202 protein-coding genes and 1 pseudogene (1 of these 203 cut by a window edge) are annotated in these 230686 nt (G+C 37.8%); 100 read left to right on the forward strand and 103 right to left on the reverse strand.

What is annotated here, in order from left to right; all coding sequences use genetic code 11:
* Nucleotides 1–575 precede the first annotated feature (575 nt).
* The 9 genes from LEP1GSC202_RS02485 to LEP1GSC202_RS02520 form a co-directional block, all read right to left on the reverse strand.
* The gene (locus tag LEP1GSC202_RS02485; protein ID WP_015676286.1) at nt 576–1043 is read right to left on the reverse strand and encodes a GNAT family N-acetyltransferase; all 468 of its coding nucleotides are present in this window, start codon (nt 1041–1043) and stop codon (nt 576–578) included.
* 100 nt (nt 1044–1143) lie between these two features.
* Complete coding sequence (locus LEP1GSC202_RS02490) at nt 1144–2787, reverse strand: PEGA domain-containing protein (RefSeq protein WP_015676168.1); 1644 nt, start codon at nt 2785–2787, stop codon at nt 1144–1146.
* Nucleotides 2777–3547: an ABC transporter permease subunit gene (locus LEP1GSC202_RS02495; protein ID WP_039927992.1), complete on the reverse strand. Its 771-nt coding sequence runs from the start codon at nt 3545–3547 to the stop codon at nt 2777–2779. Before LEP1GSC202_RS02495 ends, LEP1GSC202_RS02490 begins: the two co-directional genes overlap by 11 nt.
* Entirely contained in the window at nt 3537–4427 is an 891-nt protein-coding gene (locus tag LEP1GSC202_RS02500) for an ABC transporter permease subunit (RefSeq protein WP_015676125.1), read from the reverse strand. The genes LEP1GSC202_RS02495 and LEP1GSC202_RS02500 overlap by 11 nt, the downstream gene beginning before the upstream one ends.
* Nucleotides 4428–4431: 4 nt before the next feature.
* Entirely contained in the window at nt 4432–4893 is a 462-nt protein-coding gene (locus LEP1GSC202_RS02505; RefSeq protein WP_015676122.1) for a PTS sugar transporter subunit IIA, read from the reverse strand.
* A 35-nt stretch (nt 4894–4928) separates the two neighbouring features.
* The gene (locus LEP1GSC202_RS02510; RefSeq protein WP_015676278.1) at nt 4929–5819 is read right to left on the reverse strand and encodes a hypothetical protein; all 891 of its coding nucleotides are present in this window, start codon (nt 5817–5819) and stop codon (nt 4929–4931) included.
* Nucleotides 5820–5825: 6 nt separating this feature from the next.
* Complete coding sequence (locus tag LEP1GSC202_RS02515; RefSeq protein ID WP_015676268.1) at nt 5826–6827, reverse strand: ATP-binding protein; 1002 nt, start codon at nt 6825–6827, stop codon at nt 5826–5828.
* 168 nt (nt 6828–6995) lie between these two features.
* On the reverse strand, nt 6996–7274 hold the full coding sequence (locus tag LEP1GSC202_RS19580; RefSeq protein ID WP_002973362.1) for a hypothetical protein: 279 nt from the start codon (nt 7272–7274) through the stop codon (nt 6996–6998).
* A 78-nt stretch (nt 7275–7352) separates the two neighbouring features.
* Nucleotides 7353–8894: a cellulose synthase family protein gene (locus LEP1GSC202_RS02520; RefSeq protein ID WP_039927995.1), complete on the reverse strand. Its 1542-nt coding sequence runs from the start codon at nt 8892–8894 to the stop codon at nt 7353–7355.
* A gap of 120 nt (nt 8895–9014) precedes the next feature.
* Between LEP1GSC202_RS02520 and LEP1GSC202_RS02525 the strand changes: the two genes are divergently transcribed.
* Nucleotides 9015–11198 (forward strand): tetratricopeptide repeat protein, encoded by a 2184-nt coding sequence (locus LEP1GSC202_RS02525; RefSeq protein WP_015676293.1) that lies wholly within the window; start codon nt 9015–9017, stop codon nt 11196–11198.
* Complete coding sequence (locus LEP1GSC202_RS02530) at nt 11195–11935, forward strand: motility protein A (RefSeq protein ID WP_015676233.1); 741 nt, start codon at nt 11195–11197, stop codon at nt 11933–11935. The genes LEP1GSC202_RS02525 and LEP1GSC202_RS02530 overlap by 4 nt, the downstream gene beginning before the upstream one ends.
* 8 nt (nt 11936–11943) lie before the next feature.
* On the opposite strand, the gene LEP1GSC202_RS02535 is transcribed toward LEP1GSC202_RS02530, so the two are convergent.
* Together LEP1GSC202_RS02535 and LEP1GSC202_RS02540 are read right to left on the reverse strand one after the other, a co-directional pair.
* A complete protein-coding gene (locus LEP1GSC202_RS02535) occupies nt 11944–12432 on the reverse strand; it encodes a hypothetical protein (RefSeq protein WP_039928063.1) in 489 nt (162 codons plus the stop codon).
* A 33-nt stretch (nt 12433–12465) separates the two neighbouring features.
* A complete protein-coding gene (locus LEP1GSC202_RS02540; RefSeq protein ID WP_015676242.1) occupies nt 12466–13461 on the reverse strand; it encodes a class I SAM-dependent methyltransferase in 996 nt (331 codons plus the stop codon).
* A 204-nt stretch (nt 13462–13665) separates the two neighbouring features.
* Here LEP1GSC202_RS02540 and LEP1GSC202_RS02545 point away from each other — a divergent pair, with 204 nt between their 5' ends.
* The 6 genes from LEP1GSC202_RS02545 to LEP1GSC202_RS02570 all read left to right on the forward strand — a co-directional run bounded on the left by LEP1GSC202_RS02545 (nt 13666) and on the right by LEP1GSC202_RS02570 (nt 18219).
* On the forward strand, nt 13666–14079 hold the full coding sequence (locus LEP1GSC202_RS02545; RefSeq protein ID WP_015676147.1) for a ribonuclease HI family protein: 414 nt from the start codon (nt 13666–13668) through the stop codon (nt 14077–14079).
* The gene (locus LEP1GSC202_RS02550; RefSeq protein WP_039928000.1) at nt 14076–14441 is read left to right on the forward strand and encodes a hypothetical protein; all 366 of its coding nucleotides are present in this window, start codon (nt 14076–14078) and stop codon (nt 14439–14441) included. Before LEP1GSC202_RS02545 ends, LEP1GSC202_RS02550 begins: the two co-directional genes overlap by 4 nt.
* Nucleotides 14442–14474: 33 nt before the next feature.
* Entirely contained in the window at nt 14475–14897 is a 423-nt protein-coding gene (locus tag LEP1GSC202_RS02555) for a Fur family transcriptional regulator (protein ID WP_015676248.1), read from the forward strand.
* A complete protein-coding gene (locus tag LEP1GSC202_RS02560) occupies nt 14888–16174 on the forward strand; it encodes a CCA tRNA nucleotidyltransferase (RefSeq protein WP_015676169.1) in 1287 nt (428 codons plus the stop codon). Before LEP1GSC202_RS02555 ends, LEP1GSC202_RS02560 begins: the two co-directional genes overlap by 10 nt.
* 179 nt (nt 16175–16353) lie before the next feature.
* A complete protein-coding gene (locus LEP1GSC202_RS02565) occupies nt 16354–17736 on the forward strand; it encodes an outer membrane beta-barrel protein (RefSeq protein ID WP_015676115.1) in 1383 nt (460 codons plus the stop codon).
* 21 nt (nt 17737–17757) lie between these two features.
* Complete coding sequence (locus LEP1GSC202_RS02570) at nt 17758–18219, forward strand: hypothetical protein (protein WP_015676270.1); 462 nt, start codon at nt 17758–17760, stop codon at nt 18217–18219.
* Between the two features lie 57 nt (nt 18220–18276).
* Here LEP1GSC202_RS02570 and LEP1GSC202_RS02575 read toward each other — a convergent pair whose 3' ends face one another.
* Complete coding sequence (locus LEP1GSC202_RS02575; RefSeq protein WP_015676181.1) at nt 18277–18831, reverse strand: hypothetical protein; 555 nt, start codon at nt 18829–18831, stop codon at nt 18277–18279.
* A 237-nt stretch (nt 18832–19068) separates the two neighbouring features.
* Here LEP1GSC202_RS02575 and LEP1GSC202_RS02580 point away from each other — a divergent pair, with 237 nt between their 5' ends.
* From LEP1GSC202_RS02580 to LEP1GSC202_RS02595, 4 genes are all read left to right on the forward strand, one after another.
* The gene (locus LEP1GSC202_RS02580; RefSeq protein WP_015676222.1) at nt 19069–21111 is read left to right on the forward strand and encodes a methyl-accepting chemotaxis protein; all 2043 of its coding nucleotides are present in this window, start codon (nt 19069–19071) and stop codon (nt 21109–21111) included.
* A gap of 265 nt (nt 21112–21376) precedes the next feature.
* Complete coding sequence (locus LEP1GSC202_RS02585) at nt 21377–22291, forward strand: cytochrome-c peroxidase (RefSeq protein ID WP_244147617.1); 915 nt, start codon at nt 21377–21379, stop codon at nt 22289–22291.
* 352 nt (nt 22292–22643) lie between these two features.
* Nucleotides 22644–23225, forward strand: coding sequence for a hypothetical protein (locus LEP1GSC202_RS02590; RefSeq protein WP_015676151.1), 582 nt, complete (start codon nt 22644–22646; stop codon nt 23223–23225).
* A 52-nt stretch (nt 23226–23277) separates the two neighbouring features.
* Nucleotides 23278–24135 carry an LIC_13355 family lipoprotein gene (locus LEP1GSC202_RS02595; protein WP_015676312.1) on the forward strand — a complete coding sequence of 286 codons (858 nt, stop codon included), beginning with the start codon at nt 23278–23280 and terminating at the stop codon, nt 24133–24135.
* A gap of 198 nt (nt 24136–24333) precedes the next feature.
* On the opposite strand, the gene secA is transcribed toward LEP1GSC202_RS02595, so the two are convergent.
* From secA to LEP1GSC202_RS02610, 3 genes are read right to left on the reverse strand one after another with little or no spacing between them, the layout of a single operon-like run.
* On the reverse strand, nt 24334–27090 hold the full coding sequence (gene secA / locus LEP1GSC202_RS02600) for a preprotein translocase subunit SecA (protein ID WP_015676112.1): 2757 nt from the start codon (nt 27088–27090) through the stop codon (nt 24334–24336).
* Between the two features lie 10 nt (nt 27091–27100).
* Nucleotides 27101–27790, reverse strand: coding sequence for a type 1 glutamine amidotransferase (locus LEP1GSC202_RS02605; RefSeq protein WP_015676300.1), 690 nt, complete (start codon nt 27788–27790; stop codon nt 27101–27103).
* Entirely contained in the window at nt 27787–28284 is a 498-nt protein-coding gene (locus LEP1GSC202_RS02610; RefSeq protein WP_015676283.1) for a hypothetical protein, read from the reverse strand. Before LEP1GSC202_RS02610 ends, LEP1GSC202_RS02605 begins: the two co-directional genes overlap by 4 nt.
* Before the next feature lie 230 nt (nt 28285–28514).
* Between LEP1GSC202_RS02610 and LEP1GSC202_RS02615 the strand changes: the two genes are divergently transcribed.
* Nucleotides 28515–28985: a hypothetical protein gene (locus LEP1GSC202_RS02615; RefSeq protein WP_015676257.1), complete on the forward strand. Its 471-nt coding sequence runs from the start codon at nt 28515–28517 to the stop codon at nt 28983–28985.
* Between the two features lie 170 nt (nt 28986–29155).
* A complete protein-coding gene (locus LEP1GSC202_RS02620; protein WP_015676153.1) occupies nt 29156–30415 on the forward strand; it encodes a 6-hydroxymethylpterin diphosphokinase MptE-like protein in 1260 nt (419 codons plus the stop codon).
* Here LEP1GSC202_RS02620 and LEP1GSC202_RS02625 read toward each other — a convergent pair.
* Nucleotides 30412–30591, reverse strand: coding sequence for a hypothetical protein (locus LEP1GSC202_RS02625; protein WP_244147618.1), 180 nt, complete (start codon nt 30589–30591; stop codon nt 30412–30414). The genes LEP1GSC202_RS02620 and LEP1GSC202_RS02625 overlap by 4 nt on opposite strands.
* Before the next feature lie 133 nt (nt 30592–30724).
* Between LEP1GSC202_RS02625 and LEP1GSC202_RS02630 the strand changes: the two genes are divergently transcribed.
* A complete protein-coding gene (locus LEP1GSC202_RS02630; RefSeq protein ID WP_015676195.1) occupies nt 30725–32197 on the forward strand; it encodes an HDOD domain-containing protein in 1473 nt (490 codons plus the stop codon).
* Complete coding sequence (locus LEP1GSC202_RS02635) at nt 32190–32972, forward strand: ABC transporter ATP-binding protein (RefSeq protein ID WP_015676302.1); 783 nt, start codon at nt 32190–32192, stop codon at nt 32970–32972. Before LEP1GSC202_RS02630 ends, LEP1GSC202_RS02635 begins: the two co-directional genes overlap by 8 nt.
* A 70-nt stretch (nt 32973–33042) precedes the next feature.
* Here the strand turns inward: LEP1GSC202_RS02635 and LEP1GSC202_RS02640 are convergent, their stop codons facing one another.
* Nucleotides 33043–36771 carry a hypothetical protein gene (locus tag LEP1GSC202_RS02640; protein ID WP_015676183.1) on the reverse strand — a complete coding sequence of 1243 codons (3729 nt, stop codon included), beginning with the start codon at nt 36769–36771 and terminating at the stop codon, nt 33043–33045.
* A 285-nt stretch (nt 36772–37056) separates the two neighbouring features.
* Between LEP1GSC202_RS02640 and LEP1GSC202_RS02645 the strand changes: the two genes are divergently transcribed.
* From LEP1GSC202_RS02645 to arsB, 7 genes are all read left to right on the forward strand, one after another.
* Nucleotides 37057–38235 carry a DUF445 domain-containing protein gene (locus LEP1GSC202_RS02645; protein ID WP_015676311.1) on the forward strand — a complete coding sequence of 393 codons (1179 nt, stop codon included), beginning with the start codon at nt 37057–37059 and terminating at the stop codon, nt 38233–38235.
* Nucleotides 38232–39194, forward strand: a complete 963-nt coding sequence (locus LEP1GSC202_RS02650; RefSeq protein ID WP_015676120.1) for an NAD-dependent epimerase/dehydratase family protein — start codon at nt 38232–38234, stop codon at nt 39192–39194. Before LEP1GSC202_RS02645 ends, LEP1GSC202_RS02650 begins: the two co-directional genes overlap by 4 nt.
* Nucleotides 39195–39223: 29 nt before the next feature.
* Complete coding sequence (locus tag LEP1GSC202_RS02655) at nt 39224–40030, forward strand: hypothetical protein (RefSeq protein WP_015676186.1); 807 nt, start codon at nt 39224–39226, stop codon at nt 40028–40030.
* Nucleotides 40031–40248: 218 nt separating this feature from the next.
* A complete protein-coding gene (locus LEP1GSC202_RS02660; RefSeq protein ID WP_015676188.1) occupies nt 40249–40590 on the forward strand; it encodes an ArsR/SmtB family transcription factor in 342 nt (113 codons plus the stop codon).
* Between the two features lies 1 nt (nt 40591).
* Complete coding sequence (locus LEP1GSC202_RS02665; RefSeq protein WP_039928066.1) at nt 40592–41011, forward strand: arsenate reductase ArsC; 420 nt, start codon at nt 40592–40594, stop codon at nt 41009–41011.
* Nucleotide 41012: 1 nt separating this feature from the next.
* Nucleotides 41013–41576, forward strand: a complete 564-nt coding sequence (locus LEP1GSC202_RS02670) for a DUF6428 family protein (protein ID WP_015676170.1) — start codon at nt 41013–41015, stop codon at nt 41574–41576.
* Nucleotides 41577–42617 (forward strand): ACR3 family arsenite efflux transporter, encoded by a 1041-nt coding sequence (gene arsB / locus LEP1GSC202_RS02675; RefSeq protein WP_015676271.1) that lies wholly within the window; start codon nt 41577–41579, stop codon nt 42615–42617.
* Between the two features lie 37 nt (nt 42618–42654).
* On the opposite strand, the gene LEP1GSC202_RS02680 is transcribed toward arsB, so the two are convergent.
* The 6 genes from LEP1GSC202_RS02680 to LEP1GSC202_RS02705 all read right to left on the reverse strand — a co-directional run bounded on the left by LEP1GSC202_RS02680 (nt 42655) and on the right by LEP1GSC202_RS02705 (nt 49598).
* A complete protein-coding gene (locus LEP1GSC202_RS02680; RefSeq protein WP_039928013.1) occupies nt 42655–43899 on the reverse strand; it encodes an NADH:flavin oxidoreductase/NADH oxidase family protein in 1245 nt (414 codons plus the stop codon).
* A 99-nt stretch (nt 43900–43998) separates the two neighbouring features.
* Nucleotides 43999–45018 carry a sensor domain-containing diguanylate cyclase gene (locus LEP1GSC202_RS02685; RefSeq protein WP_015676212.1) on the reverse strand — a complete coding sequence of 340 codons (1020 nt, stop codon included), beginning with the start codon at nt 45016–45018 and terminating at the stop codon, nt 43999–44001.
* A gap of 40 nt (nt 45019–45058) precedes the next feature.
* Nucleotides 45059–45646: a DUF6962 family protein gene (locus LEP1GSC202_RS02690; protein ID WP_015676292.1), complete on the reverse strand. Its 588-nt coding sequence runs from the start codon at nt 45644–45646 to the stop codon at nt 45059–45061.
* A gap of 47 nt (nt 45647–45693) precedes the next feature.
* Nucleotides 45694–47514, reverse strand: a complete 1821-nt coding sequence (locus LEP1GSC202_RS02695; RefSeq protein ID WP_015676192.1) for a PAS domain S-box protein — start codon at nt 47512–47514, stop codon at nt 45694–45696.
* A gap of 229 nt (nt 47515–47743) precedes the next feature.
* Nucleotides 47744–48217 (reverse strand): GNAT family N-acetyltransferase, encoded by a 474-nt coding sequence (locus LEP1GSC202_RS02700; protein ID WP_015676284.1) that lies wholly within the window; start codon nt 48215–48217, stop codon nt 47744–47746.
* 214 nt (nt 48218–48431) lie between these two features.
* A complete protein-coding gene (locus tag LEP1GSC202_RS02705; protein WP_015676321.1) occupies nt 48432–49598 on the reverse strand; it encodes an acyl-CoA dehydrogenase family protein in 1167 nt (388 codons plus the stop codon).
* 59 nt (nt 49599–49657) lie between these two features.
* On the opposite strand from LEP1GSC202_RS02705, the gene LEP1GSC202_RS02710 reads away from it, so the two are divergent.
* The 3 genes from LEP1GSC202_RS02710 (at nt 49658) to LEP1GSC202_RS02720 (ending at nt 52309) form a co-directional block, all read left to right on the forward strand.
* Entirely contained in the window at nt 49658–50728 is a 1071-nt protein-coding gene (locus tag LEP1GSC202_RS02710) for an alpha/beta hydrolase (protein WP_015676184.1), read from the forward strand.
* A 62-nt stretch (nt 50729–50790) separates the two neighbouring features.
* Entirely contained in the window at nt 50791–51495 is a 705-nt protein-coding gene (locus tag LEP1GSC202_RS02715; protein WP_015676277.1) for an SDR family NAD(P)-dependent oxidoreductase, read from the forward strand.
* 190 nt (nt 51496–51685) lie between these two features.
* Complete coding sequence (locus LEP1GSC202_RS02720) at nt 51686–52309, forward strand: YiiX family permuted papain-like enzyme (protein WP_015676291.1); 624 nt, start codon at nt 51686–51688, stop codon at nt 52307–52309.
* Nucleotides 52310–52404: 95 nt separating this feature from the next.
* On the opposite strand, the gene LEP1GSC202_RS02725 is transcribed toward LEP1GSC202_RS02720, so the two are convergent.
* Nucleotides 52405–52920 (reverse strand): SRPBCC family protein, encoded by a 516-nt coding sequence (locus tag LEP1GSC202_RS02725; RefSeq protein ID WP_015676249.1) that lies wholly within the window; start codon nt 52918–52920, stop codon nt 52405–52407.
* Nucleotides 52917–53261 (reverse strand): ArsR/SmtB family transcription factor, encoded by a 345-nt coding sequence (locus LEP1GSC202_RS02730; RefSeq protein ID WP_015676288.1) that lies wholly within the window; start codon nt 53259–53261, stop codon nt 52917–52919. The genes LEP1GSC202_RS02725 and LEP1GSC202_RS02730 overlap by 4 nt, the downstream gene beginning before the upstream one ends.
* A 213-nt stretch (nt 53262–53474) precedes the next feature.
* Between LEP1GSC202_RS02730 and LEP1GSC202_RS02735 the strand changes: the two genes are divergently transcribed.
* Nucleotides 53475–53798, forward strand: a complete 324-nt coding sequence (locus LEP1GSC202_RS02735; protein ID WP_015676173.1) for a DUF4180 domain-containing protein — start codon at nt 53475–53477, stop codon at nt 53796–53798.
* 108 nt (nt 53799–53906) lie between these two features.
* Here LEP1GSC202_RS02735 and LEP1GSC202_RS02740 read toward each other — a convergent pair whose 3' ends face one another.
* The 3 genes from LEP1GSC202_RS02740 to LEP1GSC202_RS02750 all read right to left on the reverse strand — a co-directional run bounded on the left by LEP1GSC202_RS02740 (nt 53907) and on the right by LEP1GSC202_RS02750 (nt 57198).
* Nucleotides 53907–55001 carry a hypothetical protein gene (locus tag LEP1GSC202_RS02740; RefSeq protein ID WP_015676159.1) on the reverse strand — a complete coding sequence of 365 codons (1095 nt, stop codon included), beginning with the start codon at nt 54999–55001 and terminating at the stop codon, nt 53907–53909.
* Between the two features lie 131 nt (nt 55002–55132).
* Nucleotides 55133–56035: an aldo/keto reductase gene (locus LEP1GSC202_RS02745; protein WP_015676236.1), complete on the reverse strand. Its 903-nt coding sequence runs from the start codon at nt 56033–56035 to the stop codon at nt 55133–55135.
* A complete protein-coding gene (locus LEP1GSC202_RS02750; protein WP_015676114.1) occupies nt 56035–57198 on the reverse strand; it encodes an LLM class flavin-dependent oxidoreductase in 1164 nt (387 codons plus the stop codon). The genes LEP1GSC202_RS02745 and LEP1GSC202_RS02750 overlap by 1 nt, the downstream gene beginning before the upstream one ends.
* A gap of 113 nt (nt 57199–57311) precedes the next feature.
* Between LEP1GSC202_RS02750 and LEP1GSC202_RS02755 the strand changes: the two genes are divergently transcribed.
* From LEP1GSC202_RS02755 to LEP1GSC202_RS02770, 4 genes are all read left to right on the forward strand, one after another.
* The gene (locus LEP1GSC202_RS02755) at nt 57312–59153 is read left to right on the forward strand and encodes an SLC5 family protein (protein WP_015676158.1); all 1842 of its coding nucleotides are present in this window, start codon (nt 57312–57314) and stop codon (nt 59151–59153) included.
* Between the two features lie 169 nt (nt 59154–59322).
* Nucleotides 59323–59847 (forward strand): SRPBCC family protein, encoded by a 525-nt coding sequence (locus tag LEP1GSC202_RS02760; protein WP_015676241.1) that lies wholly within the window; start codon nt 59323–59325, stop codon nt 59845–59847.
* A gap of 384 nt (nt 59848–60231) precedes the next feature.
* Nucleotides 60232–60987 carry a rhomboid family intramembrane serine protease gene (locus tag LEP1GSC202_RS02765; RefSeq protein WP_015676326.1) on the forward strand — a complete coding sequence of 252 codons (756 nt, stop codon included), beginning with the start codon at nt 60232–60234 and terminating at the stop codon, nt 60985–60987.
* Between the two features lie 108 nt (nt 60988–61095).
* Nucleotides 61096–61947: a hypothetical protein gene (locus LEP1GSC202_RS02770; protein ID WP_425256008.1), complete on the forward strand. Its 852-nt coding sequence runs from the start codon at nt 61096–61098 to the stop codon at nt 61945–61947.
* Nucleotides 61948–62083: 136 nt separating this feature from the next.
* Here the strand turns inward: LEP1GSC202_RS02770 and LEP1GSC202_RS02775 are convergent, their stop codons facing one another.
* The 3 genes from LEP1GSC202_RS02775 to LEP1GSC202_RS02785 form a co-directional block, all read right to left on the reverse strand.
* Nucleotides 62084–63343 carry an adenylate/guanylate cyclase domain-containing protein gene (locus LEP1GSC202_RS02775; RefSeq protein WP_039928069.1) on the reverse strand — a complete coding sequence of 420 codons (1260 nt, stop codon included), beginning with the start codon at nt 63341–63343 and terminating at the stop codon, nt 62084–62086.
* A gap of 90 nt (nt 63344–63433) precedes the next feature.
* Nucleotides 63434–64645, reverse strand: coding sequence for an NADP-dependent isocitrate dehydrogenase (locus tag LEP1GSC202_RS02780; RefSeq protein ID WP_015676237.1), 1212 nt, complete (start codon nt 64643–64645; stop codon nt 63434–63436).
* 45 nt (nt 64646–64690) lie between these two features.
* A complete protein-coding gene (locus tag LEP1GSC202_RS02785) occupies nt 64691–65257 on the reverse strand; it encodes a hypothetical protein (RefSeq protein ID WP_051125273.1) in 567 nt (188 codons plus the stop codon).
* Between the two features lie 78 nt (nt 65258–65335).
* On the opposite strand from LEP1GSC202_RS02785, the gene LEP1GSC202_RS02790 reads away from it, so the two are divergent.
* The 3 genes from LEP1GSC202_RS02790 to LEP1GSC202_RS20355 all read left to right on the forward strand — a co-directional run bounded on the left by LEP1GSC202_RS02790 (nt 65336) and on the right by LEP1GSC202_RS20355 (nt 66932).
* Nucleotides 65336–65710 carry an LIC_13246 family protein gene (locus LEP1GSC202_RS02790; protein ID WP_015676263.1) on the forward strand — a complete coding sequence of 125 codons (375 nt, stop codon included), beginning with the start codon at nt 65336–65338 and terminating at the stop codon, nt 65708–65710.
* A 68-nt stretch (nt 65711–65778) separates the two neighbouring features.
* Nucleotides 65779–66804 carry a hypothetical protein gene (locus tag LEP1GSC202_RS02795; protein ID WP_425256009.1) on the forward strand — a complete coding sequence of 342 codons (1026 nt, stop codon included), beginning with the start codon at nt 65779–65781 and terminating at the stop codon, nt 66802–66804.
* Entirely contained in the window at nt 66801–66932 is a 132-nt protein-coding gene (locus tag LEP1GSC202_RS20355) for a hypothetical protein (RefSeq protein WP_279615295.1), read from the forward strand. Before LEP1GSC202_RS02795 ends, LEP1GSC202_RS20355 begins: the two co-directional genes overlap by 4 nt.
* Here the strand turns inward: LEP1GSC202_RS20355 and LEP1GSC202_RS02800 are convergent.
* Entirely contained in the window at nt 66927–67874 is a 948-nt protein-coding gene (locus LEP1GSC202_RS02800; RefSeq protein WP_015676227.1) for an MBL fold metallo-hydrolase, read from the reverse strand. The genes LEP1GSC202_RS20355 and LEP1GSC202_RS02800 overlap by 6 nt on opposite strands.
* 48 nt (nt 67875–67922) lie before the next feature.
* Between LEP1GSC202_RS02800 and trmB the strand changes: the two genes are divergently transcribed.
* Nucleotides 67923–68582, forward strand: a complete 660-nt coding sequence (gene trmB, locus LEP1GSC202_RS02805) for a tRNA (guanine(46)-N(7))-methyltransferase TrmB (RefSeq protein WP_015676245.1) — start codon at nt 67923–67925, stop codon at nt 68580–68582.
* 79 nt (nt 68583–68661) lie between these two features.
* On the opposite strand, the gene LEP1GSC202_RS02810 is transcribed toward trmB, so the two are convergent.
* From LEP1GSC202_RS02810 to rsgA, 4 genes are all read right to left on the reverse strand, one after another.
* On the reverse strand, nt 68662–72255 hold the full coding sequence (locus tag LEP1GSC202_RS02810; RefSeq protein ID WP_015676145.1) for a tetratricopeptide repeat protein: 3594 nt from the start codon (nt 72253–72255) through the stop codon (nt 68662–68664).
* Entirely contained in the window at nt 72252–73865 is a 1614-nt protein-coding gene (locus LEP1GSC202_RS02815; protein WP_015676252.1) for an LIC10124 family lipoprotein, read from the reverse strand. Before LEP1GSC202_RS02815 ends, LEP1GSC202_RS02810 begins: the two co-directional genes overlap by 4 nt.
* A complete protein-coding gene (locus tag LEP1GSC202_RS02820; protein ID WP_015676110.1) occupies nt 73862–74833 on the reverse strand; it encodes a FecR family protein in 972 nt (323 codons plus the stop codon). Before LEP1GSC202_RS02820 ends, LEP1GSC202_RS02815 begins: the two co-directional genes overlap by 4 nt.
* A 65-nt stretch (nt 74834–74898) precedes the next feature.
* Entirely contained in the window at nt 74899–75852 is a 954-nt protein-coding gene (gene rsgA / locus LEP1GSC202_RS02825) for a ribosome small subunit-dependent GTPase A (RefSeq protein ID WP_015676104.1), read from the reverse strand.
* A 49-nt stretch (nt 75853–75901) separates the two neighbouring features.
* Here rsgA and LEP1GSC202_RS02830 point away from each other — a divergent pair, with 49 nt between their 5' ends.
* Nucleotides 75902–77728: a sensor histidine kinase gene (locus LEP1GSC202_RS02830; RefSeq protein ID WP_015676176.1), complete on the forward strand. Its 1827-nt coding sequence runs from the start codon at nt 75902–75904 to the stop codon at nt 77726–77728.
* A 2-nt stretch (nt 77729–77730) separates the two neighbouring features.
* Here LEP1GSC202_RS02830 and LEP1GSC202_RS02835 read toward each other — a convergent pair whose 3' ends face one another.
* The gene (locus LEP1GSC202_RS02835; protein ID WP_015676232.1) at nt 77731–78819 is read right to left on the reverse strand and encodes an acyl-CoA desaturase; all 1089 of its coding nucleotides are present in this window, start codon (nt 78817–78819) and stop codon (nt 77731–77733) included.
* A gap of 57 nt (nt 78820–78876) precedes the next feature.
* On the opposite strand from LEP1GSC202_RS02835, the gene LEP1GSC202_RS02840 reads away from it, so the two are divergent.
* Nucleotides 78877–80013: an LBF_2804 family protein gene (locus LEP1GSC202_RS02840; protein ID WP_015676131.1), complete on the forward strand. Its 1137-nt coding sequence runs from the start codon at nt 78877–78879 to the stop codon at nt 80011–80013.
* A 39-nt stretch (nt 80014–80052) separates the two neighbouring features.
* The gene (gene tpx / locus LEP1GSC202_RS02845; protein WP_015676275.1) at nt 80053–80568 is read left to right on the forward strand and encodes a thiol peroxidase; all 516 of its coding nucleotides are present in this window, start codon (nt 80053–80055) and stop codon (nt 80566–80568) included.
* Here tpx and LEP1GSC202_RS02850 read toward each other — a convergent pair.
* From LEP1GSC202_RS02850 to LEP1GSC202_RS02860, 3 genes are all read right to left on the reverse strand, one after another.
* The gene (locus tag LEP1GSC202_RS02850; RefSeq protein WP_015676238.1) at nt 80552–82861 is read right to left on the reverse strand and encodes an ATP-binding protein; all 2310 of its coding nucleotides are present in this window, start codon (nt 82859–82861) and stop codon (nt 80552–80554) included. The genes tpx and LEP1GSC202_RS02850 overlap by 17 nt on opposite strands.
* Nucleotides 82858–83949: a metallophosphoesterase gene (locus tag LEP1GSC202_RS02855; RefSeq protein WP_015676316.1), complete on the reverse strand. Its 1092-nt coding sequence runs from the start codon at nt 83947–83949 to the stop codon at nt 82858–82860. Before LEP1GSC202_RS02855 ends, LEP1GSC202_RS02850 begins: the two co-directional genes overlap by 4 nt.
* 75 nt (nt 83950–84024) lie before the next feature.
* The gene (locus LEP1GSC202_RS02860; RefSeq protein ID WP_015676137.1) at nt 84025–85218 is read right to left on the reverse strand and encodes a CaiB/BaiF CoA transferase family protein; all 1194 of its coding nucleotides are present in this window, start codon (nt 85216–85218) and stop codon (nt 84025–84027) included.
* A gap of 78 nt (nt 85219–85296) precedes the next feature.
* Between LEP1GSC202_RS02860 and LEP1GSC202_RS02865 the strand changes: the two genes are divergently transcribed.
* Entirely contained in the window at nt 85297–89556 is a 4260-nt protein-coding gene (locus LEP1GSC202_RS02865) for a beta strand repeat-containing protein (protein WP_015676259.1), read from the forward strand.
* Nucleotides 89557–89595: 39 nt separating this feature from the next.
* Here LEP1GSC202_RS02865 and LEP1GSC202_RS02870 read toward each other — a convergent pair whose 3' ends face one another.
* On the reverse strand, nt 89596–91458 hold the full coding sequence (locus LEP1GSC202_RS02870) for a sulfatase (RefSeq protein ID WP_015676289.1): 1863 nt from the start codon (nt 91456–91458) through the stop codon (nt 89596–89598).
* Nucleotides 91455–91844, reverse strand: a complete 390-nt coding sequence (locus LEP1GSC202_RS02875; protein WP_015676194.1) for a DMT family transporter — start codon at nt 91842–91844, stop codon at nt 91455–91457. Before LEP1GSC202_RS02875 ends, LEP1GSC202_RS02870 begins: the two co-directional genes overlap by 4 nt.
* Nucleotides 91845–91891: 47 nt before the next feature.
* On the opposite strand from LEP1GSC202_RS02875, the gene LEP1GSC202_RS02880 reads away from it, so the two are divergent.
* A complete protein-coding gene (locus tag LEP1GSC202_RS02880; protein ID WP_015676207.1) occupies nt 91892–92731 on the forward strand; it encodes an alpha/beta hydrolase in 840 nt (279 codons plus the stop codon).
* A 179-nt stretch (nt 92732–92910) separates the two neighbouring features.
* Here LEP1GSC202_RS02880 and LEP1GSC202_RS02885 read toward each other — a convergent pair whose 3' ends face one another.
* On the reverse strand, nt 92911–93327 hold the full coding sequence (locus tag LEP1GSC202_RS02885; protein ID WP_012389839.1) for a type II toxin-antitoxin system VapC family toxin: 417 nt from the start codon (nt 93325–93327) through the stop codon (nt 92911–92913).
* Nucleotides 93305–93565: a ribbon-helix-helix protein, CopG family gene (locus LEP1GSC202_RS02890; RefSeq protein ID WP_015676161.1), complete on the reverse strand. Its 261-nt coding sequence runs from the start codon at nt 93563–93565 to the stop codon at nt 93305–93307. Before LEP1GSC202_RS02890 ends, LEP1GSC202_RS02885 begins: the two co-directional genes overlap by 23 nt.
* Before the next feature lie 341 nt (nt 93566–93906).
* Between LEP1GSC202_RS02890 and len the strand changes: the two genes are divergently transcribed.
* Nucleotides 93907–94578 carry a Len family endostatin-like outer membrane lipoprotein gene (gene len, locus LEP1GSC202_RS02895; RefSeq protein WP_425256010.1) on the forward strand — a complete coding sequence of 224 codons (672 nt, stop codon included), beginning with the start codon at nt 93907–93909 and terminating at the stop codon, nt 94576–94578.
* 148 nt (nt 94579–94726) lie between these two features.
* On the opposite strand, the gene LEP1GSC202_RS02900 is transcribed toward len, so the two are convergent.
* The 8 genes and pseudogenes from LEP1GSC202_RS02900 to LEP1GSC202_RS02930 all read right to left on the reverse strand — a co-directional run bounded on the left by LEP1GSC202_RS02900 (nt 94727) and on the right by LEP1GSC202_RS02930 (nt 101010).
* Nucleotides 94727–95632, reverse strand: coding sequence for an LEPBI_I2678 family protein (locus tag LEP1GSC202_RS02900; protein ID WP_015676134.1), 906 nt, complete (start codon nt 95630–95632; stop codon nt 94727–94729).
* Nucleotides 95633–95922: 290 nt separating this feature from the next.
* Nucleotides 95923–96324, reverse strand: a complete 402-nt coding sequence (locus LEP1GSC202_RS02905) for a hypothetical protein (protein WP_015676105.1) — start codon at nt 96322–96324, stop codon at nt 95923–95925.
* Between the two features lie 279 nt (nt 96325–96603).
* A pseudogene (locus tag LEP1GSC202_RS20150) lies at nt 96604–96794 on the reverse strand (hypothetical protein); the annotation flags it as partial.
* A gap of 314 nt (nt 96795–97108) precedes the next feature.
* Entirely contained in the window at nt 97109–97816 is a 708-nt protein-coding gene (locus LEP1GSC202_RS02910) for a YqjF family protein (RefSeq protein ID WP_015676243.1), read from the reverse strand.
* Nucleotides 97817–98008: 192 nt separating this feature from the next.
* Entirely contained in the window at nt 98009–98350 is a 342-nt protein-coding gene (locus LEP1GSC202_RS02915) for a type II toxin-antitoxin system PemK/MazF family toxin (protein WP_015676103.1), read from the reverse strand.
* Complete coding sequence (locus LEP1GSC202_RS02920; RefSeq protein WP_039928073.1) at nt 98337–98585, reverse strand: hypothetical protein; 249 nt, start codon at nt 98583–98585, stop codon at nt 98337–98339. Before LEP1GSC202_RS02920 ends, LEP1GSC202_RS02915 begins: the two co-directional genes overlap by 14 nt.
* Before the next feature lie 214 nt (nt 98586–98799).
* Nucleotides 98800–100227, reverse strand: coding sequence for a dihydrolipoyl dehydrogenase (gene lpdA, locus LEP1GSC202_RS02925; protein WP_015676221.1), 1428 nt, complete (start codon nt 100225–100227; stop codon nt 98800–98802).
* Nucleotides 100228–100269: 42 nt separating this feature from the next.
* Nucleotides 100270–101010 (reverse strand): class I SAM-dependent DNA methyltransferase, encoded by a 741-nt coding sequence (locus tag LEP1GSC202_RS02930; protein WP_015676307.1) that lies wholly within the window; start codon nt 101008–101010, stop codon nt 100270–100272.
* A gap of 77 nt (nt 101011–101087) precedes the next feature.
* Between LEP1GSC202_RS02930 and LEP1GSC202_RS02935 the strand changes: the two genes are divergently transcribed.
* The 4 genes from LEP1GSC202_RS02935 to LEP1GSC202_RS02950 are packed head-to-tail and all read left to right on the forward strand — an operon-like array spanning nt 101088 to nt 105375.
* Nucleotides 101088–102281 (forward strand): hypothetical protein, encoded by a 1194-nt coding sequence (locus LEP1GSC202_RS02935; protein WP_015676209.1) that lies wholly within the window; start codon nt 101088–101090, stop codon nt 102279–102281.
* Nucleotides 102282–102797 (forward strand): chemotaxis protein CheX, encoded by a 516-nt coding sequence (locus tag LEP1GSC202_RS02940; protein ID WP_015676211.1) that lies wholly within the window; start codon nt 102282–102284, stop codon nt 102795–102797. It abuts the gene before it with no gap.
* Nucleotides 102798–102803: 6 nt separating this feature from the next.
* Entirely contained in the window at nt 102804–103841 is a 1038-nt protein-coding gene (locus tag LEP1GSC202_RS02945; RefSeq protein WP_015676282.1) for an alpha/beta hydrolase family protein, read from the forward strand.
* Nucleotides 103842–103893: 52 nt separating this feature from the next.
* Nucleotides 103894–105375 (forward strand): DUF342 domain-containing protein, encoded by a 1482-nt coding sequence (locus LEP1GSC202_RS02950; protein ID WP_015676266.1) that lies wholly within the window; start codon nt 103894–103896, stop codon nt 105373–105375.
* A 170-nt stretch (nt 105376–105545) separates the two neighbouring features.
* Here LEP1GSC202_RS02950 and msrA read toward each other — a convergent pair whose 3' ends face one another.
* Nucleotides 105546–106058 carry a peptide-methionine (S)-S-oxide reductase MsrA gene (gene msrA / locus LEP1GSC202_RS02955; protein ID WP_015676144.1) on the reverse strand — a complete coding sequence of 171 codons (513 nt, stop codon included), beginning with the start codon at nt 106056–106058 and terminating at the stop codon, nt 105546–105548.
* Nucleotides 106055–107128: an S-methyl-5-thioribose-1-phosphate isomerase gene (gene mtnA, locus LEP1GSC202_RS02960; protein WP_015676162.1), complete on the reverse strand. Its 1074-nt coding sequence runs from the start codon at nt 107126–107128 to the stop codon at nt 106055–106057. Before mtnA ends, msrA begins: the two co-directional genes overlap by 4 nt.
* 123 nt (nt 107129–107251) lie before the next feature.
* On the opposite strand from mtnA, the gene LEP1GSC202_RS02965 reads away from it, so the two are divergent.
* Nucleotides 107252–107518, forward strand: a complete 267-nt coding sequence (locus LEP1GSC202_RS02965; protein ID WP_015676141.1) for a sigma-54 down-regulated protein — start codon at nt 107252–107254, stop codon at nt 107516–107518.
* Between the two features lie 13 nt (nt 107519–107531).
* On the opposite strand, the gene LEP1GSC202_RS02970 is transcribed toward LEP1GSC202_RS02965, so the two are convergent.
* Genes LEP1GSC202_RS02970 through LEP1GSC202_RS02985 form a run of 4 tightly spaced genes read right to left on the reverse strand, consistent with a single transcriptional unit; the run spans nt 107532 to nt 111754 of the window.
* Entirely contained in the window at nt 107532–108263 is a 732-nt protein-coding gene (locus tag LEP1GSC202_RS02970; protein ID WP_015676127.1) for a hypothetical protein, read from the reverse strand.
* The gene (locus tag LEP1GSC202_RS02975) at nt 108260–110077 is read right to left on the reverse strand and encodes a CHAT domain-containing protein (protein WP_015676298.1); all 1818 of its coding nucleotides are present in this window, start codon (nt 110075–110077) and stop codon (nt 108260–108262) included. The genes LEP1GSC202_RS02970 and LEP1GSC202_RS02975 overlap by 4 nt, the downstream gene beginning before the upstream one ends.
* Nucleotides 110078–110089: 12 nt before the next feature.
* A complete protein-coding gene (locus LEP1GSC202_RS02980; RefSeq protein ID WP_015676166.1) occupies nt 110090–110800 on the reverse strand; it encodes a hypothetical protein in 711 nt (236 codons plus the stop codon).
* Between the two features lie 36 nt (nt 110801–110836).
* The gene (locus tag LEP1GSC202_RS02985) at nt 110837–111754 is read right to left on the reverse strand and encodes a sigma-70 family RNA polymerase sigma factor (protein WP_015676299.1); all 918 of its coding nucleotides are present in this window, start codon (nt 111752–111754) and stop codon (nt 110837–110839) included.
* Nucleotides 111755–111799: 45 nt separating this feature from the next.
* On the opposite strand from LEP1GSC202_RS02985, the gene LEP1GSC202_RS02990 reads away from it, so the two are divergent.
* Complete coding sequence (locus tag LEP1GSC202_RS02990; RefSeq protein WP_015676309.1) at nt 111800–112714, forward strand: M23 family metallopeptidase; 915 nt, start codon at nt 111800–111802, stop codon at nt 112712–112714.
* 89 nt (nt 112715–112803) lie between these two features.
* Here the strand turns inward: LEP1GSC202_RS02990 and LEP1GSC202_RS02995 are convergent, their stop codons facing one another.
* The 3 genes from LEP1GSC202_RS02995 to dnaE all read right to left on the reverse strand — a co-directional run bounded on the left by LEP1GSC202_RS02995 (nt 112804) and on the right by dnaE (nt 119388).
* Nucleotides 112804–114699, reverse strand: coding sequence for an AMP-dependent synthetase/ligase (locus LEP1GSC202_RS02995; RefSeq protein ID WP_015676179.1), 1896 nt, complete (start codon nt 114697–114699; stop codon nt 112804–112806).
* Between the two features lie 82 nt (nt 114700–114781).
* Nucleotides 114782–115885, reverse strand: a complete 1104-nt coding sequence (locus LEP1GSC202_RS03000) for an AraC family transcriptional regulator (RefSeq protein WP_039928034.1) — start codon at nt 115883–115885, stop codon at nt 114782–114784.
* 5 nt (nt 115886–115890) lie between these two features.
* Nucleotides 115891–119388 carry a DNA polymerase III subunit alpha gene (gene dnaE / locus LEP1GSC202_RS03005; protein WP_039928074.1) on the reverse strand — a complete coding sequence of 1166 codons (3498 nt, stop codon included), beginning with the start codon at nt 119386–119388 and terminating at the stop codon, nt 115891–115893.
* 163 nt (nt 119389–119551) lie between these two features.
* Here dnaE and cobT point away from each other — a divergent pair, with 163 nt between their 5' ends.
* The 3 genes from cobT to LEP1GSC202_RS03020 are packed head-to-tail and all read left to right on the forward strand — an operon-like array spanning nt 119552 to nt 122022.
* Nucleotides 119552–120610, forward strand: a complete 1059-nt coding sequence (cobT, locus tag LEP1GSC202_RS03010; RefSeq protein ID WP_039928037.1) for a nicotinate-nucleotide--dimethylbenzimidazole phosphoribosyltransferase — start codon at nt 119552–119554, stop codon at nt 120608–120610.
* Between the two features lie 6 nt (nt 120611–120616).
* Nucleotides 120617–121444: an adenosylcobinamide-GDP ribazoletransferase gene (locus tag LEP1GSC202_RS03015; RefSeq protein WP_015676149.1), complete on the forward strand. Its 828-nt coding sequence runs from the start codon at nt 120617–120619 to the stop codon at nt 121442–121444.
* Entirely contained in the window at nt 121429–122022 is a 594-nt protein-coding gene (locus LEP1GSC202_RS03020) for a histidine phosphatase family protein (RefSeq protein WP_015676201.1), read from the forward strand. The genes LEP1GSC202_RS03015 and LEP1GSC202_RS03020 overlap by 16 nt, the downstream gene beginning before the upstream one ends.
* A gap of 7 nt (nt 122023–122029) precedes the next feature.
* Here the strand turns inward: LEP1GSC202_RS03020 and gatB are convergent, their stop codons facing one another.
* The 6 genes from gatB to LEP1GSC202_RS20155 form a co-directional block, all read right to left on the reverse strand.
* On the reverse strand, nt 122030–123493 hold the full coding sequence (gene gatB, locus LEP1GSC202_RS03025; RefSeq protein ID WP_015676260.1) for an Asp-tRNA(Asn)/Glu-tRNA(Gln) amidotransferase subunit GatB: 1464 nt from the start codon (nt 123491–123493) through the stop codon (nt 122030–122032).
* A gap of 58 nt (nt 123494–123551) precedes the next feature.
* Nucleotides 123552–124655, reverse strand: coding sequence for a bacteriohemerythrin (locus LEP1GSC202_RS03030; RefSeq protein WP_015676214.1), 1104 nt, complete (start codon nt 124653–124655; stop codon nt 123552–123554).
* A gap of 194 nt (nt 124656–124849) precedes the next feature.
* Nucleotides 124850–126325, reverse strand: coding sequence for an aldehyde dehydrogenase family protein (locus LEP1GSC202_RS03035; RefSeq protein ID WP_015676317.1), 1476 nt, complete (start codon nt 126323–126325; stop codon nt 124850–124852).
* 85 nt (nt 126326–126410) lie between these two features.
* Complete coding sequence (locus tag LEP1GSC202_RS03040; RefSeq protein ID WP_015676143.1) at nt 126411–128561, reverse strand: adenylate/guanylate cyclase domain-containing protein; 2151 nt, start codon at nt 128559–128561, stop codon at nt 126411–126413.
* Nucleotides 128549–130324 carry an adenylate/guanylate cyclase domain-containing protein gene (locus LEP1GSC202_RS03045; protein WP_244147629.1) on the reverse strand — a complete coding sequence of 592 codons (1776 nt, stop codon included), beginning with the start codon at nt 130322–130324 and terminating at the stop codon, nt 128549–128551. Before LEP1GSC202_RS03045 ends, LEP1GSC202_RS03040 begins: the two co-directional genes overlap by 13 nt.
* 69 nt (nt 130325–130393) lie before the next feature.
* Nucleotides 130394–130663, reverse strand: a complete 270-nt coding sequence (locus LEP1GSC202_RS20155; RefSeq protein WP_015676140.1) for a hypothetical protein — start codon at nt 130661–130663, stop codon at nt 130394–130396.
* Nucleotides 130664–130776: 113 nt separating this feature from the next.
* Between LEP1GSC202_RS20155 and LEP1GSC202_RS03050 the strand changes: the two genes are divergently transcribed.
* From LEP1GSC202_RS03050 to LEP1GSC202_RS03075, 6 genes are read left to right on the forward strand one after another with little or no spacing between them, the layout of a single operon-like run.
* Complete coding sequence (locus LEP1GSC202_RS03050) at nt 130777–131955, forward strand: FliG C-terminal domain-containing protein (RefSeq protein WP_015676247.1); 1179 nt, start codon at nt 130777–130779, stop codon at nt 131953–131955.
* 4 nt (nt 131956–131959) lie between these two features.
* A complete protein-coding gene (gene fliH / locus LEP1GSC202_RS03055; protein WP_015676119.1) occupies nt 131960–132883 on the forward strand; it encodes a flagellar assembly protein FliH in 924 nt (307 codons plus the stop codon).
* Nucleotides 132880–134865: a sensor histidine kinase gene (locus tag LEP1GSC202_RS03060; RefSeq protein ID WP_039928041.1), complete on the forward strand. Its 1986-nt coding sequence runs from the start codon at nt 132880–132882 to the stop codon at nt 134863–134865. The genes fliH and LEP1GSC202_RS03060 overlap by 4 nt, the downstream gene beginning before the upstream one ends.
* Complete coding sequence (locus LEP1GSC202_RS03065; protein ID WP_015676187.1) at nt 134862–136865, forward strand: 7TM diverse intracellular signaling domain-containing protein; 2004 nt, start codon at nt 134862–134864, stop codon at nt 136863–136865. Before LEP1GSC202_RS03060 ends, LEP1GSC202_RS03065 begins: the two co-directional genes overlap by 4 nt.
* A gap of 17 nt (nt 136866–136882) precedes the next feature.
* Complete coding sequence (locus LEP1GSC202_RS03070) at nt 136883–137509, forward strand: Crp/Fnr family transcriptional regulator (RefSeq protein ID WP_015676193.1); 627 nt, start codon at nt 136883–136885, stop codon at nt 137507–137509.
* A gap of 50 nt (nt 137510–137559) precedes the next feature.
* Nucleotides 137560–138786 carry an NnrS family protein gene (locus tag LEP1GSC202_RS03075; RefSeq protein WP_015676273.1) on the forward strand — a complete coding sequence of 409 codons (1227 nt, stop codon included), beginning with the start codon at nt 137560–137562 and terminating at the stop codon, nt 138784–138786.
* A gap of 12 nt (nt 138787–138798) precedes the next feature.
* On the opposite strand, the gene LEP1GSC202_RS03080 is transcribed toward LEP1GSC202_RS03075, so the two are convergent.
* From LEP1GSC202_RS03080 to LEP1GSC202_RS03095, 4 genes are read right to left on the reverse strand one after another with little or no spacing between them, the layout of a single operon-like run.
* Nucleotides 138799–140568, reverse strand: coding sequence for a nitric oxide reductase activation protein NorD (locus LEP1GSC202_RS03080; protein ID WP_015676281.1), 1770 nt, complete (start codon nt 140566–140568; stop codon nt 138799–138801).
* 9 nt (nt 140569–140577) lie between these two features.
* Nucleotides 140578–141360 carry a CbbQ/NirQ/NorQ/GpvN family protein gene (locus LEP1GSC202_RS03085; RefSeq protein ID WP_015676208.1) on the reverse strand — a complete coding sequence of 261 codons (783 nt, stop codon included), beginning with the start codon at nt 141358–141360 and terminating at the stop codon, nt 140578–140580.
* Between the two features lie 3 nt (nt 141361–141363).
* Nucleotides 141364–142713 carry a cbb3-type cytochrome c oxidase subunit I gene (locus LEP1GSC202_RS03090; RefSeq protein WP_015676239.1) on the reverse strand — a complete coding sequence of 450 codons (1350 nt, stop codon included), beginning with the start codon at nt 142711–142713 and terminating at the stop codon, nt 141364–141366.
* A 9-nt stretch (nt 142714–142722) separates the two neighbouring features.
* A complete protein-coding gene (locus LEP1GSC202_RS03095; protein WP_015676301.1) occupies nt 142723–143427 on the reverse strand; it encodes a c-type cytochrome in 705 nt (234 codons plus the stop codon).
* Between the two features lie 339 nt (nt 143428–143766).
* Here LEP1GSC202_RS03095 and LEP1GSC202_RS03105 point away from each other — a divergent pair, with 339 nt between their 5' ends.
* Together LEP1GSC202_RS03105 and LEP1GSC202_RS03110 are read left to right on the forward strand one after the other, a co-directional pair.
* Complete coding sequence (locus LEP1GSC202_RS03105; protein WP_012389884.1) at nt 143767–144339, forward strand: cytochrome c oxidase subunit 3; 573 nt, start codon at nt 143767–143769, stop codon at nt 144337–144339.
* A 9-nt stretch (nt 144340–144348) separates the two neighbouring features.
* Complete coding sequence (locus tag LEP1GSC202_RS03110; RefSeq protein WP_012389885.1) at nt 144349–144579, forward strand: hypothetical protein; 231 nt, start codon at nt 144349–144351, stop codon at nt 144577–144579.
* On the opposite strand, the gene mtnC is transcribed toward LEP1GSC202_RS03110, so the two are convergent.
* From mtnC to LEP1GSC202_RS03125, 3 genes are read right to left on the reverse strand one after another with little or no spacing between them, the layout of a single operon-like run.
* Nucleotides 144576–145319, reverse strand: coding sequence for an acireductone synthase (gene mtnC, locus LEP1GSC202_RS03115; protein ID WP_015676154.1), 744 nt, complete (start codon nt 145317–145319; stop codon nt 144576–144578). The two genes, LEP1GSC202_RS03110 and mtnC, sit on opposite strands and share 4 nt — an antisense overlap.
* 46 nt (nt 145320–145365) lie before the next feature.
* Nucleotides 145366–146724 (reverse strand): MFS transporter, encoded by a 1359-nt coding sequence (locus LEP1GSC202_RS03120; RefSeq protein WP_015676118.1) that lies wholly within the window; start codon nt 146722–146724, stop codon nt 145366–145368.
* Nucleotides 146721–147746, reverse strand: a complete 1026-nt coding sequence (locus LEP1GSC202_RS03125; protein ID WP_015676231.1) for a hypothetical protein — start codon at nt 147744–147746, stop codon at nt 146721–146723. Before LEP1GSC202_RS03125 ends, LEP1GSC202_RS03120 begins: the two co-directional genes overlap by 4 nt.
* A 126-nt stretch (nt 147747–147872) precedes the next feature.
* Between LEP1GSC202_RS03125 and LEP1GSC202_RS03130 the strand changes: the two genes are divergently transcribed.
* Nucleotides 147873–148682 (forward strand): WecB/TagA/CpsF family glycosyltransferase, encoded by an 810-nt coding sequence (locus LEP1GSC202_RS03130; RefSeq protein WP_015676126.1) that lies wholly within the window; start codon nt 147873–147875, stop codon nt 148680–148682.
* Between the two features lie 6 nt (nt 148683–148688).
* On the opposite strand, the gene LEP1GSC202_RS03135 is transcribed toward LEP1GSC202_RS03130, so the two are convergent.
* Nucleotides 148689–152360: a tetratricopeptide repeat protein gene (locus tag LEP1GSC202_RS03135; protein WP_015676303.1), complete on the reverse strand. Its 3672-nt coding sequence runs from the start codon at nt 152358–152360 to the stop codon at nt 148689–148691.
* 155 nt (nt 152361–152515) lie between these two features.
* Here LEP1GSC202_RS03135 and LEP1GSC202_RS03140 point away from each other — a divergent pair, with 155 nt between their 5' ends.
* Nucleotides 152516–153394: an early set domain-containing protein gene (locus tag LEP1GSC202_RS03140; RefSeq protein WP_015676156.1), complete on the forward strand. Its 879-nt coding sequence runs from the start codon at nt 152516–152518 to the stop codon at nt 153392–153394.
* A gap of 81 nt (nt 153395–153475) precedes the next feature.
* On the opposite strand, the gene LEP1GSC202_RS03145 is transcribed toward LEP1GSC202_RS03140, so the two are convergent.
* From LEP1GSC202_RS03145 to LEP1GSC202_RS03180, 8 genes are all read right to left on the reverse strand, one after another.
* Nucleotides 153476–154222, reverse strand: coding sequence for a GNAT family N-acetyltransferase (locus LEP1GSC202_RS03145; RefSeq protein ID WP_015676165.1), 747 nt, complete (start codon nt 154220–154222; stop codon nt 153476–153478).
* 79 nt (nt 154223–154301) lie between these two features.
* Complete coding sequence (locus LEP1GSC202_RS03150) at nt 154302–154628, reverse strand: ATP-dependent Clp protease adaptor ClpS (protein ID WP_015676324.1); 327 nt, start codon at nt 154626–154628, stop codon at nt 154302–154304.
* A gap of 16 nt (nt 154629–154644) precedes the next feature.
* On the reverse strand, nt 154645–155610 hold the full coding sequence (locus LEP1GSC202_RS03155; protein ID WP_015676230.1) for a transketolase family protein: 966 nt from the start codon (nt 155608–155610) through the stop codon (nt 154645–154647).
* A gap of 2 nt (nt 155611–155612) precedes the next feature.
* Nucleotides 155613–156779 carry a methionine adenosyltransferase gene (gene metK, locus LEP1GSC202_RS03160; RefSeq protein WP_015676113.1) on the reverse strand — a complete coding sequence of 389 codons (1167 nt, stop codon included), beginning with the start codon at nt 156777–156779 and terminating at the stop codon, nt 155613–155615.
* A gap of 10 nt (nt 156780–156789) precedes the next feature.
* Nucleotides 156790–157542, reverse strand: coding sequence for a lysophospholipid acyltransferase family protein (locus LEP1GSC202_RS03165; protein WP_015676323.1), 753 nt, complete (start codon nt 157540–157542; stop codon nt 156790–156792).
* The gene (locus LEP1GSC202_RS03170) at nt 157539–158231 is read right to left on the reverse strand and encodes a Rossmann-fold NAD(P)-binding domain-containing protein (protein ID WP_015676244.1); all 693 of its coding nucleotides are present in this window, start codon (nt 158229–158231) and stop codon (nt 157539–157541) included. The genes LEP1GSC202_RS03165 and LEP1GSC202_RS03170 overlap by 4 nt, the downstream gene beginning before the upstream one ends.
* Nucleotides 158228–158512, reverse strand: coding sequence for a PilZ domain-containing protein (locus LEP1GSC202_RS03175; protein WP_015676148.1), 285 nt, complete (start codon nt 158510–158512; stop codon nt 158228–158230). The genes LEP1GSC202_RS03170 and LEP1GSC202_RS03175 overlap by 4 nt, the downstream gene beginning before the upstream one ends.
* Nucleotides 158513–158622: 110 nt before the next feature.
* Entirely contained in the window at nt 158623–160089 is a 1467-nt protein-coding gene (locus tag LEP1GSC202_RS03180; protein ID WP_015676229.1) for an MBOAT family O-acyltransferase, read from the reverse strand.
* 131 nt (nt 160090–160220) lie between these two features.
* Between LEP1GSC202_RS03180 and LEP1GSC202_RS03185 the strand changes: the two genes are divergently transcribed.
* Nucleotides 160221–160727: a DUF3332 family protein gene (locus LEP1GSC202_RS03185; RefSeq protein WP_015676308.1), complete on the forward strand. Its 507-nt coding sequence runs from the start codon at nt 160221–160223 to the stop codon at nt 160725–160727.
* Between the two features lie 51 nt (nt 160728–160778).
* On the forward strand, nt 160779–161843 hold the full coding sequence (locus LEP1GSC202_RS03190; RefSeq protein WP_015676124.1) for a hypothetical protein: 1065 nt from the start codon (nt 160779–160781) through the stop codon (nt 161841–161843).
* Nucleotides 161844–161894: 51 nt separating this feature from the next.
* Here LEP1GSC202_RS03190 and LEP1GSC202_RS03195 read toward each other — a convergent pair whose 3' ends face one another.
* Complete coding sequence (locus LEP1GSC202_RS03195) at nt 161895–162251, reverse strand: single-stranded DNA-binding protein (protein WP_015676325.1); 357 nt, start codon at nt 162249–162251, stop codon at nt 161895–161897.
* A 153-nt stretch (nt 162252–162404) separates the two neighbouring features.
* On the opposite strand from LEP1GSC202_RS03195, the gene LEP1GSC202_RS03200 reads away from it, so the two are divergent.
* The 4 genes from LEP1GSC202_RS03200 to LEP1GSC202_RS03215 are packed head-to-tail and all read left to right on the forward strand — an operon-like array spanning nt 162405 to nt 167967.
* Nucleotides 162405–163904, forward strand: coding sequence for a sensor histidine kinase (locus tag LEP1GSC202_RS03200; RefSeq protein ID WP_156825341.1), 1500 nt, complete (start codon nt 162405–162407; stop codon nt 163902–163904).
* Nucleotides 163901–164299 (forward strand): response regulator, encoded by a 399-nt coding sequence (locus LEP1GSC202_RS03205; protein ID WP_015676256.1) that lies wholly within the window; start codon nt 163901–163903, stop codon nt 164297–164299. Before LEP1GSC202_RS03200 ends, LEP1GSC202_RS03205 begins: the two co-directional genes overlap by 4 nt.
* Before the next feature lie 41 nt (nt 164300–164340).
* Nucleotides 164341–165891, forward strand: a complete 1551-nt coding sequence (locus LEP1GSC202_RS03210) for an FMN-binding glutamate synthase family protein (protein WP_244147630.1) — start codon at nt 164341–164343, stop codon at nt 165889–165891.
* Entirely contained in the window at nt 165892–167967 is a 2076-nt protein-coding gene (locus tag LEP1GSC202_RS03215; protein ID WP_015676310.1) for an adenylate/guanylate cyclase domain-containing protein, read from the forward strand. It abuts the gene before it with no gap.
* Between the two features lie 2 nt (nt 167968–167969).
* Here LEP1GSC202_RS03215 and eat read toward each other — a convergent pair whose 3' ends face one another.
* Nucleotides 167970–169265 (reverse strand): ethanolamine permease, encoded by a 1296-nt coding sequence (gene eat, locus LEP1GSC202_RS03220; protein WP_015676246.1) that lies wholly within the window; start codon nt 169263–169265, stop codon nt 167970–167972.
* 226 nt (nt 169266–169491) lie between these two features.
* On the opposite strand from eat, the gene LEP1GSC202_RS03225 reads away from it, so the two are divergent.
* The 13 genes from LEP1GSC202_RS03225 (at nt 169492) to LEP1GSC202_RS03280 (ending at nt 182990) form a co-directional block, all read left to right on the forward strand.
* Nucleotides 169492–170313: an LA_0442/LA_0875 N-terminal domain-containing protein gene (locus LEP1GSC202_RS03225; RefSeq protein ID WP_015676155.1), complete on the forward strand. Its 822-nt coding sequence runs from the start codon at nt 169492–169494 to the stop codon at nt 170311–170313.
* Between the two features lie 21 nt (nt 170314–170334).
* Nucleotides 170335–171156, forward strand: coding sequence for a Cna protein B-type domain protein (locus LEP1GSC202_RS03230; RefSeq protein WP_015676305.1), 822 nt, complete (start codon nt 170335–170337; stop codon nt 171154–171156).
* Nucleotides 171157–171270: 114 nt separating this feature from the next.
* Complete coding sequence (locus LEP1GSC202_RS03235) at nt 171271–172077, forward strand: carboxypeptidase-like regulatory domain-containing protein (RefSeq protein WP_039928054.1); 807 nt, start codon at nt 171271–171273, stop codon at nt 172075–172077.
* Nucleotides 172078–172222: 145 nt separating this feature from the next.
* Nucleotides 172223–172552, forward strand: a complete 330-nt coding sequence (locus tag LEP1GSC202_RS20160; protein ID WP_015676109.1) for a hypothetical protein — start codon at nt 172223–172225, stop codon at nt 172550–172552.
* A complete protein-coding gene (locus LEP1GSC202_RS03240) occupies nt 172482–173051 on the forward strand; it encodes a hypothetical protein (protein ID WP_244147624.1) in 570 nt (189 codons plus the stop codon). Before LEP1GSC202_RS20160 ends, LEP1GSC202_RS03240 begins: the two co-directional genes overlap by 71 nt.
* 147 nt (nt 173052–173198) lie before the next feature.
* Entirely contained in the window at nt 173199–174008 is an 810-nt protein-coding gene (locus LEP1GSC202_RS03245; protein WP_015676250.1) for a carboxypeptidase-like regulatory domain-containing protein, read from the forward strand.
* A 54-nt stretch (nt 174009–174062) separates the two neighbouring features.
* Nucleotides 174063–175721: a TPM domain-containing protein gene (locus tag LEP1GSC202_RS03250; protein ID WP_015676117.1), complete on the forward strand. Its 1659-nt coding sequence runs from the start codon at nt 174063–174065 to the stop codon at nt 175719–175721.
* A 139-nt stretch (nt 175722–175860) separates the two neighbouring features.
* Complete coding sequence (locus LEP1GSC202_RS03255; protein ID WP_015676123.1) at nt 175861–176076, forward strand: helix-hairpin-helix domain-containing protein; 216 nt, start codon at nt 175861–175863, stop codon at nt 176074–176076.
* A 171-nt stretch (nt 176077–176247) separates the two neighbouring features.
* A complete protein-coding gene (locus LEP1GSC202_RS03260) occupies nt 176248–179637 on the forward strand; it encodes a chitobiase/beta-hexosaminidase C-terminal domain-containing protein (protein WP_039928055.1) in 3390 nt (1129 codons plus the stop codon).
* A 182-nt stretch (nt 179638–179819) separates the two neighbouring features.
* On the forward strand, nt 179820–180746 hold the full coding sequence (locus LEP1GSC202_RS03265) for an outer membrane protein, TIGR04327 family (protein ID WP_015676128.1): 927 nt from the start codon (nt 179820–179822) through the stop codon (nt 180744–180746).
* Between the two features lie 77 nt (nt 180747–180823).
* Nucleotides 180824–181342 (forward strand): DUF1993 domain-containing protein, encoded by a 519-nt coding sequence (locus LEP1GSC202_RS03270; protein WP_015676135.1) that lies wholly within the window; start codon nt 180824–180826, stop codon nt 181340–181342.
* 367 nt (nt 181343–181709) lie between these two features.
* A complete protein-coding gene (locus LEP1GSC202_RS03275; RefSeq protein WP_244147625.1) occupies nt 181710–182486 on the forward strand; it encodes a helix-turn-helix transcriptional regulator in 777 nt (258 codons plus the stop codon).
* 87 nt (nt 182487–182573) lie between these two features.
* Nucleotides 182574–182990 (forward strand): DUF1761 domain-containing protein, encoded by a 417-nt coding sequence (locus LEP1GSC202_RS03280; protein ID WP_015676280.1) that lies wholly within the window; start codon nt 182574–182576, stop codon nt 182988–182990.
* A 133-nt stretch (nt 182991–183123) separates the two neighbouring features.
* Here LEP1GSC202_RS03280 and pckA read toward each other — a convergent pair whose 3' ends face one another.
* The gene (pckA, locus tag LEP1GSC202_RS03285; RefSeq protein WP_015676199.1) at nt 183124–184716 is read right to left on the reverse strand and encodes a phosphoenolpyruvate carboxykinase (ATP); all 1593 of its coding nucleotides are present in this window, start codon (nt 184714–184716) and stop codon (nt 183124–183126) included.
* Between the two features lie 70 nt (nt 184717–184786).
* Between pckA and LEP1GSC202_RS03290 the strand changes: the two genes are divergently transcribed.
* The 5 genes from LEP1GSC202_RS03290 to LEP1GSC202_RS03310 all read left to right on the forward strand — a co-directional run bounded on the left by LEP1GSC202_RS03290 (nt 184787) and on the right by LEP1GSC202_RS03310 (nt 191170).
* A complete protein-coding gene (locus tag LEP1GSC202_RS03290; protein ID WP_039928056.1) occupies nt 184787–186217 on the forward strand; it encodes a glycogen/starch synthase in 1431 nt (476 codons plus the stop codon).
* Nucleotides 186218–186312: 95 nt separating this feature from the next.
* Entirely contained in the window at nt 186313–187836 is a 1524-nt protein-coding gene (locus tag LEP1GSC202_RS03295; RefSeq protein ID WP_015676138.1) for a hypothetical protein, read from the forward strand.
* Between the two features lie 301 nt (nt 187837–188137).
* Nucleotides 188138–189748 carry a hypothetical protein gene (locus LEP1GSC202_RS03300; protein WP_015676269.1) on the forward strand — a complete coding sequence of 537 codons (1611 nt, stop codon included), beginning with the start codon at nt 188138–188140 and terminating at the stop codon, nt 189746–189748.
* Between the two features lie 172 nt (nt 189749–189920).
* Nucleotides 189921–190295, forward strand: coding sequence for a DUF1304 domain-containing protein (locus LEP1GSC202_RS03305; protein WP_015676133.1), 375 nt, complete (start codon nt 189921–189923; stop codon nt 190293–190295).
* The gene (locus LEP1GSC202_RS03310) at nt 190295–191170 is read left to right on the forward strand and encodes an RNA polymerase sigma factor (RefSeq protein WP_015676185.1); all 876 of its coding nucleotides are present in this window, start codon (nt 190295–190297) and stop codon (nt 191168–191170) included. Before LEP1GSC202_RS03305 ends, LEP1GSC202_RS03310 begins: the two co-directional genes overlap by 1 nt.
* Here the strand turns inward: LEP1GSC202_RS03310 and LEP1GSC202_RS03315 are convergent.
* Entirely contained in the window at nt 191138–192034 is an 897-nt protein-coding gene (locus LEP1GSC202_RS03315; protein WP_015676276.1) for an AraC family transcriptional regulator, read from the reverse strand. The genes LEP1GSC202_RS03310 and LEP1GSC202_RS03315 overlap by 33 nt on opposite strands.
* 166 nt (nt 192035–192200) lie before the next feature.
* On the opposite strand from LEP1GSC202_RS03315, the gene LEP1GSC202_RS03320 reads away from it, so the two are divergent.
* Nucleotides 192201–193049: an NAD(P)H-binding protein gene (locus LEP1GSC202_RS03320; RefSeq protein WP_015676189.1), complete on the forward strand. Its 849-nt coding sequence runs from the start codon at nt 192201–192203 to the stop codon at nt 193047–193049.
* A gap of 85 nt (nt 193050–193134) precedes the next feature.
* On the opposite strand, the gene LEP1GSC202_RS03325 is transcribed toward LEP1GSC202_RS03320, so the two are convergent.
* Nucleotides 193135–194310, reverse strand: a complete 1176-nt coding sequence (locus tag LEP1GSC202_RS03325; protein WP_015676265.1) for a YncE family protein — start codon at nt 194308–194310, stop codon at nt 193135–193137.
* A 183-nt stretch (nt 194311–194493) separates the two neighbouring features.
* Between LEP1GSC202_RS03325 and LEP1GSC202_RS03330 the strand changes: the two genes are divergently transcribed.
* On the forward strand, nt 194494–195993 hold the full coding sequence (locus tag LEP1GSC202_RS03330) for a hypothetical protein (RefSeq protein WP_015676116.1): 1500 nt from the start codon (nt 194494–194496) through the stop codon (nt 195991–195993).
* A gap of 20 nt (nt 195994–196013) precedes the next feature.
* Here the strand turns inward: LEP1GSC202_RS03330 and LEP1GSC202_RS03335 are convergent, their stop codons facing one another.
* Both LEP1GSC202_RS03335 and LEP1GSC202_RS03340 read right to left on the reverse strand, forming a co-directional pair.
* Complete coding sequence (locus LEP1GSC202_RS03335; protein WP_015676272.1) at nt 196014–196430, reverse strand: DUF5329 family protein; 417 nt, start codon at nt 196428–196430, stop codon at nt 196014–196016.
* A gap of 37 nt (nt 196431–196467) precedes the next feature.
* Nucleotides 196468–197181, reverse strand: coding sequence for an SOS response-associated peptidase (locus LEP1GSC202_RS03340; protein ID WP_015676314.1), 714 nt, complete (start codon nt 197179–197181; stop codon nt 196468–196470).
* Between the two features lie 120 nt (nt 197182–197301).
* Between LEP1GSC202_RS03340 and LEP1GSC202_RS03345 the strand changes: the two genes are divergently transcribed.
* Nucleotides 197302–197973 carry a TetR/AcrR family transcriptional regulator gene (locus tag LEP1GSC202_RS03345; RefSeq protein ID WP_039928057.1) on the forward strand — a complete coding sequence of 224 codons (672 nt, stop codon included), beginning with the start codon at nt 197302–197304 and terminating at the stop codon, nt 197971–197973.
* A 6-nt stretch (nt 197974–197979) separates the two neighbouring features.
* On the opposite strand, the gene LEP1GSC202_RS03350 is transcribed toward LEP1GSC202_RS03345, so the two are convergent.
* Genes LEP1GSC202_RS03350 through LEP1GSC202_RS03360 form a run of 3 tightly spaced genes read right to left on the reverse strand, consistent with a single transcriptional unit; the run spans nt 197980 to nt 206835 of the window.
* Nucleotides 197980–199617: a sulfatase-like hydrolase/transferase gene (locus LEP1GSC202_RS03350; RefSeq protein ID WP_083929974.1), complete on the reverse strand. Its 1638-nt coding sequence runs from the start codon at nt 199615–199617 to the stop codon at nt 197980–197982.
* Complete coding sequence (locus LEP1GSC202_RS03355; protein WP_039928058.1) at nt 199574–201763, reverse strand: transglycosylase domain-containing protein; 2190 nt, start codon at nt 201761–201763, stop codon at nt 199574–199576. Before LEP1GSC202_RS03355 ends, LEP1GSC202_RS03350 begins: the two co-directional genes overlap by 44 nt.
* Complete coding sequence (locus tag LEP1GSC202_RS03360; protein WP_015676219.1) at nt 201760–206835, reverse strand: alpha-2-macroglobulin family protein; 5076 nt, start codon at nt 206833–206835, stop codon at nt 201760–201762. The genes LEP1GSC202_RS03355 and LEP1GSC202_RS03360 overlap by 4 nt, the downstream gene beginning before the upstream one ends.
* Nucleotides 206836–206987: 152 nt before the next feature.
* On the opposite strand from LEP1GSC202_RS03360, the gene LEP1GSC202_RS03365 reads away from it, so the two are divergent.
* Both LEP1GSC202_RS03365 and LEP1GSC202_RS03370 read left to right on the forward strand, forming a co-directional pair.
* On the forward strand, nt 206988–207425 hold the full coding sequence (locus LEP1GSC202_RS03365; protein WP_015676160.1) for a hypothetical protein: 438 nt from the start codon (nt 206988–206990) through the stop codon (nt 207423–207425).
* 43 nt (nt 207426–207468) lie between these two features.
* Complete coding sequence (locus LEP1GSC202_RS03370) at nt 207469–209844, forward strand: PAS domain-containing hybrid sensor histidine kinase/response regulator (RefSeq protein ID WP_015676163.1); 2376 nt, start codon at nt 207469–207471, stop codon at nt 209842–209844.
* Here LEP1GSC202_RS03370 and ahpF read toward each other — a convergent pair.
* The 3 genes from ahpF to LEP1GSC202_RS03385 form a co-directional block, all read right to left on the reverse strand.
* Nucleotides 209830–211386 (reverse strand): alkyl hydroperoxide reductase subunit F, encoded by a 1557-nt coding sequence (gene ahpF, locus LEP1GSC202_RS03375; protein ID WP_015676235.1) that lies wholly within the window; start codon nt 211384–211386, stop codon nt 209830–209832. The genes LEP1GSC202_RS03370 and ahpF overlap by 15 nt on opposite strands.
* A 44-nt stretch (nt 211387–211430) precedes the next feature.
* Nucleotides 211431–211994 carry an alkyl hydroperoxide reductase subunit C gene (gene ahpC, locus LEP1GSC202_RS03380; RefSeq protein WP_012389934.1) on the reverse strand — a complete coding sequence of 188 codons (564 nt, stop codon included), beginning with the start codon at nt 211992–211994 and terminating at the stop codon, nt 211431–211433.
* A 110-nt stretch (nt 211995–212104) separates the two neighbouring features.
* Nucleotides 212105–213022, reverse strand: coding sequence for a hydrogen peroxide-inducible genes activator (locus tag LEP1GSC202_RS03385; protein WP_039928060.1), 918 nt, complete (start codon nt 213020–213022; stop codon nt 212105–212107).
* Nucleotides 213023–213112: 90 nt separating this feature from the next.
* On the opposite strand from LEP1GSC202_RS03385, the gene LEP1GSC202_RS03390 reads away from it, so the two are divergent.
* From LEP1GSC202_RS03390 to LEP1GSC202_RS03440, 11 genes are all read left to right on the forward strand, one after another.
* Nucleotides 213113–215038, forward strand: coding sequence for a PP2C family protein-serine/threonine phosphatase (locus tag LEP1GSC202_RS03390; RefSeq protein WP_015676297.1), 1926 nt, complete (start codon nt 213113–213115; stop codon nt 215036–215038).
* A gap of 9 nt (nt 215039–215047) precedes the next feature.
* The gene (locus LEP1GSC202_RS03395; protein ID WP_083929975.1) at nt 215048–215785 is read left to right on the forward strand and encodes a LytR/AlgR family response regulator transcription factor; all 738 of its coding nucleotides are present in this window, start codon (nt 215048–215050) and stop codon (nt 215783–215785) included.
* A 123-nt stretch (nt 215786–215908) separates the two neighbouring features.
* Entirely contained in the window at nt 215909–216283 is a 375-nt protein-coding gene (locus tag LEP1GSC202_RS03400) for an LIC20211 family lipoprotein (protein ID WP_015676226.1), read from the forward strand.
* 11 nt (nt 216284–216294) lie between these two features.
* Nucleotides 216295–216693, forward strand: coding sequence for a hypothetical protein (locus LEP1GSC202_RS03405; RefSeq protein ID WP_015676290.1), 399 nt, complete (start codon nt 216295–216297; stop codon nt 216691–216693).
* Nucleotides 216690–217031: a hypothetical protein gene (locus LEP1GSC202_RS03410; protein WP_015676251.1), complete on the forward strand. Its 342-nt coding sequence runs from the start codon at nt 216690–216692 to the stop codon at nt 217029–217031. Before LEP1GSC202_RS03405 ends, LEP1GSC202_RS03410 begins: the two co-directional genes overlap by 4 nt.
* Nucleotides 217003–219519 (forward strand): TonB-dependent receptor plug domain-containing protein, encoded by a 2517-nt coding sequence (locus LEP1GSC202_RS03415; RefSeq protein ID WP_015676202.1) that lies wholly within the window; start codon nt 217003–217005, stop codon nt 219517–219519. The genes LEP1GSC202_RS03410 and LEP1GSC202_RS03415 overlap by 29 nt, the downstream gene beginning before the upstream one ends.
* Nucleotides 219519–220022 (forward strand): hypothetical protein, encoded by a 504-nt coding sequence (locus LEP1GSC202_RS03420; protein WP_015676313.1) that lies wholly within the window; start codon nt 219519–219521, stop codon nt 220020–220022. The genes LEP1GSC202_RS03415 and LEP1GSC202_RS03420 overlap by 1 nt, the downstream gene beginning before the upstream one ends.
* Nucleotide 220023: 1 nt before the next feature.
* Entirely contained in the window at nt 220024–220638 is a 615-nt protein-coding gene (locus tag LEP1GSC202_RS03425) for a MotA/TolQ/ExbB proton channel family protein (RefSeq protein WP_015676295.1), read from the forward strand.
* A gap of 2 nt (nt 220639–220640) precedes the next feature.
* Nucleotides 220641–221042 carry an ExbD/TolR family protein gene (locus tag LEP1GSC202_RS03430; protein ID WP_015676210.1) on the forward strand — a complete coding sequence of 134 codons (402 nt, stop codon included), beginning with the start codon at nt 220641–220643 and terminating at the stop codon, nt 221040–221042.
* A complete protein-coding gene (locus LEP1GSC202_RS03435; RefSeq protein WP_015676254.1) occupies nt 221039–221692 on the forward strand; it encodes an energy transducer TonB in 654 nt (217 codons plus the stop codon). The genes LEP1GSC202_RS03430 and LEP1GSC202_RS03435 overlap by 4 nt, the downstream gene beginning before the upstream one ends.
* Nucleotides 221693–221695: 3 nt before the next feature.
* Entirely contained in the window at nt 221696–223609 is a 1914-nt protein-coding gene (locus tag LEP1GSC202_RS03440) for a sensor histidine kinase (protein WP_015676224.1), read from the forward strand.
* On the opposite strand, the gene LEP1GSC202_RS03445 is transcribed toward LEP1GSC202_RS03440, so the two are convergent.
* From LEP1GSC202_RS03445 to LEP1GSC202_RS03475, 7 genes are all read right to left on the reverse strand, one after another.
* Nucleotides 223587–224141 (reverse strand): SCO family protein, encoded by a 555-nt coding sequence (locus LEP1GSC202_RS03445; protein ID WP_083929976.1) that lies wholly within the window; start codon nt 224139–224141, stop codon nt 223587–223589. The two genes, LEP1GSC202_RS03440 and LEP1GSC202_RS03445, sit on opposite strands and share 23 nt — an antisense overlap.
* Before the next feature lie 2 nt (nt 224142–224143).
* Entirely contained in the window at nt 224144–225208 is a 1065-nt protein-coding gene (locus LEP1GSC202_RS03450) for a multicopper oxidase domain-containing protein (protein ID WP_015676107.1), read from the reverse strand.
* 14 nt (nt 225209–225222) lie between these two features.
* A complete protein-coding gene (locus LEP1GSC202_RS03455; protein WP_015676261.1) occupies nt 225223–225534 on the reverse strand; it encodes a PLDc N-terminal domain-containing protein in 312 nt (103 codons plus the stop codon).
* A gap of 12 nt (nt 225535–225546) precedes the next feature.
* A complete protein-coding gene (locus tag LEP1GSC202_RS03460) occupies nt 225547–227520 on the reverse strand; it encodes a right-handed parallel beta-helix repeat-containing protein (RefSeq protein ID WP_015676129.1) in 1974 nt (657 codons plus the stop codon).
* A gap of 76 nt (nt 227521–227596) precedes the next feature.
* A complete protein-coding gene (locus LEP1GSC202_RS03465; protein WP_015676319.1) occupies nt 227597–228223 on the reverse strand; it encodes a TetR/AcrR family transcriptional regulator in 627 nt (208 codons plus the stop codon).
* On the reverse strand, nt 228220–230166 hold the full coding sequence (locus LEP1GSC202_RS03470) for a MacB family efflux pump subunit (protein ID WP_015676304.1): 1947 nt from the start codon (nt 230164–230166) through the stop codon (nt 228220–228222). The genes LEP1GSC202_RS03465 and LEP1GSC202_RS03470 overlap by 4 nt, the downstream gene beginning before the upstream one ends.
* A gap of 3 nt (nt 230167–230169) precedes the next feature.
* Nucleotides 230170–230686 carry the 3' portion of an efflux RND transporter periplasmic adaptor subunit gene (locus tag LEP1GSC202_RS03475; RefSeq protein WP_015676203.1) on the reverse strand. 431 nt of this gene lie beyond the right edge of the window, so 517 of the gene's 948 nt are visible here — the last part of the coding sequence; its start codon lies beyond the right edge, outside the window — the gene reads right to left on this strand; the stop codon is at nt 230170–230172.

The raw sequence follows: 230686 nt of genomic DNA on the forward strand, positions 1-230686 counted from the left end.
ATTTTTTTTATATGAGTTTGGGTTCATTGGTAGCACTAATGAGACATAATTCAGTCAAGAACGGAAGTGACCAGGGCTCCGCAACCGAAAGTTTGGAACGAACTAAAGTTATGGTTCGGGCGCGAATGCGCACCCAACAAAGAGCCACCTAATTCCCAATAAGCGATTTGGTGCAAAAAAAATTCTATGGTGTGACTTTGCACCTATCGTATATTATACGGCAATTCAAATACAGTTTTTTCCATTCTCTCTGAATCAGTCTATTGGCCAGAGATTGAGAGCACAAACATTGGTTAAGACTGGAAATGATATGAACTGAGAACCAATTCGCATTTCGATCCACCGGTATGACAGTAGCTTCTGTGATCCATCTGCAAATTCTATCATTCATTGTTTGATCGAAGGCCACCTGACGGTGAAAAGGTGAACCTATTTGGATTATTTTTTGTGAGGGTTGGATTGTGTTGGAAAGATTTGGGGTTTTGTGGTAAACGGGACACATTGGGCGGCGGGTGGTTTTCCCCACCCAGTTCCATTAGGGCGGGGATCTATACCTTCGTAGTACTGACAAGGCCCTAAAGATTCTTTTTCATAACCGTTACATTCCGACTTCCGTAGCCAACAACCTCTACTTTAGACCAACCAAGTCGCTCATACAATGAGACAGCTGTATCAGAAAACAAGTGTAGCTCCAAAATTCCGCGTTCCTTAGCCATTTTCTCTAAATAACCACAGAGTTTCGAACCAAAACCGTTCTTACGAATCCGGGGTTTTGTATAAACCAAGGCTAACCAATGTTTGTGGATTTTAAATTTTGGCTGTTGTTCTAATAAACCTACGTGGTGGTAAACACCACCTGTTCCCACAGGAATGGAATTCTCAAATAAAACTAACTGGAATTGCGATGGGTCCGCTGTTACTGCCTTTAACTTTGCGATTGTTTTTTCAAAAGGGATTCTCCATTCTTCCATATACCATTCTGCTACAATTGCCATTAAAGCATCATCATCCGACAATAAAACTTTATACTCAATAGATTCCATGAACCGAAATTAACTCCAAATATTTACATCGCAAGTAAGCATCACATAACCTTACTTATACGAAACATCATTCCAATTCACATATTTAAATCAAAAAAATTCAATATCGAACATTGAATTGCATATAACCATATCCTTCACGCGAGTTTTGTCCATAACTCACGCTGGAAGGATTAACCGGCAAAAATCCTATTTCTAATGTCTCCTGGTCTAACCCTAAAAAATAAAAGGTAGCAGCAGAAACCAACATTAGCCCGATCAAAACAACCATAGGACCAGCAACCAATTGACGATCCTTTCTGTTTTCTATAGGAAGTGTGCCAGCCATTTGTTTTAAGTATTTTGCCTCAGATTCAGCATCTTCGATAATTTTATTTTGTGTGTAATACCAAAAAAGGAACTCGTTTGGGTTATTTTGATAAAAAGATGTTATCGTTACAAAATTAGTTAAATTCACTTGTGACCTAGCACCTGCGTATGTTTGGCGAGATGCATAATTCAAATATGCATAACTTGCATAAAACAATAATGATCCGTAGATTGAATAGGTGGTGAAGTCCTTATAAGTATGATCTAAAAAAACATTTTGTTTATTCTTATAATAAACTTCTGTTTGTCCTTCCCGCATTTGAACAGCAATTGATGTTTCTTCGTCATCTTTCGCATCAATTGCACGAAATGAATCGATGTAACCTTCTTTTGATAATCGCAAACGATTCATACCAGAAGGGATTGGCATTCGATTAATGGGCGTTTTACCTAAATATTGAATACCCAAATACACATCCGATTCAACATCTGAAGTAACAGATAAAAAGGATCGATTCAATTTCAAATTTAACGTCACGTCTAACTGGAATTTTTTTCCTTTTTCCAGAAGGATGTTAGATTTGAAGGGATAAAACCCTTCTTTGAAAATAAAAAGAGATCGATTCCCAATAGGGAATTTCTTTTCGATCAAAGGAGTTTTTCCTAAATAAATCCCATCCAAATAAACAAGGGCACCCTCTTCTCCATTTGCAGTGATTCCAAGGTTTGTAGTTTCCTTCCCTTGCAACTTTTCCTTGATTGATTCACCAAGTGGTGACATCTCTTGGTATGCTCTGATAACTGAGGTTTGGTGCTCAAAAGGTGTCGATTTACCTTCATAATCATCAAATAAAAACACTTTAGTTTTTAATGAATTATCGAATACCTCAAAGGATCCGGACAATACGTAATCGCAATTGAACTTCGTTGCAACGCCAAACGCTTCATCCGGAGACAATGGTTTCTTATCCCACATCTGTTTGATTGTAATTTTTATATAACGAGGATCTTTTTCAGGAGAAACTTGTTTTTTTCCAATCCTTAAATCATCCAAGTCCTTTTCGTCGTTAATTTCTTTCTTCTTTCTTTTAACGTTCGTTTCTTCTGCATCAATTTTCTCCTGTAGCGTTAACTGTGGGTTATCGCCAAAGGAATGGTAAATGATATTCTTTCTAGGATTCTCCACATAAGTATATTCTAAATTACGCAGATCAGACAATAAAACAGAAGGAATCCCCTTCATTAAATATTCTTTCGAATTATCTTCTTTTACGGCTGCAAATGGGAAAATACAAAGAGTTCGACTCGACTCAAAACTAACACTTCCCTTGTATGATTGGTTTGGGAAATTATAATAATCATCGATGGAGAACAAAGGAATCGTATGGCTAAGTAATCCAATGATTAATAAAAATGCTGAGATCTTATGTTTCATGTTTATGATTACGGGACCCCAAGGAATACACCAAGATTAAAATGGCAATAATCGGAAGCAAAACGGAAAAAGGTGATTTGTCAAAATAATCTTTGGAAAATGAAATTTGTTCTCCGAGTCCCGGCCCGGTCTCTCCGAAAGAAGTCTGAATTCCCAAATAAGAAAAAAGTGACATTGTCATCACAACTGTTGGCAATCCTGAAAAAAATAAATAACGAAACATCGATTTTAATGCAGGCACATAATGGATTGCAACTAATTGGATTGGATTGGCACCGAAACAAATGGAAGCTGTTATGTATGGACTTGATTGAATTTCTCTGATTTTTGCTGTTAACGATTCATAGGCAATCGCCCAATCTGAAACGACAATTGCAATTAAAATAGAAATGGGGTTATCAGGCAAAATAGTAATGATAACTAGGGCCGAAAGGAGTGAAGGTAGGGAAAGGAAAACCGAAACAAACCCCGATAAAACAAAGTCTGCTTTGGATTTAAAAAAAAGAGAAATGGAAGAAATTAAAAACGAAAAGAGGATTGTGAATAATCTAGCAGGAATCGCAAGTAAAATTGTAGAGAAAGACCCAAAACAAAATAAAGCCAAATTATCCCTTCCTAATCGATCTGTACCAAAAAAAAAGTCATCAGAGAAAATTGGTAGGTTGTTGTTGGACAAATCTACATATGTCGGTGCCTTTAAAAATAAAACTCCATAGAATATAATACCATAGAAGAAAATACGGATCAAATTAAGGAGCATTTTGATACTCCCCAGAAAAATATTTTTGTAAATAAAATCCTAGACGATTCAAAATATAAAAGAGAATCCCCGAATACATTAATAAGGTTGATAAAAGGTATGTATCCATTGATTTAATCGAATAATATAATGATTTACCAATACCAGGGAAAAAGAATATTTCTTCTACTACCATTGCACCCGAAAGTAAGGAACCAAAATCCAAAACCAAGAGAATTAAAGTTACAGGTAAAACCTTTAAAAATATTTCAATCCTAACTATATGACTCCAAGGATATGATCGGGTTAATAACAGTTGAACATATTTAGAATTTGATTCTCTCTTCACTTCAGGCAATAGATACAAAGCCAATCTTGCAAATATTCTAGAACCCAATGCCACACCTGGTAATACCACATAATACATATTACCTGATTCATACCCGCCAGGAGGAAACCACTCTAACTTATAGAAAAACACAAGAAGGAGAACAATTGCAAAAATAAAAATAGGTGTAGAAAGGATAAAATTTGCTATAAAAAAAACAAATTTGTATAAGGAATCAGACTTTAGATATGCAACTAACAAAGATAAGCTGAAAGCAAAAAAAGCGCCGAATACGATACTAAAGATCGCCAGATGTAAAGTCGCAAAAAATCGACTACCTATATGACTATAAACGAACTCTCCATTTTGAGTGAGTCCACCCGACTCAAACAAAATTCTGATCCAGAATTCTGAATACGATGTAAAAAAACTTTTGTGGGTAGATTGTATATCTGTGATTCCAGAATCAGCAAATAAATATGTTTTATCTTGGGTATGAAATTCCGAAACAAAGGTGCTTACCGCCGAAAGTAAAAGCAAATAATAAAGAAAACGGAAAATTTCCGACTTCACAACGTTAACTTTTAGAGAGGAATGCCTTTTGAATTTCTTCGAAATTTTTGGCTTTAATAAGCTTTTCTCTTTCTTCTGGAATGTTTAGAGTTTTTGCAATCAAAGCCAATGTTTTGATATGATCCTGAAATTTATTTTTAGGAACGATTAACATGATGAAAATTTGAACCAGGCCATGATCTAATGCGTCAAAATCAATTCCATTTGGTGAGATTGCCATTGCATATTTTAATTCGTTAACATAGTGAACGGAACAATGAGGAATTGCAACACCACTGCCAATGCCAGTCGACATCGATTTTTCACGATTCATTAATGAAGAAACAGTTTCTTCTTCATGAACAGCGTCTAATGTTTGTGTGGCGACCATATGAGAAATCATTTTACGAATCGCATCTTCTTTTGTGGATGCTTTAAAATCGAAAATGATATTCTTCGGATCAAGAATCTCCAGAAGTTGATTCATTTGGTATTACTTACTCCCACCTTTCCAAACTCGCCTTATTTTCCAAGAAAAACCCTAACAAAAAGAGCCTCTACCAGAAAAAAAACGATCACTACCCAAATTGCACTTATCCCCATTTTCCCTACAAAGAAAGCAATGGGAAGTAAAATTACAAAACTTAATAATGTCACATAATATGATCCGTAAAAATTTCGACCTGGAGCTAATTGCAAAAAAAACGCCATTGATGCAAACGACAAAAGCCAAAGGGTTCCAGAAATGCCGCTGCCTAAACCCCAAACGAAAAAGAGCAGTGACCATAATAGAAAAAAACTAAGTAATATTGTCCTTCGAAATGAAACCCATGCAACACAAACGAGTACATAAATACCCAAACTTTCCACAATGGAAGTAAACCGTATGATTTGAGACGGATCGTATGCCACCCAAGGAATCGAAATAGGGAATACAGAAGTTTCCAGATTAATCCCAGAAAAAGATTGTAATTCATATGTTTGGCGAAGTTGGTATCCAATCAGTGAAAATGCCGTATCCAATATAAACAGAACTAGGAAAACTAAACTTACGATTTGTGTACGAATTGAATAGTTTTGTATTAAAAAATAATGAAGGGCATAAGATAAAATAAAACTTAAAGTTAATAGTATTGGATCAAACCATGTAGTTGGCAAAATTATGATCACTAATAGTAATTGAGAGATAAGGCCCAACCAATAGGGGGATTGGTTCACTCGAATGCATATACCAAGATACACTAAAGTGATCAGTGACACCAATAAAATAGGAATGATAGGGATGGGTGTAACGAAGGCGAGTGAATAACCCAAAAATCCTATTAATGATATAAAATAGAAAAAATCTGCAAAAATTTCGGAAGATTTAATTCCCCAACTGTTTTCAGAAAGTATGTAAAGGTTTTTTAACATTTTAATTTAAACCAAAACTTCTTCGATACGTTTTCTAATATCGATACCTGCAGGACAGTATACAGAACATATCCCACAACTCACACATTTATCCTTATCGAATTCTTCTTTTTTTCCTTTAATCAATTGAATCGGATTTGCTTGTGTTGGGCAATATTGATTGCATTCCATACAATCGATGCAACTGAATTCTTTACGTGAAATTGGAAGTTTTTCATAAAGAGTAATCGAATAATGATCATAGATATTGAAGTAACCTAAAGATTGCACATCCATTGGTTGGATTGCTTCAAAAACTGTATCAAACGAAGCAATTTTATAACGTTTATCCATATTAGCTGGAATAAACGCCAAAGACTGACCATTTGTCAAAAAATATTGACGAGGTTCTAAATCCATCCTACCTTTTCGATCCACGAGAAACACAGCTAAATGCCGTTTGGTGAAAGGCTCACCAAAGTATAACTTTCTTAAAAGATGGTAGATTGTCTCTGCACCTAAATACAATACTTCATAAGTATTGAGTGCTTTTTTTGACTTTAATACATCCCATTGAAATTGTTTATGCAAAAAATATTCAGGAATCCCATTGGGATGTTCAAATTGTAAATTTTGAATTTCGAAAAAATTTTTTACCTCTGCTTTTGGGAAAACAGTTTTTAGTAGTGCAACAAAACTATGAAAAGCCTCTTTCATTGAGGTTAATGTCATCTCTTCAAAATCAAGATGTTGGTATCTGGAAAATGGGGAAAGGATTAAGGAAAAGGATGAATTGGGATTGAACTTTGTAAAATAATCCTTTAATGGAGTATTCACCAAATCAAGAGAGGCAAGCGCACCATCATCAAACGCCTGTAACATGGACCCAAGATCATATGTCTGGAATTTATACTCCGCACTGGTCGACCAAGAACCATCTTGTTTGATTTGGAAGTATTTTTGGTCAGGAGTTAATGTTGCTACCCCATTGACGGGAGCAAGCACCTTGGTTCCGTTATGTGACAACATAAGCTGGCCATGCGAAACTCTAGTTGGATAAGAATCTGAAAGTACGCTGCCCGAAGGAACGGGGATCAGGAATTGACCCTGGATTGTCCGTTCTCTTTTGTTTTCCGTTTTGTGAAATTTTCGAGCGAAGGCGCGAGGTAACCTGGGAAACAACACGCCAGTTATGATTTAGACGGCTTTCACCATGTAGATTTCGTCTTTGATTGGGAGTTCTTTTTTCAAGTTTTTGATATAAGGTAAAATCTCTCCCATTTCCTCGTAATACTCACAATTGGTTTGCATACGACGAGCGACAGTAAAGTATTTATAAAGTTTTTCTTCACCGGAACGTTTAGACCATTTCTTCTTGTTACATTTTACGCGAAGAATGTATTTATCTTGCTCCGACTCGTATTGGCGAACCACAACACAATGCAAACAGTTCGCGCAGTAGACTTTTTCACTCATGGATGACCCCTGAACCTAGGTTGAATTTACAGCTTTTTGGAAGGAAAGGTTTCGTCAAGTAAGTACCATCGCCTTTCCTTAAGCGACGGCACGTAGTTCCTTTTCTGCCTTGGTCGCTGGTTTGAACTTCCAAAACGATTCCGCAACAGATAGGAAAGAGACATAGAAAAACCCAATGGAATAGAGAACCATGAAACCAATCATATAAGGTTTTCCGACCATAAAGGATAAATAGATGCAAAAGACACAATACGCACCCATAAAAAATTCAAGAAAAGCGCGGTAATCGACAGGGACCACATATTTGATTTTGTCCTGTAAACTATCCCCTTCCTTTTCGATGCGAAGTTTTGGAGTACGTTTGAAACCTGACTGGATGCCAAAAACTGCTTCCATCCAAGCATACGTATTCATCACAGCAATACCGGTTCCAATCATCACAAGAACAGGCAGGTAAATGAGTTTGGACTTCCAGTTTTTATGGATTTCACGTTGGGAATATGCGTAAAAAATAACGGGACCCATCGATCCGATCGAAAGGAATGCTGCCGATCCAAAAAGTATCTCCATTGGAAGGTCTTCCATCTTAAACCCAGCCCAATATTCCATCAGTAAAAGTGGCGCCGTGAGCAAGATGTTGATGATCATTAGGGGATGCACGGAATAATTGATGAGGTGGGTGATTGCCTCTCCCTTAATTTTCCATGATTCATTGGACTTCCAAATCCTAGGGATGAGTTTGACTGCAGTTTGGATGGAACCTTTACACCAACGAAATTGTTGGGCTTTGTATGCATTCATGGTCGCAGGGATTTCCGCCTTGCAAACCACATCTTTGATGTAACGGAACTTCCAACCTTTGAGTTCCGCACGGTAGGATAAGTCGAAATCTTCTGTGAGAGTATCATGTTCCCAACCACCGGCATCTTCGATACAAGAGCGTCTCCAAATCCCAGCAGTTCCATTGAAATTCATCCACAAGTTGGAACCATTACGCGCCACTTGTTCGATCATGAAGTGGCCATCGATTCCAAAACTTTGTGCCTTTGTAAGGATGTTATAAGTTTCGTTGATGTGGCCCCATCTCGTCTGTACCATCCCAATGGATTCGTCATCGAAATAACCCATTGTACGGAGTAAAAAGTCTGGGTCTGGGGTAAAGTCAGCATCGAATATGGCGATATAATCGCCTTTGGCTTTTGCCATTCCTTCGTCCAAAGCACCTGCTTTGTGGCCTTTGCGATTGGTTCTATGGACATGTTCAATCCAGATGCCTTGTTTTTTGTACTGCGAAACGAGTCCCGCCACCTTTTCAATGGTTTCATCAGTGGAATCATCCAAAACTTGGATTTGGAGTTTTTTAGCCGGGTATTGTAAATTGCATGCAGATTCAATCAAACGATCTACAACATAAAATTCGTTAAAAATTGGCAATTGGACAGTGACAACTGGCAGATTTTTGTCTTTGATGGACAGGATCTTTGTATCGTCCTCCGCACAGTTTTCTTTGTTTCGGCTATACAAAAATACCATAAGGTATGTGTGTAAGCCGAAGTAAAACAACATCACAATGTCAAAGCCATAGAGAACCAAAAAAGATATAGATAAGAACGTTAGCATAGTTATAGTCAAAATCGGCACAAGGGCCCTTTTGGTCAAACATTTTGTGCACCGCCAAATAAAATTAGAATTTCTTTCGTTTGCGAAGAAGACCCATATCGCAAGATTGGTAGCAATTCTATGGACTCTCAATGGAAACGATTCTGGGAAACTGGCCTCTTCCCCTCACTTGAATTTAGCCTAAGCCTATCAATTGGATATATTTTGTCTTTGTTCTTTTATGTTGCAGGTTCAGAAATGGCCCTCATTGATAGAACGGACACTGCATATCCCATATTACAAGCGTTAACCGCCCTATCCTTTGCTGCAGGTTTCATTTATCGAAAGTACAAACAAAACTTATCATTCACAATTAGTTTAGGATTATTCATTCTTTCTATTGGGCAAGCCATTTGGTTGTTCTCAGGAAATACTTCCGAGTTTCTAATTGATTATATCTTTTCCTTTGAATTGGTTTTAATGGGAAGTATCTTATCTGCATTTTTAATTGGAATCTACGGAGGTTCTCTTCGCGATTTTCGGTTCCTAAGTTTTACTCTGGGTGTTACTACATTTACTTTTTATTCCTTATTTGAACCTAACCAAAACTATTCGATCAAAGTATTACTTGCATCTCTCTATGTTTTATTATCCTTTTATTTTTTTAGCACGTTGTTCCAACAAACACCTATCTCAAGCAAATTTTACAAGATAAGATCGAAAATTGGGAAACATCCTTTATTTGCGCCATTTTACAGATCTGGTTTATCTTTACTGATCTCATATTGTGTTTTACATCTTTACTTCCAACCAGGACCAAAAATTCCACTCATCTTATCCATCTCCTTCTCGGTTACGATTGGAAGGGTTTTATCTTTACTTAGTGGATTAAAAAAAGAAACGAAAGCAGTTTATTTAATTGGTAGAGTCTCTTTATTATTTGCTTTTTTCTTTTTCATTTACCAAACATATTGGAGTTCATTTTTTATTGCGCTTTGTATCATCACAGGAACAATCGTTGGTTTTTTTAAACCTAACAAAACGCCTTATAAAGAATATTTGATGATTGGAATTGAAACCAGCATTTATCTAGGCATTTCTTTTCTTTTGTATTTTTGGAATTTGCCAATGGGAATTCGTACATTGACTGCAATGTTATTTGTTCCAGTATTGATGTATCCTTACCTTTTACAAAAACACATAATCCGATTGCCAAGAATTGCGATGTTAGTTGTGGCAAGTCTTATAGTAATCCTATTTTTTTCACCTCCTACAATTCGAACAAGTACACCTTTTTCCAAAAAAGAAATATTCGATCCTATTCCATATGCAATTACGAATCTCAATTTCAATGAAGAAGAATATATTTTTTACAAATCTGTTTTGCCATTCCCATCAAATCCTTTTTTACCGAAACGTTCCGAAATTGAAGGCAAAACAGTTGTTTTAGGTTTAAATTCAAATCAATCTCAGATTATTTCTTATATTGAAAGATTGAGTGAAAAAAATCATCCTTTTTTAATCATTACAACCCGTAATAAAACAAATCAATTCCATCACATCAATGCTTTGTCCCTTCTTAGCAGAAAGTCTTTTTGGAATTTTGATATTTATTATCCAAATTACATGGCAAATAAAATCAATTATTCCAGTGCACTTCCCTCAGATTGGAAATTAAAATACTTCGCAGAAAAATTAGACAATTTAACTTTTTTGGAAGCAGTAACCGTGCTTGATTCTGTGTTAAAGTATTCCTCTGGAGATTTAAGAAAAGATGCAAATGATATCAAACACCTCTATTATGAATCTTTTTCTTCCTATGCGAAATTTTACCACAGCATTGGCCAAAACAAATTAAGTTTAGATGCGATAGCATTGGCTAGAAAATTTGAATCACCCAAACCTGACTTATTAAGAATTGCGTTTAATAGTTTAAAATTCACAACACCTGAAGCAGACTACATTCCGATCTTGGAAGATTTAAGTAAAGATTCTGAATTCCAAGAATTTGCATGGAACTCATTAATCCCTATGTTTGAATCTCTTGGAGAGTGGAATCATGCTTTAAACACAATGAGTTTATTAGAAAAATTCTATCGATCCAATAACCAACAAGAACAAGCAAACGAACTAGAATTAGCGAGAGTTAGGCTGTATATCAACCAAGAAAACTGGAAAGAAGTTGAACCTGTCATTTCAACAAGGTTAAGAGAAAATCCAAATTCTGTGATTTGGGAACGTCTCAAAAATGAAGTTATCGAAAAAAAAGATTCACTCAGGCGAATTAGTGTTCGTCCTGATTTAAAAGAGGCAAGAATCCAATGATCCATTCAACACTGTTAGGCATCCTAACATCGATTTTATCCGTTTTTGTTGCGATCTTAATAGAAGGTGCATCATTAAGGTCATTTTTCCATGTACCTGCTATGTTTCTCATTATCGGAGGCACTTTAGGTGCAACCTTTGCCTCATTTTCACTCACTCAAATCTCAAGAGCAGTGCGTGACACACGTTTTGCCTTAAAAAAAAGAAAGGAAACTGATCTGAAATTAGTATTCTTTCGGTTTTGGGAAAAAGCAAGAAAAGACGGTTTACTTTCGTTAGAAGATGAATCTAAAAAATTAGATAATTCTTTTTTGCAAAAGGGAATTCAGTTAATCGTGGATGGATCAGATCCAAGGACGATCGAAGAAATTTTATGGGAAGCGCACGAAGAAAAAGAAAAAGAAGATATGAAGTCGGCAAAAGTATTTGAAACTGCAGCTGGATTTTCTCCCACTATTGGAATCATTGGTACAGTTCTTGGCCTTGTGACTGTACTTGAAAATTTGGATGGTGGAACAAAGGCATTAGGGCAAGGGATTGCAACTGCATTCATCGCTACATTTTATGGTATTTCTTTCGCAAACTTAATTTTATTACCCATTTCAAACCAACTCAAAGTCGTAGCAAAAAGAGAAAGTAATGAACGTCAGGCGATTATGCGAGGAATATTGTCATTACAATCAGGTGAAAACCGAAGGATCCTCGCGGAACGTATTGATCCTTTTATAAATCAGTAATTCAAAAATCAAATTTTATTTTCAAGATTTTTAATGAATTCATTTGATAGGGCTCTATAGTTCTTCAACAATTGGTTCCATGTAAGATCATTGTGAATTTTGTTTTGAATAACCAACTCATTGATTTTTTCCGTGAGCTCACCATCTAAAGAAGCGGATAAAGTATCTGGAATAATTCTTTTTATAGCATACTCCACCGTAACAGATGAATTTTCAAATGAAGATTGGAAGTGTTTTGTAAGATTAGATCTCTCAATCAATTCTTCTTCCGATTCCCAAAAATTTGCTTCCACAATTCCATTGCCAATATTCCAAATTGCATTTCCGAATTGATAAGAAGTAAAAACAATATGGTTCGGTATAAAATTCAAAAATTTAATTTTTACCATTCTTTCTATAAAATTAGTTTTTAAGTAGGAACGTAGATACACGGTTACGGAATCATCTTCCACCACTTCTTCATCTAAAACCATTTTCTTTGTAAAACTTAAATTCATTTCAAATTTTGCTCCGTAATCAATCAATCCTAATCAAATCGTTACGTCATGATTTGGTGTGATACAGAAAAGTTGATGGATCTTATCATCTCGAAAGTCAAGGGGAATTGAATCTTTGGTTTTGTTGGTGCATATGTACCCTCTTTCCTTCCATTCTTCGTCTTCCACTTCCATTTTGAATTTTCTAAAATTTGTAGAAAACCAAATCTCTCCATTTTCATTTAGAAATTTTGATAACAATAATAAAAGTAAGTTTTTATGTTTGGCTTGCACATCCCATTCTTCATACATTTTTTTACTATTGGAGAATGTAGGTGGATCTAAAAAAATCAAATCATATCTCTCTCGATTTGCATTTCTGGTTTCGTCTTCAATCCACTTTAAAATATCAGCATTGATGATCTGGTGATTTTGACCACCAAATCCATTCCGTTCCAAATTTTGTTTTGCCCAATCACAATAGGTTTTAGATAAATCGACACTCTTAGTTTTTTTTGCCCCACCTGATGCCGCGTAAACGGAAAAGGCACCAGTATACGAAAATAAGTTGAGAATAGATTGATTTTTTGATTTCTCTTTGATCCAACCTCGCGTCACACGATGGTCCAAAAACAATCCAGTGTCTAAATAATCAGTTAAATTAATGCGAAATTCTAAATTGGATTCTTTCACCCAGAAAAAATTCCCTTCCAACGCAAATTTTTCATATTGATCTTTGCCTTTTTGTTTTTGCCTTTGTTTGAGAAACAAATCGCTTTCGCTCAACTGAAATACATCTCGAATGATTGCTTGTATTGTTGTTAATCTTTCATGGTGATCACTTTCTGCTTTGAAACGTAGTGAACTTTTATCATATAACACAAAACCATTGGGGTATCGATCTAAAATACAAGCTACCTGAGGAATATCTTCAGAATAAATGCGATAACATTCGATGGAGTTTTTTTTTGCCCATTTTTCGCGTTCTTTTTTTAGTTTGCGAAGGCGATTTTCAAACATAATGAGGGCGCCTAATCCTCGTTCCGTCATTTGGTTTTCCTTTGGGGGGATATTAACGTATACTTCCCCGCCCTAATCGAACTGGGTGGGGAGATCCACCCGCCACCCAATACGCTCCATTTATCATGCCTCCTTGAAAAAGTCCTCCCAATTTCCAAATCACCGACTTTTTTTTCAGATTGGTTCATGTTTTTGATTGGTGAGAGGGATCACGACCAAAAGAATGTCGACTATATGTCCACAAAAGACACAACCTTTATTTATTGCGATGGAAGCTCACGAGGAAATCCAGGACCTGCTGCCATTGGAGTTTCCTTCCAAAACAATGATGGTATCGAATTTTTTTTCGTATCTGAAAAAATCGGGAACGCAACCAATAACATTGCCGAATGGCATGCGTTACTTCGTGGAATGGAAGAAGCAATCAAACAAAATATTAAAAAAACAAAATTCAGGTTAGATTCGGAATTAGTCGTCAAACAGATGAAAGGTGAATACAAAGTCAAAAACAAAGATTTGATGGTATTCAAATCAAAATGTGAAGAACTAAAATCCTCTTTTGAAAATTTTGAAATCCAATACATCCCTCGCGAACAAAATGCACGAGCTGATCAACTTGCCAATTTTGCTCAAGATTCAAAAGTATGAGCCATCAAACATTCTTTCGATTATTTTTAATGATCAATTTTGTTTCCATTGCCTTTGCTTGTAAACCCTCGATCAATAAACAATTGGATCGTCTTTTGGAAGACGGGTCTGTGATACAAACCGCAACTTTTTGTGCAAAACATTCCCACCAACTGCAGGATAGGAAAGAGGATTGTGATCGTGTCACAAAGGATGCAAAATCAGAAATCGATACAATCTTAAACCGAAAGTTGGACTTGGGTATAGCTCCGGTCATTGTCCCAAAATCCCAAGGTCAGGAAATCGAAGAGTTTCTTAAAGTCCATACACAAATGGGGATACGTTATTGGGAAATCTGGAAATCCAATGTGATTTTAGAATAGACAATCTCTCCCATTCTTAGATAACCATTGTATATGGCTGGTGATCCTTCTCAAATTCTCAAAAAAATTGGACTTAAAGTTACAAAAAACAGAGAACAAGTTTTATCTATTTTGCAAGGATCCCCTAGACCACTCAACCACCAAGAAATCATGGAAAAACTTCCCAAAGAAGAATCTTGGGACCGAGTGACCATCTACCGTGCTCTTTCAGACTTGGAAGAAAAAAATCTTCTCAACTCACTTCACTCAACAGACCGGGTGACTTACTTTGAATTAAAGTCTGACGGCAATCATGTAGTCTCGGCCGCTCATGGCCATTTGATCTGCAATGTATGTGGTAAAATAGAATGCATCGATGATCCATGGAATGGAATGCCTTCCTCTAAACAACTCAAAGGTTTTACGACAGAATCAGTAGAAATTGTATTTAGAGGCAAGTGTAGAAATTGCCAATAAACTTCCATTCACTAGTTCCAGATTTTAACAGACACCATTTAGAAACCATTAACTCCACCCTAAAAAAAGCAGGGTATGAATGTTATTTGGTTGGTGGTTCTGTAAGGGACCTTGTGATGAATAAAATTCCAAAAGAATACGACTTCACAACCAATGCAGAACCCAAACAAGTCAAAAAACTTTTCCGAACAGTAATCGACACAGGCATCGACCACGGAACTGTTACCATCGTTTTAGACAGAATCAATTATGAAGTCACTACTTATCGTATTGACAAAGATTATCTGGATGGCAGAAGGCCAGAACACGTCGAGTTTGGTACAACATTACAAGAAGATCTAAAACGACGTGATTTCACAATGAATGCCTTGGCATATGATTTACAAACGGGACAACTTGTAGATGAACACTTTGGTTTAAACGATATTGAAAATAAACTGATTCGAACAATAGGGAATCCAATCAAGCGATTCAGTGAAGATGGTTTAAGACCAATTCGAGCATTACGATTTGCAAGTACTCTCGATTTTACAATTGAGTTCGAAACAAAAAAAGCAATCCAAGAAACAAAATCGATCACTCAAAAGATATCTTTAGAACGATTTCAAGATGAAATCCTAAAATCATTTTTAGGTGACAATCCAGCCAAAATGATCCAACTCTTAGTGGAAGAAAATATTTTTCCTCTATTTGTTCCAAGTCTGACAAATTCAATATCCATTAATCCAAATAAAATCCATTTACTCAATCAAGTCACTAAAGAGATCATTGGATTGCAACTTGCGATTGCGTTTGATTCAATCATTTCTGATTTAACGCTTAAAAACTTAGAATCGATTTTAAGGACATTGAAGTTTTCAGGCCAAAACATAAAAGATTCTTTATTGTTTTTAGAATTAATGAACAAATGGCACTCAATTGAAAATAAAAACAATCTCGCTATCTATCAAATCAAAAAAGAGTTTCTAGCGCCCGTTAAACGGCACTTCCAACAAAGACAAGTAATCGATAAAAACTTTTTGGACAAAATGAATCCTATTTTTGGAATTCATACAGAAACATTTGTTAAACTATGGGAAGAAAAACATCCCCTTCTTCTCTCCGATTTGGCAGTCAATGGAAATGATTTGGCAAAAACCTTCCCACTTTTTCCCAAAACGAATTACGGAGAGCTCTTAGCGTACCTTTTGGACCTAGTTTTGGAATCGCCTAAAGAAAATGAATTTCAAAGATTAATCATCCATTCTGCTGAATTTATAAACAAACTGTCCAAATAAAAAAAATTCAGTAACGATCTAGGTCCTAACTTTGTTCTTTTATTAAACAAATTTCAATATTTTTTCTGAATTTTTACCAACGAATTCCATTTCTTCTCATTTTTCTGCCTTCCCCGAGTAGTTGGCATGCCAACCTGGTACACAACTTGCAAACGATGTTAACATAGGAGAAATGGCAAATGAGAAATAAATATACTCTTCTCGCAACTTCGGTTGCCCTTCTCGTTTCAAGTTCAGTTTTTGCACAAGGCGAAGCAAAAGAAAAATCTTGGTACGATAAGATCAACGTTTCTGGTTACGTAGATGTATTCTACATGTATACAGCAAACAACGTGGAGGGAGCTAAACGTGATTCCTCTGGAACTTTCAACACGCAAAACAAACAATTCGGCGTATCTGCGGCAGTGCTCGATTTGCAAAAGCTTGCGGACAAAGATAGTCCTTGGGGTTTTAGAACTGTTTTCCAAAACGGTCAAAATAACGTTTATCAAGAAGCACCTTATAACCAAACAAACAGTACTGTAAACATGAATATGCTCCAACAAGCATACGTTTCATTTTACTTTCCTGTTTTAAAAGGTTTAACGGTTGATATGGGTAAAATGGCTACTCACATCGGTTACGAAGTATTGGATACGAAAGATAACCCAACCTATACAATTGGATACATCTTCTTTAACACAATCCCGTTCATTAACACAGGTGCAAGAGCAAACTTAGCTGTTTCCGATAAGTTAAACCTTGGTTTCTACTTATATAACAGTGTCGGTGGAACTGGTTCTGATATCTCTGCATATAACAATGCAAACATATCTACTTACCGTGACGGCGTTAACAAAAATAAAGCAGTGGGAACTCAAGTTTCCTATGACATTATTTCTGATAAGTTGAAAGTTGCTTGGAACACTTTATACGGTGTTGATGTTACTTATGCACGACCATCCAATGGCGACTACTGGATGAACGAAGTATACGGAACTCCAATCAATGCACGACGTGCAAGTTACCAAAATGACTACTGGTTAATCAACAACGTAATCTTGAGTTTCACGCCAAACGACAAAACTCTTCTCGTGTTTGATTACACTCAAGGTGATAAAAGTGGAGCAGCTGCGACTCTCAACGATCCAACTACACAAGTTGACGTAGACGGAACAGGAACTACAAAAGTATCGCTCACTCGTGATGATAGCAATGCGAAACGTGTATACAAAACTTACGGACTTTGGGGTCGTTATAAGTTTACTGATAAGTGGGCTCTTGCCGGTCGTTATGAAAGAATTGACGATTCTAGAAACGGTGCACCACTCGGAGTTAGCAATAACGCGGCTGGAAGATATGACCTTCAATACATGAGTGGATTAGGATACAACAGCACTAAATACTACCTAGGAAGTGCTCAAACATTCACAATCACACCTACTTACTACTATGGAGACAACATTATCATTAAGGTTGACTTCAGAAGAGACCAAGCGAAAGGCCAAGTATTCACTGATGAGAAAGGACAACCTCAATCACATCAAAACGGTGTTACTTTAGGTATCGTTGCAACATTCTAAGGAAAAGGAGAAAGAAAAAATATGAAATCCATTAAAGTAAAATCCGGATTCGTCTCCCTGGCAGTGATCGTGGCTTTGTCTACAATGTCATTTGTAAATTGTGCGCAGTCTTCAGGAAAGAAAAATGAAGATACTACACTACTTACCTACCTTGTAGCCAACCCTTTCACACCGCAAGGCGCACAAGCAGATTGTTTGGTATCAGTTGGTTTGATCAATTCATGTATCTCTTCCAAAACGCAAATTGATGCAGGAGTAAATTGTTCTTTGATTACGATTGCTGATAACCAAGCAATTGGAGCAGATTACTCTACGATCAAAACAGCTGTGATCAAAAAATACAATGAGTCAAAATGTAACATTGCAGAAAACAAGTATACAAGTGCTTCTTCCGCAGTGGATGCTTTCAAGGATTCATTGACATTCACTTCAACAAGTGACGCAAGCTCAAAAGTTGTGTTCTCTGCACCGACATATTACTAAGTCGTTCAGATCAAACACCGAAATGAAAATAGAGTGGTATCCCCACTCTATTTTTTTTTATTTTTCCTCTAAAACATCGGATCCTTTTTCGTTTTGGTTCTTTTTGGAACTCTTCAACCAATTACCCCAACTAAAACCTTGTGCACGAACACTCTTTGGCTTAACTACGTTCACGGTACGAACAAAATCACGTTTGAAAAAGATATAAATTTCTTCATCGGGTTCTGATCCAGGCTCATAAATAGAAATTGGCCTTGTATAAACCCAAACATCGCCATCTGCATTCCGAATCATTTGGTCTGGTTCTCCCAAATACCCTCTGACGAAAATTCGAGTTTGTTTGTAAATTTTCTCAAGCATTACCTCCCGAATTTTTAATCCATTATAGCCTTCTTCCGTTAATTCTTCTCTTTGGGCACGGCGTTTCTCTTCTTCTGTCCTCAAATCATTTTCAGATTTTGATAGAAGTTGATTACATTTGGACTCGTCTTGAAAAGTCTCCATACAATTGTCAAACAAGGCTTGTTTGTTTTGGATGATTCGCTCTTCGGAAGATACACAATTGGAAAAAGAGAGAATTAATAGGGAAGATAAAAAGATAGAAAGTTTCATTTTTCAATTTTATACCGAAAGACAAAATCTTCCAAGCAATATGTGGAATCTTTTTTAAAATATCGATTCGTATATTTCCAATACCTAACATAAAATTGATGAAAACTATTGGTAAAATTCCTTTGGTTAATTCAAAAGTTCCATTTGTCCAATTTTTCTAGATTGCGAAAATATTTATTGATCTAAGGATAAAATAAAATAATTTTAAATCGTCTACTCGCTTGGTTCAAACTTGCAATGTCAAATTTACTTTCAAAATTTTCGATTCAACTCAGGCTCATTTTACTTCCCGTACCCATTATTGTTACTTTAATCATCATTTTGCTGATTTTAGTACGTTCCCTGAATGAAACCATTGAATTTTCTGAAAAAGAACAAAAAGGAATACAAACATTAAAACCTATCTACATTACATTCCGGGAAGGTCTAAAACGTCTCAAAATTGGAGAAGAGAAAACGGAAAACTTACTTCCCTTACTGCAAACGGTCAACGATCAGGTCATAAACTCAAAACTTCTAATCAGTGGTGATGTGGAACTTAAAAAATTAGAACCTTATATTAAAATGACGACATTCTCAACTGAAAATTCTATGGAATTTTTATCCGACATACAAACCTTAGCATTGAAGATAGGTGATAATTCAAATTTAATTTTAGATCCTGAAGTCAATTCCTATTATCAAATGGATATTGTTTTATTTAAAGTTCCAGAAATATTCAAAAACATTTCCATTCTCAAAGGAATCATTAGAGAAGAATACAGAGGGGAAAGTGCGAAGAATCAATCATTTACCAATTCTAGTTTTACAAAAGCATTACTTGCTATAAACGTGATCGAATTAAATTGCAATGAAATCCGAAAATCCTATACAAAATCGATTGAAGACCCTTCGCCATATGAATCTGAATTGAAAAAAGCAAAAACAGTAGCAGGAGACTCCTGTACTGATTACATAAACTCACTAAAATCAATATTCATCGATTCAAAAATAAAACCTCCAACTCCTGAAGCTGTTTTTTCCACCATTCACAAAGGAACCTCGATAGCTGGCGTGATCCAAGACCAATCTATTTCCATACTGGAAAATCTTGTCATCGACCGAATCAATTTACTCACACTAAAAAGGAATTTTAATATATCATTAACATTAATCGCAATATTTATATCTACGATCATTACTTTTTTCATTTTCAAAAGTATAAACAATCCACTGACAACTGTATTATCAAAAATAGATGAGCTTTCGAGCGGTGAAGCCGACCTCACTAAAGAACTACCAGATTTCGGAAACAATGAAATCGGAAAAATAACTTTATCTATCAATCATTTTCTAAACAATTTAAACCAAATTATGAATCAATTAAAGGCATCTGTCAGTGAATCAGAAAAGGTTTCGGCCAAATTAAAACAAGATGCGATTTCAGTATCAGATAATGCCACATCACTTGCATCTATTTCAGAAGAATCTGCTGCTTCACTTGAAGAATTAACAACTAGTTTCGAAATTATGTTCGAGTTTATAACCAATGAAACAAAAAACATTGTGACGATCACAGATGAAATGGACACGATCAAAACCTCGATCATCAATATAGAAAAAGCAATTATCGAATTAACCAACCTCTCTGAACAATCTACACAGCTCGCAAACTCCGGTAATGTATCGATCCAAAATACGGATATTACAATGACAGACATTCGCTCTGTAACAAAAGAAATTACAGGAATTGTAGATTTGATTACTGAGATTTCAGAAAGAACCAATTTACTTGCGTTAAATGCAAGTATTGAAGCAGCTCGAGCTGGAGAGGCCGGTATGGGTTTTGCAGTTGTCGCAGAGGAGATTTCAAAACTTGCAGACAAAACCCAATCATCAGTCAAAAGCATTAAAAAGTTAATTGAAAAAAGTCATTTAGTAGTCAATGCCGGATCTAACCACGTCATAGAAGCAGTGACATCATTAAGTGAAATTGTAAAACAATCCATTCGCATGAATGACGCCGTGAATCATTTAAAACAAGAAATGAAAACACAATCCAATAGCTTAATGAAGGTTACAAACGAAATCACTGATTTGGAAGATATGGCAAAAACCATTGAATTCTCGAGCAAAGAACAAAAGAAAGCATCTGAAGATATGGTAAATACAATCAACACCCTATCGGGAAATGCACAAGAATTGGCGAACAACTCTGAAGATTTAAACCAAGTGAGTCAAAAAATAGGCGAAATTGCGACTAACATTGCGATGATAACCAATACATTTCGAACAAATTAATCAAGATAAACTCAATTTCATCGCCTAACACAATTAAAAAATATAAATAATTCAAATAAAACATTTGCCCAAACAGGAATCGTTTCCCTGTTTGGTCGTCATGTGCTTCTCGTCTACAATTATCCCAAAACATTCTATTCATTTTCGTTCCATTATTATTTTCTCATTTATAATTACGACTGTATACAATTGCCAAAATTTCAATTCGGAAGAAACCAATAAAAAGAATTCAGAATTGATACTATCAACTCAAATATTTTTGGATATGTCATATGCACTTTCGACTCAAGAGAAAGCAAAACTACAAATTGGTTTTTTACCAGACCAATCACCTGGGGCCGAAAATGATTCAAAAGAATTAATCCAATTAGGAAATAAAATATTCCGTGATATAAATTTATCAGCAAATCGAATTCAAGCATGTATCACTTGTCATCCGTTAGATGGTAGGTCAGCAGGTATGGACAGGCAAAGTACATCTAGAGGTACATTTGGTCAACTTGGGAAGAGAAACACACCTACAATATTGAATATCGGATTTTCATCTGTACTATTTTGGGACGGAAGAAGAACAACTCTTTACGAACAAGCAATCGATCCTTTTGTGAACCCATTGGAAATGTCACTTCCTTCGGATACTGAATTAATAACTCGAATCCAAAATGACCCTAGTTACCAAAATCATTTTTCAAATACTTTTCCTAATGATCCAACTATTAATTTACATAAAGTACGACTTGCACTATCTGCTTTTCAAAGAAGTTTAGTTTCAAAATCTAAGTTTGACGATTTTGTTAAGGGAGATATTTTATTATTGAACAAGCAAGAATTAGATGGTTTAAATTTATTCCTAGATTTAGGATGTAACAATTGTCATTCGGGATTTTCTTTCGGAGGGAACGGTTTTGCTAAACTTGAAGATGAAACGCTTTATAATCCAAATGATTTTGGTAAATATGAAGTCAGTGGAAACACAAACGACAGATTTGTTTTTAAAGTTCCAAGCCTTCGAAATGTTTTTCTCACTGGCCCATATTTCCATGACGGTAGTGTCTCATCGTTACGAGAAGTCATCATACGAATGAATTCGTACAAAAAGAACCAAACGATGGACAATTCTGAAATAGAAGCCTTAATTGCTTTTCTAAAAACTTTATCCGATCGCACAAAATCCAATTAAAATGATTGACGCTAAAATTTAGTACGACAAATGTGACATTACCTTCAGGGAGGAAACAGGTGAAATTCCTGTGCTGACCCGCAACTGTGATACACCAAATGAATGTTATGTTCATTTGGTGGTAAGCCAGATCTTCCCCGCAATGTTTTCTCGTGGATTGGGAACTTTGCACACTTATATTCTTTTACACAACAAAGAATATAAAGGGGCCCCGAAGGCAAACTCGGGGCACCCGTATGGAAAATATACGAATTCTACCAACATTTTATGCTTACAGAGGCATATGTAATAGAATTCATTCTATCTATTTTCTTTTCGAGTTCCCCTAAATTTAAGATTTAGGAGAATCTAAATGAAAACCAAAATTAAACTAACGATTGTGATGTTATCTGCATTTGTTTTTGTATCATGTGCAGATACTGGAAAAGTAGATAAATCAGTTGCGGATACAAATCTAACATTAGGTTTATTGAAAACTGCCGAAGCATCAGCAAAAGAAGCTGGTCAAATTGAAATCAGAGGAACATTTTTACAAGCAAGTTGCTCGGCCGGAACATGTAATACTCCAGGATCTAATACAGTATCCATTCAATCCAATTTTGGAACGACAACTGGATATCTATATGTTGATTATGTTAACGGAAGTGGAACCTCAACCTACAGAGTCAATGCTGAAATTGTTGAATTTAATAATGCAGATCGAGTGCTTTATTATAAACCAAAAAATAGTGCAAACATTTCAGCATTCATTTGGACGATTACGGCTGAAAATGAAATACTAATTTGCGATGTATTCAACGGCAAACCTACGTTAGCGGAAACAAAAAACGATCTTAATTCAAGAAAAGCCTCTGGCACTGTTTATACAACGAATCCAAAGGCAGCAGGATGTAATGGATCCTTTGCTTTTAATTTCTTAACAAGAACATTTTAATAATCAAAGTTTGCCTTTGTTCAGTTGGATAAAGGCAAACAGGAGAAAATACGTGGAACGTTTCAATCATAAATTTAAAATCTTCATTTTTGTTTTGATATCTTTATTTATTCAATGCGGAGATAAAGAAAACAATAATGACTTAATTCTTACATTACTCGTGATGCCAAAAACTAGCGGATCGAATGTGGGGCCTTGTCCACCAGCGTCACTTCCAACGGAAATTCCTGTTGCTAATACAGTTGTAACTGCAAATTCCACTGTGAATGGATTTAATAATTCCACAAAAGCAATCAATGGCATATGTGGGGGAGGAGAATTTTCTGGATCATTAGATGTTTACGCTTTAAACTTAACGGGAGTTGGAGCGACCCTCGTTCTATCTTGGGCAGGGAAAACAGTAAAGAATGTATCTGGGATTGATTTTATTGTATATGAAAATCCATTTCGAATTTCTGAATCAAGTGATCGATATGCGTTTGATCCCATGGTTGTTCATGTATCATTTAATGGAACAGATTATTGTGGGTTTGATCTGAGTGGATTTAATCCAAGTGTGGTTGACAGTAATAAAATTTCTTCATGGCCAGGATTTGCGGGCCTACGTCCTACCATTTATAATATGGCGACAAAACCATTTACCTTAGATGAATTATTTACAACAGTAAATAACGATTTTTTGTTAGGTGGTGGTGATGGGTTTGATTTAAATGATTTAATTGTAGGTGGACCTGGTGCGAATTGTGATGCAGCAGCCCGAACTTTTATCCAAACAAATGGATTTAAATTCATTCGGCTGGTTTCAGCTTCCGCTGTTAACAATCCAAATACAGGTTCCGGTTATGTTTACCCACACTCTTATGACAATGGACCAGACATTGATGGAGTTGTTGCGAAATCAGTGGAATAAATGCATCAATCAAAATTGATTCCATTCAGACAAATTCAATGATATTACGATAGGATTGTATTTTTACTCAAACGAAGGATAGAGAAGTTGTAGATTTGATTTGATTGGCAACAAATTGTCTTTAATCCCAACTCGATTCTAACGAGTGACTTTCTCTTTGAAGAGTTGGGATTTTTCGAGAATGGTAAGTTGAAAAAATTATTTTTTCCTTCGACTTGACCTTCTTTCAGAACCACCACCAGAACTTGTTGTAGAAGAAACTTGTGGTTTTGTTTTGTTAGTTTTCACTTCATTTCCAAACATGTCCACTTCTGCTCTTTGTTCTTGGCCAATCTTTTTGTATTCTTTGGGAGAAGAATCGTTTTGGTTTTTGTCCGACTCGGTGACTTCAATTTTAAGTAAAAAGGAAACCACCTCGTTTTTCAGATTCTCAACCAACTGATCAAACATTTTAAATCCTTGGAGTTTGTATTCGATTAGTGGATTCTTTTCACCATAACCAACTGTCCAAATTCCTTCCTTAAGGTGGTCCATAGCATAAAGGTGTTCTTTCCATCGATGGTCTAAGATATCTAAAAATACATTTCTTTCAATGGATCTCCAAATATCTTCTCCAATTGATGTAACTTTATAATCATAAAGTTCCTTTACGAGTTTGGACACAACTTCAAACACTTTTAACTGAGGATTAGATTCTTTTTTGAAATCTTTTACTTCAATTGTATGATTGATACCTAAACTTTGTAACCATTCGTTAAGAGAATCTAATTCCCAAGCATCAACATTATTCCCTTCGCAATATAATATAACTTGATTCTCTACAACTTCATCAAAGAAATCAACAATTGTTTTGGACATATTCCCTTTGTCCAAAAGTTCATTTCGGATTCCGTAAATATAAATCCTTTGTCGATTCATGACATCATCATACTCTAACAAATGTTTTCTGATATCAAAGTTATGGCCTTCTACTCTTTTTTGTGCCCTTGCAATAGCGTTTGAAACCATACTATGTTCCAACTCTTGGCCTTCTGGCATTTTTAAAGTGTCCATAATGCGAGCAATTCGATCAGAACCAAATATTCTCATCAAATCATCTTGTAATGACAAATAGAATCTTGAAGACCCAGGATCTCCTTGGCGACCAGACCTTCCTCGTAATTGATTATCAATCCGGCGGGATTCATGTCTTTCAGAACCAATGATGTGTAGCCCACCAGCACCAATGACAAAGTCATGATCTACTTTCCATTTCTTTGCATCGGACAATATTTTGACGCACTCTTTTTTGATTGTGTCATTACGAACGTCTATAATTTTACTTTCTGCTTCATCAAACTTTTGTTTGATCAAACTTTCTCTAAAACTATAAATTACTTCCAATTCTTCTTTGTTTTTGATACCTAATGAATCACATTTATCGTCCAACTTTTCTAAATCTTCCTTGTATTTCGGAGCACCACCAAGGACAATATCCGTTCCCCGTCCCGCCATGTTGGTTGCAATTGTAATCGCACCTGGTTTTCCCGCATTGGCAACGATTTCCGATTCACGTTCATGTTGTTTTGCATTTAATACGTTGTGTTGGATTCCATGTGAAAATAAAAGTTTAGAAAGCACCTCTGACTTCTCAATAGAAATGGTACCAACTAATACCGGTTGTTTGCGAGAAACTTTTTCTTGTATATCTTTGACAACTGCATCAAACTTCTCACGTTCCGTTTTGTAGACTCGGTCTGGCATATCCTGTCTTTGGATTTTTAAGTTGGAAGGAATCACAATTACATCTAAGTTATAGATTTTTTTGAATTCTTCTGCTTCCGTATCCGCAGTTCCCGTCATACCTGCCAATTTTTTATAAATACGGAAATAGTTCTGAAACGTAATGGAGGCTAAAGTTTGAGATTCACGTGCGATGGGAACACCTTCTTTTGCCTCTAAAGCTTGATGAAGACCATCCGAATATCGTCTACCTTTCATTAGGCGACCAGTAAACTCATCTACAATGATGACTTCTCCGTCTTGCACAACATAATCTTTATCTTTATAAAAGATTTTATGTGCTTTTAAGGCCTGTTGTACGTGGTGGACAAGCTCAATGTTCTCAGCATGGTATAAGTTTTCAACTTCCAATAACCTTTCTACATGGTGGACTCCGGCCTCCGATAAAATCACATTTTTTGCTTTTTCATCGATCTCGTAGTCTTCCCCTTCAATTAACTTAGGGATGATTTTGTTTACCTTTAAGTATTTGTCAGTGGACTCTTCGGCAGGTCCTGAAATGATAAGTGGAGTTCTTGCTTCATCAATTAAGATAGAGTCAACTTCATCCACAATCGCAAAGTTATGTTGTCTTTGAACACGGTGTTCTTTATAACTCACCATGTTGTCGCGCAAATAATCAAAACCGAATTCATTATTGGTTCCATAAGTGATATCTGAGTTATAAGCTACTTTACGTTCCTCATGGTCCATATCGTGTTGGATGACTCCAACTGAAACTTTCAAAAACTCAAAAACGGGCCTCATCCAATTCGCATCCCGCTTCGCCAAATAGTCATTAACAGTTACGACATGAACACCTTCTCCTGAAAGGGAATTCAAATAAATTGGAAGGGTTGAAGTTAATGTTTTCCCTTCACCTGTTTTCATCTCAGAAATATTCCCCCAATGTAAAGAAATACCTCCCATCATTTGCACGTCAAAATGACGCATCCCTAATGTGCGATAAGCAACTTCTCTCACAGTGGCAAACGCTTCCGGCAAAATATCATCTAACGTTTCGCCATTTGCCAATCTCTCTTTGAATTTTAGTGTTTGAGAGGAAAGTGTTTCATCGTCCATTGCTTTAATTGAAACTTCAAATGAATTGATTGCTTCGACGATGGGATTAAGTCTTTTTAAGTCTCTTTCGTATTTACTACCGAATAATATGGTTAAGAATTTTTGAAACATGTTTTGTCCGTTATAAATTTATAATATTTCGAAATATGATTTTTGCACTTTCTTCCATTGTTTTCTGTTTGGATTCCAATTCTGAAAAATCGCCGTTTCCTTTTGCGATAAATTCTTTATGTACATTTTGCCAAACATGTAACATACCTAGTGCAGGTTCCAAATGTGTTTGAAATGCAAATATTTTGTTTTTGTAAGAAAACATTTGGTTAGCATAGAAATCACTGGCTAATAAGTGTTCTGCGCCAACTGGAATATCAAAAATATCTTCATGTAAATGGAATGCTAACAAAGATTCTCCATTTAACCCCGAAAAAATGGGGTGTTCAGGTTTTAAAATGTGTAAGTCTGAGAATCCGGTTTCTGGCCCCTTTGTTCCAGGCCTAACATTGGCACCTAATGCTCGTGCAATGATCTGAGAACCCAAACAGACTCCTATCAACTTTCTGTTTGGCATTACTGCTACATTTTCGACTATCTCATAGTATGGCTTGAAAAAATCTTGTTTGTCTGGATCAGCAACAGACTGCGGTCCACCTAACATAACAATCAAATCAAAATTCAAATGGATCTCGGGCATCAAGTGCACACGTGAATCATATGCATTGCGATAACTGATTCGATATCCTTTTTCTCGTAAAATAGGTTCTAAAATCCCTGGACCTTCACAGTCAATGAAACGGATAAACACTGCTCTCATATCGATTCCATACCAAATTGATAACGAAAGAAATTAAATTTAGGATCTTTTTCGATTGTTTCTTTGTTTGTAAGCTCAGAAATCGAACCTAAAAAATTATAATACAAACGGAGTGGTTTTGTCTCAAAAAGCAATGTTTCAGGTGTTCCTGTGACTAAACCACCTTCTTTCACACGGAACGGTTTTTTCATGAACACGATAGGAACTTGTATGTTTCGATTTTTAATCTCTACATTCATTCTTTCCTTTGCCAACTGCAAAACTTGATCAAACGGAAGTTCGTCGGTAACATCAGGAACAATTTGATAGGGGTCCACTACCATAAACAATGCTTTCTCTGGAAACTTGTTTTGGATTTCTACATGGAGTAAGTTCAAAGCTGGAATTTCTTTCCAACAAGGCACACAATCTGGTGAATACACATTTAAGGCAATTTGGTCTTTTTCCAGTTTGGCGAAGGAAATTTCTTCGCCAGATGCCGAAACTCCGATCAAGTTGGCCTCTCCAAAATAAGAGGATTTCGCCGGGGCGCAACTAATGAGACATAAACTAACAAATAGAATGAGGGAGGCTTTCATAAATCCCATAAATTGGACGGTCCATCCCCATGGTTTGGACTAGGAGAACGTCTGTAAAGTCCGTTTTCGAACTTTCCCTTGACATCTGACCCCCGTACCCCAATCTGGTCTAACGTTCCACTCACTTCCCCAGGAATTTATAAAAAATGAGCCAATCACAGAAAGAAGACTTTGATATCGTATCCTTAATAGAACTTTGCCGGGAAAAAAAATACGAAACATGTGTGGCCGGTTTCAGTGCGATCGACAAAATCGAAAAAATCACCCTTCCTAAAAAATTAAAAAACCGTAAACTCACAGTGCAAGCCCTATATGCACTCACAAATGACCTAGTGCAATGGAAATACCTTTCTTCTGAAGAAAAAGCATTACTCCAAGCAGAAAAGGACAAACTTGCTGGTGTCACTTCTACATCTGGAACTTCTTTTGCTCCACACGCCGAAGAAGACATCGAAGAAGATTTCATTCCAGAAGAAGAAGCAAAAAAACCAGAATTTGAAGATGGTTACGAAGATGAGTTCGGTGATGATTCTGATGAGGATGAAGACGAAGAGGATGATGATTTCGACGATGACTCTGACGAAGAAGAAGATTCCGATGAGGACGAAGAGGATTAGAGGTTAGTCCCATTCCTCTACTTCCCCTCTTCCAAAACAACCTTCTCCACAACTTTCAAACTACCGAAACATTTTATCTACACTCAAAAGTCTCCCCTGAAAAGGAGGCTTCACGGTTTTTAAGCCAAATCAAATCCGATACCATTCCACTCATTTTAGGAGTCGGTGCTTTGCACACCGTACGCTCTCTCCTCACAACCAAAGGTTCTCATTCTGTGGTTTTGTTTTGGGAACCCAATCCTGAAATATATGAACTGCCAAGTTTCCAATCGGAAACAAATCATTTGATCCAAAACGCGAAAGAGATTGGACTTACCATTGAGATGATCACGGGACCGAATCCCAATTGGTCTGCAATCAACCATCGTTTGTTTCCAATCGGAGCTCCAAACCAAACCGGTACTGTTAAATGGACTTTATATGAATCACCCAATTACGAACGTTTATTTCCTGATTTAGTAAAAGAATGCCGTAACCAATTTCGTTCTCAGTTCCAAACACAAAGTACAAATGAATCCACCATCAAACACTTTCAAAAAGTTTGGACCCATAATTATTTAAAAAACAAAACGAATCTCGAATCTGAAAACGTTTCGGTCCAATGGTTCCAATCCTTTACCGCACTTGGACCGAATGTCTTATTTTTAGGAGCAAGTCCCAGCTTAGAATCTGATTTAGAAACCATAGGAAGTCTCCGTGAGCAGGTATCCATTTTTGCAAGTGATACGGCACTTGGGTATTTATTACCGAACGGAATTTTTCCAGACTATATCGTTTCCTTTGATTCCGGGAGGGGGACCTTATACCATTTTTTAACAGAATTACCAAAAGAAATCCCCATCATCACTTGGTTAGGTGGAGCATCTTTTTTATTTGAATTACCAAACCCAAAGATCCTAGTCAATACTGGCCATCCCTTGGACCAAATCGTAGGACATATCTTCCAAACAGAAAATCAACAAAATTGGCCAATTTACCTAAATCCAAGTTTGAATCTATTAGGAATGGTTTTGTCCATTACGAAGGGCATCGAAAATCGAAATTTCATCCTCAGTGGGGTAAGTTTTATTTCGGAAATGGGAAAGTCCCATTGTAAAGGCACTGGGTATGAAAGGTATTATCTCCCTCAAATCCGAAGGAAAGAAAGTTTGGAATCACTCACCAAACGGCTGTATTCTGGTATAAGGAAAGGCAAAAATCAAATTGTTTGGGAAGATCTAAATTCTCAAAAAGAAACAAATCCGATTCAATTCCTATCTGAGATAAAACCAATGGATTTAAAGATCCATCCCAATGGAAAACCAGTGCTGCATGCATTTCAGGGATTTCCCCCAAAAGTTACGGATCTGGCAAAGTGGGCCAACCAAGACCAATCCGGTATCATATCTACAAAAACTCTCAACACTTGGTTGCGGTTTTCACCAGGTTAAGCACCGAAGAGAACTGGGATTTCTTGTAAATTCCATTCCGCACGTTCACGGTTTGCAGGTAGTGGGTTTGCCATTTTTATTTTTTTGGTTTTTCCCTTAGGTCGTTTTTCTAAATCCTCTAAAATCCTTTCCAGACGATCTTCCATCAACATATGCAAATTGATTTGGTCTAACATATCCATCGTGTTTCCTCCACTGATACAAACACGATACCATTCTCCATGGACAAAATAGAAAGATGATTGGAAAAAAATATCTATTGCATCCAAAAGAATTTAATTTAAAAGAGTGATACGGGAAAAAGCGTTCGTGAATTTTAAAGATATTATTTCGCAATTAGAAACAGCAAAAGAATCAAGAATTAATTTTTATTTTGTCACAGAAGAACAAAATCAGGAGATATACGCATTACTTGTCCATGTAATGGGGTATATGGACAAATTATATCTAGTAGAAGTCATCTTCACTGTCCTAAAAGAACTCCTCATGAATGCAAACAAAGCCAATGCAAAACGTGACTATTTTAGCCGCGAAAATTTGGACATCCAAAACGAAAAAGATTATGCCAAAGGGATGTCTCGTTTCCAAGAAAATATCATCATGAAGTGGAACGAACAATTAGACCGGTTAGACGGTGGAAATTATTACATCAGTTTGCTTATGAAAGTAGATGGTAAATCCATCCACTTTGCTGTGGAAAACAACGCGCCCATCACCAAAGAAGAATTATCGCGTGTCAATCGTCGCATCGAAGTGGCCAAAAACTACAATGACCTCTCCGATGCATTCACAGATGTTTCGGACAGTACCGAGTCAGCTGGCCTAGGACTTGTACTCATCCAACTCTTATTAAAAAATTCGGGTATTGGTTCTGATAAATTTAAAATTTTTACCAACGACAAAATAACACGTGCTACACTAACAGTTCCTGAAGTCACCACTCCAGTCGAAATCCAAACTGGTTTAAAAACCAAATTACTGAATGAAATTGATGGCCTTCCACCACTTCCACATTCATTAACCAAAATCATCCAACTTTGTAATAACCCTGATTCCGACTTACATATGATTTCTCAGGAAATTGAAAGAAATCCTGCTTTATCGGCCGATTTACTCAAACTTTCCAATTCTGCATTTTTTGCAAACCGTAGCCAAGTCAGTTCCATCCTCCAAGCGGTAAAAGTGGTAGGATTAAAAAATTTACGAAACCTTCTGTATGTTTCGGGAGTTCGTAAAATCATGGACGGCCAATATGGCAAAATGATGGATGTTTGGGAACATTCCAGCCGTTGCAGTTATTACGCTCGTTATTTGGCAACGGAAAACAATCATACCAATAAAATTGCCGACATCATTGCCGTATGTGCCCTATTACACGATATTGGAAAATTTTTATTACTTTCAGTGGACCGTGGTTTTTTCAAAAAAATTGAGACCTACCAAAGGGGTGCGGACTCTGGAAACTCCACCCTCCTCGAAGAAATGGCAATTGGTCTGAGCCATCCACAACTAGGTGCTTTACTTGCTGAAAAATGGGAATTCCCACAAGACCTTCGCGTTGCCATCGAGTACCATCACAAACCATTTTTGGCTCCACCTGAATTAAGAGATTTGGTAGAAGTGATTTATATGGCAAATATGATGGCCGACTACCATGAACAAAAAAAAGGATTTTATGCCATCGACAAAAACCTCTTAGCAAAGTTCAATATGGATAATATTGATGTGTTCTCTGCAGCGGTGAATAAAGTAGAGGTGTTATACAAAAAAACGAATGAGTGAAGTGCTTCGGTTTCATTCTGTTTCCTTTATCAGAAATGATAAAATCATTTTAGACGAAGTCAATTTTTCACTAAAACAAGGCGAATCGTTGGCCATCGTAGGGCGTAACGGTGCCGGAAAAACAACTCTCATCAATTTATTGTTTGGTTACCTCTGGCCTACCACTGGATCCATTTCTGCTTTTGGAGAAACTTTTGGTGAGACACCTATGGCTCCATTACAAAACCAAATGGGAATCGTTCAACCTGGCCACCAAGAAACATTACTCCAAAGGCTCACTTGTTTTGAAATGGTAATCACAGGTGTCATCGGTACACTTGGACTCTACAAAGAACCAACACCGGAACAAACTAAGATCGCTTACGAGTTACTGGCTTCGATTGGTCTATTACACAAATCAGACCAACTTTACCAAACCCTCTCTTCTGGCGAAAAGATGAAGGTTTTGCTATTACGAGCATTTGGCGAAGGGAAACAGATTTTAATTTTGGATGAACCAACGGCGGCACTTGACCTCACCGCAAGAGTTGATTTTGGAAAGTCTATGGATACTCTAAAAAAAAAGAATCCAAACCTCACACGCATCCTCATCACACATCGCATCGAAGAAATTCCAGAAGATTTTGATAAAGTTTTATTGTTAAAAGAGGGAAAGGTATTGGCATTTGGAGAAAAAAGTTCGGTTTTCTCAGATGAAAATCTTTCTAAACTTTATGATCTCAAACTTTCTATGGGCAAAAAAAAAGGACAGTATCATATCACTGTCCTTTCCTAATCTTCTTTTTTAAATCTCCTCTCTCACAATTCCCAAACTCAGAGAATCATGAGAGGATTGGAACAAAGGTTTATCGATACATTGACCTTTCTATAAAGTTGTTTGCATTACAACTTCCTGTGCCCACATCCGTGATGGATTTGTCTTGGGCGATACAGAACAGTTTCCACCAACGATTGGAATGGTTCGGAGCGATGGAATAATTCCTTACCTCTCCTACACTGCCTTTGAATACCCGAACATTGGCTCCAGAAATCCCCATACTTGCTTCACCGGACCAGTTATACACACTGTAATAACGGTTTGGTTGGTTCCAGATGGATCCTTGAACGGTAATGGTTTCTGGTCCATATCCAGTTGTGATGTCATAATCTAAACTTCCATTGCCAGCACCAAGAGGAGTGCGGTTATTCCAAACGATACGATCATTTGCCCCAGTTCCATATTGCATATGAGAGTCTAGGTCACGAGGTTTGGCACCCCATGTCAGAACGACACGCATCTCGTTTTCGCCAAGGATTGGAGTGACCAAGATGTTTTGGTTGGCTGGTGTTTCGGATCCTGCAGAGACAACCGTTCTGTAAGTGGTAGAATAGTTTTCTTGCGCTGATGTACAATTACCTCGTTTCCCAGCACCGGAGACTTCCAAAGTATAGTTTCCTGGTGGAACAGATGGAATCGCATAAGAACCATCAGTCGAGGTTTTGACAGAAGGAATGGTGACTCCATTTCCATCAATCGCGTAAGGACCTGATTTTACATTCACACCAGGTCGGATACGAGCCGTTAGGTTACATACTCCTGTGTTGTATAGGGCAGAGAGTGCTCTACCAGAAATGGTTCCACTTGTTTGGCTACCAGGGACAAAGGTGATGATATCAAAATTGGTAGTGACATCTGCTTGGATGTCCACAATTCCTTCGACAGTTTGGTATCCGGCCGAAACAAACCGAATTTTCCATCGACCTGCATTGATATTGAAAATTGTGTATTGGCTTGCATTAGAAAAAGCTGTCGAACCAGTTGCAATGGATGCCGGCTGGACACCTGTAGTCGGACGAGCTGTTCCACCATTCGGGTCAACAATCTCGAGGGAATAGGTTCCGAGGAATGCAAATCCACCTGGTGTTCTTACCGATCCAGAAAGATGACCACGACCATCATTTGTGATGACAGGGGTGTTCACAACAACGGTTCCTCCACCAGTTCCGACTTCCACAGGGAAGTAAGTCGTGATTCCATTTTTTTCTACGCGGAGGTGGTAAGAACCTGGAGAGAGGAATGGAAAACTATAACTTCCGTTTGCTTGTGAGGAAACAGAACCGACCACTTGGTCACTGCCTGCAGTTCTTGTATTCGGAATAGAACAATTCGGAGCATCAAAACTACCTGAACAGTCACGCCTAACATCGGGTGTAAAGTTTCCACCCACTAACCTACCGAGTGTGATCGTTGCCCCACTCACAACAGAAGTGGAAACAGCATCCGTCACAACCCCTGTTACTGTTGCCCTTGCACTATGTAGGACAAGACCATTTAACTGGAAAACTGCTGGGGCTCCTGCATAAAGGTTTGTTGCAACATTTGATGTGTCAACGCGAAGGCTATTGGTTGAAAGATAACTCGATTGGTAAGAAGGAGCAACGCGGTCCACAACAATGATTTGGTAGGAACTTTGGCGGAAATTATATTCAGATCCGTTAATGATGTCTACCGAAGCTGTATTGTCATTCGCACGTGCTACACTTGGTGAATTGGCAAGTGTCGTAGCAAGACCCGTTCCCAATTGGTAAAGGGCATAGGATACTTTACCTGTGTCATCATTTGTAAATGGAGCTGGTAACACTTGTGGTAAAGTGACGACATAGGAGTTTCCACCAAAACTAAATTGTCCAGAAACAGTTGTTGTGATATGAACAAGAGATGCTCCTGATTCATTTGTATTCCCCAGCATCACAACAAATAGGCCGGTCTGCGCCGCATGGACAGAGTTAGCTGAAGGAGCATTATCACGAACGGAAATGGAACCTGCAATTTGGGATCTTGTGGCAATTGAGGTCATAGAAATGGTTCCGGCATTATAGGTAGCACCATTTAAACTCACTTGCAATGGATTGGAGGAACAAGGAGCCGCATGATTGCCACAATAGTTTTCAAAACCAGGTGCGGAGATATAATAGGCCCAAAGTCCACTCGCTCCGAGAAAGGAAACTTCCTTGGTAGAAGGGTTTACTTCATACAGTTTGTTTGCATACGTTTGGTATGCCCACGGACCAGTCCCTTGGACAGCCGCCAAACATGTTGCTGTTGGGTTCACAGCACAGGAACATACGGTTCCCGTAGGATTTAATGCACAATTGGTTCCAGCAACAGCACTCAATGATTCGAGGATCCAAAGTTTGATGGCATTTCCTAAAATTGGATCATCCTTCAAATAAACAATATTGGAAGGTGCTTGGTTCGCTGAAGGACGAACATTGATTACGGCACCTGCAATGTGTTCATTGTTTGCATCTTTCACATAACCAATGACCATTGAAGGTTTTGCAACGATGAGAATTGGATCCGTAAGAGTGACAGACTTTACACCCCCATTTGGAGCTGCAGTGAATAAAAAGGATTGTGTGACTGTGTAAAAAGAAGGATTGGATACTTCTAGGTAATACACACCATTCGTGAGTTCAAATCCTTCGATGGAAAAGTTACCATTCCCGGTGATTTGAATCGTTTGTAAGATAGCACCTTGTTCATTCTTTAGTTTGATTGTGAAAACAGTGGATGAGTCATTTGCGAGGGCACCATTTCGAATGACACCAGAAAGTAGAAGGTCACTTTCCGTAGCTGCCATCCAAGGGAGAGATGTTTCACCTAAGTTTACTACAGCGACTGTATTTGGGTTTGTGCCAGGAAAGGTAAAATGAATTGATTCTTGGTTTGTCGCAAATGGTTGGCCAGAAACATCAACAGAGTCTCCTACATAAACGACCGTATAATTTCCGTTAGGAAGAGGATTGATAGAGATCTCATATTGACCATTAGAATCCGTTACACCTGTTCCCACTGTGTTCCCACTTGAATCAACAATGTTCACAACAATACCCGCCACTGGGCCTTGCGGAACATTTACTCCATCGCCCACAAAACCTGGGCTTGTGACCACACCTACAAACTGAGCAGGGCCACCTGAATAATACATTCTTTCCGCAAGTAAATTGCCAACGTTAACCAAGGTAAAAGGAGTTTGCGTTGGGTCGTATACATAAGAAAAGTCTTGGTATGTGTAATTCAGACCATAACCTGTGTTAATGAGAACACGGTAGTTGTTATTTGGCAAATCGGATAAATCAAATTGGAAATTTCCATTGGCCTCTGCAAATTTAGAAGCGACGAGGGTACTCACATCACCATTGGCAACTTCGATACGAACTGAAATCAAACTGAGGTCAACACAAGTGGGCGCTGCTGGGGCTCCAGGATTTCCACAAACGATATTTGCTGGAACACCAGAGACAACTGGCACGATGGATCCAATGACACGTGCAGGTCCATGGTTTGGAACTTCTTGTTCGGATTGGTTTCCAGGAATTTCATCGGGATCGGTAACTCCAATGGAGCCACCAGGAGGAGGAAGTGGGACATCGTTGGAATCAGGTGGAGTTGAGTTTTGGTCACGACCGTCAGAAACGGCACCGCCAGTTCCCAATAAAAACCAAAATGGCATGGATTTCTTTTTGCGGGAACAACCCACAAACACCAATGAAATGAGTACGAGAATGGTGAACATCCCTCGAACGCGCATAGACTTACCCTCTAATCAAATTCGCTTTGTGGCTTTTGGCCACTTCCTTTCAAATCACTTCGGGAAATTCCTAAGAACCTTCGAAGTGTACCAGTTGTAGTTTGTTTTCGTACACAATGCAAATCTTTTTTATGGGTATCGGATAAAAATTTCCATTTTTAGACAATTTGTGGGAAAAATAGACGTGAAAATGAATTTGGATTGCCCTATCCCTTCCCACTCAAAGCCTACTCCTAACGAAATATGTGGGATTTTTGGCTTTCGGTTGGCGGGTGGAAATTGCTTATGATCCCCTTTACCTATGGGTTTGTGGGTTGGGTGACCAATTGGTTGGCACTGAAAATGACTTTTTACCCCATCCATTTTGTCGGAATCCCTCCTTACTTCGGTTGGCAAGGCATCATCCCTAGAAAAGCACACAAAATGGCAAGTAAGTCTGTGGATGTGATCACAGAGCGCCTACTCAATATCAAAGAAGTTTTTTTAAAAGTAGATCCCAAAAAAGCGGAAACTGTTTTTTTACCTGCTCTCGACTCTAGCATTCGTTATACGATAAAAGAATTTTCTGATAGTTTAGATCCAAAACTTTGGGAAATCATCCCTGACCTTGTCAAAGAAGAAATTTATCATAAGGTAAAAAGAGAAAGTGGGATCACCATCCGCAAAGTGATTCGAAAACTCCAAGCAGATATCGATTCTTTATTTGATGTAAAGGCCTTGGTCTTAAAAAAATTATCAGGCAGTAACGTAAGTTTGGTGGTGGAGCTATTCCAAGAGGTAGGTGCACCTGAGTTTCGTTTTATCGAAAGGTCTGGTTTCTATTTTGGATTTTTACTTGGTCTTGTCCAAATGGTATTTATGATATTTTTTCCCTTGTCATGGACACTTCCCATCCAAGGGGTCATTGTTGGTTATCTTACGAACTATTTAGCCTTAGAGATGATTTTTCGCCCTCTTCTTCCTAAAAAAGTATTGGGACTGTGGACCTACCAAGGTTTGTTTTTAAAAAGACAAAACGAGGTATCCAGGTTATATGCAAAACTTGTAAGTGAAAAAATCCTCACACCAAAAAACATCCTCTCAGAACTTATCTTTGGAAAAGCATCAAAGGAAATCATTGATATCATCCGTAAAGAAGTGAGTGGCCATGTGGACACTGTGACTTTCCTTGCCAAACCTGCCTTATATGCAACCGGAAAAATCAGCGAATTTGATGCTGCAAAAGAAAGGATTGCAGTTGCGATGGCTGATAATGCAATCGAAAATGCATTTCATTTAGAAGCATATTTAGGAGAATCTTTACAAATTGAGAAAATGATGGGAGACCGCATGTCAGCACTTCCACCAAAAGAATTTGAATCGATTTTACGGTCTGCTTTCCAAGAAGACGAAATGTTACTTATCCTCGTAGGAGCAGCCCTCGGTGCACTCGTTGGTTGGTTTCAAATGGTATTTATTATATGACAAAAACAATTTTCATCACTGGTGGAAGTGGTGTTCTCGGTAAGGCTTTGATTGGAAAACTAATTCCTGATTTTAAAATTATCGCTATAGGAACAAACCATTCCCATTTTCCGGAACACATTCGCCATCATAAACATTTTAAGTTTTATGAAAGAGACTTAGTCAAAATAAAATCACCAAAAGATTTTGCGATTACGGAATCTATTGATTTGGTTCTACACCTAGCCGCCGTTGTATCGGGCGCAAAAGTTGATGAGGAAACTTATTACCAAATCAATGTAAATTCTACGAAACATTTAGTTGGATTTGCGGAAGAAAAAAAAATCCCTTACTTTGGATTTGTGAGTAGTATTTCAGTGTATGGACCAAAGGAAACAAATTTAACTTTGAATAGTGAAAGGTTTGGGAAAACAATTTATGCCAAAACAAAATCCTTGGCAGAAGATTTTGTTTTCCAAGCAAACAAAACTTATTCAGTGATTCGTTTGGCAAGTATCTATGGAAAAGGAACAAAAAGTTTTGTTTCTAAATTAAAATCACTTCTAAACAGAGGTGTGTACCCAAAAATCCCACCCACTCGTAAAAAATCGATTTTACACATCAATGATGCAACAGAAGCTTTGTACCTTTGGACCAAACAATGTTTAGCTGGTAAGAAACCTGAGTCAGTTTATGCATTTTCCCATCCTGAGTCAGTGACAATCCAAGAAGTGATAGATACCTTCCGTAGTTTGGGAATCACCAAAAAGTTCCAAGTTCCCATCCCAGTTTCTGGGATTTGGTCCCAAATTTTAGAAAGGATCTTTCGGATGATCAGTTGGATTCGGAAAAAACCATTCCATGGTTCACCTCTGCAACCTTTACTTGAGTCCGTGGCCATTTATGACCATGGTTCCTGGGAAAAGATCGGTTATTTTCCAAAATCAGATTTACGAAAAGGATTAATGGACTATCAATAATCATAGTACCTATGGCCGATATTTTAAGTATGAAAAAGCGACTTTGCCTCTTAATTTTATTATGTCTTACTGTAACAGGAATCGAAGCTGCTACATGGATTGAAGACTCTTTGGGATTTGCTTTTGAATACCCTAGAGGTTGGGCTAAGTCAGTATTACGCCATGCAGACACAGTACGGATCCAAATTGCAAAAACCAATCGTGAAGCAATTCTCCAAATCGATGTGGCTCGCCGAACAAAAGAATATGATTTGGATCGTTTTATTGAGGAAACCATTGATACTTTTTTAACGAAATACCCTGATTTAAAACTCGTTCGCGAAAAAGTATTAGAAAACGAAATCGCAGGTTTTGACGAATCGGTATTTGTTGTCCTCCATTATACAGAAAACAAACAAACCATTTCCAATCGATTTTTATTCCATAGAAAAGGTGGAATGTATTATGTCATCCAAGCCAAAACCACTCGTGTTTTGTATCCCAAATATGGAAAAGACTTAGATACCGTGATGAAAAGTTTTCGTAGGGAACCACGTACGAAAAACAGATGGCGTAACGATAGTTTGGCGTATTTAGACCCCAAAAAAGACGAGAGACTCATCCAATATGTTTCCATCACCATCCGTCCGATTGACACTTTCCCTCATGAACAAGGTGTTTCTCAAAAACAAGAAGATGGTTGGTTATTCTCAGTTGAAGGCAATCACAAACCGGGAGTTAGTGATTTTGAAACCCGTCCAAAACCAAATGACCATGGTTATACCCCCGCAGATGTGAAACCAGACACCCCTACTTCTGATGAACCTGTTGTGATTCCTGACGGTTCTGGAATCTAATATACACAAGCTCCAAAACGGCCTCCCGACTCCCCGAACCTAAACCAAGTCCAAAGTCCCAACTCGCATCATGAGTTGGGAAACACCGCACCACTCACAAATCCAGGTTCTAAGCTACCGACGAAGAATGGAGAACCCGGACTAAAGTGGATTTCCAAAAGGAAAAAATCCCTTGACGGTGAATGCCCCATCCATTAATCGTATATTTACGATATACTATGGCAATCAATAAAAAAACTGAATTCCAAGATTCCATCCAGAGGTTTGCATCATTTGCCAAACTATTATCACATCCAGCGCGGATTGCAATTTTAGAAGTATTGGCCAGTCGCCAAACTTGCGTTTGTGGTGAGATTGTAGAAGTATTACCTTTGGCCCAATCTACGGTGTCACAACACTTAAAAGAACTAAAAGAAGGTGGGTTAGTGAAAGGAACAGTGGAAGGCACCAGCTCTTGTTACTGTATCAATTGGGAAATTTTTAATCAAATGTCGGAAGAGTTTATCACATGTATCAAATCAATAGGAGAATTCCAAAAGGAAAATGGGAGTTGTTGTTAAAATGAAAAAGAATATTTTAATCCTGTGTACAGGGAATAGCTGTAGAAGTCAAATAGCCGAAGGTTGGATGCGTTTTTATGCCAAAGACAAAGCAAACGTATACAGCGCAGGAATTGAAACACATGGTGTGAACCCTAAGGCAATCGCTACCATGAAAGAAGTGGGGATTGATATATCAAGTCACACTTCCAATCACGTGAATGAATACAAAGATGTTCGTTTTGATTATATCATTACTGTTTGTGATCATGCAAAAGAGAATTGTCCTTACATTCCCAGTGATGCAAAACGTTTCCATCATAACTTCACTGATCCTTCCAAAAAACAAGGAACCGATGAAGAGATCTGGCAAGCCTTTGCAGAAACGAGAGAAGAGATCCGAAATTACTGTGAAAACTTTGTAAAAAAGGAATTAAATTAAAATGGAGAAAAAGATGGAATCACTCACTTGGATTGAATTTAAAAAACATTTGGAATTGTATCCTGAATTACAATTAAAATTTATTTATAACAAAGATCAGACAATTTTTCCGAACTTTCATATTACTGAATTTAAACTAGCAACCATTGAAGCCGTTGATTGTGGTGGGAATTTAGATTCTTGGAAAGAAATCATCCTACAAGTTTTGGAACCGAAAGAGAAAGAAGAAAATGAAAGTTTAAATCTTGGAAAAATTGGCAACATCTACTCGAAAGTTTCAAAAGCGATAACGATCCCAGATGATGCCATTTTACGAATTGAATTTGGAAACCAAACCACTGCTATGAGACAGTTTTTCGTATCTGACGCTCAGATTGATGGCTCTGCATTTGTAATACATTTAAAAGATGGTGCTACTGAATGCAAAGCGAAAACAAGCTGTGGACTTCCGAAAGTGGACGATATGTTGTCATTACAAGTGGCAGGAATTCAAAAAATCGAGTCTACTCCTTCGTCATGTTGCCAACCCCGTAATGCAAAAAAAGAAACGGCAGGTTGTTGTTAAATGAAACGATTGTCATTTTTAGATCGTTATTTGACAGTATGGATCTTTGGAGCCATGGCAATTGGAGTTATCCTAGGAAAATTTCTGCCTTCAACAGTAGAATCGTTTTCAAATTTTAATATTGGAACAACGAATATTCCATTAGCCATTGGACTGATCCTAATGATGGTTCCACCTTTAGCCAAAGTAAAATACAATGAAATGGGTAAAGTGTTTCGTGATGGAAAACTATTAACATTATCTCTGGTGTTAAATTGGATTGTAGGACCAATTCTTATGTTTTTTCTTGCGATTCTTTTTTTACCGAATGAGCCAGAATACAGAACCGGATTAATTCTTATTGGACTTGCTCGTTGCATCGCAATGGTCATTGTTTGGAATGATCTGGCGAATGGAGATAGAGAATATGGTGCCGCTCTTGTTGCACTGAATAGTATCTTTCAAGTATTTTTTTACAGTTTCTATGCCTATCTGTTTATTACGGTTCTTCCACCTTATTTTGGTTTTGCGGCAACAGCAGTACCAATAGAAATATCCGAAATCGCTAAAACTGTTGGAATTTATTTAGGAATTCCTTTTCTTGTAGGATACTTATTACGCTTTGGTTTTGAGAGATTTGGAAAAAAGGAATATTATGAATCCAAATTCCTACCTAAAATTTCGCCCATTACACTTGTTGCCCTTCTCTTCACTATCATTGTGATGTTTAGTCTTAAAGGGGAAATGATTTTTGATCTGACCGATGATGTCGTACGAGTTGCGATTCCTTTACTTTTATACTTCATTACGATGTTTTTTTTAAGTATTGGTTTAGGATACAAACTTGGAGTGGATTATTCCAAAAACGCAGCGGTAAGTTTTACTGCTACTGGCAATAACTTTGAATTAGCGATTGCTGTATCCATTGGCGTATTTGGTATTGGAAGTGGTGCCGCCTTTGTTGGCGTCATCGGTCCGTTAATCGAAGTACCTGCCTTGATCCTTCTTGTCAAAGTTGCCTTGGCATTTCGAGATCGATATTATCAGAAACAAATGAATTAAACTCAATGTAATTTTGTTTTTCCCAATCGAGTGGGAATCAAAATTTAGAATTCTCCATCCACCTTCTGTATCGTTTTGTTAATCGAAACAAACGCAATTGATCTGAAAGCAGACGAAACCAAGGGTAAATTTTTACTTTTGGTGATTTCTTTTTGGCAAGTCGCTGCAATTGGTAACGCACCATAGCCATTGTGGCAAGGCCTGCCAGTGCTTTGGACTTCCAATTCGGAAGTGGTAATTTCACAATTGGATTTCGATCCTCCTTCCAATCATTTGGTAAATTGGGATTCAGTGCAAGGGCCGTTGCCATACCAACGAGAGAAACACCCGATTCCAATACAGTTTCAGCTATTTGTATTCTTGAAATTCCTCCTGTTACCATGATGGGCACAGTCGCAATTTTTGTAATCTGCCGAGCAAAGTCTAAGAAATATGCCTCTCTTGCCAGGGTTGAACCATCACGAGAAACACCTTGCATTGCCGGAGCCTCATAGTTCCCACCCGAGATTTCGATAAAATCAACACCTAACGGTTGTATTTTTTTTATTACTTCGATGGCATCTTCAAAGGGAAAACCACCTTTTTGAAAATCGCTTGAATTCATTTTGACAGAGACAATGAAATTTGGACTGACCGACTTACGAATAGACTGGATCACTTCCAATAAAAACCGGGAACGGTTTTCTAAACTCCCACCCCATTTGTCCGTCCTTTGGTTCACTAACGGAGACAGGAATTGGCTTATCAAATAACCGTGGGCAGCATGGATTTCAACTCCATCAAATCCTGAGTTTTCGGCAAGTTTTGCTGTGGTAACAAACCTTTGTATGGTTTCAAGAATTTCGGATTCGTCCATCGCTTTTGGTTTTCCCAAAAGTTTGGAAAGGTTACCAAGATCAACTGATATAGCTGAAGGAGCCCATACATTACCACCTAACTTCGCTAAGATTTGCCTTCCTGGGTGGTTGATTTGCATGATGATCTTTGCACCATTCGATTTTACGGTTTCGGCCCAAGTCTTAAATCCATCGAGAGAAGTTCCTTCCTCTAAAACCACACCTCCAGGACCTGTCATGGCTCTATGGTCCACCATCACATTTCCAGTGATGAGAGTTCCCACTCCACCCTTCGCCCAAACTTCATATAAATTCCAAAGAGAACGATTTGGTTCTAAATTTTCATTGGAGAGGTTTTCCTCCATGGCGGCTTTTACCAAACGATTGGGAAGAGAGATTCCGTTGGGGAGACGAAGGGGAGAGAATAAGTTTGAGTTAAGATGCATTGGTAATGGTTAGACAAAACCAGTTGGATTGATTGATCGATTGCCTGCGTGAATTTCTTCGATTGGTTCCGAAAAGAAATAGATCAAACAAGTTGAACTCTAATTGGATTGGTTCTTTTTTCGTTCTCGTTTGTTTTCGTACATCCTTTCGTCGGCCTTTGCAAGAAGAGTTTCTAAATCTTTACCATCTTCAGGATAATGAGAAATTCCGTAACTTGTTTTGATGAGTAAAGGTTTAGACTCATAATTAACTTCACCTTCCACAAGTTTTGCGATGCTAGTCAAAAAGGATGTCACAGACTCTTTCGGTTCTGGGTTCATCAAAATCAATCCAAACTCATCACCACCTAGTCTTGCAAATACATCATGATCTTGGATCAAATTAGAAAGTCGTTTTGCAAATTGAGCAATATAAAAATCACCTGCTGCATGGCCATAGGTATCATTCACTTGTTTTAATCCATCTAAGTCAAACATGGCAACTGTGAGAGAAATTGCATTTGATTCTAATTTAGCTATCCCACGTCGCAAATAATCATAAAATGCGGATCGATTGTAAATTCCTGTGAGTGTGTCATGACTTGCAAGGTATGACATCGATTGTAATCGTTTTTCTCTTTCCGCCCATCGGTATGCATTGTGTAAAATGGCTGCCATTGTTCCTGACAACATATTAAGTGCAGAAATATCACTTTCTGTAAAACTAGACGGTTTTACACTGAGAACTTTTAAAACACCTAACACCTCAGAGTCAAAATACAAAGGCACAACGATCATGGATCGTAAACCTACAACCCGACAAGCTTCACGATTGACTCGATTGTCTTCTTCTGAGTCAATGCAGTATAAAATTTCTTTGGATTGTAAACTTAATCCTGAAAAACTTCCATTTACTTTAAGACGTAATCCAATTTGGTTTTCGGCAGTACCACTGGCAGCTCGGTACACCAAATCCTCTCCTTCAACCAACTCAAAAACAGCACCATCACCACCCACAAGTTCTTTTGACCTTGTGGTAATGAGTTGTAATAAAAGGGGAACTTCAGGATTTGCTGATGTTAACTCCGTTTGAACTTTTAAAATTTTTTCTAAAGTTGATTCTGAAGGAGATGTTGCCATATCGTTTCAGAGATAGAATAGCAAAAGCTCATGATTATTTCTAGCTTAATTTCCGAATCCCTTGTCCAAGGCAATAATTTGCAATCGCAAGTAAGACGTGAAAGATATCAACGTTCAGTAATGGACCCCTGGAACCTTTTGTGCCAATGACAAGACCTGCTAGTATAAATAAAACAGCACCAACGATTCCCATGATCGCCGCATTTGCATGTTTTGGAAACCGAATGATGGAACTCACAAGTACAATTGCCATTGCAATGCCACCGACAACAGTCGAATAAATTGGAAGTGGGTACAAATATCCAAATACCAAGTAAAGGGCAAATAAGAGAGCGATCAAAAGGTAAAAGGTTTTCGTGGAAACGGAACGAAAGGTAAAATGGAAAAACGAAACTCCAAGTAAAGGAACACCCAGACATCCGGAAAGTCCCACAAAGAAACGGTAAATGGAATCGAGAGTATTGATTCCTAAAAAGTGAATCGCTCCAAGAGCAGCAGAAATCCCAATGATAGAAAATCCATAAAAAGCGGACCGAGACGGGATCGCAGATTTACCTAAAAACTGATATGCCACAAAGAGTGACACAAGGGAAAGGAATGAGTCGGAAAGGAATGTCGATAGAACCATGGTGAAAGAATTAGAACCAAAACAAAGTTTGTGGCAAGTGAAAATCTTTACGGCTTTACATTAAATTCTGGTGGGATCACTTCTTGGGATTTTCTGACAATATCGCCAATGACATCATCCAACTCATTTGCAGAATCCAATAGATACCCTAAACTTCTTTCTTCTTCTTCTTTTGTCAAACTTCGTGTTCGAATGAGTTCGATGATCCCCATAATCCTTGCCAAAGGGCTTCTCACCACATGAGATTGGGTCCATGCAATGTTTCTTAATTTTTGGTTTTGCACTTGGATGGCTTCCATTTGCGTTTCCCTGTCGGTCACATCATGAAAATTGTCAACGATGCCTCCTATCGTTTCGTCGGACAACATATTGGTGAGAGTAGACTCCACGATCCGCCAAGATCCATCTTTATGTTTTGCACGAAAGGTTTCACTCTGTAACGAAGCACCAAGAGGAAGGGCCAATACCTCAAATAATCTTTTTTTTAACTTAGGAGTATCATCGGGATGGATCACATCAAATAAACTTAGCTGAAGGGCTTCTTCTTCAGTATATCCCATCACTTTTGTAATAGAGGGTGATACATATTTTCCTTGCCCTCTTGGATTTAATATCATGACGACATCGGTTCCATTTTCTACAAGTGCACGAAATCTTTTTTCATTTAATAAAAGTTCCTTACTTTTTTTCATAAGAATGGAAATATCTTTTGAGAAACAAGCGAGGCCCGTTATCTTTTCGTCAACATTGCGAATCGGGTTGAAATAAACTTCCCTATGTTCTTCTTCATTTGTGATGGGACTGATAAAATTTTCATAAGTTGTGAACGATTCACCAGAAAGTCCCCTTTCATAATATTCTTTCCATTTATAGTAAAATTCTTCACCCGCTGTTTTAACTAGGACATTATCTCCTTCTTTAGCGGGAACTTGTTGCAAATAACTCAGAACATCTAAAAAGGATTTGTTTGCTGCCACCAAACAAAAATTAGTATCAATTGACCAAATCAAATCAGAAGTTCCATTGATTAGCGCCTCTTGATTTCGTTTGATGCGAATGAGTTTTTCTTCAATTGTAACTTTTTCGGAGATGTCTCTTGTTAAACTAAGAACAGAAACGATATTTCCTGTTTGGTCTGTTAGTGGGACCGCCGTACTTTCCATCCAACGTTGTGTTCCCTTCATACCAATGATTCGAAATCTAGCACTTGACTTAATTCCTTTGAGGGCATTTTCATGAATGGTTTGGTAAAACTTAAGGTCAGCAGGTTCAATTAAAGATTCTACTTTTTGGCCGATGGCTTCTTCTGAAGAATCTGCTTCGATCATACTAAGCCCTGCGGGGTTCATTTCGATCAGGATTCCATCTGGTGAAACCACTTTCACACATTCAGGCTCAGATTGCAGAATGGAACTCAATCTAATTTCTTGTTGTTTGAGATGAAAAATGGATTCTGTTTTTTCTGTGATGTCTTGGAAAATGCCTGCAATTTGAATGGCAACTCCCTTTTCATCGCGGATCACTTCTGCTTGGCTATGGATGTATTTGATGTTTCCTTTTGCAGTCACTAAACGGCATTCCAAATTATAAGGAATTCCTTTTGTCAAAACATCTTCCAAATGTTGTTTGGCTTTTTCACGGTCATCGGGATGAACAGAATGATAACCTAACTCGAGTGAAACGGGCATATCACTTGGTTCCATTTCAAGGATGGCGAATACCCCGTCTGACCAATGGACACTTGCATTGGTTAAATTGATTTCCCAATGACCAAGTTTCCCCAAAAATTCCATTTCACGAAGGATACGTTGGTAATTTATCTCTTTTCGTGATGCAGAAGAGTTTGGTTTTTGTGAAGGAGGATTCAATGTATATTCCTGGCCAAAACGGGACTTAGAGTCTCTCAGATTGGGATTTGCAAGTCAGCCTTTTTTTTCATCTAGGGAGAGAACGAAGCTAGAATTCGGAAAAAAAATTCATATATGCAAACAACACCTGCCAGGGATCCGTAGGGTTTAGTCCATTGTGAGTGGAAACGAACAAGGGACGGGAGCGGACGCGAACCCCGGAGGAAGCCCGCCCGGGCAGCCAAACTATCTATCTGTGTATGTTTTTCTCAAAACAAACGGCTGTGGGATCGGAAATCCATTTCCCAAATCTTGGAATTTCTTTGAATCCAAAGTTTTTGTAAAGTTGTAATGCTTCTGGTTGTGGGTTTCCTGCACGAAGTTTCATAAATGTAAATCCATCCAAACCAGCTTGTTTTTCAATAGCACCTAACAATGCAGTAGCGATTTTCCTTTTTCGAAACCTTGGGAACACATACACCGCATCTAACTCGCACTGCGATTCATTAAACATTGAATAGGCGGCTGAACCTAAAACATCATTTGTTTTGTGATCGATAGCGATGAAAAACCTACCTTTCGGTGGAATAAAATCAGAGAATGCCATTGGGTTTGGTGCTTGGAATCCATACCGTGTTTGGATCTCATCCCATAGCGAATCAATACATTGTTGGGAGTGTGCATTTGGTTCCGTTACCAATTGGATTGTAAAATTTTGGTCCATCTATGGGAAAATATGAACTTCTCTAAAAATAAATTTGCAAATTCAATTTTTGGATGGAGGGAATTTCTTGGCTGTGGTAGGAGGAAGCCATTGGGTGGCGGGTGGACACACCCCACCCAATCAGGGTGGGGATACCAATATCCAATCTGTACCACCCCAAAAAAAAAGCCCCCATTCCTGGAGGCTTCCTTCCTAAGATTAGAATGAACGAATCTTAGTCTTTTTTCGAAGCTGCTTCTTTGATTACGTAAGCGGCAATTTCGTTCTTTTGGATTTGTGTGGTTCCTTCGAAGATGGTGAGGATTTTGGAATCTCTCATCAATTTCTCAACAGGATACTCTTTTGTGTATCCGTATCCTCCAAAAATTTGAACGGCATCAGTTGCACACTGAACAGCGCATTCAGAAGCGTATGCTTTTGCAATTGCAGAATATTTTGGAAGGTTAGGATCGTTTGCATCAGAAAGTCGAGCTGCTTTGTAAGTGATTTCTCTTGCAGTTTCCACTTTGATGGACATATCAGCTAACATGTGTTGCACTGCTTGGAACGTTCCGATTTTCACACCGAACTGTTCTCTCTCACGAGCGTAACGAGCTGCATGGTCAAGTGCTGCTTGTGCTACACCCACTCCCATTACTGCTACGAATGGACGTGAAGCATTCAAAGTTTGGAGAGCGTAAACGAAACCGAGGTTCTCTTTTCCTACGAGTGCGTCTTCACCCACTTCACAATCTTCAAAAATCACTTGGTGAGTGGAAGACGCTCGGATTCCGAGTTTGTCTTCTTTTTTCCCAACAGTGAGACCTTTTGCGTTCCGTGGAACGTAGAAACAAGAAACTCCACGAGTTCCGCGGTTTTTATCAGTATAAGCAAATACAGTAAAGGCTTGGGCATCAGATGCACCAGTGATCCATTGTTTTGCACCGTTGATGATCCATTTGTCGCCTTTTTTCTCTGCGCGAGTGGTCATACCAGGAACGTCAGAACCAGCACCTGGCTCAGACAAACAGAAAGAAACTCCTAACTTACCGTCCGCAATTTCGGGAAGCCATTTCAATTTTTGTTCGTGAGTGGCACCTTTTAGGATGGGAAGGATTCCAAGACCTGTGTAAGCAAATCCTAACGCGATTCCAAGGCAACCACGAGACAATTCCTCGATGGCTAAACACTGCTCAATCGCACCATGTCCCCATCCACCGTATTCTTCCGGAATCACAAGTCCGTTGATTCCTAGTTCCGAACGCATTTTATTGATGAGTTCTGTTGGGTGTTGGTTTTTCTCATCCCAGTGCAAGGCTACTTCATGTGGGATTTCTTTTTTGACGAAGTTACGAACTAAATCTCTGATTTCAAGTTGTTGCTCTGTGAATTGGCTATACATTCCGGGATGTTCCTTATGAGAATGGGGTATTTACTACCTTTTTTCGTACGACCCTTCCTGTGCCAAGGGTTTTTCTCTCTTTACAAGAAAGCAAATACACTGTAAAATTTTCCATTTGTATGGCTAAATCGTGTTCTTTATTCCACAACCTCCGACAACTGTCTGCTGTTGTCCTCATCACCGTTTCTTTTGTCCTAGTTTCCTGCGCGGGCCGTCCCAATTACGAACCCAAAGCAAACTTGAGTTATGCGAACTTTGATGCCTACTTCCAAGAGAAGTTACAAGAAAGCAAACGCAAAAACCACAGACCTGGAAACGAAGAACGTTATATCAGTTTTGGCAAAAAAACCCCACTCGCATTTTTATACATTCATGGTTTTGGTGCCTCCCGTGCAGAAGGCGAAGAGGTAATGGAAAAATTGGCAAAAAAATTTAAAGCCAATACTTACCTACTACGCCTTCCAGGTCATGGGACAAATAAAGAAGACCAAAGAGATCAAAACTTTAACAACTACTTAGATGCATCTAGAGAAGCTTTGTACATGATGCAATCCCAAGGTGATCGTGTTGTTGTGTTTGGAAGTTCTATGGGAGGACTCCTTGCCACTTGGCTTGCTTCCGAATATCCTGAAGAAGTAGATGGACTTGTTTTAGCGAATCCATTTTATGCACCTGTAGATGGAAGTTTGAATATACTCAACTATCCCGGTGGACTCACATTCATTCATTTACTCAAAGGGAAAGTAAGAGCTTCCGTCCATAACAATCCGAAAGTGTTACCAGAACGAAACAATTATTGGTATCCTGAACAGTACTTTGCGGCTCTTGTTGGTGTGAATGATTTAAAAAACTTCGCTGCAGTTCCCGAAGTATTTCGAAAAGTGACTTCCCCTGCTCTCCTTTTGTATTATTATAAAAATGAAAAGGAACAGGATCCAACAGCCAGTGTTCCCAAAATGTTAGAAGGATATGCAAACTTTGGACTGGAAAAAACCCCAAACCCTCTTAATAAAAAAGTCGCAGTGGAAAATGGAATGCATGTTCTGATGTCTAAATGGGTGATCACGGATAAAGTTTTTATAGAAGCCCAAATTGATACTTGGTTAAAAGAACTTTCAAAAACGAAATAAAATGGAATGAGATCGGTATCAAATGAAACCGATCGTTTCAAAAAAGATAAGAGGAGTTTCCCATGAACCAACCAAAAGAAAAGATAGCACTTGTTACAGGTGCAAACAGAGGGATTGGGAAACAAGTTTCCATTGATCTTGCTAAACAAGGGATTTATGTTTTGGTTGGTTCAAGGAACGAATCGGATGCGGAAGATACTTTAAAAGAAGTCACATCTGTTGGCAAAGGAGAAATAGTTTCAATTGATGTCTCCAAAGAACAAAGTATCAATGAAGTTTTGGATATGATCACGGGCAGTTTCGGTCGTTTGGACATCCTTGTGAATAATGCTGGGATTTTCACAGACCCTGGTTCTTTTTTTGATACCACACCGGAAGACCTACACAGAACTTTACTTGTGAATGTTTTTGGTCCCTTCCGATTGATTCAGGTTTTTTTACCTATGATGGTACAAAACAATTATGGTCGCATTGTCAATGTTAGTTCAGGAATGGGACAACTTTCGGATATGGGGGGTGGGTATCCCGCTTACCGTATCTCCAAAACGGCAATCAATGCACTTACTAATCTTGCAAGCGCTGAAGGGGTCGGAAAAAATATCAAAATCAATTCAGTGTGCCCTGGCTGGGTGAAAACCGATATGGGTGGAGCCAATGCAACAAGGCCTGTTGAAAAAGGTGCCGAGACCATCGTATGGGCTGCTACGTTACCAGAGAACGGGCCAACAGGTAAGTTCTTTCGAGACAAAAAAGAGATTCCTTGGTAGTGGAAGGATGGAAAAGGTATAATTACAAAATCAAACTAATTTTGATTTTGTAACCAACTCTTTAAATTATCATCATTGGTATTTCTTCCCGAGTAGATTTACAAATGGAATTGGAATCATTTCCTATCATATTTTAAAATTGATTCGTAATGATCATTATAAATCATTCATGTTGCAGGACTTCATTTTTATGAAATCAAAATCCTTACTGATTCTACTCTTTTGCATTATTACTCATCCCAATTCAGGAAAGCCAATTGATCGGTCCAAATTACAAGAAGGTGATATCATCTTTCACGAATCAAAATCAGAACAAGCCACTGCGATCAAATTAGCAACCAAGTCCAGATACACCCATGTCGGAATCATTTTCAAATATGGGAATGTTTACAAAGTTTTGGAAGCAATTGAACCAGTCAAAATAACAGATTTAGATTCCTTTATCAAAAGAGGGACTAACCAACATTTTGTGATCAAAATCATCCATCATGCGAATCAAATCCTAAAACCAGAAATCATTTTTCAAATGAAAGAATATGGCAATTCATTAATTGGAAAACACTATGATTTATACTTTGAATGGTCAGAAAATCGAATTTATTGCACAGAACTTGTATGGAAATTATATGAAAAATTCACAGGCTTAAAAATTGGTGATTTAAAAACCTTAAAGGAATTTGATCTCAGTTCAAAACCTGTTCAAAGTTTGATGAAAAAAAGATATGGAAACAAAATCCCATATTCAGAACCAGTGATTTCTCCTGTGGATATGTTCCATTCAAAAGAGTTAATGACAGTTTTTGAAAATGAATGATCAATTTGGATAAAATGGAGTAAAAAAGGAAGAGAAGTGATGATAAAAAGATTCTCCTATGATTTCCTTTTAGCTTCTACTCTCTTGCCCGTTCCCTATCCAATCTTTCCTAATAAATTGTCCAATTCCAAATAACATTCTGCCATTCCATCCGCTGCACCAGTTTCAACCATCATCTGACAAACCTCTGGTGTCGCATAACGGCAAAGATGTGTCATAAGGGTTCGTTTTCCTTCTGAGGTAAATGTACGTGATTCGAAAGTTGCATTAGGATCTTCCGGTGCATCTGGATTAAAAGTTGACATATCCATAATATAATTTTCTGAATTTGCTAACTTCTCAGGTACCACGACCTCACGAAAGGTTCCATACACACCTGATTTGTTTCCATTTTGATCTGCATATAAATATAAATATTTTCCACCCACTCTTAGGTCTTGCTCACAAGTTTCGAGAACCATACCTTCAGGTCCGATGAGCCACAGACGCATTAACTCAGGTTTGGTGTGACAATCAAACACCAATTGTCTTGGTGCATCGAAGTATCGTGTGAACACAACTTCTGTATCCCCTCTTCTCTCCATTTTCACTTCATTTTTGTTAGGTTTCATTTTCCTTTCCCTTTCTTCGTTTGCATTTTTTGTAGTTCAACTAGTAGTCCGTCAAGAGCCTTGTAGCGAGTCTCCCACAGCAGACGGTATTTTTCCATCCAATCCACTGCCTCTTTCAGAGGAGCAGTTTGCAAACGGCGCAGACGCTCCTGAGCTCGTTTTGTCGTTATGATGAGTCCCGCTTCTTCCAAAACTTTTAAGTGTTTTGAAATCGCAGGTTGGCTCATTCGAAATGGTTTGGTTAGCTCCATCACGGTATGATCTTTTTTTGCAAGGGACATTAAAATAGCCCTTCTTGTGGGATCGGCAAGGGCAGAAAAAGTGGCGTCAAGTGTTTGCATAACTAACTGGTTATATAACCTATAGGTTATTTTTTATAAATTGTCAAATTTATTTTTTAGGCGGATAGAAAAGAAATTACTAACAAGGAAAGGTTTTTGGATTTACAATCACGTGGTCAAAAGAAACCTTTTGGAATTGGACCAAATATCCTTACTGACAAAGGATCAAAACTTAATTAAAACCAGACGACTAACTTCAATGGACAATAACCAATGAATGTTCGCAAAATGAACTTAAACAATATTGAAATCGCAGTCGTTGATTCTGAAGAAACTTTAATTACAGATGGATCCTATGCTCTTGACTTATTTGCCACCATTCAATATGAATTTGGTTGTTCTCGTTTTGTCTTGAGACAATCTCATTTTGCGGAAAACTTTTTTGATTTGAAAACAGGAATTGCCGGAAATGTATTACAAAAAATTATCAACTACCAAATGAAACTCGCAATCATAGGTGATTTCACGATTCATTCCAGTAAAAGTCTAAAGGATTTTATTTACGAAATGAATTCAGGTAAAGATGTTTTTTTCTAAGCTCGGAAGAAGAAGCAATTTATAAACTGACAAATGTTTAACGTAAATACTAAATAACCAGCATTCATCTGATTTTCTTAGTGAAAAAAACTGATCCTAAAACAAAATTTAATGAATTGAGTATTCTTTTTCCAAAAAAACTATTTTGGAAAGTAAATCTATGTTATGTTTTTCGATTGTGTTCGCAAGGCCAATCCCCATTAATTCAAATACTCGTTGGAACAATTCGATGGATTCAATTTTTTGATCACGAAAACCATAAAAACCCAAAATACCGATGGTTTGATTATGGATTCTAAGTGGGAATTCCATCAGACAAGAAACATTGCGATTGATTAAATGGTCTCTCACGTTTTGATCGGATATCTCTGATTTCTGATTTAAGATCCTAGCAGAACTAGGCACATTCGGTATCAAAAATTTAGCTTCCTCATTCGAAAATCTTTGTCCTTCAAATATCCCATGGATATTCCCTTCCACGAGACTGTATTCCCAATGTTCGCCTACTTTCGATGCAATTAATCCTAAGGGTAAACCAAAGAGATTCAATCCTGTTTGTAAATAATTTCGGCATACCACCATTAGATCACTGGATTGAGTAGAAAGAAGTCGAAACAGTTCTGCCAAAGAATGTTTTACAAACGAAGCGGTATTTAAGGTTTCAGAAATTAGATTTTCGTTTTTAAAACGAATTAACTCTTGGCTGAGCTGGTCTGCAATGACATCAATCAATTTTAGATTTTTATATTTATGTTTAAACTTATCATCCACAACCATACCAATCACACCGATCACAGTTCCAATATCTGAACGAATCGGATAACCCAAGTACATTGCTCGTGATTCATCCAAAGTAAACCCACCTAATGATTGGAAAAAAGAATTTTGCCCTAACAAATTCATTTCAAAGATCATATTGGAATCAACAACGTGATGGCAAGGTAGAGAGTATTTTGAAATCACTTTTGGAATTTCTATTTCGAATTGGCTATGAATTGCCAACAAACGAAAGTTTTGTGACTCTTGTAGGTATTCCAAGATCCAAGTAGAAATGATCTCAGGAATTCTCGCAATGGTCTCCACAGTTTCTTCCCAAACCTCTGCTGAAGGTTTACGGGAAAAACAGGAATGCAAATCGTCGGCCAAATCCCGAGTGAGCGAATTACCGGAAAAATAATGGTTGGGAGCCAATTCAGAAAGCATAAAAACTACCCCTCCTGTCCATCCCACCAGAATCCGCAGTAGAGGCGAGAACCTATCTCTGTTATACGAGATTTTTATTCAATATAACGACTAGTATCTTTTCCAATTCGTTTAATTGCTTAACGAATTCATTATGCCACTTCTCTTCCCCTTGCAATTTCTAAAATGGAAAACCACTCCACCCTCGTAAGAGGATAGGAAAAAGATTCTGTCGCCGACTGGATTCGTTTCCCATCATTCGTACCGAGTACGGGAATCAATCCAGCAGGATGATTCAAAAACCAAGAGTAAAGGATTTGATCTGCACTACATCCTTTCTCTTTGGCCAGTACCTGTAATTTTTGGAGGGTTATGGTTTCGGTATCAGTTTTTGGTGAAAAGATTTTTCCACCTGCTGTAGGAGACCAAACCATGGGATGAAATCCATATTGAATTGCTTGGTCAAATGTACCATCAAACAGCGGTTCTGTGCGAAATAAACTAAACTCTACTTGGTTTGTAAAAAGTGGCTGTTTGCACAATGATTGGAACATTTGGAATTGAGAAATTGTAAAATTTGAGACACCAAAATGTTTCACTTTTCCTTCTCTGCTTAAAGAATCAAAAACTTCGCTCATCTCATGAGGATCCATCAGTGGATCTGGCCTATGGATGAGCACTACGTCCAAAACATCAACTTTTAGTTTCCGTAAAGATCGTTCCACAGAATACCGAATGTGTTCTTTGGATGTATTGTAATGTTTGGTGGGAAATTTGGAGCCAGGAACTTGGATTCCACATTTTGTGATGATTTTGATTTTTGATTTGAGTGAAGGGTGTTTTTCTAATACTCTTCCAAATCTTTCTTCGTTTTCAAAATCTCCATAGATATCGGCATGATCGAAGGTATCGATTCCAAAGTTTAAACAAGTTTGAATTTTCTCATAAATCCTTTCAACTTTTGCTCCAAGTGGATCTTCATGAAGTCTCCAAATGCCATATACCAACCTTGAAATAGAAAAATTGTGTTTTGGAAATTCAATTTGAGGTACCATTATTTTCTTTCTCCTGTAGTGAGTGGGGTAATGGGAATTCCTTTTGGTTTCCTACCTTGGGCTTCAGCAAAATTCACAGTTTTGATTTGTGGTAAAACTTTCTTAGCAAATAACTTTGATTCTTCGATGAGAGGATAACCAGAGAAGATAAAAGCTCGAATTCCCATTTGAATGTATCTTTGGATTTTTTCATACACTTGTTCTGGTGTACCAACAATGGCAGAACCACATCCTGAACGTGCAAGTCCAATCCCTGACCAAATCATTGGTTCAATAAAAAGATCTGAGTTTGCTTGTTTTCTAAGTTCATCTTGTCGTAATACGCCTGCTGAATTCGAATCAAGTGCCCGGTGTTTGATATCGTTTGCCCTATCCATATCAAGTTTTGATAACAGACGTTTTGCGGCATCTTTTGCTTCGTTTTCGGTATCCCTGACAATCAAATGGATTCTTAATCCAAAATCGATTTTTCTCCCAAATGTAGAGGCGCGTTCACTTAAGTCTTTCATCGTATCTGCTAACCCTTCTTCGGTTTCCGGCCACATAAGGAATACATCACAAAACTCTGCACAAAGAGCTCTTGCATCCGGAGAAATCCCACCAAAGTACAATAATGGACCACCATTCTCTTGATACGACTTTACGGGATCTGAAGTTAAATCAAATTGGTAATGTTTCCCTTGGAACTTGATATGGTCTCTTGTCCAACCTTGTTGTAAGATTTGAATGACTTCTTTTGAAATTTCATATCTTGTTTTGCTATCTTTCACCGTACCAGGCAAATCGGATGATATAATATTGATATTTAATCTTCCCTTTAACATATGATCCAAGGTGGAAAGGGTTCTCGATAACATAGGAGGATGGATTTCTCCACACCGAATCGCTGTTAGGAGAGAGATTTGTTTTGTGAACTGCGAAGCTGCAGCGGCAAAAGTCAAGGTATCTTGTCCCGTTTGGTAAGAGGAAGGTAATAGTATATTTTGATACCCCAATTCATCTGCCGTTCGAATGATATCGGAGCAATGTTCAAAGCTGGAACGCAAATTTCCATCCGGAACACCTAAAAATTCATAATCTCCATTGCAAAGGTCACAAAACCAGGCAACTTCTACAGAGTTGTCTTCGGATCGAATGATGGGTGCTTTTGGGATCGGATTCATTGTTGCCAATGGAACAAAGGATACCGAGTTACGACAAGAGGGATTTCAAAAAATCTAAGACTTGCAATATTTTTAGAAAAAATCTAGTCTGACGTTTCGATTCCTTCCATTCCATGATCACAACGATTGACATCCTATTTTTTGGGTTCACATTCCTTCTCGTATTGGGAATCGGAATGTATGCGGGCCGAAAGGAATCTTCTTCAAAGGATTATTTCCTAGGTGGCCGTAGCCTTCCTTGGTGGGGCATTGCTGGTTCACTTTTTGGAACCAATATTTCTGCTAACCATTTGGTAGGAATGCTCGGCATTGGATTTTCTGTGGGTTTTGCACAAAGCCATTATGAATTTGGATCCATCCCTGCCATCGTTTTATTGGCGTTTGTTTTTTTACCTCTATTCCGTCGTAAAAAGTTTTTTACCCTTTCTCAATTTTTGCAGGAAAAATTTGGAAAACAAACCGGGCGGATATATTCAGCCATCTCACTCATCCTCATCACCATCCAACTGACTGGTGCATTGTACATTGGTGCTCGCAGTTTTTTACCTTTTTTAGAAAATTTAGGACTTACGCTTTCTTACGCTGAACTTGTAATTTGGATTGCATTTACTTCAACCATTTACACTTGGTTTGGTGGACTTAAGTCAGTGGTTTATACCGATGTGATCCAAACATTTTTGATTTTGGCATCGGGACTCGTGCTTGCCTACCTATCTATCTCAAGACCAGAAGTTGGTGGCATCGTTGAACTCTTTGCAAAGGAAGAAAATAGGTTGGATGGACTTAGTAAAATGAATTTATACCTACCTCCAAACCACCCTACCCTTCCATGGACGGGAGCTCTCAGTGGCCTATTTTTGTTACATACATTTTATTGGAACACAAACCAATACGTCGTACAGCGCACATTAGGTGGAAAATCGCTACGTGAGGCTCGTTTTGGAATATTAGTTGGTGGATTACTCAAACTCACAGTACCTTTTTTCTCAATTCTCACGGGAGTTGCTGCCTACCAAATTTGGTCTTCTCTTGGCGAAACGGCAAACATTGCCCCCGACGAAGCCTTTTCCAAGTTAGTGGTCCTTGTTGTTCCCGTAGGTTATGGTTTGATAGGTGTGATCCTAGCTGGTTTACTTGGTGCCATTTTTTCAAGCATAGATTCCATGTTACACTCAGCGGCTACTTTATTCACAATAGATTTTTATAAACCATTCTTTGAAAAAAAAGGAAAACCACTATCCGACGAAGAAGAAATGAAATCGGGAAGAATATTCCTTTTCATATTTTCGGTGATTGTGACTGCCTTTGCCATTTTACTCATTGATCCCAATTCTAAAAAAAACTTCTTTATTGAATTATCAAACCAAAGTTCTCATTTCACTCCTGCCCTTCTCGTTGTGTTTTTGTTAGGGATTTTCAATGTACGAATCCATACACAGGTGATTTGTGGGACTATTTTACTCACTCCCATCGTTTCTCTTTTTTCTCCCTATTTATACTCACTATATTGCCCAAATTTCATGAAACTCACATTTGGTGAAGAATTGAATTTTTTACACAGGGTTTTTTTGATTTTTCATTTTGCACTCTTGGTACTTCTGACCTCTGCTTTTTTGGAACATCGGAAACGGAATGAAGAAAGCGAAACCAATACACAAATACAAAACCAAACCATTTTGTTTGGGGTAATCAAACCTTTCCGTTTACGAAACCTACACTTGGTTTTTATCTTTATCGTTGTTTTTTTGTTTCTAATTTATGTAAGGGTCCAATTTCCATCAAACAAACTCAGTTTTGCTGTAATTGGTTTCCTGTTATTTTTTCTATTTTCTATTTTGTTAACTTACCAAAAAAAATTACCCAACCAAATGGTTCTTACTTTGTTTCGAAAACGAGATGAATGGCTGTATGGAATTTTACTTGGAATTACGTTCTCTTTCTATTTGTATTTCTAAACTAAACTTTGCGAAATCAATATTTCCATAAATTTAAATGACCCAATTCATTGCATACCGACCGAAGGTATGTATGCAATCTCAGAAAATGATTTTGTCAATATATTTCAATTTATGTTTGCACTTCCAATACAATTCAAAGTAATATAACAAAGACAAGAGGTAATGTATGATAAAGAAAATATCATTAGGATTAGTTGGTTTTTTAATTCTTTTGTTAATCGTATCGGCTTTGTTGCCTGCACAGTACCACGTCGAAAGATCCATCACCGTGAATGCAACCCCAAACAAGGTTTATCCCCTTCTCCAAAACTTTGCCGAGTGGGAAAAATGGTCAGTTTGGGCAAGCCTCGATCCAAACCAAAAAGTATCTGTTACAGGTGAACCAGGTAAACCTGGACACAAACAAGAATGGGATGGACCGATCAATGGAAAAGGTTCCATGACAATTGACGCAGCAGAATCCAACGTATTCCTAAAAATGAATCTAGTATTTGAAGAACCACAACCAATGGTTGCAACTTCAAAATTCGAGCTAAAACCAGAAGGAACCAAAACTATCGTTATATGGCATAATGAAGGAGCCCTGGAATATCCGATAGGTAGGTTTTTTGGATTGTTTTTGGATTCTATGTTAGGCAAGGATTTTGAAACAGGTCTTGCAAAATTAAAAGAAGTGGTCGAAAAGCAGTAATGGATCGATTCACTAGAAATGTTACCATTGATTTATACTTTTTAGTGAATTGATATTAAAGGATTGAGTCAAAAACTCAATTCAAGATTTTCTAGAACGAATGGTGAAAGAAAAGTATTTGGAAAATTCACCAAGTTTTTTAGGAGGCTTATATCATGGTAGGAATGATCAATCAGGGTCTTTGGTTACTTTCCTCCGTAGAAAAGAAATATAAAGCCAAAACAAAACAAAATTTGACTAAAATCGTTTTGAACTATCTGCACTTGAGGGAATACAAAAAGTTCAAATAATGAATTCGATTTTCCTAAGTTTCCTATCCCCAAGAAACTTGATTGGCAAATTTGCACCTAACGGATATATTTGGTTTAGAGTCAGCAATATTAGATGTTTGTATTTGAAAAAGCCAATCAGAAATCTCGATTTCCAATCGTTACGATTTGTTTGATTCTACTCACTTTATGTACACTTTCATTTGATTCGATTGGTGACTATGCATTCACTCCTAAAAAAGAATTTGGGCTCAGTTTACTGGCATCATTTTTGTTTAATACTTCTTTTGTTGAGTGGACTACGAATGCAATTTACCTTTATATGTTTGCCGACAATGTAGAAGATGTTGTAGGGCACCTTCATTTTTTCTTTTTGTTTTTCTTTTTTGGAATTCTTGCCAACTTAACCTATTATATCTTTCACATGAATTCCATCACTCCAGTTGTTGGGACGTCCGGAGTTGTATCCGGAATTTTAGGAATGTATTATGTGTTCTTTCCCAATGTGAAAAGTACAATGGTCTTTGAAAAATTAGTAGTCCGTGAAGTCCCTATTTTTATTAGTCTGAGCATTTGGATTTGTGTCCAAACCTACCTCTACCTTGTGGAACTCCATTCGAATGTCAAAACCACTTATGCAGGACAAGTTGTCACCTTCCTCAGTGGCATGGTGATCGCCACTGTTTTGGTCAGACACCAATTTTTGGACAAACTCGAACATAAACTTAGGTTAACTACCTTCCAAAACAAAACCGTACTTTGTCCTTCTTGTAACCATCCGATCCCTGCCAAAAAGTACGGGAGGTTCCACTGCACAGTCTGCCAAACCAATTTTTTCTTTGATCGAAATGGAAAAAAATTTCTTCCTTAAAACGAAAAACTAACTACATTCCTTAATCAGAATTCAATTCAGATCCATTTTTATATCGACAAATCTACGTTTGTAAGATTCAATTCTCCTTTACCGAATCTTGGAGATATACAAATGAAACCGTTTTTAATTTTAATCCTCTTTTCTTTTTTTCTCATACACCCAATTGTTTCTGAAGAAAAACCTGTTCCTCCTGGACCACCTAAGGAAGGTTATTTTATTGTTACCTACAAAAACTACTCTGTAAATTTAGAAATTGATGTGAATGGATATTCGGTTCGCAGTGGCAATTCCAATGAAGACTCTTCTGGCCAAGCTGACGTCAATTACTGGATCATTCCTGGGACAAACAAATTGAATATCCGATTGTCAGAACGCAAAAACAACAAAAAAGACAAAAACAAAACCGATTTCCCAAAAGAAGCTGAAGTAAAATTGATTCTCGGACAAAAAGACCAATTCCCTGATGAAGGAGTTTTACTCCATCACTTCGAATGGAAAGAAGGAAACCAAACCCAGTTAGGAGAATGGAAAGAAATTTCCTTTGAACCTCCCTTTTTGCCACCAAGTGAATTATGGAAACAAGCAGAATCGCTTACCCTTAGCAAAGAACTAGAAACCTCTGCCATTGGCTATTTAAAAGATTTCACAAAAGTACTCAACACAAAAGATAACAAAAAAATTCTTAGTGCTACTGCCTTTCGCGCAAAAGACACGTCCGAAGTGAGATACTACCCGTATAACGAAGTGGATGAGTTGAAATCCATCCAAGGAATGACAAAGGCAATTGGTTCCACATGGAAGCTAAAGCCAAACAATTACAAGTTTAAGTTACTTTGTAACCAACAAATTCTAGAAATCACAGATCAAAAATCAGAACCTGTTATCACTTCCAAAAAAGGAGCCGCCATTCCAATTTATCTAAGTCGAATCGGTGGGAAATGGGTGGTCGTACGATAAAAAAAATCTGAGGCAAACATATCTGATAATCGAGAGACTGAACCACCAAATCAGTACAATACGGGATCCTTGAATGATGGAAGATTCACAGATCCTTACGATTCATCCGTTTGAACACAAATTATGATTATTTGATTTATTTTTTTTCAGAAATGGCAAATATTTTTTTGGGATCACTGATCCCTTTCAGCTTATGTTCTCCCAACTCTTCCCAACGAACAGGAATTTGGTGAGCTAAATTTTCGGATGCAAGGACTGCTTTTCCTAATTCCCCACACATACCGGCAATCCTACTAGTTAAATTCACAGCTTCCCCAATCACTGTAAAGTCCAGTCGATCCAAGGAACCTATATTTCCATATAGTATTTCACCGGAATGCAGTCCAACGCCGTGATGGATCGAAATTTTGCCTTCGGATTCTCTCTTTTGGTTTAATTTATGAAGTTCATTACCTAATTTACGAATTGCAAGTAATACTTTTTTCCCTACCACTCGTTTGTTATTTTCTTGGAATGGAAATACAGCGAGAATTCCATCTCCTAAAAGTTTTAATACTTCTCCGCCATAAGCTTCTATCTGTGGTATGGCAACTCCAAAATAGTCATTTAACAACTGTATGACTTCCGTCGGAGATAGTTTTTCGCTTAAACCTGAATAATTTCGGATATCAGAAAACCAAATCACTGATTGGATATTGTCCAACTCCCCTAAGTAAATTTTACCTGAGTATACTGTGGAACCAGTCCGTTTACCTAAATAAATACTTAACAAAGATTCTGTAAGTTCAGATTGGATGAAGGTCCACCACTTCAGTGCGATTAGGTTTAAAGATTTTGTTAAAAAATCTAATTCTGTTTTATCAAATCCAAAAGGTTTTTTGGTTAATAGACTTAAAAAAGCATAACTGTTTCCTTTTTGGATCACCGGTACCGCAAAATAACCAGTGGCACCAGAGGGAGCGAGTTCTTCCAAAATAGGATAAGGATATGGCCCGGTATAACCCTCTTCAAATTGATAATAGTAAGTTTTTTTCGAAGTTAAAACATATTGAATGGGACTTGCCGTAAATTGAGACGACTGAATCGAACCTAATCGAAATTTGGTGACCCGAACAAATGAGTTTGGAAATTCGTAAAATTTGCTGGAATGAAATAATGTATCAGCTTGAATATCAAACATTTTTTTTTGGTCATTTGGAGCCCAAAGATAAGCAAGAGTTTCCACTTGGGGGTGTAAGGTTCTTGTTCCCATATTTCCTCTAATTATTTCTAATCCGAGAGATCGTAAGTATTGAATATAGGAATGAAATAACAAAGCAGGAGAATCTATTTTTGGCATCTCCACTAAATACCAATCCATAAAGGTATCAAGTAATGATTTGGAAGTATTCATCATGGAATGTTTATTGGATAAGGAAAAAGAAAGAAGGCAAGAAAATAAAGAAAAGAAAATCACCCTGCCAAAAGACAGGGTGAAGTGGACTCATTATTTGAGTTTTGCGTCCAATCGTTTTTGTACAGCTTCCATAAATTGGAACGTATCCAATTCCGTTTTTTTGGCAGCTGTCGAAAGTGAAAGAAGATCTTTTGTCATCTCACCACCTTCAATAGTTTCGATGATCGCTTCTTCTAATTTGTGAGCAAAATTCACTACATCAGGAGTTCCATCAAGTTCACCACGTTTTGCAAGAGCACCGGTCCATGCAAAAATTGATGCTACTGAATTTGTGGAAGTGGTTTCCCCTTTTTGGTACTTGCGGTAGTGACGCGTTACTGTTCCGTGAGCTGCTTCGTATTCGTATTTTCCATCTGGAGAAACAAGAACAGAAGTCATAAGACCAAGGGAACCAAAACCAGAAGCAACCATATCGCTCATTACATCACCATCATAGTTCATAAGAGCCCAAAGTTGACCACCTTCGTTTTTCATAATCTGAGCTACAGCATCATCAATAAGGAAGTAACTGTAAGTAATTCCTGCTACTTTCATAGCGGCTTCTTGTTCTTTTGCCATGGTATCAAAGATATCACGGAAACGAGCATGGTACTTTTTCGAAATCGTATCTTTTGTAGCAAACCAGATGCTGATCTTTTCAGACAACGCATAGTTAAAACAAGCTTTCGCAAATGACTTGATAGATTCATCTAAGTTGTGCATTGCAAGTGCAACACCAGCACCTTTAAATTCATTTACGAGCAGCCTTTGTTTTTCTTTTCCTGATGCATCCGTATAAACGAGTTCAACTTTTCCTGGACCATCCACAAGGATTTCCACATCACGATAAATATCACCATATGCATGACGACCAATCGCAATTGGTTTTTTCCAAGAATTGACTGCTGCAGGAATGTTTTTGATAATGATTGGTTTACGAAATACAGTTCCATCTAAAATCGCACGGATTGTTCCGTTAGGTGATTTCCATTCTTGTTTGAGGTTGTATTCTTTTACACGGTCAGCATTTGGAGTGATAGTGGCACATTTAACACCTACACCGTGTTTTTTGATCGCGTTTGCAGAATCAACAGTCACTTGGTCATCCGTTTTATCACGATATTCAACACCGAGGTCATAATACTCTAATGTAATATCTAAGTAAGGGTGAATGAAACGATCTTTGATTTCTTTCCAAATGATTCTTGTCATTTCATCGCCGTCTAACTCAACTAACGGTGTTTTTACTTTAATTTTTCCCATTGATTTCTCCTAAACTCATTCAATTTTAATTCAAATTTATAAAACTTAATTTGGATTCCCCATATGACGATTCCAAAGGTAATGACAAAACTCTGTCGAATTATTGATCGCTCCTGAAATGGTATGAATTCCAGTGAGCGATGTATATCTTTTTCTATAGGCATCGGATTTCGAAATCAGAGAAAGTTTTGCTTCTAATTGGGTCAAAACTTGTTTCCACGATTCACATTGTCCGGATACCAAAGGATCACTGGCTTTGATGTTTAAATCTTTTGCTTCGGCAATGTGGATTTCCCAAAAATGTGAGGGGAAAGCTGGCGGTGTGTAATGGTCCCGTATGGTCTCTAAATCTTTTTCAATTTCCTGGTCCTTGAAACTGTGAAAAAAGAAAAAACTACTAATTTTCAGTGATATGGGTAGATAAAAACGAAAGGTTTTATCGTAGGAAATCATTTGCCCTAAAACCCATTGGGGTGATTTCCCGGTTTTTCCTTTTTCTAGGAAGGTTTTGGCATCCACATGTGCCAATTCATCAAAACAGTATTGGGCGAAACGAAGTTTCTCTTTCCAAAATATTTCTAAGATCTCCGTGACCATGTCTGTTTCGTTCATCCTGGATAGGGGAAAGTATTTTTCAAGTGCGAATCCGTTTTTAAGAACCAAGTGCCTAAATGGAAAACCTCCCCTAGCATGACTGAGAAAGACCTGGAATGGCGAGAACTAGTGAACAAAAAAGAGGAATTTTTACACATCCTCCGAATCTTGAACCATTATTACGAAATGAGAGGAGAAACCAAATCCAAACAATTTGGTTTCAGACGCCAGTTGGCCGATTCTGATCCCAACAGAGTCCAGATCTTTTTTGCCAAAATTGGTAACTTTGAATACCAAGTGGCCTGCCGCATTCTACCAAACGAAGATACGGAAACCTGGATCCACATTGACGGGATCGCCGAGGAGAGAGAACGGCTCCTTACCATTGGCAATACAGAACACCCTGTGTTTTCCCTTGTTTGTCTTGGTGATTTATTTAAAATCGCAGTTCCAACTCTTTTGTCTATCTAGAGGAAAACCCCAAGAAAAACCTTGCTTCTTTTTTGGGTTCCACTTAGGATTTGTCGGTGCAAAGGCGAATCTATTTTTCCCGATTGGTTTTGTTAGGTTGTATTACTTTTGTACTTTCTTTTGGACTTCATGCCCAAGATTTCAAAACCCAACATTTCCCTGAAGAAGGATATTTGCAGGCATGGAATTTTACCTTCCGTAGCGAAAGGCACAATCTCTATGCTACCTTTCTCGTCAGCAATTTTGGTCCTGGTTCACTTAACAATGGTATCTCATTATTGTTAAAGACAAAAGACCAACCTGTTTTTTATTCCACACGCGAATTTGATTCAGAAGAATATGAATTCAAAAAGGGGCAGTTTTACCAACGGAGTGGAGATAACTGGATGGAATATAAAAACGGTGTTTATTCTTTTTATATGAATTACGGGGAACGAGAAATCAAATTGGACTATAAACCACGCCGAGGCACAGTTCCCATCTCCAATGGAAAATTTCCTTTGGTTGAGAAAGGTAAATTTGTCCAAGCGGATATCCCATTTTCTTATTCTACAGTGACAGGCACCATTCGTTATAAGGATGTTGTCGAAGAAGTAAAAGGTGTAGGTGGTCTGGAACATATATTAACCAACGAAGCTGTATACCAATATTCAAAGAAGTGGGAGATTGTTCGTTCGCAAACCAAAGATGGGTATCGAATTTTCACTGGTGGGTTCATAGGTAATTCCAACTTTCCTGGAGAATTCTTTCGTCGTGTCGCGGTTTTAAATCCTTCTGGTTCGCTAGTTTTAGAAGGGACAGTTGAAAAAGTGGAAGTATTGGAGTGGGAAAAAGAACCTACCTCTGGTTATACGATTCCAAAAACAGAAATATTATCTTTTCAAAATGGAACTTGCCAATTATTGGTAAAACGTGTTCGTCCAATTGCTACGATGAGTGCCTTAGAAAATATTTCTTCTTTTTTACGATTTTTCATCCAATTGTTTTTTGCAAAACCATACCAAATCCATTGGATCGCTGAACTCAAATTAGATTGTCCCGAATATTCTGGAGAAGGCAAAGGATACCACTCGAATTATTTGATCAATGAATGATTGAAGAAAAGTTCCGATCCATTTGTGCAAGAAATGGAATCCATACCGGCACTCACGGAGTGAACCCCAGTCACGATCCAAATCCTAAACAAGATCAAATTGATGGTTGGGATGTGATCAGTCTATAAGATGAATTTTTGACCTTCGTGGGCGATGTGTACATGCATGCCACCTGGTTTTTGTAAGCGAGCTTCATCTAAAATGATCCTTGCCACCTCGTGGTCGGTATGGTCTGGTTCATGGTGGGTCAAAACAACAGAACGAATTTCCATCATTTCTGCAAATTCAACTGCCTTACTGACTGCCGTATGACCCCAACCAATTTTTTTCTCCGCTTCCGAAGTGCTATACTGAGCATCAATGATGATTAGGTCTGCACCTGCAATCTGAGGTTTCATTTTTAAAAGATGTTCCCTATCTTCTTCGCGGTATTCAACATCAGTGCAAAATAAAAAGATTTTATTCCCTTCTCTAATTCTGTAACCAGTACAAGAACCAGGATGGCGAAGTCCAAAGGGAATGATTTTTAGACCACCTAACATATAGGATTCAAATTCTTTCCATAAATGAAAATGTTTTTTAGAAGCCATTTGTTGGAACGTAACGGGAAAGTTTTCTGGGTGTTGTTGCCTTTCCAATCGTTCCTGCAGATTAGGGATACAGGAATAAAAATGAATATTGACCGAAGGTGAATAACCAGGTTTAAAAAATGGCCAACCTTGGATATGATCCCAATGGGTATGGGAAACAAGGATATGGATGTCCATTTCTTTCCCGCTAAATGCTTCCGAAGCGAGTTGGTTTCCAAGCACTCGGATTCCAGTTCCCATATCCAAAATGACTTTTTCGCCCGCCTCTCCTTCTATGAGGACACAAGTGGTGTTCCCACCTAAGTCTTGTGAAAGTGAGATAGGAAGGTGGTTGATAAATTCTTCTTCTGAAAACCCGTTTGGATCCTTTTTCCACTCTTCCTTTGCCAGATGCAGAATTTTTAAAGTTTTTTCTCGTTGTTCCTGTTTTGTTGTCGGTGTGGGAAGGGAACCTCGAACACCAAAAAGAGTTATTTTCATTTAGTTCCTTTTCAAAATCCTGACATTAAATCATCGGAAGAAATTCAATTGTTAGTTAATCCAGAAATCCAAGAAAAACTATGGAAGTTTACGATTAGAACTCCCTATCAGTCTGACTATCTCCTGCAACCTAACGAACGTGGGAAAAAAATCGACCTAAAAAATTCTTTCCCCAGAGCTACAAAACGCTTTGTTTTAGAGTTAGGTTCTGGCTGGGGTGAAGTTGCCATCGAATTGGCAAAAAATGACCACCAAACAGGTTACCTATTAATGGAAAAAAAGGTAAACCGAATCATCCATACTGAGAAACAAAGAAAAACTTTGGGTCTTGAAAATATCCGTTATATGACCGTTAACTTCCAATGGTTTTTTGATGAACTGCTCGAAAAAGAAATTTTTGATACAATCATCATCAACTTTCCTGATCCATGGCCAAAGAAAAAACATTGGAAAAACAGGTTAATGCAACCCTATATGTTACAACAAATATATGACCTTTTAAAACCAGGGGGAGAACTTTTATTTGCAACTGATTATGGTCCATATGCCAGGCGGACAATCTCTCTCTTTCGGAAGTTCCCAAACTTTGTTTGGGAAGGGTCTGAATATGAATTCGAAAGACCAGGATTTCCGATTTCTTTTTTTGAAACGGAAAAACGAAATGAAGGGAAACGAATCTATTACCTCAAACGAACCAAACAAATCTAAATGAATGAAATTTCCAAAAGATTTCTCCCGTGATCTTAAGATTCCGGGAGATCCTTTCTTCGTTGTTTTATGATATCACTTAGTCAACGGTAATGGTACTGATTCGGAGGCCATCACGATCCCCTTTCCAAGGAACCGATGTTTTTTCTTTTCCTTTGATGAGTAATAATTCTTTGGCTCTACCTTCCACTACCAGTCCGTCCAAAGGAAAATAAAAATCTCCTTCCGACTTATAACTATCTTTCCACTTAGATCCACCTTTCCAAAGATAGGTGGTATCTTCCGTATTCACCAAGAGAGAATCAGGGTTTTTTACCACGGAACGGACGGAATCAGTTTTACCCAAAGCATAAAGTTTTGCTTTTTCAGTGCCTTCGTAGATTTGGCCACCAAGGGAGACCAAACAAGACTCATCCAAACATCCGAGGAAATTTGCGGTTTCTTTTGAATCTTTTTTTGGTATTGCTTGGGATAATTTACCTTCTTTTTCAGAAGAATCATTAGGATTTAATACTTGGATTAAAAAATCTTTTTTGGTATCTTTAATCACAAAAAGTTTTCCTTCATTGGAAAGAGAAAATCCAACGTAATCGTTCCCTGCCCATTCATCTTGGATTTCCAAGTTTGGGTTGGTACGAACAATTTTTCTATTATTTGTTTTATCTTTTTCTAAAAGCAAATAAAATCCATTTGCATCAGCAGAACCTTGTTTCACTTTCCAACCAGCTAATACTTGTTTTTTGAACGTCATCTTACCCGATTCAGGATAAATTTTTGTCGCAGTATCATTGGAAATTCCAACAAGTTCTTTTCCTGCTACAAGTAATTGGAATGGAGTGGATGTATACTGTTTCCAAACAAGTTCTTTTGTGAGCCTATCATAGCCAACAAGTGCTGTTCCGTAATTCACAATGATACGATTTGGGTATACAATTGGAGTGGAAACAGGTGTACCAGATAAGTTTAGGTCTGTAACATGAAGTGGTTCGTCATCCAAAGCATCTGAAGGAAGGAGTCTTGCATATTTCGTTTCTCCATATTCCCTTAAGATTTTTTCTTTGACTGCATTTCGTTTTGTTTTGGTTTTTTCAGAAGGAGATTGTTTTTGTTTGGCATCTAAAATTCGAAACTGCGCAAACGAAGCTTCTGCCGACGGTTCTTCTTTTAAAACACGATCAATAGTCTTTTCAGCTTCATCCAATTTGTTTTCTTTAAAATAGATATATGCCAATTGGATTTCACCATCCATAAAATCTGGATCTGATTTACGAATGGACTCAAGAATTGATTTGGCCTCATTTGTAAGGTCCTCATTAAAATAAGCAATTGCCAAGTTATAAGATGAAAGCCCAAATTCTGCATCCTTTGCTCTTGCTTTTTCAAATTCCCGTTTTGCAGCATCCATTTGGTTTAATTTGTAGAATGCTAAACCTTTTGCGACATTACTTGGGGCAAAATTTGGATTCACTAAAATCGATTTATCAAACTCGCCAATCGCAAGGTCATAGGATTTCCGTTTCATGGAAACAAGACCTAACATGTAATAAGCATAGTAGGAGTCGGGTTTTTCTTTTAAAATATCATAAAAACCATCCTCTGCTCGTTTTAACTCACCTTTTTTGTAGTAAAAACTATAAATCCCTTCTTTAAATGAAATCGCATTTTCTTTGTTGGATTTGACTGCGTTTTCTAAAATCGAAAGACCTTTCTCTTCTTCCCCTTTTTCAATATAACATTCTGCTATTTTTACCAGAAGAGATGCTTTTGGAACTTTATCATATGCCTTTTGGTAAGGAGTGACTGCTTCGATGTATTTTTTACGATTAAAAAGAGTATTCCCTTCTTTGACAAGGGGCAAAATTTCCGCAAAACGAGAGTTCTCCGATACGGTTTTCTCTGTTTCAATTACTTCAGGAATGTCTTTCGTAAATTTTTTAGATTTTTGTATGAATTCATTCGCCTTGGTATAATTTTCTTTTGTGTTTTCTTCTACAGCACGTTTGTAGTATAAACTACCCAAACGGTAATCCACTGCTTCATTCCCTGGAAACTTTTTTTTAAGTCCCATGTAAATTGACTCAGCTTCGTCCCACTTACTTGCATCTTCTGCAATTCGTCCGAGAGTGATGGCACTGAATGGATCTGTTGCCGACAAAGTTTCTAACTTTTTGATGTATTCTTTTTCTTTTTTGGATTCTCCCGTTTTTGCATACACACGAGCAAGTCCTTGTAAGGCACCTGGATTCGTATTGTCCATGCGGTAGGCTTCTAAGTAAGAACTTTCCGCCTTTTTATATTCGTTAAATGCAAAATAACCACGACCAAATGCATTTTGTACTGCAGGGTTTTCCGGATTCACACCCATCGCCCTTCCGTAGTCATCAAACGCTTGTTTGCGTTTTCCTTGTCGCAAAAAAACATCACCACTAGCTATGTATTTTTGTGATTCGGCCAAAACTTTTGCTTTTCGGATCTCTTCCTTTTTAGCCTTCGGGTGAGTTTCCGTTTTTTTTAAAACATCTAGTGCTTCATCAAAACGACCTGAATCGATTAAGACATAAGCCAAATTCATCTTTGGTTCTATAAAATTGGGATCCCAGGAAGAAGCATCTTGAAAACTTAGTGTTGCTTTTTTGACTTCACCCCATTTCCATTCGCATATTCCTTGTTTGTTGCGAATCTCTGCATTTTTTGGAATTTTTTGTAACGCTTGTTTCGAAGTTTTTAAACAGTCAGAGTAGTTGTGTGTTTGGATGAGGACATTACAAAGTCCAACGTAGGCATTGGCATTTGTATCTGATAAAGAAATGGATTTTTTGAAACTCTCTTCACTTTCTTTTAATTTTCCATTCAATAATTGAGCATTTCCTAAAAATGACCAAACAGAACCATTTTGTGGTTGGAGATCCGTTGCTTTTTTGAATTCAGCAGTGGCTTCTGGGTAATTTTTTTTGTTTAAAAAGTCATTTCCCCTTTGGATGAGAGAAGCGATTTTTGTGGAGAGTTTGGCATCTTTGGCTGACTTGAGTTCTGGGTTTAATTTTTCTGCCCTAGCAAAATAACTTTCTGCTTCATCATACTTTTTTAATTCCAAACATACATCACCCAATTGGTTTAACAATTCTACCGGGTAAGGAAAGTCTTGTTTTGTTTCCAAAGATTTGAGTGTAACCAAACTTTCCTGGTAACGACCTAAATTTTTTAATAAAAGGCCAGTTTTATACGTATAAATTGATTCTTCAGGTTTTAACTTATTTAACGTTTGATAGGTGGAGAGTGCTTCCTCGTTTTCACCTAGAGTCGATTGAACAGTTCCCAGTCCAATTAGGATTTTTTCACTTTGGGGGTCTAAGTTTTTACCATTTTCATAAGCTTTTTTTGCATTTTCATACTCACCTAATTGGTAATGGGAAGCACCGAGTAACGCATAACCTTCAACAAGTTCAAAACTTTGAATGGATGCTTTTGCTTTTTCCAATGATACATCCATATTTCCCTTTTGGAATTCATTACTTCCATCGGCGATGAGTGCTCGAGCTTCTTCGATTTTTTGACGGTCAGAAACTGCCGATTTTTCTACCACAGTATCCTTCACTGTGACCGCTTGGAAATCTCGAGAACGACAACCGATAAACGTTAGAAGTAAAACAGATACAACAATCAATTGTTTCATTTTTGGAACCTTTGTTCAAACTTAACCATGTCTGGGTATTGGATTTTTAATCCTCTCAGAGGCACTCCCACCAAAGGAGCATTATGCGGAGTGAGAACTCCAATATTCCAAAATGTTTCAAAACTCCATGGAAATTCTTCTACCATTTTGTTGCCTAAATACAAACGAATCATTTTTTTCTCAAGATCTGTTGTGAACTTTACGGATCGACCTTTCAATTCATCTTCTTTGTTCCAACGAAATGAAGAGCGCACCGGAGCTTCAGATTCGCTTCCTGAAAACTTTACAATATGAAAGTCAGTTTGGTCTACATAAACCAAAACTGTATTTTGGTTGTGGTCATGAATGGAAAGACCTAAGGCACCGTTGTATTCTTTTTTTAAATCTAACACAAGTTCGGCTTCTATATAATCAGGAATGAGATCTTCGGAATAAACACCATACCAACCTTTGGGAAGGTCCTTGTTTTTGGCGAAGGTCAATTTACCAGGAAATGTGGCTGAAAAATTAGGGGAAGCGGAAGTGAGGTTCCAAAATTCTTCCGACTCCCAACCTACTCCATCTTCCAAAGATATTGGTAAGGCAATCGAAGTAATTTGTTTTGGTCGAATTTTGATACCAGCTTTGGCATATTCAAAATGGGAGTCTGGTGTAGTGCGGATGAACTGGATCGGATAACTTCCGTAAGGTACTCCTGATTCTGCATATTGTGTTTTACCTTTTTTTTGACCATCGATGACCACATCGAGACCAACGGGAAAACTAGAAACAACAACTGTTCCTTGGGAAATATCATCATTCCATTCTTGGAATACCCTTGTGGTTTTTCCTGCGCGGACTAAGATATTGCGTTTGACTTGGTCTTTTCCTGGCTTTGCAAAAGAGAGTGTGTGTTTGCCATTTTGTAGGGTAAAACCAATGAGTGGTGCTTTTCCAATTTCAACTCCATCTAAATAGATGGTAGTTCCTGGGGATGTGGAAAACACCGAGACCTTACCTTGTAAGGATGAAGTAAATGTATTACGGACTTCGTCGGATGAGGGAGAAGATACTTCTAAATAATAAGACGGAACAAATTCAGTTAAAGGAAGTAAGTGTTTTTTTCCATGGAATACATCAAAGGATTTCGCATTTTTTGTTTTGGGTTCTTTTTCCTCTTGGTAAACAAAGACCGCCTTTCCGAAGTTTTGTGATAGGACCGGGTCTTTGTACAGAACTTCCACAGACAATCTTTCTGCTACTTTTGATAAACTGAGTTCTAAAACTAAATCAATATCGTTTACTTCAAAAAACTTTGGATCTGGTTTCGATGGAGATTTTTGGTAAGAACCTAATTTGGAGTGAGGGAAAAGGATTTTTTCTTCTAGAAGACTTACGTCAGAAGGAGAAAACCCCTCTGGAATTTGTTTCCAGAGGAGAGTGAAACTTGGAGTGGATTTATTTACCAGTCGTTCTCTGTAATCTCTACCCGAAGGAAGGGGTTCAGACTCTCCAATATCTGGAGTGACAAACTTAGGTTTTGTAAAACTTCGATTGAGTGTTTCGATCTTTGTGACCGAAGAACAATAACCGACTAAAAAACAAAGGACCGGTAAATAAACATATCTCATTTCGTCTTATCAAAACTCTCTTTTGGAGCTAATTTTAGTGAATCTTTTTGAACGTCTTTTTTGATGTATTTGGAATCTTCGATCGACTTAGCAGTTGTGATCACTTCATCTGACTTTGATTTGGTGATTTCGCGAGTTCTAGCCGCTTTTTCTAATTCCTCTACAGAAGAACCAATGTTCATTTTTTGAAGTTCTTCGTTATTTGATTTGAGTTCATTTGCTAATGACTCAAATTGTAACATTTTCGTGTTTTCGAACACTAACATTTCTTTCATCTCGCCTAAGGATTGTTTGTCCATTGGCTTAATCATTTTATCAGAAAGTTTTGTGCCTGATGACACTTCAGCTGACTTTTGTTTGTCGACAACGATTTCGTTATCAGAGTTTGATTTACGGATCGCAACAGCTCCATCAAGAACAGTGTATTTCACAACACAGTTAGAGGATCCACATGCTACGTTTCCACCTCTTGCTGAAGGGTTTTCAACATTAGTTAAGAAGATTGTTCCACGAACACCCGCGATGGAAGTTGGAGTCACAACACTGAAGGATTCAGTTTTTCTTTCCTTACGAAGTACTGTCACAAGTTTTCCATATTGCATGTTAACTTCTGTTTCGCGAGTTCCATCGTTTGCAGCAAACGCTTGGCTTACGCTAAGGGAAGTGTTTTTGTTGAGTTTGAGAACACCATCTTCTCCAACAAGAAGTTCAACAGATCCATTTTGGCCAGTAACAATTGTGTCTTCGGATGATAAAGTATCACCTAAACTTGGTTTGATTTGACCACTTTCTCTTAGGATTACAACATCTCCCTTTACAAAGGCGATCACGACATTGCTAGATGGTTGGTTTTTTTCTGTAACAGTCGTTACAGTCTCTTTTGAGTCCTTTTGGCAAGCTGTGGCAAACATGGCAAAAACCGCCACAAATCCCAAAACCGACAATTTTTGTATGATTGTACGTTTCATATTCCTTCCTCCGGAAATAACTTTCTTAAAATAGATAACAACTGAAGCCTTGGCAACTCTTTTCCCTAATATCTTTTTGTGACAGCTTTTGTCCAATGGTCCCTACGAGTCACTCTGTGGGGGTTTTCCAGACTTTCGATCATGGATTCAAGGCTCTTTTTTCGGGTTTCATCCATAGACTCTTCCATGTATTTACGCATTGGACAAGAAGAACCAAGTTCACAGCAATAAATTTCCTGACAACTTTCCTTTACTTTGCGTAATTCGGGAAAACTTTCCCAAAGTTCGGTTGTGGTCAGGTGGAGGATGCCCCATTCTTTGACTCCCGGCGAGTCGATGAGGACGGTATTCCCTTCCAAAAATAAGGCAAAAGAATTAGTCGTTGTGTGTTTTCCTTTTTTTGTGGATCCACTGACCAAATTCGTACGTTGTACGGTTTTTTGGTGGAGGTGGTTCATTAACGTCGATTTCCCGACTCCAGAATTGCCACAGAGGAATGTACGTTTGCCTTTGATTTTTTCCCAGAGAGGTTGGATGGATTCTTCCGAAAGAAGAGAGACACTCATGACCTCATAACCTAACTCTTTATAGTAGGTCTCCCTATCTTCAATTTCTTCTTCTGAAACTAAATCTTTTTTGGTAAAGATGATAAGGGGTGGAATCGCAGTATGGTAAGAGGCGGCAAGGAGTCGGTCAATGAATCCTGGTTTGGTTTCCGGATCCTTACAAGATGCGAGGATGGCGACCTGGTCAAGGTTTGCGCATAACACATGACTATCGCCTTTGTCACTTTTTCTCGTGAGGAAATTTTTACGTTCCATCCTTTCTGAGATGACCCACTCTTCTCCCGAAGATTTTTCTGCAAGTATGATATCGCCCACTACAAATGGATGGCGTTCATTCGAATTTTTTAGCCGTAATTTGCCTTTGAGTACAGCAAGGGCATAGGTAGTGGCTTCTGAATAAATTTCATAATAAGCACCAAAGATACGAGCGATTGTAAATTGTTCTTTACCCAAGTGGATTCAACACCATAATTATCTAGTTCTTACATTGTATACAATCCACATGCAAATACAAGTTTTCTTTCGTTCCAGTATCATTCTTCTTTCATCCTTCGGTTGGTTTGCGATTGCTTATGGACTAAGCATGTTTCAAGTATCCTATCTTTTGACTTTTGCTGTACTGCTCGTAGGGTTTCTCACTTTATCCCTTTTTCTTTTTCACTTGCCCTCAAATGTAACTGTTTTAGAAGAAAAACCGAAAAAACGAGATGAATTGGTGCAAAATCTTTTTGCCCTTGAAAAATTCAAAGAGGAACTCATTTCCTTTAATGACCCTGACCAAATCAGCGAAACCATCAGTCAATTTTTAGCAGCTAAAATTCCTGCTGAATTCGTACAAGTGTATACTTGGGATGAAAAAGAAGGCCAGTTTCGGCCAAGACCATTCCTCCCCTCCAAAACCAACAAAATCTCTGACTTACCTTCCATTCCTGTTTTTAATCCATTTTTGTTATGGTTATCGGAAAGGGAAGGAATTCATATCAAAGAGAATTTTATCCAATATGTTTCCCCGAATCACGAAAAAATCGCAAAAGAAGCGATTCATTTTTTTTCAGACACAAAATCAGAGTTAGTTGCCACACTTTCAATTAAGTCAAGTTTGGTGGGGTTTATATTACTTGGAAAACACAAGGATGGGAAAATTTACGATTTAGAGGAAATCGAAATCATATTAGAGATACTTTCTGTATCTCTCATGTCACTTTCAAATTCAATGATCTACCAACAGCTTTTAAATTTAACAGAAACTTTGGAAGCAAAGGTAAGAGAAAGAACCAAAGAATTAGAAGAAACACAAGCCCACCTGGTCCAATCAGAAAAAATGGCATCTCTTGGGGTGATGGTGGCAGGGATTGCTCACGAAATCAATACTCCTGCAGCTGTGATCAACGGTGCGGCCGATAATTTGGATGCCAATTTGGTTTTCGTATTATCTCACTTAGGTGACATCACCCACCTCATCCAAAATCCTGATTTTCGTTCCCTATATTTAGATATCTTGTTTAGTTTTGTGAAGGAAGATCCTACTACAAAAATTGATCCGAAAGACAAATTTAAATTAAAAAGAGAAACCAAATTCAAATTCATCCAAGACGGCATGCCTGAAAATGATGCCACAGATCTAGCCACATTTCTCATTGACCACCATCTTATGCATATGCAAGAGGAATTATTACGGATATGGAAATCGGGTGGAAAAGAAACCTTTGAGATGTTAAAGAACACATTAAGTTTGCAACGGAATATCAAAAATATTAAGTATGCGATTCGGAATATTGTTCGAATTGTGAAAGCATTAAAGTATTATTCCCATCTTGGCCAAAATTCGTATGAAGTCTCAGACATCCACGAAGGACTTGAGAACACACTTGTTATCATGCAAAACCAAATCAAACATGGTGTAGAAATTGAACGCAATTATGGATCAATTCCTCTTGTTAGGTGCAATTTGGATGAACTGAACCAGGTTTGGACAAATCTCATTACCAATGCGATCCATGCGATGAAAAAAACAGAACACCCAAAACTTATCATTTCTTCTAGAAGGATCGGAGAAGAGTATGTGATGATTAGTTTTGAAGACAATGGATCAGGAATTCCTAATGAAATTAAAGATAAAATTTGGGATCCTTTTTTTACAACAAAAGACCAAGGGGAAGGAACAGGTTTAGGACTTGGGATTGTCAAAGGAATCATCGAAAAACACAAAGGTAGGATTGAGGTGGAATCATCCCCTGGCAGAACATTATTTATGGTCTATTTGCCGTTAGTTGGTCCAGGTGATGTACCAAATCTCCCTAAAGAAATTTTTAGGGAGGTGAGAGGGTAACGTTAGGAGAAAAGTGGACGACTTAACAGTTTTTCCCAATTTTCCTTTGTGGTTTCAAAGTTCTTTTTGGAAACGCCAGCTTCGGTTTCATTTGCAGTTTGTTTTGCTTTCGACCATTTTTGGTATTCTGTGATTGCTGTTTCTCTGAGATGAGCCAATTGTTCTGACCAAGATTTTAGTTTTTCCTCGCCAAGATTTGAATATTGGTGTATGGTTTCCTTCTCTTTGATAAACATCGTTTTTTGTAGAATTTTTTCTTCGGAAACTTTTTTCAAATTATAAGTAAGTCCAAAAAAGGAAAGGAATTTGATCATCCATTTGGATGGATCATAATCATACCAACGAATTCCATTTCGGTAATCCATTTGGAATTCATGGTGGAAGTTGTGGTATCCTTCACCAAACGTAAAAAATGCGATAATCCAATTGTCACGAGCCGTTTGTTCTTTAGAGAAAGTGCGTTCTCCCCAAACATGGCAGGCACTATTGATAAAAAAAGTAAATTGGTGGACCACAAATAATCGTAAAAACCCAGCTACAAAAAATCCTTCTAAGAAGGATCCCCATAACATGGTGATGAGTCCTGGCAGGATGAAACACATAAAGATTGATATGGAATAAAAATGTTTGTGTTGCCATACCACAAGAGGGTCATTCATTAAATCTTGGACACCTTGCCCAACATACTTTCGTTTGCGAAATAACCAACCGATATGAGCATACCAAAATCCTTTTTTGATGGAATAAGGATCTTTGTCTGTATCCACAAATTTGTGATGGATACGGTGGTCTTCACTCCATTCGAGTGCTGTGGATTGGAACGCTGCTGCTCCAAATAATAATAACAAAAGTTTTATGGGAGATTTGGCTTCATACGCTTTGTGAGAAAAAAGTCTGTGGTAACCAACCGTAATTCCCATGCCTGTCGCAAAAAAATAAAACAAAAAAAGTGCCCAAGTTCCGAAATGAATCGATTCATAAAGGGTTACATAAATGGTTCCGAAGATACCAACGAGAGGAGATGTGAGTAAAAAAATTGTCGTCACCCAATCAATTGGGTTTTTGACTTTGATTTCAGCTTGTGTCGTCATAGAAAATTCCTGTTCCATGGAGTGGGAGTCCGAAATCAGATTCCGGTTGCAAAAAAAATGAGTACAGATCGTTACAAACCAGGAATTTTAGAACAATGGGGCCGCAGGGTCCTCATATCGATACGGACATCCACCAAAAAAGAGGAACACAAGACAGAAACGGGTTTTTCTGATTTTTCGAAAAAACTCATTTTTTGGGGGAGTTTTTGGTCGTTTTGGATTGGTTTTTTTCCTTCCGTTCTCTTTGTTTACCTTTCCTATTATTTACCTTCCTTTTCATTTGCCAGCCTTTCCGACATTTCCTACCAAGGAGTGTTTGCTTTCCTTACCTTACTGACCATCATCACTGTCTTCGAATTCTATTTACTCTTTCGGTTGGGGTTTTACCTCTCGTACCAGATGGCAAAAGCTGCCGACGTTGCACTTGCTGACGAACCCGAACTCATCACACCCATCCCAGGGATGATGGCAAGACTCGTTTTGGAAATCCCTGATCCAAGGATTCGCCTGTATGGAATTGATCCATACAAACACTTAGATGAAAGAGCCTTGTTTTTTAGAACCGTGTTGTATAAAAGTAAAGTATTCCTTTCCAATATCTTCGCAAAATTTTTGTTAAAGGTAATTTTGGGTAGGACAAGTTTACGTTTCCTCATTGAATACGTTTCTGGACCCATCACAGGGATATGGGATGCAGTTACGACTTATATCATTCTTTTTGAATTAAGAAAACGAATCATAACAAGGAAATTGGCTGATTCATTACTCATCCAAATCAAATCGAAATCAAAGAATCCAAAACTCATTGAATCGGTGTTACGTTCTGTAGCACTTTCGATTGTGTATACCAAAACATTCCATCCTAATTTTGAATATTTGCTTTTTGGTCTTCTTGGGCTTTTACCAAATAGAGAAACATTACAAAACTTAGATGATTGGGAGGGTTTTGTTTTGTCTCTTGAACCATTAACAGAAAAAGAAAAACAATGGCCAATTTCGATTTTTGCTATCTGTGCTTCCTTTGACGGTAAACTCAATACCGAAGAATTGAACGCATTTTCAGGACTCAGCGAACATTCACCCACTTGGATTTTGGACCGAGTGCGCCATTTGAGTGCCACCATCCAAAAGGGAGAACTTGCAGAATCTTTCCACTGGATGGAAAAAATCCTTCCACAAGAAAGAAACTCTTAAGAGAATGAACCCTAGTCTAAAAGAAACATAGGAGAAAATATGGCACAAGTTACACTCAAAGGAAATCCCGTTCCTCTCGAAGGATCCATCCCAAAACCTGGAGACAAAGCTCCTGATTTTAAAGTCGCCAAACAAGATTTAAGTGATATATCCCTCAAAGATTTAGCAGGTAAGGTAAAAATCCTTGTTGCGGTTCCGAGTCTCGACACACCTGTTTGTGCCATCGAAACAAAAAAATTCAACGAAAAGGTCGCAAAAGAAAATGGGATCACCACACTGATCATTTCTGGTGATTTACCCTTTGCCATGAAACGTTTTTGTTCTACAGAAGGCATTAACTCAGAAAACCTTATCACTGGTTCACAATTTAAAGACTTTTCGTTTTCCAAAAACTATGGCACCCATATCTCTGGTGGACCACTTGCTGGATTATCGGCAAGAGCTGTTTTTGTTGTCGATAAAGACGATGTGGTTCGTTATACCGAACTAGTTCCTGAAATTGGAAGTGAACCTAACTACGATACCGTACTTGCAGAAGCTAAGAAACTTGTTTAGATAATGTATGGATTTGGCAGGGAAGGTTGTACTTCTCTGCCAGTCTTTGAATGTTTGTTACCAAATCCTCATCAAAACTAAAAAACACCAATTTCCAATTTTCATCTGCATTTGCTATGCATTGTAGGGTATATTCCAACGCGGCATTGCGCCGAACATTGTCCATATGACGAAACGGTTCATCTAATAATAAAAAGGGAACATTAAATTGATTTCCGATGCGAAAGGCATATTCCAATCGTAAGACAAAGGATATTTGTTCGCGTGTTCCCGTTGACAATTGGCCAAAAGAAAATTGGCCTAACTTCGGATCTGTTGTGACTTGGATTTCCTCAGAAAACCCATTCCATTGGATTTGTTTGGTTGGTATCGTACCTTTGATGGCATCCATTCTGTTTTGTAAGGAACGCACAAGAGAAGACATTTTATCTGTACTCTCTGCCTGCATTTCAGAAAAAATCCCAACCAGGACTTCAAAGGCTTGGAAATTTTTTTCCAATTCAATTTTCTTTTTTTCTTTGGACTCAAGATTTTTTTTGTTGTATTCCCATTCTTTTTGAGCAGGAACCATTTGTGATTCTAAAATTGCTTTCCCTGTATCCAATTTTTTTTCTAACTCTACTATCTTTACTTCCAAACTTCGAATTAACTCTGTTAATTCTCTGATTCGATTTTCAAGTCGTTGTTTGGTGGTTCGGTCTTCTGGTTGGAATTGTTTGCCAATTCCCAGTTTCTCCCAATCACTCATTTTATCTTTCAGTTTGAGTTTGAGTGATTCAATTCCATCTGTTTCCCATTTTTTGATTTCTATACCGAGTGAGTCTTCGATGGTTTTGATTTTATCAGCTTTTAGGCGTATCTGAACCAAGAATTCACTAAGTTCATGAAGGGAACTCACACCCAATTTTTGAAGGAGGGAGGATCGCTCTTTTTCCTTCTCTTCCAAAATATCTTTTTCCTTTTTCAAATGGTTTTCTTGGATTTGGATTTCTGTCTCGATTTTTGAAATCAAATCGATTACATTTTGTAATTCTAATTTCTGTTTTGTGTAATCCCGTTCGTACCTTTGAAAACTGGTAAACAAAGAATCTAAAAGGAGAGAATCTGGTTTCCATTCCCCTAATGTTTTGATTTCCATTTCACTTGCAATCCGTCGGATCATTTCATTCCATTTGGATTCATCCTTTTCCAGTTTAGTTTCTTTCATCTTCAATCCAAAGAACAAAGATAGACCAAAGAATAATCCTAATAGAATGAATAACCAATTTCCTAAATCAGAAAATAGAATCGAAATCAATGTGACCAAACACAAAAAAATAGAAACAATCGCCAAACTTCTGTATAGTGGATTCCATATTACTTTAGGAACAACAGGAAAATCATCTTGGAATTTGCGAAGGTTTTCTTTCCAAGATTCAAAAAATGGGAAATAGGATTCTAGTTTTTGGAATTTGGTTTCTAAACTGGATCGATTTGATTTGGCAGAAGTTTTTCCAACTTCTAATTCTCCTATCCTTTCTTTGGTAGCTTCTATTTTTTGATTGTTTGCTCGAATGGATTCTTCAAGTAATTTGATTTGTTTTTCAGAATCATTTTGTAAAAATTTTGATTCAGATTTCCTCTCATGAGACAACATTTCCCATTGCAAAATCTGATGATACACTCGATCTGCATCTGCATGGAGTTCTTTTTCTTTTAACTCATCAAATTGTTTTTGGAATACATTTTTTTCAGATAAAAGATTTTGAATTTCTGTTTTTTTGTTTTGTCTTTCCAATTCCAAACTTGGCAATTCCGCAAATTGGTTTGAAATTTGATTTAATTTTCTTTCCGATTCATCAAATTTACGTTTGGCGGCATCTAACTCCGATAATGCTAAATTCCAGTCTTTAACTACTTTCCGATTTCCGGTTTTTGTAACTTGGATCTCTGCCTGTTCTTTTAGGTGACCTGGATTGAATCCACTATCAAAAATGGATTGTTCAATCACTGACGTAAGCTCACTATCAGAACCTACCTCCATATTCCCTTCCCTGATGACAAGTGAGTTTAAAAATAAATTCGGTGTGAGAGTTTGTTTTTCGATTCCTAAATCAGAATTTCGATTTTCTTGGTACCTTTCATTTAATAATTTTCCATATTTTTTCGTGCCGGTAACTTTCACCAGGGCCGAAACAAATGCATCTAAAATTGTAGTTTTTCCAGATTCGTTTGGACCAGTAAAAACAGTGATTTTTTGAATGGGAAATTCTTTGGAAGAAAATATTCCGAAGTTTTCTATTTTCAGTTTCATTTTACTTTTCCCCCATCCAGGATAAACCGAATGCCAGTGACACGTGTATGCCGCCAAAGACTTGGGTCCATTTGGTTTTTTCGTTCTTCCATTTTGTCTAAAAATTGTTTGATGAATTCATTTTCAGAAATATTTTGTAAAACATAAACTTGAGACTCATCTGGATCAAATTCACAAATTCGAAATTTATGTTTCCATTCACGTTCGATAGTTTCTTGGAATTTTTGTTTTCCGTCCATTGAATCCACATACCCAACAAATCGAAAACAAACCCAATCATTGGGTGAAGTATTTACCAAATATTCATTGGCACTAAGTTCTGGATTTCCATCGGTATCTAAGTTAACAATGATTTCTCGGTATTCCCCGGCAGATTTCCATGAAATGAATTCTGTTTGCAATTTCCCATCTTTTATTTCAAGTAATATCCCACCTCTTGGACCAAACTCTCCCTTCCGCCAAACACGTGAAGATCCCGCATAACCAACATTACATTTCCCAACATTGCCAAAACGATGTCTGTGGAGGTGACCAATCGCCAAATAATCTAAGTCTAAAATTTGTAAAAGATTTGGATCCAAATAGGAACCACCTTCTTCTTCCTCTTCTTGTAGTCCCGTAAAACTCATCCCAGAAACCGTTCCATGGGCAAGTCCAATCCTTATTTGTGATTTTTTATGTGGAGGGGGTGATAATAAAATTTCGGAATAATTTTCTTGGTGGGGGATCGCAATAAATTCAATCCCTGCTTCTTCAAAAAAAGAAAATGGAAGTGAGTCAAGCACGATGACTTTCTTCGACCAATCGTACGCTGAATACGTATTTTCATTTCCTTTTTTTTCTAATACTTCGTGATTCCCTGGCAAAAAATACACAAGTCCAGAATAGGACGAAACTACTTTGATAAACTGCGATCGTAAGGTTTCTAAATCGGGAAATCGATTGAAAACATCTCCACAAAAAAGTACTCGTTCACATCCTTTGGATTCTGCAGTTTCAAAAATTTCCTTTAGGACGCTTAAGGAATAGGTCTCTTCGTCTTTTGTAAAGGAGGAAAGGTGGAGGTCTGATACTTGTAAAAACTTCATATGGCTTGGTGTAAGGGAGAGTTTACCTCTCCCCTAGGACAAAGTACAGAAGTTCGATAAAAAAAGCAAGATTCGTTAGATGACTCTGTCTTTTTTGAACCCCGAAATACTCTCTTTGGAAAACCCCAATTGGGTTAAAATTTCCTCCGTATGTTCTCCGTGTTCTGGTGGGTCATTACGGTAAACAAATGGAGTTTCCGAAAAATGAAACGGAGATCCAAATTGTAGGATAGGACCGTATTTTGGATGATTCCTTTCGATTACCATGCCTCTTTCTTTCATATGAGGGTCTTCCGATACTTCTTTCATGTTTAGAATCGGAGACAAACAAGCATCGGTGTTGTCAAAAATAGGTTGTAAGTCGGCAAACGTTTTGGATTTAAAATAATCAGTTAACTTTTGTTTAATGATAGGAAGGTTCTCCTCAACCATTGGAAGTTCCTTTGTTAGATTTTCCATCCCTGCTGCACGTAAAAATGTTTGGAAAAACATATCTTCTAAAGCACCTAGTGCCACATACCGACCTTCTTTGGTTTCATATACATTATAATTTGGTAATTTACCAGAAAGGATATCATTCCCAGCTTCTGGTGAAACACCTGATGCAGATAAAATCCCACCATAGAGAGAGATGAATTGGACAGAAGCATCCGTCATCGAAATGTCGATCTTTTGCCCTTTGCCAGTTTTTTCTCGGTAGTACAAAGCGGCAAGGATGGCAGAAAGAGCCGTAAGAGTTCCTCCACCCACATCAGCCATTTGGAAACCAGCAGGTCTTGGAGGATTTCCCGTTTGATCGAGGACACCAGAGATCGCCAAATAATTCAAATCATGACCAGCAAAGTCTACATACTTTCCACTTGTTCCGTAACCGGAAATACCACAGTAAATCAAACGTGGGAATTTTTCTTTTAAGACATCATACCCAATTCCCATTTTATCCATACCATCAGGGCGAAATCCTTCCAACAGAATATCAGCATCTTCTAATAGTTTGAATAAAATCTCTTTGGCTTGCTCTCGTTTTAAATTGAGAGTGATGGCTTTTTTGTTTCGGTTGAGCATCATAAAGAGAGCAGGGTAACCTGTTTTCCCTTTGAACATAGCCCGAGATCCGTCGTAAGCGCGGGGGTTTTCAATTTTAATGACGTCTGCGCCCATGTCCGCGAGGTGTTGGGAACAAAGTGGCCCAGGGAGGAGTAAGGACAAATCGACGACTTTCACGCCAGAGAGAGGGCCTTTTGCATTGGGGTTTGTGTTTTGGTTCATCTTGTTTTATTGCATTTCCTGGAAATTTTTTTCTGATTTTGGGCTTTTTTCTCGTAGAATAGAGAGGGAGAACCCTAAATGGGATGGATTAGAGGGCAAATCGGATTCGTGTTCAAATCTAAATTCTCCATTGCCCTCATTCTCCTGACCTCTTCCTTATTCTCTTGCCAATCGGTAACTCCTGTTAATCTACAGAGATTGTTCGGCTCATTTTTTGTCCAAGCGGCCGGCCAAGGATCTGTGATTTATGAAGCTCCAAATTTTTTATTCACGAGTGAAAACGGAAGACAAGCAGAATTCATACTTCGTTTGAACATTGAACCAAACAGTTCAGTGAGAATTGGACCAATTACCATCTCCGACCCAACAGAAGGGGTATTATTATCCGATACATTTATCGATTTTACTCCAGAAAATTGGGACGATCCACATACAGTCCGTTTGGCGGGTGTTGATGATCTATTGTCTGATGGGAACCAAACGTTCCGAGTACAATTAGGAAGTATTTTAACATCTGACATTCGATTTTCAACTCAAAGCCTACCAGTTCTACTTGTGGTTAACACTGATAATGAATCTTCTGGTGTGGCTGCAAGTCCAGTATTTGGACTCCTCACATCTGAAACAGGAGAAACAGGCCAAATTTATTATGTATTACAAACAAGACCCATGCAAGATGTTTACATTCGCAATTTTGTATCAAATGATACAACGGAAGCAACTGTTGAATCCGTTGAGCTTGTTTTTACACCTAACAACTGGGATGTGCCTCAAGCAGTCACTGTGACAGGGGTGGATGATTTTAGCGTTGATGATAGCACATTCCAAATCTCTGCCGACCCAACGATTTCCTTTGACCCAGCGTATATGGGTAAGGTTGTACCGATCATCACAGGAACCAATGTAGACAATGACATCGCTGGGTTTACTGTTGTGAACTTATCAGGTTTAACAACAACAGAATCTGGAGGTGCTGTGTCGTTTGGAGTGGTATTAAACACACTTCCTACTGATACCGTCACCATTCCTTCTATTGTGGCTACTCCCAGTTCGGAAGCCGTTGTTAGTCCAAGTTCTCTCAGTTTTGCCCCTGCGGAATGGTTCACTCCGAAAATTGTTACGGTCACAGGAGAGGATGAATTCATTGTAGATGGATCACAAACAGTATCCATAGTTTCCAGTTCTGCCTCATCAACTGACTCAGATTACAATGGTTTGGCGGGGCCGGTGTTTCCCTCCGTTACCAATACTGATAATGACGTCCCTGGTTTTATTCTTACCTCACCTGGAAGTTTGACAATCTCAGAAAATGGTGGTATTCTCAATTTTACAATACGACTTTCTTCGCAACCCCCTCCTGGTTCCACAGTAACCCTAACCGGAATTAACGAAAATAATGCCATTACAAATGTGAATACAACAAGTTTGGTATTTACCAATGCCAATTGGAACATTGATCAATTCATCCAAGTCACAACAAATAATAATTCCATAGACGAAGATACAAGGACTGTGACATTACAGTTTGGCTCTGTGGATACGGGAGGAAGCGCTGATCCTATTTACAATGCAGTCTCACCTCCCACACAAATTAGTTTCTTTGTAACAGATGATGATACGGCAGGGATCACTGTGACACCTGTTGGTGGGCTTGTCGTACATGAGAATGGAACTCCCTTTACAGAAACATTCACAGTAGTTTTAAATTCACAGCCAACACAAACTGTGAACCTACCAACAGTTTCCTCAAGTAATACTTCGGAGATTACCGTATCACCATCATCATTATCATTTACGGCAGCCAACTGGAATACACCCCAAACTGTCACCATTACATCTGTGTTAGATGGTACAGATGACGGTGATCAAAATGTGAATATCAATTTTGCAAATTCAACATCAGTAGATCCAAAATACAATTCCTTATCAATCCCCTCCGTAACTGCAATCAATACGGATAGCAATGAACCCTTGGTGCGAATCCAAAACTTGTCTGCTTCTTCCATTGTGGAAAATGGAACTTCTACCATAACATTCGAAATTCGTTTGTCTTTAAAACCAAATGCAAATGTCGTGATTGGACCCATCATTTCTTCTGATGGTACGGAAGCTGTCTTGCTTAATAGTTCTTCTGGAGTTGCAACTTCTCGCACACTCACTTTTACTCCCACAAACGGTCAAGTGGGAAGTTTTACGGGGAATACGAGTGAAAGTGGATGGGACGTCCCACAAATCATAACAATTCGTTCTGTTACAGATTCCTTTGATGATGGAAATATCCCTGTCACAATTCATATTCCACAAGCGAATGGATCTTATTTTACAGGTTTGTATCCCACAGGAGCAGTTCCGGGTTATACGGATACAAACGGGAATTTGGTGGTCACCATAACTGACAATGATACAAAAGGATTTACTTTTTCCACAACGACTCTAAATCTAACGGAAGGAGATGTGGATGGAACGTTTACCCTTCGATTGAATGCAGCCCCTTGTGACACACCAGGAAACTTGGCATCCTGTGTAAGTGGTTCTGTCACAATCCCGATCACTGCCGAAACATTTTCTTTGCCTGATTCTACACAATACAGTTTTTCCCCAGCCGATCTTACATTCACTCATACAAATTATGGGACAGCTCAAACAGTCACGGTTTCAGTGGTAAATGATTCCATTAATGAATCTAATACTAGGACTCATACACTTACGTTAGGTGCCATTTCTGGCTCAGGAACTGATTACGATGGGTTGAATCCAAGTGATGTTACAATCAACATTACGGACAATGACAACCCATCACCTAAAATTCTTTTCACTTTGGATACTGGACAACCATACTTTACTACAGAGTCTGGATTTTCTACCTTTTACAGTTTACGATTGGGGAGTGAACCCATACCAGGAAATTCTGTAACCGTAACATTAACAACTTCTGACACAACAGAAGGTATGATTAATGACAGCGGAACTCCTGTTAGTTCAAAACAATATGTTTTTGATGAAACGAATTGGAGTACTTCAGTTCCTGTAGAAATCGTGGGGGTGTCAGATATATTGAGCGATGGGAATACCAACTATACCATTACAGTTACAGGTGCCGAAACAGGTTCCTTTCCCACGTGGTATGATAGTTTTGTGGGAAGTAATGGCACGGCAGCTAATCTTGTCAATTTCAGTGTATCAGAAAATCCTGTGACTGTCATCACACCACAATCCATGGTTCGCGCTGAAAATGCTGCAGCGTTTTCAATTTATATTTTACTAAGCCAAGCACCGACTGATGATGTTACGATCCCCATTTCGATCCCTTCTAGTTTTCCTTGTACTTTGTTAACGGGACCAATAGTCACACAGTTCACAATTTCAACAAATAATGTTACCATCACAAATGCTAACTGGAATACAATTGGAGCACACAATACCATCACTGTTACACCATTCAACGATTCGGTAGATGATGGAAATGTAGTTTGCCCGATTGTTGTCGGAGTTCTTTCCTCAACGGATGGATTTTATAATGGTGTAAACCCATACCCTTCGGCAAATTACCCCGAACTCACATTAAATGACAATGATTCCGCAGGCATCACCACATCAGGTTTTGCACCTACCACCGTCATCACTTCTCAATCAGGGGCAAGATCTGAGTTTTACATCCATCTCAATTCACAACCAACAACCGACGTTTCAATCAATTTCACAAGCACACCTGGAGGAATTGTCTCCTTTCCTACAGCTCCATTGACTTTCACTCCAACTAATTTTGCCACAGGACAATTGGTAACGATCATTGGCGAAGACACAACAGATGTGCTGGATGCAAATTATAACATCAACACGCAAATCAATTCAAGCGAAACAGGAACTGGATTTTCACCATCCAATATTTACAGTGCACTCACCCCTAGCTCCATACCTGGTGTCCACATTTACAATCTGTACGATATTATACCGTGTACGGATCCAAATCCTATAGCAGCTTGTGGGACAAGCCCCAATGTTTCAGGAGGTCTAGTCACTTCACCTAACTTAATCACAACGGAATCTGGCGGCCAGTCTCGTTTTCAAATCAGGCTACGTGCACGACCAACCTCAAATGTAAATATTGTTGTATCAAGTTCCAATGTTGCAGAAGGCACCAGTTCACTTTCAAATTTAACGTTTACTTCCGCAGATTGGAATACTTTCCAAAATATTGTGATCACTGGCATCGATGATGGTTTGGTGGATGGGAATGTATTATATTCGATTTTGTTTGGGTCTCTAACAGGTGGTGGGACAGGTTTTAGTGGAGAAACATTACCAAATCTTTCTGTCACAAACCAAGACAATGATTGAATCCAATTCGGAAAACAATCTCTCCACAACAAGGATCAATTATTGCACATAGCCTTGTTTTTTTAAAATGTCCAATGCATCGGTTCCTAACTCTTGTTTGTTTTCGTATGATTTTTTTTGCCCACCTTCCTTCCAAAAATGTACCTTTGTTTCCGGGTGGATGATGGGTCGAAAGGATTGCGATTCGTATAACAGATCACAGTCTTTAGAACAGGCCGATAGATTCACTCCAAAATACCCAATATGGATCTCTGATTTTGCTACTTGTTTTTTTCCCATCCAAATTTTGAATTCAGGAAAGCTCACGTCAGGGTATACCTCAAAACTAATTTGAAAAGGAACCTTTTCTTTTGTTTGGAGTTTTACAGATCTGCCTTTTTCCTCTGCTAACACATTGGAAGGAAGATTTGCCAATCGAATGATACCACTTGGTACTGAGATCTGGATTTCGGTATCTCCTAGATCTGGATTTACCCAAAGGTGATACAATGGAAGTTTTGGTTCCATCGAACGAATTTGTTTCCAAAACCGTTCAATCTTTTTTTCTAATACGGCATTTAACTTTAGTTCACCGATAGAACCCATGTGGTTGATCCGAATGGGACGTTCTTGATTGGGATCGGTAGTTGTATCAAAATATAAATAAAATTCATTCCCAACTGATCCTTGCCAAAACTTTCCCAATTCATGAAACCGGTAAGACCTTTGTAATAAAAACTCTTTTCCTTCTCCATACCCTTGCGTAAATCGAGTTTCACCGTAGTACGTACGTTTGTTGGTTTCTTCTCCGTCGATAATAGGCCGTAAGGACAAACCATGGATCGATTTTGGTATCGGAATGCCGATATAATCAAGAACGGTTGGATATAAATCAATTGAGCGAGTCAGAGACTGAACTGCTTTTTGTAAATTGGATTTTGGTAATTTGATGAGAAGAGGCACATGGATATTTTCTAAAAATAAGTCCTGTCCATGTCCATAATAGGTATTGGTGCCCGTAAAAGGAGAAATGGCATGTGAAGAATGCATCACTTCCCCATGATCGGCTGTAATGAGGATAAGTGAATTCTCCCAAAGTCCTTTTGTTTTTATGGATTCAAATACCTTTCCCAGTTCTTCATCCACAAAAGCCACTTCACCCAAATAGTTTAACTTTCGTTCGTCCAAAATTTCCTTCGTTTGGATTCGATTGGTAAATCCAAGGGGAGGTGTATAAGGTTTGTGAGGGTCATTGTAATTCAAAAACAAAAAGAATGGATTTTCTTTTGAAGAAATTTCTTCCAAAACTTCCAATGTTTTTTTTGTGATTTTTTTGGTATCTTCACTGTAGTTGGAATAATCGTATAACTCATCAAAACCCACATCGACACCGAGTCCGTACTTATCAGTCAAAAATGGATTATTTCCCACCATAACAGTGTTATATTCTAAATCTTTTAATACTTTAGGCAGTGGTTTTTTCTCAGATCGATAAAAGGCTTGCACTTCTGATTTTGTCGTAGGGTAATCCCAAAAATTAACAGGATTGGCAGAAGCATATTTACCGGTAAAAAAAACAAGTGTGGATGGCCTAGTCCAAGCAGCATTCACTAAGTGGTATTGGAACTGGATTCCTTCTTTGGCAAACAATTCCAAGTTTGGTGTTACATTGTAATTTCCAATGATATCTCCACGTAGGCTATCAATTACAATCCAGATCACATTCGGTTTTGATTGAGAGAGATTATTGGTTATAACCGATTTACTTTCTTTATCAGACTTCCCTTGTTCCAAACTTAGGTTCGAAGCAGAATTTTCTTTTTTGCAAAAAGAAATGAGAACAAAGAAAAATAAAATGGAAACAGAAAAAGAAGGAATGCGATTTAAATTTAAGAAGTTTTTAAAAAAGCGATTCGAAATCAAGAGTTAACGTCAAACATCTGCAAGGCGGTAAGCCATACACCTACTAAAATAAATGAAATCCCGAGCCACTGCGTAAAATTCAATCTTTCTTTGAAAAAAATAGAAGAAGCAATCAGAACAATGATAAATCCACTGGAAGTGAACACTGGATATGCAAGTGAAAGTTTTAAGCCTTTACCCAAAACATAACGATAACCAAGAAGAGCCAAACCAAAACTGGCAAGACCTGCGATGAAGTAAGGATTAAATACAGTGAATACAAGTTTCCAAAACCCTTCTCCAGGTAAAACTTGTTTGTCTTGCATAGAAGATGTTTTGATTAAAATATTCGCCAATGCATTGAAGAATACAGCTATACAGAAGAAGAGGATGACTTGGAATTGCATGGGATAGAGACAAAGTCCGATGGAAATCGGGAAGGGTCAAATAGAAAATGAAACCAAAATCCTTTCGCTACAAAAATTGGGAAACTGCTTACTTAGATTCAGAAACACCAGGTCCTACACTCATTTTTTGTCATGCCAACGGTTACAGTGCCGGTTGTTATCAGTTTTATTTTGAACGATTGAAAAAACACTACCGTGTCATAGCACCAGACTTTGTTGGGCATGGACGTTCTGAATTCACATTGCAGTTCAAGAATTGGAATGTATTTCGTGACCAAATCTTAAGCCTACTCGAACACGAACAAATCACAAACACAACCATCATTGGCCATTCTCTTGGAGGTGCCTCATCGCTTCTTGCGGCAAAAAAAGAACCTCAGAGGTTTCAAAAAGTATTGGCAATGGACCCTGTTATCCTTGGTTGGAAACTCATATTACTTTCCAAATTTTTAGAAAATCCCCTCGCCAAAGGTGCCAAAAAAAGAAGGACCCATTTTAAATCCATAGAGCTTGTTAGGCGGTCGTTTCGTAAATTTCCTGCCTTCGCCAATTTTGAACCATCTATTTTCGAAGATTACTTAAACTCTTGTTTCATCCGAACAGGCCAAGACGAAGAAGTAAAACTTCGATGTGACCCTAGAGTCGAAGCAAAAATCTTTGGGCATGCCCACTTCCATGTCTTTAAAAATTTCTACGGAATCAAAACCGAAAACCATATTGCGATCCCAGAAACATTCGAAGTCTGCAGTCCGAAGTATGCGAAGTTACTAACAAATGTACATCCTAAATCAAGTGTGTCCATCTTTCCAGGTTTCACTCATTTTTTCCCCTTCGAACGACCAGAAGAAACATGGAACTGGATGAAACAAAGATTAGAAATCAATTGAAACATTGATTCAAGTTACTCTTTCAAGAAAGAGATAGGGCGCCTCGCACTTGTTTGGTGTCGGTTACTCTCATTCCAAAAGCGACCGCGCTTTCCGCTCCAATCTTTCGCTTTGCGAAAGGATTTCCGCTGCAATCGCTGGCGCAATAGAAAATGGATCTATTTGGCGAACGAAATTTTTTATACATGATACAGATTTCGTAAAAACTTTCCTTTTACAGTTTTGTAAATAGAAAAATCAGAATCTATGCTAATGATATTTTCATATTCAAATTTTTCTGCAATACACATTAAGGATGCATCAGCCAAATCCATTGGTAAGTCAGAATATTTTTTCATCCGACTTTTAATATACTTCAGATCTTCAATACTAAGATTAAAGATTTGGATACCACCTCGTTCAATCCATTCCAAAAAATCAGATTGCGCTTCAACTGAGAAAGAAAGTAGGTATATAACTTCTGTTACCACAGGCCAGGAAGAGATCAATTCTCCCTTAAATGATTTCAAATATTTAAGAATTGATTTGTGAAACTTGTCTTTTTCGTTAAATAAAGCGATGATGGGACCAGAATCAATGAGTGCTACGTTTTTCATTTTTCTTCCGTAGGTTATCTTGCAGGTATTTTTTTCGATTTTTGGCTAAATCAACCTTTCCGGAATTATGTTTTCCAAATAAATCTGAGCCCAATTCAAACGGAGTTTTACGATGCAATCGATTCTGTAAATATTCCAAAATTGATTGTTTTACGATTTCTGTTCGACTTTTCCCTTCCGATTTTGCAAGCGAATCTAATTCTCTTTCCAAATCTGGTGGGAGGCGTAAACTAATCATAATACCAAAATGTACTACATATCTGTCTTACAGTCAAATCGTATTTTACACTTTTCCTGATTTTTTAAATTTTCTTTCTGCTTATGCTTTGTTTCGATTTCATCCAAAACAAAACCCTTCCTCGGACAGGCATTAGGCGAATATCATTCCCACTTGCATCAAAGCTTGCACTGCCTCCTTCCCATCGCCAAATGATCTCTCCAACTAACTAGTTTATCATCATTCCCCCAAGTTTACCTACTCCTCAATTTTTTCCGTTTCCACTAGACTATTACACCAATTCCTTCTTGCCTCCTTGAAACGCTTCTCTCAAATTTGATCCTATGAAACACGGCAAACAAATGAGACCTAACGGTATTTCTTGGTATTTCTTGGTATTTCTTGTTTTTTTTAGTGCTCTCTTAGGCGCTTGCAAAACTTCGAAAGAGAATAACGACGACACCACCATACTCGCCATACTCCTCGCACACTCGGCTTCCGCTCCTTGTTCCACAAGGTGTCATATGTTTTTATCAGCAAATACACCTCGTGGTTTTATTGGTGCAGGTGGAATTGTAGGTGCTGATGCAGTTTGCAATGGTGATTTAAATAAGATCAGTGGCAAAACGTATAAAGCCATGGTATCCGTTCCTGGAGTGAGAGAAGCACTCGGCAATCCGACGGGTACAATGACTTACACCGATTGGGTATTCAAAGCCAATACTTTCTATTCCAATAGCATTGACACGTCCAATACAACGGGTGCAACAACCACTTCCAACCGAATCTTTAGAGATTCCAATACCACCATGCAAATGAATTTTGCCCTTGGAACGAACGGAACTCGGTTCTGGACAGGGATGACGATCACAGGAGGAAACTTAGCCAACGATGTCAATTGTACAAATTGGACTAGTTCCAATGTAGGAGTGAGTGGAGTCACAGGAGTTGTGGGTGCAAGCACAACCACTCTTGTGGAAACGACAACTGACACCTGTAATGTTGCAAAGAAAATTGTTTGTGTAGAGCAGTAGGTTCCCAATTTATAAACAGGAGTCAGGTGGTGGTCACTTGACTCCTGTTAGTTAGTTGCCCTACTTTTGTATGAGTAAAAAAACGTTTCCTCTTTTTTACATTCACATTGAGTTCGAGAAGCAAAGAAGCGGATATTCGGTCAGTCGCCTATGATTGGTTTAAATACTGTTTTAAGTCAAATACTTGTTCACAGTGATGAGCTAGGTAACTTGATTGCAAAAATTTTGATTCCTCCAATTTTTTGGATATGAATTCAGGAAGATGTATCCAATAAAATGTTGTTCGATTTGTTTTTTCATCCATCGTTCCGCAAATGGCTCCCACTCCACCACCAGGAATTGCAAATACCTTCGAACCTGGAAGTTTTGCAACTCTAGTGACTGAAGCTGTACGAGAAGTATTAAAATCTTTACTATAGTAAAAACCAGAAATTTTATAATACCCTTGTGATAAGTTTGCTTCATCTCCATAATCGCCACCTGGCCTTTGTTGTCCTGCAGAAGTATTTTGTATCGGATTCCCATTTGCATCCGTGGCTTCGTAAGTAACATTTGAAACTTTTTCAAATTTTACACTTACAGGTAATCCTCTATCGATATCTCTTTTTTGAACGTAAATACGATTGCTTTCACTGTTGAGATTAACTTTGAAATTCGACTTTTGGTCTAATTCAACCTCAACCCATCGATTATAGTGTAAATAAGAACCAGAAAAGTAATCTACAGCAAACCCAATTGGAGCACCAACAAGGAAAATCAAATTCCATCCAAACAACATATGTATTTCTTTGGTAACTTCAATCTCCTTTGGTTCAAAACCATCCTTCTCTATCCTTAGCTTATATTGTCTGTTTGGACCTTTTTTGGGAGTATCGATTAAACTTGCACCAAACGTTTCCCCAATTTTTTCGCCATCTAAATAAATATGACTATCGGCGGGAGCTTTGACAAAAATTGCCTGCATACCATCATCCCTAGCACTCATCGTAGCACAGTTGTTAATGGAAAAAATGAAAGCAATTAAACTTAAATGAACTGAGATTTTTTCAAACATTTTGGAAGTCCTCTTATCTTCTAAAACTAATGAAAAAACCGTAATTTACAAATAAGTCAAATGTTTTTAAAATCATAGAAAATTCTAGTAATCGAATCAACATTTCTAGCTTTTCTCTATGGAAAATAGTAATTAAAATCAGGTTAACGAAATTAGAAATTTCCAGATTCAAAGAGGTAAATTAACCTGAATTATTAAAAAAAATAAATATATAAATTATGGTCTCTATACTGACTCCCGAAGTAGAACAGTTTGTTCCTGCTTTTCGACATTGATTCCGAATCGTTCATTCATCCTCCATCCCCCCACCTTCTCTCCTCAACTTCAATCAAATCAACACTTCTCGATACCGGCCCACAATACAATAAACTGATTGTAAATAAGATTAGATTCGGTTCCAAAAGATGCCGAAACGATATCGATTTCCCCCTAGTCTCTCCTTCTGACAGTTTGATTTCCTGAATTCCTTTTTTTGTAATCTGAATGGAAGGGCAAACGACTTGGTCTTCGCTTAAAAATTCACATTTGTTTGAACCATAAGGAACAGTCGGATTCTTTGGATCATACGGTTCTCTAAATTGAAAGCCATGATAAATTGTTAGATCACTTGTTTGGCAATAAAAGAACGAGGCATCGCCATACCTTAGTTTAGTGATCGCATAATACTCTCCCAGTTTTAGAGGGGTTGCCATGGAAGGATCCGACGGCCGAAGATTTGCTTTTTTTATAAGATGGTCTTGCGGGGAACAATTGTAATCCCCATGGCATTCATTTGGATCTTGGAAGATTTTTGTTTCTACTACTACATAGAAGAAGAAGGGTCAGGAGAGATAAGGAAATGTATAGGTATTTTTTCACTTAGTTTTATTTACATTTTATAGTTAGGTTTCGAAACTAAATCTGATTTTTGATCAACTTGAAATATTCTAAAATTATATTCACAGGGATAGGACAAGTTCCTAGGTAAGAATTTATTTATGATAAAGATTTACAAACTCATCAAAAATTTCTTTCCATTACTAGATTCATTCAAACATTATTCTTTCACTTTTTGTAAATCAAACCTTTGGCTCTTTGCAACGAGTAAAGCTTGGTCTAAACATTCACGTGCGTTAAAAAGCAAGTAAGAAGCAAGTCTATCTTTAATACTATCAGTATTCGAATCTTTCCAATTGCATTCGGATAGGTGTAGAAGCTACGCCATAGTCTTTCGCAATTGAGGCAGTATGAATTTCATTGTAATGCATTAGGTGCAACAAGATTCTCGATGCAGTTTTATTTCCAAATATACCATCAAGTATCATAGCTGATTTGTATAAGTCTACCAAAGAGTATCAATTAAAAAATAGTCTATATATGCTAAAAACTAGTCCATAGAGTGAGGTATCATACCGGGATTAGTGAAATAGCACAACTTTAATCTACGAAGGAAATTTTGAGAATGGGCGTAGCTTACGAAAACTCTTCCCATTTCTCTCATAACCAAGCTAACACCTGCACACCTGGCGAATAATGAGTAAGATCTGGTTTTAAAAAATCGGTGAGACCATCAAATGCCGTATAACAAATGTTTAGCTTCTGAATATCCACTTGGAACAATTCCCAAGGTTTATGGTGCACATCCAATGCAGTTTCATACGGATCCTTCCCCCGATACAAAGAGTACCTTTCTGTGAGCCAAAGTTCCCTTGGGTTTGGATGTTTGATCGGATCTGTGACTTGGAATTCCAGCTCTATCCGGGACCGTTTCCCATTCAGATGGTACGTATTCTTTGTTCGTTGGATTTTAGAATGCTGGTATGGTAAGCCCGATGCCAAACGTGCAAACAAAGTCGGGATCCATTTTTCCGCTTCGATACTCAAAAAATACACACCAGGTTTTCCGTCTTTTTTCACATAAGTACGTAAATTCACTTCGCGGAAGGTAGAAAGGATTGGGATGGGAAACGTAAACCTTGGATGTACCTTGTCCATGGTAAAGGCAACAACAGAAATCCAATGATTTCCATCAATCTGATCCAATTCCAAATGCCGAGGAACCAAGGAACGGAGAATATTTGGATCCACTTGGTAGTGTAAAAAAATCACATCATTCCATTCCTGGTACCAAAACCAAGGTTTTGCTGGTAAGGGCCAAGGCCTGTGGCCTATCGCATTTAAGATGGAATGGATTGGATCATTCATAGGAAAAGAATTTGTGATACTTACAAAACAACTTCCCTAAGTTGTCCCACCCTAAAGTTTGGGAAACTGGGACGTTTGGGACTTGCATTAAGCTTACGCACGCTAGGCGAATTCCAAAAGAGAATTTACTACAGGCCGAGCAAAGTTTTGTGCCGAAGCATAGTGGTAAGTCGTTGTTATGCGTATTGCCCATTAGTCCAGAGAAAGTACTAATTTGATTCCATCTTCAATTTTTTTCATATTTTTTGTTTTCAGATGTGATGCTTTACTAATGAATCTGTCTCGATCAAGAGTAACAATTTGCGAAACATTTACGATCGAATCTTTCGAAAGATTTGATTCCTTTCGACTTAGCGGCACATTACCAGGAGCCTTCGCTAGATTCAAATTTGTTGTCAATGGGACTACAACAATTGTATTAATATTACTTTCGTTAAAGGCATCGTTTTGAACGATTAAAACAGGTCTATTAAAGCCAGGTTCACTTCCAAAAGGAATTCCTAGATCGACCCACCAAATTTCACCACGAGTCATTTTTAAGACTCTTTCTTAGATTCGTGACAGACATATTCGATATAGGGTTATCAACTATATTTATATTATGCGTATACACTTCATTTAATTTGTCAGTTATATTTTCTTTTGAATGATTTTGAATGAATTCTTCGATAGCTTTTGCGAATAATTGACTTCGAGGAATACCGAGTTTTTTTGCAGTATTTTCAGCAGATAGGAAGAGATCATCTGGTATAGAAATAGCTGTCTTCATGTAGTAAGTATAACTGGGGTATAACCAAGTATCAAGTGCTTTTTCAAGCGATCGTCTTTTTTTCTTAATCAAATCAGAGTCGTACCCATGTCCTGAGGCATTCATTTTGGAAATTAAACATAACACTTTCTAAACGAGAAAGGAATCCATTTCTAAAGGACAGATGAAACTCCAATTGAAATTGACCCCTATTCCTTTCCTTTAGCTTTTACCCTTATATATTAATCGCCTCACCAAGAACAGCTGCTGCACTTTCCATAATCCCTTCTGCAAGTGTGGGATGGGCATGGATGGTACTCGCGAGTTCCCTCACAGTGATTTCCATATTCGCACCTAACGTTAGCTCTGCAATGAGTTCGGTTGCTCCTGGTCCTATGATATGTGCTCCTAAAATTTCACCATGTTTGGCATCCGATACAATTTTTACCATACCAGTTGTATCCCCTTGTGCCTGCGCGCGACCACTCGCAGAAAAAGGGAATTTCCCCACTTTGATTTCATGACCCATCGCTTTTGCTTTGTCTTCACTTAGGCCCACACTTGCCACTTCTGGATGGCAATACGTACAACTAGGAATGTATGCATAATTCAATCGCTGGATTTGTATATGGTGAGGATTTCCTAATCGAATCGAAATATCTTCTGCGGCACGTATTCCTTCCGCGCTTGCCACATGAGCAAGAGAAGGAGTTGGAATACAATCACCTATAGCATATATATGATCAACCGTCGAACGGTAGTTACCCGTATATTCAATAAATCCATTTTTTAACTTTATCCCAATCTCATCCAGTCCAATCGAACTTGTGTTTGGAGAGATCCCAACACCAACGATCACCTTATCAAAGTTTAATTTTTCTTTTTTAGCGGAATTTCGATCTTGGATGGTGAGTTCGACTCCTTTCTCTGTAACATTAGCCGTTTCGACACCAAAACTCAAATACTGTTCGATGCCTCGTTTTTTAAAACTTCGTTCCAAAATACCAGAGATTTCTTTGTCTTCATTGGGTAGGAGATGATCCTGGAATTCTATGATACTGACTTTAGATCCCATACTCGCATAAAAATCCGCAAATTCGACACCGATGGCTCCTGCACCAATGATGGCTAAATTGGGAATGGCCTTTGGTTCTACCATCGCCTCTCTTGCGGATAACACACGTTTGCCGTCAAATGGTAAAAAAGGAAGGGCTTTGTTTTTCGCTCCCACTGCCACAATAAAATAATCTGCAGTCAAAGTAGAAGTATCGCCTGTTACTGATTTCACTTCGATGGTTTTAGAATTTAAAAACTTAGCATCTCCGTTTACCACAGAGACCTTGTTTTTTTTCATTAAAAATTCCACACCCTTTGCCATTTGGTCTGCGACAGAACGGGAGCGTTTGATTACGGCTTCAAAATCCACTTTGATATTGTCAGCAGAGATTCCAAATTTCGAAGCTTCTTTTAGATGTTCTAGTACATGTGCGCTTTCTAACAAAGCTTTGGTGGGGATACAACCCCAATTCAAACAAACTCCGCCGAGTTTATCTCGTTCTACGACACATGTTTGTAAACCGAGTTGGGCTGCACGGATGGCGGCGACATAACCACCAGGCCCTCCTCCAATCACGATCACTTGGAAATGGTTTGAATTGGACATACGTTCTCCCGCTAGAATGAGATACCGTACAAAAAAAGAAAGTCAAGACCTCTTTTTGGCGACAATGAGCATCCGTGCACCTGTTTTGATGTATTTTTCGCCATCATAATTGCTATACACATTTAAGATCTCGAATTTGTTTTCGTCTAAGAAATTTCTCACTTGTGGAAAATGAAATACTCGCATCGTATGTTTGTCTTTTAAATCTTTCTGATTTAAATTATATACATAATTCACTTCGACGATGGCAACATCATCTGCTCTCGTTAAACGAAAACCCCTATTCCTTCGAATGGATGTTGTCCCTTGCCTCACATTACTCACTGTAGTGATAGGTTTTCGTTTGATTCTGTGAATTGGGTCGGCATTCCAAATCTCAAGTACGAGTAGGCCCGCTTGTTTTAAATTTTTGTAACAATTCCTTAAAAAATTTTGGACCAAATCATCATTGACTAAGTAGTTAAAGGTTCCATACAAACAAATCACACCATCAACAGGTTGTTTTGCAACGTATGATTCCATTTTCCCAACTTCAAAGGAACAATGAGGGAATCTAGCTTTTGCAATCTCTAACATTCTGGGTGATCCATCCACCCCATGAGGTTTGAAGCCCATACCTTGTAATTCTTTGATGTGTTCGCCCGTGCCACAACCAATGTCGAGTACGGTGTAAATTTTATGTCGCTTGAATGTTTCTCGTAAAAAAAGGATTTCTTCTGAAAACTTACGGCTAGGTTCTTCGATGGTAAAATAGTATTCTGCTAATTCGGAATAGAGTTTCATTTGCTCCTAGCGGAAAAGGAAAATCAGTTTAGCGAATCCCCATTTTACCCGTTATATTAAGTAACGGCCAAGGTACCATGAAACGATATACAATTCCTACAATTTTTTTTGCTATTGGTGTGACCCTTCAAACGCTATTCTATTTTTCTTGGGTGGACTTCACCCTCCTAGCTGTTTCTTGCCTACTCCTCACACTTTTTTTATACAGTTTGGATTTACAATCCTATCCAAATTCCAAACAACCGACTTCCTCTTTCCAAACAGAAACCATTGCAAGTGAAGATGATTCCCAAACATTACAAAAAAGTAATGTAGATACCGAAGTTGTTTTAGATACCAATGTTTCCCATGGTTCCGTTTTTCCCGAAGTTTCCACAGCGATTGATGACTCCAATGATGAAACGAAAGGTTTTAAAACAAAAGAAATTCTTTGGAAAGTGGATCCAATTTTTTATGCTAGGGAATCGGTACGGTTAGAAGAACGAAGTTTATTTTGTGATACAATCAAAGAATTCCCTTTTTCTTTTACTAGCCCCAAGTTATCGTCAATCCAATATGTTTATTTTGATGGAACCGATTTTAAGGAATGTTACTGGCAAAAGTCGGAGATGTTAGTAGAAACCGATGACAATCCAGTGGAATGGAATGAATGGGAAGAAAGCCAAATCAAAGAATCTTTACCGGCCATTTCCAAAAACAAACGAAAGTTATATGTTCCATTAACCATAAACGCTAAGTTGTTTGGATTTTTATGTTTTACTTCCAAGGAAGGTTGGTCAAACGAAGACATACAAGTTTTCTGGGAAGAAACAACCAACTTATCAGAAAAAATCCTTTTGAAACGTGAGTATGCAAAGGTCACCAAACACCCTTTTACAAAGCTTTATACTGTTTCCCATTTTTACCAATTGGCAAAAGCTTCGTTTGAAGCTTCTGAAAAAAAGACATTGGTGCTATTCAAATTCATCGATACAAATTTTCAATCGGAACTTGCCATTGGCCTCAACCAAATGGGAATCAAACATTCTGTCCTTGGCATCGGACTTTTCCAATTAGAAGAAAATTTGTATGCAGCCCTCATTCCGAACGAACGTCTGGAATCATTTTCATCCTTCTTTCAACAATTCATTGAAGAACTGGACCAACTTGGTTATCCATCCGAAGTAGCATTGGGATATTCCAATCCACTGATCCCTGATTTAAAGTTTGATGTATGGATCAAAAAAGCATATAGTTCTTTGGAAGAGAGTATCCTCTACAACGCTGCTTAAATGGATCCACTCATTGATGAAAAATTCATTTTAACGGTTTCTCAAGTATTACCGGATCATTTTTACAAAACCTTACTCGTGTTTGCTGAAAGGGAAGCATATGGCCCTTCAAAAAACGAAGGACTATGCTTTGAAAACTGCACACTTGTTGAATTTGTAGGTGATATCAATGGCAAACTCTATTTAGCACTTGATGGTTATACAAAACTCAAACTTTTACCAAAAATTGCAAAAGCCTTTCAAATTGATCCAACTTCAAGGGCACATTCTTCTTCCATCATGATGGAATTCGCCAATCAAATCGCAGGAAATTTAATTACAGAAATGCGACTTGGCCGTTACGAAATTGATATTTTGCCTCCAGAAAATTTAAATCACAAATTGATTCCAATCTCTCTCGAACACTTTCGGCAATACATTCTGATCTTTAATTTAAAAGACCGCCGTGGAGACGAATATATGGGTCGATTGTATTTGATTTTATTGTTGGAAAAATTCCCTACTCCTCAAAACTAAAGACGAATGAAACCCTACGTTTTGGCACTCCCTCTAATTTTGAGTTATGCCGGGCTAAAACAAAAAAAATCTCTCGAACGAAAAGAAATTACTCTTAAAGATACTGGTCGCCGTTCCTTTCTATTTTACCCCCAAGGAAAAGATCCAAAAACTTTACCCGGAGTGTACCTCCAACATGGGATGAGTGCGATGGGAATTGATGACCAAAGGATCATTGATTTAGCAGAAAACATTGCGAATATAGGTTATAGTGTCATTTTGCCAGAACTTCCAGAGGTAAAGGCATTAAAAATTGAAGTCCAAACTATCTCGAATATCCAAAATTTGATGTTAGAGATTTACGAAAACAAACAGTTGTTTAATGGAGATGACTTAGGTTATTTATCTGCCAGTTTTTCTGCAGGTATGGGTATCATCGCTGCGTCCCGATCCAATACGCGTAACAAAATTAAAACCAGTATGCTCATTGGTGGATATTGCAATTTTTTTGAAGCAGTACCATTTGTTTTCTCTCATTACGAAGTAGATCCGTACGCAGTGTACGTCATTTTATACAATATGTTGCATCGGTTTGAACCAACCATTGCCGGTGAGTTAGAATCTGTTTATTTTGAGGCAGCCCTTGACAATGGGTTGAAACGATTTGGAGGAAATGCCAAATCTTCAATGTTGTTAGAAAAAACCAGTCACCGTGCCAAAGAATTTTTTGAGGCAGTCCACAACGACCGTAACTTTCGGATCAGCTTGGCAAAACGAGTCCTAGATACCGTGCCCGAAAAAATGCCAGAAACCCTTTCCCCATACTACCAACTCGAGAGTTTACGTGGCCCCGTTGCCCTACTCCACGGGGAATCGGATCCCGTCATCTCCAAAGAAGAATCAGAAAAACTGGCTCGCCTCTTCCGGGAAAAAGGGATTTTACACGTCCACAGAACCTCTACCGCCCTCACTCACGGGGATAGCCTGCCCCTCCATTCCCAAATTTTTGGGGTGCCAGCCCTCCTGCAAACTTTTGGCAGTTTTCTGCACTGGTTGGAACGATAACACTACAGAAATTGTCGTTTCTCCTAAGAATTCTGCCGATACTATTGTCAGAATGGACGTAAAAAATGCACCGGACTTCAATCCGGAACGGGGACTCAAGATCCAAATCTCCGAGGATCGACTGACTGCAAATTTGGTGGTAAAACCAATTTGGTTGTTAGGTGGATCCATGAGCAATATACTTATTTTTGAGGCACTTGATAACGCTACCATTCATAGAGATCGCATTTTGATGAAAGATGTGGACCAAGCAGCCGCAGAAATTGCAAAAATTCTAAAAGACCCTGAGAAAGTGAAAGAAGAATTTACCTTTGTTGTTGGGAAAGGAATTCCCGCCAAACAAGGAGAAAGTGGTTGGATCAAATTTTATTTTCCAAGAGCCCAGCGAGTTGTTCTAAAAGAAGACGGTTCGGCAGATTTTCGTAATATCAATAAATATGTGCATGTCAAAGAAGGTGAAAAATTAGCTACCTTATTTGAAGGAGTTGCTGGGGAACAAGGTGTCGATGTATTAGGAAATCCAATTTACCCTAATCCCATTGATAGACCAAGGTTAACACTAGGTAAAAACGTTTTACCAAAAACAATTGAAGATCCTGAAAAACCAGGAAGGCAATTAAAAGAATACTTTGCCACACTCAGCGGAGTTGTTTTTTCTACAGATACCTCTCTCACCGTTTCACCTGAACTCAATATAGAAAGTAACATTGGACTTGGAACAGGCAATATCAATTTTGAAGGTACCATCCGAGTGAAAGGAACCATCGAAGAAGGTGCTGTTGTCAATTGCCAAGGATCCTTGTATCTGGATGGGAATGTTGAATCATCTGATGTAATCGTTGGTGAAGATTTAGAAGTAAAGGGTGGCGTGAAGGCAAAAGGCAAAGGTGTGATCCGAATCAAAGGAGACCTTCGTGCTAAGTTCATTGAAAACGCAAACCTTGAAATTGATGGTGATTGTCTCATCGAAAACTTTATTTTGGGAAGTAAAATTCTTTGTTTAGGAAATATCATCCTAACAGGAGAAACATCATCCATCATCGGAAGTGATCTCATTTCCTACCAAGGCATTACTGTTTCTTCCCTTGGATCATCCGCACAAATGGATACAGTTGTAGAAGTGGGATTCCATTATAAAAATGACAGACTTCTCACAGAAGGAAGTTCCAGACTTACTGATATGGAAAGAGAACTGGAAGCATTAGTACCAGAAATCCAAAAGATCAAAGAAGTTGTGCAACGTTCTCGTGGAAAACTTGATGAAGCGCGAAAAGAAAAGTTCAAAGAAATTTTTGATGCGTATCAGAAAAAAAATAAAACTGTCGAATTACTCAAATCAAAAATTGAAGAACTAAAAGGTGCACGTTATAACCAAGATAATGTAAAAGTTGTGGTTCGTAACACGGCACATCCTGGCGCTGTGATCAAATACAGAAGGCAAGTGGAAAAAATCACCAAGGCCCAATCAGCGTTTGTGATGAACTTTTTTCCAAACCAAGAAAAGGCGATGCTCACTGCTTTCAAAGGCAAATAGAAACTCGACTAACAATTTCTAGAGATTGAAAAATGATAACGCATTTTTTATGCGGCTCTATCTTTGCTTCTATCCCGGTCAATCGTTGCCAACTTTATCTTTGGCACTGCGACAAATCAGGAATTGATCTACGTCAATAGATCAATTTTGTAGAAAGAATTGGTTTTATATTAACCTAACTTCAGTCCCAATTTTTTTAATTTGGGAAAAATCACGTAGTGGCAATAAGGGTTTTGAGGATTTAGGGTAAAATAATTTTGGTGGTAGTCTTCTGCCTTATAAAATGTTGGGGCAGGAGAAATTTCCGTTACGATGGGATCTGGGAACATAAAAGCATGTTTACGTTTGGATTCCACCGCTAATTCTTTTTGTTTTTCATTCAGATAAAATATGACAGAACGATACTGAGTTCCCACATCATTCCCTTGTCGGTTAAGGGTTGTCGGATCATGCGAAGCCCAAAATATTTCTAAAATTTTAGAGTATGAAAAGACCTCGGGATTAAATTCAATTTCAATCACTTCCGCATGACCAGTAGTACCAGTGCAAATGTCCTTATAACTAGGGTTTGGTGTTTGCCCACCGGCATATCCGGAGGTAACGGAAATCACACCAGGGATGCGAAGGTAAACCGCCTCCGTACACCAAAAACACCCACCACCTAAAATCGCTTTTTCCGTCATACATTCTTTAGACGAGTGGAAATCTCTGTGGGTACAAAACAGCCTAATTCTGTAATAAAGTTTTTGATAAATTTTGCTTTTGTGATGTCAAAAGAAGGATTGAGAGCCCTTGCTCCAAAAGGAGCTGTTTTCCCTTCAGGCAATAAATAGTTTCCATCACTTGTTTTCAAAAAATCGAATTGGGTCACTTCCGATTCTTTTCTCATTTCGATGGGGATTTCATCCCCTGTTTTCAGATTTAAATCAAAACTGTCTTTCGTAGCACATACATAGAAGGGAACATTGTGTTCAAAAGCAACAATTGCGAGATTATAAGTCCCAATTTTATTGGCAGTATCCCCATTTGCAGCCACACGGTCACATCCCACGAGCACAGCATCAATTTTTCTTTGGTTCATTAGCCAACCAGACATTCCATCTGTGATGATATAACACTCAATTCCCTCTTCCATCATCTCAAAAGCAGTGAGCCTAGACCCTTGCAAAAAGGGTCTTGTTTCATCCGCATAGACAATCACTTTTTTCCCTTGGTCCCGAAGGCTACGGATCACACCAAGTGCTGTGCCATGACCTGCAGTTGCCAAAGCTCCTGTATTACAATGGGTAATGATATGAATTTCATTTTGATCTTTTGGGAATAGATTTGCCCCATTCTCACCTAACTTTCGATTGGCATTTAAATCCTCGACCATCATTTCCAAAGCATAAGATTCCCATATCTTTTGGATCGATTCCCAATCTGTTTTCCCTTCGGATCGTTTTTTTGCTTCTCTTAATGCAAAACTAAGATTCACTGCAGTTGGTCTAGACTCAAACATTTGTTTGATGAGTGATTCTACCTCTCCTGCAACAACATTCCCTTTTTTCTTTTTTGCTCCAAGTGTTAACCCAAAAATTCCCGTAATGGCAATAGCAGGCGCTCCCCTAACAGCCATTTCGCGAATTGCGACTATGGTTTCGTCCATGGTTTGGATTTCTAAAAATTCTTTTTTTCCTGGAAGGGCTCTTTGGTCAAGAAGGGAGAGATAAGTGGATTTCCACTGAATGGGTAAAAATTCCGGTTGGGGCATCTTTCCATTTTTTTTGTGCGATGCAGAAAAAAAATGAAAAAACAGGTTGACGGATCCGTGTGCAGCGCACAAAAAGGAGTTGTGCATTGCACAAACCAGAAACCGAAAATAGGGGAAATGAAAATGGAACAACAAGTAAAAGACGGATTAAACTTTATCTTAGGCGCAGTGAACACTGCAAAAGTAGAAGCAGAAAAAGCTTTCTCTACAATCAACACAGAATTCCAAAACTTGGCAGCGAAAGGTGCTCAAGACCAAAGCGAAGTTTCTGTTAACCTCAGAAAATATGTTCAAGAAGGTCTTTCTCAAGTAGAAACCATCATTGGAAAAGCAAACACTGTTGTAGCGGAAGCAAAAGCAAAAGTAGCAACTGTTACTTCTAAAGCATAATCCAATTCACTTATCAAAACCCGGATACTTCACCTCTATTCGGGTTTTTCTTTTCCCACTCAAACTTCCAATCCCACCACTCCGATCCAAGTTCTGAATTGAAATAAGATTCAACATCTTCTAAACTTAAAAATGCATCATAATTGATTTCAAATGAAGTGAAATTTTTAACACTCGAAGTAAGCAAACGTATCCGAAATAATGCAACTAATTCCAAACGATAGTGATGGAACATATCTTCTGTATTCATCTGTTGGTGAGAAAAAAACTTTTCTACAGCATTTGTAAAGATATGGTCTGCAGATAAAAAAGAATATTCGATTGAATCCTTTGCAATTTCTACAAATAAGTTTTCCCACAGATCCGCAAGTGCTCCTTCCTTAGTTTTACAATCATAAGCTTGGCAAATGGAAGTCCCATAAAAAGAAAAATTTTGGCTTTTGGGATCACCAGTAAAGATAGGATGGATCATACAACCTATCCTTTGTTTGGTGTCATCTACATAACCCAAAAATGGACAATTATAAGTCATCTCATCTTTTTTAGGAATATGGGCTTCTTTTGTTTCTCTTTCTTTTCTAAAGATAGGAAAACTATGCCTAACTTCAAAATCAACAGTTTCTTTAAATTCAGTGGTTCGTTCTAAAAGTAAGGTTTTAAATTCTTTGGTGGTTAGTTTTAAGTTAAAAAGACCACAACAGGCACCACAAGAAACATTCCCTCTTTCTGGATGGCATAAACTCAACTCTGTTTAGCTCCAAGAACAAAAGGTATTAGTCCATTGAATACGAGTTCCAAATCACCAGTTTCCTTTTTTTCTTTGAAGTAAGTTTGAAAAGGGATAACCATCTTTCTACTTTCATGTAATAATACCAAGTTACCTTTTTGGTGAGACAATTGTTCTAATAGTTTTTCCCTTGAACCATGAGAGGTTGGATAAAGATAAGAAGGTTTGATCCCTTTAAAATAAAAATGTGGATTGTTGTTTTCTGATACAAGTAAAATGCTAATTCGCTCTAGTTCGGCAAATTCAAGTAACATATTTTCTAAAAAGAACTGGAGGATGATTTGGTAAGATTCTAACTCTTCCGTTTTAATATCCCCTTGTTCCCAACCTTCCATCCAACCTAAAATTTTAAATATGGTTTCCTTTTGTTCATGTAAAACAGGAAGTGCAGTTTCAAAAATGCTCGTGATTTTTAATTTTTGAAAATCCCATACGCAACTATAAACGAGTTCCCACCATTTCCTCAGTGTAACCGCATCATCTAAGTTATTTGGGATAGATTTGTTCATTGCATGGGAGGTGTGATCGCTAAAGACAATCATACCTACCACTTGGCTAATCGCTTCAAACAATCGAATCAAATTGATAAGATTGGTTTTATCGATCGTTTTGGTTTTATTTAAGTTTGCACATCTGGAATAGGCAAGTGAAATAGGAGTAGGATAAAATTCCAAAACGGCAGTGGGATTAAGGATTTTTGCAGAATGGAAATTCCTTCTTTCCTTAGCAAACATCGAAAAGTCGGGATTACCATACAACGAATAATTAGCCCATGTCAAATCATTGGCATGGTAATTCCTTCTTGCAAATTCTTTTGAAAGGAATAAAGACTCACCGACTGATTTATCAGAAAATAAATATGTATAAAATCGAACTGTAAAGTCAATGGTTCGTTCATTGTCTAAAATTTCCCAATTGGTACCCACAAAGGTTTTGATTCCAGCAGTTAAAAAAGCACCCGCATATTGGTTCAAAATATTTGTATTGAGTTTCTTGCCTGCCGACTTCGCCGACATACAAGAGTTTGAGAATACTAAATCAGTATCTATCCCTGTGGATTTGATTTCTCTTGCTTTTAATACTTTTCCATCGGACAGTAACCATCCATTTTCAAGAGAATCATCTGAAAAATGAAGGTGCCCCGAATAATGTATGATATGTTTATCTTTGATAAGCGAGAGTAACTTAAGTTTGGTGACTTGTTTGCCACCAATAAATTCTAGTTCTAAAAGATGGTTTGGTACCTTTTGACTCAAGACAGAAAATAAAACTTCCCCTTCTTTTTGTGCATGGGGCAGATCTTCTGTAGGATCGGCAATGATGAGCATTTTGATTTTTCTATTTTCTTGGTGAGTGGATCTATGCAGCCCACCTCGGATGGTTTTCCCAATTCGAAATTTATCCGATAAAAAACGATTTCCGTCATGTAAAAGTTCCCAAGGTACAAGAGCAAGAGTGGGATCAATATTAAAATGGATACTTTGTTTGTTTGTATTTTTAAGTTTTTCAATGATGGAGGTTGGGAAAAACTGTTGGTAAAACGTTTCCCCTAAAACCTTCAGATCTTGTAAGATATCGACATTCAGAATTTGATTGGGTTTGGATAAAACGGATTGGGAGACGTGCACCAACCTTTCCACTTCCCCCAAATATTCCAATATCAAATCATCGTCTAACGTAGACTGTATGTGAGATTCTTCGACAGGGAGGTTATCTTCCAAAACATTGAAGATATTAACATTGCCTACACGATCGATGATAAGGGAGAGCATTCTCCCATGAAGCTATCCAAGGAGAATGGACAAGTCAAACGATTTTGAAAGATTAGGACCTACAAACTCTATGGTATAACTACCAGGGATTAAACCTGAAAAACTAACACTGCCATCCAAATTGATTTTATTGGAAAGGATGAATCGTCCGTCCCGACGCAGATTCACTTGTTGGAATCCAGCCTCACCTTCTGCTTTTACAGAAAGATACACTTCCCCTTCATTTTCTTTCACAATCTGGTAGTAAAACTTTTGGTTTTCTTTTGTGGTCTCTTCAAAAATCACAGAGTTTGTGTCGTTGGTACGCAGATCGGTAGAAGCCGAACGCATCGCTGGTGCAAAATCCAAACTTTCCCGGATCTGCAATGAAGAAATGAGGCTATCAATCACGCGGATTCCAGATTGGGAAAGGCGGATGATGAGATTGTCCTTTTTTTCTGGTGCCGTTAGGTTCTTCTTTGTGTATTCTTTTAGGAATTCAGGAAGTGCCAATGGCGAACGGTGAACCGTGTTCTCTGCTTTTTGTAGGGCGAAGGTTTCTGCCAATGGGTGGTCAACCATGGTCTCCGTGCGGAGAGCCGCAAAAAAGGATTCCTCACAGAAAGCATAGGCATCCCATAGATTTGGGTGGTCTTGCAACTGAGCTTCACTTGGAAATTCACCCTTTAGGAAGTATTCCCGAGCTAATTCCAATGATTCTGCGTTAAAGTCCTGATGTTCCATGTGGCGCCTCCACGATGTATTGTATGACGAAGGAAATTACGACTCTCCCGCAACCGAATGCATTTTTTTTTGCATTTTTTCCAGTACCCGGAGCAAGGTCACACTCACGCCACCTTCGGAAATCCCTAAGATTCTCGCAATTTCCCGGTATGGTGTCCTCACGAGGAAATGGCCTTTTTGTTTTTTCTCGATGAGTTTTTTACGTTGTTCGTACTTCTTCGCAAGGGCATGGTCCAATCGTTCTTTATAATATTGCGCTTCTACACTCTCTCCTTGTGCTTTTTGTTTCTTCTGTTCCTTCAAATCGAGAATATTCAAATACAATGAAGTGATTTTGTCTTCCATTTTGAGATTTTCTTCCTCACGGTCGGACAAATCCTCTCGGAGTTTCAGAATTTCGACTTGGATCTCGTCCAGAGGACGTTTTGTTTTTTCGGCAATGTAGTGAAGTTCCTCCGGATCAAGGTGGAGGTAGTAAATAAAGGATAATTTGAACACAATTCGATTTTCCATTTTGATGGAAGATAGAACCGATTGGAATTGGTCAGAGGCATCAAGAGCCATTGCCAGAGCATCCGCCCGTTTATCCGGCTCATCTTCGATGGTGCTGTATTCTTTCCCTTCTTGGTTGACTTTGGAAACGGTTTGGGTTTTCACTTCTCGTTTGGTGCGTTGCCAATCGATGAGAAGGTTTCGCAATACGGAAAAAAACCATGTTTTAAAACTGGATTTCCCTACAAAACTTTTGAACCGTTTGCCTGACTTCAAACGTTCAAAAGCATAAATATAATAATCACTAGCATCATCTTCCGTTAGATGGAAAACACGAATTGGGAAATTGTATATATCTTGGGAAAAAAAATCAAAAAACTTTTGCAGGGCGTTTTCATTGCCTGTCCCACATTCTTTGACAAGTTCTAAAATTTCTTCTGGTGTATAAGAAGTCTGATTCATAAACTACTTTCCTAAAAATGAACCCGCAGAGAGACTTCTAATAACATGAAACGTATTGTTGTGATTTTCGCTCTTCTGGCAAGTTTTATTTTCGCTGATGGACAGAAGTCCGAAGGGAAACCGGAATTTGTTTGGCCTATCCAAGGATTGGAACTTTCTTCCCTCATTACAAGTACATTCGGTGAATCGAGAAAAGATCATTTTCACAATGGATTGGACATTTCCTCTGTCCTCCAACCTGTTCGTTCTATGGGAGATGGTTTTATTCTGTACTCACGTTATGCGGAGGACAATCCCTTTGAAGAAGAAAGAGGGTCTGGAAATATTGTCTGGGTGGCGCATAAAAACGGTTATGTGAGCGGTTATTACCACTTAGGTGGCACAAGGAACGAACTTGTAAAAAACCAAACACAAGTAAAAGCAGGCGATTCTCTCGGAATTTCTGGGAATACAGGGCACTCCACAGGTGGTCACTTACACTTTGTATTAGGAAAGGATTACGGAAAAACTTTATTAGATCCACTCTCCTATCTACCACCTGTAGAAGATACGATGCCTCCTCAAATTGCCAATTTATTCATTCATGTGGGAGAAAATTACACCAATCTCAATGATGGAGATAATATCAATGTATCCAAAGCCTTTCCTTTGACTGTAAGTATCATCGATGGTGGAATCAAAAATAGCCAACGTCGAGGCATTAAAAATGTGAAGTACCTTTTTAATGGTGAAGTGTATAAAAAAGCAAATTTTGAGTCTTTACAATTTGATGGTTCCAAATGGAAAACAAAGGATGGACTGAGTTTTGAAGATCTCTTTTTTAAAGATCGTTATTTGGTAGGAGTTCTGAATTTAAAGGCCGGCGAAAATACCATAAAGGTGCAAACAAAGGACTTTTCAGGCCACGAGTCAGAAAGAAATTTTAGTATCAACATTACAAGGATTAGTGGAGGAAACTAATCACTCTACAGATCCTTGTATATTCCCATCAATGGATTTACATGAGATCGATTGAAATCAAATCCGATTCATACATTTCGAGTTGAATTTTAAGTTTTTTCGTAAATAGTATGGATTTGGTTTTCATATTTTTCTGTGATCACATGACGTTTGAGTGATAACTTTGCCGTTAGTTCATCTCCTACCTCAAATGGTTTTGGTATCACAATCACTCCTACAACTCGTTCAAACGATTTAAATCCAGTTTGTGCATTGATTTTGGATTTGATTTCTGATTCCATTTTTTGCAAAATTTCTTTGTCTTTCCAAAATTCACCTTTGGGTTCTTTATCAAACTGATTCCAATTCGGATACACAAGTGCAGTTAGGAATTTTTGGTCTTGCCCTACTACCATACATTGGTCAATCCAATCTGATTCTAATATTTTTGATTCAATTGGAACAGGTTCAACGTTTTCTCCACCTAATAGAACTATGGTTTCTTTGGAACGACCCACTATTCGCAAATTATGATTAGATGTATATAGACCCAAATCTCCTGTGTTCAACCATCCATCCAACAATACCTTGTTTGTTGCCTCTGGATTTTTGTAATAACCAGCCATTACCTGTTCGCCTTTTACATGGATTTCTCCTTTCCTTCCATAAACAAACTTACCTAATTCTGTATCTAAAAACACTTCACCTGTTTGGATATCAACGAGACGTAAATTTGTTTTTGGAAAGATTTTTCCCACAGAACCAGGAATGATTTCTTCGAAGGTTCGCATCGCTAGCACTGGTGCTGTTTCTGTCATGCCATACCCTTCTAAAACGGGAATGCCAATCATATTAAAAAATTCATCCACATGAAACGGTAGAGCACCTCCACCGGAACAAGAACCACGAAGTTCTCCTCCTGTTGCCTTTCTAATTTTGGACAATACCAAAAAATCAAAAAAGAAAAATGGTAAGGCTACTAAAAAAAATCGAACGAGATGGTAGGAAAATCGAATCCATTGTTTCCAAAAAATCACCGGATGGATATCAAGTACATTCCCCGTTATGATTTGTCTGGAATGAAAAAATAATTTAGCAAAGTACATTGAGATTTGAAACATCTTTTGTTTCAGTTGTGATGATTTATTTACAGTACCAAGTATTCCTGAGTAAATGCTTTCCCATAACCTTGGAGCTGAAGCCATAAAATTTGGTTTCACAAATTTTAAATCATCTTTCAAAGTTCGGACACTGCTATAGTATGTACAAGCTCCGTAGGACAAACTAAAGATTTCAAAGATCCGCTCAAAGATATGCCAAATGGGTAATATAGAAAGTGTTTTGTCCCCTTTTTGCAATTTCAATGGCAAATGGTTTAACTGGAACAGGATGTTGCCGTGAGTTAACATGACTCCTTTAGGTGTTCCTGTAGTTCCTGATGTATAAATCATCGTAAACAAGTCAGATTCTTTGATGGTATTGTTTAAAAACAATTCATCAGAAGGATTTTCTTTTCTTTTCTGACTTCCAATATCAACTAACTCTTGCAAAGTACTAATCTTAATTTTTTTAGATCTAAGATTCTTATTTTGTTTAGGAGGATAAAACAAAATAATTTCTTTAACAAACTCTAAATCATTTTCCAAACGAATCACTTTTTCCAAAACAGTTTCGTTTTCTACAAAAAGGATTTTGGATTCAGAATGATTGAGTATGTATAATATGTCTTGGTCAGTGACATCCGATGCCCTTGGCACATCAATGGCTCCAAGAAGTGTTATCGCAATGCTTGTTTGGATCCATTCATACGAGTTATCGGCAAAAATTGCAACCTTATCTCTTTCATACAATCTTTCCGTTAAACCAGTAGCCAAGTCTTTTGCATCAGCTAACAATTCATTGTAAGTTTTGAATTGGTAATTTCCAGACCCCAAACGCGTTGCAAATGCATTTTTTTGCCCAAATCGTTTGGGTAAGTCTAAATAAAAATCAATCATGGTTCGCATTTATATTCCTCTTTAGGATCAAAGAGTAACCGTAACTAATTACTTTGTCGTCCTCTAGAATTCTTTGAGACTTCTAAATCTTTTATTTTGGATGTTTTGATTGTTTTCTAAAATCAGTGGGTGTGACTCCCACCTTTTCTAAAAACACTCGATTGAAAGTTGACTTCGAATTAAAACCCACGGCATCTGCGATGGAGAGGATGGTTCGTTCTTTTGGTTCCAATAAATAACGTTTTGCTTCTTCGATTCTGTATTGGTTGATATATTGGTAAAATCCAAACCCATACCGTTTGTAAAAGTATTCAGACAATTGCCCTGATTTCACTCCCACTAAATCCGCGAGTTTGGAAAGGTTTAAATCCTCATCACAAAATACTTTTTCCAACATCAATTCATATAATTTTTGGTCGATGGTTTCGAGTGGGACAGACACAAGTTTTGATTTTTCATATTTGCTTTTTTGTATATTATCTCTGACATCAGAAACAAATGGTTCCCATAACTCGCGTGTGAAATAATAAAAATACATAAGAATTGGTAAAAGATAAGCACTCAATTTCCGAAAAAATGGAATCTGAAAACCAAATCCGATACTTCCCACAAGCAAATCGAACCATATTAAAAGGATAAAGATCAGAGAGTATATCGCACGTTTGGTGAAAAATACTGACAAAACCACGTTGGGAATCCATTCGCGAATGAGAAAAATTCCAACCGACAATAGGATGGAAAGTTTGATTCCAAAATTCAGACCACTTAAAATAGACCCATATTCAGAAACAGTTAATGTGTTTAAGATTTGAATCCTTCCTTCATTCGATTCCATATAATATGGAACTAAAAAAACAATGGAAAAAATGGGAGGCAGATATCCTATCCAATGGAACTTTATTTCTTTTTCTAAAAATAAATGTTCCAAATAATGATACAAAAACGAAGCAGATAAAAACACAAAAGGAATGTGAACAAATACAATCACTGGAAGATACAAATAAAAACCAGTGAACATAAAGGCTCCAGTTAACAACCATAAGCCTGTTGAAAAAAGAATGAAAGACCAAAAAAGGTCAGATATTTTACGGTTTTTGACTAAATTTGATAATGACCAAATGATACAAAAGATGGCACCAGAGCCCATCCATAAGAACTCGAGCAGAAACGTTAGAGAGATTGATTCTGTTTCCACAGAACTTACCCGTACACTCTCACTTCTTCCCCTACTGTATACCTCACAGCACCTTTCCCTAAAATATCAGTTAACATCTTCATAAGATCGGTTGTGATCTCAATTGAAAAATGGTCGTGAGCACGAATGACTTTTTTTTCGTCTCCGTTTCCAACAAGATGGAAGAATACAGAAGAAGCACCTCTGTGGACAGATAAAATATCTTGAAGTTTCAAAATCACATCTCGATTTTTTTCTTCTTTCATATTAATTGTCAAATGAAGGGTTTTCTCCATTTTCTTTTCAATGGTAACGGAATTTAACTCTTCAAGTTTATTAACAATGATCTGACCCTTTAACTCTGATTCGTCGGCGTCAATCCGTTCCAATATACCTTTGATAAAAACCGTGTTGTCTTCTGTGAAAAGGTGTTTGAATTCAGCATAGGTTTTCGGGAAGGCAACACATTCAATCTCACCTGTTTGGTCTTCTAACATGAAGTTCACAAACTCTTCCTTTTTTTTGGTAAGTTTGACTACCTTTTTGGAAAGAACACCAGCAATTTCTACTTTAGATTTTGGTCTAACTTCTTCTAGGTTTTCAATAGAAGTTGGGTTTAGTGATTTTAATTGTTCTGTGAATTTATCAAGAGGGTGGCCAGATAAATATAACCCGGTGGTTTCTTTTTCACGACGAAGTAATTCATCTCCACTCCATTCAATTCCATCTTTTGGTAAATTTAAGTTTTCTTCTGTGCCTCCATTGGCACCACCAAACAAAGAAAATTGGCCTTCTTTTTCCTCTGCTTGTTTTTTATTTGCATAATTGATAATGATATCAGTGGATTCAAAAATCGTTTTTCTGGAATAACCAAAGGAGTCGAAGGCTCCTCCTTGAGCAAGTGACTCTAATACTTTTTTATTGGCCAAACGAGTGTCTAATTTTTTTGTAAAATCACTTAGTTGTTTGTAACCACCAAGTTCATTTCGATTTCTAATTATATTTTCGGCGGCAAGTTCTCCCACACCTTTTATGGAAGACAATCCAAACCGAACTGTTTTATCGTCGGTGATTTCGAAAGATATTCCCGATTCTCTTAAGTCTGGACCAAGGATTCGAATCCCCATATCTTTTGCATTGTTGATGTATTTCACAACATCAGTGATTTTGGAATGATCACCTGAAAGTAATGCCGTTAGATATTCGATTGAATAATTTGCTTTTAAGTAAGCAGTTTGGTAAGTCACAAAGGCATAAGCAACTGAGTGGGATTTGTTAAATCCATATTCACCAAATTTTTCTAATTGTTCAAAAAGTTCCGTTGCTAACTTTTCACTAATTTTCTTTTCAACAGCACCTTTAACAAACTTTTCTTTTAAGGCAGGGAGTTTGGATTTGTCTTTTTTGGCCATCGCCTTACGAAGAACATCCGAATCTCCTACCGAGAACCCACCCATGATCCTTGAGATTCCCATCACTTGTTCTTGGTAAACAATTACGCCATACGTTTCACCCAAAACTTCAGCTAAACTTTCATGTGGGAATACTACTTTTTTCTTTCCGTTTTTACGTTCTAAATAGTCATCCAACATCCCAGATCCCATTGGACCAGGTCGGTATAACGCAAGCAAGGCGGCAATTTCTTCAAATTTTTGAACCTGAGCTTTGGCAAATAGATCGCGTATCCCTGAAGACGAATCCAACTGGAATATACCGAGAACATTTGCTTTCCGTAACAAACTGAAAGTTGCCGGGTCATCTAATGGAATTTTATCCAAATCAAGTAAAATACCATGTCGTTTTTCAATAAGTTTAGTAGCGTGATGGATCGTTGTTAAGTTTTTTAAACCTAAAATATCCATTTTAATGAGTCCCACTTGTTCCGACATATTTTTGTCGTACTGAGTGACAATGGAGCGACCATCTCTTCCGGGCTCACTAACAGTTGATAGCGGGACAATTTCTTCCAAAGCAGTGGGCGCAATGACAACACCTGCCGCATGTCTTCCCACCTGACGATAGTTACCTTCTAATTTCTGCGCAATGGAAAATACTTTTCTATTAATCTCAGATTTTTCTGCTATATCACGAAGGTCTTTTGAAGTCTCAACTGCTTCTTGGATGGTGATTCCCAATTTTTTGGGGAATAATTTACTCATCTCATTGACTTCTGAAAAAGGTACATTAAAAACACGTGCCACATCTTTGATGGCAGCCTTGGCAGCAAGTGAACCAAATGTAATGATCTGACCCACACGGTTTTCACCATATCGATGTTTGATGTAATTGATCACCTCTTCTCGGCGTTCTACACAAAAATCCGTATCAATATCAGGCATATCCTTTCTGTCGGGATTTAAGAATCGTTCGAAGAGTAAATTGTAACGAATTGGATCTACGTTTGTGATACCAAGCGCATATGCAATGATGGAACCCGCTGCGGATCCTCGACCAGGTCCCACTGGGATTCCCGTTCGTCTTGCGAAATTAATATAATCTTGAACGATGAGAAAGTAACCTGCGAAGTGCATATTCCGAATGGTTTGCATTTCAAATTCGGTTCTTTCTTTTACAATTGGTGTGATCTCTTTGTATTTATCTACTATCCCTTCCCAAACCAGTTTTTCTAAATAACTGTCTGTATCATAACCTGGTGGTACTTCAAAAGGAGGTAATAATGGATTTCCAAATTGAAAATTAAGTGAACATTTATCACGAATGGCGAGTGTGTTGTAAAATGCATCAAGATGATTGGGAAAAAGTTCTTTCATCTCCGAAGGAGATTTTACATAGAAGTTTTGGTTAAACCCAAATCGCATTTCATCATCTATGTTCTTTCGCATTCCGATGCGTAAGAGAATGTCTTGAGCTTCTCTATCATCTTTTGTTAAAAAGTGAGAATCGTTGGTAAGGACTAGTGGGATACCAGTTCGTTTCGAAAATCCAATAACGGCGTCTGCAACTACCTTTTGTTCAGGAATTCCATGGTCTTGGATTTCCATATAAAAATCTTCTTTTCGAAAAATCTCATGCAAACGACCAGCTAACGCATACGCCTTATCTTCTTTTCCTTCCAGGATTTTTCTGTTGACTTCACCGGCAAGGCATGCTGTCAAACAAACGAGTCCATCGCTATGCCTTTCTAATAAATCATAATCAATTCGCGGTTTACGATAAAATCCTTCCGTAAAGGAACGACTTGCCAATTTGATGATGTTTTGGTATCCAACTTCATTTTTGCATAAAAGAATGATATGGTAAGCACCACCATCAGCAATTTCGTCTAACTCCGTTTCTGCACTGCGGGAAGGGGTAACATAAAATTCGCAACCAATGATAGGTTTTACTTCGTGTTTGACTGCCTCTTTGTAAAACTCGATGGCTCCATACATGTTCCCGTGGTCAGTGATGGCGACAGAACTCATACCAAGTTCCTTCACTCGTTTCATCAAATCACTGATTCGAATGGCTCCATCCAACATGGAATAGGTCGTGTGCAGATGCAGGTGGGCAAAATCTTCCATGGCTTGGTGACATAGTAAAGCCAATGCCCCCGTACGTAAAGCGCCCCAAGGGAAGGATTTTCGATTTTTTTAGGCCCAAAATGCCAATTCCCAAACCCGCCAAATCCATCCAAGCCCAAAAACGATGGAAGCTGTAGACTCACTGGACAAACTGGTTTTGCCTATGTCCGTATTTTCCCTACCCAAAATTCCCCCAGTAACTAAAGTTTGGCGAGACCAAATCCAACAAAAAATTGATACCAAAACGAAACCACTCGGTTCCCTAGGTGCACTTGAATCGGTTGCCTTACAAATTTCAGAAATCCAAAATACTACTTCACCAACATTACAAAATCCGAAACTCATTTTGTTTGCAGGTGATCATGGTATCACAGAAGAACCTGTTTCACTATATCCAAAAGATGTCACTTGGCAAATGGTGTTTAATTTTTTAAATGGTGGTGCTTGTGCCAATGTATTTGCCAAACATAGTGGGATCGGTGTAGAAGTTGTTGATTCTGGAGTGGATCATGACTGGGATGAAAACACAAAACAACTAATCCAAAAAAAAATAAGAAGGGGCACTTCAAATTTTTTAAAGTCTCCTGCAATGACAAAAGAAGAAGCTTTTTTATCATTGCAAACTGGCGTCGATTTAATTTCTGAATCAAAATACCAAAATACCAATGTATTTTTATTTGGAGAGATGGGAATTGGTAATACATCTTCCGCTTCCTTAGTTTTGTCTCACCTAACAGGCATTTCACTTTCTAAATTGGTTGGAAAAGGAACCGGCCTAAATCCAGAAGGGAAAAACATCAAATTACAAATTCTAGAAAATGCTTACTCACGAACTGGAAAACTAAATGATCCAATAGAAATCCTTTTGGAATTTGGTGGATTTGAAATCGGTATGATGGCAGGAGCAATGCTTGGCGCCGCATCAAAACAAAATCTCTTTATTGTGGATGGGTTCATTACAACAGCAGCTTATTTACTTGCCTATCATCTCAGTCCAAATGTAAAAGATTATGCCATCTTTTCCCATGTATCCGACGAAGAAGGACATATCGTTGTCTTGGAACATTACCAAATCAAACCTTTATTGAAGTTGAATTTACGATTGGGTGAAGGGAGTGGTGCTTTAGCTGCTTACCCTCTTATTGAGTTAAGTGTTAAATTTTTAAATGAGATGGCATCCTTTGCTGACGCAGGTGTCAGCGATTCTGATGCAAAGTCATAACTTTTTATGAAATACATCTTATTAGAAATTCGTTTGTTCTTTGTATGTATGTCTTTTCTCACAAGAATTCCTACTCCGAGTTGGGTTGGATTCAAAGAAGAGTGGTTACACCATTCGATTAAATATTCGCCAACTGTTGGTATTTTACTTGGTAGTTTACAGTTTTTTGTTTTGGTGATTTTCCAATTTTTATTTGGACCTACAATCGCATTTACCATTTCCGTTGGATTTTTACTCATCCTAACTGGTGCTTTCCATGAAGATGGTTTCTCTGATTTTTGTGATGGAATTGGTGGTGGATGGAATCGCGAAGACATCCTAAGGATTATGAAAGACAGTCGTGTAGGAAGTTTTGGTGCAGTTGGAATTTCACTCCTTATTTTATTAAAAGTATTGGGAGTTTCAGAATCGTTTCAGTTGTATGAAAAAAATGGATTTACCTTTATGGTGAATTCAAAAACACAATTTCAAATTCTTAGTTTTTGGTTGTATTTTGTAACTGCTCATAGTTTCAGTCGATTTTTATCTGTGTTTATGATGAAATTATTGCCTTATGCCAAAGAAGACGGGTATGCAAAACCAATGGCAAAGGAAATCACCTGGCCACAGATTCTTTTTGCGAGTCTCTCAGGTGTGATTCCATTTTTGACTTTAGTGTATCTCCATCCATATTTTTTATTCAGTTTACTTTGTATCATCCCAAGTTATTTTTATATGTTTTCTTTGATGAAACGCTGGATCCAAGGATTTACTGGAGATTGTTTGGGAGCAGTACAACAAATAGTCGAAACCTGTATTTGGATTTCAGGAGTGTTTTTGTGGACCTCTATTTAATTCGACATCCAGAAACCATCGCTCCCAAAGGTACTTGTTACGGGCGAACTGATTTTCCATTGAAATATCCTGTAGAAGACACGGCAGAAACTACTTTCTCTTATTTGCCACCTAACTTTGATCATTTTATTTCAAGTCCAGCCCCACGAGCGATGAAACTAGCAAATGCGCTTTATACAAAATACAATCCCCTTCTAAACATATCAGAATCTTTGATTAAAACTGATGATCGATTGTTAGAAATGGACTTCGGAGATTGGGATGGAAAGTTGTGGGAAGATATCCCGCGAAAAGAAACCATCCCATGGATGAAAGATTTTGTAAATGCCAGAACTCCAAACGGAGAAGCCTTTACTGACCTCATCCACCGTGTGGATTTGTTTTTAGAAGACTGGAAAGTAAATGGAAACTTACGTTTAGGTTGGGAAGAGACAAACAAACAAAAATTAAATGTGATGATCGTTGTATGCCATTCTGGACCCATTAGAGCCATACTCTGTCGAACCAAGGGGATTCCATATGAGGAAGCATTTAAGTCCCCAGTGGAATTTGGTTCGGTTCATAAAATCGAAATATAAGAAGGATTTACACCTTCTTTTTTTCACCTAACGGACCTAACTTGGCAAGAATCAATTCGTTGACTAGTTTTGGGTCCGCTTTCCCTTTCGTTTCCTTCATCACACCACCGACAATGGCACCGAGTACTCGGTCTTTTCCATTTTTCCAACCTTCCACAGATTCCGGTTGTGACTCTAACACACGGATCACTATTTCTTCGAGAGCTTTGTCATCACGTACCACTTTCAAACCTTTTTTCTCAACAATGGTTTCTGGTTGGTCTTTTGTCGTTAACATGTCTTCAAAAATGGTTTTGGCAATTTTTCCTGTGATTTCACCTGAGTTGATGAGTTTCACAAGTTTACCAATCCGGACAGGATCAATGGCAAATTCTTGGATGGAAATGTTTTCTTTATTCACAATTCCTAAAATTTCATCTTTTACCCAGTTAGATGTTTTTTTCGCATCTCCTGAAATGGTCAGTGCTTCTTCAAAGTATTCTGCAATTTCACGTTCACTCGTTAATACTTCTGCATCATACTCAGGAAGTCCAAGTTCTGTTTTGTATCGTTCTTTTTTTTGCCTTGGGAGTTCTGGAAGTGTTTTACGAATTTCTTCGATGAATGAATCCGAAATTTGAATCGTAGGTAAATCTGGTTCCGGAAAGTATCGATAGTCATGGCTCATTTCTTTAGAGCGCATCGGTAATGTTTTGAGAAGAGTTGCATCCCAAAGTTTCGTCATCTGTTTGAATGACTCACCCCGAGAATAAACATCCTTTTGCCATTCGACTTCATAATCGATCGCTTGTTTTACGGCTTTGAATGAATTTAAGTTTTTGATCTCTACGCGTGTACGAAATCCTTTTTCCCCTTTGGGACGAATGGATACGTTTGCATCACATCGAAGCGAACCTTCTTCCATATTACAATCGGAAACTTGGATGTAACGTAGAATTGTTTTTAACTCATTGAGATAAGCATAGGCTTCATCAGAAGAACGTAGGTCTGGTTCCGATACGATTTCGATGAGAGGAGTTCCTGCTCTATTGTAATCCACATAGGATCGATTGATAGAAGGATCATGTGAATGGATGAGTTTACCCGCATCCTCTTCCATATGGATCCTTGTGAGAGGAAGGAACTTTTCTTCTTTCTCACCTTTCAATTGGATATGGATTCCACCCTTTGTAGCATACGGTTTATCAAATTGAGAAATTTGGTAACCTTTGGGTAAGTCAGGATAAAAATAATTTTTACGATCAAATTTTGTAAATTGTGTGATTTCGCAACCGAGAGCCACACCTGCTCGCACTGCTTTTTCAAGCACCACCTCATTTAACACAGGCAAGGTGCCAGGAAGCGCAACACATAATGGCGAAATATGAGTATTGGGGCTACCACCAAATTCGTTTGTGGCAGTGGAAAATATTTTTGAATTGGTATTGAGTTGGACGTGGACTTCCAGACCGATGATGACTTCGTATTCCATGGTTTGGTAACAGGATTTTCACGGAAAATGAACCTGGCAATTCAAATTCCGTCTGATTTTAATCGAGTGGGTCTGGGACCGATTTTAAAACCAATTTGTAGAGATTTTTTTGTTCACGAGAGATGCCAATTTCCCCAGTTTGATGGAGTTTTTTGGTAAACTCCGAAAGTTCCCGAACTCTCGACTCAAACGCTAACCCAATTTTTTTATCTTCCAAGGCAATATGTGAGAGTAACCAATTCCTGAGGTCCTGCACTAAATGTAATCCCACCCTTGGATTTCCTAATTTGTACTCATCATTTCTCATTTTAATAAATTCAATAAACCGTTTGTGTTGGTTCATATGTTGGACAACATCCGTATACCGAAAGTATCTCATAATCTTATCTTCTACACCAAAATGGTCTTTCGTATATTCGATAGCCTCTGCAATCACCTTATGAAATGTTTCACTCGATCCATCACCTAACTTCAGTGAATGATCAAGTTCCACTATCATCTTTAGTAACCAAATATGTTGTAAATCGATGATGGGAATTCCAGTCGACAAATTATAAGTTTTCCAAATGTTCCGAATTTCTTGGATCGTATCGATGGATTGTTCGTGAAGAGATATGGTAGTTGTATCAATTTGGACAATATTTTGATATATCAAAAGTTGTTCTTTTGATATAGGATATTTACCTGATTTCAATATTAGGTTACAATATGATTTGAGATCTACATTTGATGCTTTAAAAAATTCTGCATAATCCGTATCATCATGTAAGATATGTTGGAATAACCATTTTTTTAAGATTTGTAATATCCCTAAAGCAGCCATTTGGCTATTTTTAGCTTCATAGTACTTTTCTGTGAGTTTTTCTACGAACTTTCTATGGCCATGTACATGTTCTTTAAAATTCGGATAATTAAAATGTTCTAATATATCCTCTTCGAGAGCAAAGTGTTCCGCAACATAGTCAAGAGCCTTTCGAAAAGACGAATGGACATCCACATCCGTATCATTTTTTTCTGCTTCGACGATTTCTTCTTCCAGTTCTAAAATTATGTGAACAAGCCACACATGTTGCAAGTCGATGATGGGAATTCCAAGGTGAAATGGTTCACTTAACCATGTGATCCGAAGGGAATCTAAATGTGCGGAAGAATCCTTTAACATGATTCCACAAAATTAGGTTCTGTGTTGGTGTCACACCAAATGAGGAAAATCCAAAATTGATATTTATCATCGAATTAGAATCAAACAAAATTCCGAAATGGTAAGATTGGTTTGGATTGGAATTGTAGTGAATTTCAGGAAGTCACCCCCGAGAGATTCCCGGGAGTGATTGGTTTTGGAAGGCTTAAATTGTTTTAGACAAAAAATTTAGTTGTCAGTCTAACAATCAATCTCACAAAACTAGAGTAAGGTGGATACATCAATTTTGCGATGGATGCTTTTGGTGTTTGCAAAACTGATCTTTCATGAGAAAAAGTTTTAAACCCAAATACTCCATGGTAACTTCCATGACCAGAATGGTTCACTCCACCGAATGGCAGATTTGGATTTACGAGGTGTAGGATCACATCATTGATCACTGCCCCACCAGAACTTGTTCTACGAAGAACGTATTTGGATGTACTTCTCTTTTTCGTAAAGATATACAATGCCAATGGTTTTGGTTTTTCGTTAATGATATGAATTGCTTCATCTAACGATTTGTAGGTTACGATTGGCAACAGGGGTCCAAAAATTTCATCTTCCATGATTTTTGCATCCAATGACACATTGGTTAAAATGGTTGGTGCGATAAAGTTATCAGAACTCCTGAGTTCACCACCGTATGCAATTTTTGCTCCTTTTTTCACTGCATCATCAATGTAAGATGAAACTCTAGAAAAGTTTTTAGCGTTCACAATCCTACAAAAATCTGTACTCGCTGTAAAATTTTCAGGTTTTGATTTAAAAAAACTTTCTGTGGTATCCTTTGCATGTTTTACAAATTCTTCCACCTTTGATTCAGGGATGAGTAAGTAGTCAGGTGCCACACATGTTTGGCCTGCATTTAAAAACTTACCCCACATAATTCTTTCCGCAGCCACTTTCAAATCGGCATCTTCAGCGATGATGGATGGGGACTTACCGCCTAACTCTAGCGTTACGGTAGTTAAATTTTTAGCAGCGGCAGCCATCACAATTTTACCAACGGGAGTGGATCCTGTGAAAAATATATGATCAAAAGGAACATCCAGTAATGCTGTTGCGACTGTAACATCCCCTTCAAAAACAGCCACTTCATCTTCTGAGAATATTTCACCTAACATAAGGTTGATTACATTCGCTGTATTTGGTGTGAACTCAGATGGTTTTAACATCACTGTATTCCCAGCTGCAATTGCAGCCGCAAGGGGAGCAATCGCTAAATGGAATGGATAATTCCAAGGAGCAATCACCAAACAAACACCTTTTGGTTCATAAACAATGCGGCTAGTGGCACCAAGGAGAGTGGGTGGTGTCAAAACATTTTTAGGACGCATCCAATGTTTCACGTGTCGGATGGCATCGTTGATTTCAGCAATGGTAGGTAAAATTTCTGTAATGTCTACTTCACCTGCAGATTTTCTGAAATCAGCGTGGAGAGCTTTTTGGATTTCTGTTTGGTATTTCAAAACAACATCTTTCAGTTTTTTCAATTTCTGAATTCGTGTTTTGTAATTCGTCAAACGAAGTTCGAGGGACTTTTTCTTTTGGGCCTTAAAAATTCGATCAATGTCTTTGGGAGTAAAACTTTTGGTTTGGATGACGGCTGTGTTACTAACATTGGCCGCAGAAAGAGTAGCTTGGGTCATGGGAATCTCCGTATTACTGACTCTCGTTCAGTTAGAGAGGGAGTTCAAGAACTTTTTCGGAAATCGGGGCGATTCTATGTCTTTTTTATGCCAAAAATCCCTTTCCGAAGCCGGGAGGCGGGCCACTGTGGGTATATTGTTTGGATCTGTCCAAATACAGTTGGGCTGCTTTGTCAGAAGGGTCTTGTTTCAAAACTGACAAAAATCCTAATTCTGCGGCTTTAAAATCGCCGTCCCAAAACAAATTTACACTTTCCTCAAATTGTTCTTTGGTTTGGACTTTTAAATCAAATGATTCCTCCACTCCATCCACAAGTACCTGCGCAATACCAATTAACTTTTGTTTGGCTGGTATTTTTATAAAATCCAATAATCGATGAGGATAAGAATCTGGTTCTTTTAATTCCAATAGTGCATCCAAACTCAAAATAATTTTAGCACCATATTTTTTGGTCATTGATTCCAAAGAATTGGCAACACCCATGGAATCAGATAAAACAGCTGATTCGATTCGTTGTTCTTCTCCCACAATTCCTAACATCAATTCCCCAAAATGGATTCCGACACCAATTTGAATTTCACCCACTCGATGGTTGTGACTTTCTTTATTCCACTTTGCGATTGTTTTGTGCATTTGTATGGCAGCTGACAATGCATCTTCAGGTTCTTTTTCGAAAAGGGCAAAGATCGCATCTCCTACATACTTTTCGATAAAACCATTATGCGAACGAATGGTGGGTCCAACTTGCCTTAAGTAATCATTTAAAAATAAAAATGTTTCTTCGGGACTTAGAGTTTCTGAGATTGCAGTGAAATCACGTATATCAGAAGATAATACAGACATTTGTTTTACGATAAAATCACCACGTTTTACCTTAGAGTCATCTTTTTTAGAAAACAATTGGATGAGTCGTAAAGGAACAAATTTTGAATACACTTTGTTTGATGATTCAAGGCGATTGTTTACCTCGATCAGTTCCGTAGTCAAAGTATCCATAGATGAGTAAAAACGAGCATTTCTTCTTGCGAGTAAAATACTTTGGAACAAAAAGAATACAAAGAGTGAAAAGGGCATCAGTGGTTGAGCTTGGAACCAATAATTCCCAGCCATCAAATCATGAGTTGATCCTAACATGAGTATCAAGGAACCATAAAACACCAAACTACTATCTCGTTTTCTTTGCCGATAAATTCTAAGGATGACATAGAACGAACAAATACTAAAAAATAAGATAAACACTTGAGAAATGATATTAGTGGTAGTGAATAATTTTGGTTCTGTGAGTATCACAAACAAAACATAAACAATGCTCAAACTCCAACAAGACCTTAACATCCAATTGGGAACTTCTGATTTTCCTGGGAACAAACTACGTAGGTAACTTAAGAAAAAACAAACAAGAAGTGGCGCGGATGTATAATCCAATACTTGCATCCAATTCCAAGAGAAATCAGGAAATGCATACACAATGTAAAAATTATCCAAAACAACTAATCGTAGTCCCGTGAATAAACAAAATAAAGCAAAGAATAAGGAACTTTTCTCTTCTCGGCGAAAGAAAAAAACAGTAAGTTGGTACAAAGCCATTGTAAGCATTGCACCAAAAACAAATACTTCACCTGCGGAATACATTAACGATTCATTTTGAATGACTTCTTTTGTCCCAATTTCAATAGGCTTACGAAAACCACCCCTTGCATGGTTAAAATTACTCACTACATAAATGATTTCTTGTTCATATGATTCTGGTTGAAATGATACATATTGGATTTGGTATTTTGGTTTTGTAGACAATTCATCTGTACCAACAGTCCCTGAATAAGCAATTTTCTGTCTGTTGATGTACAACTCATAAGCACTTGTTGCAGGTTGCACTCGTAAATAATAACGAATATTTGGATCTGGAACTTTTACAACTAAACGATAACTTGCATATCCATCTCCACCTGAACCTTCTGGCCGAGTAGAGTTCCAAGAAGACGGAACTTTGGTCATGGAACGTTGTTTTTCTTCAATTTTTTTGAATAAGGAGTCACCATATAGTTCATTCCAATAGAATTCCCAATCTCCATTCAATGAAACTTTTTTATGATTTTCTATTGATACTTCTTGGATTTCCAAATAACCATTTTTTGCTTCTTTCGCATGATCAAAGTTACACGAAAATAAGCAAACTATCGGAAGAAGAAAAGAGGTAAAATGAAGGAGATTTGATCTTGGTTTTATTTTTCCCATGCAGAGACCCCATCCCAATCTTCTCCAACTCCAGCAGATTGGTAGTATTCACACCTTTCGATATAAATTTGTGCTGCGATATCATCTGGGTTATTTGAATGCACTTCTCGAAATCCTTTGAGTGCAGAGACAAAGTCAGCCCGTTCATAATCAAAAATGGCTGCCTCAAATTGTTCTCTGAATGCAATTTTCTGATCGGAAATGGAATCTATACCTGGTATTAAAACCTCTGCGATCATCACCGTTTCTTGTTTGCCCTTCACTCGTACGAAATCTAAAATACGATACGGAATTGTGTCCAAATCCTCATGTAACATGAGTGAGGTTAAACTCACAAGGATCTTTGCATTGTATTTTTTGGTTAATCCTTGGATGCGGCTTGCAAGATTCACTGTATCGGAAATGACTGTAGATTCTAATCTTTCCTCTTCCCCTAAAATTCCTAGCATTGTATCTCCTGAATGGATTCCAATGCCAGCGTGTAAGGGAAGGTAACCAAAACCCCTTCGCCTTTCATTATACGATTCCAATTCCCATTGGATGTCTTCTGCAGCTTTTATGGAATTTTGTATCCCACCATCAAAGAGTGCCATCACTGCACTGCCGATGTATTTATCAATAAAACCATTGTTTTTTCTAACACAAGGACCAATCCGTCCCAAATACGAGTTGGTAAACAAAATTCGGTTTTCCAAAGGAATGGAATAAATGATATCCCAATATTCCCAAATGTCGGCAAACAACACCGTCATCTCTCGCTCGCTACTATCACCTAACGTTACTTCTTCGATGCTTTCTTTACCTAAGTGGGTTAAAAAATCTCGTGGGATAAATTTTGCGTAAAAGCGATTGGTTAAAATAAATTGTTCGTTGATGGTTTCAAATTCTTCTTTCAAAAGGACTTTTTTGTGGAAGGTTCTTGTAGTACGAAGTGTTACAATTGTAGATTGCACTCCAAAAAACAAAAAAACAGCAATTTGAGATAAAGACGATTCCCCTTCTCCGGTATACGCCAAAAATACATCGTAAACAAATCCAAAAAATAAAATCAAATACCCCAAAAAGAAAATATGGGAATCAGGTAAACCTTTCACTACCATCTGGTACAATCGGATTCCTAAAAATACGGCAAACACAACTCCTAACACCTGAAATACAACTTCAAATTCAGTATAAAACTCTGGTTTGATGATGAGTCCATACACCAAAATGAATTGCACAAAAGCACTAAAGTAACGAATGAGTTTGGTTTCTATAAAACGAGGGAAAAGTCCATCCACAAACCATAAAAATAAAATTCCTAAAACAAAAACAGATGCATATTCAATATAAATCACGAGTTCCCAAGGAATGTTGGGAAAAATTGCATAAATTGTTTTACTTCCAACGAATGGCAATCGTAAGGCAAAAACTAAACAAAAAAATCCGAAATAAAATGCCTCTCTTTGTTTGTTACGATAAAAAAACAAAATAAAGTGATATAATCCAAACATAAACAATGCACCCGTTAGGGTTATATCCATTGTACTCTCAGCAAGGATGTAATTTTGAATGGCCTCCGCTGTACCAAAAATTGGCGCGTTTGGCAATCCTCCTTCCTTGTGATGGAAATTACTCACTTCAATTTTGATTTGGATTTGGTCTTTGGCAATAAAGGTAAAACTTTGCCCTTGGGCACTTGGAAATGTAGTTTGTTTGTTTTGGCCAGGGAAACCCGAAAGAACAACTCGGTTACCAACTGTTACACGAAAACTTGTCCGCACTTCAGGCAAATACAAAGAATAAATTTGAGAGTCAGTCGGAAGGAATAAATCTAAAATATATGTTCCAAATCACTTCCCATTTTCAATTCCAGAACGAAGTGGGACTTCATTCCAAAGTGCAGGAACAGGTAAAAGAGTATAACTCACATCAGGTGGCAAATCCCCCAAAGTATGAGGATAAAATTTCCATTCCCCATGGAGTTTGATTGCCTTTCCTGTTTTCCAAGTGAAGGAACGAAGGTCCAAGGTTCCGGATGTAACTTCCTTGTTAGGAGTCACAAGTTGGCATGCCATTGTTAGGAAAACGAGGCAAAGAGTGATGCGATTGAAGAGGGTCATCCCTATCCTTCAGAGACATTTTTCTCCCTTATTTGGAAAGGAAGTTTTCAAAATGAAAAAAATAATATTTTTTGGTTTGTACGAAGTACTCGTCAGGCTATTATGTCTCCTAAATGGCAGCTTCTCCAGGACCCAACAAAGCCGCATTGGCATACCAAATTTTAGGCCAATACCTACCGGATGAAGTGTTCGCCCATCTGACGGATGCAGAGATTGAGACCCTACTTTTGAAAGTGGAAACCAATCCCTCCCCCACGAAAGGCCAAGAAAAGGACATCCTCCTATCCTTCACAAATTTCCTCCAAAAGAAAGGGGTCCTACCAAAAGCGAAACCCGTCACTCCACTTCCGAATGGTTTTGGAAGTAGAACTGCTCAAAAAACTGCGTTCGGAGGATCTACAAACGCCCCTTATCCTCATAAAAAAACAGGGCAAAAAGAGCCTTCCTTCGAGGAACAACTACCTGCGGATGGATATACGTATGAAAAGAGTGCCACAACCTCATTTCCTGGGGGATCTGAAAAAAACTCACACCACAATCATCCTGAAACCAATGAATTGTATTCCCTGATTGAGGAAATCCTTCGGGAAGAGGACAAACGATCGGGTCCATTATGGCAAGATTTACCGAAGTACCCAACAGAATTACTTCGTAACCTCACACGAGAAGAATCCCCAGAGGTAGTCGCAAGGGTGCTCAGTTTCTCAGACCCGGAATCTGCCTCGGAAGTGCTTGCAGAATATCCGGAATCTCACAGAGAAGGAATCATTTTGGCACTGGCGGAGATTGACTACCACTCTGACAGAGAAAGGGACCAACTGGAACGTTTCCTTCGCTTCAAAATGGAGCTGATCGAGAAAAAATTGCCGGTTTCCAAAATCCGGAGCCGTAAAGCCAAAACGGCAGGGGAAATCCTTACCAGACTTCCTTTTTTGCCTTCTCAAAATTTAATTGAACGAATTCAGAAAAAAAGCCCAGAATATGCCGAAACTATAGTAGAACACTACTTTCGTTTGGAAGACCTGCTTCATTTGGGAAGGACAAGTCTCACTCGATTTTTTTCTGAGATCCATCCTCTTGTCATTGCTTGTGCACTGAAAGGAGTGGAAACTGAATTCCGTGACCAAGTGTATTCCAATTTGGAATCTTGGCTTGTGAAAGAAATTAAGATCGAATGGGATTCCTTAGGTCCTGTCTCACTGGCAGAAATTGAAGAAGCCCAAAAGGGAATCTTAGATCGTTTGCGAGAAGCAATGGATGAAGGCAAAGTGAAACTTTGGAGATTGAAGTAAGGATATGGCAAAACTAGTTTTTAAACCCATTCAAATTGCCGACTTACAAGAAGAAGTTGAAATCCAACTTCCTGATAAGTACAAAAAATTTCATAAAACCGATGAACAAGAAGACTTCGAGATAGACCAAGAAGGGAATATCATCGAACAATACCAAGGTCCGTCGATTGAAGAAATCGAAGCAGAACTCCAAAGGTATCGTCAGGAAACCGAAGAACAAGTCCGTCAATTATTAGAAGACGCCAAAAAACAAGCCAAGGCCATTGAAGATGAAGGAAAGACAAAAGCTTTCCAAATGGTCCAAGATTCTAAAGAAAAAATCAAACTAGAAGAAGACTCAGGCCGTGCCAAAGCGGAACAAATCTTAGATCGTGCGAAGATGGAAGTTGAACGTATGATCAAAGAAGCCGAAATGAAACAGGCTGAGATCGAACACGAGGCATACCAAAAAGGGTATGATGCAGGTCGTGAAGTTGGATTCAAAAAAGGCCAAGGGGAAGTGAGACGACTCATTGACCGATTGGGAACCATCATCGGAAAAGCAATTGATATCCGGGAAGAAATGATTGCTGCTTCCGAAAAACAAATGGTAGAAATGATTCTTGTGATCGCACGAAAAGTAATTAAAGACGAAATCATCGAACGTAAAGAGATCGTTCTCAATAACATTCGTGAGGCGATGAAACGAATTAAAGATCGTGATCGTATTGATATACGTGTGAACTTCGCTGACTTGGAGCTTACAACAGCTCACAAAGATGAACTTATCAAACTAATGGAATCTCTCAGAAAAGTAAATATTTACGAAGATTCTCGTGTGGATCGTGGTGGAGTCATCATCGAAACAGATGTGGGAGCAATCGACGCTAGAATTTCTACTCAGCTCAAAGAAATTGAAGAGGCAATTCGAAACGTAGAACCAATATGATTTCGAAAACCCGTATTTCCCAATTGATAATAGGGTTCACGATGTTTTTGTCACCGACTTTCGTAAGTTTGGTGGCAGAACCCTGTGGAACCATGATCTCCTCATTTGAAAAACCAGTCATATTAAAAACGGATTGGATGTTTCGAAAAGGAGACAACCTGGACTGGAGAGATGAATCCGTTGAAGAAAGTTTTTGGGTAAAACGATCAGTTCCTGACTATGGAATCTCAAAAACAGAAAACTTAACAGGATACCATTGGTATCGATGTTCCTTTTATTTACCTGACAATTACACAACACCAGTAGAACCCATCGCAATTCAGTTGGGTCGCATTCGAGACGTTGATGAATTTTATTTGAATGGAACCTTAATTGATAAAACTGGAACCGTTTTACCGAGGTTAGAGGTTGATTTTCAAAAAATTAGAATTTATTCATTACCCACACACCTTCTCAAACCAGGTTTAAATGTAATGGCAATTCGTATTTTTGCAGCCACCAATTTAAATGGATTAAAAGAAGCACCAAAAATTGCCAAGGAACGTTTGTTACGTGAATCAGTATTTTCAAAAGAACTATTTGCGATGGTTTGCGGATATGTCTTTATTTTTATGGGGATATACTTTTTAGTAGGTTCTATTGTTCGAGGGAGAGCTGGTGAAAATTTTTTCTTTGCCTTATTTTCCATTTTTATGGGAATTTATGTACTCATTCGAACCCAACACAGAGACATTTTATTTGAAAGTTTCACTTGGTCATATGTTTCCGAACTATTAGTCCTCATTTGTTTACCCGTGTTTTTCATCAACTTTATGCACCAATACTTAAAGTTAAAACGAAACATGGTTTTGCTTGTTTACGAGATATTTTTATCCGTACTATTTGTAATCACTCTATTTTTTAGAAATCCCAAAACTTGGATCCTTGTGATTGCTCTTTTTAATTATGCCCTTCCGATTGCAATGGGTCTTGTAATTTATCTGTTTGTTAAAAACGGCAAAACCAATATTAAGAAAGTAAAATTTATCTTAATTGGAATCGCTTGTTTATTACCAACTATCCTAATTGATAGTTTGTCTGCGTTAGAAATTATCATTTCAATGCCGGGTACATTGTATTTGGGATTTTTGATTTTCCTTGTTATGATTTCTATCCAGTTATCAAACGATATCGTTTTAGGACTTGAAAATTATATCGAACAAGAAAAAGAACTCATCCAAATGGAACGGGTAAAAACTGGATTTTTGATCAACTTATCTTCCGAATTCAAGTCGGGTATGGAAAAAATCAAATCCGCAATTGATAATATCGTAACAAATCAAGGTAAGTCTGTAACTAAAGAAATTACAAAACCATCTCCCAAAAAAGCCGCAAAGAAAAAAGCCAAGGCAACAAATACGAAACAAAGTGGAGATCCGATCAAACAAGCGGAAGACCATATCTCTTATATGAGTTATATGGTTGAGGAAGCAATTTTACTGAAGCGATTGGAAGAAAGATCATACGTTCCTTTTTATGAAACTTTTTCTGTGTCTGAATTCATCAAAAACTGTGTAGCAAGTGTTGAAAATCATTTAGGTCAACATCGAAAAAATACCTATATTGACGTTAGGCCAAATGATTTAGAAATTCATTTCCCAAAAGAATTGTTTTTTTGTATTTTAAGGAATTTAGTAGAAAATGCATATCAATACACGGATCCCAAAACAGATATTCATATCGAGTTTATGAATCGTGATGGATACCACTACTTAGTTGTTATGGATGAAGGGATGGGTCTTAGCCAACTGGAAATGGAGACTATATTTCAAAAATTTGTCCGTGGTTACCGAGACAAAAAAAATGAAATCCCTGGTGCAGGAATTGGTTTAACCTTGGTGGAAGCTTCTACAAACTTTTTATCTGGAACGGTTAGTTTAAAATCAAGTGAAGGAATGGGAGCAAAATTTACAATTCGCATCCCGGAAAAACAAATCAAATGAAATCCTCACAAATTTTTCGTCTTTTCATATTCTCACTTTTTTTCATCTCATTACATTGTTCTCGTAAAGCAGATGAAAATACCGTTGTACTTCGATTAGATGGTGAGGATTGGGGAATTTACTTTAACGATAATGCTGATTTATTGAATCCAGAATTCAATCCAAACAATTTGGATATCATTCCAGTACCAAATAACTTTCGTAACTTAAATAAATCATATAAAGGATCCATATGGGTTCGCAAAAGTTTTGAAATCACAACAGAACAACACCAAAAATCATTAGCACTTCAACTAGGGAAAGTATACCAATCAGATGAAGTATTTATCAATGGTGTGTTGATTGGAAAAAATAATTCTGCATTTGGAAAAGAACCAGAAGAATTTGCTTTTGGAAGGCCAAGGATTTACCCTATCCCACATGATTTATTACTCGAAGGGGAAAATGTTTTAATCATCAAAATAGACTCATCATTATCCACATCTGCTGGTATCATCACAGGCCCGATTCGAATTGTGACTTACGAAGAAGCCATCAATGGAAATTTATATGACTCTCTTGTAGAGTTAATTTTTGTAGGCTTTTATTTATTCATCGCTTTATTTTTCTTCATCAACTTCTTTAATCTAAGAGAGAACAAAGAATACCTAAGTTTCAGTATATTGGCTCTTATTTTTTCTGGATATGAGTTATGTAAAAACGAAGTAAGATTTTTGATTTTTAATCATTTTGCAATTTTAAAATTCCTAGAATATTCATTTTTACTAATACTTCCTTATGGATTCATTAAATTCGTCCAAGATTTTTTTGAACTCAAACCATTTAAATACCAAAAATTTTACTTATTCTTTCAATTTTTCTTTATCATAACGTTTCTCATCATTCAAAATCCTGTTTTCTGGTATAACTTTATTGGTTATTGGGACATTCATTTAATTGGTGTGATTGGTTATGCAATTTATGTAACTCTGATTAAGTTTCGCGAACAAAAACGTGGATCCACTATCCATCTACTTGCACTAGTCTATTTACTATATTCGATTCTCAAAGAAATTCTAATTGAACGTGGTTACCTCAATTCACCTTCGTCGCTTGAGACAAGTTTTTTAGTTTATTTAATACTAATGACACTTGCCTTACGTTTTCAATTTTTGATGATGAAACGAAAACTTCAGAATCGTTATGAAAGGTTAAAGGAAGCAGACTCTCTCAGAGAAAAGATTTTCTTTTATATGGACGCGATGATTTCGGGTCCTCTAAAATCAATGAAAGAAAAACTTTCGGCTTACAGAGAGTCCTCTCAGAAGGCAAAAGATAAAAATTTAGTAAAAGAAGTAATCGATGTACAATCTTCCATTGATAATGTAATGGATGATATCATTGAGTTATCAAGATTAGAAGTTTTAAAAGAAGTTCCTTTCAAAGATCAGGTCAATTTTATAACATTCATCAACGATGTAATCCCTGAAGATGATATCACCTATTCCATCAAAGTACATCCAGAAACTGAAATCCATAATAGCTTAGACCTTATCAATTCAGTAGTTGTGAGACTTGTGGATTTTCCTCCATTCAAAGAATTCAATCATAATGATTTGATCATTACGCAAGATTTAAAAGGGAATGTCCACTTCAGATTTTTATTATTCCATAACAATTCAAAAGTAACACAAAAATTATTTAACGAACTAACTGAAAATTACAACCAACTTACGCCTATTAAAGTAAAATGGGCAATCATCCTAGAAATTGTACGACTATTAGGGGCAAAAATTGATTTTAAAATCATAAAGAAAAAGTATTTGAAAATCGATTTAGGTATCGCAGCTATTGTTCCAGTTTCCGAACTTCAACCCATAAATGAATCAAATGGACATGGACTTACAAACCAAAATGTACCAAAAAAAGAAAAAGAAGATTGGCGTGTGACGCTAAAACGAATTTGGAAATTCCTAAAAGAAACTGAAATTAAAATTCCAAATTTTAAAAAGAAAAAGTAAACCTTACAGCTGTTTCAATGATTATCAAATACATCACAAAACCCAGTCCCGAGGCTTTACAAAAGGCCTTTGCAGGTTGCAAAGAGCTAACCTACGATAAAGATGAATTTTTATTTCATTCAGGTGATGAAGTGACTCACATGGACTTACTAGTAAATGGTGACCTTCAAGTATTTAAATATGATGGAAATATGAATGAAGTGACTTTAACTTTTTTTCGTCCTGTTTGTATTGTAGCAGAGTGGGCTGTCATCCAAGGAATCCCATACCCTGCATCAGCGAGATTTACAAAAAAAAGTACGATTCTAAGAATGCCACTTTCAGAAGTTCAAAATCGTTTACATTCAAATATTGAACTTAACCATATACTAATGCATTCTTTGATGAATAAAATCGATACATTAAATTTGGCCATCAATCGAGGGCTCACAATGGACGCCATGCAACGAGTGGCGCATTTTTTGTTTTATGGTACTCCGGATTCTCTCGCATTAAAACAGACACAAATGGCATCACTATTGTACCTTCGACCGGAAACCTTTTCAAGGATATTAAAACAGCTAAAGGACCAAGGATTGGTAGACACCCAAAAAGGTGAAATCACGATCTTAGACAAAGAAGGTCTCTTAAAAATTTTGGCTTAGTACTTGATTTGTATCAAGGAAAAGATACTAATTTTCATTAGTATCAAACTATGAATCATTCCTTTTTTCAACTTAGCTTTTGGAATACAGCGTTCCGTCCCTTCTTTTGGTTTGGGTCAGTTTATGGCATCTTAATTATAGGGATTTGGTTATTCATACTTTCGAATGGCATCATAAACCCAATCCAAGTCAATGCCATCCATTGGCATTCATATGAAATGGTTTTTGGATTTACCAAAGCGATTGTATTAGGATTCTTATTCACGGCAGTTCAAAACTGGACAAATACTACGATATTAAAAGGTGAAAACCTTTTTTATCTAGTTTTGTTTTGGTTGTTAGGAAGGTTTTCATTTTATTCATTTGAAATATTGGGTTATATATCCTTTGGATTTGATATATGCTCAGATATTTTTGTCATTTATTTACTTGTTCCAAAACTGATCGTACCTTCCCAAAAACACAATCGACCTATTTTATACCATTATGTTATCTTCACAGTCTTTCATATTTTGAGTGCAATATCTGCGTATTCTATTCTGAATCCTGAACAAACTTTGATTTATATTCATCTTAGTATTTTCGTTGTGTTATTCCTTATCCTGATTATAGGAGGTCGTGTTGTCCCTTTCTTTTCTGGAGTTGTGATACAAGGTTATTCATTCAAACGGATGCCGAAACTCGAAACAATTCTCCTATATTTACCTTTTCTTTTTTATATCACCAAACTGATACAAACTCATTTGAGAAATTCAAATTTGAATTTTGTTCTTTTTTTCTCAAATCGAGAATTCCAATTATTCATTATGCTTTCATTCATTTGTATATTTTTATTATTTATTACCAATACCATTCGTTATCTTTCTTGGAAACCATGGAAATCATACCAAAAACCAATCCTTTGGATTTTATATCTTGGATACTTTTGGGTATGTTTTGGATTTTTGTTATATAGTTTTTCTGAATTAAATTTATTCCCTGTGTCTTCTGCCATTCATAGTCTGACGGTAGGAGGTCTTGGCGTATTCATTTATGGAATGATTACAAGAGTGAGTTTAGGACATACTGGAAGGTCAATAGTGGCTTCTCCTCTTACTGTGATCGCTTATGTTTTACTCAATCTTTCAGTTTTCATTCGAGTATTTTTACCTGTCTTCAATCATTACAAATATGCATATTATTTATCAGGAATTGGATGGATGATTTGTTTTTTCCTCTTTGTGATTCAGTATACAAGGATCCTATTTTCAAAACGACCGGATGGAAAACCATCGTAAGTGATTGAAAGATTAAAGTTTAATTGCCCTTCTAAAAAATTCCTGTAAGGAATCAAGGAGTCTTTCTGGATGGAATAACATTTGGTAACTTGCATTTCTCATCATGGCAGGGATGGTAGGTTTTTCTTCTGTCCCAATTGCTAATGTATACACCTGCACACCATTTAACAAACATTCACCAACTGCTTTGTTTACGTCTTCAATCCCATACTTACCTTCATATTGGTCATAGTCATTGGGCCTTGCATCCGTAATTAAAATAATCCACTTTTGTTTGTAACCTGAATCTTTAAAAAAAGAATTCGTATGACGAAGAGATGGACCAACTCTTGTATAACCAATTGGTGATAGAGGCCCTAAACGATCCCTTACAACCTTCCACGATTCATTCATTTGTTTTATATGGATGAATTGATTATGGTTTCTCGTCCTTGAATAAAAACCGGCAATCCCAAATGGAATTTTTAATTCATCCAAACATTCAGAGAATAATAATAAACTTTCCCTTTCCACATCCAATATACGTTTGTCATGTATCCATGAGTCGGTAGACAAACTTAAATCCATTAAAAAGTATAAGGCTATATCCGAAACATCCCGTATGGGATTCATATAAATTGCTTCAGAAGGACTTTTTTTGGCTTTTAAATCTGCATAACGGTCAACAAGAGCATCTAAATCAATATCAGCGCCTGCGACCAAACGTTTTTTAATTCGTGTTTGGTTGAGTAAGGCAGTCATTTTTTTCTTTAACAAAAGTAGAGTTCGACTTTGTTTTTCTAAAACTTTAGAAGTATACGAAAAATCAATAGATTTGGGAAACTCTTCAATGACAGAACAATAATTAGGTTTGTATTGTTTTTGTTTATAATCCCACTCTGGGTATAAAAACGGTTTTTCTATGATTGTATCGTCTAAAATTTCAAGTTGGGTTCCTGCCCCTGACTCACTAGTCCTTGTTGTATGGACTGGATCTTCTGTTCGGATGATGTGTTTCAGATTTAGCTCTTCTAATGCTTCCTCTTCTTCCATATCCTCCTCTCCATCAATATCTCTCCATTGCCCATCAAACTCTTCCACAGTTTCAATTTTTTCAAAATTATGGCCTAAGGTATATTCTTCGATTTTTTTCTCATCCACCTCTAAAAGTTCTGCATCACTTGGATCTAATTTTTGTTTGGACTCTTTGGATTCAATTTTTTGTTTTTGTTTATTGGAAATAAAATCTTTTCCAACAGGAAAATTCATCTTTAAATTGGAAAGAGAAGAACTAGCAAAGTAAAAACTTGAAAGAATATGTAAATATTGTGTTGGATTTTCTTTCCGAATAACCAGTCGTTCCTTTCGAATATCTTTCCAATCAGTAACAACACCAGGATATTGTTTCAGAAACCTTCGAAACTTTTTGTAAAATGTTCCATTTGTTTTATCAGTTGGTATACGAACTAATTCTGATTTTATTGCAGTATGTGTAAGGATTTCGTTTTCATAAAGATAGGATAAATAAGCAAGTAGAATACGAACTTGTTTTTTGGTAGTCTGCACATTGCGATACCATCGAATTTCTTCAGGAAATTTTAGAAAATTTTGTCCAAGTGTGATCTCACCATTACTATAAACAAGGGAAGTTGTTTCTTTGCGAAGTGTTTGTAAATATTTGATGAGGATTGTTTCCTCTGTTTCCATACGATAAAGACCGTATGGACTCGGTGGAGTTAACTTAGTTTTTAACTTTTTCCAAAGTTTATGGCCTTGGTAAAATACAAATTGATCCCATTCCAAAATTTGATCCTAAAAGATTAAATCAAAACTATCTTGTAAGGCCGTAACGGTGTCATCATCATCCGTTAAAGGTAAGATAATGGCAGTTCGACCTGCCATTCGGGAAGGAAGGCCTTTGGAAATCAATTTCGCACAAGACACAAGTAAGCGAGTGGATACCGTCTCGGCCAAACCTAACTCAGGTTTATGGCGAACCAAATTGGCGTATTGGACCAATTTTTTGGAGATTGATTCTGATATTCCTGTTTCTCCTACAATGATTTTTTCTTCTACAGATGGTTTAGGATACGGAAAGTCCATTCCCAAAAACCTTTGTTTGGTGGATGGTTTTAGTTCTTTGAACCCCTTTTGGTAACCAGGATTATAAGAGGCAACGAGTAAAAAGTTTGGATGGGCTACCAATTCTTCATTTTTACGTTCAATGAATAAAGTCCTTCTATGGTCAGTGAGAGAGTGGATGGTGACAAGAGTGTCTGGCCTTGCTTCCGCAATTTCATCCAAATACACAATCGCACCTTCTTTCACACCTGTGGTGAGTGGGCCATCCATCCAAACGGTATCGGCACCTTTTACAATGAATCGTCCAACAAGATCCACAGCAGATGTTTCATCATTGCATAATATGGTGATGAGTTTACGACCCATTTGGTGTGCCATAAATTCTAAAAATCGAGATTTTCCTGAGCCAGTAGGACCTTTTAACAAAAGCGGCAGAGAATTCTCCGCCGCCATTTGAAAAATTTCCACTTCTTTACCGGTTGGTTCGTAGTAGGGAATTTTTGTTGTTAACATAAGTTAATCTAGATCACCTACATTTTTTCCAAGTGCTTCGTTTGATGGAAGTCCATGTCGAATGAAATCCACAATGAAGTATGTGATGCCAATCGTAAAGAGGGTCGCCGCAAGTAACATTCCGTAAAAATGGAAAATGATTTCTTTTTGTACAACAAGAAAGTCCATTCCTAATTTACGTTCAAGGTATACCTGTGTGATCCCTGCCACAGCGAGTGCACCTGTCATCCCTAACATTCCAATGTTCGAAGCCCAAAATGCTAAATATCCAGACATTCCAGTAAACAATTTTCTTCCTGTCATGTTTGGCATGGCATAAGAAATCACAGCTAACACTAACATAGCGTAGGCTCCCCAGAAGGCAAGGTGTCCATGCATCGCGGTGACAAGAGTTCCATGTGTCCATTGGTTGACCGCAGGCCAAGTATGAGCAAAACCAAGAAAACCCGCTCCAATAAAAGACATCATGGCACTGCCAAGTGTCCAATAGAGTGCAATTTTGTTTGGATGGTCTTTTCCTTTTTTTCGGTACATATTGAGTGCCCAAATCGCCATTCCAAGGAAGGCAAGTGGTTCTAACGCGGAAAAAATTCCACCCACCATGAGCCAATACTTCGGTGTTCCGATCCAATAGTAATGGTGTCCCGTTCCCAAAATTCCAGAAAGGAAAGTGAGACCAACGACTACATACAACCATTTTTCAATGACTTCTCTATCCACTCCCGTGAGTTTGATGAGTAAAAATGCTAAGATACCACCCATGATGAGTTCCCAAACTCCTTCTACCCAAAGGTGAACGACCCACCAACGAAAGTAGGAATCGAGAGTTTGGTTGTCGAAGTAAATCATACCGGGAAGGTACAATAGAGCAGCACATAACAGACCAAAGAAGAGAACCAGTTGTGTTGTACTTCTTTTTTTGGCTTCCCATATCGTCATAGCAATGTTAAAAAGAAAGGTTAGAACATTGACTACCACAAGGTAATCAAGAGGTCTTGGAATTTCCAAAAACTTTCTTCCTTCCCACCAATTAAAATGGAAACCGGCAATGGCGACAACTCCGACAACGACCCAAGAAATAAGTTGGATATAAGCAAGTTTGACACTGTATAATTCCCTATCAGATTCTTCCGGGATGATGTAATACGCAGCACCCATAAATCCTGTTAATAACCAAACGACAAGTAAATTGGTATGTGTCGCACGTGCCGTGTTAAATGGGATGTAATCGTGTAATCCATCCATTCCGATACGAGCAAAACCCATGATAAAACCATAAACGATTTGTAACGATAAGAGTAACATACAAGTTGCAAAGAACCAATATGCGACCTTTTGTGATTGGAATCTCATTGTTTCTCCTTATTTTAATGCAGAAAGGTAAGTGACGATGTCCTTTCTTTCTGTATCACTTAACGGCAACTTCGGCATATTTGTTCCCGGTTTGATTGCTTGTGGGTCGATTAACCATCGATTGAGGTAATCGGCATCAAACTTTGATCCCACATGGTCAAGTGCCGGTCCCACATTTCCACCTTTACCACCTACTGCATGACAGGCGACACAAAGTTGTGAAAACTTTTCTGGTTGTGCCACTTTGACAACGTTTGCAGTTGTTTGCGAAGGAACAGCTGTTGCGATCGAATCAACTGGGATATTCGGTTTTGGAGGCCAACCGTTTGCATCAATCTTTCCAACCCAATCCAAAAATGCGATGACTTGTCCTTTTTCTTCTTTGGTAAAATTGTATTTCACCATCTTTCGTTCTCCAGGGAACATGGCTTGCGGATCATCTAAGAACACATCGATCCAACTCACACCACGTCTTTCGACAACCTTTGTCAAATCAGGAGCGTAATATGCTCCTTCCCCAAGTAAGGTATGGCAACCCATACAATTGTTTTTTTCCCAAATCTCTTTCCCCTTCAGCACATCTTCAGTTAAGTTTTGCGCATTGGTACGGGCATCATTTTGTCGCACGGAATCTATTGTGAGGAACACAAAGATCGCACTGAACAAAAACGTTCCACCCAGAAAGAATGCCCTAGCTTGCGATTTTGAAAGCATCCTTACCTCCTTTTTTCCATTTTACAAATGTAAGTGCAGATTGTACAAATTGCATTGATTCTAATCAAGTCCTAATTCATTTTATTGTGTTATCTTAAAATTTAAGCGGAAACAATGATATAATTGAGACTTGGAATCATTAAAATCAATTCGTGTATCGAAACACGAAGGTACGCTGGGCATTTTGAACGATTTCCCGAAAGGGAACTTCCAAGATGTGTGGAAGAAATTTGATTTCGTAAATTCGATGTGTGAAATGATATGATTTGAATTAACAAATTAAGTGATTCCATTGTTTTGAATATTCGATTGTTTTAAATTTACTAAAAAGGAGTTCCAATGAACACAACCAACCAAAAAGAGGAAGATGCGATATGGTACCCACCAGGAGGAATTCTCATCTGGCTCATTGTATTTGTAGAAGTGATCACATTTTGTATGGGGATTGGTTCCTTGGTGTATGATAAAACCCAAAATCCATCGGGATTTTTATCCATGCAAAATCAATTGAACAGAAGTTTTGCGTTTTGGAATACCATCTTCCTTCTCACAAGTGGTTTTTTCCTAGCAATGAGTGTTTATGCCAAAGAAATTCAAAAAGAATCTATGTATCTCTATGGATTATTGTTTTCCATGTTTTTTGGCATGGGGTTTTTGCTACTTAAGCTTTTGGAATTTTACGATAAATGGACGTTAGGTTTTACTTTAGACGAAAGTGTTTTTTTTAGTTACTATTGGTTGTTAACAGGATTTCACTACTTACATGTGGCAGTTGGCCTTATCATCCTTTTCATTGTATTTTTGAATCGGAAGACCATCGAACTCGTGAATTTGGAAGCTGGTGCGATTTTTTGGCATATGTGTGATTTGATCTGGCTGATTTTGTATCCAGCTTTGTATTTGATCCAATAAGGAGGATTTATGTTACGAATTGTTTTGACTTATCTCATTTTACTTCTCATCGTTTATCTTTCGTTTTACGGACTTGGTTCCTTTGTACCAGGAAATTGGAACTTGATACTTATGAGTGCTCTCAAATTCCTATTCATTTCTTATGTGTTTATGAATTTAATGCGCGCCCATTTTTTTTGGAAATTGATTTTCTCAAGTTTAATCTTTGTGTATTCGTTTGGGATTTGGTATTTTACTTAAAAATGTTCCCAAACCGGGAATGGATGTGGTTTTTGGGCCAGGTTTCCTGGTCGATTTAAAATCACCACATCCATACCTGTGGCATTTGCAGCTTCCGCTTCCTCGACAATGTCCGTAAAAAAACGAATTTCACTTGGAGATACAGCAAGTGTACTTGCGATCCTTTCATAACTTGTTTTTTCCCTTTTCCCACCCACTGCTGTATCAAAGTACATAGTGAAATACTGCCGTAAATCACCTAACATCGAATATTGGTAAATCAAATGTTGTGCCTCAACGGAGCCTGAAGAGTAAACATGATTTTGGATTCCAGATTGAATTGCGTCTTTTAAAAACTTGGGGACATCATCAAATACTGTACTTTTGATTTCACCCGATTCATATCCTTCTTTCCAAATTTTCCCTTGGATCTCTTTCAGCGGACCAAATTTACGATCTTTTTCAATCAGATATTCAAAATACACTGAAACCATGTCTTTTGAAAGAGTATTGGGAACTTCATTCACAATCAGGCCCGATGGTACATTTTTAATTCTGAATTTTTCTATGAATAAGGGATCGCCGGAAGAAGTATCCTTTTGGAATTCTGTTTGGACTTCTTTCCACTGAAGTTCCGTTAGTTGGTATTCTTTTAAAAAACGATGGATGTTTTTTGTAGCGTAAGGAAAAAGGATTTCGTGGACAAAGGCAATTGGTGCCGTTGTCCCTTCAATATCGAGTAAGTTATGTTTGATTTGCATGAGTGTATTTCTATTTCAATGAAAAGATGGAATTCAAAATCGAAAACTAGGAAACATTTTGTTTCATCATCAAATGCATATTTGCTTCATCTTTTTCATAATTAAACAATACCAAAAACCATGCCAAAGCACATGGGATCCAGAACAGTATGGAGATAGATAGGGCAAGGCCACGATCAGGAGTGAGCCCGAGAATGACAGCTGACATCACAGGACCAAGCCCTTTCCCTAAATCATCTGTTAGGTTGTATATAGAAAAGATAGCACTTCTCGACTTCGGTTCATTTACATTGAGTAACACTGCCCGAACATTAGGTCCTGTTACAGAAATCATAATCCCTGTTAAGATATTTAATGCGATAAAAAGACCCATATGGGGAACAATATCAAATGCATATAATAATAGGATTGCGGGGAAAACTCCAAAAAAAGTTGTACCCATACAAAGTAGAGGTTGGTAAGTTTTTTTAATATTGTATAAGAATTGGCCGAGTACACCACCAAAGAAAGTTCCAATAAATATTCCAATTGCAGCAAACGTAATCATACCAGCGGAAACTTCTTTTGTTAAGTGGTAAGTATGTTCGTAATAATCGGCCAAATAAACAAAGAAAACACCCCAAGGTATACAACCTGGTAAACCTTGCAGGAATGCTCCTAAATTTGTTTTATTTTCAAATAAAAGTTTGAAGTCTTTGAATGTGATTTTGTGAGATAGTTCGTCCACTCCAACTTCTTCTGCTCCACCTCGTTTTGGTTCCTTACAAAAAAACAAATAGATAGCGACAAAGAAAAATGATGGAACAGACATATAAATAAAAGATGTCCTCCATCCGTTGATTGGATCTGCACCACCCAGGATTCCACCTAACAATTGACCTACTCCAACTCCAAGACCCATTGCAAGTGATACATAACCTGTTGCAATCGCTCTTGATTGACTTGAAAAATAATCTCCAATCAAACTAAATAATAAAGGGAATATCCCACCCAAACCAAATCCACATAGAGTTCTTAATATTAAAAACTGATCGTAATTTTGAGCATATGCCGTTAAAAAACAAGGAATTTCACCCAAAAGCACAGTAGCAACTAACAAATGTTTACGGGAAAAAGCTTGAGATAAGTATCCCATTGAGAGGGAAACAAGTCCACCAAGGATAAAAAACAAAACAGGAATGATTCCACCAAACTTCCAATCTACTTCATTGGGATCAGTGATTCCTAATGAAGCTCCAATATTTTTCATATTGGGAGCAATTAGGTTTTGGTCACCAAACAAAAAGAAGGCCATACCCATGATCATCCAGAAGGCCAAAATCCCTCTAGCACCATGATTCACAAGTTCAGCAAGACCAAAAAACCGAAGGTAAGTGGTTTCTAGTTTTGATTTTTTTTGGTTCATAAATTGTTTTTCCTTTCTGTTTGTTTGCGATATACAAATATAAAAGAGAGTGTGAAAAGGAGTCCTAAAAATCCTATTACAGCAAACACTGATAGATCCCAACTTGTTAAAATCGATCCATTCCAAATTTCAGGATTCGGAGAATTGGCCATCGTAGGAAGTGCCTTCCCTCCTTTAAATTGAAACTCAACCAAAGTTCCAAATTCAAGAGCGTTTAAAACATAAGCACTAAGGCCTTTCGGAACATCTTTTTCGAGTTTCACAACAGGAGTTTTTTCGTTTGTGATTACTTCCATATCTTGTGGTTTCACAAAAATTGGATATTTGCCATTTTCCGACTCAATTAACATTCGTTCGCTGAAACGATCTTCAGAATTCGGAATCAAATATGATACTTGCAATTCAGAACTTCCTGGTAAAACTGCTCGATCAAGTATCCTACCACCATTTGGTCCTTCAGGGACTCCTAATGGGATTGCCATTTTACTCCCAGGTTGTTGGAGTTGTGCCATAATTTCCGTTGCCTCTTTTGCCACGGAATACTCTAAAGCACCTGCCTTCGGATCAAAGGATTTAGGAGGATTGCTTACATTATCAATTAAAAATAATTTAAAAACTCGAAGACCTTTTTTTTCTCGCATAACTTGCATTAAACTCTTAATGACAATTTGTTTACGATTAGCACCTGCATCATAAACAGTCACTTCTTGAGGAGAAGTACGAAACTGTGTGGTTGGCGGGATCATTTTATTATAATTTACGCCTTGGTATTGGATTTGCAAAAGAATGGGTGCTCCTTCTGGTAAATCCATCTCCGGAAATCTAAATTTTCCATTTTGGGGGCCTATTTCCGAAATAGGGACCATTGCGCCTTGTAATGCCAACATCCGAATGGAGTCTGCTTTCCCCAGACCTTTTGTCGTACCATTTTGAATGGTTCCAAAGATGGAAATTTTTTCCGCATAACTTGCGCTTGAGAGAAGGAAAAGGGCCGAAAGGAGAAAACGATATCTAAAAAACATTTTGATACTTTTTCTCGTTCTCTTCATTCCAATCCAAGTGAAAAAACGAAAGTTTTTAAAAATTTAGAGGCGACAAGACAGGGTACTGGACATAATGCTTTAGATAGGAAAGGAAAACCTGGCTACATGAAGCAATTGAGCGAAATCGTTCACAATTCCTCAAAAGACGAAAGGGATATACTACTCGAATACCAAAATATCGATGTTTCCAAATTGGAGACCTTAAATGTTTTGGGAATTCCAATTGATAACGTCACCACCGATGAAGCGATTGCCAAACTCTTTCGCGTGCTTGAGAAAAAAGAAGGCATGCACCATGTTTTGTTTTTAGATCCCATCAAACTGATGAGGATGCGTCCTAAAAAAACCCTTCATCGCATTGCAGAAAAAGCGGGTACCATTTTAGTGGAAGGTGCGGGGATCGGTTGGATGACAAAAGGCCGTTTGAAAGAACGTGTGACTCCTATTGCCGTAATGATGGATCTCATCCGTCTTGCAGAACTCAAAGGATTCACAGCGTTTATCTTTGGTGCAAAAGACGAAATCGTAGAACGTATTTATTTTAATCTCACAAGACATTTCCCAAAAGTTCGAATCGTTGGAAGGCACGCTGGTCATCTAGACCGACAACGTGAAATGCGAGTCAAAGAAGCCATTCGGAAAACTGGACCAGACATTATATTTCTTGCGATGGACTTTCCGGAACAAGAAATTTGGATCGAAAACAATACTGGTTATTTCGGTAAAGCTGTAGTGATCGGTGTAGGTGGCGCCTTAGACATGTTATCTGGTGCGGACAAAAAAGCTCCGGAATGGTTTAAAGAACGAGGACTCATTTGGTTGTGGAGGATCATCGCAAGGCCGTATCGAATCCGACGTATGTGGGAAACGTTTTACTTTTTCTTACTTGGCATTCGCGAAAGATTTCGCAAATAAACAATTTTACTTTTTGATTTGCGCCAACCTGTCAAGTGTTGGTGCGAGCCAATCCTCAAGCAAAGGTTCCCTATCAAGTTTCGCACGAGCAAAGACCAAATCTTTGTTAGAGTTTGCAATCTCACTGACTGATCCAATTTTTCGTGCAGTTTCCATTGCTTTCCAATAGTATTTTAATGCATTAATCGTATCTTGTTTTTTCTCATAAACGGCACCAATGTTATTATAAAGCGCGGTTAGAGTTTCATATACTTCTCTATGATCCGAGTTTTCAGTGTCAATTCGACCCAAACTTTGTTCTTTAAGTTCAAAATCATCCTTTAACTTGAGATAGTTGCCAAGCGCTGCATTGTATTGTCTTGTGTAATAGAATGCATTCCCCTTACCAAATAACAAGGTAGGATTGTTATAAATATCTTCTTCTGGTAACTCTGCCCAAAAATCTAAACTTTGTGCAAAATCTCCGTGGTTGTAATCAATCCATCCTAAATAATAATAACACTCTCTTACAATTTTTGGATCCTTTGTGATGTCACGGTCAAGGGCAGCAAGGAAAGATTCACGAGCCATAAATAGGCCATTACGCCTTTCCTTTTCTTCATAGGAAAGGGTTCCAATACTACGTTCTGGATAGATTTTTTTGCCAGGGAACTCTCGTATATTGTCTGTTTTGTTGATACCTGCTGCTTCCAAAAATTGGATTTTACCTAGGTTAAAGGAAATCCTTCCTGGGCTTCCTTCGAGTAAGGTTTCATCCTCATCTCTTTCACCCAATCGATCCCTGTAGTTTTGGTAACGATCATCAGACTCTCGTAACAATTTTACTGCTTCATCATAATTTTCTGTTTGGATGTAATACTCTGCCATGAGTAAAACTGCTAGATAATGTCTGATGTCGTAAGTGGATGCAAGTTCTAATTGTTTTAATGCACGAGCCGCTTCTTCCTTTTTAAAGTAAAAACGTGCTCTTTGGTAATAACCTTCTGCAAACTTTGATCCACCATCTTTACCATAAGCAATATTCAAAAGGTATTCTACGTTATCATCAATCTCCATACCTGTGACTTGGTCTTCTGGGTTGATATTATATTTGATTCGTACTTCTTCCGAATCCAAATCAATATAGAAAGATGCAAGTTTTGCCAAAACAAAAAGTGAAAGTTCATCTTCAATGTTTAATGCATTACGAACTTGTCTATGATGGTTTAAGACATACTGTGGGTTTTTGTCACGTTTCCACATCTCAATATAAGTAGATAAGATTCCACCATGGCCAATTGGATTTTTTGGATACTTTTCAATGATATCATTGTAGTATTTAACAGCTGTTCCAAACTCTTGTTTGTTGTAGAAAATTTTTGCAATGCCTGCAATTGCATCTACATTATCAGGGTCTCCCCCATCCGTAAAAACGCGTTTGAAATATTCAATAGCCAGGTGATCGTTTTTGTATTTTTTGCGATTGCTACCAGGAGGAACTTCGATAAAATCTTTTCTATGGAACGAATGAAAAGTACCTAGTGCAATGTATGTATCAATGTCATGTACATTGTATTTGAGACGAGATGCAATGTAAGCTCCCGCTTTTAATACCTTTCTAGGTACTTTGTCTTGGGATGTTAAATAAAATGCCAATTCAGGAAGTGGACGACGCCCTGCAGTTTCCACACCTGCGTCATTCCATTCTGTTTTTTTCGCAAAACTAATGTTTGGTACTTCTTTGCGGTTTTCCCAAGCACGTTTGTGTTCTTTGTCTTCTGCTTCGTAACCAAAATCTGGTTCAACTTTTCCGAAACATTTTTCAAAGGCACGTTCGTAGAGTCCGGCTTTGGTATAAGCCATACAATATTTATTGAGAAATTCTAAGTTGTGTGGGAATATTTCTTCCCCTTTGATGAAATAATTTTCTGCATCAGCAAGTAATTTTTTCTTTTCTAACGCATCCGTTTCATAACTAAATTCTTCTATTTTTTCAAGGCCGAGAGCATATTGAGCTTTGGCTCGGTATGGAACAATCACATACTTCCATAAAGTCACAATTCCAAATACCAAAAAGATAGCGGCTGCAGAAGATAATATAGTCCTTCTGATTAACTCCCGTTTACGAGCTGCCCCTTCTTTGGTGTAAGCATCTTTACTGGCAATGATGGGAACACCATCTGCAGCAAACTTTCCACTAGAATCACTGAGTTCTACTCTTTCGCCGAGTAGTCCACTTAAGAAACTAGCAATGTCTTCTGGTTTTTGTTGGGCCTTGATGAGCTCAATGATTTCTTTTTGGTTCCGAACCGGAATCCTTTGGTTAACAATCGTATCAATGATTGTCCTTCGTAATTTGGGAGGGTAACGAAGTAATTCAGATTGGATGACAGCGAGCTCTTCATCAGTTAAATTTGCTTCCAAAGATTCATCTGGTTCATCTTCTTTGCCAAGAGACATGAGGTCTTCTTCAAACCCACCAGGACCTTCATCGTTCCCACCAAAGTCGTCCATGGAAGAAACTGGCATATCATCAATAGAAGGTGCTAAGTCATCAAAAGATGGTGCTGCGAGATCATCGTCCAAACTTGGTGGTTCCATCCCCACACCAAGATCGCCAAACGGATCATCAAATCCACCACCGATGTCAGCAGGTTCTGACTCTCTCGATGATTGTGCTGGTGAATCCATATTTCCAAATGGATCATCACCAAAACCAGAATCACCAGAACTTGGTGTAGATGATCCCATATCAGCAAAAGGATCATCGCCAAACGAAGATTCGCTGGATGAAGAAGGTGTGGAAAGATCTCCAAAGGGATCATCACCACTAACACTAGAGGAAGGAGTGTCTAAACTTGCAAACGGGTCTTCCCCAAATCCGGCACCAGGATCAGAATCTGAGGGAGTGGATCCCATATCAGCAAAGGGATCATCTCCAGCCGAACTTTCTGTCCCAGATCCAAAATCAAAATCATCCGAAGATGATTGTGGTTCATCAGCTCCACCATCAAAACCAGCGAACAGATCTTCGTCGGTCGTTTTAGGAGTGGAATCGTCATCTCCTCCTAAATTCGAAAAAGGATCATCACCAATCTCAACTGGCTTTGTTTCCTCAATGGGAGCTTCATCAATGGCATCTAAATTGGCAAATGGATCATCACTGGCCAGAGCACCTGTGTCGCTTGGGGAACCAAGATTTGCAAATGGATCGGTTCCTTCTACTTCTTCGGACGAAGCAAAAGGATCCTCCTCGTTTGTTAGGTCTGTGGTCGGTGTATCCATTCCAAAATCATCAAAATCGGAAGGTTCCTCTGCAGTAGGTTCTTTTGGTTTCGGGGTATCTTCCCCTAATAGTTCATCTAAATCGATGCCGTCATCTTCTTCGGGTTGGGAGCTGGAAAGTTTTGGTGGGCCAAAATCATCATCTTCATCCAGGCCAGCAAATGGATCTGAGTTGTCAGTTGAGCCTGCGTCATCCCCACCGAAATCATCAGGAAGGGCATCGTTTGTTTCCTCATCGGAAGCTTCTGGTTCATCCGTTCCAGAAAAGGGATTTGTATAACCGAGTTTTTCGCGTAGGACCTTTGCCATCGGATTGAGTTCTTCCGAGGACATAGGATTTTTATTGAGAGCCGAAAACATCGTCTCGATTTGTTTGATTTCTTCCGGACTCAATTTATCTTGCGGCTCAGCCATGCGAAGGTCTATTCCTAATGAATTATCGGCCCCTTCTGAAAATGACAGAATATTTTTTTTATTATGTCAGATCGTTCTAAGAGAAAAAAACCTTTCACTCTCTTTTTTCAATCCTGCCGAAAATAAAAACAAAGGACTTTAGAGACGATCAAATCATGTTGCAATCCAAATTCATCCGAATCGCCCTCATTTTACTCTTTTTGACAGGTATTGGAATTTTTGCCGACGAAGGGATGGATTGGATAGGTAGTTTTTCCTCAGGCGAACTCGAAATGTCAGATGAAACCGAAGACCAGGACACGGTGTATTACCTCTGGCAGCTAGAAAGTTTAAAGAAAAACATCGCCCCACGTTACATCCGTTATCTTGATGTAGAATCCTATGTTTCCAGTGGGAATCTGATGCACCGCGGGATTTTATTTACCTACAATGGCCTAAGAGACGAATCCGTGGAAATCTGTGGTAGTTTCAACCATTGGGAGTGTGCCGAAATGAAACGTAACCAATACGGGATTTATTATACGGTGATTGAACCTAACCAAATCAAAGAAAACTACGAAGAGGATCCTGTTTACGAATATAAATTCAGAGTGAATGGGCTTCTCACCTATGACCCAGAAAACTTTGATAAGGTGGAAGATGGATCTGGTTCTTTTTATTCAAGATTTGTATTGGAATCCAAAGACACTGACCGCCAAACGAAAACGATGGTATTAGAAGATTCCGAAAACGAAGAAAGAGACTTACGCACCGTAAAATTCCAAATTTATTTGCCAAATGCAGAAGTGGTACGAGTGGTTGGAAATTTCAATGACTGGAACCCAGAACACGATTTTTTGAAAAAAGACAGAAAGGGTGTCTTCACATTAGAGAAAAAACTCCTACCAGGTGAATACCATTACCAATTCATCGTGGATGGGGAAACCATGCTTGATACCTACAACCCAACTACGAATATAAAAGTAGATACCAATGAATCGGTTTCATCGTTAATTGTCCCAGAAAGGAATTATGCCTTAGAACGCAAAATGTGAAAAATCCTTTTATCAAATTAAGTTTTGAAGAAGAGATAATCATATTATAACAAATAGTAAAGTGCCTTTATACGAATCGATTTACGGAATTGATTTAAAAGGGTCTTTCTGTTTCAATAGAGGTTCTGTTAAACTGGAAAGGCTAACCTTTTGATTTCCATTTTGATCGAAATTACTGTCACTTAAATAAATTTCATATGCTGTTTTAATTTTTGTCCATTCTGAATCTAATATTGAAAACCAAGATGTATCGCGATTTCTATTTTTACTGATCAGATGTTGTCGGAAAGTTCCTTCGTAGGAAAATCCAAATCGCTCAGCAGCAATTTTCGAAGGGAAATTTAGCGAATTACACTTCCATTCATACCTTCTGAAACCCAAATCAAAAGCATAATGCAAAAGTAAATACAATGCTTCTGTTGCTGCTTTCGTTTTCTTAAGTAAATTAGAAAAATTCAAGTGACCAACTTCAATTGAAGAATTTACTGTATCAATTCGAAGAAATGATATAACTCCCACGGCTTTAGAAGTATTTTTATCAATGATTGCATAGAAAGTTGGATCTGTTAGATTTTCTATTCCGGTAATCCATTTTTTATATTCAGATATTGTATCAAACGGCCCATAATTTAAATAGGTCCAACATTCTCCATTTTTATCAATAGAATTCGCTTTGTATAAATCGTCCGTATGAATTTCGGAACTTATTGGTTCTAACATACAAAATTTCCCGATGATTCCTTTCTTTTCAGGGAAATTTGGTTTTTGCACTTTGTTTAGCAAAAAACCAATAGGTTGACCAAATTCGTTTATTTCAAAGTGATTCATTCATTATATCTCATACGATTAAATGTATTTTTGAAGTTTCGTTTGCAGAGAGAGTCGCATAACTCCCGATAAATAAACTTTATCGTTCCAAAGTGGCTGTCATGGAACCTTTGGAAGAACTCATCCGAGGGTCAGGTCCATAACCTAAGATTCGTTCGTGGATAAACTCTGCATGTTCTAATTCCCCAGAAAAAACGATGGTTTTTTTACGAGTGTCAACTTCGACAGCGTGTTGGAATGCTTTTTCCCAAGTCATTTGGCAAACATCCATAAGCATTTCGATGACATACTCGTAGGTATGGTGGTCATCGTCCCACAAAACGACCTTCCAAGGGCCGTCATACCTTCGGGGTTTGATTTCGGTTTCTTCTAATATGGATGGTTGGGATGCTCCGGAACCGGTCATGACCGAAGCCCTACCCTTATTTTTTCTTTTTGGAAATTGCCAGTTCGGCGTGAGAAACTACATCTTTGGCACGGAGTCCAAAATAATCCAGTAGTCCACTCCATGTTCCTGATTTTCCAAAACTATCCTTCATTCCAACTTTGATCACAGGTACGGGGAATTCTTCGGATAAAAGTTCAGAGACTGCAGAACCAAGGCCACCGATGACATTGTGTTCTTCGCAAGTGACAACAGCACCACATTCTTTTGCTTTGGCGATAATTGTTTCTTTATCCAAAGGTTTGATGGTTGCCATATTGAGAAGTGTCGCACTGATACCTTTTTCTTTTAATAGTGTCACTGCGGTCATGGCTTCGTTTACCATCACACCGTTTGCAATGATACAAACGTCTTTTCCTTCTGACATCACTTCTGCTTTTCCAATTTGGAATTTGTAGTTTTCTCTTTCGATGACAGGAATGGCAGGTCGACCCACTCTCACATAAACAGGTCCTTTGTAATCCGCAATTGCATGGATCACTTGTTTTGTTTCATTGAAGTCGGATGGGCAAATAACAGTCATTTCTGGAATGACACGCATAATGGCAAAATCTTCGATACATTGGTGAGATGCACCATCTTCCCCCACAGTGATTCCACCATGAGAGGCTACAAGTTTTACGTTTAACTTTGGATAAACGACACTGTTTCGTACCACTTCCCAAGCTCGGCCAGATAAAAACATGGCAAAACTGGAGGCAAATGGTACAAAACCAGATAATGCAAGTCCTGCCGCATGACCAACTAAGTTTTGTTCTGCGACACCAACATTAAAAAATCGTTCTGGGAATTTCTTTTTAAAATCAGCAGTTTTAGTGGAACCAGAAAGATCCGCATCTAAAACCACCACATCTTGTCTGGATGCACCTAACTCAACTAAGGCTTCGCCGTATGCATCTCTTGTTGCTTTTTTGTCCGCTGTTGATTGGCTAGGTGCTCCCATGATTATCCTTTTTTTAAAGCTTCTGCTTTATCAGTTTTTTCCCAAGTGAATGTGCTTCCAGTTCTTCCGAAGTGACCGTAAGCTGCAGTTTCTTGGTATTTTCTTCCTTTTCCAAGAAGATCCAAACCATCCACAATTCCTTTCGGAGTGAGTTTGAAGTTTGCAAGTACACGTTTTGCAATTTCTTCATCAGAAATCGTACCTGTTCCAAATGTATCAACAAGAACAGAAACTGGTTCAGCAACACCAATTGCATAAGCAAGTTGCACTTCACATTTATGAGCAAGTCCAGCAGCCACAACGTTTTTCGCTATGTAACGGCCCATATACGCAGCTGACCTGTCGACTTTTGATGGATCCTTTCCAGAGAAAGCACCACCACCGTGACGACCCATTCCACCGTAGGTATCAACGATGATCTTACGACCCGTGAGACCAGTGTCACCGTGAGGACCACCGATTTCAAACTTACCAGTTGGGTTAATGAAATAACGAGTGTTGACGAGAAGTTCTTTTGGTATCATTTTTTTGATACATTCTTCAATCACAGCTTCTTCGATTTGTTTGTGAGTCACACCTGGTTTGTGTTGTGTGGAGATTACCACTGTATCAACACGTTTAGGTTTTCCGTCTTCGTATTGGATGGTGACTTGTGATTTTGCATCTGGACGAAGCCAATCAATTTTGTTTGTGTGGCGAAGTTCCGATAAATGCTCTAACAATTTATGTGAGTAATAGAGTGGTGCAGGCATAAATTCGGGTGTTTCTGCGATCGCAAAACCAAACATCAAACCTTGGTCACCAGCACCTTGTTCTGTATGTAATCCTTCCCCTTCATTTACCCCTTGGGCAATGTCTGGAGATTGAGCATGCACGTGGGAAGAAACCACTGCGAAGTCTGCATCAAAGTACATATTGATATCGTTGTAACCAATTTTGCGAATCACATCACGAGCGATTTCTTGGGTGTCAACTTTTCCCTTACTTGTGATTTCTCCAGCGATGACAACTAGGTTTGTTGTCACAAGAGTTTCGCAAGCAACACGAGATTTTGGATCTTGGGCTAAATACGCATCGAGAATGGCATCAGAAATTTGGTCACAGACTTTGTCTGGGTGTCCTTCGGATACGGACTCGGAAGTGAAGATATAGTTTTTAAGAGAGGACATATTTTTTACCTTACTTGGTTAAACTTTCGTTTTTAGGTGGTACGTCAATAGAATTGTCAGGAAAGAGTCCACGCACATAGGATTCCAAAGAAGCGGCATTGGCTTGCATTTCCTGTTCTAATTTTTTTGCATACTCGTCGATTTGGCTTTCCGTAAGGCCTTTCGGAACGAGGAAGGGTTTGCCGTACTGGATGAAAAGCCGGGCCCCAAATTTTGGGAAAAAATGCCGGTCCCAACTTTTGAACACATACGCTCGGTCATAACAAGAATGTAGGTATAAAATGGGAAACCCTGTGAGTGAGGCTGTGACAATGACACCCGGTTTCACTTCCCTCCTTGGCCCCTTTGGTCCATCCACAGTAAAAATGGGAACAGCCCCTTGTTTCATTTCTTTTAAAATATTCCGAAAGGCACCCGTTCCTCCCCTGGTGGAAGAACCACGAACCGAACGAAGGCCAGAGCGAGCAAAAGTTTGGTGGATGATCTCTCCATCTTTGGATTGAGATACAAGTGCCACCATATCCGCTTTTTTCTTTCGTTTTAAATACTGCGTTGCATGTCGGTACAAAGACAAAGTGGTTTCATGAAAAACGGCAATGATGTAATCCCTTCCTTGTTCGATGACCGTTGCTGATTCTTCTGGAATGATGAACTTTTGGTTGCGAATGAATAGATACCAAACTCTCACTATGAAGTGAACAATGTAACTTAAGATGATGTATTTGGTTTTGGAATAGGGTTTTTGTTTGTTGTCTGGAATCAAAAAGAATGGTCCTTACCGATTTCCCATAGGATATCGTTTTCATAAATTTTTACAATTGGATTGTTTTCGTTTGTAGGTTTATCATGTAACAACGAATAAATCATAGATTTGGCCACATACTCGGCTGGGATCGGTTTGAATTTTTTTAAACCAAGCAGTCCGAATGGTATAAAGGATCCCACCATTTCTCCAATTTTTTCCCCCATCCGAAATTCACTCCGATCACCAATCAAAAGGGAAGGCCTAAAAATTCCCAAAAAAGGGATCTTTAGGATTTTGAGTTCGGATTCCAATTCACCTTTTACTCGGTTGTAGAAAATCATAGAATTGGGATCGGAACCCATAGCAGTGATGATATAAAATCCTGGAATCTTTTTTTCTTTGGTTTGTCTTGCAGCAAGTAATGGATAATCAAAATCAATCTCACGAAATTGATCTGGACCACCCGCTTTGCCAATGGTGGTTCCCAAACAACAAAACACAGCATCAATCCCTTCAGGAATACTTACCTTTCCTGATTGGAAATCATCCCAAGAAGCTTTTACTACTTCAATAGGCAAATTGGGTTTGGAAGAAGTTTCAAAATTCCTTGCCCAAACGATCACTTTTTTGATTTGAGGGTAGAAAAGAAGTGAGAGTAACACTTGTTTACCGACAAGTCCTGTCCCACCAAGTAATAAAATTTTCATTTGATCTCCAAACTTCTTGCAAGCATTGAATCAGTTAAATTGATTTTTTCTAAAAATTGGATTCCTGCAATATGATAAATCACGTTTTTGATTTTAGAAGTTTGGGCCCACATAATGGTTCCCTCGAAGAACAATCGTTTTGTGCCCTTGGACCAAACGATACTTCCCAAAACTTGGGACTCGATTTCATCACTAAGTAAGTCATCCTCACCTAAAAAACAAAGGCCTTCCTCTGAAATATTTCCTAATTTTCCAAATAGAGTAATTCCTTCGAGGTCCAAATGGACTTCGAACTCGGAAAAATCACCTGGGGAAATTCTAGGAAGCCTTCGCTCACTTTCCATAGCAACAAACTACATAGAATCCTAGAATTGGAAACGAAAAAAGCAAATCAGAATTGAAAGTAGATGAAAGGAACAGAGTTTTCTGGTGTAGCTAAATTTAAGACAAGGAAAAGGATCGGGTACATGGCAAATTCCAAACTGGCGGGAATTTGTTTCCCCTTACCTTTTTCGAAGAGAAAATACCCTACAAAATGTCCGAGGGTGAGAAATCCGATGATCCAAAGAAAATCCTTCCACATATAGGGCCTTAAATTTCCGGTTTGGAAAAGGAAAATTCCCTTTAAGTGGATCCAAGCATTTTCCCAACTGAGGGACCGAAAAAAAACCGCACCCAAAAAGAAAATCGAGTTATTGAGAATATTTTGAAATAACCAAATAGGAACCCGAAGGAAACGAAAGTTTGTGGTGGGAATTGTTTCTTTTTTGTCCGGAAACCACTCTTTCCAAATCTCTTCTAATACATAAAAAAATCCATTGAGTGAACCCCAAAAAACAAAAGTCCACTGCGCCCCGTGCCATACCCCACTCACGAACATCGTAAACCATAAATTGAACTTACGTCGAACAGATGTTACACGGCTACCACCCATCGGGATATAAATATAATCACGTAACCAAGAATTGAGTGTCATGTGCCAACGACGCCAGAATCCCGATACCGAGGTGGCGATAAAAGGTAAGTTAAAATTGGTAGGCAATTTGTATCCAAGTAACATGGCACTACCAATTGCCATATCGGAATAACCACTAAAATCGAGATAGACTTGGATTCCGCCGAGTGCAGCGGCAATTAACAACGCATAGGCGTGATGTCCAGCAGGATTGGCATAAATGGTATCAATGGTAGGCGCAACCATATCTGACAATACAGCTTTTTTAAAATAGCCTAACATAAAAAAACGTATTGCCACACGAAACTCAATGTCTTCCAATTTTTTGGGTGTATAGAGTTGGGGCATAAACGTCCGTGCCGTGACAATGGGTCCTGCCACAAGTTGAGGAAAAAAACTCACGAATAATGCAAAACGAATGAAATCCTTTTCCGCCGGGATTTCCTTTCTGTATACATCGATTGTATAGGATAAAGATTGAAAGGTAAAAAATGATATTCCCGCAGGGAGAATGATCTTTAAGATAGGTAAGAATTCATTCCCAAACGCAAAACCAGTGACTGAATTGATCTGATTCGCAACAAAATTATAATACTTAAAGAATCCAAGGATAAACACTAAGTTTGTGATCAAACTAAAGAGTAAAAGATAGTACCTCACTCGTTCTCTTGTTTCGTTTGAAAGTTTGATGCCTACGTAATAGTCGATAGCAGTGGAAAGTAAAATCAAAGCACCAAAACGGTAGTCCCAAGACATGTAGAAAAAATAGCTACTGACTAAGAGGAAGGTATGTAAGATCCGAGTTTCTTTCGTTTGGTTTGTGAAGATGGCTGGGAAAAGATACCAAACAGTAAAAAAAACAAAGAGAAAGAAGACAAAATATTCAAAATCAGAAAAGATCAATGGTTTCGCCTTCTACGTAAAGACCAGAATCATCGAAAAATTGTCTATGTCAATCATTTCGACTTGCAGAACCTTTTCGACTCGCATAAGATTGGTCACTAGTTTTCAGCTAAAAATAAAAGAGGTAGGAAATGAAAAAATTTCTCAAAACGGCTCTCGTCGGTTTATTGTCCTTTGGTCTTCTTTCCAATTGTTTTGGAAAATTCGGTGCAATTAAAGCAGTGTATTCCTTTAATGCAAGCATCCAAATTGGATCAGGAAAACTTGCTGGTTTCTTTCGATCATTGCTTATGATTTTCCCATTGTACATTGCTTATGGCTTTGGTAGCTTTTTAGATATTTTCATCTTTAACTTAATCGAATTCTGGACTGACAGAAATCCAATTGCGATGTCTGAATATGACTTCGATGGAAAACTTGTGAAAGAATATTCTGAAAACGGCCAAACCATCACTCTCACCTATTCTGAGTGGGGAAAGGTATTACGTATGGATGCACCGACTCCGAATGGAATTGAATCTGTTTATTTCTTAAAGGAAAAACCAGAAAAAGCATACCGCCTCATCAACGGAAAGTATGTAGAAATCCAACAAGTGAGTGGACCCATCCTCCCTCCTATGAGTGCAAAACACATTTAATCCCACAATTGCCCCTAATTTTAGGGGCAATCTTTGGCCGATACTATCCATATGAAGCGAACTCTTTTTGGCCTTTTCCTTGTATTTTTTGTTTGGAGGTGCCAAACACCAAAAGAAGTGATGGTTCCGAACTTCCCCTCACAATCGGAACAAATCAATTTGAATCGCATCAAAATGATCACCAAACAAGAGGCAAATCCATCACAGGATTCAAAAAAACCTCTTACACAAGAACCTGGAGTGAATATTGAATTCTCTGAAAACAAAATCCCATTCATCCAATTGGATTTGTTTTTTGAAGATGCAGGCATTAGTATCATCGAAGAGATCATAGCAGGTACGATCATCGAACACCACATAGTTGCTCTAAACCAAAAAGGGGAAATCATTGCAAAACAACCGGTAAACTTCCAAGCTTATGAAATTTTGGAAACAAAAACAGAAGTCATGCGAAACAAAGTGATAGTCGGTGAATCTAAAAAACCAGTAAAGGTGAATAGCACAACACCAGAAACAAGAGTCACAAGAGAAGCCATCGAAAGGCAATACACCGATCGTGACACAGTGCCTCAAGTTTTGGAAATTTTCGATGGGAAAGTACCAAATCCTGGCGAATACATCAGCATTTATTTAGAACTAACGTATGTAAATCCGCACCTTGAGCCAAATTGCGAATCGTATGGTGGGAATTGTTTTGGCGCCAAACAAAAGTTTTTCGAAGATGTAACGACTCGAAATCGTAGAGAATTGGATATCTTAAGAAATCGTTATGTGAATGGAGAGATTGCACAATTTCCAAATCTGACCCTTGAAGAACAATCAGAATTCAAAACCAATATCAAATCAAAAATTGATTCGACCAATGGAAGTTTTGGACCAAGGCATGCGTATACAAAATTCTTTTTTAGAGAATGGAATTTGGTATCTTCTCCAAGATACTTCCGAATTTTATCCGTTGGAAAACTCGGCCGTCAATCATCGTTAGACGAAGCAAAAGATGAAAAACAAACGGATGAATCAAAAGAGAAAGGCATTTCTGATAAAGCTGAAGGTCATTCGATTTTTGACTCACCTACTCATACCAAACATAAAAAAAGAGTGATCCAAACTCCTTAATTGTATGTCCTTTGGGTGAAGGGAATTACCCTCACCCAAACCAATTCCAAGTTAGGCGGCCTTTTCTTCCTTTTTCCCTCTCATCCCATCAAACCGAACTGTAGTTGCGGTCACCGTAACTTTGGAACGGCTTTCCCCGTCAGGAGTTTTCCAACGATTTTGTTTTAGATTGCCCATCACTGTTACTTTACTTCCCTTTTTAAGGTATTCAACACAGTTTTCCCCTAGTTTTTCCCAGGCATCCACTTCGAAAAAAGAAACATCGTCTTTGTCCTTAGCATCTTGTGAGTATTGGGAATGGTTCACAGCCACTGTGAAATGTGCCAGTGACTTTCCACCTGAAATTGATTTTTCTTCTGGGTCAGCAGTTAGATTTCCATCCAGAATGATGTACGATAGATTTTTCATTTGAAGTTCCTTATTACAGTTTTATGGCCACAGATTCATAGGTTCAAAACTTTAGGATTGGTTAAAAAAATTTCCCTTGGTACAAGTCCTGAAAAAGAAAAAAATCTGATATTTAGGATAGACATTCAATTTATTTACATTAAGAATTTATCTGTGGGACTTGCCGATTCAGAAATTTTAGAACTATTAACGACGATTAGTCGAGAATTGGTTTGTTTACACGAAACCGATGGAACTTACCTTTATGTCAGCCCCAATGCAAAATCAATCATTGGTTATGATCCAATCGAACTGCTTGGTAAAAATCCATATGATTTTTTCCATCCTGATGATAGACGATTGATTTTTGAAAGGGCCCACCAACCCTTACTTCAAGGTGCAAAAAATATCAATCCCACCTTTCGTTTTTTACACAAAAACGGAACCTATATTTGGTTACAAAGTGACAATCGCCTCATCACACATCCAAACTCTGGCAAACAGTACTTACATACCTCATCTAGAGATATCTCTGAAAAAATTGAGTCCGATGCCAACTTAGCCCTTTCGGAACGAAAGTTTAAAACACTTTTTAAAGACTCACCGATTGGACTTGTTCTCTCCAGCAAACAAGGTTACATCGATGATGTAAATGAATCCTTTGCTAAATTTTTAGGGTACGAAACCTTTGAACTCTTGGGAAAACATTTTTCTGAAATTAGTTCTCTTGGAGAACTCGAAGAAAATTTGCGTTACCGTGATTCTGTGCAAAAAGGAATGATTGATCACTATTCAATCGAAAAACAATATTTGCACAAACAAGGCCATTTGGTTTGGGCTTATATCACTGTTACAGTATTACGAAATGATGATGGACAACCAATTTACTATTTGGCACAAATCATTGATATCGACGAAAGGAAAAAAACAGAAACCCTTCTTTTAGAAAACAATGAACATTTAAAGGCAACTAAAAACTCACTTCTCATCCAAAACAAACAACTCCAATCCTACAACCAAATCATTTCCCACCACCTTCGCGCTCCCGTGAGCAATTTACGAAGTTTGGTAGACCTATTAAAAGTCACGGACTCTCAGGAGGAAAGACAGGAATTACAAAACCATTTAGAAGCAGTCACCGAAAGTTTAGAAACGGTTCTATCGGAGCTCATCACCACATTAAAAATACAAAATTTAGAAAATTACCATCCCGAATGGATTCCTATCAAAGATTTGGTTTCCAAGGTTTGTAAACTGATGGAAGGAGAACTTGCCCAAAGGAAAGTGCAAATAGAATCCAATCTTACCGATCAGGATCGAATTTTTGCCTCGAAGGATTACTTAGAAACCCTCCTCATCCAACTTTTCAGCAATTCCATCCAATTTGCAGACCAAAAGCGAGAACTTCGGATCAACATTGAGTCGTTTCGTGTTGGGACAGAAACCTCCCTTTCCTTTTCCGATAATGGAACGGGGATCGATTTATCTCGGTATGGAGACCAAATTTTTCAGATGAAAAAGACTTTTCATCGTCATATGAGTGGGAAGGGCCTTGGTTTGTTTTTAATGAAATACATGATGGAATCCATGGGTGGTCGGGTCGATGTCACTTCGAAACCTGATGAAGGTGCTACCTTCCTGCTCCATTTTCCGAATGGGGGGAACAAAACATGAACCCCAAAATTTGTATCATTGATGATGATAAAATTTACCAATTCACCACGAAGAAAATCATTTCCAATGCAGGAATCACAGGAGAAGTACTGATTTTTTCAGATGCGGAACATGCATTAGAATTTTTGCAAAAAGGATCACATACCAAAGAATCTTTACCAGACATTGTTTATTTGGATATCAATATGCCCTTTATGGATGGTTGGCAATTTTTGGAAGCCATAGAACCATTATTGCCTCAGTTTCCGAAACAGGTTCAAATTTATTTGGTCAGTTCTTCTGTTGATGATGCAGATACAGAACGTGCTGCCAAAATTTCTTATGTCGCTGGTTATATTTTCAAACCATTTACCAAAGAAAAACTTTTGGATTCTTTGGCCCATTTACATTCTTAGCTTGTCAACATCTCACTTCGAAGGTAGAAATGGACGCACAAATGATGAATGAAATGCTGAATTGGATCGAAACAAATCCCTTGTCCGCCACTTGGATTGGACTCTTTCTTTTTTTTGTCGCTGTCTTCGTGCGTGACATCACACAAAAAAAGCACACCATTCAAAGAAATTTTCCCATCGTCGGAAGGCTTCGGTATTTTTTAGAAATGATTGGCCCGGAACTCAGACAATACTGGGTTGCCAATGACAAAGAGGAACGTCCTTTCGATCGCACAGAAAGAAGTTGGATTTATGCGACTGCCAAAGGCCAAAACAACAATTTTGGATTTGGAACCACTGAAATCCAATACGAACCTGGTTACCCCATCATCAAACACAAAGCCTTTCCGTTTCCAGAATCCAAAGCATATGTGCATAATGGTGATCCAAGTTGTATCCCTTGTCTCAAAATCATTGGTCCAAAACGAAAATTTCCCTATCGTCCATATTCCATCGTCAACATATCCGCAATGTCATTTGGATCCTTAGGCAAAAATGCAGTCCTTGCATTAAACCGAGGAGCAAGAGATTCCGGTGCTTACCATAACACGGGTGAGGGGGGACTTAGCCATTACCACATGGAAGGTGCGGACATTGTTTGGCAAATTGGAACAGGTTACTTTGGAGCTCGTGACCATTCAGGAAAATTCAATTTAGATGTTCTTAAAGAGAAAGTGGGGAAAAATGCCTGCGTAAAGATGATTGAAATCAAATTGTCTCAGGGCGCCAAACCAGGCAAAGGTGGAATCCTCCCTGCCAAAAAAGTAAACGCAGAAATTGCAGCCATCCGCCATGTGGAAGAAGGAAAGGATTGTATATCACCTAACTCACATTCTGAATTTACCAATGTCAAAGAACTGGTAGAATTCATAGAAAGGGTTGCAGGTGGAACAGGATTGCCTGTGGGTATTAAAAGTGCTGTGGGTGAAATAGAATTTTGGCAAGAACTAGCAGACGAGATGAAACGCACTTCCAAAGGACCAGATTTCATCACCATTGATGGTGGTGAAGGGGGAACGGGAGCGGCACCACTCACTTATGCTGACCATGTCTCCTTACCTTTCAAAATTGGATTCCAAAGGGTATACACACTTTTCCAAAAAGAAGGGATTTCAGACCAAATTGTTTGGATTGGATCAGGTAAATTGGGATTCCCAGACAGGGCAGTTGTTGCCATTGCTATGGGTTGTGATCTCATCAATATTGCAAGAGAAGCCATGTTGTCCATAGGTTGCATCCAAGCACAAAAATGCCATACCGACCATTGTCCCGCTGGTGTCGCCACACAAAACTGGTGGTTACAAAGAGGTGTGGATCCTGAACTCAAAGGGAAACGTGCCGCCAAATACATCCAAGGGTTTCGTAAGGAACTTTTGAGTTTGGCCCATTCGTGTGGCTACGAACACCCGGGACAATTCACAGGACAAGACATTGAAATCAGTATGGGGATGAACCGTTACCAAACGTTAGAGGGACTACTCGGTTACAAACGTGATGAAGTGAAGTTTACAAAACTCCAGGACTATACAGTTTTTCCTAAACGACAAGCTTAAATGAAAAAACTCGTTTTCCTTTCCTTATTTTTCCTCATCAGCTGTTTATCGGAAGAAAGGAATGTCAATAAAGAAGGGAAAAATGGGTTTATCAACTTAAAACAACATTCCTTCCGAGAAGAACCATATGTTGCTCTGTTTGGCGAATGGAAATTTTATTGGAATACCTCGCCCACAAACATCATAGAACGGGAAAGTGATGTCAGTATCCAATTACCAAACCATTGGAATGGATACCCGATGGATTATGGCAAACTACCAGGTTTTGGACATGCAAGTTTTCGCATGAAGGTCCAACTACCGGATGATTTACAAGAGACTTTGGCTCTCACTGTCCATGAACAGGACACATCGTACGAAATTTATATCGATGGAAAGTATTATGGAGGATCAGGATCCCCTGCAAGTAATACAGTGCAGTTTGTACCAATGGTGAGGTCCACCATTGTTGTTTTACCGCAAAAATCAAATATCACTATCGATTTGTATGTTGCCAATTATGTTCATAGAAAAGGTGGTATCTGGAATGATATTGTATTATCACCTTATACCAAAGCAGAATCTCGTCTCACCAAACATAAAATCAACGAAACCATCCTTTCTTCCATTTTTGCTTTTGTCGGCATTTTCTTTTTGGTCATGTATTTTTATAATCGAGATGGAAAACAAACCCTTGGCATCTTTTTGTTTTCACTGGCTGTTTTATTAAGAACCATTTCAACAGGAGAACGTATCATCCTAGAGTTTGTGGATATGCCTTATTGGCTATTACTTCGAGTGGAATACTTGTCTTGGTACTGGTCAGCCCCACTCCTTTACCATTATTTTTATACAATCTTTCCTGGAGATTTTTCTAAAAAAGTTGGCAATGTTTTTTATGGCCTTTCTGTTCTCCTAACATTTGGACTTTTTCTCCCTCCTGTGTATTTCACAGAAACTGCATCCATATATCCAATAGCATTTGTATTAAATGGTTTATTTGTTTTGTTTTATTTGTTTCGGTCATTCAAAAACAAAAGAATGGAAGCAAAACCACTGTTATTTGGGATCTCTCTTATTTTAGTTGGTGCCACCAATGATATATTACATGCAGAAGCAATCATCCACACAACTTATATTGCACCATCAACCGTTGTCATTTTTGTATTTTTACAAGTATTTACTTTTGGAAGGATTGTCCGCCAAAACATCATCAAAACCTTGGAATTTGCGGAAGAACAAAAACAATTTAGCTCTTCCTTCAGTCGATTTGTTCCAACTGAATTTTTATACCACTTGGGAAAAGATGACATCCGTCAAGTGGACTTGGGAGACCAAGTCCAAAAACGAATGACCGTACTCTTTGCCGACATTCGATCTTTCACTGAATTTTCCGAGACCCTTACACCCAAGGAAAACTTTGACTTTCTCAACAGTTACTTACAAAGGGTTGGTCCAATCATCAGGCACAATCATGGATTTATTGATAAGTTTATCGGTGATGCTGTGATGGCTCTTTTCCCATATAATATCAATGATGCTGTGAAAGCTGCTGTTGAAATGCAAGAAGCCATTCGAATTTACAATAGCCATCGAGCAAAATGTGGTTATATCCCGATTGAAGTTGGAATCGGAATCCACACTGGAAATTTAACTCTTGGTATTTTGGGTGAACACAAACGGATGGAAGGAACAGTAATTTCTGATGCAGTGAATTTAGCATCTCGCATTGAAGGAATCACCAAGTTATTTTCTGCTCGCATCGTCATTAGCGCAGAAACCTTCATTGAAGCTTCTGAAACTTTGGGATTCCATTACCGTTTGCTTGACCGAGTCAACATCAAAGGTAAAACCGAATCTGTTTTCGTAGTAGAAGTGTTAGATGGATATGAACCAGAAAAAGCTTCTCGTTTGATCGCATCAAAAGATGATTATACACTGGCATTGGATGCTTACAGAAGAGAGGATTTTGAGGAAGCCTTGGAAGCTTTTTCTTCCTTAATCGATCAAAATCCCGATGATTCTGTTTCTCGATTGTTTTGCGAACGTTGTAAGGAATCCTTAGAAAAACAAAAATTAGAATCTGGATACAGTTAGAATCATTTTCGATTCACTTGCCACCGGTAACCTATCCCTAATATCACACCCACTACCAACACTCCCAATGTAAGTTTTGGTTCAGCGTAGGCAACGGAACCAAATGCAACCAATCCAATTACTATTGCAAGGATTGGCAAATAGGGATAAAAAGGTGCTTTGTATGGCCGGTTGAGATTTGGTTCTTTTTTATGTAGGGCCAAATAAGAAACTAAACTGAAAACATACATCCCACACGCACCTAACGCTGATATGGAGATGAGTTCGGCAGTATCCAAAAATACCATACAAAAAATTCCAAGAGTCCCACCCGTGAGGACTGCATTTTGAGGTACAAAACTTTTATGACTTAATTTTGATAAATACAGAGGTAAGTATCCACTTTTACTCATTGCATATAACAAACGTGAATTGCCTAAGATGATGCCAAAAAGGGAGGCTACCAAACCAAAAAGTCCTATAAAGGTAAATAAAATGGGCCAAATGGAACCTTCACCATATAACTTATGCAATACGAATGACAACGGATATTCCAATCCGGATACTTCTTCTGTACTTGTCACGGAAGCCGTGAAGACAAATATCATTCCCGCAAGCACAAGTAAGGTAAAAATTCCTGCTATGTATCCTTTCGGAATGTCTTTTTCTGGATGTTTTACTTCTTCAGCCGCAAGAGCCACGCCTTCTACTGCCAAAAAAAACCAAATGGCAAAGGGAATGGAAAGGAGAATCGAGGGAAGTGAGAGTGATTCCAAATCGGGAAGTTTCGGGATTTGGTTGTTTGGCAAAAAGGGAAGGAGTAAAGACAAATACAATAAAAGTCCAAAAACAGCAATGATCGTAACTAATAATTCAAATCTTGCAGTTTGTTTGATACCAGTTAAATTGATAAAGAGTAAGAGTAAAAACATACCAATTCCAGCACCAAATGAAGGTATCATGGGAAACAAAAAATGGATGTATCCACCAAGTGCAGATGCAATGGCAGGTGGTGCTAACAAAAACTCAACCAAAACAAGATACCCTGTAAAAAACCCAAAGGAATCACCTAATGCTCGTTTCGCATAGGCAGAAGGTCCACCAGCTTGTGGGATACTAGCTGCAAGTTCCGTAAAACACAAAGCAAACATCAGATAAAAAATCGCAATCCACAGGATTGCAATCCCAAACTCCCAAAAACTTGCCTTTGCCCATCCGAAGTTCCAACCAAAATAATCACCAGAGATCACAAGCCCCACAGCCATTCCCCAAAGGTGGACGGAGTGAAGTGCTTTGTGTAGTTTTTGTCCCTCTTCCATTGTTTCCTTTCTCCTTTGCTTTACACTTCCCTAACTTGTATTTGCGCATCAATTCGATGTAGATCAGTTCTACAACTCAAACAAAACCAATAGAACAATCGTTCTGTGGCAGAAATATGGTGCAATTTTGTCATGTTATTTCATATTTTCATTATATTTCTTAATTGCACTTGAGAAACATTCTAATAAATATAGGACAAATCCTAGATTTTTTGGTAATGATTCTATGCGAAACCACAAACTAACATTCCTTATCCTTGTATTCTTACTCATTTTGCCTCTTCAAGCCGTACAAACAATTTTGTTAAAACAAGGAAAGTCGATCAAAGGGATAGTCACTAACCAAAACGTGGACTCTGTCGAGGTAGATACCCAAAACGGCAAACATATGGTCATTTCTAAAAAATCTGTCTTGAAAATCATTTACAAAGACATCGCCGAAGCAGAAGAAGAGAAAATTAGAAAAGAAGAAGAAGAAAAAAGAAAACAAGAAAAAGAAAAAGCCATCGCAGCCAAACAAGAAGAGATTCGAAAGCGCAGAGAATCCCTAGCCCAACAAGAAGCCGAAAACCGAATGAAAATCCAAGAAGGGAATGTGGCAACTCACAGCCTTCGTGATTCCTTTGTGTTAACCTCTGTAGCCGACGGAAACATGATCACTTTGGCTCCCGAATCAGCAAAATGCCAAACCTTTAAAGAATATCCGGAATACTTTTGGTTGTTTGGTGCCCTTCGTTTTTATGAACCAAATTGGGATGAATTACTTCCCAAAGACAACCGCCCAGTTCGCATCAAACAAACATCCACTTGGACCGATATGGCAATCACCTTACTCGGTGGATTTGCCATTACTATCACACGTAAAACAATAGTCGTGGATGTTTGCGAGGGAAGTGGTTTCCGTATGGTATCTGATTCCGAAATCAAACGAATCAAAGAAGAAGCGGTGGAACAAATCAAAACCGAACAAGAGTTAAAGGAAGCAGAAGAAAAATACGAATTAGAACAATTAGAAAAAGATTTAGAAACTTTGAAAAGAAAGAGATAGGAATCCAAAAGGTTACTTCAAATGAAAGCTCAATTTTCAACAATCCGAATTTTGGCCATTTCCAAATTGGCCAGAGGAATCTGTATTTTCTTTTTACCTTTCCTTTTGGCACAAAATTGTTATTACAATCCTGTTGTTTATGATCTTTTGAATCCGATAAAATCAGAAGACCAATCGGCATTTTTGAGTCTACTGGGACTTGTTCCACGATCTTTTAGAATCACTGGTCAATTGATGTCAAATGGATCTGCAGTTTCGGAAGCTACTGTTCGCGTATCAGGATCTAACGATAGTTCGGCATCTAGTACAACTGATACCTCTGGCCGTTTTCAGCTAAATGCCCCGACAGGAACGGTGACTCTTGAAGTGGATCATATGGGGACAGTTTTTAAGATAGAACTTTCAATCACTCCTCCAATTGCTGCGATCGTCTCGATCGAGAATTCTACCTATTCCGTCATTAATTTAGAAGTGTATCCATCTAACGCAGAATCTCCTACCTATTTAGAATTAACTTTTTCTATGCCTTATGATGGCTTGCAAATTGATGAATTTAATTTTTTTGGAACAGTTTCATCTGGCTTTGAATTTCAATTTTCAGAAGCAATTGAATTACCATCAGATAATGACATATGGAGAGCTCAAAATTTCATCATTACACCTAGTCTTAGTTTTAATTCTACTGCTATTTCAGGCTCAACAGTAGACATCATGGTGGACAATGGATCGTATATTCCGGAAACCGATTATTATTTAACCATAATGCCAGGCATCAAATCAACTTCAGGCAAAAGCGTTAAAATGACCGTCATCCATTTTTATGTTGGTGCATTGGCTTTGTAAAGAAATTTCTTGCAATATAATCAGAAAGAAGTATCCTTTTATTTCTGAATCTTTTTACACCTTTCATATAATTCATTTACTCAATTTCATAATTCCTATTCGGGGACAAAGAACATGAACTTACTATACATTATTCGAATCATGTTTGTTTTACTAAGTATGTGGGTGATTTCAGGTAATTGTTACTACAATCCACTTGTGAATTCCTTTTTAAATCCAGAAAAACTTGAGGATGCAAATCCGACTGCTCTCTCTGGAATCGCCTTTGCCTTGTTATCTCCTCAAGTTGTCCAAATCACAGGTCAAATTGTAGATGCCAATGGGTTTGCTGCTTCCAATGGTAATTTGACAATTTTAACTCGAACGAATCCAATTGAAGGTTTGTCTAATTCTTTCAATTTGAACACAGCCGGAAGATTTTTTATTCAATTATCGACAGGCGAAACGAGAATTCGAGTGGAACAGTCCAGTGTAGAATTATTTTCATTTACATTAAATATTAATGGTCCTGGAAATGTTTCCATTACGAACAAATCATTAGCAGGACCTGATATACTCAATATTGAATTTTATCCAACCGGAACAACTCCCAGTTATTTTGACATAATTTCGACAGATCCACCTAATCAAGATTCTTTTCAAACCTGGCCATCTACAATTCAAATTACGTTTTCTGAAGATTTGGAAATTCCTTCTGATTTGCAATCCTATTTGGAAGCCAATGTCTTTACCGAACCTTCTATTACTTTTGCAGGATCAAGTATCGTGAATGGCAATATTTTGGAAATAGGTAACTCCACAGGTTTTGAAATTGGAACTAATACTTATTCTATTGGCCGAGGCATTCGATCCATTTCTGGGATAGGATCGTCACCAAGAACGATTAGTTATACATGTGATTCACCTTGTAACGCACCTTAAATCAAATAAGTGAATTGATCTGATCCAACTTTATATAAAATTATGATTTAAATCTAATTTACATTGACAATAGCTTTCAAAATGTTCAACAATTTTAATATATAGATTTACTCAAGTTCTTTACAGACGATAGGAATGAACTAACATGATGCGAATTACACTTACGAACCTCATCCTTTTCTCCTTTTTCACTTTAACCAATTGTTATTATAATCCACTCGTCAATTCCCTGTTAAATCCCCCTGAGACAGAGGAAAACAATTCCGCTCTAGCACTCCTAGGTCTACCTGGCCCAACACTATTCATCACAGGGCAAATCCGTTATGCCAATGGTGTGGCCGAAGTGGGATTAGTATTACAACCTGGTAAATCTTTTGCCCCTCAAACAAAATCTACCACTGGTTATGTTACTGACGAAGGTGGAAGATTTTATATCCCCTACCAAAACAGGATCCATTCCCTTTACGGTTTATAAAAACGGGTCTTATCTTTTTGAATTCTCTTTAATCGTAGATAGTCCAACCGCGATTTCCACATCCACTTACGGAGCTGCACCCACCCTTGAGATCACAGGACTTGGAATCGTTAATTCGAATTCCTCTTCAAACTTTTTTGAACTTGTAGGAGCATATTATCTGGATGGAGAAATGAATGAAGTCATCATCGATAGAACAAATCAATACTCGACTATAGGTGCATTTGTTTTAAAATTTAATGCGGAACCGGCCTTTGTAGAATCAAATGACACAACTTGGATTGAGAATTCGATTATCATCACACCTTCTATTTCAACTGGATACCAAGGAATAGGGATTGCAGAGAATCGGATTACCTTTGTTGGTGCAGAAGGATTTTCAATGAACACTGAATATTCGATTGAGGTTACAAATCATATAAAATCGAAGTCTGGCATTGCTTTAACACCTCGCAAAATTCGATTTTGTTATGAACCCTCGACTCCATGCATTTTTTAAAATATAAACTACGATCGTTCTAGTTTTTACCAAAGTAATCCTCCATATCCTTCCCATTTTTACTTGACATCATACTTTAATATATTCTATATTTTAAATATTCAGTTTTACTCAAATTGCTTACAAACAATTAGAATAAAGTCATCCATGAAGCGAATTTTATTAAACGCCATCATCCTATTCTTCTCCCTCACACTTTCCCATTGTTACTTCAATCCAGTTGTCAATTCCCTCTTAAATCCAGCTGAAACCGAGGATAACTCAATTCTACCAGGCCTTTCGCTTCTATCAAATTCAAGCGCACCTTTTGCAATCTCCCTCACAGGGCAAATTCGCAATGAAAATGGATCAACGGTTACCGATGCACTTCTAACAGTGACCAGTCGCACAAATGAAATGGATGGGTTGGATGCATCGGCCACGACTGATGAGGGAGGTAGGTTTTTCATTCGACTCTCTTCTGGAAATACCACATTTTCCGTTACACAAGAAGGTTCTCCTTATTTTACATTTACTCTTCGAGTCAATTCTCCCAATGACATTCAAGTCTTTGAGATCGATGGCAATTCGTTCCCTGTAGAAGTCTCAAGTTTCTTTTCATACGAGCCAAGAAACCAACCTAGTTTTTTTGAAATGGTAACATCTAATCCATATCATAATGAAGTTCGGGTCACCTCACCAGAAGGCTTTGAGTTTTACTTTACTGACGATGTGATTGGACCAGAACCAAACCAAGAAGCGCAGTGGCTCTCTGAAAACCTAACAGTTGTTCCTAGTATTACATTTGGCCCTCTGACAAATAGCACCAGTTCTTTCTACCTTGAAACTTCCAATTTGACTAATGGAGCAACTTACCAAATCACTTTGAATTCGAGTTTGCGTTCAGCAGGATCTGGTATCCCTCTCACCCCAAGAACCATCACTTTCAGCTGTGTATCCCAATGCGGTAGTTTATAACTCATACTTGACAAACCTACAGATTCTGCTTATGTTCTTTAGATCGTGTATCTATTGAATCCCTTTCAATCCCATCTTTTCTCCCGAGCGATAAGGCCAAACGCAAACAAAAGCCAAAAATGGCTTACCCGAGTTTTCCTCATTGGTCTTACATTGGTTTTCATCGGAATCCTCAATTTACAATGTTCCGATACCAATGAAGATTCTCTTGATGCCCTCGTTGCAAATGTTCCCAATCCCAAAACACTCCGCAATAGTTGGGTAGAAGATAGCGCGGGTGTTTTGACTGACTCCTCGGTGATTGACCAAATGATCAATGCGGAAGAATCCGCTTCCGGATTGGAAATTGCAGTGGTCACATTACCAACAATTGGAAGTTATGTGCCAAAAGATTTTGCAGTCGCTTTGTTTAACTACTGGAAGATCGGGAAAAAGGAAAAAGACAATGGAATCCTTATTTTACACATCATCGACCAAAGGCGAGTGGAAATCGAAATTGGGTATGGCCTGGAAGGTGATTTGCCAGATGCCACAGTCAAACGGATCATCGATACTTACACGATCCCCGCTTTCAAAGCGGATAATTTCCAAAAAGGCCATGCTGATACCGTCGCGGCACTCATCAACAAAATCAATCATCCCGAAATCCTTGTAGACGATTTGCTGACAAATACAAACGCCAATTTTGACCTAACAGATGTTAGCTCCGAACCAGCTTACAGTGACGAAAATGTAGCCGTGAAACGAACCAATGTTTACGATTACCAGGGCAAAGCCTATGTAGATCTCAGCCAGGAAGAGAAACAAATCCTCGACCAAACAATCGAATTGTACAATACCACTCCTAATTTTTTCTTAAATGACGAAGAATCGAGGCTCTTAAATGAAAAGATTGCAGAAGGAGAACGATTGGAACGAGAGGAATCGTTTCAATTTAAAACTACGTTCATCCTAGGATACCTAGGCATTTTTCTTTTTTTAAACATTCTCCAGCGAATCATTGTTTGGCTCACTCCATCTCCCACTGCCAAATACCATATTGTCCACAAAACAGATTTTTTTCTCTATTACGGACTCGCGATCAGTCCCCTTGTTATTACCATCACAGTATTGTCTTTATATCTAGGAGAGGCTCTATTCCCTGTTTCGATTTTTCTAATCATTGGAAGCATCGTGGTTTACTTCCTATTTTTTGGTGACCATCGTATGCAAAAACTAAAGACAAGGTTACAGGCGATTCGCAACATCCCAAGGACTTGCAAACATTGTGGGAACACAATGACCAAACTTTCAGAAGAGGCAGATAACAAACATTTATCGGCAGGCCAAATTTCAGAAGAAATTGTGAACTCAGTGGATTACGATGTATGGGTATGCCAAAGTTGCAAAAATCATTCCATCTTTAAATTTCGAAACATTAGCCCAGAATACATCTATAAAGGAACTTCCTTTCCCAAAATCAAAGTATGTCCAGAGTGCAAATTTGAAACCTTTGTTTGCAAATCTAGTCGTGTTTTATCAGAAGCAACTTACAGCAGTTCGGGGAAGGTAGAAGTCAGACGGAATTGTGCCCATTGCAAACACCATGTCACGGAATACGAAACCATTCCTAAAAAACAAAAAAGTAGTTCTGGCTCTGGTGGTGGAGGCGGAGGTGGTGGCAGTTTTGGAGGTGGCTCGTCTGGAGGAGGAGGAAGTGGTGGCAGTTATTAACGGCCATATTTCCATTATGAGTTTCATTTTGCCATTCCCTTGGTTTGAAGAACGCTACCGTGTAACGTAAATGAGACGGTCATAAAGATGATTTCTGATATGAGATCGGAAACAAGTTGAATGGTATGGTGAAGTTCCAATGACAAAAAAGGATCCCAATTTCTTAAGTTTTCTCGGTGCCCCCGCGCAAAGGGCACTGCTCCATGAACTAGGGATCTCCAAACTGGAAGACCTCTCACGTTACACGAAAAAAGACCTACTCCGTTTGCATGGATTTGGTCCCAGTTCGCTTCCCAAATTGGAAACGGAGTTACGGAGGATCGGAATCCAACTCAAAGAATCATCCATTTCCTGAGTTTCACAAAACCGCTAAAAACGGTGCAAACGCGTTTTCAGAACGTTTTTAACGGAAAAATTTGATTTTTTTTCCTTCACTGTAAAATTCCATTGAGAGTACGGAGCCATTTGCTGGATTAGAATTTCCGAATATAGTTTTGGAAATTTGAAATTGAAAACGGCCTCTGTTATGCGAAAGAAACTTTACCTTTTATCCTTCCTCTCTCTTTTTACATTCCAATGTCTAGGAATCCTCCCCGATGGCTCTTCGCAACAGGGGTTCAATCCCTTTGTTTTTTTACTGGGACTCATTGGTGGGAGCCCGAGTTCCTCTCAGGATCTATCCCCTGGCACCACCCTCGATCTTTCCGGGGATGGGAAAACAGATGCGACTTTGGTTGATTCGGATGGTGATGGTGTTTCCGATGGAATCAACCTAACAGGAGGGAGCACCCCCAATCTCATCCTCCTCGATACAAACGGGGATGGAATTCCCGATGCGGTTGACACCAACGGAGATGGGATTGCCGACTACTACATCAGTCCCAATCCACCTGGTTTTTTAACAACTGCTCCTGGTGGAACAGGAAACCCAGTTGCCATCATCATTGATTCAAATGGGAACCTACTAGGATTTGATACAGATGGGGACGGCGTCGCCAATGACACAGCCATTGTGACAATCCTTAGCGATACCACACCTCCGACTCTCACTAGTTCTTTGTTAGCCGGTTCCTATTCAACAGCTCAAACAACAACACTTACTTGTTCGGATAACAGAGCTCCTGGTTCCATTGTTTACACTTTGGATGCGAGTTCGCCTAGTTTTTCTCCAAAAACGGGAACGGTATTCAATCGATCATCCCAATCAATCTCCTTATCTACAGAAGGAAATCATACGTTACAAGCGCTCTGCCGTGATTTGGCGGGTAATCTCTCTTCACCACTGAACATCACATATACGATTGATAGCCAAATCCCAGCGATCACTGTTGTGAGCCAAACTGCAGCAGCCATCAGTTCCCAAGTGGGGGCCATTTCGAGTTCGACAATCACTTGGAGGACAAATCGTTCAGGCTCCTATGTGATCCGAGAAGGCAGTGATTGTTCCCAAGGAACACTTGTTACTTCAGGAAATGCCTCTGCCAATGCGGACCAAACCTTCCAACGTTCCCATAGCAATTTTACAGGAGAAGGAACAAAAACCTATCGGATTTGTGTTACAGGTTCAAATGGACTCATAGGTTTTGCCTCCACAACACTATTACGGGACGATACCGCACCGACTGTGACAACTTCACCAGGAGCTGGGAATTTTAGTTTGGCAACCTCTGTGTCAGCCTCTTGTTCCGATACAGGTGGATCAGGATGTGACAAGATCGCCTATGCCGTGCAAGTTGGTTCTTCGCCGAACAATCCTTCCATCCAAGGAACGACTGGCATGATCACCAGTGGGAATCTATACAATGCAAGCCTTGCCATGACGGATGGCTCCACCACTTACACGAAGTTTGTGGCAAGGGACCAAGCAGGGAATGTGTCCAATGTAGTATCACAAAATTATACGGTTGATACCGAAGTTGCGAACATTACAGTCAATTCTTACACCCAAGCCATCAATGGATCTTCTCATGTTTCCATCCATTGGCAAAGTTCAAAAGCAGGCTCGTACCAAATACGAATTGGTGGAACCAATTGTTCAAACGGAACAGCGGTTAGCAATGGAGGGAACAATGCCAATGCCACAGGGAATGCCATCGTAGCAACGGAAGTCATCTCCACCATTGCCAACACCGCTTTGTCGGAAGGTGACAATACCGTTCGAATCTGCGTGGAAAATCTTGTCGGAAGTTTCGGCTCCAATTCTCGAACCATTCAAAAAGACACAACAGCACCTGTGGTGACAATGGCCTCTCCTTCAGGTGTTGGTCCTTTTGCCACCGGAACCCAACTCCAACTCAGTTGTTCCGATACAAATGGAACCGGCTGTGATAAAATCATTTACACCTTAAATGGCACAGAACCAACGTTTGATGGAAGTGGTGCCGTGACAAATGGATCAGTATATACAACACCAGTGGCTCTTTCCAATGGAAGTAACCAAGTGCGTTACCTGGCCCGAGACTTAGCCGGAAACGTAAGTAGTGTTGGAAACCAAAGTTTCGATATCGTTGGCCCACCTGATGCACCAGTCTTTGTCTCTGCGCTTGGAGGAGGAACCACTGCATTCGTTCAATGGTGGCAGGTAACGGGAGCAACATCGTACACAGTGTATTATAGCACAAATCCTGGAGTTACAGCTTCCGATTCAAGTTTTGGTCCAATAACCCATCCCTATGCAACAATTACAGGTCTCAATAGTGGGACATTGTATTACTTTAAGGTGGCTGCTAATAATGTCGTTGGCCAAAGTGCTTTATCATTAATAGAGGCTGGTGCATTGACAACAGAGAACCCACCTGGCACAAGTTTAGCTGGCGATTTCATAGATGTGTCAGCAGGTTACGATGTTACTCACGATTATTATCCAAGCGCAGCCATTGATGAAATAGGTAAAAAATTATTTGTATCTTCAATAATACCTGCTACTAATCAAATACGATTAGTACGTTGTGAGCTCAATGGAACTTCTTGCATTGGCACTACCCTAACAAGTGAACAATCTGCTTCCCATTTTACCATTACGAAATCGAAATTAGTCTTTGATCCATTTAATAGGAAAATACTTGTTATAAATAATATTGGATTACTGCCTACTTTGTTTAAATGCGACTTAGATTTATCAAATTGCATCTATAGGAATATCTCTGCCGGCCAAGGGCAAAACTCTGCTTCAAATAAAAGTATTAAAGGCATAGTTGACCCTATCAATAGGAAACTATTGGTTCTTTCGTATAATACCAATCGAAATGCAGTGAGTCTTTTTCGATGTGATCTAGATGGAGTGAATTGTTCACATTCAATCATAAATAACTCTGGTGCACTTCGTTCGTCTGACATGATATTTGATCAAAAAAACAGGAAATTAATTATTGCAGCTTCAAATTCAAATGGTACGTTAATGGTTTTTAACTGTAATTTAGATGCTAGCTCATGTATTAACAGAATGAACATCGGATCTGTGTATTCTGGTGCCGTACCTAGTCTCGCAATAGATCCTACCAATGATAAATTGCTGATTGGTAGTATGAATATAGGTAACTCAAAAAAACCTAATATTACTCAATGTAATTTAGATGGTACAAGTTGCACACAGACTGACGTATCTCTTGGTTACGGACATGGCTCTGGTAATTCCCCGATTTTAAATGTTGATCTCGTAAACAATAAAATTCTACTGGTGACAAGAAATGAACCTAATCTTTACAGACCTGGTTTGTTTCGATGTGACTCAAATATTACAAATTGCACCCATACAGATCTATTAGGCCCCAGAGGGACCCAAGAATCTGGCAACCAAATTACGTTAACCGAATATACTGAACCAGAGGCAATTTTTGATCGAATCAATGGGAAACTTTTGATTATTGTAACCGCAGGTATATCTTCAAATAGAAGACCTCACCTCTTTATCTGGTAACCCCGCGCCAGGGATCCGAAGGGCTTGGTCACCTGCCATCGCTCGATGGCGGGGGACGGGAGCGTGAGCGCACCCCGGAGTGAGCCCGGTCGGTGTTAGAATGAAACAATCAGCAACAAACCAATGCGAGGCGCCCATCATCATGAAACAAAAATCTAATAACAAGTAACCAAAGGAATCCAATGAATCTGAAAACACTTTTACTGATCTTCTTTCTTTCTACCAACATTCTTTTTGCACAAGATGCAGTGGAAGAGCGAAAAACGAATCCCAAGACCTATGAATATGGATTGAAGGGACAAAATTTTACCTATGTTCCGTTTGAAACAAATTCAATCATCGCTTACAACAAATCGGATTTACGCAATAACAAAGATTTGGTGTATTTGCCATTCTTTAAGTATCGGAATATGGAGAAAAAATTTGGATTTGATTTTGATATGGTGAATATCAAACTTGCGGATCCTTATCAAAAAACGTTTTACTTGGGTAGTAATGGACTTTTTCCTTCGGCGATTCCCTATGGAAATTTCCAAAGGCAAGAATACCGGTTTAATTTCTTTTATATGCCTCTTGAGAACCAAATTTTTTATTTTGGACTTGGGTTGTTAAAAATCGATCGGATGTATGAGGTTGAAAATTATGAATTTACCGACAGTATTCGTTATGACAAAATCAATTCCTACGGGATTTCCATTCCACTTCGTAGTAACATTCAAATTTGGGAAGGATTGGAATTAAATTTAGGATTGGATCCTTATATTACTTACGGTAACAGAGATTATGTGAACCAATGGACGGGAAATCGTTATTCGGCCGATGGCAGATATGGCCCTTATTTTTCATTATCAAAAACCAATCCAAACAATATCACAGAAATTCTAGGGTTTCAGGCAGAGATTTCTCTCTCCTACAAAATTTATGACCAAACTCGATTGTATTTTGGCTTTATGCGAAACCAGTCTAAGATCCGTTCGATCAATTTTGACCAAACGAATTATACCTATTATGGTGCAGATAATCAGTTGTATGTGACAAGTAGGAGCCCGTTTGAAAGTGCAATCGATACACATAGTTCCTATTATCTAGGAATTTCAAACACCCACTAAACCAAAGGAAACATTTACATTTTTAATTTTATCATTTAATCGATTGATTTTGCATCTACTCCATTTGGAGTAGATGCATGAATGAATCCATGATCTTTGAAATCACTGTCCTATCCTTTCAAAAGGGACTTGGGAATTTACTTAAAATTTTAGAAAAAGCAGAACTCCATGCCGATACAAAAAAGTTCCCTTTCGAAAACTTACTGAATGCAAGATTATTCCCAGACCAATTCCATTTAACCAAACAAATCCAAATTGCCTGTGATACGGCAAAACTTTGTGTCGCGCGTATTTCGGGAAAAGAGTCACCAAAACACGATGATACCGAATCAAACCTAGAGGAACTGAAACAAAGGATTCAATCGGTACTACAGTATTTGGAAACGTATACGGAATCAGATTTTAAATCTGTGTTTGTAATCAAAGTATCGCAACCAAGATGGGAAGGACAGTTTCTCACTGGATTTGAATACCTAACCCACCATGCCCTTCCGAACTTTTATTTCCACCTAACAACATCTTATGCGATTCTTAGGCATAACGGAGTAGAGATTGGGAAAAAAGATTATTTGGGTGAGATGCCATTTAAGAAATAAAATCCATACACTTGATTTGAGTTTTTAAACACTGGAATCATTGCAAAAAGTCAGAATTAATATATGTAAATCTATGATCCATCGAGATTTCTGAGAAGTTGTTTGAACTCATTTCAATTGATTCAATCGAATTGATAAGTTTAACCCCGCGCCAGGGATCCGAAGGGCTTGGTCACCTGCCATCGCTCGATGGCTGGGGACGGGAGCGGTAGCGCACCCCGGAGTGAGCCCGCTCGGTTTTTGGATAAAACAAAGATCACCTAACTGATTCGAGGCGCACATTTTCTGAATGTTTAAATCTTGATCACATGCCTCTAACTCCTACGCTATCAGGAAAATCCTTTACAAAGAGTCAGAATTAGGTTCATTGGAATCACCAATGGAGCCGACTGTCACTGAATACAAACCCGGGCCACAACTCATTCGTTATATCGAAAGTTATCTTATCATCCAATGTGATGAGAGTTTTAGTAAGTCGATCATTCCGCATCATTCATTTGTTTTAACGATCAAACTCAAAGGCAACCATGATTATCGTATCCATTCCGATCGGAACCAGCTGCCACCTATTTCTTTATCGGGACTTCGAAAGACAGTAAAACACAATACACTTTCAAAAGGTTCAGAAATCATTATTGTCAAGTTTCAACCCTGGGGTGCATTTTCTTTTTTCAATCGGCCGATGTATGAATTGAACGAGATTGGCATTTCAGGGTATGATTTATTGAACAAAACGGCTCTAGATGAGATGCACTCCCAGTTGTTGGAAACAAAGGACAATCGCTCCAAGATAGACGAACTGGAAAAATTTTTATGGAAGGCAGTTAAAAAGCAAACGATAGACAAAAGGATCATCGAGGCGATTTCACAAATGAACCAAACCCAGGGTAATATCAAAATCAATGAGATTGCCTCTATTGTGAATTTAAGTATCGATACGTTTGAAAAGAAATTTAGAGAAATCACCGGAGGCACACCCAAAAGAATTTCATCTATCATTCGTATGAGTTCTGCGATAAGAGAAATTCCAAAGTATAATTCTTTTACTAGGCTTGCTTATGATTTTGGATATTTCGACCAATCTCATTTCATTAAAGAATTCAAATCCTTCACTGGAAAAACTCCAACACAATATTTGGGATAAAAAATTCCTCCACCCTGATTTTTTACAATCGTTCCTTTGAAAAATCCGCTATAAAGGGAAAACTTATTGATCAAAGGAAAATTGTTTATGTTAGAAATTTTTTTTAGTTTGAACTGGATTAATGTGTTTTTGGCATTATTTCTGTATTCTTTTCTAGGGTTTATTTGGTTTACGATTTTGTTTAAGAAACAGTATCGAATTTCCCTCGGAAAAGAAAATGACACCGAACCACCGTTAGCAATGATTTTTGTAATTGGCCCGATGCTTTGCACACTTGTGATTATAATCACCACAGCCATCTTATTTTCTAGATTAGAAATCGAAAAATCAACCGATGCCTTGGTTTGGGGGAGTTTCATTGGAATTGGATTTTTGTCAGCGAATACCTTTAATATTGCCATCAATCCGAATATTCCTAAACCGATTCTCTATGGTGCGATCTCCAGTGCTTACCATCTTGTAGGGATCAACGTCGCCTCTTTGTTACTAGTTCAAAAATTCTAACGTTATAAAGCCTAAATCCATAAAAAAAGCCACCCCAGGGATTCCCTTTGAGTGGCTTTCACAATTCATCCTTTACACTATACCAACTTACAATTGCAAGTTGGCAATGTTTGATGAAATCTTTTTTTACAACTTACGCTACTGGACCGTATTGGCTGTAATCAAATTCTTTGGAACCAGTGAGATACTTTTTGTAGTTTTCTACAAATTGTTTCGCAAGGTCTGCAGCAGTTTTATCGTATTCTTCTTTGTTTTCCCAAGCGTTACGAGGGTTGAGGATATGAGCATCCACACCGTTAACGGATTTAGGGAAAGACACTTGGAATACTGGGTGTTTTTCAAATTCTGATTTTTCAATGTTTCCGTTAAGGATTTCATTGATGATTTGGCGAGTTGCAGGAAGGTTCATCCTTTTTCCCACTCCATACTTTCCACCAACAAGTCCTGTATTAATTAAGTATGCGTTTACTTTGTGTTTTTTCATTTTTTCACCAAGTAACTTTGCATAGTATGTTGGGTGGAGTGTCATAAACGCCTGACCAAAACAAGCAGAGAATGTTGCTTGTGGTTCTTTCACACCGCGCTCAGTTCCTGCAACCTTTGCTGTGTAACCAGAAAGGAAATGGTACATCGCTTGTTCGATGGAAAGTTTCGACACTGCAGGGAGTACACCGTATGCATCATACGTTAGGAAGATCACAGTGTTTGGGTGACCTGCTTTGGATCCTGGTTGGATGTTGTCGATGTGGAAGATTGGGTAAGAGACACGAGTGTTTTCTGTTTTTGCCGCAGAAGAGTAATCTACTTTCTTCGTTGTTGCATCGAAGACAACGTTTTCAAGTAGTGCATCACGTCGGATGGCAGCATAAATTTCTGGTTCTGTTTTTGGATCGAGGTTGATGGTTTTTGCGTAACATCCACCTTCAATGTTGAAGATTCCATTGTCGTCCCAACCATGTTCATCATCACCGATGAGTTTGCGATTTGGGTCTGTGGAAAGAGTTGTTTTTCCTGTTCCAGAAAGACCAAAGAAAAGAGCGCTGTCTCCATCCTTACCAACGTTAGCAGAACAGTGCATTGTGAGGACGTTTTTGAGTGGCAGGTAGTAGTTCATGACAGAGAAAATCCCTTTTTTCATTTCCCCACCGTATTCTGTTCCACCGATGATACAGATCTTTTTCGCTAAGTGGAAGATCACAAACACTTCAGAATTGAGGCCATGTTCTTTGTATTTTGCGTTTTTATAACCAGATGCATTGATGATTGTAAACTCTGGATTGAGTTTTGCGAGTTCTTCTTTCGTTGGGCGGAGGAACATGTTGGTGCAAAAGTGGTGTTGCCAAGCACGTTCTGTGACCACACGGAGAGAGATACGTGTGTCGTCGTTTGTTCCTGCATGGCCATCAAATACGTATAATTTTTTGTTATCGAGGAATTTCGTTACTTCTGCGTAAAGTTCATTGAAAATTGCTTCCGAAACCTTTGTGTTAACAGGTCCCCACCAGATGTTGTTGGTAGAAGAAGGTTCATCGACAAAGTATTTGTCTTTTGGGGAACGACCCGTAAAAATCCCTGTATCCACCATCATCGTTCCGTTATCAGAAGTAACACCTTCTTTGTTATTCAATTCGTGCTGGTAAATTTCTTCGTATGATAAGTTATGGAAGACTTCGGACGGTTTTAGGCCGAGTTCAGCAAGGCCTTTTAGATTAGTAGATACTGACATGGATCTCTCCTCGATTTCACTTTGTGTTTTTCTAGCTTCTTACTTTGCGAGTCGGTGTCAATAACAGAAAATGAAGATTCTCCACGCTTCCGCAGAATATTTTCCCTACATCAAGATGGGTGGCCTTGCGGACATGCTTGCCTCCCTCACAAAAGAACAAGTGAAGACAGAAGAAGTTTATGTCGCATTGCCACTCATTGGGAAGTTGGGCAAAGAGCCGAATTGGACCGGTAAAGAATTGGGAGCCCTCCTCCCCGAAGATGCCAAAGAAGAAACCATGGCAGTCTCCTTACTTGCCAAAGCAAGGTTCCTCGAAGCAGTTGAATCTGGTATCAAATTGTATTTTTTTGATTCGGAATTGTTTCGGAGTTTGCATACCATTTATGGAACCGCAGAAGAACATTACCGATTTGCCATTTTCTCTTACGCTTGTTATGCGCTTAGCCAAATCTTACAAGTGGATGCCTTCCATGCACATGACTGGCATACCGCCATCTCTCTAAGCTTACAAAAAAATTCATCGAAGTCCATCCCATCACTTTTCACAATCCACAATCTCGCCTACCAAGGCGACCATCCCCATTGGATGACTGGTTTTCTAAAAGAAGATCCCTTTCGTCTGGTCACAAGCCCTTTTGATCACAATGAAAAGTGCAACTATATGAAAGCAGGGATTCTCTCGGCAGGCCAAATCACAACGGTAAGCCCTGGTTATAGAAAAGAAACACTCACAGAACCCAATGGATTTGGACTGAGTTATGTGTTAAACAAACGAAAGGTTGATTATACTGGAATTTTAAATGGGATCGATCCAGACGAATGGAACCCAGAGTCCGACAAACGAATTTTCCAAAATTATGACATTTCCAATTGGAAAGAAGGCAAACAAAAAAACAAAGAAGAACTCTACCGAGAGATCGGAAGGCCTAACTTACCTTTGGATGTTCCTCTGATTGGCCTAATCGGTCGTCTCACCTACCAAAAAGGATTTCCCACATTCCTCCAGGCATTTTTAGAAAGACGCCACTTGCCACACCGTTATGTGGTTCTTGGTTCTGGTGATCCAGAAACAGAAAATGCTTTTTTCCATTTATCAGATTCAATGCCCGATGTGTTTTATTTTTATAAAGGATACAATGAATCACTTGCCCACAAAATTGAAGCAGCGAGTGATTTTTTTCTGATGCCATCTTTGTTCGAACCTTGTGGTCTGAACCAAATGTATAGCCATGTTTATGGAACCATTCCCATGGTCTCACGTGTTGGTGGCTTAAGAGACACTGTAGAAGAATCAAATGTCTTAAAGTTCAAAACAGGAATTGTTTTTGAACCAGATGACAAAAGTTCTCTTGGTTATGCATTAGAACGAGCGAAAGATTTGTTCGTTTCTCCTGAACGAGATGTTGTAGTGGAAAATATGATGAAACTCGATTGGACGTGGACAAAACGTAAGTTAGAGTATGATACAATTTATCAAACTGCAATAGAGCTTTTGCAATGAAATGTTTGATGACCTATGGTTATTAAAATTTTGTGGGAATAAATTATTTTCTCTTTGAGAAATCAATTGAATTCGAATGTTGTCTTAAGTAGACCATGAATTCTATTTTTTATTCCTTCTTCCTTATTGTTTTATTCTCCTCAGCTTGCAAACTCAATCTCAATAACCCAAGCGATCCGTATTCGCGTGATTTCTTTTTAACGAACGTAATGCGATCTTTTTTATCTTTTGATCCATGTCCTAACTTTCAAACATGGAAAAAAACCTATGGAACTGGTACAAGTAAAACGACTGGATCAGATCTGATCATTCTTTCTAACGGGGATTATCTGGTATCTGGTGTGACAAGGCAGTACATCATTTCGGGTTCTCCAGTAGGAGTCACAAACAACTTTGCAGGAACCAACGGCACCACACTTAACACCTTTTTGATGCGGGTCTCAAAGGACAATGGGGACATCCTCTGGGTGGATTACATGGGGGAAGCAGTAGCAGAAAAATACTATAAACCAAATTTACACAAATACTCCAATGGAGATATCTCAGTTGCATTTATTGTGACAGGTGCTTCGCAGCCATCTCCTCTGAATGCAAAATCTGGAATTGGAATCCCGGCAGTCTTTGTCGGAAGGATTCGTGAAGATGGATCAAGAGTATGGTATACTTACTTTGACTCACCAAGTGTTGGACAAACCATTGTCTCGGCATTAGATCCTTCCAACCGCTTACATGTGTTTGTTGAAATCATAGCGAACAGTGGGCATGCCTCATTTGAAAGTGGAAATATGCTTCTCAATGCAACACTGGGTGATATTTCGGATACCGATACCATTCATTTATCGGTGAACGAAAATGGTTTTATGATCTTCCAAAGTTATCTCACAAGTATTGGATTTGATGATGTGTTTGGTGCAAAAGCCAATGCCAATGGACTTTTTGTTACAGGAAATGCAACACAAAGCATTGATGGAACGGTCGCCCACCCTGACCCAGGTTTACCAGTTCCATTTCTTTTCAAACTAAGTGAAACTGATGAAACGGTTGTATGGTCGCGTTACTTGGGAATTCCTGCAGAAGGTGGGTATGGTGATCCCAATCGGATTTTATTAAAAGACGATCAAATTTTTTATGTGGGATCTGCCAGGTATAGTTACGGCTCACCTGTTGAACCTACTGTCGCTCCCGATGGAAGCATCAAACATTTTTTATTTTCAAAGTTTAACACAAATGGAGACAATGTATGGACTTCGTTTTTAGGAAGTACTTCGGAATCCATTGTTGAATTTTCCGAATCGGATCCATTGTATTTGTCCTCATCGCAAGTTTTATTTCGCGCCCATGCTTCCGAAGTCAGCAATCGGTTTTCATCCACTCCGAATCTAGTGACTGACAATGCCTCCGGCGACTATCCCATCGCAGATGTTTTTTTGAACCCAATCACAGGAGAATTCAATCGTTTCCATTACCAATCGAATCTCACGTCTCCGAGCCAAGAAAAAACAGAAGTGATGCGAGAAGTATGCACAGGAAAACTGGTCCGACTCAATTACACAAAGTTCACGTCATCCAACTCTCCTGAAGAAACACAAATCTCTATTGAAACTGTAAGTGTGCCATAATTCCCCTTAACCAAGGTTTGGGCGCCTCGCAATTGTTTGGTGGCAATGAATTCCATTTACCAAGCGACCGCGCTTTCCGCTCCAATCTTTCGCATTGCGAAAGGATTTCCGCTATAATCGCTGGCGCATCTTTTTACAATTTGTAGACAATTTGACCTCGGAATTTCCCTCATTTTGGAATATTTTTTCCATTCCCTTTAGACAAATGGCTTGAGAATCTCATTCCTATCTGTTCACTATTCCTGAAGAATCAATGCAGTTTATTTCCACATGGAAATGACTACAACCGAGTTGGGATCATATGAAATTACATACAAAGCGAAACTCTACTATTTTAATATTACTACACTTTCTTTTTTTGGCATTTTCTTTTGGCCAATGCAAACTGAACTTAAACAATCCTGCAGATCCTTTTTCAAAATCGTTTTTAGAAACGTTTTTACTCAATGCGTATTTCGATTCATTTTGTGATCCCAATGTGAGAGGCAACATTCGACTGGGCAGTGGAACAAAGATGATCAAACCAATGTCAATCAAAACTCTGCGAAGCGGAAAAACGGTAGTGACTGCGATCACGGAAGAGCCATTGGTTTGGAATGGAACCGCTGATGGAATCCACTCCAACCACCAAAATTCGACTTTTAATGCGGTAACATTTGTTATTGACCGTCACTTCTCAAAAATCCTCTGGCTTGATTATTTGGGTGAAATGAGTTATGGAATCGAGGACTGGCCTCATGATCCCATTGTTTCCGTAGACGAATTTTCCAATGGAGATTTAGGATTTTTTGTTTTGGTAAATGGACCTGGAAGATCCAATACAATCAATGATAAAGTAAATAATGTTTCTTATTACTTAGGCCGTTACAACCAAGACACAGGTGCAATCGTCTGGCAAGGTTATGCGAATAAAGACAACACTCGTATCGCTATTTCCGGTTATGGATTGAAAATCAATGATAGAGACGAGATGGTGCTTCGTTTCACTTCGACTACCAGTGCAACCCCAAGCTCCGATACGGTTGGGCTTAGTTTTCCCGGTTTACCAACCCCCCAAACAGCAACAAATGGATCCATTGCAAATCAAACCGAAGTAGGTATTGCCATTATCAGTGGAGACGGAGTAGGAAAAATCCAATCGTTTTTCCCAAATCCAGGAAATCCAACAGAAACTGTGGATCACTTTGTGATTGGCGATAAAATTTATATTTTTGGAAATACAAACACCAATTTTGTTTCAACTTCTGGCCACCCATCTGTCAATGAGAAAAGGTCCTTTATCGGGATCGCCAACCAAAACCTAACATGGGATTCAGTGGGTTATTTCGGTACAAGTGCTTCTACTTCGGAAACTAATATAGAATTTGTGACTTATGGGAATGGAAAATTCTTACTCATTGGTAAATCTACCAATGCATTTTCCAATGCAGGCACTCTATACCCATTTCAAGGATCAGGTCTGAATCGAAATTATTTTTTTACATCCTCGACCATCAACTCTACGACGCCGAATTGGTTTCAGTTTTTGGGGTCCACCACCGTACAAGTTCCTCAGATATATCCCAATGCATTTACCTATAGGAGTACAACCGATGAATTTCTAGGGGAATTATTAGCAAATGATGACGGTAGTCTATTTACAGGGATTCCATCCGACCTTGTGACCGGCTCCATCCAAAATCCATTTGGACAGGTACGTGCCAAACTTGTTCCACAATCGGGACAATTCAAAACTCTAGAATATTTCAACGGAAGTGAAGCCGGTGGAAACAATGTAACAACGCTTACCAACCAAACAGAAATTTGTCGAGGACGGATAGTGAAAACTAAATTTTTATCTCCAACCTTTTCCTCTGTAACGAGCATCCGTTCCATTGAAGTTTCCACAAGGCCTGCAAGCGAGGAACCGTAACGAATCCAAAGTGAGCAAATGATGATTCCTCAGATCCAAGATCCGAATTAAAATTTCTGCACCAGTGTTGGTGTGGAGAAAAATTAGTTTTTCCAAAATTTTTTTTCTCAATTTTGTCACAATGGAAAAAACCCGTTGTCCTAAGGAGAAAAGGAATCGTTAGGAGGATTCAATGAAACTCACTTCACTCATACTCACTGGTTTTGTGGCGGTAGAACATGTTTTCATTTTGGTCTTGGAAATGTTTTTATGGAAAACAGAATTGGGAATGAAGGTGTTCCAACTCACACCGGAAACTGCAGAGATCACAGCAAAACTTGCCAAAAACCAAGGATTGTACAATGGATTTTTGGCTGCAGGACTTTTTTGGGCATTGCTCTTCATCAAAGACCAAAATCAAAAATTCCAAACCATTTTGTTTTTTCTCATCTGTGTTGTGGTGGCAGGGATTTATGGATCAGCGACCGCAAAATTTTCCATTTTGTTTTCGCAAGGTTTACCTGCATTCTCAGCATTAGTTCTACACTGGTTGGCTTTCAAAAAATAATGATGAATGATCCGCACCTTTCTTTATTAGAAGATTGTTTGTTAGGAAAAACCAAAGCCTTGGAAGGATTGATTCAATTCTTCCAACCAAAAGTATTTTCTTTGGCTCTCAAATTTTTATGGAATCCGGAAGATGCAGAAGATGCCACTCAAGAAATTTTAGTTAAAGTGATTACAAATCTCGGTGGGTTTCGGCGGGAAAGTAAACTCTCCACTTGGATTTACAAAATTGCAAGTAACCACCTCATCAATACGAAAAAATCAAAACTAGAAAGAAGAGAAATTCACTTACGGACCATTCGTGACGAATTACACCGATCACAAAGTCCATCTGCTTCCGTTGTACCATTTGATCCTGATTCACAAGACAAAGAGGATGAAACAAAAGAAAAAATAGCGCACCTCGTCTTACATGTCCAAGTCGCTTGCACCTATGCCATGTTACAATCCATGACTCGAAAGTATCGTATGGCCTATCTTTTGGGTGAGGTATTTACGTTCTCTAGTGAGGAAGCAGGTTATGTGATGGGAATTCGAGCCGATGCATTCCGACAAATTTTAAAACGAGCAAGAAACCAAATGGAAGAATTTTTAGGAAAGGAATGCAGTTTAACAAATGTTAATAACCCTTGCCACTGCCAAAATCGAATCCGTTATGCATCGAAAGCAGGAAGGATACAATCCTATCTCAATCTTTCGGAACAAATGAAACGAGATGGAAGGTGGGAAAAAATGAAACCCCTCCTTCCCGAAACAAAAAAACTAAGAAAAGCAGCTGAAGTTTTTCGTAACCAACCCAACCTATTACCCAAAAAAAACCAACTGGACGGGATTCGAGTTTTATTAAACCACTCCCTTCCATTCACGACTCGGTGAGTTTCCATATATTCTTTTATACGCTTTTGAAAAGGAAAAAGAAGAGGCATACCCAACGTTCTGTGCAATTTCTTCCAAACCCATATTGCCTTTTTGGAATAATTGTTTGGCTTTTTCCATCCTCAGTTTTGCCAAGTATTCCATTGGTGGAATGCCAAGTACATCGCGAAATTTGTTTGCTAAATTCGCCCGCGAGATTCCAGTTTCTTTTGCCAAAGATTCAATGGTCCAATCTTTCGCATAAACATTGTGCAATTTCTCTAGTGCATACAAAACAGATTTGTCTTGGAAGGCTTTGATCCAACCTACAGAGGAATTTTCCTGTTGGTTTAACCAAATTCGAATCATGTAGTATAACATAATATCCGTTAATCTTTGTACGATTAAATCCGTTCCTAAGTTGAGTTCTAATTCTTTGGATAAGATTTGAATGATGTCTTCCAATGAATGGTGTTTTTGAATACTGGAATAAGGAATGTAAATGTAATCAGGGAGTTCGGCAAGAAGTGGATGGATGGGGCCACTTGGAACTTCATAACGAATGGTTACAAATGTGGTCACAGGAACTTCTGTTTTTGTTTGATTGGATTTTTCACCTAAAAAACGTTCGATGGTGACGACTTTCGCTTTGAGGTCGGATAAAAGTTCGTGATGGATTCCTTTTGTGATGAATAACAAATCACCTTTTTGCAATGGGATGATTTTTTTACCCATCCTCGCATAACAACTACCTTGCGTTACGACATGAAACCCCCCACTCCTTTCACAAGGAAAATGGAAACCGAAACTTTCATAAATTTCGCCCTTGGAAAGTAAGTCATTTTTCCAACCAGCTGAAGCCAAAATATCTGATAATAAATCCATAAACTAAACATTCCAAAAATTTACCATTTGTCTACCAATTTATACTCTTGGATATATTTTTAATATCTTTCGACATAGACAGTCTAGTATTTTTGTGTAAACTACTATAATTAGAATTAAATATTGGATCCAAGGAATCAAACAAGGGATCAAAAAGGAAAATCACATGAAAGTATTTGTATACGGTGGAACAGGGCTCGTGGGGGGACAGTTAGTCAAAGAATTACTGAAATCAGGTCATGAAGTTTGGGTTGGTTCCCGTAAACCTGAGACCCAAAATAAAGAATCAAATTTACACTGGATCTACGCAGATTCAAAAGAACCCAAAAAAGGAATTGATGTTTTGGAATCTGTAGATGCTGCATTTTTCCTAAGTCCGCCAGGAGAAACAAGCCAATTCGAAATCCTTTCGCCTTGGATCGAAAAAGGAAAACAAGTTGGTTTAAAGAAGTTAGTGCTTATGACAGCAATGGGTGTAGAACACGCACCACCGGAAGCTCCATTTCGTAAAACAGAACTTTTATTAGAAAACTCTGGAATCCCATACAACATCATCCGCCCAAATTGGTTTATGCAGAACTTCCATACATTTTGGATCGGTGGGATCAAACAGGATGGGAAAATCTATTTCCCAGGTGGTAATGCGAATGTTAGTTTCATTGATGCGAGGGACATTGCTTCGGTGGCTTCCATATTACTAACAACAAATACCTATGATAACCAAGCATTTGCTTTAACAGGAAAAGAATCCATTAACCATGTCCAAGTTGCAAAACACTTAACATCTGTCAGTGGAAAAAACATTGAATATGTTGATGTAGATCCAAAAGTTTTTGAAACATCATTGGTTTCGGTTGGTCTTTCCAAAGACTATGCATCTTTTCTTGTGATGATTGCTGGTGCATTAAAAGACGGATTTGCATCTCCGATTGTTGACTCCGTAAAACAAATCACAGGAAAGGATCCCATTCTTTTTCAAAAATATGCAGAAGACCATGCAAATCATTGGAAATAGAAATTCATTCTAATTGATTTTGCCTATGATCCACTGTAATCAAAATTAGAGTTTTGACAGTGGATCTTCCGTTTCATTCCTGCTTTTAATCAGCAATGAGAATTCGATTCGAGGCACCTCCCTTCACATCTTCTAAAATATTACGCAATAATAATTTCTGAAATGGAAGGAATGCCGATCCACTAACATTCACATGATTTTTATAGAACTTTTTAGTTGGGATGACTTTCTTTTGTTTCAAAGTTTTTGGATCATAGATATGAAGCCCAGAATTACGAACCCAAACTAACTCCCCTTCTTTCCAAAACCCAAGTTTATGACCATGAGTTCCCCATTTGGATTTTTTCACGTCAGATAAGTTGTCTGTATTGTACATCCGAACTTCCCCTGTATCGGAGGCAGCCATGTATAAAAATTTGCCATCCTTCGAAAAACTAATCCCGTATGGTGTTGAAGGAATCGGAAATGGTTGGAAACTATCTGTATCCAATTTCAATAAATACCCTGTTGGATTTCGATTCTGAAAGGCTTCCGCATAACAAGCAATTACGATTTGATTCGTCTCTGGATGGAACTCGGGTGTGTAGGGATAAAATTTAGATTTGTATTCTTTTATTTTTGTAACCGATTTGTTTTGGACTTTATAAACAAAAGCAGTTACATCTTCGGAATCATCATCCTTTAAGTCTGCATCCACTGCAAATGTAAAGTAAGCAGTTTGGTCCTTATCTGAGAAACCAATATAGGAACTTTGTGCAAAAGATTTTTTATCCTCTTCTGGAATTTCGTAAATTGGTTCCACTACATCAATTGCATTTGCGCTAAGGTCCCAACCGACATAAAAGTACTTTTTACCTTTGGAAGATTTAGCTTTATTTTCCAAAACAAATCCTGCACGTTTCGTTGTTTCATCATAAAACAAAAACTCATACACAGTTAATGGCAATCTTTTGCCTTTGGTTTCGATTTGGCCAAGGAAGTCTTGTGTATGGGTTAGATAATACGTTTCCAGAGGAATGGGTTTGTAAATTTTTTGTTTAGAACTAATATCATAAAAATAAATTCCCGGTTCGTCAAAGTCTGCGGTTTTTCCAATGAAAACCCACTTTCCACCATTTACGAAATAAGGATTGTTGCCTTCCACAAAGGTGGGGCGGACATTGAAGTCTGTTGCAAAACTAAACTCTGTTTCGATAGTTTGCGAAAACAAAGTTGGCGTGAGAAAAAAACAAATACCAATTATATATCTTTTTAAGGGCATGGAACTCTCCCAATCTTTCGATTTGGTGAATTACACTACATTAGATTGAATTTTTTACAACTATTGTTTACATAATTTTTTGACTCTATCAAAGAAAAGTATCTGAAAACAAATTCGATTCGTCTCCCTAAACAGAATTTCCAACATGGTTTTATACATACTACTGTTAGGACATTGACAAACATGTTTCGCATTCTAATTCCTATCTGTTTTATCATTTTACTCTCTTGCAAACCGGATCTGAACAACCCAAACGACCCCGCAAGATCTGATTTTTGGATCCGTAACTTTCTGCAGTCACTTCTTTTTAATGACGGATGTCGTAACTTTTCTACTTGGGAAAGAAGGTATGGATCTGGTATGTATGAAACGTACGGAACTGATTTTCTCTTTTTATCTGACGGAGATGTCATTGTGATCGGCGCAACACAAGATCCAATCATACCAGGAATATCGGAAGGTGTCACTGGAAGTTTCCAAGGTACACCTGGTGTGAGTTTCAACTTATTCCTTATGCGCTTATCTAGAAATAATGGTGATATCGTTTGGGTAGACTATTTGGGACAACTTTTAAGCAATTTCAACTTCAATCCAAGACTTAGCAAATTTGCCAATGGAGACCTGGCTATCAGTTTTATCTCTATCGGTGATGGACAAAACGTACCAGGTTTATTATCTGCAAGGGAAGCTAACTTGAATTCCATTTATGTAGGAAGGCATAAAACTGATGGTAGTCGGACTTGGTATACTTATTTAGATTCCGTAGATGTTGGTAATTTTTTAGCATCAGCTGTGGATGGTTTAGACCAAATCCATTTGTTTTTAGTGAATGAAGGATCCAATGGTCATACCGCTTTTACCGAATTGCCAACTCCCCAAAATTCGCCCCAAGGAAGTGAGTCAGATACGGATATCTTGTATGCGATTTTAGAGGGAAATGGACAGGGAAAATTACAAAAATACATCTCAAGCGACTATTATGATTTTCCAAATAATGCAAGCTATGCGAATGGATCAGTCTACTTGGGTGGAGTTTCAGCAGGCAGCATGAATGGGTACACCCATCCAGGCATTGGACAAACCTTACCTTATATCTTAAAAGTCAATACAGAAGGGAATATAGACTTTTTAGTTTACAATGGTAACCCAAGTACTACTTACAGTGATAGCCGACAACTTTTCGTTAATGAAACATCCATTTTACAACTGATCACTACGAATAGTTCCTGGAGTTCTGTTGTTAAGGAACCAATGCAAAATGATACGGAACATTATGCCTTTGCACAATATGATGTAAATGGAAGTTTACAATGGGTATCCTTTTTAGGATCATCCATTGGAGATGTAGCAAGTTTTGATGAACCTCCTACAATCTTCGATTCAAGATCAGGATTATGGAGGAATCGTTCTCGTATTCCAAATGTGTTTGATCGCTACAGTTCTGGATCTTTGGTTTCCAACGGTGATGGATCGGGAACTTACCAAATTGCCGATGTATTCATCCAACCGGCGACAGGATTATTTGAATCCATTCGTTATACTTCTAACATCCCTTCTCCCGAATCAAAACGTACGGACCAAATCAAAGAATTGTGCACTGGAAAGATTGGATATATGGACAGAATTTTTACTTCCACCGAAACCACTCCTACGAAATTGGGATTCCAAACCTCAATGGAATGATTTGAACTCTTCTCACAGAACTAAGGGCATCGTTCGATGTTTCTTAGTTCTTCGTTGAGCCATGTGGAACTCAAAACTTCTTTTCCATTCGGATAACGGATCTTATATGGGGTTCCGGATAAAAAGGACTTGGTTGCGATTTTTTCAATAAAAAGTTTTGCAGTCCATTCTTTTGGATCTGGTGCAAAAAAAGAATTTTTTGCTTCTTTTAATTTATAACGTAGGTGATTCTCCGCCTCTTTTGCCTCGTGTGCATCCCCGTTACGAATAAAACTTCCCTCAAAGTTTCCAATTTTTTTCAGTAAGATTTCGATTTTACGTTCTTCCGGTATTGGATCACAAGATTTCGTTTGTGATATGAGAGAAGAAACAAAAATTCCTAAAATGAAAAATGATAAAAGTAAATATTTGGAACTTCGATTTAAATACATATTCATTTTAAAGCTTTATCCAAGTATAAAAATATTCAATCAATTAAAATAACATAGGTTCCAACGATTCTGGTTCTGCTTTCAAAAATTCGTTTGGGTACGTTTGTATTAAATTTAAAATTTTTGTTTCTTCAATTAATTTTCGATCCAACCACGATTCCCAACTATCTTCCATTAGATGGACAGGTTGTCTTCCCTGATTGCCTCCGGAATTATGAATTTCTTTCATTAAAGAATTTCCTTCCTGAGTGAGGATACTAAACCAATACGTTTTGGATTTTTGATTTGGAATCACACCGTAAATTCCTGCAAAACAAAAACTCTCACCTGATGCGGGTGATATTTTATATTTAATTTTTGTACCTTTTTCTGATTTCCATTCATTAAAAAAAGATGCCGGGATGATACATCGATTCGATTTTGCGGCTGCATACCAAAACGGAGTGGTAAACAATCGTTCCACTCTCGTATTAAAGATGGGTTTTGGAGACCATTCAGGTTGGATCCCCCATTGCATGGGTTCAAGTAAATTCCACTCACCTTTTTCTTCAGAATGAATGACAGGTGCAAATGAACTTGGATAAAATTCGAAATTGGGAACATTTCGAAAGGAATCTTCAACTTTTTGGATATCAAATACTCTGGTACCTTGGATCAACCGTATCCATTTCTCAGTTCCATCTTTTAATTTGATGATGGTATATCCAAACCGTCCACACACAATGAATAAATGGAACCAATCATTAAAAAATTGCAACCAAAGAATTAATCTGTAATTATGTTTGGATTTTTCTGACTTGGAGTCACTCTAAATTGACCTAAGGTCAATTTCTATTTTTTTCTCGCATAAAATTTGGAAGATTCGTATCTTGGAAGTATGAGTCGTGCACAAGTCTTAGAACGTTCACCGAAAAAGAGAGCTGTTTTAGAGAAAGACAAACTATCCAAACGTACGTCTATCATACAAGCCGCAGCTTCCATCTTGCAAAAAAAAGATTGGTCAGAACTATCCATGGATGAGGTTGCCAAACGTGCAAAAATTGCAAAGGGAACTTTGTATTTATATTTTCCAACCAAAGAAGATTTATGTTTAAGAATACACAGCGCCGACTATGAAACTTGGTTTTTAGACCTAAACGAATTTTTAAATTCTTGTTCACAACTTGATGCAAAAAAATTTTCCAACTGGTTTGTTCAATCCACGGACCGACATACTAGATTTTTAAAACTTTTACCAATTGTTCCAACAATTTTAGAAAAAAACGCAAGTATCCAAACGATTCGTGAATTTAAAACAAATATCAAATTACAAATCAGCAATGTATTACCTCAATTGATTCATTTTTTTCCATTTTTTAATGAACAAACTGGATTTCTATTTTTAATGCAATGCCATGCATTAGCAGTAGGTTCTTGGTCCCATGGATTTCCATCCAACCAAGTCAGAGAAGCGGTCAAAGATACAGATCTTGAGTTATTTGTTTTGGATTATAAAAATTTTCTCGAAACTTCCATTTTACATCTGTTAAAAGGTCATTCCGCTACGTAAGTAAGTTCATTCATACATCTTTTTTAGAACCAAATTTTTCTTTATTTGGTTTGTAATCACAACCCGATTGGAATCATCCAAATCCATTTCATACAAGATAGCCGTGTCATTGTGAAAAATGTATTTTTTCCCCTCGAAGATGAGTCCTCTCTGAATTTCCGAATTCCAAGTTTTACAGTTAAGTTGCAGTTTATATTCATTCGAGTAAAATTGATTCGTTTTTGTAGTATCATTATTATCATTCGAAAGTAAGGCCAACATCGTATCTTTAAAATGAATAGAAGATCCTAACTTTGGCACATACAACTGATTGGTTTTTAGAAAATAAAACAAAAAAGGAACATCAATTTCTTGGTTGTACAAGGAATAATTATGAATCTGTGCTCCTTCTTCACCAAAACTTTCACCATGATCAGAAGTGATGATGAGCAAAGTTTCCCTTTCCAATTTGGAACTCAGGACACCAATGATTTGATCAATGAGATTAATATTTTCCCTTAGCGCATTTTGATAGCGGACTAACTTAGATGGAGAATGATTTTCTTTTGAAGTAGCAAAATAAGGACTATGTGTTTGGCTAAGCCCGATCAACAAGAAGAAGGGAGATTCCTCTTTTGGGAAGAACTTTAAATGCGATAAAATGACGTTATCATCCATCCCCCAGCTAAACGTTGCAAATTGATCTTTGTATTCCTTCTCAAATTTTGTTTTGTCCCAAACAGAAGTAAAAATCTTCGGAAAATATTGGTCCATACCTTCAAAATAAATCGACTGGGTGTACCACATCTCTGTTCTGTAATTCTGAGAATTTTTGAGGTACTTTGGTAAATTAAAATCTAAATCCATGTTTTCGGATTCGATCCTCGTGCTACCAAGTCCTGGATCACCTGTCATCCAAGTGTACAAACTTTTAGAAGTATGAGGCATCGGTATAAAAAAATGAGATCCATCTAACTTAGAATAATCGATATATCTTGATTTATGTTCCAAGATATGTTTTCTTGACACACCTTCTAAAACTACCATAACGATATTTGTATTTTCAGGAATATGATCCAATGTCCGATTGACTGTCTGGTTTTTATTCCTTTGCCGAACCTCATGGCCTTTTTCTTCTATCTGAGATAGAGTCGTCCATAAGATAAGAAAATAAATTGATAAAGAAAATCCAAATCGAATATGACTATTTAGTATCTTAGAAACCTGATTTACCAGAAGATAAAGAAAAGGAAAATTATGAACAGGTTGCCAAAGTACAATAAATGAAACTATATCAAATAAAAGATCCTTACTATGTACAAATGCATAGGTAACCAAAGAAAAACGAATTTCCGTTTGGAAAATCCATTGGTAATTCAAACATACAACCAAAAGGCAATACAAACTCGTTCTGAAATAATGAGAAAAAACGGAGATACGACTCTCCTTTGAGATTAATAAATACTCTGTTAAACAATAGAAACCAAACAGGATTTGGATAAAACTTGAGTGATAAAATCTCCACGATTTCCAAGTCCATTCACCAGGAAAATGGAAGAGAAAAAGTACCAATACAAACTGAAGTAATCTATATTTGGGAGAAAGTAATTTTGTTTTTAAATCATTTAACTTCAAATTGAACACTTGCTTTTTTTTGAATTCCATCAAATAGTTCTAATTTTTGTTTTCCTCTTTGAATGGATACATTTGCTTCGCCATTACTAGAAATACGAATTTCTTCTTTTTGATTCCAAAAAAGTTTTGGATCCTTCAAACTTTGGATCTCTCTGATGCGAATTGGAATATTTTGTTTTTCTTTTGCATGACTTGGATGGTATAAATATACTTGACCATTTGCAGGATAAACAAAACCAACTCCGATCACAGTAGAATCTTCACCTATTCGGTGTTTGTTACAAACTTCTGGTAGGATCATCTCTTTTCGTACTCGAAGCGCAATTGATGGACATTTATCTGTCGCCGACTTTCCTGTAAATTTACAAAAATTACGAACTTCTGTAAATTTTGGAGTATAAACCATTTTAGATTTATCGTTCATTAACAATCGAAAAACATTTTGTACTATCCTTCCTGCTCCAAACGAACCGGATACATCCATCGTTTTTTCACCAGAAAAATTTCCAACCCAGGCGGCCACAACATAACGTTCGTTGAATCCAATTGTCCATGAATTACGAAAATCTTTTGAAGTTCCTGTTTTAATCGAAACAGGAAATGGAAAGTTCAAATAACTTCGTCTTCCAAATGCTCTTTGTCTGAGTTTGGAATCACTCAAAATAAATTTGATTTCTTCCGCAGTTTCTTCTGAAAACAATCGTTTTGAATCTCCATAAAAATATGGAGAACCTTTAATATAACCCAATCGTATCTTTGGTAGTACTCCACCTAACAAAAAAGAACCATACATTCTGGAAAGTTGTAATAAACTAGCACCACCAGTACCAAGAGCAAGGCCTGGCCCATAAAAACTTGGTGATTCTTTTAAATGATGAAACCCTGCTGAAAGTAAAAATTGATAGAAACTGGGAACACCGATCTCTTGGATTGTGGTCACAGCTGGAATGTTTCTAGAGTTTCCCAAGGCTTCCGCCAAAGTGATATCTCCCCAATATCGAAGATCCGCATTTCTTGGTAAATAGTTACCACCAAAACCAATTGGGAATGAATATTTTTCATCAGAGAAAATTGAATTTACGGTATAAACTTTTTTGTCTATCGCGTAAGCATATAACAATGGTTTAAGCGTACTACCAGCATCTCGAAATGCAAGTGTACCGTTCACCATTCCATTTCCTTCTTCAAAAAAATTTTTGGAACCAATCATCGCAACCAATGACAATTCATCATTCTGGTTTCCAGATCTTTCTAAAACCAAAGCAGAGGCATTACTGACGTTCCAACGCCTCAATCCATCTAATTCTGAATTTACAATCGAATGGACTTCTGCATTTAATTCCGAAGATACAGTGGATACAAATTCTTCTTCCGGTAATACTTTCAAATTGCGAATCCAATTGAGAAAATGTTGGTTTTCACCTTTCCATTTTGTATTACTTTCCTCTGGACTTTCTTTTTGAAATTCTAAACTCAAAGCCTTTGGATTCTCCAAATATGGTATTGGATAAGGAATTTTTTCACGTAATTGATTGTATCGAAATTGGACTTCTGCATCGGAAGAAAAATTCTTTCGGATTAAGACAGTTAAATAAACGGTTTCTTCAATAGATAAAAATCGGATGTGTTTTCCAAATAATTGTAATGAAGCAGAAGGGAATCCAACAAGATTTGAATGTAAAGAAACAGAATTGAGATAAGCTTCTAATATTTCATCCTTCGTCATCCAGATCTCAAACCGAATGGCCGTAATGAACTCAAAAACTTTTCTGATTGCAATTGGGTAGTTTCTTATTTCAGGAAACACAACACGTGCCAATTGCATTGTAATGGTTGAACCACCACCACGTTTTTGTTTTGAAAACAAATATGAATACATGGAATTTGATAATGCTAAAAAATCGATTCCATGGTGGGATAAAAATCGTTTGTCCTCCGCAATGATTACAATCTTCGAAACAAAATCAGGATATTCTTGAATAGATTCCCAATCTTGTTTTGTTTGCGTATCATTGAAGGAGCGACCAATTACTTTTTTTTCTTTGGTCAATATCCGTGTTGTGATCTGTTTTTTAAATAACCCCTGGTCAATTGGTTGGAATAAAAATCCTATCCCCAACACTAAAATCGATGTTAGGAATAGTATTTTTATTGTTAGTTGAGAATTCCATTTCACTCCACTTTCACTCTCATCGAACTAGTATTCCCAAAAAACTGAGGATGATACATCAAAAAAGTTTTGGAAGCAGGCATTACAGCATTTCCTTTTGCAACAGGACGAATGATGTATTTGTATTCCGTTTCTCCTTTGCCGAGATAATCATCAGAAAAAATAACTCGATCATCACGGTATTCCGTGTATTGGCCATAATAAGATTCAGATTCGCTGACATCAGTGTCTTCCGCATCAGATTGTTTTTCGGTTAAAAATGAAGTATTTACAATTTCTGTATTACTAGGCAATGGATCAACAACCAATACAAAAGCTTGGTCTTTTTGGCTCATCACTTTCACTTTGATGAGGTAAGTAGAACCTCTTTGTAAATTACTCACTTCTTTCAAAATTGGATTTCCGTTGCTATCGCGACCATCAATTCGATACATCGTCTTTTTGATTTCTAATCCGTTAAACCTTTGTTGGGTGGTATCTTTGAGAGGGACGTATGACAATCTTGATTGGAAATACAAACGACCTTCAGAACTGGTTCGTTTAAAAAAGATCGGACGACCTGAAACATCTTTTCCATCAAATAATCGATCAAATGTAATTTCTTCTTTGTAAATGGAATCGGATGTAGGAGAGAATGATTCATCAATAATCGTTTTTTCTCCAAACACAACTTGTCCTTCGGTATCACTAGTTGTGGCTTCAAAACGATTTCTATATTCCGATAAAGCAAGTGCGATGGTTCCAACACTATGGCTATCTGCCCAATAAGATTTGTTTTGGTCCATCATGATCGCTTTTACCAATTGAACCATTTTTGGATTTTTATTATCCACACGAAGCATTAGTCGCAAATAATTTCCTAATACAGAGGAAGTATTGTAATACGAATAATAATAGTTTTCGTTTGGATTTTTTTTCATCGGTTTTACAATAAATAGTTCCTTATCGTATTGGATATAACTGATGAAATCTTCGTATAATTTTTTAAATCTAGGATTTGATTGGTAAGAATCAATTTTGTTTTTGTCTGCAAAGGCAATCAAAAATATCCCTCGCGATTTTGGATTCAATTCATCAAAATGATCAATCAAAGTTTTTTCAAGTGAAGAGACATCTTTGTTCTCTTTAGAAAATACTGAATAAATCAAACTTAATGTTTGGTACGAATCAGCAGAGGTTTCTGTTGGTGATTTCACATAGGTTTCCAAATACTTTAGTGCAGTTTGAAATGCCGCTGAATTGGAACGTTTTCCCTTTTCTTTTCCTATTTGCATTACAGAAGCCACATAAGCAGTCAGATAAGGATAACCGGATCGACTAAAACTTTTCCATAATCGAAAACTTCCTTCTGAAGTTTGGAATTCAGACATTTCATCCAAAAACAATTTTTCGATTTGGTTAAAATCATAAGAGTCTTTGGAAGGAGCTTTGTATTGGAATTCCCTTAAAAGTTCTCCAGAACTCAAAGACAGAAGATACGCAGAGGTTCGTTGTTCCATACAAAAATAAGGATTTGATTCATAAAAATCAAATGCATTTTTAAGAGCTGTTAATGCTGTCCCTGAAATACGTATATCCAAAGATCCTTTGTTTAATAATATTGAATCCTTTTTCGGAAATGCGATTGTCGTTTTAAACTCAGAATCAGTATAACCTGAAAATTGAACGGAAGTAACAGGATCAAATTCTTTGATGGGAAGGGTAATGATGAGTGAATCTGATAAATCTGCCTTTTTCAAATTAGGGAAATTGGATTCATTTTCAGGTTCCACAGATATTTGATAACTTAGTTGGATGTCTTCGTTGGGTTTATTTTGTTTGAGTTTGATAAATTGGGATTCTGAAATTTGAAATGTTCTCAGAACTTCTTTTGTTTGACCAGCATTGAGTTCGATGGATTGCCATCCTTTCTCATCTGGTAAAAACTTAGATTCTATTTTGTATCGGAACTTTCCATTGATTTTGGTATTATTGGTGATACTTCCACCTAGTTCAAGGTTATCACCAACACGGATGAACCGAGCAACGGTTTTTTGTAAGACTAAATTCTTTTTTACCAAAAATTCAGAATTGGAGACACCATACTTTCCATTCGCAGATGAAGCCACCATCACTCTAAATGTTGTTAGGTTGTCTGGCAAAGTGAAACTTACGTTTGCTTCACCACTGCTATCGGCGATTACAGTTGGATTCCAGTAAGCCGTTAATCTAAAATCTTTTCTTGCACCTGATTCTGATTCAGCAGCGAAACCCCCACCTGAATCTTCACCATAATCACCACCGGGACTGTCTCCCTTATTTTCATATAAATAATGTTTGATGATCATACTTCTTAGTTCAAAAGTTTTGATGATGTTGTACCAATATTGGTAAAAAATTTGGATTGGTGATTGATAGGAATAACCAACCAAATCCAAAACTCCGCGATCGGCCACAGAAACCGTGAGTTCGGCTCCTGGTGCAGTTTTAATCGCAAGTTTCACTTGTTCTCTCGGTTGGTATTCCGTTTTATCGGTATTCACTACAACAGGTGCTATTTTTGAGGTTAACTCAACTTTTAAAGTCACAGAACCAGTTTTTGCCTTTGGAGCACCTAAATCTTGTTCATTGAATTCTCTAATATCATCAGCAGATAAACCTTCTGGTACGGGTAACCTTCCAGACAATAATACAACATTTACATCCACATTCGGCAGGTAATCGTTTTCGATTGGAATTTCAATTGGTGCACTATTTCCTTTCATTAAAAAGGATTTTTGAAAGTAAACGGAATCTCTTTCAACAGTTACAATCACACGTGCATTTTGTAATGGGGACTTGATTAGGATTTTTGCTTTGTCACCAATTTTATACTCTTTTTTATCAGAACGTATTTCGATAGAATCATCACCACGAAAATCCCAAGTATAATAAGATTCTTTTTCGTAAGCATAAAAATCGACACGTGAAAACACTTTGTCTTTGTTTAATACTAAAATCGTATAACTGCCTGGATCTTTCGTGCGATAATCAAAACTAACACCATCTGCCTTTGAGATTAATTTTTTTACTTCCATCACTTTTTTAGTGAGTTGGTTACTTCGAAAGAAAAACTTACCAATCCCCTGTGATAAAACAGAAGTCCAATCGTTATAAATGATATAGGCTTTTAGTTCGGCACCATTTACTGCCTTACCTTGGGTATCAACGGCGATAGCTGTGAATTGAAAAGGTTTGTCAAGAGATTGGTAGCGATCCTTACACTTAAGTCCAACAGAGGTATCAGAAGGTTGGTAAGGAATGGTTGCCGATTTTGTAACAGATTTTCCATCCACATCATAAACAGAAGATTCCACAATGAGATTGTATGGATCCGCAATTTCAATGTCTTCGCCGTCTGTAGAAAAATTGCGAGTAAGGGATTCAATCGGGATATCAAGTTTGTAAATTCCTGACTTATCTAATACTCCTTCTGATCCCGAGATATATTCAGAATTACCTTCGGAATATTCATCTTCATAATCATACCATGTATCAGAAAAATCATAACTAGGAAACTGATCAAAGTATGGATAACGTTTTCTTTTTAAGACTGAGTAACTAACCTTGGCTCCACCCATTGGTGCGCCAAACATGTACTTACCTTCTACCGTTCCCTTTATGTTTTGATTTTTGGTGGCAATTTTTGCAAGAGCTACATTCACCATAAAGTTAACTGGTCGAAATTCCTCGACTTGGAATGTATCATAGGTAACAGAATAGGATTTGCCAGGTACTAAAATGGAAACGGAATAATGTCCAAGAGACGCATCATTTGAAACTACAAAACTTGAATTCACTCCCCCTTGGGATGTGGTTGTACTCGAAACATTAGATACATCTTTTCCTCTAGAATCTCTAATTTGAACATTTACTGTTTTGGAAGCATAAGGCACCAAAGATCCATTTTTCCGATCGGTTAAAAAAGCTTTGATCTCAACGCGGTCACCAGGCCGATACAATTTCCTATCAAAGTAAATTTTTCCTTTGATATTCTCCTCTGAACTATAAGAAGAATAACCTGAGATATGTGTTTCATTAAAATGTAAAAACGCTTTGTCACCCGTTTGGTCTTCGGCAATTAAAACAGAATATTCCAATAACTTCGAATTGGCGATGGATGGGACCGAACAATACCCTTCTTGGTCTGTTTTACAGCTTCCTTTCAAACCACCTTTCACATACAAACTGATATTGGTATTGGAAACGGGTTCCGCTTTTGAAAGTGTATTGACCCAAACGTGAAGGTTATTCGGATCTTCTTTTGTAGTGATTCCTAAATTGGTGGATTGCAAAAACCGATTTTCTGTTTTAAATACTTCTTTGTTATCATCATCAACTACGATGGTTCCTAACTCAAGGGCAAGCCATCCTTTGCTATTTGGTTTTGAACCAAAGTATTTGTCGATGTCCATTCCTTGGTTACCATAGGCATTTACTTTTTCTCCCGCTTTCCAAATGGAATTTTTCCATTGGAGTTCGTTTGTATATTTGTAATATTTGTTTCCATCTCTAGAAACTGCATTCACTAATGTAGAAACTGTTAATTCCGCAGATCTTACTTTAAATTCGGGAACATTGTAAATTGATATTGGTAAAACTTTATTAAGATTGGATTCAAAAATATTTTCGTGTGATAAATAAAACGAAGGTTTACGAACCATTGCTGGAAGTTTAAAACTTACAGGATTCTCCAGAAAACAGTCGTTAGTTGCGTAAAATTTTGAAATTGTAATTTCATATTCGATGTTTTCATCAAAATGCCAATTGTCCAAAGCAAATTCACGGCTCACAAAAGATGAATATCTTGTTCCTTCATGTGATGGTTTAGGACTGATGGAAACAGCGGCATCCAGTTCTTCAAACTCTGTATCTTCTGACACAGAAATTTTATAATCCCATAAATTATCGAGATACTTAAGTCCTGTTGTATCTAATTTAACTTCGATTCGGCAATCACTTGGAAATAGGGTGCGTTTTACTGATTTAAAAATTCCTTTGACGGATTGACAGGAAACAAAGAAAAACAAAATCATAAACCATAGGAATATCTTACGCATACAAACTCCAAATACCGAATGTCATCTGTTCTACGATTGAGGCTTGGATTTGCCAACTCTTTCCTGAATGAATTGGATTTTCTTTCCAATTTTTTTTGGTCTTATCCTGTTTTTCGCTATGCTTTCTCTATTTGAGAAAAGGATGAATGACAATGTCCCTTTTCACTTATAAAAAACGATTTTTGGAATTACATGTCCCAAAAGAGGAACCCACCGGCGACTACCAAATCTCTTGGATAGGACCAAAATGGTTCCAATGGTCAGCCAAAACCGGTTTACAATTCCTTCACTTTCGTCATTGGTGGGGGAAATCATTCCAAGGCAAAATGGAAGCGATCAATTTGTTTCAAAATCCCAAGGATTTGTCTTTTTCTCAAAAATACAAAATGCAAATCAGTTTTGAAATTTCCTGTTTGGACGGAAAACCTTCTTTGTTTTTGCGTTACACAAAAGAAGCACCATTTCCTTGGCCCTATTTCGTAGATGAATTTCGAGTATTAAATGATAAGGAACTTTTGGGTTTGAGTTATCCAAAGTTTGCTCCGTTTCTCGGCCTACCTTTTCTCATCCGAAAACAAGATTCTAAATAATTTCAGACAAGTTCTGACAAGATTTCTTTCGTCGAATTGGTTTATGACCCAATCCAATTCCCTTGAAATCCAAATCTTGTCTGATTTCGAGGAAGTTGTTTTCTCCATTGGATACCCAAAATTAGATATTTTATATACAAGTCCCTCTATCAAAACTCTGACCGGATACGATAGTTCTTTTTTTTTAAAAAACAAACAATCTTGGCAAAATATTGTTTTTAATGAGGACAGAAACTTACTCAAACATGCGTTAACCTCATTAACCAAAACACAAAAATTTAGGCTTCGATTTAGGATCGAAACAAAAGATCAAAATATAAAATACATTGAATGTAGAGGTAGGCTCGTACAAAATCCGACGGATCAAAGTTATCGGATTGATGGAATTGTAAGTGATATCTCTGACTTACTCCCTTTACAAAGTTTATTCCGGGACGAATCGTTGGATTTCAAACACTTGTTAATCGAAAACAATATGATTTTTAATGGCTCACAAGATTCTATGTTTTTAATCGAAGTGATGGATTTGGGAGATTTTGTGATCCGTAGGATCAACCAAGCCTATGAGAAGTCTACTGGAATCACCCAAACGATGGTCCAAGGGAAAACACCATTACAACTTTTGGGAGAAGAACTTGGAACTGTTGTCGTCAATAATTTCAAAAAAGCGATCGATGCAAAAAAAACGATCTCATATGAAGAAAGTTTTCCGATGCCAGCTGGAACCAAAGTTTGGATTACGGAACTTACACCTATCGAAATCGAAGGTAAATTTAAATACATTGTGGGCGCAAGTAAGGATATCACCGAACAAAAAGCAGCTGAAAATGCATTAAAGGAATATAACGAAAGGTATTCTTTGATATTGGAAGCAAGTTCAGATGGATGGTTTGATTGGGATCTTATCAACAATACTGTTATCTATTCTAGGCGATGGTGGTTGGAATTTGGAAATGATGAAAAACCTGAAAATGTTCCCATTGGGTATTGGAAAAGTTTAATCCATCCGGATGACGCAGAATGGGTAAGTGAATTTTTAGAGAATATACTAGCTTCTCAAAGAGAAACATTTGAATTCACATTCCAAATGAAAAAAAGAAAAGGAAATTATGCGCACGTATTATCCAAATGTTACATCCAAAGTGACAATGCAGGTAACAAAATACGAATGTTAGGTTCCAATACAGATTTAACAGAGACTAAAAAAATGGAATATACCTTACGTCATGCAAAAGAACTTGCTGAAGCAGCAAATATTGCAAAAGGAAATTTTTTAGCAAACATGAGTCACGAAATCCGGACTCCATTAAATGGAATCATTGGATTCACAGAACTTTTATTAAATTCTCCCTTACAAGAAGAACAAAAGGAATATCTTAAGAATATTTCTCTTTCTGGAAAAAGTTTGTTAGAACTCGTAAATCAAATTTTGGATTTTTCAAAAATTGATTCAGGTAAATTTGAATTGGAATATGTGAACACAAATCTAAAGGATTTAGTGGTTTCAACTTTAAATCTTTTTCAAGTTTCTGCCAGTGCAAAAGGAATTCGTTTAGAACTTTTTTTGGATCCAAAGTTACCGAACTTTGTATCTCTTGACCCTCTGAGGATCCGGCAAATCCTTTCCAATTTAATTGGAAACGCCGTCAAATTTACCCACGAAGGATCTGTAAAAATTTCGATTCATCGATTGGACCAAAAAGAAAAAATGGTGACCATTTCATTTGAAGTGGAAGATACGGGGATTGGAATTGATACAAAAGTTCGTTCTAAATTATTTGATAGTTTTTCACAAGCAGACACATCCATCACAAGGAAGTATGGGGGAACTGGTCTTGGTCTAACCATCACAAACGAACTATTATTGAAAATGCATTCAAAATTGAATATCGAAAGTGAATTAGGGGTTGGAAGTCGATTTAGTTTTATTTTGAAACTTGATATTAAGTCTTCAGGTGAAAGTATCTCTTCAATTTTTGATGACCAACCATCCCATGTGATAGAATCCGATTTCGTAAAAATCCCAGGATTCCAACATGAAATTCTGATTGTAGAAGATAATGATCTGAATCGAAAACTTTTGGCAAAACTCTTACATAAAAAATATCCAAATACCAAACTCCGATTTGCGATTGATGGTGTGGAAGCATTGGCACAATTCCAATCAAAAAAACCTGATTTAATCATTATGGATTTACAAATGCCGATTATGGATGGTTATACGGCAACGATCGAAATCAGAAAACTGGAACCGAACCCAAATAAAAAAACACCAATCGTTGCATTAACCGCTGGTGCTTATTATTCAGTGAAAGATTCGGCTTTGGAATCGGGAATGGATGATTTTTTAACCAAACCGATTTCCGCCACCAATCTTTATGAAACTGTAGAAAAATGGCTTTCCTCAAGCCGCATGTAAAAGGTATTCAAAAGCACTAATTGCTGCCTTCGCTCCTTCTCCCATGGCAATGATGATTTGTTTGTAAGGTGTGTTTGTCACATCTCCACAAGCAAAAATCCCATCGACATTGGTTTTACATTTTTCATCGACCAGTATTTCACCAAATCGATTTGTTGCGACTAAATCCTTCACAAAACCACTGTTTGGTACAAGTCCAATTTGAACAAACACTCCATCCAATGGAATGGTTGCTGTTGTTTCAGTGGAACGGTCTTTGTAAGTAAGCCCTGTTACTTTATCGTCACCCGTTTGGATTTCAGTTGTTTGGGCTTTTACCAAAGTTTTGATATTGGGAGAGTTTGCGACTTTGTCGAGTAGTACTTTGTCAGCGTTCAATTTATCACCAAATTCAACTAAGGTGACAGATTTCACGATGCCACTTAGGTCGAGGGCCGCTTCCACTCCCGAGTTACCACCACCAATCACAGCCACATCTTTATCTTTAAAAAAAGGACCATCACAATGGGGGCAATATGCAACACCTTTACCTACATATTCTTTCTCCCCAGGAACATTGAGTTCTCGCCATTTTGCACCAGTAGATAAGATGACTGTTTTGGAGTGAATTTTTTCACCTGTATTTAAGTGGATTACCTTTGTTTGACCAGGTTCAATTTTTTGTACTCGGACATTTTCTTTCTTTTTGATTTGGTTTTTTTCAAGTTGGTCTGCCAATACATGAGTTAATTCAGGGCCAGTTGTATAAGGAACAGAAATGATATTCTCAATTCCTAATGTATCTTTCACTTGCCCACCCAATCGATCAGCGATTACTAGCGTTTTTAAACCCTTTCGTGCAGAGTAAACAGCGGCTGTCACACCTGAAGGTCCTCCACCGATAACAGTTACATCATATACGTCACTAGGGTTTACCACTTCACTATTTTCTTCTATAACTGGAAGTGAATACAATTCTAATAGTTTATCGAAGATAACGGAAGCTTCTGCTTTTCCACTTAAAAAACGTTCCCCATTCAAATAAACAGCTGGAACACCTTGAATGTTTTTCTCTTTAACCAACTCAGGATACATCGCACCATCTATCATATTGTGAGAAATGGATGGATTCACGAGAGCAAAACTATTTAAAGTTTGTACGACCTCTGGACAATTATGGCAATCCAAGGAGATAAAAGTCTCAAAACGAAATTCACCTTTTAACTTTGATACTGCGGAAAGCATTCCCTCTTCTAATTTGATTGGATTTCCACCTGATTGTAAAATAGCCAATATAAAAGATGTGAATTCATGTCCCATCGGAATCCCAGAGAAATGAATCCCAGTTGGATTTCCATTGGATTCTATCGAAAATCGGAGTCCATCTGACAAATCATTTGAATCTTCAAGTGTGATAAGTGAACTCAAAGACTTCACATCTTTTAAAAAACTAACAAGTTCATCCCTTTTTTCATGTTCACCTGAATACAAACGAATGGTGACTGGTTTTTGAATCCGATCGAAATATTGTTTTACTTGTTCTTTTGTTGATTCATCTAACATAACTTCCTCCTGATTTTAGGCGGGCAATGCCCGCCTAATTTTGTTTAGATTTTACCTACCAAGTCAAGACCAGGTTTCAAAGTTGTATTACCTGGTTTCCACTTAGCTGGGCACACTTCGCCGTCGTTGTTTGCAACGTATTGAGCTGCTTGCACTTTTCTGACTAACTCTTCTGCAGATCTTCCGATTCCTAAATCATGGATCTCAGCAGTTTTGATCACTCCTTCAGGGTTAACAACAAAGGTCCCACGAAGTGCTTGGCCATCGTCTTCAATCATCACACCGAATCCTCTTGTGATTTTGCCTGAAGCATCACCGAGCATTGGGAATTTGATTTTTTTGATAGTGTCACTTGCCTCATGCCAAGCTTTGTGAACAAAATGTGTATCAGTAGAAACGGAATACACTTCCACTCCCATTTTTTGTAACTCTTCGTAATGATCTGCTACGTCCCCAAGTTCTGTTGGGCAAACAAAGGTAAAGTCAGCTGGGTAAAAAACAAAAACAGACCACTTTCCGAGAACGTCTTTTTTGCTGATTTTTTTAAAAGCACCGTTATGGAAAGCTTCTGTAGTGAAGTCTGGAATTTGTGTGTTGATATTGGACATTGAATATCCTCCTTTTCTTGTTAAGAAGAATATAGTCCATTTTGATCCATTTGTAAAATAAATGTTATAAATGCTATGATTTACAAAAGCTATGACGTTCTGTAGCTCGCTCAATCTTGGGCTATGGAGACTCCAATGACTTTGAATTTCTCTTTTTTATGGTATTCCTTTGGGATCACCGAGAGAATGAGATTCGTGAGTTTATTTAGAATTTTTGTCTTATAAAATCCCTTTTTATATACCAAACTGATTTCCCGAGCCGGTTCTGGCGATTGGAAAGGAACAATCCTGTCAGAAATTTTATCTACCGCCAGTTTTGGTAACAAGGTCACTCCGATACCCATGTCTACCATTCGTTTTAATGTTTCCACACTTCCACTTTCAATTTTTGCCAAAGCATTTCGGTTACAAATTTTTAATGACTGGTGCCGAAAACAATGTTCTTCACCGAGGACAAGTAATGGATATTTTTCAATATGTTTCATGGATACTGATGTAGATTTTTCTTTGGCATCTTTCGGATAATACACTACGAATGGTTCATAGTATAATTGATGTTCGACGATATTTGGAATTTTAAGTGGTGTAGCAAGGATTCCTAAATCAATCTCTTCAGACTCAAGTTTTTCAATGATGGTAAGAGTAGGTAACTCAGAAATTCTAAAATTGACTTTTGGGAATTCGGTTTGTAATTTTTTATAAATAGAAGGGATTAAATAATTACTAACTGTCGGAATAATGCCTAAAGAAATATTGCCAGCAGGTTCATCCTTCCATTGGCCAGCAATTTCATATAGTTTATCTGCTTCCTTTAATGTAGATTTTGCCTGTTCTACAACTTCTTTACCCAGTTTTGTGGTAATGATAGGATTTTTTTTACGATCGAATAAATCAAAACCTAACTCTTGCTCCACTTTTTGAATTTGTAAACTTAAAGTAGGTTGCGCGACTAAACAATGTTCGGCGGCTTTTGCAAAACTCTTAAATTGATCCAATGCGACTATATATCGAAGCTGCGTTATCGTCATAATTTTCCCTTAAAAAATTGAACCAAAACTGTGACCGTCGGAAAACTGGCTTGCGTTCTCTTCTGACTTCACTAAGTTTAGTGGATAGCGATGAGAATTCTCTCATTTTTTTCCCTAATTTTACTCACAACGACTCTTCCAATCGTGGCAGAACCAATTTGGATCAGCGGGGAAACCATCACACCCACTTCGGAGAACTGGACGTTTACTGCCAATGGTGTCACAAAATCCATTCAAGTAGGGAAAGGTCTTTCTTCCCAAGGATACCTACCTCCCGTTCATGGGTTTTACGAATTAGAATTTTATTACAAACCAAGTCAAAAACCCATTGGTATCTATTTAGACCGTGTACAGGAACACGATATCTTGGTTGTCAATGGTGTCACACTTGGTCAAACAGGGAAGATTACAAATGATGGGAAGTATTTACCCAATTGGTATTACAAACGCCTTTATTTCATCCCCAATCATGTATTAAAAGAAAACACAAGTAACCATCTTACAATCGAAATCCATTTCCGAAACCAAACCTTTCAAGGAGGAATTTTTCGCCGAGTACCAGTGATTGGCAATTATGACAAACTCCATGAATTCATCCTTATGGAAGACGGACGTGACTTCTGCTTTATCATGTTATTTTTTGGGATTGGTGCTTACCAAATATTTTCCATCGTTTTAAAACGACAGGCCAAATCTAATTTTTATTTATTGGTATCCACTTTGGTTTTTGTACTGTGGAGGCTTCCTTTATTAAACATTAGTTATACTTATACGGATTTTTCATTTTTCTTTTGGCTTAAAGTTTTTTTTACTGCACAAACGATTTTACCAGTTTCCATATTTTTATTCAGTTACTCCCTATTCCAAAACAAACTGTATTTGAAGGAAAGGTTATTGGTATTCTTTTTATTATCGATTGCCTTTTTCCAAACTTGGAACATCGAACTTCCTACTAGAATTTTATTATTAAGAATCTGGGAATTTTCACTATTAATTGTAGTTTTTTTTATATTAAGGGCTGTGATTCGAGCTGCCAAAGCCAAACGAACAGAAGCGTATTTTTTATCCTTTGGTTTCCTATGTATTTGCTTTGGAGCCACATTTGATATTATCATTGATGTGACTTCTGGAAAAAATATTTACCTTACACAATACGGTTTTTTAGTTTTGATGATCCTTTCAGGTGTTGCCATCTCCTATCGAAACGCCAAAAACGAAAGTGAATTATCCATCCTTACCAAAGACCTTGAAACACGCGTTAGAGAGAGAACCATAGAACTGAGAGCAAAAAACCAAGACTTAGAACAAGATTTATTTTTTGCTTCTCAACTTCAAAGTTATTTATTACCAAAAAATCACCCACATACAAAAGGAATTCGTATCCATACTACCTATTTACCTATGAGACAAGTTGGAGGTGATTTATATGACTGGGTTGAATTGGATGAAAATCGTTTGATATTACTCATCGCTGATGTTGCTGGTCATGGAGTTCCTGCTGCCTTTGTATCGTCAATGGTAAAAGTCCAGTTTCGGGAATCGACCAAATCAATCCATTCTCCCAAACTAATTTTAGAACATATGAACCAAGCACTTACGTCATTGGTTAGCAAGTATTTTATTACCGCATGTTGTGCGTTAATTGATACGAAAGAAAACTCAATTTTATTTTCAACGGCAGGTCACCCAAATCCAATCTTATTCAACAAAATTCAAAATCGATTTGAATTTATGAAAATGAGAGGTCCTATTATTGGATGGCGTGAAAGTTTTACTTTTAGTGAATGGAAACATGAGATCCAGAAGGGAGATCGTTATTTCTTTTTCACTGATGGAGTTACGGAAGCCAGGGCAGAAAATAAATTATTTGGGGAAAGCAAAATTCTTGATTTATTAGAGAAGGGTAAAGACAAAGACATCAAAACCTTGTCTCAAGAGATTGTAGTCCAAATCACTAAGTATTCTGAAGCAGAATTAAAGGATGATGTTACGTTTTTCTTTGTAGATATTTTATAATTTTTAACAATGGAATCTACATCCTATTCAGTATTGATCATTGAAGATGAGTATCCGGCAAGGATGCTAATGATGGACTATGTCATGAATTGCCCTGAACTCAAACTTGCAGGCATTGCCGAAAGCGGTGACAAAGCAAATTCCCTACTAGGTGAAAAAAAATTTGATATCGTATTTATGGATATCAACCTACCCGTCATCAACGGGATGGATTTACTGAGAGTCCACCACTCCAAATCTACATTTTTTATCATCACAACAGCTTACAGTGAACATGCGGTTGAAGCCTTTGATTTAGATGCGACCGACTATTTATTAAAACCATTTTCATTTGAAAGATTTAAAAAATCAGTGGAAAAAGCACTTCGTTTTCTACAAGAAAGTAAACAAAGCCAACCAAACACAACTGATACCCAAATCCATTTGAAAATCCAATCCGAATCGGCAGTGTTTCTAATTCCATTCCCAGAAATTCAATTCATTTCAGCAAATAACAAAAGTTGCGTGATCCATACCACTCAAAAGGACTATGAAACGCCTAAATTGCTTAAGGAAATCGAAGAAAAATTACCATCTGGACAATTCATTCGTATCCACAAAGGTTTTCTCATTAATCTAAGTTATGTGGCAAGTATGCGATATGACAAAGGTGGTTCCTACACAATCCAACTCAAAAACGAGGACGAAACCACTTTACCGGTTGGCAGATCTTACGCGCAGTCCCTCCGAGAAGCTCTAAAACTTTAATTTTTTGTATTCACTCCCGAATGAGTAGCGTTCATTCCGAATCGAGTAGTGAACGAGAAAATCTCCAAATATTCCATTGACTGTGATGCTCTAAGTAGGAAACAGAGACGACGGAGTTTTCTCGTGAAAAAAAATATCGTTTTATTCTTAACATTCGTATTATCGCTGTTTGTTTCAAATTGCGCCTCTTCTTCCGTAGGAATTGCCACTAGTAACAAACCGATCCCAAACACTCCTTACGAAACTGTCAAAACTGTAGATAAAACCTTTACATGGTATGCATTGGACATCATGATTTTAGGGTTCCATCTCACAGAGCCACCTGTTGCAAACTTGTATGAGAAAGTAATGGAAGAGGAATCAGGAGATGCCATTGTGAACATTCGTTATTGGAATGAAAAAGCAATTTTTGGTCCCGTAACACGTTATCGATTCAACATTAAAGGGGATCTCGTTAAGTTCCCGAATTCCCAAACTCCAACTAAAACGAAAAGGTAATGGAAAACCCGATGAAGGTTTATCAAATGATCTCTCGTCTTGGAATCCTAATCACTCTTTTGGGAATTACTAATTGTATAGGATCAAGAGTGCCAAAAGAAATCTATTTATTTGATTCAGCTACCGTTGTAAGATCAAATGAATATAAAGTGATAGGAAAAGGAACAGGCCAAGATTCTGCTTTTTTCCTACTTGGGATGTTTCCCGTCACAAAAGCACCAAACGTTGAATTGGCGATGAGTCAAATTTTAGAAAAATACCCAACAGGAAAAACTTTAATCAACATCAAAATTCAAAAAGAGGACAAACCTTATTTTCCTTTAGGACTCGTTACTGTTGTCAATGTGACGGCAGATGTAGTGGGTGAGCCAGAAGAAACTTTTCAAACCACAGGAAAGGAAAAGAAATGAAGGGTTCAATCACAATACTTCTCTTTTTATCTGTTTTGATTTTCAACTGCGCTCCAGGAGTGGATCGAGTGGACACGAACGATGCGCAAAGCCAAGTGTACTCAGCAGCAAAATTTGCTTCTGAAAAATGTGGGAATCCATTACCAAACCCACCTCTTTTAATCGTAAATAAACCCATTCAAAGAAACTTGGATCTTTGTACCATTGCTATCACTCGTACAGAATGTCCATTTTTAGGTTATCCACTCGTTTGTACTTTAATTTATCTCGAAGAAGAAACGGGAGACATCCCTTGGTATTTAAACTTCAATGAAATCAGCAAATTACAAATTAAATAAATCGATCCTTTTTGGTTTCCTTCTTTTTTTAGTAGGATCGCCGATTTTTGCCGTAAACATCCGAGCAAAACTGATCAATCCCAAAAAAGAAATCGCAGAAAAGAATTTGTCCGTTCTTATCTTTGAAACCAAAAAATTTGCACAAACTGACTCGGATGGGAATGTTACTTTAGAATTTCCATCAGCAGGTGAGTACACATTGCGTTTGTTACGCGATACAGGAATCCAAGAGATTAGGATTTCTGTTGGTTCTCAAGATGAAACAAGAACAATTTATACGGAAAAAAAATCCTCGGCACCTAAAACTGGAATTGTGGTGGAAGGAGAAAGGGAAAAAACCATAGCATCTCGTACAAAAGTAAGGTATGAAGAAATCAAACGGATGCCGGGAACTTTTGGGGAAGCGCTGAGAGCTTTGGAAACATTACCTGGTGTGATTCCCAATGTTGGTTTTGGTGGTGGTGCTAACGGAATCATCGTTCGTGGAGCTAATCCAAATGCAAATACCTACCTTTATGATGACTTACCAATCCTTTATCCATTTCACTTAGATGGACTAACTTCTGTGATCCATAACGACTTAATCAAATCTATTGATTTATATTCTGGTGCCTATCCAGCTAATTTCAATAATGCGACAGGTGGGATCATTGAAATTGAAACGGTAGATTCTGTTCAAAAAACAAAAGGTGCCTTCCAAGTATCTTTATGGAACACAACGGCTTATGCCGCAACACCTACTTCAGGTGGGAAAGGATATTTGGCAATTGCGGGAAAATTAGGTTATCTAGACAAAACCTTGGGTGCCACTGGATTATTACCAGAAGGGATTCGTTTGCCTCGTTACAACGATTCTCAAATTAAGTATGTTCATAACTTTACACCTGAACACCAAATTGCTTTTTATAACCTTACGGCTCAGGACAATTTTGCAATTGATATCCCAAATAAACCCGCAAATGATCCTACTTCTTCTCAATTGGCATTGTTAGGTGGGGCAAAAGCAAGTTTTGGACAAAGTTTTAGAACGACAGCACTTCGTTATACGTGGATTCCTGGAGATAAATTTCAAAATCGTTTTACATTGATTAACTTCGACCCAATTGGTGAATACAATGTTGGAGTGGGAAGTATCCAAGGAAAACAATACCAAAGAGGAAGTTATGTGGGTGTCAGACAAGATGCCTACTGGACTGCGACAAAGTTTTTAAAAATTGATTTTGGAACGGAAGTTCGTCGTTTCTCCTTTAGAGATTATGGCACAGAGGTTGCCTTAAGGGATCCAACAAATCCTTCTCCAAACCCATATAACTCAGCGAACCCTGATTTCGTAGGTAGACCGATTAGCATCCAAGGAAACTCGCCATATTACAACGCCTATACAACGTTACATTTCAAATTTGGTAACTTTTTATTTGAACCAGGGGCGAGATACGATTATGTGCAAGTGACAGGGAATGGAGCCCTCACTCCACGTGCCACAGCATCCTATACATTCCCTGAAGTTGGTAAAGGGCTTACCCTATATGGAAGTGGTGGTGATGTATCACGTTTTCCTTTAACAACGAACTTTAACTCAGAAACGGGAAACCCCGATCTACGATTTGAACGTGCAAGAAAATTGAGTGCAGGGATTGACCAAAAGATCGACCAAGTATGGCAAATCAAAGCGGAAGTATTCAAAAATGAATTCAAAGATACCATCATTGATGACCCTTACGTATCCACACCTGTGGGACTCAACCCAGACAAAGCGCAATGGTTACGCCAACCAATTGTAGCCAATCGTCCTCTCAACTATTCCAATCGTGCTACAGGATGGTCTCATGGATACGAGTTACTAATTCGTAAAAATGCAAGGCCCGGTACTCGAGATTGGTTTGGTTGGATTTCCTATACATGGTCACAGTCTTTTCAAAATTCCAACTTATACCAAGTTTACGAAGGTGACACAACTCAAGTCGGAGGGATTGAACGTAAAATTTTGGCAGCATACTTTCCAAACTCTGTGGAACAATTGGCTCCATGGGATAGAACCCACGTGGCAAACGTGATTTATGGTTGGAGGATCAATGAAGGCTATCAAATTGGAACTAGATGGAGTTATCTAACTTCTATTCCTTCGAGACCAATCATCGGAGACGACGGTGGTCGTTTTTCCAACCCACTCAACGGTTTGACATATTGGAATCCAACCTACTCTAACAACCCTTATACGTCTGAGTATGGTTATGTAAAACGTGGAACAGATTTCCACCGATTGGACGTTCGATTTGATATCTTTGAAAACTATTCCTGGGGATACCTAAACTGGTATCTTGAAATCGTCAACGTTTACATGAGAAAAAATAAAAACGGATTTGATTTTGATAATTCCAGACCATTTTCTGCAACAAACCCAAGAGAAAATGATACGTTTGGAACTTTAGAATTACCTGGCGGAACAGTAATTCCGTTCTTTAACATCGGTATGGAGGTTCACTTCTAATGCGATCCATTGTTAGTGTCATGTTATTATTATGTTTGTTTTCTTGTGAAGAAGGCAAAAAATTTGAAGATTCATACAACCAAGCATTGATTTTGCAGTATTTAGTAACTCCAAACAATCCTCAAGAATCATGTGAATCGATCATAACAAATAAAGATTTGTGTTTTCAATCGTATTACCAAGCAACAGGTGGAAGTTTTACAGCAACAACAGCAACTGTTAAAACACAAACATGCCAAGTTTTAATTTCAAGTGCATTGTATCGAAATATGTCGTCCATTGCACAAACATGTTCGTTTAACTGCCAAGCTTCTGATTGGAAAACCAAAACCGATGTTGGTACTTGCAGAGAATCAACACCAACTGCGTTAGTGGAAGCAAGTGTGAACAATCCATCTGTGATTTCATGTTTGCGGTCTTGTTTTGCAACCACCAACAATCAGATTTCTAATGAACAGATACCATCATATCTATTTTTTAATATAATTCAAGAAGGAGAATAAAATGCAAGAATATGTAGAATTTGGTGAGGAATTGGTTTTTATTGCAATGGGAGTTGCGAGTGTCGTGGCTTTGGCAGTGTTTGCAGAAAGACTGATATACTATAAAAAATCTTTAGGCAAAAAGAACGAAGATTATTTAACAGAAGTTAGAAACTCATTACAAGAAGAACCAGAAATTCACTGGAAAACAGACGTTGGTGAAGAATCAATTTACAATCGATTCATTCAATTTGCGTTAAGACAACTCAAACTTGGTAGAAAAGGTTTGGATGAAAGTTTAGAAGGTCAAATTCTATCAGAAAAATTAGAATTAGAAAAACGATTACCGATATTAAACACATTAGGTAACAACGCACCCTTCATTGGTCTATTGGGAACAGTCCTTGGTGTCATCAAAGCTTTTTATGGTTTGGGTACTCTTGGAAGTTCTGGTGCAGAGGTGGTGATGCGTTCTATTTCAACTGCCCTCCTTGCTACCGCTGCTGGTCTTGCCGTCGCAATTCCTGTAGTTATGGCAAATAACTATTTTTCTAGAAAAGCAAAAGTCATCCTACAAAACTTAGAAATTCTGAAAAAAGAACTACTCTCTTACCAAATGAATAAGACAAAGGTATAAATATGGCTGGAGCATCTGGATCACAAGACGAAGAAATTGGAAGTATTAACATCACACCGATGGTGGATGTAATTTTAGTACTTCTCGTTATCTTTATGGTAACGGCAAACTTTTTGAAAAAAGAAAGTTTAAATATCAATTTACCAAAAGTACAAGCGGCGGATCCAAACGTAGCTGAGTCGGTTCAAGTTGCACTAACGAAAACTGGTGCAATCTTGTTGGAAGGTAAAGACACTGATATCACTGGACTCGTTCGCAATTTGGAAAGAGAAGCCAAAATCAGGCCTAACATGCGTTTGACTCTTTCTGCCGATGAAAGTTTACCTTATGGAAAAATTACGGAGCTGATGGGAATCATCCGAAAAGCCGGAGTGACAAAAATAGCCCTCAGTGTGAAAAAATGAAGCGTTTCTCAGACTTACTTCAGCAATTAAAAACTTCTATCAACCAAAATCGAGAACGAGTATTTCATATTTGTTTGATTGGAAGTTTGTTCATCCATACGGCGACTTATGCGGGGTATCGCATCAGCCAATTACGTGGTGAAGAAATTGTGGAAGAATCTAACTTTGAAGATGTGGATGTCAATTTCGAAGAAATCCCACCAGAACTTATCGGAGGGACTTCATCTCCTGCTCCAATTGAAAAACAAGAATGGGTGGAAGGTAGTAACAAGGACAAAGCAGACGAACCTGACAACTCTGATATCAATCCAAATCAATTGTCTGGAAATGGAACCGATAAAGACGGATATCTTTTTTCGTTTAACGGCGATAAGATGCCAACTGCCATCATCGACTTTGACTTAAAAGAATATTTTCCTCCTCAAGCAAAAGCTGCCAATATTATGGAAAAACAAGTAGTACTTCTTGTTCAAGTCAATGAAGATGGAAGTTTACAATCAGCGAAAATCGTTTCTGGAAGAGCTGGGTATGGTTTTGATGAAGCAGCGATGAAACTCATCAAACGTGTTCGATTTAGCCCAGGTTATGTGCAGGGCCAACCTAAAAAAATGGCACACCGTTTACCTATCACCTTCTCTCTTGAAGACTAAACAATGGGTGTCGCAATCAGCAGATTTTTAGAGAAACCATATCTTTCAATCTGCTTATTGTTTTTAATCACTGTTGTTTCAATTACTTCATACGTTTATTCTATTTTCAAACCCAAAGACAGTTCTATCTCTGAGTATTATCTCTCCGAAAATGCAGAATACTTCGTTGGTGATATCCCAAAAGATGACACAGGGAAAATTGATTTCCAGAAAATGCACAAAGTACATTGGTTATCGTCCTCTGGGTGGATCAATGATGATGAATTCAAACGCATTACAGATTCCGAATATATTTGGCTAAGATCCAAAGCTTTTTCAGAAGTAGAAAATGAAGATTTACATTTTTTATTAGAACATGCAGGTTTAAACATAGAAATATTCAATGAAAATGGAGATACCATTTTTAAGTATGGAGAATTTTCTGATCCAAAATATTTACCCAATATCTTCCAATCCAAATTTTCATGGGTAAAAATTCCAAACGATGGTTCAAAGTTTTATTATTTGAGATTGTTTCACAAAAAAGGTATTTTGTTTTCAATTACCATTATTGAAAATTTAATCGGAAAACAAACCGCTTTGTATCGTGAAATCGCCTTAAAAAACGTAACGGCGATATTTTTTCATTCCTTCTTTTTGATGATTGGTATCATTTGTGCATTTGTTTATTTCATTGAGTATAAAAAACAATACAATATCCTTTTGGATTTCTCTTCATTTTCATTATGTTTTGGAATTCTTGGATTAACATCAAACGAATTCATTCGTTATCTTTTCACAAACACGCAGACTTTATACATTCTTTCCATCATAGCTTCAAATTTTGTCTTTATACCAATGTTATCTGGCGTAAGACGACTTTTTGGAAGTGGATCTTTCCGTGTTTTAGATATATTAATTTATGGCGATGTGGTCATTTGTTCGCTCACAACAATTTTAGTTTTCTCATTACCTTTTTCCGATATTTCACATAGTTTACTGATCAGCACACGAAGTTTTTTCATTCTATTCAATTTACTAAACATCATCGGTCCTATTTTTATTACCTATGAATCTTGGAAAAAAGGAAACAAAGAAGCGTTTGGTCACTTTATAGGGTTTAGCATAACCCTTGTACTGGTGATCTTAGAAATCATAATGGCCATCAAATACAATGACACTACACCAACAGGAATTGTATTTTGGGGCGTTTTATTTGGTGTTATTTCACAAGGTTTTGCCTTAGAACGAATGTTATTTACTGAAAGACAAAAGGCCTTATTATACAAAGAAGATTTGTTAAAAGCTGAAAAAACTCTCAAGGAAAGCCAACTCAAAACTCTTCAAACAAAGATGAATCCTCATTATTTGTTTAATTCCTTAAATACTATCCATGCTTTGCACAAAATTAAACCAGAGTTAATAGGTGATGCAATCATGAGCCTTGCAAATAACTATCGTTTTATTTCCGATAGGACCGATCGAGATTGGATTCCATTTGAAGAAGAATGGAGTTTCTTAGAGGACTATTTACATTTACAAAAACTTAGATTTTATGACACCATTCAAATTGATTTCAAAAAATCTGGTGATTTTTCAAATGTAGTTTTACCGCCACTCTTGTTACAACCCATCATTGAAAATTCTTTCAAACATGGTTTTCGCGGTTCAAGTGAAGGCCAGTTACAATTATTCATTCATGCGAAGATGATTAAAGACTCAGTATTTAGTTTTGTTGTTTATGACAATGGAACAGGAATTCCCGAAGACCTGATTTCTGATAAACAAAAGTTAATGAGTAGGTCTCTTGGGAACATTAAAGAAAGACTAAAAAATCTTTATTCCGAATTTCAGTTTGATATTACTAGAAATTACCCGGAAGGTACACGTACCGAAATTGAAATTATTTTAACTTCTAAGGTTTTACCAACAACCTAAGCTCTGTTGCTAAAGTATTTGCCGAAACTCCACCAGGAAATGTTTTTAGAGAATTTTGATTCTCATCTAATACATAAATAAAATTGGAATGATCGATTCGATACGAATTCCCTTCTCCTACTTTTTCCCTCACAATACCAAACATTTTTGTGAGTAAAACTAGGCTTGCGACGTTTGGCGATAGTGCAGTTAGATTTTTACTTGGAAAATTTTGAACGTATTTTTCTAAAGTAGCAGGAGAATCCCGATCCGGATCTAATGTAATGAATACGAATTGAAAGTTTTTTGCTTTTTCTCCTAAAATAAGTGAAGCCCTTCCAAAATTTGTTAAAGCAAGTGGACACATATCCGGACAATGTGAAAATCCAAAATATAACACCGATTTTTTTTCTTTCCAAAACTTTGGATCCAAACTCATTCCATTTGGCAAAACAAAACCCAATTGATTCCAAGTTTCCTGATTGATGTTTGTTTTAGAACTACATCCTAGAAATGACAATAAGGTTATAAACAGTATTAAAAATATTTTCATTGTTATACGGCAACTATCCAACCCATACCACCATTTTCTGCCATATGTGTTTGATGTGGGTGAAACATATACCGTCCTTTTTTTCGTAGTACAAACTCAATCACAACACGTTCAGTTTGGCCAATTGTAACAACATCCGAATGGCCATCAGGGATGATAGTACCAAGGCTTCGAATGATATCAAAGGTTTGTGCATGTAAATGAAATGTCATCACAGGTTCCCTTTCCATCATATTTTGAATGTAAAACCGAACTCGTTCCCCAACAGGTACTTTCATTGGATAACGATCATAAATTCCTGCGATTCCGTTCCATGTATAATAGTCATTTTTGCCTTGGCCTTTTGTATCCCATCCAGAGAAAGTAAGGACAAATTCATGAGCAGGTTTTCTTTTTACAGGAGGATCTACGAGGAGTGCACCATACAAACCTTTGGCGGTGTGAACCATAAGAGGAGGAATGTGACAGTGATAGGGATGTAAACCGATAGGACCTGCTTCAATTTCATAAGTCCTTTCTCCAAACGCTGGAATTGGTTCCCAACCGTCTTCTAATGGATCATGGGTTCCATGAAAATGTAAGGAATGGGGGTCCGGGCTAGAATTTTTTACATGGATCCTTAATCGATCACCTAGATTGGCACGTAAGATTGGTCCAGGCACAACACCATCAAACGTCCAAGCTTGGTAATTCACATTATGAGCAATATTGACACTTAAAGGAAATAAATTTAACTGGAACTCTTTTGTTTTGCTTTTCGTATTATTATAATTAGGTGGGAAATAGAATCGATTCGTATACTCTTCTTTTATAAAAAAAGGAGGATGTGCCATACTTCCGTAAGTATTTGTTCCTCTTAAGCTCCCTCCAGCTCCAATTGAATTTTGGTAATTGTCACCTATGGTAGGTGTTGTCACAACACCGAAATTGGTCGTAGTAGAGGATGGATCAGAAGGTCCACAAATATCATTGGTTCTCTTGGAATTAAAACCTATGGAACCAAAAATTGATCCCACAAACCCCATCACTCCAAAACCAATGGTAGTTAAAAAACTTTTCCGATCCATCGACTTTTTCCTTTTTAGATGTGAGAGATCAGACTTAAGATCCAAACTAGGATTAATACGGCAAATCCACTACCTACCGCAATCTGTTTGAATTTTTTTTCATACTCTGTATCTGCAATTAGTAAATACAAAGCTGGACCAAGGACAGGTACTACAAGGATGACTAACGACCAAACTACTTGTTTGATTGTGGTCAGATCATTTCGTTTAGATAATCCAAACAAAGCGATTGGTGCCCATACCATTGTTAACACAAAAGGTAAGTAATATGCATACGATCCAATAAAATAAGTCCAAAAACTTGGGTTTGCAAAATTTGTTTCCATATATAACTCCTATTAAGTAATCGACGGTTCTGTCACCGCAGTCATCGCATAACCAGCATAAGCTAGAATTGTAAAAAATAAAATTATCCCACCAAATACAACAGTGTTTCTTACGACCGGTGAAATTTTTGATTCTTTTGAATAAAGATAAATTAAAGCACCAATAAATGGTAAAAGTAATATCATCCAAAAGTATTTATCAATTTTGGCATCTTTATTAGAAAATCGATCTAACATCGCAAGTCCTGTCCAAGCTGCAAAAATTGCAAAAGGTAAGAGATAACCCATGATATGAAAGTACCATGTTTTTATTGTACCAGGGAAATGAACTCTCCAACCAGATGTGTACATTTGATTTGTTTCTTTTTCAAAGTCCTTTAAGTCAAATTTTGGTAATTCCGCTGTGTCAACCAAGCCTTTGTTAGCTTCAAAAACATCGTGAGCAGGAACAATTTTTGTTAAGGCTTCTGTTGGCATATTGGCTTGCGGAGGTGGAATAGGTTGGTTTTTATAAGAACCTAATACAAATTCCTTCAAGTTTGCTTGGACAAAGAGAGCAAGTAATCCAATACTAGAAGACATATCTCCAATATGAGGATACCTAATTCCTGAACAAGATTGCAATGACTCGAGAAATGGAGGACTCGAAACTCCGTATGAATTTCCTTCAAAACAATTTCCCACATTCACTGGTCCACTGAGTGCAATATCTCCCCTTCCGGAATGGTATACTTTGTTATTCCTCACAACATTGTTATTGGAAATCCAAATGTTTTCGTCAATGTTCATTGTCACAAGGATACCATAATTGTTGTGATTGAATACCAGATTGTCTTCGACCACATTTTCTAGTGCACCAAGCAGTGCGATTCCATTGCCTATTGAAGGGTATTCCAATTTCTTAGAAGGTGCATTTGTATTATTGTTATCATAAACAATATTCTTTTTCACAACCATCTGTTTTTGAGGTGGTAACAATTCGCGATCCAACGTATTAGGGCCAATACCCAATTGGTTTTTCCTCCAAATGGACGATAACAAATAAATGTTTCCACTAGAATTGGTTCCAGAATATCCGAGTGCATTATTTTCAGATACCACGTCATTGATAATCGCATTACATGGATTACATTGACCAATGTAAAAACCTGAATCTGGTGATCCTGAGGCATAGGAATGTTCTATCAATCCATCAACTGAATCAAATGCATACACACCATAGTCACCATTATTGTAGGCTGTGATGTACGACCCGCGGTAACCCTTCACTCCAGTCCAATACACTCCATTCAAAGTTGCATTCCGAGTTGTGATGTTTTCAACAGCAACACCATCGGCTCCTACAACCATAATTCCGTTGCCTCTCAGAAATTCTCCATCAATGATGGTTTCGTTTCTGTCTTCTCCACGAATGGTGATCGATGGCGTCGTAACCGTGACTTCTTCCTTGTAAATTCCTTTTGCGACCAAAACGAGATCACCCGGAGATGCCGCATCAACTGCGTTTTGAATGGTTTTGTATTGTGAAGGTACTTTACGAGTCACTCCCGACCATTTCTTAGAAATCTTTGATTTTGTAGTGTTCGCCTGTGGATTGTAAGACGCATTTCCAATGACAGCAACACCTGTCATTCCAATCTTTCCATCTGGTGATGCATGAAAGGAACAGTAGTATGGGAACACTCCCTCTTCTGGAAAAAACACATCCGTATGTGCCCCACGAAACATTGCTAAGTTGCCATAAGTTGTTTCTGTTGACCAATCTTTGTTTATGGAGATTGCGTTGTGCGGATTATTTCCCTCATTCACAAAACGTATTTTCCCACCTTTGTATGTGCGAATCACAGGCGGATGGAAGGCATTGTCCATCATCGTAACATGAACAAATGCCGTACTCGCGGGATCTTCAGAATTGCAAAAATTCAAACCAAAGGTTAAAAACATTGCCATGAAGATCCCAATCAAATTTTTTTTGGTTTTTTCCATAGTTTTTCCCGAAACGTGAGGAATTCCTCACATTTTGAGAATTATAGAATTGTGTTAAAACTTTGTCAATGTTAAATCATTCAAAAGTTGAAAAATAAACCAAAAGAAGGGTTTTCAATTCGGCAATAACCATCTTTTTTTCGGAAGGTTTTTTGGTTCGGTTCACAATTTTAATGACCGAGTCCACAGACTCGACGATCATAAGTGCGATATAAAATGCACGTTTTTGGTTCACTTTTGGGAACATAACCAAAATCACTTTTTCGGCCAAAGTTTTTGCAAATCGATTGTTACTTTCGGTATCCAATTGTAACAATGCTTCGTTTGTATACAAAATAGAGCTAATCAGATGGTATCCATTCACTTCACTTAATGTTTGTTCAAAGGCTTCCAAAGTAAAATCGATAAAACTGGGAGTGAATTTCTTATTTCGTTTCAACTCTTTGGAAACTTTTTCAAAAAATAAATCATGCATGATCAAATAAGAATTTTCTGCATGTGAATAGATGATAGATTCTTTATTCGGAAAAAATTGATAAATAGATCCTACTGAAATACCACTTTTTTCTGCAATTAGATCAGTAGTTAGGGCATCGTATCCAACTTCACCTAACAATTGAATAGCGGTATCCACAATCTTTTGGTAACGTTCTTTAGATCGTTTTTGTTGTGGTATTTTTCTTGGATTTATTAATGCATTCATTCAGATCTTAACGCTACAATCGGACTTAGTTTTGCAGCATACTCAGAAGGCCACCAACCAAACAAAATCCCAATCGTTATAGAAAACAAAAAAGCAAATCCAATAGAAGGAAAGGATAAAACGATCGTCCATCCAAAGTATTCTTGCAAAAAAAGAACTGCCAAAATTCCAAAAATAAGCCCAACAATCCCCCCAGTGAGACTTGTCAAAGTTGATTCGATTAAAAATTGCAAACGAATGTCTGATTCTCTGGCACCAAGTGCTTTCCTAAGTCCAATTTCCTTTGTTCTTTCTTTGACAGATACCAACATGATGTTCATAATCCCAATACCTCCGACTAACAAAGATACGGTGGCAAGTGCAATTAGTAAAGTAGACATAGTTTGATTCGTCTCAGACACCGCTGATTGGATATCTGCCATACTCATGACTTGGTATATATTTCCCATCGATTCATTTGTTCCGTGCCTTTCATGTAAAAAACGTTTGATGGATGGGATAAAATCATCTGACGATTCATTGGGATCTAATTCCATTTCTAAATTGTCAACTGCATCTTTATTGAGTAACCGTTTCATTGCTGTGTTTAGTGGGACGAGCACAACATCATCTTGGTCACGAAACCCAGTAGATCCTTTTTCTGGTAATTGACCAATCACACGAAAAGAAACTCGGTTGATCTTTAAATACGTTCCGACAGGGTTTTTGCCTTCATACAATTCACGTACTACAGTATTTCCCACAAGGCAAACAAGCGCTCGTTTTTCATCTTCAAGTTCGGTAAAAAACCTTCCTTCTATCGGCTCTAAATTTCTGAGAGATTCATAATTGCTTTTTGCCCCTGTCACAAAACTATTCCAATTCCGGTTTCCAAATACAAGTTGGGCTCTGCCATTTACAACCGCAGAAATTTGTTTTACCTCTGGGAATTTTTTTTGTACAGCATTCACATCATAAACATCCAACCGATTGACTGTCCCCGCTTCCAATGATACTCCTCCACTTCGCATACCACCAGTACGAACAATGACTAAATTAGCACCTAACGAAGAAAATTGCTCTTGGACAGATTTTTTGGCACCTTCACCCAAGGCCATAACAGATATCACACAGACAACACCAAATAAAATTCCAAGTGCAGATAAAAAAGTTCTAAGACGATTCGAAGTAAGAGAAAATAATGACTGCTTCAAAATTCCTTTGAGTAATTTCCATCCAGTTTTTCTTCTTAGAGAATTTTGAAAATGAGTTTGGATAACTTTATTTTTTTTCTTGGATTCTTCCCTCACAATCTGACCATCACTAACATGTATGATACGATCACAATACTCTGCCATTTCAGGTTCATGAGTGACCATCACAATTGTTTTGCCATCCGAATGCAGTCTTTGTAATTCGAACATTATTTCAATTTTACTTTTTGAATCTAAATTACCAGTTGGTTCATCTGCAAAAATAATAGGTGGATCATTTAACAAAGCTCTTGCGATAGCCACCCTTTGTTGTTGTCCACCTGAAAGTTCGTTTGGAGTATGGAAGAATCGATTGCTTAACCCAACCTTTTTTAACTGAGTTTCCGCAACTAACTGCGAATCTTGTATATCGGTATAAAGTGCTGGCAATGATACATTTTGTAATGCATTTGTTTTTGCCAATAGATGGAATTGTTGGAAAACAAATCCAATCATACTTCCCCGTATATCTGATAAAACATTGGCAAACTCATTTTCAACATTCCTACCGAATAACTTATAAGTTCCACTATCAGCATGGTCAAGTAGCCCCATTACCTGTAGTAAAGTGGACTTACCTGAACCCGAAGGCCCCATGATCGCAACAAATTCTCCAGGTTTGATTTCTAAATTGATATGATTCAAAACGGAAAATTTTGAATTTCCAATTTGATAAGACTTAGATAAATTTTTTATCTCAATTGCTAACAAAGATTATCTCTTCGGAAGTTTTGGTGAGGAAAAAGGCCCACCACTTGCATTCGATTTTTTAGAATCTTGAATTTTTTTCTTTCTAAAAACAATGTCACCATCTTTTAAACCCGAAAAAACTGCGGTGTTTTGGTCATCAGAATGACCAATTGTTACAATCCTTTCTATATAAGTTTCATTGTCTTTTAGCAATACTACTCCATTCTGATCACTACTTTTGATAAATTCATTAGGTACAAGTAATACGTCTTTTTCTTCAAACAAAATGAAATCTACAGTGATTGACATACCACTTCGTAAATAATTTGGAATCCTAATTAATTCCAAATCAACATTATACATCGTTACATTATTTTCAATCACAGCTTCATAACCAATATGTTTGACTTTTGCCTGGATTGGTTCATCAGAAAATGAATCAACAGTAATGATAGCCTTTTGACCTAATTTAATTTTTGATAAATCAGTTTCATCCACCTTTGCTTGGACCATAAGATTATCTGATAAAACATATAAAATA

This window comes from Leptospira yanagawae serovar Saopaulo str. Sao Paulo = ATCC 700523, from assembly GCF_000332475.2.
Classification (GTDB): domain Bacteria; phylum Spirochaetota; class Leptospiria; order Leptospirales; family Leptospiraceae; genus Leptospira_A; species Leptospira_A yanagawae.

Excerpts from the sequence above, each read along its gene's own strand:
- LEP1GSC202_RS02780 (WP_015676237.1), bottom strand. The coding sequence starts at position 64,645 with ATGGGAAAAATTAAAGTAAAAACACCGTTAGTTGAGTTAGACGGCGAT.
- LEP1GSC202_RS02840 (WP_015676131.1), top strand. The coding sequence starts at position 78,877 with ATGAGTACAGATCGTTACAAACCAGGAATTTTAGAACAATGGGGCCGC.
- LEP1GSC202_RS02820 (WP_015676110.1), bottom strand. The coding sequence starts at position 74,833 with ATGAAACGTACAATCATACAAAAATTGTCGGTTTTGGGATTTGTGGCG.
- LEP1GSC202_RS02900 (WP_015676134.1), bottom strand. The coding sequence starts at position 95,632 with ATGTTTGAAAAAATCTCAGTTCATTTAAGTTTAATTGCTTTCATTTTT.
- LEP1GSC202_RS03290 (WP_039928056.1), top strand. The coding sequence starts at position 184,787 with ATGAAGATTCTCCACGCTTCCGCAGAATATTTTCCCTACATCAAGATG.
- LEP1GSC202_RS03135 (WP_015676303.1), bottom strand. The coding sequence starts at position 152,360 with ATGGCTGAGCCGCAAGATAAATTGAGTCCGGAAGAAATCAAACAAATC.
- lpdA (WP_015676221.1), bottom strand. The coding sequence starts at position 100,227 with ATGTCCAATTCAAACCATTTCCAAGTGATCGTGATTGGAGGAGGGCCT.
- LEP1GSC202_RS02585 (WP_244147617.1), top strand. The coding sequence starts at position 21,377 with ATGTCATATGCACTTTCGACTCAAGAGAAAGCAAAACTACAAATTGGT.
- LEP1GSC202_RS03170 (WP_015676244.1), bottom strand. The coding sequence starts at position 158,231 with ATGAAAATTTTATTACTTGGTGGGACAGGACTTGTCGGTAAACAAGTG.
- gatB (WP_015676260.1), bottom strand. The coding sequence starts at position 123,493 with ATGGAATACGAAGTCATCATCGGTCTGGAAGTCCACGTCCAACTCAAT.
- LEP1GSC202_RS02875 (WP_015676194.1), bottom strand. The coding sequence starts at position 91,844 with ATGCAATTCCAAGTCATCCTCTTCTTCTGTATAGCTGTATTCTTCAAT.
- dnaE (WP_039928074.1), bottom strand. The coding sequence starts at position 119,388 with ATGGAAGATTTTGCCCACCTGCATCTGCACACGACCTATTCCATGTTG.
- ahpC (WP_012389934.1), bottom strand. The coding sequence starts at position 211,994 with ATGTCCAATATCAACACACAAATTCCAGACTTCACTACAGAAGCTTTC.
- msrA (WP_015676144.1), bottom strand. The coding sequence starts at position 106,058 with ATGACGGAAAAAGCGATTTTAGGTGGTGGGTGTTTTTGGTGTACGGAG.
- LEP1GSC202_RS02725 (WP_015676249.1), bottom strand. The coding sequence starts at position 52,920 with ATGAAACCTAACAAAAATGAAGTGAAAATGGAGAGAAGAGGGGATACA.
- LEP1GSC202_RS03235 (WP_039928054.1), top strand. The coding sequence starts at position 171,271 with ATGAACTTACTATACATTATTCGAATCATGTTTGTTTTACTAAGTATG.
- LEP1GSC202_RS02965 (WP_015676141.1), top strand. The coding sequence starts at position 107,252 with ATGGAACAACAAGTAAAAGACGGATTAAACTTTATCTTAGGCGCAGTG.
- LEP1GSC202_RS03420 (WP_015676313.1), top strand. The coding sequence starts at position 219,519 with ATGCGATCCATTGTTAGTGTCATGTTATTATTATGTTTGTTTTCTTGT.
- LEP1GSC202_RS03120 (WP_015676118.1), bottom strand. The coding sequence starts at position 146,724 with ATGAACCAAAAAAAATCAAAACTAGAAACCACTTACCTTCGGTTTTTT.
- LEP1GSC202_RS03015 (WP_015676149.1), top strand. The coding sequence starts at position 120,617 with ATGAAATACATCTTATTAGAAATTCGTTTGTTCTTTGTATGTATGTCT.
- LEP1GSC202_RS03185 (WP_015676308.1), top strand. The coding sequence starts at position 160,221 with ATGAAAAAATTTCTCAAAACGGCTCTCGTCGGTTTATTGTCCTTTGGT.
- LEP1GSC202_RS02975 (WP_015676298.1), bottom strand. The coding sequence starts at position 110,077 with ATGCTCTCCCTTATCATCGATCGTGTAGGCAATGTTAATATCTTCAAT.
- LEP1GSC202_RS02605 (WP_015676300.1), bottom strand. The coding sequence starts at position 27,790 with ATGAGAGCAGTGTTTATCCGTTTCATTGACTGTGAAGGTCCAGGGATT.
- LEP1GSC202_RS02980 (WP_015676166.1), bottom strand. The coding sequence starts at position 110,800 with ATGGAACATCAGGACTTTAACGCAGAATCATTGGAATTAGCTCGGGAA.
- LEP1GSC202_RS02830 (WP_015676176.1), top strand. The coding sequence starts at position 75,902 with ATGCAAATACAAGTTTTCTTTCGTTCCAGTATCATTCTTCTTTCATCC.
- LEP1GSC202_RS03335 (WP_015676272.1), bottom strand. The coding sequence starts at position 196,430 with ATGAATATGTATTTAAATCGAAGTTCCAAATATTTACTTTTATCATTT.
- LEP1GSC202_RS02950 (WP_015676266.1), top strand. The coding sequence starts at position 103,894 with ATGGACGTAAAAAATGCACCGGACTTCAATCCGGAACGGGGACTCAAG.
- eat (WP_015676246.1), bottom strand. The coding sequence starts at position 169,265 with ATGGAAGAGGGACAAAAACTACACAAAGCACTTCACTCCGTCCACCTT.
- len (WP_425256010.1), top strand. The coding sequence starts at position 93,907 with ATGAGACCTAACGGTATTTCTTGGTATTTCTTGGTATTTCTTGTTTTT.
- mtnC (WP_015676154.1), bottom strand. The coding sequence starts at position 145,319 with ATGCAAATCAAACATAACTTACTCGATATTGAAGGGACAACGGCACCA.
- LEP1GSC202_RS03295 (WP_015676138.1), top strand. The coding sequence starts at position 186,313 with ATGAATTCTATTTTTTATTCCTTCTTCCTTATTGTTTTATTCTCCTCA.
- LEP1GSC202_RS20355 (WP_279615295.1), top strand. The coding sequence starts at position 66,801 with ATGATTGAAGAAAAGTTCCGATCCATTTGTGCAAGAAATGGAATCCAT.
- LEP1GSC202_RS02905 (WP_015676105.1), bottom strand. The coding sequence starts at position 96,324 with ATGGCAACCCCTCTAAAACTGGGAGAGTATTATGCGATCACTAAACTA.
- LEP1GSC202_RS03350 (WP_083929974.1), bottom strand. The coding sequence starts at position 199,617 with ATGGAATTCAAAAAAAAGCAAGTGTTCAATTTGAAGTTAAATGATTTA.
- LEP1GSC202_RS03105 (WP_012389884.1), top strand. The coding sequence starts at position 143,767 with ATGAACACAACCAACCAAAAAGAGGAAGATGCGATATGGTACCCACCA.
- LEP1GSC202_RS03435 (WP_015676254.1), top strand. The coding sequence starts at position 221,039 with ATGAAGCGTTTCTCAGACTTACTTCAGCAATTAAAAACTTCTATCAAC.
- LEP1GSC202_RS02750 (WP_015676114.1), bottom strand. The coding sequence starts at position 57,198 with ATGAATCCGATCCCAAAAGCACCCATCATTCGATCCGAAGACAACTCT.
- LEP1GSC202_RS02890 (WP_015676161.1), bottom strand. The coding sequence starts at position 93,565 with ATGATTAGTTTACGCCTCCCACCAGATTTGGAAAGAGAATTAGATTCG.
- LEP1GSC202_RS03065 (WP_015676187.1), top strand. The coding sequence starts at position 134,862 with ATGAAATCCTCACAAATTTTTCGTCTTTTCATATTCTCACTTTTTTTC.
- LEP1GSC202_RS02740 (WP_015676159.1), bottom strand. The coding sequence starts at position 55,001 with ATGCTTTCTGAATTGGCTCCCAACCATTATTTTTCCGGTAATTCGCTC.
- LEP1GSC202_RS03430 (WP_015676210.1), top strand. The coding sequence starts at position 220,641 with ATGGCTGGAGCATCTGGATCACAAGACGAAGAAATTGGAAGTATTAAC.
- LEP1GSC202_RS03310 (WP_015676185.1), top strand. The coding sequence starts at position 190,295 with ATGATGAATGATCCGCACCTTTCTTTATTAGAAGATTGTTTGTTAGGA.
- metK (WP_015676113.1), bottom strand. The coding sequence starts at position 156,779 with ATGTCCTCTCTTAAAAACTATATCTTCACTTCCGAGTCCGTATCCGAA.
- LEP1GSC202_RS02510 (WP_015676278.1), bottom strand. The coding sequence starts at position 5,819 with ATGTTAAAAAACCTTTACATACTTTCTGAAAACAGTTGGGGAATTAAA.
- LEP1GSC202_RS03145 (WP_015676165.1), bottom strand. The coding sequence starts at position 154,222 with ATGAATCACTTTGAAATAAACGAATTTGGTCAACCTATTGGTTTTTTG.
- LEP1GSC202_RS02665 (WP_039928066.1), top strand. The coding sequence starts at position 40,592 with ATGAAAAAGAATATTTTAATCCTGTGTACAGGGAATAGCTGTAGAAGT.
- LEP1GSC202_RS03040 (WP_015676143.1), bottom strand. The coding sequence starts at position 128,561 with ATGGGAAAAATAAAACCAAGATCAAATCTCCTTCATTTTACCTCTTTT.
- LEP1GSC202_RS03395 (WP_083929975.1), top strand. The coding sequence starts at position 215,048 with ATGGAATCTACATCCTATTCAGTATTGATCATTGAAGATGAGTATCCG.
- LEP1GSC202_RS02715 (WP_015676277.1), top strand. The coding sequence starts at position 50,791 with ATGAACCAACCAAAAGAAAAGATAGCACTTGTTACAGGTGCAAACAGA.
- LEP1GSC202_RS02490 (WP_015676168.1), bottom strand. The coding sequence starts at position 2,787 with ATGAAACATAAGATCTCAGCATTTTTATTAATCATTGGATTACTTAGC.
- LEP1GSC202_RS02555 (WP_015676248.1), top strand. The coding sequence starts at position 14,475 with ATGGCTGGTGATCCTTCTCAAATTCTCAAAAAAATTGGACTTAAAGTT.
- LEP1GSC202_RS02655 (WP_015676186.1), top strand. The coding sequence starts at position 39,224 with ATGAAAAAGCGACTTTGCCTCTTAATTTTATTATGTCTTACTGTAACA.
- pckA (WP_015676199.1), bottom strand. The coding sequence starts at position 184,716 with ATGTCAGTATCTACTAATCTAAAAGGCCTTGCTGAACTCGGCCTAAAA.
- LEP1GSC202_RS02635 (WP_015676302.1), top strand. The coding sequence starts at position 32,190 with ATGAGTGAAGTGCTTCGGTTTCATTCTGTTTCCTTTATCAGAAATGAT.
- LEP1GSC202_RS20160 (WP_015676109.1), top strand. The coding sequence starts at position 172,223 with ATGATGCGAATTACACTTACGAACCTCATCCTTTTCTCCTTTTTCACT.
- LEP1GSC202_RS03195 (WP_015676325.1), bottom strand. The coding sequence starts at position 162,251 with ATGAAAAATCTATCGTACATCATTCTGGATGGAAATCTAACTGCTGAC.
- LEP1GSC202_RS02525 (WP_015676293.1), top strand. The coding sequence starts at position 9,015 with ATGGACTCTCAATGGAAACGATTCTGGGAAACTGGCCTCTTCCCCTCA.
- LEP1GSC202_RS02745 (WP_015676236.1), bottom strand. The coding sequence starts at position 56,035 with ATGGTACCTCAAATTGAATTTCCAAAACACAATTTTTCTATTTCAAGG.
- ahpF (WP_015676235.1), bottom strand. The coding sequence starts at position 211,386 with ATGTTAGATGAATCAACAAAAGAACAAGTAAAACAATATTTCGATCGG.
- LEP1GSC202_RS02535 (WP_039928063.1), bottom strand. The coding sequence starts at position 12,432 with ATGAATTTAAGTTTTACAAAGAAAATGGTTTTAGATGAAGAAGTGGTG.
- LEP1GSC202_RS03255 (WP_015676123.1), top strand. The coding sequence starts at position 175,861 with ATGACAAAAAAGGATCCCAATTTCTTAAGTTTTCTCGGTGCCCCCGCG.
- LEP1GSC202_RS03410 (WP_015676251.1), top strand. The coding sequence starts at position 216,690 with ATGAAGGGTTCAATCACAATACTTCTCTTTTTATCTGTTTTGATTTTC.
- LEP1GSC202_RS03095 (WP_015676301.1), bottom strand. The coding sequence starts at position 143,427 with ATGCTTTCAAAATCGCAAGCTAGGGCATTCTTTCTGGGTGGAACGTTT.
- LEP1GSC202_RS03260 (WP_039928055.1), top strand. The coding sequence starts at position 176,248 with ATGCGAAAGAAACTTTACCTTTTATCCTTCCTCTCTCTTTTTACATTC.
- LEP1GSC202_RS03150 (WP_015676324.1), bottom strand. The coding sequence starts at position 154,628 with ATGACCGGTTCCGGAGCATCCCAACCATCCATATTAGAAGAAACCGAA.
- cobT (WP_039928037.1), top strand. The coding sequence starts at position 119,552 with ATGTCCGTATTTTCCCTACCCAAAATTCCCCCAGTAACTAAAGTTTGG.
- LEP1GSC202_RS02570 (WP_015676270.1), top strand. The coding sequence starts at position 17,758 with ATGAAATCCATTAAAGTAAAATCCGGATTCGTCTCCCTGGCAGTGATC.
- LEP1GSC202_RS02575 (WP_015676181.1), bottom strand. The coding sequence starts at position 18,831 with ATGAAACTTTCTATCTTTTTATCTTCCCTATTAATTCTCTCTTTTTCC.
- LEP1GSC202_RS03345 (WP_039928057.1), top strand. The coding sequence starts at position 197,302 with ATGAGTCGTGCACAAGTCTTAGAACGTTCACCGAAAAAGAGAGCTGTT.
- LEP1GSC202_RS02625 (WP_244147618.1), bottom strand. The coding sequence starts at position 30,591 with ATGTTAGACCAAATCAATTTGCATATGTTGATGGAAGATCGTCTGGAA.
- LEP1GSC202_RS20155 (WP_015676140.1), bottom strand. The coding sequence starts at position 130,663 with ATGACCCTCTTCAATCGCATCACTCTTTGCCTCGTTTTCCTAACAATG.
- LEP1GSC202_RS03370 (WP_015676163.1), top strand. The coding sequence starts at position 207,469 with ATGACCCAATCCAATTCCCTTGAAATCCAAATCTTGTCTGATTTCGAG.
- LEP1GSC202_RS02700 (WP_015676284.1), bottom strand. The coding sequence starts at position 48,217 with ATGGACCAAAATTTTACAATCCAATTGGTAACGGAACCAAATGCACAC.
- LEP1GSC202_RS03140 (WP_015676156.1), top strand. The coding sequence starts at position 152,516 with ATGTTGCAATCCAAATTCATCCGAATCGCCCTCATTTTACTCTTTTTG.
- LEP1GSC202_RS02660 (WP_015676188.1), top strand. The coding sequence starts at position 40,249 with ATGGCAATCAATAAAAAAACTGAATTCCAAGATTCCATCCAGAGGTTT.
- LEP1GSC202_RS03405 (WP_015676290.1), top strand. The coding sequence starts at position 216,295 with ATGAAGGTTTATCAAATGATCTCTCGTCTTGGAATCCTAATCACTCTT.
- LEP1GSC202_RS03455 (WP_015676261.1), bottom strand. The coding sequence starts at position 225,534 with ATGGAAACAAATTTTGCAAACCCAAGTTTTTGGACTTATTTTATTGGA.
- LEP1GSC202_RS03060 (WP_039928041.1), top strand. The coding sequence starts at position 132,880 with ATGATTTCGAAAACCCGTATTTCCCAATTGATAATAGGGTTCACGATG.
- LEP1GSC202_RS03450 (WP_015676107.1), bottom strand. The coding sequence starts at position 225,208 with ATGGATCGGAAAAGTTTTTTAACTACCATTGGTTTTGGAGTGATGGGG.
- LEP1GSC202_RS03270 (WP_015676135.1), top strand. The coding sequence starts at position 180,824 with ATGAATGAATCCATGATCTTTGAAATCACTGTCCTATCCTTTCAAAAG.
- LEP1GSC202_RS03225 (WP_015676155.1), top strand. The coding sequence starts at position 169,492 with ATGCGAAACCACAAACTAACATTCCTTATCCTTGTATTCTTACTCATT.
- LEP1GSC202_RS02650 (WP_015676120.1), top strand. The coding sequence starts at position 38,232 with ATGACAAAAACAATTTTCATCACTGGTGGAAGTGGTGTTCTCGGTAAG.
- LEP1GSC202_RS03300 (WP_015676269.1), top strand. The coding sequence starts at position 188,138 with ATGAAATTACATACAAAGCGAAACTCTACTATTTTAATATTACTACAC.
- LEP1GSC202_RS02810 (WP_015676145.1), bottom strand. The coding sequence starts at position 72,255 with ATGAAACAATTGATTGTTGTATCTGTTTTACTTCTAACGTTTATCGGT.
- LEP1GSC202_RS03440 (WP_015676224.1), top strand. The coding sequence starts at position 221,696 with ATGGGTGTCGCAATCAGCAGATTTTTAGAGAAACCATATCTTTCAATC.
- LEP1GSC202_RS02855 (WP_015676316.1), bottom strand. The coding sequence starts at position 83,949 with ATGAAGTTTTTACAAGTATCAGACCTCCACCTTTCCTCCTTTACAAAA.
- LEP1GSC202_RS02835 (WP_015676232.1), bottom strand. The coding sequence starts at position 78,819 with ATGACGACACAAGCTGAAATCAAAGTCAAAAACCCAATTGATTGGGTG.
- LEP1GSC202_RS02755 (WP_015676158.1), top strand. The coding sequence starts at position 57,312 with ATGATCACAACGATTGACATCCTATTTTTTGGGTTCACATTCCTTCTC.
- LEP1GSC202_RS03330 (WP_015676116.1), top strand. The coding sequence starts at position 194,494 with ATGTTTCGCATTCTAATTCCTATCTGTTTTATCATTTTACTCTCTTGC.
- LEP1GSC202_RS02615 (WP_015676257.1), top strand. The coding sequence starts at position 28,515 with ATGAGCCAATCACAGAAAGAAGACTTTGATATCGTATCCTTAATAGAA.
- LEP1GSC202_RS02720 (WP_015676291.1), top strand. The coding sequence starts at position 51,686 with ATGAAATCAAAATCCTTACTGATTCTACTCTTTTGCATTATTACTCAT.
- LEP1GSC202_RS03415 (WP_015676202.1), top strand. The coding sequence starts at position 217,003 with ATGAAATCAGCAAATTACAAATTAAATAAATCGATCCTTTTTGGTTTC.
- LEP1GSC202_RS02930 (WP_015676307.1), bottom strand. The coding sequence starts at position 101,010 with ATGAAACTCTATTCCGAATTAGCAGAATACTATTTTACCATCGAAGAA.
- LEP1GSC202_RS03325 (WP_015676265.1), bottom strand. The coding sequence starts at position 194,310 with ATGCCCTTAAAAAGATATATAATTGGTATTTGTTTTTTTCTCACGCCA.
- LEP1GSC202_RS02985 (WP_015676299.1), bottom strand. The coding sequence starts at position 111,754 with ATGAATCAGACTTCTTATACACCAGAAGAAATTTTAGAACTTGTCAAA.
- LEP1GSC202_RS03390 (WP_015676297.1), top strand. The coding sequence starts at position 213,113 with ATGAGAATTCTCTCATTTTTTTCCCTAATTTTACTCACAACGACTCTT.
- LEP1GSC202_RS03130 (WP_015676126.1), top strand. The coding sequence starts at position 147,873 with ATGAAGCAATTGAGCGAAATCGTTCACAATTCCTCAAAAGACGAAAGG.
- LEP1GSC202_RS03155 (WP_015676230.1), bottom strand. The coding sequence starts at position 155,610 with ATGGGAGCACCTAGCCAATCAACAGCGGACAAAAAAGCAACAAGAGAT.
- LEP1GSC202_RS02540 (WP_015676242.1), bottom strand. The coding sequence starts at position 13,461 with ATGACGGAACGAGGATTAGGCGCCCTCATTATGTTTGAAAATCGCCTT.
- LEP1GSC202_RS02800 (WP_015676227.1), bottom strand. The coding sequence starts at position 67,874 with ATGAAAATAACTCTTTTTGGTGTTCGAGGTTCCCTTCCCACACCGACA.
- LEP1GSC202_RS03190 (WP_015676124.1), top strand. The coding sequence starts at position 160,779 with ATGAAGCGAACTCTTTTTGGCCTTTTCCTTGTATTTTTTGTTTGGAGG.
- LEP1GSC202_RS02590 (WP_015676151.1), top strand. The coding sequence starts at position 22,644 with ATGAAAACCAAAATTAAACTAACGATTGTGATGTTATCTGCATTTGTT.
- LEP1GSC202_RS19580 (WP_002973362.1), bottom strand. The coding sequence starts at position 7,274 with ATGAGTGAAAAAGTCTACTGCGCGAACTGTTTGCATTGTGTTGTGGTT.
- LEP1GSC202_RS02580 (WP_015676222.1), top strand. The coding sequence starts at position 19,069 with ATGTCAAATTTACTTTCAAAATTTTCGATTCAACTCAGGCTCATTTTA.
- LEP1GSC202_RS03125 (WP_015676231.1), bottom strand. The coding sequence starts at position 147,746 with ATGTTTTTTAGATATCGTTTTCTCCTTTCGGCCCTTTTCCTTCTCTCA.
- secA (WP_015676112.1), bottom strand. The coding sequence starts at position 27,090 with ATGTTTCAAAAATTCTTAACCATATTATTCGGTAGTAAATACGAAAGA.
- LEP1GSC202_RS02850 (WP_015676238.1), bottom strand. The coding sequence starts at position 82,861 with ATGAAACTGAAAATAGAAAACTTCGGAATATTTTCTTCCAAAGAATTT.
- LEP1GSC202_RS02760 (WP_015676241.1), top strand. The coding sequence starts at position 59,323 with ATGATAAAGAAAATATCATTAGGATTAGTTGGTTTTTTAATTCTTTTG.
- LEP1GSC202_RS02915 (WP_015676103.1), bottom strand. The coding sequence starts at position 98,350 with ATGACTCGTGGTGAAATTTGGTGGGTCGATCTAGGAATTCCTTTTGGA.
- LEP1GSC202_RS03465 (WP_015676319.1), bottom strand. The coding sequence starts at position 228,223 with ATGAATGCATTAATAAATCCAAGAAAAATACCACAACAAAAACGATCT.
- LEP1GSC202_RS02485 (WP_015676286.1), bottom strand. The coding sequence starts at position 1,043 with ATGGAATCTATTGAGTATAAAGTTTTATTGTCGGATGATGATGCTTTA.
- LEP1GSC202_RS02730 (WP_015676288.1), bottom strand. The coding sequence starts at position 53,261 with ATGCAAACACTTGACGCCACTTTTTCTGCCCTTGCCGATCCCACAAGA.
- LEP1GSC202_RS02865 (WP_015676259.1), top strand. The coding sequence starts at position 85,297 with ATGGGATGGATTAGAGGGCAAATCGGATTCGTGTTCAAATCTAAATTC.
- LEP1GSC202_RS02910 (WP_015676243.1), bottom strand. The coding sequence starts at position 97,816 with ATGAATGATCCAATCCATTCCATCTTAAATGCGATAGGCCACAGGCCT.
- LEP1GSC202_RS02515 (WP_015676268.1), bottom strand. The coding sequence starts at position 6,827 with ATGTTGTCACATAACGGAACCAAGGTGCTTGCTCCCGTCAATGGGGTA.
- LEP1GSC202_RS03315 (WP_015676276.1), bottom strand. The coding sequence starts at position 192,034 with ATGGATTTATTATCAGATATTTTGGCTTCAGCTGGTTGGAAAAATGAC.
- LEP1GSC202_RS02945 (WP_015676282.1), top strand. The coding sequence starts at position 102,804 with ATGAAACCCTACGTTTTGGCACTCCCTCTAATTTTGAGTTATGCCGGG.
- LEP1GSC202_RS03385 (WP_039928060.1), bottom strand. The coding sequence starts at position 213,022 with ATGACGATAACGCAGCTTCGATATATAGTCGCATTGGATCAATTTAAG.
- LEP1GSC202_RS02680 (WP_039928013.1), bottom strand. The coding sequence starts at position 43,899 with ATGCATCTTAACTCAAACTTATTCTCTCCCCTTCGTCTCCCCAACGGA.
- LEP1GSC202_RS03460 (WP_015676129.1), bottom strand. The coding sequence starts at position 227,520 with ATGGAAAAAACCAAAAAAAATTTGATTGGGATCTTCATGGCAATGTTT.
- LEP1GSC202_RS02880 (WP_015676207.1), top strand. The coding sequence starts at position 91,892 with ATGAAACCAAAATCCTTTCGCTACAAAAATTGGGAAACTGCTTACTTA.
- LEP1GSC202_RS03365 (WP_015676160.1), top strand. The coding sequence starts at position 206,988 with ATGTCCCTTTTCACTTATAAAAAACGATTTTTGGAATTACATGTCCCA.
- LEP1GSC202_RS03085 (WP_015676208.1), bottom strand. The coding sequence starts at position 141,360 with ATGTTAACAACAAAAATTCCCTACTACGAACCAACCGGTAAAGAAGTG.
- LEP1GSC202_RS02550 (WP_039928000.1), top strand. The coding sequence starts at position 14,076 with ATGAGCCATCAAACATTCTTTCGATTATTTTTAATGATCAATTTTGTT.
- LEP1GSC202_RS02640 (WP_015676183.1), bottom strand. The coding sequence starts at position 36,771 with ATGCGCGTTCGAGGGATGTTCACCATTCTCGTACTCATTTCATTGGTG.
- LEP1GSC202_RS02565 (WP_015676115.1), top strand. The coding sequence starts at position 16,354 with ATGAGAAATAAATATACTCTTCTCGCAACTTCGGTTGCCCTTCTCGTT.
- LEP1GSC202_RS02765 (WP_015676326.1), top strand. The coding sequence starts at position 60,232 with ATGTTTGTATTTGAAAAAGCCAATCAGAAATCTCGATTTCCAATCGTT.
- LEP1GSC202_RS02530 (WP_015676233.1), top strand. The coding sequence starts at position 11,195 with ATGATCCATTCAACACTGTTAGGCATCCTAACATCGATTTTATCCGTT.
- LEP1GSC202_RS02885 (WP_012389839.1), bottom strand. The coding sequence starts at position 93,327 with ATGAAAAACGTAGCACTCATTGATTCTGGTCCCATCATCGCTTTATTT.
- LEP1GSC202_RS03305 (WP_015676133.1), top strand. The coding sequence starts at position 189,921 with ATGAAACTCACTTCACTCATACTCACTGGTTTTGTGGCGGTAGAACAT.
- LEP1GSC202_RS03425 (WP_015676295.1), top strand. The coding sequence starts at position 220,024 with ATGCAAGAATATGTAGAATTTGGTGAGGAATTGGTTTTTATTGCAATG.
- LEP1GSC202_RS03075 (WP_015676273.1), top strand. The coding sequence starts at position 137,560 with ATGAATCATTCCTTTTTTCAACTTAGCTTTTGGAATACAGCGTTCCGT.
- tpx (WP_015676275.1), top strand. The coding sequence starts at position 80,053 with ATGGCACAAGTTACACTCAAAGGAAATCCCGTTCCTCTCGAAGGATCC.
- LEP1GSC202_RS02735 (WP_015676173.1), top strand. The coding sequence starts at position 53,475 with ATGAATGTTCGCAAAATGAACTTAAACAATATTGAAATCGCAGTCGTT.
- arsB (WP_015676271.1), top strand. The coding sequence starts at position 41,577 with ATGAAACGATTGTCATTTTTAGATCGTTATTTGACAGTATGGATCTTT.
- LEP1GSC202_RS03050 (WP_015676247.1), top strand. The coding sequence starts at position 130,777 with ATGGCAGCTTCTCCAGGACCCAACAAAGCCGCATTGGCATACCAAATT.
- LEP1GSC202_RS02670 (WP_015676170.1), top strand. The coding sequence starts at position 41,013 with ATGGAGAAAAAGATGGAATCACTCACTTGGATTGAATTTAAAAAACAT.
- LEP1GSC202_RS02995 (WP_015676179.1), bottom strand. The coding sequence starts at position 114,699 with ATGCGAACCATGATTGATTTTTATTTAGACTTACCCAAACGATTTGGG.
- LEP1GSC202_RS02520 (WP_039927995.1), bottom strand. The coding sequence starts at position 8,894 with ATGCTAACGTTCTTATCTATATCTTTTTTGGTTCTCTATGGCTTTGAC.
- LEP1GSC202_RS02505 (WP_015676122.1), bottom strand. The coding sequence starts at position 4,893 with ATGAATCAACTTCTGGAGATTCTTGATCCGAAGAATATCATTTTCGAT.
- LEP1GSC202_RS03245 (WP_015676250.1), top strand. The coding sequence starts at position 173,199 with ATGAAGCGAATTTTATTAAACGCCATCATCCTATTCTTCTCCCTCACA.
- LEP1GSC202_RS02935 (WP_015676209.1), top strand. The coding sequence starts at position 101,088 with ATGAAACGATATACAATTCCTACAATTTTTTTTGCTATTGGTGTGACC.
- LEP1GSC202_RS02815 (WP_015676252.1), bottom strand. The coding sequence starts at position 73,865 with ATGAGATATGTTTATTTACCGGTCCTTTGTTTTTTAGTCGGTTATTGT.
- LEP1GSC202_RS02545 (WP_015676147.1), top strand. The coding sequence starts at position 13,666 with ATGTCCACAAAAGACACAACCTTTATTTATTGCGATGGAAGCTCACGA.
- LEP1GSC202_RS03240 (WP_244147624.1), top strand. The coding sequence starts at position 172,482 with ATGTTACTGACGAAGGTGGAAGATTTTATATCCCCTACCAAAACAGGA.
- LEP1GSC202_RS03070 (WP_015676193.1), top strand. The coding sequence starts at position 136,883 with ATGATTATCAAATACATCACAAAACCCAGTCCCGAGGCTTTACAAAAG.
- LEP1GSC202_RS02685 (WP_015676212.1), bottom strand. The coding sequence starts at position 45,018 with ATGGCAACATCTCCTTCAGAATCAACTTTAGAAAAAATTTTAAAAGTT.
- LEP1GSC202_RS03265 (WP_015676128.1), top strand. The coding sequence starts at position 179,820 with ATGAATCTGAAAACACTTTTACTGATCTTCTTTCTTTCTACCAACATT.
- LEP1GSC202_RS03030 (WP_015676214.1), bottom strand. The coding sequence starts at position 124,655 with ATGTTAAAGGATTCTTCCGCACATTTAGATTCCCTTCGGATCACATGG.
- LEP1GSC202_RS02785 (WP_051125273.1), bottom strand. The coding sequence starts at position 65,257 with ATGAACGAAACAGACATGGTCACGGAGATCTTAGAAATATTTTGGAAA.
- fliH (WP_015676119.1), top strand. The coding sequence starts at position 131,960 with ATGGCAAAACTAGTTTTTAAACCCATTCAAATTGCCGACTTACAAGAA.
- LEP1GSC202_RS02775 (WP_039928069.1), bottom strand. The coding sequence starts at position 63,343 with ATGATGAATACTTCCAAATCATTACTTGATACCTTTATGGATTGGTAT.
- LEP1GSC202_RS02940 (WP_015676211.1), top strand. The coding sequence starts at position 102,282 with ATGGATCCACTCATTGATGAAAAATTCATTTTAACGGTTTCTCAAGTA.
- LEP1GSC202_RS02690 (WP_015676292.1), bottom strand. The coding sequence starts at position 45,646 with ATGGTTCTATCGACATTCCTTTCCGACTCATTCCTTTCCCTTGTGTCA.
- LEP1GSC202_RS03360 (WP_015676219.1), bottom strand. The coding sequence starts at position 206,835 with ATGCGTAAGATATTCCTATGGTTTATGATTTTGTTTTTCTTTGTTTCC.
- LEP1GSC202_RS03035 (WP_015676317.1), bottom strand. The coding sequence starts at position 126,325 with ATGACCCAAGCTACTCTTTCTGCGGCCAATGTTAGTAACACAGCCGTC.
- LEP1GSC202_RS03320 (WP_015676189.1), top strand. The coding sequence starts at position 192,201 with ATGAAAGTATTTGTATACGGTGGAACAGGGCTCGTGGGGGGACAGTTA.
- LEP1GSC202_RS03215 (WP_015676310.1), top strand. The coding sequence starts at position 165,892 with ATGAAAAAACTCGTTTTCCTTTCCTTATTTTTCCTCATCAGCTGTTTA.
- LEP1GSC202_RS02645 (WP_015676311.1), top strand. The coding sequence starts at position 37,057 with ATGATCCCCTTTACCTATGGGTTTGTGGGTTGGGTGACCAATTGGTTG.
- LEP1GSC202_RS03230 (WP_015676305.1), top strand. The coding sequence starts at position 170,335 with ATGAAAGCTCAATTTTCAACAATCCGAATTTTGGCCATTTCCAAATTG.
- LEP1GSC202_RS03445 (WP_083929976.1), bottom strand. The coding sequence starts at position 224,141 with ATGAAAATATTTTTAATACTGTTTATAACCTTATTGTCATTTCTAGGA.
- LEP1GSC202_RS02920 (WP_039928073.1), bottom strand. The coding sequence starts at position 98,585 with ATGAAGACAGCTATTTCTATACCAGATGATCTCTTCCTATCTGCTGAA.
- LEP1GSC202_RS02495 (WP_039927992.1), bottom strand. The coding sequence starts at position 3,547 with ATGCTCCTTAATTTGATCCGTATTTTCTTCTATGGTATTATATTCTAT.
- LEP1GSC202_RS03090 (WP_015676239.1), bottom strand. The coding sequence starts at position 142,713 with ATGAGATTCCAATCACAAAAGGTCGCATATTGGTTCTTTGCAACTTGT.
- LEP1GSC202_RS02790 (WP_015676263.1), top strand. The coding sequence starts at position 65,336 with ATGACTGAGAAAGACCTGGAATGGCGAGAACTAGTGAACAAAAAAGAG.
- LEP1GSC202_RS02705 (WP_015676321.1), bottom strand. The coding sequence starts at position 49,598 with ATGTATAGCCAATTCACAGAGCAACAACTTGAAATCAGAGATTTAGTT.
- LEP1GSC202_RS03110 (WP_012389885.1), top strand. The coding sequence starts at position 144,349 with ATGTTACGAATTGTTTTGACTTATCTCATTTTACTTCTCATCGTTTAT.
- mtnA (WP_015676162.1), bottom strand. The coding sequence starts at position 107,128 with ATGCCCCAACCGGAATTTTTACCCATTCAGTGGAAATCCACTTATCTC.
- LEP1GSC202_RS02990 (WP_015676309.1), top strand. The coding sequence starts at position 111,800 with ATGAAACGTATTGTTGTGATTTTCGCTCTTCTGGCAAGTTTTATTTTC.
- LEP1GSC202_RS03205 (WP_015676256.1), top strand. The coding sequence starts at position 163,901 with ATGAACCCCAAAATTTGTATCATTGATGATGATAAAATTTACCAATTC.
- LEP1GSC202_RS02860 (WP_015676137.1), bottom strand. The coding sequence starts at position 85,218 with ATGAACCAAAACACAAACCCCAATGCAAAAGGCCCTCTCTCTGGCGTG.
- LEP1GSC202_RS03280 (WP_015676280.1), top strand. The coding sequence starts at position 182,574 with ATGTTAGAAATTTTTTTTAGTTTGAACTGGATTAATGTGTTTTTGGCA.
- LEP1GSC202_RS03210 (WP_244147630.1), top strand. The coding sequence starts at position 164,341 with ATGATGAATGAAATGCTGAATTGGATCGAAACAAATCCCTTGTCCGCC.